Below are 230,686 nucleotides of genomic sequence, written 5' to 3'. Positions count from 1 at the left end.
CGAATGCGAGTTTGAGGGTCTCTAGAAAAAATTGAGGACCGGAAGTTTCCGGTTTCATTCCCTTTTCGATCATGGCCATATGCTCCTTGTGTCGTGTGTTCGTTCGGATGTAATAGATCGAAACAATTAGTAATACACTAGAGAACACAATCAAGGCGATTCCTATCATTGCCATTTTATCTTTTTATTTGGTTCACATTTAATGACGGGGTATCGGGACGGACTGGTTACAAATCACTGGTTGTAACCGAAAATTCTCAGCACCCGTCAATTAATAGAGGAATGCACAATGACAGCCACTACATAGAAGAGATTTTAAACGGAGATGCTGAGGCTGCCATTTCCACATTGGTGCAGAAATACGAGAAGAAAATTTTCAACCTGTGTTTTCGAATCATCAGGAATCGGGAGGTGGCAGAGGAGGTTGCTCAGGATGCATTTCTTAAAAGTTTTCGTGAGCTTAGGAAGCTTGAAGACTATGTCAAGTATGAAATCTGGCTTAGCCGGATTGCATATCATTTGTCGATTGATGTAACGAGAAGAAAGAAGCGACACTTTGCAGATATAGATCATGTCAATCAATCTGATATTGGTCAGGTTGCGGGTGTTTCGCTTGAACACATTGATCGGAAGAAAGCTATCGAGCAAATGATGCAAGAGATACCGTCAGAAGATGCTGCGCTGATCACCTTATATTACCTCAATGAATTGCAGGTGAAGGAGGTGGCCGAAGTAATGAAAATATCAGTGAGCAATGTGAAAGTGAAGCTCCTTCGTACAAGAAAGTTGTTGAAGGAGAATCTTAATAGAAAATTCAAAGAGGAAGTTTACGAACTCTACTAACCGTTTAATGAACATGGAAAAGCAAGACATAGAAAAGGATTTAAAGGCGTTGGATGTACAAGGGCCGTCTTCCGGGTTCGCCTCCAGGGTGACGATGAAAGCCGTTCAAGAGTTAGAAAAGGAATCTGTACTAACCCCTTGGATGAATTGGATTCCAAGGTTATGCACCATTGGATTTGTTGTGGTCTTCCTGGTATTCCTTTTCCTAATGGTCAGATATTTTAGTCTCAACACCATCCATCCAAATGTCTTTTTGGCTTTGAAGGTAATCGGGTTTGTAGGAATAGCTTTCTTTCTCTTTTATCTAATGGACAGGGCGCTGAAGCGGGTGATTGTGGGGTAGGGTAGTTTGTTTTTTTAGTGTGGGCGTCAAGGTTTATTTTCAATATAGAACAGACTTAAATAATTTCAAGCCGAATCAGGCATAGCAGAATCCATAATGGTAGTAGTTTTCATTGTTTGCATTGTGCTATTTTTCTTTATTTATATTCCTTTCAAATTCTGCTGTTCGTTTTATTTGCTCTTCAAGATTCCATTCAAAATCGAATCTTCTCTTTAGAAATTCTTAACTCCAAAATGACCCTTTCAAAGCTAAGTAGCTTTTCGCTGACCTAAACAAACACACATTTTAAAAGTAGCAATACATAGGCTTTTTATTGTGTTGTACATAATTCAATTTTCAATTGACCTTTTCATAAATCAAAAACCCCTCACCATTTCTGGTAAGGGGTTTCAAATATCTATAAAGTTTTCTAGGCTATTTCAACACACTAAAATCCCAGTTATCCAAATACTTCGTAGTGAAGTTTCCGGACTTAAATGCTTCGTCATCCATCATGGCAAGGTGGAATGGGATCGTGGTTTTAATACCCTCGATCACCGTCTCTTCCAAAGCACGTTTCATTTTAATGATCGCTTCTTCTCTGGTTTGTGCACTTACTATCAACTTCCCGATCATTGAATCATAGAAAGGAGGGATCGTGTAGCCTGCATATACATGACTATCTATTCGTACTCCATGTCCACCAGGGAAGTGAAGGTTTGTAATCTTACCCGGACTTGGTCGGAAACCGTTTGCCGGATCTTCTGCATTGATACGAACCTCAATAGAATGCCGCTGTGGATAATAATTGCGTCCGGAGATCGGCTCACCGGCCGCTACCTTGATCTGCTCTTTGATAAGGTCATAATCTGTCACTTCTTCCGTGATCGGATGCTCTACCTGGATACGGGTGTTCATCTCCATAAAGTAGAACTCTCCGTGCTTGTCCACCAAGAACTCAACCGTTCCGGCACCTTCGTATTTGATGGCCTCTGCACCTTTGATTGCAGCAGCTCCCATCTTCTCTCTCAACTCTTGTGATACGATAGGAGAGGGTGTCTCTTCAATTAGCTTCTGGTGTCTCCGCTGGATCGAGCAGTCTCGCTCTGATAGGTGACACGCTTTACCGTTGCTATCACCTACAATCTGGATCTCGATGTGACGGGGCTCTTCCACGAATTTTTCCATGTACATCCCGTCATTTCCAAATGAAGCAGCTGCTTCCTGACGTGCACTGTCCCATGCTTTTTTGAATTCACCTTCTTCCTTGATCAGTCGCATACCTTTACCACCACCTCCGGCGGTTGCTTTGATCATGACAGGGTAGCCTATTTCCTTGGCAAGCTTCATTCCATGATCTGCTGACTCGAGTAGACCCTCAGAGCCTGGAACAACAGGAACACCTGCGGCAATCATTGTTGCCTTCGCTGTAGCTTTATCTCCCATCTTGCTGATCATTTCTTCACTAGCACCGATGAACTTGATATTGTTTTCAGCACATACTCTCGAGAATTCAGCATTCTCAGAAAGGAACCCATAACCTGGATGGATGGCATCAGCATTGGTAACCTCAGCAGCAGCGATGATATTAGGAATCTTTAGATAAGAATCCTTACCTGCTGCCGGACCAATACATACAGCTTCATCAGCAAAACGAACGTGTAAGCTCTCAGCATCTGCTTTTGAGTATACCGCCACTGTTTTGATGCCCATTTCCTTACACGTACGAATGATTCGTAGTGCGATTTCACCTCTATTGGCAATCAGAATCTTATTAAACATATCAGGGATGTTTAAGATGGTTCAACAAGGAAAAGTGGCTGATCGTATTCTACCGGCTGAGAATTGTCAACCAATACTTTCACGATTTTACCAGACACTTCTGATTCAATCTCATTGAAAAGTTTCATTGCTTCGATGATACATACAGGATCACCGGCTTTTACTGAGCTTCCGACTTCTACAAATGAAGGAGACTCAGGGTTTGGCGATCGGTAGAATGTACCGATCATAGGAGATTTTATTTCTACGAGGTTGCTGTTCGATGCAGATGCATCATCACCTCCATCTGATGATGGGGCAGGAGCTGGAGCTGCCTGTGGAGCCGGAGCAGCTGCCGGAGCAGGAGCTGGAGCCGCCTGAGGTGCTGAAGCTATTACATGCTGTTCTGCACTTCGTTTAATGCTTACCTTAAAATCGTCTGTTTCGATATTTACTTCTTCCAATCCTGACTCGGACAGAAAATTGATCAATTCTTGAATTTCTTTCGCCTTCATAGGTTAATTATTGATTAAAAAATCTTATGAACTAAGGTAATAAAATTTCTCTCGCGTGACAGAAATAATTTCTATCTCTATTTCACTCGCTCCACATATGATCCATCAACAGTGTTGATTTTGATCACTTCGTCCTGATCGATGAACATAGGAACCTGAATAGTAGCACCTGTTTCTACTACTGCATTTTTAGTCGCATTCGTTGCGGTATTGCCCTTAACACCCGGGTCAGCCTGAGTGACAGTCAGAATTACATGCTGAGGAAGCTCACAACCCAGAATTTTTTCTTCTTCTGCGTGAAAAAGGATTTCTACTTCCTGACCGTCTTTTAAGAATTTCGGTGCGTTAATCAAACCCTCTTCGATTGCCACTTGCTCATACGTATTTGTATCCATGAAATGATACCCCATATCATCCATATATAAATATTGATATGGTCTGCGCTCTACACGTGCTGTGGTGATTTTATGACCGGCAGAAAAAGTATTGTCTATCACTTTGCCAGTCGTGATACTTTTCAATTTGGTCCGCACAAAAGCAGGACCTTTACCCGGCTTAACGTGTTGAAATTCTACTACACTAAACAGATCGTGATTAAATTCTATCACCAGTCCGTTTTTGATGTCTGCTGTAGTTGCCATTAAAATGTTAGTTTTTTAGGTTAGTTATTTAGGATCGTAAGCCCATTTTACCCAGATTGCCCCCCATGTAAATCCACCGCCGAATGCAGCCAGTATAAGATTATCTCCCTTTTTTAATTTGTTTTCATAATCAAACAAGCAAAGAGGGATCGTGCCGCTAGTTGTGTTACCGTATTCATGGATGTTTAGCATGACTTTTTCGTCACTTACACCCATGCGATTAGCGGTCGCATCTATGATTCGTTTATTTGCCTGATGTGGTACAAGGTAGGATACATCTTCAGCAGTGAGGTTGTTTCGCTCCATCACCTGAGCCGCCACGTCAGCCATGTTTTTCACGGCAAACTTGAACACTGTAGAACCTTCCTGATAAGCAAAATGCTCCCGGTTCTTCACTGTTTCTTCGGTAGCAGGACGTCTGCTGCCTCCAGCCTTCATGTGTAAAAATGGTTCGCCCGATCCGTCAGACTTTAAGATGGAATCTTTAATCCCAAAATCCTCCTCGGTTGGCTCAAGCATTACAGCTCCTGCACCATCGCCAAAAATGATGCATGTAGCTCTGTCCGTGTAGTCTACGATGGATGACATCTTATCTCCACCAATTACTATCACTTTCTTGTATTTACCAGTCTCAATGAATTGAGAGCCGGTAGCCAACGCATAAAGGAATCCTGAGCATGCAGCCTGAATGTCGTACCCAAAAGCGTTCACAGCCCCAATCTGATTGGAGATGATATTAGCCGTCGCAGGAAATACCATATCCGGTGTTGTGGTAGCACAAATAACCAGATCAATCTCTTCTGCTTTGGTATTGGTTTTTTTCAAAAGCCCCTCTACAGCCTTTACAGCCATTACAGAGGTGCCCTGATTTTCACCTTTTAATATATGTCTTCGTTTGATGCCTGTTCTTGAGGTGATCCACTCATCGTTCGTATCCACAATCTTTTCAAGGTCCTTGTTTGTGAGTACGTCCTCAGGAACGTAACCATGAACGCCTGTTATGGCTGCTTGAATTTTAGGCATCTGATATTAGCTTAGGCTAAAACTTCTTTTTCCATCACCACTTTACCTTTATAGTAAAGTTTGCCTTCATGCCAGAAAGCTCTGTGTGGAAGGTGAGCTTCACCTGTAGTAGGACAGATTACATAGCTTTTTGGAGTTGCTTTGTAATGTGTTCTTCTTTTGTCTCTCCTGGTTTTCGAAATCTTTCGTTTTGGATGCGCCATCTTCTTTCTCTATCTAAATTTATCTTATTTCAATTTTTTTAAGGCTTCCCATCTGGGATCGGTACTTTCTTCCGCTTTGGTCTCCGATGCGTCTGAAATGTAAATCATCTCATCATCTTCGCTATCATCTTCAAATTTTGGATGCAGCTTTTTCATCGGAACTTCCAGGCTGATGGACTCATATAAAAACGTAGAAATATTGATTTCCTGTGCTCCATGTGGAATTACAAATACATCTTCACTTAACTCCTTTTCTTCGTCACCGTATTTGTAAATAATTTCCTTTTTTACTTCTATTGGGAAATCAAATAATTCTAAACTGCGATCACATTCTAGCTCAATCGTACCATTTATGGTCATATTGAGTGTGATCATCGCGTCTGTTTTTGTCAAAATCACATCACAAGTGCCTTTGCCCTTGCTTACCAGGCTGTTTTCAAAATGCGTGAAGAATTCGTCAGAAAAGGTGAAATTAAAGTCATGAGTGCTATTACTCAGTCCAAAAATTTCAATTTTATACTCCTTCAATTCCTTCATGTCCGTCCACTTCCCGGTAAAGACCCGCAAATTTAGATAGAATCCAAGTACTACAAAAGCTTTAGTAATTACTTTTCATCAGCATTTTCGAACTGATTCTCATTTCTTTGACGAATAATGTCATTAGCTAGGTATAGCGCATTGCGAAAAGAGGTTTCATCCGCTTCATTTTTTCCTGCTATCGCAAAGGCGGTTCCATGATCTGGTGATGTTCGAACGAAGGGCAATCCGGCAGTATAATTTACTCCTTCTTCAAAGGCAAGGGTTTTGAAAGGAATGAGCCCTTGATCATGATACATGGCAAGTACACCATCGTATTGCTTGTATGATCGCATCCCGAAAAAGCCGTCAGCAGGAAAAGGACCCGCCACAATATTGTGACCTTTTTTTACTTCTTCTATTGCCGGAATAATAACCTCATCTTCTTCATTACCAAGTAATCCATTTTCCCCTGCGTGTGGATTTACTCCCATAACAGCAACCTTTGGTTTCTTGATGCCAAAATCTTTTTGAAGAGACTTGATCATTTTCTGAAGCTTGGTAACAACCTTCTCTTTTGTAATCTTTTGACTCACTTGATTCAAGGAAATGTGTCCCGTAACAACTCCCACTCGTAAGGAGTCGTGAACCAGAAACATCAGGCTCTCTGATTCACCAGCCTCCTGAGTTAGATATTCGGTATGACCTGGAAATTTGAAATCATCGGATTGGACCAGGTCTTTGGCTAATGGCGCTGTTACGATTGCATCAATTTTATTGTCTTTAAGGTCAGCAACAGCTTTTTGTAATGAGAGAACTGCATACTTACCTCCGGTCTCATTTGCTTGTCCCGGATTGATTTCAATGGTTTCGTTCCAAACATTCAGAACATTCACTTTTTTGTGAACCACTTTTTCAATTCCGGTAATCTGCTGATAATTGAAGTTTTCTTTGTCCAGTCCTTTTCGGTAATAGGAGATGACTTTTCCGGATCCGTAGATGACTGGTGTGAACTGTCTGAGTATGCGGTTGTCCTCCAGAGATTTGATAATCACTTCAGGACCAATACCATTCACATCTCCAATAGTTATTCCAATAAGAGGTTTATTTTTTTTGTGAGATGATTCAGCCATTTGCAGTGTACATTTATCAAATTGGAATTTAACCCGAAAAAATCGGGAGTTGTTAATTGAGAACTGATTATTCCCTCGTAACTATCAACTCTCAACCGAATCAGATTCTAAAAATGCAACATTATAAACTTAGAATAAGTTGGCAAGCGTAAAACCAAAAAAACATTTAGGTCAGCACTTTCTAAAAGACGAAAACATCGCCTTGAAGATTGTTGATGCTTTGAAAAATGAAGATAATCTTCCGGTGCTGGAAATTGGTCCGGGAACGGGAGTGCTTACCAAATATTTAATTAAGCAGGAGGACACTCAGTTCTATGCCTTGGACATTGACACAGAATCCATTGCTTATTTGAAGGAAACATACTCTGATAATCAAGAGCAGTTCCTTTTTAAGGATTATCTGAAATACGATGTTCCATTCGATCGTTTTAATGTAATTGGTAACTTCCCATACAACATCTCTTCGCAGCTATTTTTTAAAATATGGGAGGATCGGGAAAAGGTGGACGAAGTGGTTTGCATGATTCAAAAAGAGGTGGCAGATCGAATCTGTGCGAGTCATGGCAATAAAACTTATGGGATATTGAGTGTGCTTCTGCAAGCCTTTTTTGAAATTAACTATCTGTTCAAGGTACCCCCCGGAGTATTCAACCCACCCCCTAAAGTTCAATCGGCGGTCATACGATTAAAGAGAAATAATATCAAACAATTACCCTGTGATGAGAAGTTTTTTAAAAGGGTTGTGAAGGCTGGTTTCGGCAAACGAAGGAAGACCTTGCGCAACGCTTTAAAAGACCTAAATTTGTCTGACTCTGTAGCTGCTCTCCCTGAGATGGATAAAAGGGCGGAACAGTTGTCTGTCCAGGAATTTATCTCGCTTACTGAAAAAATCGCCTAAAAATGGAAGCAGTGATGACGTTTGAGCTTTCGGTTGAATTTAAAGACCGGTTTCAGCAAGCCCTTGATGAGCAGGATACTGCTTTCATCAAATCCACTCTTGATGGTGTAAATCCTGCTGATATTTCTGCTCTTTTAGATGAGTTTGATTCTGTCGAATGCAAATATGTATTTGACTTATTATCTCCTGAGATTGGTGCCAGGATTCTTGAGGATCTTGAGGAGGATGTACGAGAAGAGTTCATTAAAGAGTTCTCAGCTACTGATCTTGCTTCTTTCGTGGAGCTGATGGATTCGGATGATGGAACGGATATTCTCTATGAGATGGGAGTTGCTGATAGGAATGAGGTGATCCGTCAGATTCAGGATGAAGAGAAAGCCTCCAACCTGATGGAACTCCTTGAATACGATGAGGATGTGGCCGGTGGTCTGATGGCTAAAGAATTAATCAAAGCCAATCTGAACTGGAGTATTTCGCAATGTATTGATGAAATCCGAATGCAAGCAGAGAATGTACAGAAGATTTATTCAGTTTATGTAGTGGATAATAAAGAAAACCTACTGGGCAAAGTAGGGATTAAAAACCTTATTTTGGGTAAAGGAGGGGCGAAAGTTGCAGATATCTATGATGATCAGATTATCTCTGTTGAAACCTCTACTACTGAGGAAGAAGTTGCCAGTATCATGCAGAAATATGATCTGGAAGCAGTACCCGTAGTAAATGCCAGGGGGAGACTTGTGGGAAGGATTACCATTGATGATGTGATTGATGTGATCCGCGAAATGGCAGATGAGGAGCGTCAGTTAATGACTGGGGTTAGCTCCGATGTAGAGGAAGATGATACAGTCTGGAAGATTTCTCGTGCAAGACTACCGTGGTTAATCATTGGCATGGCTGGTGGCTTGGTGGGTGCGCAGTTTCTTGGGCTTTTTAAGGAAGAAATAATCATCGTTCCTGCATTGGCATTTTTTATTCCATTGATTACGGCATCCGGAGGTAATGTTGGTATCCAATCTTCTTCGATTGTTGTACAAAGTCTGGCTAACCCAAACGTATTTGCAGATAGTATGTGGAAACGGTTGTTGAAAGTTTTCATGGTAGCAATTGTCAATGGAGCCATTCTTTCATTGATGGTTTTTGGTGCAGTAATATTATTTATGAGGGAGCAACCATTAGCAGCGACAGTAGCGATAGCCCTTTTTTCAGTTGTTTTATTAGCTTCATTTATGGGGACTATTACTCCTTTAGTCCTTAATCGTTTCGGAGTAAATCCCGCCCTAGCGTCTGGTCCTTTTATAACCACTACGAACGATTTATTGGGTTTGGCTGTCTATTTCTCGATAGCACACCTATTATATAATTTATGAGTGAAGTAAAGCGAATTCTCATCGCTGATGATATGCATGAAGTTATCCTTGCCCTTTTGAAGGAAAAAGGGTTCGATCCTGTTTATCTACCAGTGATTGATAGGAAGGGGATATTAAAGATCATACGTGAGTTTGAAGGATTAATTATTCGAAGCAAAACAGCAGTGAATAAGGAATTAGTTGATGCTGGTCCAAATTTGAAATTCATTGCGCGAGCCGGAGCTGGTATGGATAAGGTGGATGAAGACTACCTCAATGGAAAGGGAATTACAGCTATAAACGCACCAGAGGGTAATAGAGATGCATTAGGTGAACATGCCATGGGTTTGTTACTCGGTCTTCTGCACAAAATTTCAACTGCACATAATCAAATTAAAAGTGGGGTATGGGATCGGGAAGGAAATCGAGGCATTGAGCTTAAAGGCAAAGTCGTAGGAATCTATGGTGTGGGAAATATGGGGATGTCATTTGCAAGAAAACTGAGAGGTTTTGATTGCGAGGTTATTGGGTTTGACAAGTTCAAGGGAACTTTTGAAGGTGGATTTATCAAGAACGTGGAGTTGGATGAGTTGATGGAGCGTACGGAGGTATTGAGCATTCATATACCTTTAAATGTAGAGACCAGGCACTTGTTTGATGAAGCATATTTAAGAAGCTTCAAAAAGCTTAAGGTACTTATTAATACTGCCAGGGGTGAAATTTTAGATACACAAGCACTGATTCAATTACTTGAGGAAGGAACATTATATGGTGCAGGATTGGATGTGCTTGAGAATGAAAAACTGAACGAGTACTCGGCATCAGAAAAGGAATTACTTGAAAAACTAAATGCACAACCCAATGTGCTGATTACTCCTCATGTAGGCGGATGGACGTATGAATCCTATCAGCGAATAAGTGAAGTAATTGCGGGTAAGATTGCGGAACTATTTGGTGCAGATGGCCAGTCGTAGAACGTGACTTTTAAGGATTCAGAAATACACTAGATTTTTGATTTCAGTTAATCCTTAATGTATATTTGCATCATCAAAATAAGAAAACACGGGAAAACGGCTTCATTGTGAGGCCGTTATTTTTTGTTTAAAGGGGTAAGAACAATTATGGCAGTTAATTACTATACGAAAGACGGACTTGATAAGCTCAAAGCAGAATTAAATGAGCTTAAGACAAAGGGAAGAGCCGATATGGCTAAGCAGATCGCGGAAGCCAGGGATAAGGGAGATCTAAGTGAAAATGCCGAGTACGATGCAGCAAAAGAAGCTCAAGGGTTGCTTGAGTTAAAAATTTCAAAGCTGGAGAAAGTAATCGGTGATGCGCGAGTAATTGATGAATCTACCATTGATACCTCCAAAGTATCCATCCTCTCTACTGTGAAAATCAGAAATAATAAAAATAAAATGGAAGTGACCTACCAATTGGTTGCTGAAGAGGAAGCGGATTTGAAAACCGGAAAAATCTCCGTACAGTCTCCAATCGGAAAAGGTCTGTTAGGAAAGAAAAAGGGCGAGAAAGCGCTGATTAAGGTGCCAGCTGGTGATATGGAATTTGAAATATTAGATATTACCGTCTGATGGCTAGCATTTTCACCAAAATAGTAGAGCGAGAAATTCCGGCACACATCGTTGCTGAGGACGAAAATTACCTGGCTTTTCTTGATATCAACCCATTGGTTGAGGGTCATACATTGGTAATCCCAAAGAAAGAGGTGGATTATGTATTTGACCTGGATCATCAAACATTGGCAGGTCTATTCTCATTTTCAAAAGGAGTAGCCAAAGCCATAGAGTCTGTAATTCCATGTGAACGAATCGGATTGACCGTAATGGGACTGGAAGTACCTCACGCACACGTTCATTTGATTCCTATGCAAACCATGGATGATATGAACTTTAGCAACATGAAGCTATCTCCAAGTAAAGAAGAGATGGAAGCCACAGCTAAAAAGATCAAAGAAGCTTACGAGAAGAAATAGACTTCTGGTCACGGATTTAGAAATTAGATATTGAGCCCACCGAAAGGTGGGTTTATTGTTTTTAATTACACCACATTAATTTACCATCATGGATGTAGGAATGATCAAGAAAATAGATGAGGTTCGTTCACTTCTAACTGATCCGGAAGAATTTGATAAAGTAGTTGCTAAATATGAAGCTGACCCTTGCGAAGAGACCCTCCGAGCAGTCATTGATCAGATGACTATTTAAATTGCAAAGGGGCGTGTGAAAGGGATGAAGAAAGAATAGGTGATTTAACCTATGCTGAAAAACCTTTAATAATAACATACTTGGAGCTTTCTCAAATAAAATCATTTGAATAACAGCTATGTCTTGCTCCCTCCGAATAGCTTCATCTCACCCGGCTTGCCTTTGACTAACCAGGAAATGCCGAAAGCAGAAACACCAATGATCTCACCTACTAATACGCCTTGCGGAAAATTGTCACCAATCTTTTCTTCCAATGCAAAGTAGATGAGCATGAATGCAATGGATGCCCAAACGATGATACCCATTGTTTTATAAAAGGCCTTTTTAGTGCCACCAAGAGGAAACTTGAAGTAAGACATGGCACCAACCAATATCAAAAAAGCACCGGCTGAGAGTAAGTGGATGGTATTAAGTGTTGAATCAAAATGACAAAATGTATGCAACTGTCCATCGTAACATGATGTTGGTAGAATTGCAGTTATCAGCGCAAAAAAACCAGCCAAATTTGTAATTGTATTATCACTGACTTTTTCCTTTTCTGTTTTCTCATACCCCTGATAGGTGAGTAGAAGTAATCCAAATGCAATTAGAATTCCGGTGAAAATTGGAGATGCTGCTGTGTAATAGTAATGACTGATTGAAGGTTCTATTTGCCATGTGCGGAGCATTAGAAGCCAGGGGAGTAGAACCCCTAAGATTCCTATCCATCTTCGTAAAGATCGATAGGAAACATTAAGCAGGGCTTTGGCATTTTCAGCCATGTGATTAACTAATTAGGTGACCACTAAATTGCGTTTTTTGTCAAATAAATGCAATACCCGTTTTAGGGTATTTTTTCCAAAAGTCGTCCCACGACTCCAAGTCGTAGGACGACTTATGCTATTTGTTATAACTCAATGCCGTTGAATTAAGAAAAAATTTCAGCAATTTGATTAAGATTCCTGACCCCTAAAGGGAATGATTTAAACCTGTAAGTCATCTCTTTAGGGACTGAGGGTAAGAAAGTCTTAACTAAACGGCATATGATTTGCGAGCTAGCATGAATCTGTTACAAATTTGGAACATATCACTTTATACCTCGTATATTTGTACCATTGTGGTACACCAATTAAAATCATGTTAGTAATAAGCAGCAGAGAGTTTAGACAAAATCAAAAGATGTATTTTGAAAAAGCGGATAAGGGGGAGCAGATTATTGTTCAACGGGGAAAAGACAAAGCATATGCCCTAACTCCTGTAGGTGAGGACGATCTTTACTTCAATGCTAAAATGGTAGAACGGATAAAGGAAAGCCTGAAACAGGTTGAAGCAGGTAAGACTAAGAAGATTTCTTCTTCTCAAGAGATCAATGAGTTACTTGGTCTATGAGCTACACGTTAGAATTCTCAGATCAGGCATTAGAAGACATAGAAAAACACAAAAAGGCTGGAGATCAATCAATTTTAAAGAAAATACAACGATTGCTTAACGAGCTAATGGAACATCCAAAAACAGGAACAGGGCAGCCTGAAATGTTAAAACACGAATTGGCTGGTTTATACTCCAGGAGGATTAACAGAAAACATCGGTTGGTTTATTCCATCAAAGAAAAAGTAGTTACTGTATAGGTATTAAGTGCCTACTCGCATTACGGGGATAAATGAAATTATACTCGCGGCGGCTGAACCATCCCGAAACCATGGTTTTTCAGATTTCAAATCTGAAAAAGCCGTAGGAGATGAGTAGACTCACGTTAATCATGCTCCCGTTATTCCCTTGGGAGGGCTACCGAAGGTGCCCGAGTCATGGGAATCTAATCTTGTAAACTAATTGCTCTAAAATAGGACAGATTCCCAAGTCTCGTTCGTACCTCACTCGCAAGGGAATGGCGAGGGTAATAGGGATACCATGATTTTCAAATTTCAAACCTGAAAAAAGCCTAACTACTAATTACCAACTACCAATTCACTAATCACCAGATTACTTCACCCTCCTCGGATTATCCGCAATAAATGACTTCCAGCTTTTCTTACCGCCACCAGGAATCCCTGACTTAGAGGAGTAGTGATGACAAATGGCGACAGCCAATGCATCAGTAGCATCCATCAGCTTCGGAGCATCTTCAAATTTCAACAGCATCTGGATCATATGAGCAACCTGCTCCTTACTGGCATTTCCATTTCCGGTTACTGATTGTTTCACCTTTTTTGGCGCATACTCATGAATGGGCATGTCTCGGTTAAGGGCAGCAGCCATGGCAACACCCTGTGCACGTCCCAGCTTCAACATGGATTGCACGTTTTTCCCAAAGAATGGAGCTTCTAGCGCCACTTCATCAGGTAGGTATTCCTTCAACAACTCCGTAACTCGTTCAAAAATCTTCTTGAGTTTTATCTCGTGGTTTTTATACTTGCTGAGATGAATAACCCCAAACTGGATGACACTCATTTTCTCACCTTTGCAATGGATCAAACCGTATCCCATTACATTCGTGCCCGGGTCTATTCCTAAAATGATTCGCTCTTTAATCGCCACAGATGCAAATTAGTGTCTTTGAATGAACTTAGGAAACGTTGCGAAAAGGAGGGTGGGTAAGAAAATTTGGCGCGGTGGTGATGGGGATGTGGGCAAAGGCTTTAAAATTTTCTTGATTTTTTTGTCAATTTTTTCATCAAGGAAAAAAGTGAAAGTAAACTTGAAGTTTCTTGTCACAAAAATCAAACTAGCAAATCGGAAAGTACCGACGATCTCATTTAAGTAAACCCTGGCTAATGGCATTCTTGAAGGTTGCTTTATTAGTTACATGTCTCTATTTCATCATCACCAAATTCCGGGATCAATCAATAAGTCTGAATGAAATCCAATGGCCAAACTCGATTGGAATGATCGTTGGTTTCGTCAGTATTCTTATGATCCTCAACTGGTACCTGGAGGCTCTTCGATGGAAAGTTTCTTTACAGTTCTTTGAAGCCATCTCTATAAAAAAAGCCTGGCAAGTGATTCTGGGAGGTTTAGCACTCAATTGGGTGTTACCATTCACTTCTGGTGACCTACTTGCGCGAATTTCACAGCAAAATGATAAGTATCAAACTACCTCTGCAGCTTTTTTAAATAGAGGAATCATGTTGTTTTTGACATTCCTTATAGGGTCTTATGGTACAAGCAAACTAGCGGTTCAGTATGATGTTTTTAGTGAGATTGGTATTCTGATATTCATTTTTGTTCCAATAATAAAATGGATTTTTAAAAAACAACTCAACCGGTTTTTCCTGTACTTTAAAACCCTAAAAAGGTCCACTTTGATTTGTATTATTTCGATTTCACTTGTTCGATATTTGGTTTTTGTATTTCAATTTTACCTCCTCCTAAATGTTTTTCTACCTGAATTATCTACCGAATTATTAGTTGCAGGAATTGGATGGATTTTTCTTATCCGCTCAGTGCTACCATTGGTTTTTGGAGGGATTGGTGTTCGTGAAGCTTCCGGCATACTATTCTTCGAGCCACACGTGTCAAACCTTCAAATGGTGATAGTTCCGATCTTTTTGATTTGGGTTATCAATACAATAATCCCTTCACTGGTTGGTTTGATTTTTATCTGGCGATTTAAAGCTAACATTGCGCGATGATCTTTCTGATTGTATCATTCACTGTTTTACACGTTTTTTTCTACCTGGGACTGGCTTTTGGGTGGAGAAGAATGCCTAAGGTCTATAAAAATGAAAGCCTGATCCCTTTTTCTGTCATCATACCGGTTCGCAATGAAGAAAATACGATTTACCAAATCCTTAGGCACTTGGAAAAACAGGATTACCCGAAGGAGTTATTTGAAGTGATCGTCGTAGATGATTTTTCTGATGACACAACTGTAGACCAAGTAATCCAATCGAAGGATGCACTATCGATTACTATCCATTTGATTCAGCTGGAAGACGAAAACAAGCAAGGAAAAAAGCATGCTTTGACAGCAGGAGTAAATGCTGCAGAACATGAAACGATTTTGACAACCGATGCAGATTGTTTGTTTGGTGATCACTGGATCAGGTCATTCAATGATGCGTTTGATGAAACAACCAATATGGTAGCTGGCCCTGTTGCTATTCAGGGAAAAGGCTTATTTGCACGCCTACAACAGGTTGAGTTTGCCGGTCTTATGGGTTTCGGGGCTGTAACCATTGCAAAAGAAAATCCAAGTATGTGCAGCGGTGCTAACCTGGGTTTTAGAAAGCGTGCTTTTGAAGAAGTGGGTGGCTATACCAACAATCTTTTTACACCATCTGGTGACGATGAATTTTTGCTTTACAACATCATGCACAGGTTCCCCCATTCCACCCGATTTCTGAAATCAGAGGGAGGAATTGTGAATACACCGGCGCACTTAAAACTGTCTTCCTTTATTAATCAACGTGTACGCTGGACCAGCAAATGGAAATACAATAAGAATCGAAAGGTGAGAGCGAGCGCTATTCTTTTCTTTTTTGACTATCTGTTCTTTTTAGTTGGAATCATCGGTGCAATAATGGGATTTTTCAACCCATTTTTAGTTGGCTGCATTGCACTTGTTCGATTCATTGCTATGTGGGTGTTCGTAGCTCCAATTAATCGATTTCTTCGCGGAAAAGGTAGTTTTTTTCCTTTGCTGATATTCCAGATTATTTACCCGCTTCATGTTTTATTCATGGGTATGAATTCTATCTTTGGTTCATACACATGGAAAGGAAGAAAATATAAATGACTGACGAGGAGTTTGATATTATAGATGAGCTATACTTTGTTACGTCATACACTGATTTAAAGGAAGCAACTGAATTTTCTGACGAGCAATTACGAACTCATCTGATCCAAATGGCACAAAAGGGATGGGTGCGAGTATATAAAAACGTAGATGAGGAATCAGAATTAGAGCGTTTGGATTTTGAAAATGATTACCAATCTTTCTTCTATCTTGCTTCAAAAAAGGGACTATTTGAACACAATACTCAATGAAGGGAACTTCACTGGACATAAAGGACTTACAACTCAACGCACTACTGGAGGTTACTCAGGCTGTTAATAATAACCTGCCTGAAGACGATCTACTCAAGATCTACAAGTTCACATTACTGGCCGATTTAAAAATTAATAAGCTGGCCCTATTTACCGAGCGTAGTGGGGAGTGGGTGTGTAGGGTGAATTTTGGCACAAAAAATGACTTATTAGGCAGTGAACTACCAGAAAAGTACAAGGAACTAAAAAATCAAATTGGTTTAGTGGATGCCACTTTCGATGAGTTTGATTCCGTTTTTCCGGTTTATCATAAAAACAAGCTCCTATCAGTTGTTTTCATTGAAACAGATTCGAAGCTCGGTGTGCAAGATCGATTCTTAAATGCATTGACAAACATCATTCTGGTAGCCATTGAAAATAAACGTCTGGCACGTCAGCAGATGGAACAGGAAGCATACCGGAGAGAACTGGAAATTGCCAAAAAGGTGCAAAACTTCTTGTTCCCAAAAGAACTACCTAAAATAGAGCGACTTCAGATAGAGGCTTTTTACCTGCCGCACCATGATGTAGGAGGTGATTACTACGATTACATTCAGATTGACGAAAATAAGTTTTTGGCATGTATCGCCGATGTGTCCGGAAAGGGAGTACCTGCTGCTCTGTTGATGTCAAACTTCCAGGCGTCATTAAGAGCCTTAGTTCGTCAAACCAAAGACTTGAAGGACATCATTGAGGAATTGAATCTCACGACCTATGTAAGTGGTAATGCTGAGAATTTCATCACCTTCTTTGCGGGTATTTACGATTTTAAAACCAAAGAACTTGAGTATATCAATTGTGGTCATAACGAGATCATTTTGAAAAAAAGTGACGGAATCGAATTGTTGAATGATGGAACCACAGTGTTGGGCATGTTTGATCCGCTTCCATTTATTGAAACCAAGCGCATCAAAAATCTGGATGAGTTTTTTCTATTCACCTACACAGATGGACTTACTGAAACCTTCAATGAAGAGGATGAAGCTTTTGAGTTTGAGCGCCTATTGAAAATCCTGAAAGACGATTGCCCTCAAGACCTGTCTGAATTCCATAATCAAATTCTAGAGGCATTGAATCAGTTTAAGGGTAACAAGCCTTTTCACGACGATATTACCATGCTTTCATGCCGCATTCAAAATAAATGATTCGGTTTTATAGAACACCGCGTTTAACCAGGTATTTGTATTCATCGCTTACCTGGACAATTCAATCTTCTGATTCCATCTTTCTTACGTTTGATGATGGACCTGATCCGGAGGTAACACCGTGGGTTTTAGATCAATTAAACAGTGTGAGCGCGAAAGCTACATTCTTTTGTTTGGGAAGAAACATTGATCAGCATCCTCAATTGATGCAACAGATTGTAGCACAAGGGCATCAAATCGGAAATCATACGTACAGTCACATGAAAGGATGGAGGAGCAAAGATTCATCCTATTGTGAGGACGTATCATTGTGTGACGAAGTGATGATGGAGCACAACCTCAAATCAGATCTTTTTAGACCACCCTACGGTAGAATCAAGAAGAGCCAAATCAAAAAACTCCGGGACAAACGAATCATCATGTGGAGCCATTTGTCATGGGATTTTGATGATAAGTTGAGCATCAATAAATCCATTAGCCAATTAAAGAAGGCAAAACCGGGTAGCGTACTCGTTTTTCATGATAGCCAGAAAGCCTTTAACAACCTTCAGGTAATTCTTCCTGAGATTCTTTCGCATTTTCAAGCAAAAGGCTTCAAATTCGAGGCATTACTTTGATTATTAGTCAAAATAATCAATTCTAAAAGGTAGGTAGGCTTCCGATCATATGATAGATACACACGCACACATTTATTTAGAGCATTTTGAAGAAGACATAGACCAGGTCATCGAACGGGCGCAGGCCGTAGGCGTAAAGAAGATCCTTCTTCCAAATATCGATAGCACTTCGATCGACTCAATGCTGAAACTAGAAGAGAAGTATCCGGACATCTGCTATCCGATGATGGGGCTACACCCATGCTCGGTGAAGGAGGATTTTGATAATGAATTAAAGCTGGTGGAAGACTGGTTCAGTAAGCGATCATTCCTGGCAGTAGGAGAGATGGGAACTGATTTGTACTGGGATAAAACGTTCTGGGAGCAACAAAAAGAGGCATTTCATTTTCAATGCGATTTAGCACTCAAATATGATCTACCCATTGTTGTTCATTGTCGAGAGACCATTGATGAAACAATTGAGCTGGTAGCACAATATCAAGGGAAGGGATTGCAAGGAGTATTTCATTGTTTTACTGGAAGCGTTGAGCAAGCAAAGCAAATCACTGATTTGGATTTTTATTTGGGCTTAGGGGGGGTATCTACCTTCAAAAATGGAGGAATGGATCAGGTGATTCCTCACCTGGATCGTTCAAAAATCATTTTAGAAACTGACAGTCCTTATCTGACACCTACACCTAACCGTGGAAAAAGAAACGAACCTGCCTATGTTGATTTGGTGGCAGCAAAGGTCTCCGAATACTTGGGTATTTCTAAATCAGAGCTTGATGAATTGACCACAGCAAATGCAAATGCGCTATTTTTCCCATCTGAAAAGAATTGACATTGAAATACAAAATTGTAAATATTAATAAGACAGGCGAGCGGTCTGTTTTGATCATTTACACCGGAGGTACCTTCGGGATGATTCAAGATGCCAGTGGAGCCCTTATGCCATTCAATTTTGGTAAAGTTGTAGATAGAGTACCTGAGTTAAGGCAGCTGGATATTCGTCTGACGGTCATTTCTTTTCCGAAACCACTCGATTCTTCCAACATCCTGATTCAGGATTGGAAGGATATGGCATACATTATTGAAGAAAACTATGAGCAGTATGATGCATTTGTGATCCTTCATGGTACTGATACCATGGCATACTCAGCCTCAATGCTGAGCTATATGCTTGACGGACTAAATAAACCGGTGATATTCACGGGAGCTCAAATGCCCATAGGCTCCATTCGGTCAGATGCCAGGGAAAACTTAATTGCTGCATTAGAAATAGCCTCTGCTCACAATGAAGGCAACCCAATCATCAGCGAAGTGTGTGTGTATTTCAATTACATGTTATTAAGAGGATCACGTTCACAAAAACTGAGAAGCAGTACGTTTGCAGCGTTTGAATCTGAAAACTATCCGGTACTGGCTGAAGCCGGGATAGAGATAGAGTTCAATTACTCGGCATTGAAACCATTTGTTGGGGATTCAAAGCTGACAGTCAAAAATCATCTCGATCCGAATGTTACTATTCTAAAGATTTTTCCGGGTATAACTGAGCATGCAGTCAAAGCGATACTTTCAGATAAAAAAATAAAGGGTGTTGTTTTAGAGTCGTTTGGTTCCGGAAATACCATGAAATTTGATTGGTTTCTAAATTGCTTAAAAGAAGCCATTAAAGAGGGTAAGATTATTTTGAACGTAAGTCAATGTATAGGAGGAGAGGTAGAGCAAGGAAAATATGAAACAAGTAAAGAGCTAAATAAAATAGGGGTTTTAAGTGGTGGAGACATTACTACAGAGGCAGCAGTGACAAAAATGATGTTTTTGCTGGGATCTGGAGAGAAAGGGGATCGGCTAAAACACCGGCTTACGCACTCAATAGCAGGGGAGATGGACCAAGTGTGGGAATAATGCTGCTGAAATAGCCTTGATGTTAGAAATAAACTTGCATAAAGGTATTTTTAATGATTTATTTGTAGCCCGTCAAAAAGTGGCGGTCTACAGAGAGGTGGCCGAGTGGTCGAAGGCGCACGCCTGGAAAGTGTGTATACCCCAAAAGGGTATCGAGGGTTCGAATCCCTTCCTCTCTGCGATTTCGCAGTGTCACTCCTGCAGAATTCGACAATTTTTGATGAGTGGTGCGAATTTTGTGGGAATGAAAATGCAAATTTGGATTTTACTAAAACTTAAATATTTAACTAAACCGAAGACTTAACTTACAAGACTGAATTATGAAAAAGTTATTGACTCTCTTAATGTTGGCAGGTGTATTCACCTTTAGTGCTACAGCACAAGGTTTTTCTGACTCAGATTCAACTGAGGTAGATTCCGCAGCTGTTGACACAGCACAGGCGGAAGAAGTATACGAAGAGCCTGTAGAAGAAATCGCTGAGATTGTAGCTCCTGAAGAAGCAGCTCCATCCAAAGGATTTCACCAAGTAGTAAAAGAACAATTCATTGATGGTGGACCAACTTTCATGGGTATCGTTCTTGCATGTTTGATTCTAGGTTTAGCGATAGCTATCGAAAGAATCATTCACCTAAACATGGCATCTACAAACACTAAGAAGCTTCTTGCTGATGTTGAAGATGCATTGAATGCAGGTGGTGCTGATGCTGCTAAAGAAGTATGTAGAAATACAAGAGGACCTGTTGCGTCAATCTTTACTCAGGGACTAATGAGAATGTCTGAAGGAGTTGAGATGGTTGAGAAGTCAATCATTGCATACGGATCAGTGGAGATGGGTAAATTAGAAAGAGGAATGATTTGGATCTCTCTTTTCATTTCACTAGCGCCGATGCTAGGTTTCATGGGTACAGTAATTGGTATGATCGAGGCTTTCGATGCGATTGCAGAAGCTGGTGACGTATCTCCTGCACTTGTGGCTAGTGGTATTAAAGTAGCACTTTTGACAACAGTTGGTGGTTTGATTGTGGCTGTAATTCTTCAGCTTTTCTACAACTACCTTGTTTCTAAAGTGGATTCAATCGTAAATAGCATGGAAGATGCATCTATCTCTTTGGTGGACCTTCTTGTTAAGCACAATCTTTCTAAGTAATCTAAAAATAGATTAGACTATGGTTGATGTAGGATTATTTATATCATATATACTCATTGGTGTTTGCATTCTTGCAGCAGTAGGAATGCCACTAGTGAAGGCATTTGGCGATCCGGATTCTTTGAAAAAGATGGGGGTCGGTGTAGGCGCACTTGTAGTAGTTTTCTTGATCGCGTTTTTTACAGCGAGTGGAGACAACTCTGGTGATGCAACTGAAACAACAGCAAAGCTCGTAGGAGCAGGATTGACAACCTTTTACATTCTTGCGATTGCAGCTATTGGCGGAATCGTTTATACAGAAATTAAAAAAGCAGCTGAATAATGGCGAGGAATAAAGATAGAGGCACTCCAGAGGTGAGTTCAGGCTCTATGGCAGACATTGCCTTCCTTTTGCTCATTTTCTTCCTGGTAACTACCACGATTGCAAATGACAAAGGAATTTTGATGCAGCTGCCTCCTCCACCAGAACCAGATCAGCCTGAGATTGAATTTCAGGAGCGAAATATCTTTAAGATATTGGCTAACTCAAACGATCAGCTTTTGGTAGAGAATGAGCCGTATAACAAGCCTATGTCTGAGTTGAAAGAAGAAGTAAAGGCATTTGTTTTGAACTTTGGTAATCCGGATGAAGAAGGGCTACAGATTTATAATAGTCTGCCTTCCAGTCTGAAAACCCAGGCAAAACAAAGAACTGAATCTTCTGATCATCCGGGAAAGGCGGTAGTATCATTTAAAGCAAACAGAGGTACCAGTTATGAGCTTTACATAGATGTATTGGATGCAGTTCAGGCTGCTTACAATGAAATCTATGCTGAGCGTGTGGGTATTACAGCACAGGAGTTCTTGCAACTAGATCAAAGCAAGGATGTTGAGAAAAGAATGTATCAGCAGGCTCGTGCAGGAATACCTAAGGCGATCTCAATTGCAGAACCTGATAAATAAGTCATACTATGTCGAAGTTTAAGAAAAAATCAAGCGCATCACAAGATATACCTACGGCAGCATTGCCGGATATTATCTTCATGCTTCTATTCTTCTTCATGGTGACAACTGTGATGAGAGAGCAGGAGATTTTAGTAAAACAGGTACTTCCTAAGGCGGAACAGCTTTCTAAAATTCAGAAGAAGTCATTGGTGAGTCACATCTACATCGGAGAGCCAAAGAACATTGGCACTTACGGAGATGAACCAAGAATTCAAACCAATGATGTATTCATGGAGCCCGATGAATTGACCCTTTTTGTAAACCAGGAAAAAGATAAACTTTCCGAGGCAGAAAGAGATCGAATCACAATGGCCCTGAATATTGACTCTGAAGTTAAGATGGGAATTGTTTCAGACGTTGAGCAAACGCTTAGGAAGTCAAATGCTCGTAAGATTCTTTATAAGTCTCTTAAAGGGCTAAAGGATTAAAATAACTTTTTCAGAAATATATAAACCCAGGCGGTATCGTCTGGGTTTTTTTGGTTTTAAGAATGTCGGCTTGATTGACCTCTTTTGATCGAAAGCTTATTTTTCTAGCTGTTTCTTCTTTTCCTTAAGCCATTGATCATATTCTTTCTTGGCTTCATCCAGTGCATCTTCTAACTCTTGCTGCGTTGCTTTTCTTAACTTATCTGCCTCGTCAATGACTTTCTCACGTTGCTTTTGCAGCCGCTTGAGTGTAGTTTCTATATCACGCTTTGCATCTTCTGCAGCCTCTTTAGAATCCTTCTTTAGATCATCGATTTCTTTCTCTAGCTCTTTCTTACGCTCTTCAAATTTTTCAAGAGCTTCCTCACGCTTCGACTCCTTTTCGTTTTCTTTGGCTGAACAGCCAATAAGTATTGTGCCCAAAAGCGCATACATTAGATATTTCATGGTATAACTGATTTAATAATTAAGCACTGAATTTTTTTGGATTGAGGTATGGCGCCCAATCATCTCTATATAATCCGGTATTCATCTTCAGAAAAGTAACGTATGAAGGCTTTACCGGAGCTTTCAAAAGCTTCATTCCTACTTTTTCTAACGAATAGTCACTCTTCCGAGAATTACATTTCTTGCACGCGGTAACAAGGTTTGTCCAGGTGGACTTTCCGCCTTTTGATCTTGGCACTACATGGTCAATTGTCAAATCTTTAGAAGTACCGCAATACTGACATTTTCCCCCGTCTCTTTTGAAGAGATTATGCCTACTCATGACCACACCTTTATAAGGAATTGAAATGTAATATTTCACTTTTATTACAGAAGGAAATGGATAAGAGGAGGTGATTGATCGAAGTTTCTTTTCTTTAATGTCAGTGATTAGATCTGCTTTTTTGAGAAACATGAGCATAAATGCACGCTGTACTGTGCACACCGTGAGCGGTGTGTAATCTTGATTTAATACCAGTACAGTGTTATTCATAAATTAAATTCTTAATCGTTCCAAATCTCTTTTTTGGTCCTTCTTCTTAATGCTTTCTCGTTTATCATAGATCTTTTTACCCTTAGCGAGTGCTATTTGTAACTTCGCCAGGCCCCTGCTATTAATGTATATTTTAACCGGAATTATAGTTAATCCTTTTTCCTCAGTCTTAGATTTGAATTTATCAAGTTCACGCTTTTTTAAAAGCAACTTTCGGTCTCTTGTCATTTCATGACTTTCAAAACTTGCCTGTGAGTAGGGAGAGATATTCATACCCTTGATGAAGAGTTCATCCTTTTTAAAGTAACAGTATGCCTCCTGGATACTTGCTTTTCCTTCTCTTAAGGATTTAATCTCAGAACCTTTAAGCATGATGCCCGCCTCCACTGTTTCAACAAATTCAAACTCATAACTTGCTTTACGATTTTTGATTTGAATGTTATTTGAAAACCTGTTCTTATCCTTACTCATTGTATAAATATATATATAGACCGCATCAAAATGGCATTCTAGGGAGTGGACTATCATTTAATGCCCCAAACGCTTCCTTCTCATACAGTAAATGACCACTAATAGCAATCATGCCTGCATTATCCGTGCAGTATTGAAAGTCAGGAATATAGACTCTCCATTTTCTTTCTTCTGCTACTTCCTTTAACCGATTTCTCAAACCACTGTTTGCTGATACGCCACCTGCTATTGCAATTTGATTGATTCCTTCCTGATCTGCCGCTTTTTCAAGTTTTTGCATAAGCATAGCTATCAAGGTGTGCTGAATGCTGGCAGCCAGATCATTGATATTCTCTTCAATGAACCGCTCATTACTTCTTACTTCTTTTCTTAAAAAATAAAGTATTGAAGTCTTAATCCCACTGAATGAATAGTCAAGAGCGGGCATTTCTGATTCAGTAAATTGAAACCTGTCAGGATTACCTTCTTTAGCCAATTTGTCAATCAAAGGTCCCCCGGGATATGGAAGGCCAAGCAGTTTAGCAGCTTTATCAAAAGCCTCCCCAACGGCATCATCTTGTGTTTGTCCCAGAATGATCATTTCATTTGCACTATTGACACGAAGTATTTGTGTATGCCCACCACTCACAGTTAAGCAGATAAACGGATAGGAGGGCTTAGGATCATCAATAAAATGGGCCAGTACATGCGCCTTCATATGATGGATAGGAATCAATGGAATATTTAGTGAGGCTGCCATTGATTTAGCGAAACTTGATCCAATTAATAGTGCACCTAATAACCCCGGTCCTCGTGTATATGCAATCCCATCTAAATCTTTTACGTTAATATTGGCGTGAGTGAGTACATGATCAACTACTGGCACGATATTTCTTTGATGTTCTCGTGAAGCGAGCTCGGGCACTACACCTCCGTACTGCTCATGAATAGCTTGGCTGGCAATTTCATTATTGATTACTTTGCCGTTTATGCACAGAGATGCTGAAGTTTCGTCACAAGATGATTCTATACCTAGGATAACCGCCACCGCTTTTTTTTGAAGGCCAAGATAACGATATCGCAAGTTCGCAGAGTAATCTGGAAGATTTTTTCAGGTACATTTTTCTATACATTAATGCTATTGCTCTTGGTGATGCTTCTTCTACAGCTAAGACCGGTGCAAACATATTTGGCGCGGCAGGTACTTCAGGCTGTTTCTGACAAGACAAATTATGAGATATCAATCAGCAAAGTTAAAATCTCATGGTTGGACCAAGCCAGCTTAGAAGAAATCATGATAAAAGATCTTAGTGGTGATACAATGGTGTATTCTCATAACCTGGAGGTCAATTATGAAATTCTCAACCTCATAAAACAGGATTTCCTGAATATTGAAGAGGTAGTTTCCAATGGTCTTAGACTCAAATTAGCAAAGCATGAGGAAGGATCGAAGCTTAACCTCACACAGTTTTTAAATGCTTTAAAAACTGACACTGTAAAGAAAGAGTCCAAACCAATCTATGTTGGTGGAATAACCCTTTCCGATTTGAATCTTAGCTTAAGAGACAAGACAAAGGAACTACAGCCTAATAAGCTTGATTTTGCAAATCTGAATTTCAGAATTCCTGATTTTAATGTCACCAGGTTTTCTCTCAGATCTGATACAATCTCGGGAGAGATACTGCAAATGAGAGGAGTGGAAACACATTCAAACTTTATGATTACTGATTTTAATACTGTTTTTAGAGTTAGTAACCAATCATTAAGCGTAGACGATCTCAATTTCAGAACCCCGACAAGTCATGTTTCGGATAGCCTTGAATTTTTCTATAACGGTCTGGATGATCTTGGCTACTTTCAGGATAGTGTTTCTTTTATCCTTCATTTTGACAATACAGTCATCTCTAATGAGGATATACGCATTGTCACAGGGATTAAAAAACTCAATAATGACATTTCAATCGACGGGATCATATGGGGAACAGTAGGAGATTTCAATATAGAGCAAACTCGCTTTGGCTATGGAAACTCATATTTCGTTGGCGGGGTTAGTTGTTTCGGTCTGCCCAACTTATCTAAGACGTTTATTCTCGCCGATTTCACTGATTCACATCTAATACCAAATGATCTGAGACCCTACCTTGGGAGTTATACCGATAATCTTCAGCGAATGGGCAAGATTGACTTCACGGGAAGCTTTGCCGGATTTCTAAAAGATTTTGTAGCCAGGGGTGATTTTGTGACGGATCAGGGATCAATACATTCTGATATCAACATAAAAATTCCAGCTGATATCACCAACATGTCATATGTTGGAAACCTTGAGTTTAAGGAATTAAATATTGGTTCATTTTTTAAAAATGAAATTGTTCAGGTCATTAATCTGAAAGCTGCTGTAAATGGAAAAGGCCTTAAGCCTGAGAATGCCGAATTTGATATGAAGGCACTGGTATACAATAGTGGACTCTATGGTTATGTATATGATAGTGTTGAAGCTGATGGAACGTTCGCTAGAAATTTCTTTGATGGAAATTTTGCCATAAAAGATCCTAACTGTGATATGCGAGGTGAAGCACAGCTAGACCTTAGAAATGACAAGGAGATAGTTAATGTTAATATTAAAATTGACACGTTTAATGCAGATAAATTGAATCTTACTAAAAGAAGCTTGTCGGCTGCAGGTCATATAACAACCGAGGTAAATGATTTGAGTCTTGATAACTTCAATGGTAATCTCAAGATTGATTCCGGTTTTGTGCGACTTGGCGACAAGCATATCATTTTAGATTCTATTCGATTAAATGCTACTTTAATAGATAGTATACGTCGAATTGAATTAGCATTTCCTGGATTTGAGTCACAAATTAAAGGCGACTTTAAGGTGTCCGAGTTAATCAAGGATGTACCCGCGATGGCCAGTGCCTATACTTCTAAGTTGATGCTTTCTGATGATACTTTAAGTAGAGTAGAAAGTGGAAGTAACTATAAGGTCGATCTATATGCAAAAATTAAGGACATTTCTCCATACCTGGATTCTTTGAAGCTTCCTGTCTCCCTTTCGGGGAAAACAACGATTGATGGTACTTTTAGGCAAAGCAAAAATTCAAACCTCTTTTTCTATGTTCGTTCAGATACGCTTGAAATAAAAAACAATATTTTCCTACAACCTCGTCTGGAACTGAATGGCTCACGCGATCTGGAAGATGGATCTATTTTAACTAACCTGATTTTCCAATCCTCTGATCAAGTGGTTGCCGGCGTTCCTGATACAAAAGATTTACTGCTGGAGGGTGTATGGTATAAAAATACCATTGATTTGACATCCGAGGTAAGCCAACCTGAGACTGAGAGTGACATCAGGCTTGAGAGTACGGTTTCTTTATTTAAAGATTCATTGATCTTCAGAATGCAACCTTCAGATATCAAACTTCTTGATGATCACTGGAGGATTAATCCATCAAATAAGGTTGTCATTTCAAATAATAAAATTGAAATAGAAAACTTCGAGATTTATGATTCACTCGAATCTTTGACTATTGAGGGAGTTTATGCAGATTCTATTCCTACTTCCATCACTGTATCAACAGAAGACTTAAAAATGGATAAGCTTGGGTTGTTTTCAAAGGCAACTATTGCTGGCTTTCTAAACGGAGAATTTCGCATGTTCAGGTCTACCAGCAAGGAACCTTTCAAATTTGACGGAGGGTTCCTTTTAAGAGATCTTCAGTATGACAATATGGATATTGGTGATGTAAGTGGTACGTCGAACTGGAACCCCAATGAGCAAAGCATATATTCAAAAGTTGAGGTTAAGCATGAAAATTTCAACGAAGTAATTGTAGAGGGAAACTACTATCCTCTTAGAGAAAATGATCAACTTGATTTTAACATAACATTTAATGAGGCGGACTTAAATCTGGGGCAACCATTTTTGGAGGAAAATTTATCCAATATTTCCGGAAAGGCGAATGGTTCGTTACAGGTAACCGGGACAACTAACATGCCGAAAGTCGTCGGAGAGTGCCAAATTGAAAATGGAGGACTAACGGTCAACTATCTAAATACTTCTTATGCTATTGATGGTAAGGTGGATTTTAATTCCGATCAGATTAAGCTGATGGATTTTAATCTGACTGACAGGAAAGGATCCAATGCAACCATGTCAGGTACTATTTATCATAGCAGTTTTAAGAATTTAAGAACCGAAATAACCATGCGGGCTAATAATTTTGAGTTTTTAAATACTACATCCCTGGATAATGAATTGTATTATGGATCGGCATATGGATCAGGCACAATAAACGTAACCGGACCTCTCAATGATTTACTTATAAATGCAAGTATTCGTACAGAGCCCAATACACGCTTTTTTATACCAATAGCCGACGCTACTTCTACTAGTCAGCAAGATTATATATCCTTTGTTGATTTTTCTGATACCACGGAGGTGGAAAATAAAGAAGAAGAATTTAGTTTATCTGGCCTGACACTAGAATTTGATATTGATGTAACCCCGGATGCTTACTGTGAACTAATTTTTGATATAAAAACAGGTGATATAATTAGAGGAAGGGGAAGGGGTAACTTGAAACTTAGATTGGATACAGATGGTGAATTCAACATGTTCGGACCTCTTGAAATAACTGAAGGAGCATATAATTTCACTGTCCCCAACTTTATAAATAAAGAATTTGATGTAGTGCCGGGCAGTAGAATTACATGGTACGGAGAACCATACGATGCAATTTTAGACCTGGAAGCCACCTACCTTCAGCGAGCCTCGTTTGAAGAATTAGATAATCCAGAAGAAAGAAATGCGGAGGAATTGGCAATAAAGGTTCCGGTTCTGGTAGTTCTTGAGTTGGATGGAAGTATGCTTTCTCCGGATATTGGATTTGATTTACGTCTTGAGAATCAATCAGACGCTACACCTAGATCAACAGCGGATCTGGCACAGATAACATCAGATGAACAGGAGCTTAAAAGACAGGTTATTAGCTTGTTATTCCTCAAACGCTTCTCTCCAAGACAAAGTTTTCAACTTGGGGGCGGTAGCGTAGGAAACAGTGTTAGCGAGTTTCTGTCTTCCCAAGTTAGTTATTTGGTAAGCCAGATTGATGAAAATTTAGAAGTCGAAGTTGATTTAGCCGATTTAAATCGAGATGCCTTCAACACCTTTCAACTACGGTTTGCTTATACTTTCTTAAATGGTAGGTTAAAGGTAACCAGGGGTGGTGATTTTGGCAGTCAAGGACAAAATCAAACAGATGATAATGTCTTGAACGATATTGTAGGTGACTGGTCTGTAGAGTATAGTCTTACTAAGGATGGTAAGCTTAGAGCCAAAGTATTTAGCAATACAGATCAAAGGATCATTGCTACTGAACAACAAAATCAAGAGACCGGAATAAGTCTGAGGTTTGTGCATTCATTTAATGATATAACAGAACTCTTGAGTCTTAAACGAGAAGAAGCATTGCTGAGGAGAGAAGAAGAGGAGAATGAAAAAGCAGAAGATAATAAAGCACCTGATTCTACCAGATAATTGAAATTAATATTCATGGGAATTAATCAGGAATCATTAACTTATGATTCATTAAACACAGATCACCATGAATTACAGAAAGTTTAGTCAGAAGTTTGCCGATGAAATAGGAGGAGAGTTTAGAGAGTATGATGAAAATCAATCAGTCATCATCGTTCCCCTTAAAAGCGGCAGGTTCCAAACTGTTACCGGTCATATCGTAGAACACCCTGGCTACAATAGAGAAGTAGTTCACTTGAAGTCAAAGGTGTGTAAGCTTACCTATGACATTCCATTTTTAGACTGTCTGGAAGCTTCCAGAGAGTATCCATATACTAAATTCATAGTAGAGGACGGATTTTTAAAGGTAGAAGCGATAAACTTTCTGGTAAACCTAAAAGACCACATGGTCAAAGAAATGATCCTGGAAATCGCACAACATGCCGATGATTGGGAATTAAAGATCACAGGAAAGGATATTCATTAATACTTTTGCATTGCAAGCCGACCTATCGTACAGGCGTTACAGCCTGTAAGGAAAGTCCGGGCAGCATAGAGCAGCGTACTTCTTAACCGGAAGCGTACTGACTGTTACACGTCAGCATAGAGAAAGTGCCACAGAAAACAGACTACCATTCTCGATTTTTCGGGAAAGGAAAAGGTGAAAAGGTGAGGTAAAAGCTCACCGGGTGAATGGTGACATTGACCGCACGGTAAACCTTACGCGCTGAAAGACCAAATAGGTTCTGTGTTTGAGAGTTGCTCGCTCGAACAGAATTGGGTAGGTCGTTAGACTTTATCGGTGACGATAAGGCTAGATAAATGATAGGATAGAACAGAACCCGGCTTACTGGCTTGCTTTTTGTTATGGTAATTGCCTCAAAGAATAATTAATAATATGGCCAAAATATTAGTAGTAGATGATGAGAAGAGTATTAGAGATGCTTTAAGTGATATTCTCTCAGAAGAAAAATATGATGTAATCACGGCAGAGGATGGAGAGGACGGATGGGCAAAACTGGAAGATCAAAAGGTGGATTTGGTTCTTTGTGATATCAAAATGCCTAAAATGGATGGAATGGAGCTTTTGAATAAAGTTTCCGAAGAAGGATTGGATGTCCCATTTGTAATGATCTCTGCGCATGGCACCATTGATACTGCAGTGGAAGCTACTAAGAAAGGAGCCTATGATTTTATTCAAAAACCACCTGATCTTAATAGGATACTACTAACCGTCAGAAATGCACTTGAAACCTCTCAGCTCTCAACAGAAACCAAGGTTTTAAGAAAGAAAGTAAGCAAGGGCTATGAAATTGTTGGTGAATCAGAAGGGATTGAAGAAGTTAAAGCAACTATAGAAAAGGTGGCACCTACAGAGGCAAGGGTGCTAATAAATGGTGAAAATGGTACCGGTAAGGAATTAGTAGCCAGGTGGTTGCATGAAAAAAGCTCGCGATCCAAATCTCCACTGGTTGAGGTTAACTGTGCTGCCATACCTTCCGAATTAATTGAGAGTGAATTATTTGGTCACGAAAAAGGGTCATTTACCTCGGCACATAAACAGCGGATAGGAAAGTTTGAGCAGGCCAATGGAGGAACATTGTTTCTGGACGAGATAGGAGATATGAGTTTATCCGCTCAAGCTAAAGTATTAAGAGCCCTTCAGGATAAAAAGATTACTCGTGTGGGTGGTGATAAATCCATTAGTGTGGATGTACGAGTGCTGGCTGCAACAAACAAAAATCTTAAGAAAGAGATAGAAGAGGGAAACTTCAGAGAGGATTTATATCACAGACTGAGTGTGATGGTAATTACAGTACCTCCGCTGCGTGAACGAAAAGAAGATATTAAATTATTGGCAGACCACTTTCTTGATCAGGTAGCTTCAGAGTATGGAACAGCAAAAAAGCTTATTGACGATGAAGCTGTATCCCAGTTAGAAAAATATAACTGGACAGGTAATATTCGAGAACTTAGAAATGTAATCGAAAGACTAGTGATCATGTCTCAAGAGAAGATCACTAAAGAGGATGTAAGGAAGTACGTAGAAGCGTAGTGTAACTATGCGTTAGACTGCTGCTCTGTCTTTACTTCTTTTGTATCTTCCTGTGCATAAGTAGGACATGTTCTTTGCGTACATGCACTCATTGCAAGGATAATGACAGCCAGTATTGTAAGTTTCAATTTCATAAGCGGTTAAATTCGATGAGCATGCTCATAGTTTGACAACCATTCAAAAATAGATTAAATAATCTACTATACAACAGCGAATGGTCTAAAATATTACTTGTTTTTCGCTAAACAAGTAAGTTACATCCACGAATGTCACTATTATCAAAACGACCGAGGACTTCAAAATGATTCCCATCAACCCTTCCAAGGTCTTTAGTCTCGATGAATGAACAAGTATCTATATTGCCCAGGTCAATGATATTGATGCCTCCGGTGGATTGATTTTCGAGGTATGAAAAGGGATCATTGATATCTCGAATCAAACACTTGGCCCAGGACGGAAATTTGAATTTTCCATTCTCCCCGTATGCCTGACTAAAAAGTTCTGTCATTCCATATTCAGACCAGATGGCATCTGTATTAAAACCAGTTTTCAGTCGATTATGCAGGTCTTCACGGGTGATTTCTTTTCTTCTGCCTTTCATGCCACCGGTTTCCATAATAATGGAGTCTCCTGATGCTATATTCTTACTTTCCACCAAATCCAATAGCGCATATGAAACTCCTATTATCAGTTTTTTGCCTGGCTTATGTAACATTTGTTCAATGTCGGAATCGAGATAATAGCCTGAAGAAGGATCACTTTGATGAATGAAATGATCCACCATATTAATTAGTGAAGATTGACCTTGCTCTTGATACGATGGTAACAATGCAATGATTTGAAGATCTTCTAATGCATTTACAGAATGCTCGAAAGTATGAGTTGTGATGGAGTGATAAAAGGATTCATCTCTTACATAATGCTTGCTTCTTCCGGTTTCTGTGGTGCCACTACTTTTAAATATTTTTGACGCTGACCAGTCTCCGCTTTTTATCGCATGATTTTTGAAGAACTCTATTGGTATAAATGGAATATCCGTAAGTTTTTTGACGTTTTTTGGATTTTTATTGAGGTACTTACAGTATTCCTGATAAATATTGCAATGACGGTATTGGTACTCAAATACTTTGAGCGAACTATCAACGAAAGTTTTTTCGTTGATATCGAAAATCGTATGTTTAAATTCCTCAGCGAAACTCATTTATTAGTTTCATTAGGGGCTAAGAAGGTTAATTTTGTTATCATAATATGAATAGAAATCTACTGATCTTTTGTCTTGCTGCAGCATCTCTTACCAGTTGCTTCGACAAAGATATTTTTCCTGATACTCCGAATATAGCTTTTGAGGATATAAAGTTCATTGATACTCAATCTACAGATTCATTACAGGTGACCTTTAGCTTTGAGGACGGCAATGGAGATATCGGGCTTGAGAGTGGACAAGACCTACTTTTTCCATACCACGTTTACAATTTTGTGATGGATAGTGAGGATAGTGTGGTTTTTATCAATCAGGATCCTTCATCAATAGCATTCCCGGTTTATGAAGTTCCGGTTGTCATTGATCAGCAGGATGGAGAATTGATTTACTTCTTTTTTCCTGATCAGAAAGTGTTGTTTTCTGATACGGATAATCGTCCGGCTTATAGTTGTGAGTCTTATGAGGTAATTGATTCCGATACCCTTTATGTTACTCGCAATGAATACTATTATAATTTCCATGTCGAGTTTGAAAGAAAGGTAGGAGAGGATATTTACGAACCCATTGATTTTAGGGGGATATTCAATAATAACGACTGTTCTCTAGGCAACTTCAACGGAAGAATACCCTTTTTTGATTCTGATGGAAAAAGCGGAACGTTCACTTATTCCATGCTTTCACAAGCCTTCAAATTGGCATTTGTAGATGACGTTATACGTGTCAAATTTTACATTTACGATCGAGCCTTGAATAAAAGCAATGAGGTAGTTTCTTCAGACTTTTTTCTCTCCGATATAACCGTTAGTAGATAGAAGTGTACTTATTAGGGTTAGCCTCTGATAATAGTGCGTACACCTTATCAAATACATCTTCCACATTTGGCTTAGAGAAGTAATCTCCATCGCTACCGTATGCAGGTCTGTGATTTTTACCCGAAATAGTAAGGGGCTTGGAATCCAAATGGAAGTATCCGCCATCTCTTTCCAAGATCTGTTGAAGGATAAAGGCCGATGCACCTCCCTCGACATCTTCGTCCACGATGACGAGTCGATTGGTCTTCTCTAGTGACTTCACAATTATTTGTGGTCTGTCAAATGGAATGAGTGTTTGTGCATCTATTACTTCTACTTCAATCCCCTCTTCAGAAAGTTGATTGGCTGCTTCCATCACTACTCGACAAGTAGAGCCATATGTAACGATTGTTGCATCCGTGCCCTCTCTCAATACTTCCGGTTCACCCAAAGCAAGCTTGAATTCAGAAAGGTTTGAAGGTACTCTTTCCTTTAGTCTGTAGCCATTCAATGATTCAATGACCAACGCAGGATCATCAGACTGCATGAGTGTATTGTAGAACCCGGCTGCTTGCGTCATGTTGCGAGGAGTGAGTACAAACATGCCTCTTAATGAATTAAGGATCATGCCCATAGGTGAGCCTGAGTGCCAAACACCTTCCAGTCTGTGTCCTCTTGTTCGGATGATTAGTGGTGCTTTTTGCCCACCATAAGTTCTGTATTGTAGTGTTGCAAGGTCATCAGAAAGTGTTTGGATTGCATATAGCAAATAATCTAAATACTGTATTTCCGCGATTGGTCTCAATCCTCTTATCGCAGCTCCGATACCCTGACCAACAATGGTGGTTTCTCGGATTCCTGTATCGGTAACTTTTAACTCGCCATACTTTTCCTGCAGACCTGCAAAGCCCTGGTTTACATCACCAATCTTACCTACATCTTCTCCAAAAGCGAATACTCTTGGATCTGTTTTCAATAGATGATCAAAGCAAGCATTCAAAACCTCACGTCCGTCTACGAGCTCACTTTCTTCCGAGTATTCTGCCGGTACCGTTTCTATGTTAAGTGCTGATTCCTGAGACTCGCTGTAAAGTTTAGAGTTGAATTGCTTTTCGTACTGGCTTGATTTTTCTTTTAACCAATTAGACAGATTTTCCTTTTCTACTAAAGCTTGATTTTTAAGAATGCGAAGTGTCTTTTTTGCAGCTTTAACGATATGTGACTTTTCAGGATTTAGTTCCTTTCTTAAACCATCTGCTATCGCGGAAATTTCTGCTTTTGAAGAAGATGAAATGGCTGCTTTCTCGATTAAGCTGATTACTTCGTCAACATCTTTTTTAATGTCTTGTGTGTATGCCTTCCATGCAGCATCTTTTGCTTGTTTTGCTGCTTGTTTTGCTTCTTTTTCCATGGCATCCAACTCCTCAGATGAAGCAATCTTTTCCTTTTCAATCCACTGTCGCATTTGAAGAATGCAGTCGTATTCTTTTTCCCAGCTTAGTCGATCTTTGGATTTGTATCGCTCATGAGAGCCGGATGTGGAATGACCTTGAGGCTGAGTGACCTCAATGACATGGATTAAGCATGGGATATGCTTTTTGCGGGATATCTCAACTGCTTTTTTGTAGGTATCTAAAAGGGCAGGATAGTCCCACGCTTTTACTGTTAGGATTTCAAATCCGTCCTTGTCTTTTGTGCGTTGAAAACCGCTCAGTGCTTCTGAAATACTCTCCTTGGTAGTGTGGTATTTCTGAGGAACGGAAATACCATACCCATCATCCCATACAGACATAACCATTGGCACCTGAAGTACACCAGCTGCATTCATGGTTTCCCAGAAGTGTCCTTCAGAAGTAGAGGCATTACCGATTGTTCCGAATGCTACCTCATTGCCCTTGATTGAAAAATCTTCAAATTCGCTGAGATCTTTGTTTTCTCTGTATAATTTGGATGCGTATGCTAATCCCAATAGGCGAGGCATTTGTCCTGCAGTAGGAGAGATGTCCGCACTACTATTCTTTTTATCTGTCTGGGTCATCCATTCACCCTTCTCATTAAGGTATCTGGTTGCAAAGTGGCCGTTCATCATTCGGCCTGCAGATGCAGGATCTGCTTCTACATCAGTATGTGCATATAATTGAGCGAAAAACTGTTTCGTATTTAACTGACCGATCGCCATCATGAATGTCTGATCTCTGTAATATCCAGATCTCCAATCTCCATTTTGAAAATACTTGGCCATAGCTATCTGGGGAATTTCCTTTCCGTCACCAAAAATTCCGAATTTGGCCTTCCCCATGAAGACTTCCTTTCTTCCGATTACGCTTGCCTCTCTGCTTTCAACTGCTAATTGATAGTCATTGAGTATTTCTTGTTTTGAAACCGGCAATTTGGATTTAGCTTTTGTCTCGCTCATGATTCGATCGTTTAGTGTTTGCCCAGACGACAGGCATGTTCAAAAGTACAAAAAATCCCACACTTTTGAAAGTAAAACATCCATAGAAAACTATTGTTTTGGTTTTCTTAATTCTTATATAAGATATTAAATATTGCTTAGATTAATTAAGCAGAATAAAATTTTAAATATTAGTCAAATTCAACTGTGAGTGTTTTGTATTTTCGATTCTTAGGATTTCTCTGAAAAGCAGTTCCTATATTTGCCCTCCTTAACAATATTAACCATGATAATAGGCGTCCCAAAAGAGATTAAAAATAACGAAAACAGGGTGGCAGTAACTCCGTCAGGAGTTGTTGAATTCACCAAAAGAGGTCATGAGGTATACATTCAGTCAACGGCTGGTGATGGAAGTGGGTTTACCAATGATCAGTACGAAGAGGCAGGTGCCAAAATCCTTCCGACTATTGAGGATGTGTATGGCATTGCAGAAATGATCATCAAGGTGAAAGAGCCGATTGAACCTGAGTACAAATTGTGCAAGAAAGATCAGCTGATTTTCACGTATTTTCATTTTGCTTCATATGAGCCGCTAACGAAAGCAATGATAGAGAGTGGTGCAGTATGTCTGGCTTATGAAACGGTTGAAAAAGCAGATAGATCATTGCCTCTTTTGATTCCAATGTCTGAGGTTGCCGGAAGAATGTCTGTGCAGGAAGGTGCAAAATACCTCGAAAAACCAATGATGGGTAGAGGAATACTTTTGGGTGGCGTTCCGGGTGTAAGACCAGCGAAAGTGATGATCTTAGGAGGTGGTGTTGTAGGAACAAACGCAGCAAAAATGGCAGCCGGAATGGGTGCAGATGTAACAATCCTTGATTTAAATCTACAGCGTTTGAGATATCTGGATGACGTAATGCCTGCGAACGTAAATACGTTTATGAGTAGTGAGTACAATATCCGTGAACTTATTAGCACGCACGACTTAATCATCGGAGCGGTATTGATCCCGGGAGCAAAAGCTCCTCACCTGGTAACTAAAGATATGCTCAAAGAAATGCAACCGGGAACTGTTTTAGTTGATGTTGCAGTAGATCAGGGCGGATGTATTGAAACCTGTAAGCCAACCACACACCAAGACCCTACCTATATTATTGATGATGTTGTACACTATTGTGTGGCCAATATGCCGGGAGCGGTTCCTTACACTTCTACGCTTGCGTTGACCAATGCTACATTGCCTTATGCTATTCAGCTGGCTAATAAAGGCTGGAAAAAAGCGTGTAGCGATAGCAAAGAGCTTCGATTGGGACTAAATGTAATCAATGGAGAGGTTGTTTATAAAGGAGTTGCAGAAGCATTTGACATGCCGTACACAGAAGTGGAAAAATTCCTCTAATTAATACAAGAATTAACCTCAAGCCCATTCGCCTCACGGTGGATGGGCTTTTTATTTCCACTCATCTTATGGTTATGACCATTCGCTTTAAAGCTTATGTGTAGGAACAATAGCAAGTATTTATTTGTGTTAGTGAATCTAAATGATGACAAGAAATAACTCTTACTGGCTACTTCAATCAATCGGATGGTTCGTCTATGCATTAATAGGTGTAGCTATTGCTCTGATTTTTTATGAGCATGTGGATGTCTGGGTTATTCTAGCGCAATTTTTCAGTGCTATTGTGATGTTTCTGTCTACTCATTTACTTCGCTATAAGATGAAGCTTGATGGGTGGCTCAAGCTTAAATTACAGAAACTAATTCTTCGTCTTTTACCAACGCTGATAATACTATCTCTTTCTGCAAATGGTATTGTTGTTGGATATACTATTCTTACAACTGATCTCATTGATGTAGAGCGATTCAGTATCTCTGTATTTTTGCTGTTTACATTTCAAACGTTTGTTTATTTCTTACTTTGGACAGCAGTTTATCTCATCATTTTCTTTTTCAGAAATTATAAGAAAGAAGAAGTAGAGAAATGGCAGTTGAAAACCGCAGTAAAAGATGCAGAGCTAATTGCTCTTAAGGCACAGATCAATCCGCATTTTCTTTTTAATGCCTTAAACAATATCAGAGCGCTCATTTTAGAGGATCACATGAAGGCAAGAGACATGGTTTCACACCTTTCCGAATTATTGAGATACTCTATTCAGTTTAATGATAATGAGAAGGTTACTGTTGAGGAGGAGCTCAAAATTGTTAATAAGTATTTGGAGCTTGAGAGTATTCATTATGAGAATCGATTGCATTACGAAATCCTTACTAAAGAGGAGCTGAACAGATGTAAGATACCGCCGATGCTCATTCAACTGATGGCTGAAAATGCTGTGAAGCATGGAATATCCCAGGTGAAAAATGGTGGCGACATTTTAATTTCCGTAGAAAAGGACGGTAAGGATTTGGTACTTGAAGTGTCCAACACCGGGAAATTAAAAAAAAATCTAGGGAATGGAATAGGCCTGAGGAACGCTACAGAACGTATTCGAATACTTTTTGAAACTGAGCCGGATTTAGAATTAAAACAAGAAGGAAATATGGTTCGATCAAGACTCAAATTACCAATCGTACGATGATGTCCTAATCCGTCTCCATAAAAAAGAAATATATGAAAGCTATAATAGTAGATGACACTCGCTTAGCTCGGCAAGAGCTTCAGTTTTTGTTGAAAAACCATAAAGATGTGCAGGTAATAGGAGAGGCAGAAAATGCTGATGAGGCCAAAGAAATGATTGAAAGACTAAGGCCCGATTTGGTGTTTTTAGATATTCAAATGCCGGACAAGGATGGTTTTGAGCTGTTGGAAATGTTGGATGAAGTACCGCAAGTCATATTTACCACCGCATATAGCGAATATGCTATTAAGGCATTTGATTACAACGCGCTTGATTATCTGAAGAAGCCAATAACCGATGATCGACTAGGCATGGCCCTTCAGCGAGTGCAGGAAAACTTAGAGAAGACTGAAGAACCGAAGGATATACTCAGCGAGAATAGCCAGGTGTTTGTAAAAGATGGTGAGAAATGTTGGTTTGTAACCCTTAGAGATGTTCGCCTTTTTGAAATATGGGACAATTACACACGAATTTATTTTGAAGAACATAAGCCGATGATACCAAAAACCTTGCAGTACATGGAGAGTAGACTAGATCCTAAAGTGTTTTTTCGAGCAAACAGGCAACAGATCATCAACATGAAATGGATTGACAAAATTGAACCATGGTTCAGTGGCACTATCAGACTTTATTTAAAAGATGGCACTGAGGTGGAGGTAAGCAGAAGACAAACTTCAAGGTTTAAGGATTTGATGAGTTTTTAAGCAACTCATGCAATCGACTAATTGCCTTCTGGTTACTTTCAATGTTAATGTTCTCAATCACGTGCTGTTTTTCTTTAGTAGTCAGGTGCCAGCTCAACGATGCTCTTTCTACTTCTGAACTATTGCCGTTGTTTTGATAGGAATCATAAGCGATTTCAACCACATCAACATCGCATTCAAGCCATGACTTCATTTGTTCAACTCGAATGTCATTGTTAATATCCTGCATGTTAGTAAGGTTGTTGTAGACGCTTGCGATGGGGTAGGTGAGTCGGTCTATTACGGATGGATCCGGCCGAGGCTCAATAGGGGCGTCTGATTTGGTATCTCGAATTACAAGAAGAACAACACCGTCAGTGTTTTCTGTAATCCATTCTTCAAAAACAGTTATAAAGCGTATAGCATCTGAAATGCCAAAATTATCAGATATTCCGGCATCCATAATTTCAACACGTGGCTCAGCCGGTAAGCTAATATTTGGCGTGATATAAGGAAAGGAAGCTGACATGCGCAATGCAGTAAGAAAACTTAAGTTGGATGGATCATTTGTCCGGAAAAATGTCTGAAAATCAACCCCACGTACCGAAGGTTCTTCACCATTGAGTACATCAGATGAGGTTCCTAGGTAAGACATGGGCTGAGACGAGATGTAAAGTTTTCGACCATCGTTGGCAATTGTTGGAGACATAACCAGAGTTGGTATAATGGCTTCTTCTTCAACCTTTTTATAATCTTTGATTTGTTTATTCAAAACTCCCCCAAGGTTCTTGTTAAGATTCTGTTCAAAAACGTATCCTCTATCTACGCTATAGGTTCTGTCTGCATATTCATGTGTTCTTATTTTGAAAAATAGATCATTTACAAGCAAGCCGAAAATAACCGGGTTTAGATTGTCCTTGCCCATGTTAAGTAGCATATCTGATTTTTCCCTGGTCAGCAGGTTCTTATGCCTGAGAAACATTTCACGATAGAAAGCAGCACCTATCACCCCTCCCGAAGCTCCGGTTATTAAAAAGGTTTGGTCCATTAAATTGCCATTAAGCGTACTATCTGCTTTCAAAAGTGAATTAACGGTCCAAAGAGCGGCTCTTTGTCCTCCTCCACTAACACATAGAAAGACCATTTTTTGCTTTTTCGAATCTGACCACTTCGCTTTCCAGTTTTCCAGCGTTTCCAGCATGTGTAGTTTGTCATGCACATATTGCTCTTTTGAATGAACAGTTTCTAAATTTTCAATGGAATAGTTAGTGTACACCGTGTCATAATTCAAGCCTGTGGCTTGATTAAAGCCTTTTCCTAGCCCCGCTTTTGCAGCAAAATTCACCAGAACAAAGACTCCAAGAGCAAACGCAAGTCCCCATCCTTTAAACCAATAACTAATGGCACCAACAAGCATTACAGCTATTGCAAAAATCAAAAGTGAGCTCGCTGCAGCAGGAATTTGGAGAAACTCAACATTCATAAAAAATCCTAACAGTAGAATGACTCCAATGATGCAGAGTTCCACCACAACCGAATTGAAGTGGTTTTGATCGAATACCCGAACGATGGCTTCCTTATTTCTGAAGTCGACAATATGTTCTGTAGATCGAACCTTAAGTTTTAAGTCAAGATAGTTAGTGACGTTATACCGGTCAGCTCTGTTTTCTCGGACTCGATTCATTACACGATCCCTGCTTAGTACATTTTTGCGTAGTTTTCTATCAAGTGTTCCTGCCAGAAAAATAAAGATGTCCTTATTGGTAAACCTGAAATACAGAATCATCAGCAGATGCATGGCGATGATCCCTAGAATTAAGCCGCCTACGAACAATACGATTTGTGATGAGGAAGCTAACCCATTATCTATTTGAAAACGGACCAGAAAGAAGATATAGAGTCCCAGAATGAGCAAAGGGATCAGACTGTTGTTGATGGAGAATTTAGTAAACGGACGCTGTAAAACACCAATAAACCTAAATCTATGACCATCAAGAATGTAAGTAGTGATGTGCCATGCCATTATTAGGTTACCAAACGAAACACCTACTATGAAGAAGCTCCAAAAACTTACTTTGCCAAGATACTCAGGATCAAGAAACAGGTAGTGGATACCATACACTTTTCCCAACCCTCCTGTGAATGCAGAAACGATAACAATCCATACAGTGAGTAATGCTAAATTCTTTTTGAAATGGTGAAAGGTCAATTGCACCATTAGCGAATGAAGGATATTTTGAAGCCTTTGCTTGATATTACTCATAGTTTATTAATCGAATAAAAACGGCCGCCGAAACGACCTATAGGATAAGCTATCGAAAGCCGACAACCCTGACCGAATATAGTAAGTATATTCAAACAATTATTCACTACTAATTCCGATTCAAGGTCTTTTCGACATAGCATAAAAAATCCCGGCGATTCCGTCGGGATTATTTTTTTATCCCAGTGCTTGTTCCAGGTCATCGATCAAATCATCCACGTCTTCAATGCCTATACTCAATCTAATTAGCGAGTCAGTTAAACCTATTTTTAATCGCTGCTCTCGTGGTATGCTTGCGTGAGTCATAGTGGCCGGATGACCCACTAGGGATTCCACACCTCCGAGCGATTCAGCCAGACTAAATATCTTAAAACTGCTGAGTGTCTTATTGGCTTGTTCAAGGGTGTCTTTTTTTTGAACGAACGATAGCATACCTCCAAAATCACTCATTTGCTGCTTGGCTATGTCGTGATTGGGGTGATCTTCGAATCCTGGCCAGTAGACTTTCTCAATGTTTGAGTGGCTCCTGAGCCAATTGGCTACTTTCCGTCCATTTTCACAATGCCTTTGCATTCTTAAATGGAGTGTTTTGATACCTCTCAATGCCAAAAAACAATCCTGAGGACCAGGAACAGCACCACTCGAGTTTTGAAAGAAACCGAATTGTTCATCAAGGACCGGATCGTTTGTACAGAGGAAACCCATGATTACATCTGAGTGTCCTGCCAAATATTTTGTGACTGAGTGCATCACGATATCGGCTCCCAGATCCAGTGGGTTTTGAAGGTACGGTGATGCAAATGTGTTGTCTACCGCAGTAAGGATGTTTTTACGCCTACCTATAGATGTAATTGCAGAGATATCGATAATGTTCATCATTGGGTTTGTAGGTGTCTCCACCCAAATCAGTTTGGTCCTCTCAGTAATCGCCTCTTCAATGGTTGAAGTATCCTTCATGTTTATAAAGGTGAACTTGATGCCATACTTTGAAAAGACTTTGGTGAATAAGCGATATGATCCACCATACAAATCGGATGAGCAAACCACCTCATCACCCGGATTTAGCATTTTGATAACTGTTTCGGTTGCACTCATCCCGGAAGCAAAGCATCTTCCAAATTTTGCATTTTCTAAAGCGGCGAGATTGTTTTCGAGAGCGTCACGCGTTGGATTCCTTGTTCGGGCATAAGCATACCCTTTATGAACTCCGGGTTCATCCTGTGCGTACGTTGACGTTTGAAAAATAGGAGTCATGACTGCACCTGTTGAAGGGTCAGGAAATATACCTGCATGCAGTGCTTTAGTTCCGAATTTCATAGGAGTTATTCTTTAAATCTTTACGTAAAAGGCGAATTTACCAATTAACTTTAATGGCTTGCTAATACGATTACGTCCTTTTTAAACGATCAGAGTTCATTCTAATGAAAAGCTTTAATTTAACGTCTAAAAGAAATCTGAATGGACAACTCTGCCAATCACACCCGTGAGCTATCGGAAGAAAACCCTTTTTTATATCAGCATACCAAATCATTCGCTCAGATTCTTTATGCGCTAAAAAGTAGCTTAGTGCTAAGTACTTATCAGACCGGAAAAGTAGTGATGTTTAGTTCCAAGTCTGAAGAGCAAATGATCCAATTACCAAGATCCTTTCGAAAACCAATGGGTGTTGCTTCTTATGATAAGCATCTGGCAATTGCGTGTTTAAATGAAGTGGTACTAACCCACAGGTCTAAAAATGCTGCCAAAGCTTATCCGAAGAAACCTGATATTTATGATGCCATATACCTTCCAAGATCCACGCATTATACAGGATCAGTAGATACGCACGATATTAGTTATGGGAAAGGAGGGTTATGGGCAGTAATTACTCAGTTTTCCTGTATCGCTCAGTTGGATCCTCGTTTTAGTTTCTTACCTAAATGGAAGCCCCATTTTATTTCAGAAGTAGCTCCGGGGGATAGATGTCATTTGAATGGAATGACCATGAAGAATGGAGTTCCTAAATACGTAACAGCACTAGGTAAGTCCGATCAACCTGGAGGTTGGAGAGATAATAAATTAAATGGCGGTATTCTCATGGATGTGGACACCAATGAAATCTTGTTGGATGGTTTGGCCATGCCACACAGTCCACGGTTGGTTGGTGAAGATATATTCTATTTACAGTCTGCAGTGGGTGAACTATGGAAGTATCATGTTCCTTCCGGATCAAATGAAAAAATTTGTGAAGTTCCTGGATTTGCTCGAGGTATGTCTTTTTATCAAAATTTTCTGTTTATCGGATTGTCAAGAATTAGAGAGGATAGCAAAGACTTTGGCAAAATGCCAATTGCTTCCAAAAATCCGATCGCAGGGGTAGCAATTGTGAATTTGAGATCAAAAAGCGTCGAAGCTTTATTAGAATATAAGAATGCTGTCAAAGAGCTTTATGATGTTCATGTATTACCTGGTGTTATAAGACCTAATATCCTCAATAACCTGAGTGATCTTCACACAAATGCGATCATAACCCCAAAAAGGATTTTTTGGCAAGATCCTGATAAGGATAAGGATAAAAAGCAAAAGGAAAGCACACAGGAGAGAAAGCAGGAATAAGTTAATGGCCAAAGTAAGTATAAATACCTACTATAAAACTGCTTTGGATCTCCATAAATCAGGAAAGCTCAAAGAGGCTCGTAAAATATACTTGGAAATTCTGAAGCTAATGCCTAACCATTTAGATAGCCTATTAATGGTTGGACAAACTTGGTACCAAGAACAAAATTTTGATAAGGCGCTAGCTTACTTTGATCGAGGACTCGACTATCAATCTTCCAATACTGAATTTTTGATTCAAAAGGGCAGAGTGCTTATAAAACTTCGAAAGCATAATGATGCAAAAGTTCTTTTTGAAGAATTAACCAAGACCAATCAATCCAATTCGCATGTACTTTTTCATGCTGCCAGAAACCTGAAAGAGATGGGGCAATTTCAGTCTGCCTTGAAACTATACCAACGTGTAATACAGTTAGAACCCGGACATAAGCAAGCCTTGAATAATCTCGCGAACCTGTATCAGCAAATGTACGCGTTTGATGAGTCCATGAAGTACTATGATCAGCTACTTGCGATTGATCCGTATTTCTCAATGGCATTTAGCAACAAAGCCGGTTTACTTCAGAAAATGGGCAGGCTGGATGAAGCTGAGCAATTATATCAAAGGTCTTTGGAACTTGATAATAACAACTCACTGGCCTTTTATAACATTGGAGTTATACATAATCGAAGATTTGATCACGAAAAAGCGCTTCAGTGGATTGAAAAGTCATTGAGTTTGGCCCCAAATAATCATAAATATTTGAGCACCTACGCCAGTACGCTCAATAACCTGGGACAGAAGCAAAAGGCAGTTCAACTATTGCAAAAGCTGATAAAAAGTGGGACAGATAATGAAGAACCTTACCTTAAACTTTCTAAAATTTATCTGGCTGATCATAAATTAGACCAAGTACTGAAATTGCTGGAGCCTTATGTTCAAAGGAATCGGTATTGCCATGAAGGAGTTTGTTTATTAGGAATTGTATACGATTTAAAAAATGATCTTCTGACGGCTGAAAAATATCTGACTCAGGTAGAGAAGCACCCTGAATACAGCTTACGCGCAAACATGGTGCTACAGTTACTCTATTCCAAAATGGGTCGGATGGATAAGTATGATGAGATGATGGAGCGTGTAAATAGCCTTCTGCATCAGTTTATTCAAAGTGATAGGCAGGATAATGAGATCCCGGTATACAATCTAATATATTACCCATATGACCTAAAGTTGGCTGCAGATGTAACCAGAAAATTTTCTCAAGGCCTCATCAATTCAATCAAGCCATTACGTAATCGATTAAATTTTAAGTATCAGTCCAAAAAAGATCGAATAAGGGTCGGTTATATATCTCCATACTTTAAGAATCATCCTGCTGGCAAACTTATTCAAGGGGTATTAAAGCATCATAATCGAAATCAGTTTGAAGTATTCGGATATGCCATCAATTGTAGAAATGATCAGGTAAATAGTGAAGTAAGGCCGTTATTAGATCATTATAGAGAAATTGGTAACCTGAAATCAAAGGAAGCTGCCGAGATAATAAATAATGATGGAATTCAAATTCTGGTGAGTTTGGCAGGATATAACTATGGTATGAATTCAGAAATACCAGCCCTGCGACCAGCACCTATCCAGGTGGTTTGTATGGATTGTCATGAAACCATGCAGACAGATTATTATGACTACATGTTTAAAGATGAGGTGGTTGTTACAGAATCAAATCGACCTCATTTTAGTGAATCACTCGCTTTTCTTCCACCGAGTCACTTTTTTACTACTGAAATGGTTCCTTCAGCTAAGGAAGTAACCAGGGCAGACTATGATTTGCCTGAGAATGCTTTCGTTTTTGGTTGCCTCAATCACCCACGCAAACTAAACCCTCAAGCAGTGAGAGCCTGGTCTGAAATTTTAAAGCAAGTTCCAGATTCAATTCTTTGGCTGTATGATGCAGGGATAGACTTATTTAAAACGAATATTTTGGAAGCATTCTTGAATGAGGGAATTGAGTCTGCTAGAATTCGATTTTGTGGACGGGAGAAACCTGGTGATCATATTCGAAGGATGGAATTGATCGATCTATTTCTGGATACATCCATATATAATGGTCATACCACGTGTCTAGAGGCCTTATGGATGAGTGTCCCTGTGTTGACGTTAAAAGGATTTTCAATAAGCTCGAGGTTATGCAGTTCATTTATAGAGGCAATTGATATTAAGGAAATGGTATGCGAAACCAGCGATGCATACATTCAAAAAGCAATAACACTGGCCCAAGACGAGGAAATGTTTGTTGCAATTAAAAAAAGGTTTTCTGAGGCTCGTAGAAACAGTAAGTTTTTTGACCCACGCCACCTTACCAGAAACATAGAAGCAGCTTATATAAAAATGTGGGAAAAACATGAAAGAGGTGAAACTCGATCAGATTTTAAAGTGCTGAGTGATGGAAGCTTCTGAGTATATCGCATCGGTTAATAAGGCCATTACTCTTCTGAATAAAGGACAGTTGGAAGAGGCTAAAGAAACATGTGTGCGTTTGATGAAGGAAATGCCTGAACGTAAGGGAGCCTACTTGTTACTTGCTCAGATTCATTCCAAAAGTGGAGAATTAAAGAAGGCAGAGAATGTCCTTAAAACAGGCCTTAAGACCACTGGAGAATCAATATTTCATGCAAATCTTGGTATTGTTCAATCAAAAATGAATCACCATGATCATGCCTTAAAATCATTTACAAAGGTTAATTTCAAAGACACCAAGGATGACCTTATACACTTGTATTATGCTAAGTCACTTGTAGCTGATGGACAGCTAAATGAAGCAATGTATCATTACAGGAAATGTTTAGAAGTAAAACCAGATCATCCGCAGGCATTAAACAATATGGCCAACTTGTTGCAAAAAACAGGCAACTCATCTGAAGCTAAAAAATACCTCAAAAGGCTCATCGAGGTTAATCCGAATGAGGCAATCGCATATTGTAACCTGGGCAGCTTGTATGAGAAAAGCAATGAAATAGGGCGAGCGAAAACGTGTTATGAAAAATCGCTTCAGTTAGACCCTTCATTGTCCATCAGTTACTTTAACCTGGCCCAATTGCTTGGTGGGTATCTAAGAGATTTTCGAGGCGTTTTAACTTTGATTGATAAGGGGTTGAAAATAGGAGATGAGCACTTTAAAAAGGGCTTACGGTTCTATCAGATCTTATATCGAAAGCATATGGCTGATTGGTCTGAGTATGAGCAGGATGTAGCTGATTTGAATCAGATAATTAAGGAATACCTATCCGAAGATCACAAACTTCCATTCGAAATAGTCCCTTATAATCTATCTCACTTAGAAATTGATAATCAGCTGTATCGAAAAGTAGCAGAAAAATATGCGAAGACCATTGAGAAAAGAGTGAGCCAAAGGTTTCCTACAGTTAAATATGATCACACCATAAGCACAGGTAAGATCAAAGTAGGTTATTATTCACCGAACATGCGTTCGCATCCGGGAGGTCTTCTGGTTCGAAAATTATTTGATTGTCACGATTCAAGTAAGTTTGAAATTCACGCATTTTCACTGGTTCAAGCTGATGATTTTGTAAGTAATGAAATAAAAGATTCGGTCGATTATTTTCATGATGTTTCGAAGCTTGATACATTAGAAATTGCCAATTTTATCAATCGAACAGGCATTGATATTCTGGTTAGTTTGGCTTTTTACAATACTTCCATGAATGTAGAGGTACTTGCCTTAAGACCAGCCCCTATACAAATGGTTTTAGTCGGATCACATGAAACTACTGGGGCATCTTTTATCGATTACGTGTTTTCTGATGAATCGATGATCGATTCAGATATTCGGAAAAACTTTAGCGAAAAAATCATCACTCTGCCTTGTTCTTTGCTGATTAACAGTGAGTTACCAGTAGATAACGATATAATTACAACAAGAAAGGATCATGGTTTACCTAATGAAGCATTTGTATTTGCAAGCTTTAATCACCCTAGAAAATTGGATCCGGAAACCGTAGACACATGGATGAAGATTCTAAAAGGTGCTCCGGATTCAGTGCTATGGCTTTATGATGGTGGTAGTGAATATGTTCGGGATGTCATGTTTAACCGTGCCTCATCAGAAGGTATCAATGAGCATCGAATCATCTTTGCTTCGCACATGGAGTTAACAAAGCACTGGGAACGTTTCAGGCATGTGGATCTTTTTTTAGATAGTTTTAACTACAATGCACATGTGACCGGTATAGAGGCCCTTCGGATGGGTGTCCCAATGATTACTTTAAGAGGAGGTAATCACAATAGCCGAATCGGTTCTAGCCTGATATATTATTCCGGACTTTCAAATTGCACTTTCTTGACTAAAAATGATTATATTGAGAGGTCAATTCAGCTTGCCACCAATACGGAAGAAATGGAGTCCCTGAGGGGAAGTCTGCAACCTGGATCAGATAAGCTTATTTTTGATACGGAAATGCAGGTAAAGTACCTGGAAAAAGCCTATCAAAAAGCATTTATTAGATTTAAAAAAACACTACCATCAAAAGATTTAAATGTCGGTTCGGCCTTAAGTTTAAATTCTTTGTTGTGAATTTTACATATCGCCAAAAATATTGAGTTACTATGAATATTTATCACCTCACACTTAGAGCCACCAAAGAAAAATACCTAAAATTTAAGAATAGATTAGAAAGAAGCATCTCCTCAGGAGCATTTGATAAGCTCCCTCGAAGAAAGAAGAATACCCTTATTTCCAGAGTGGATAAGTTAAGATCAAGACTGGAAAATGCTTCTCTGATTAAAAAAGGAATGGTAGCTGCAGGCTCGGCCGCTTTCCTGCCAACTATAGCACTGTCACAAGTTATTGCACTTCCTCCTCCCGACCCTAAGCTTCGCTTTGAGAAAAGTGATTTTGATCTTAATCAATTTGGCACAAATCGACAGGTTGAAGTAGTTGATATTGATTCGGATGGTGATATGGATGTATTGCTGTCCACAACCAGTCGCGGGTTTGTATTAAAATCAGACGGACGCTACTTCGAACGTGAGCAACCATCAGCTCTCGAATATATGCGAGATGAGTTTTATGTAGGTGATGTAGATGGTGACTTGGATGACGATATTGTTTTTAGAAATGGGAACAATTTCTTTTTAGCTATTAATGATGGTGAAGGTGATTTTGAGCTAACCGAACAGGTATATTATTATTCAGATTCTTCGGTTCCCGGGGTGATAGGAAGGGAGTATAGCCCTGAAGATGTTGATCTCGTTGATTTTGATAGTGATGGTGACCTGGATCTGGTAATAGCAGATAGTAATACCAGTTTAAAGGTTTTCAAAAATGACGGTAATGGGAATTTCGATTCAGCTTCTTATTTGGCTACAGGAGCAAACTATGGAATCGTAGAATTCGAGTTTGGTAATTTTGATGATGATGAGGATTTGGATCTGGTATTCAATACTTCAGGGGGAGATTATGATCAATTTCATGTAGTTGAGAACACAGCTGTTGATGGTGATCCCGTATTTTCAGGTTCATACGTTGAACTGTCGAATAGTACATCGTCAAATTTAAAGATTACGACAGTAGATATAGATGGAGATGGTGATCTGGATATTTTCACAAACCAAAGCTATAATGAAAACCTTTACCTTAATCAGTCTTATGAGGGTACCAACTTCTTATTCAATGAACCTACTATAGAGGGTCTTTCTTTCAGTGGAAGCGTTGTTGATGTTGCTATTGCTGACTTAGATGGTGATGGTACTGACGATCTTTTACTGGCATTTGGTGGGTTGACCGACGATCCTCATGTGGCAATTTTTGAAGATGGGGTACTATCTGCTACAGATAGAAATTTAAATGGGGATATAGGTGATGCTACTCGGGCATGGACCACTGTGGCTATCGGAGATTTGGATGGCGATGGTTTAAATGATATTGTAGGAGGAGAGAGTAGCACGAACGATCCTTATATTTATTTCGATCGATCTGCTCCGTTCGTCTCCGGTTTTATTGGAGATAACATCATCGATGAAAACAGTCCGGCTGGAGAGGTAGGTGTTTTTGTATTCGATGATTTTCACGATGATGCCGTAACCAGTTCAGTCTTATCAGGGGATGATGCTGACTCTTTCACCTGGGATCCTGCCACAAACACCCTAACCTCAAATGAGGTATGGGATTGGGAAGCCAAAGGAAGTGAGTTTGATCTAAAGTTGATTTTGAGTGATGGCATAAAGACCCGCACTGAAAACCTTGGAATTAGACTAAAAAACTTAGCTGAAAAAGGACATGGGTTGATAAGAGAAAATCATGCGCAATTAGATATAAAGTACAATGAATATCTAGAGAATTTCACTCCTGTAGATTACGATGTAGATGGCGATCAGGATCTTTTCTTTGGTGAAGAGTATCTACTCGTTAATAATGAATTTGGATTTAAAGAAGAAAGAGTATCTGGCTTTTCAAGTGGAGCTTCTGAAGTTGCTTTCATAGATATAGATCAGGACGGTGATCTTGATGTTTTCGGAAAAGATAATTATGCAATCTATTTATTGGAGAACGTAGATGAGTCCCAGAGCTATAACGGATGGAGAACATTCGATAATTACTTTGTGGGAGCTGGTAGCTTCAGTTTAATTGCAGGAGACTTTGATAATGATGGTCAGAAAGAAGTTGCACTGATTGATTACTCTAGCGGCAGCTATAGTTTTCAGACAATAGAAGTTTTTGATGATGGTCGAACTAGTGGTTTACAGCTGGATCAGGATATTAGCCTGAAGGCCTCTGGAGGTGGAGGATATATGGATGGTTACGGGCGATTTACTGATATCGCTATAGCTGATTTTGATGGTGATGGATATGACGATTTGCTTGTGATTACTCAACAAGATGGTCCTGATCCGGGTACAGACGCGATATTTCCAGGAACGGAGAGCAGTGGATTTGATACCAGCAACATGAGTTCGTTGACAACCGACGCGGATAATGGGCTTAATAAGGTAGAGGTAGGTGATTTGAATGGAGATGGTGATCCTGACATTGCATTTATGCGATCTAATGGTTTTTCAGTAGTTATTGATGTCATGCTGAATGATGGAAGTGGGGGATTCACATCTGATCAGACACTGGATGTAGGAGGTCAGGCAAGTACAGCTGATTTCGACATGAAACTTGGAGATATGGATGGTGATGGAGTGCTCGATATTGTAGCTTCAGCCACCGACAGCAATCAGGACTATAGTTTAAAGATTTGGAATAATGACGGAGAAGGAAATTTTAGTGATTTGCAAACTATATCAGATATAAGTGGCTATGAATTTGAATTAATGGACATTGATGGGGACGATGACCTTGATGTTATTGTTAGGGAGAGCTATTATGGAGATTATGGCTTCTTGAATGTTCATTTTAATGACAACTTACCACCAACCGATATCTCGCTTTCATCAACATCATTTGATGAACATTTGGCAAATGATACAGAAGTTGCAACCATATCGGTGACTGATGCTAACACTACCGATATGCATGAATTCACATTGGTTGAAGGTGATGGCACTAATGATGCGCATAATAACTTCTTTGCAGTAGATGGGAATAGTTTGGTTATTACTCGAGATGTCAGCGCAGAAAACTACCCAACACTTAATATTTTATTGGCAGCCAATGATGGCGAAAATATTTATAAACAGGCACTGACTTTGACAGTCAATCAGGTCAATTTGGCCCCAACTGCAATTACAGCTCCTGATAACTTTGATGAAGGAACGGAACCGGGCACTTCTATTGGAACTCTTTCAGCTACTGATGATGGTGTCGAAACAGTGACGTTTGCGCTAGCTACAGGAGATGGTACGAATGATGCTGATAATGGTTCATTCCTTATTGATGGAGATCAATTAATCATCACTGAGGAATCAAGCTTCGAGACAAAATCAACCTACAATATTTATTTAAGTGCTTCTGATATTGATGGAAACGTGGAGCAGGCATTCACCATCAACGTAAATGATTTAAATCAGGCTCCAACGGGCATTACACTTTCTACTACCAACATTGAGGAAACGGTAACTGCAGGGTCTGCTATTGCAACAATTGATGCGGACGATCCTAATGCTGGGGATACACATGAATTTTCTTTGGTGTCTGGCGATGGATCAAATGATGTCGATAATGATAAGTTTGTAATTGAAGGCGACCAATTGATTATTAAGCAAAATGTAAGCTTCGAAACACAATCGAGCTATAATATTCATCTTTCCGCCTCAGATAGTGAAGGGAATATTGAGCAAGCATTCACGATAACCGTGAATAACACCAATGAACTCCCAACAGGAATTACATTATCTGCTACCACTATTGACGAAGAGGTCACGGGTGGCTCAGCAATCGCAACCATAGATGCAACGGATGCTAATACTGGAGATGAACATGAATTTGCCTTGGTAGTAGGGGATGGAACAAATGATGCCGATAACAGCAAGTTCATCATTGATGGAGATCAACTGGTTATCAAGTCATCTCCTGATTTTGATGTGCAGTCTACTTACAACATATATTTATCTGCCTCAGATTCTGAAGGAAGTTTCGAGCAAGCCTTCACACTTACGGTAAACGAATTTGTTTCCAGTAATAATGCACCAACAGGAATTTTACTATCAAGTACATCTTTTGATGAAGGAATAGATGGAGGATCTGCTGTTGCTTCATTAGCTGCGGAGGATTTGGATGCAGGTGATACTCATACTTTCAGCTTTGCAACAGGTGATGGATCGAATGACATAGACAATAGCAAATTCTTAATTGATGGGGACCAACTCGTTATTAAAAGTTCTCCAAGTTTTGAAGTTCAATCTAGTTATAATATTTACCTGTCAACATCCGATGGTGAAGACAGTTTCGAACAGGCATTTAATTTAACAGTCAACAACCTAAATTCTGCGCCAACCGGTATTCAGCTTTCGAGTACTTCCTTTGATGAAGGGATTGCAGGAGGCAGCTCAGTTGCAACACTGACGGCTGACGATGCAGATGCTGGCGATACGCATACCTTCACGTTGGCAACTGGAGATGGTACGAACGATGCGGATAACAACCAGTTTGTTATTGATGGAGATCAGTTAGTGATCAAATCTTCCCCCAATTTTGAAACGCAAGCAAGCTACAATATCTATGTTTCAGCTGCGGATTCTGAGGGAAGTGTGATGCAGGCTTTCGAGCTTACCGTTAATAACGTAAATGAAGTACCAACAGCTATCACCTTATCTTCAACCTCAATGGAAGAAACAACACCTGCAGGATCTGCAGTTGCAACCATTGATGCTACTGATGCAAATGAATCGGATCAGCACGAGTTTGAGCTGATTTCAGGTGATGGTACAAATGATGCCGACAATGGCAAATTCTTGGTTGAGGGGGATCAGTTGATAATAAAGCAAGACTCTCGATTTGAAACTCAGGCTAGCTATAGCATATACTTATCTGCATCGGATTCTGAAGGCAGCATTGCGCAAGCCTTTGTAATCGACGTGGTGGATGTCAATCAAGCGCCTAACTCTATTTCATTGTCAATTACATCTCTTGACGAAAGCGTATCTCCCGGAAGCACAGCAGCAACTATATCGACCACTGATCCAAATGCTGGAGACACACATACATTTAGTCTTGTTGAAGGGGATGGCACCAACGATCAGCACAACGATCTGTTTGTGATTTCAGGAAACAAGCTGATTCTAATTGAGGAGGTTGAATTTGATAACCTTCAATCAATTAGTATTAATATAGAAGCGAATGATGGGGAAGAGTCGTATACACAGTCATTCACTTTAATTGTGAATGAGGTGCTTGGTTTAGCCGATGAAGTGGTTAATACCCTGGGAGTTTATCCGAATCCGGGAGGTGAGAAGTTCACAATCAACCTAGAAAACAATTACCGTGGTAATGTCCAAATTAGAGTGATTGATCTAGCTGGTAAAGAGGTTTACAACTTATCGGAGCAAAAAGTGTCAGAATCATTTACTTATGATGTTGATATGACTCGTGCGGAAAGTGGCATCTATGTTATTGAGCTAGTAGCTGATGATGAGGTCATTTCCCAACGATGGGTTAAGGAATAGTAAAAGATTCTAGTAACCCCAAATTCAATGCCGTTTAGTTAAGAAAATTTTTCAGCAATTTGATTAACCCCCCTGACCCCTTTAGGGACTGAGGGTAAGGAAGTCTTAACTAAACTGCATTGATTCCAAATTATGCATTAAAGCATGATTTCTGAAAGTCTCATCCGATTGCAGGACGATCTTTTTCAAATCTCAACAAACCTGACAGGATTCTAAACCCTTTCAGGTTTTTTTCATGGCTGTTGGTTTCCCTAAATCATGAATGTTTCACTGCTTCTTAAAGAATGATTGCAGCTTCGTTTCAGCTTCCTGTCCGCTTAAATACGAAGGAGAAAGTGAAGGCTGTCCCGGTAGGTTTTCGATATGAAGCGTTTGTGTAGGAAAAGCAAAGTTGACTCCAATTTCTTGACCTAGCTTCACAATACTCATTAGTATTTCATGCCTGCATTTAAGTTCTTCGCCCCATGTTGGCACATTGAAGAATATATAAAACATGATATTCAATGAACTGGACGCCATCTCATTGAAATATACATGATAGTTATCCTTCCAGGTTTTTGGATGGTCTTCTACAATCCGTCTTAATCCTTTGACGAATACATCAATCATTTCCGGAGGAGTATCATAGGTGATGGAAATTTGCGTATAGAACCTTCGGTACTTTCTAAGACCATGGTTATCAATTGTGTTATCTGCCAGCTTGCTATTAGGCACGTATATCACCGAGTTTCTAAATGTCCTGATTCTGGATGACCTGAAGCCTACTTCCTCAACCGTCCCGTCCACATCATTGGAGGTGATCCAATCCCCAACCTGGAATGGCTTGTCTACAAAGATCATTACAGAACCAAAGAAGTTCTTAATGGTGTCTTGGGCAGCCAAAGCAAAAGCCAGACCTCCAATTGATAGACCTGTTAGGAGTGGAAGGATAGGAACATCAAGGTTGTCGAGGATTAACAATGTTCCTATGATGATTACGAAGGTTTTGAGTGTCTTCCTAAGCAATGGCACTAACTGATCATCTAGTGTGCTTTCAGTACGTGATGCAGCTCTGGCTAGAAAAACACTTGCAATAGATACCATTCGATACATGATGACAGTACCAAAAAGTGGAACCATCACCCGAAGGATTATATTCACATACTTCGAATAGGTAACCGGAAGCTGAAGTGCAGGAGTGACTAAAAGCAGCAATAGAACTATAATAAATACACTGGTAGGTCGGGCGATTTGCCACAGATACTTTTCAGATGTTTCCCCGGCAAGCCCGGATCGTTTTACAATCCGACTGAATATTCGTTCTGTGAAAAAGGCGAAAATTTTATAGACGAGTGCGCTTATTAGAGCAAGGATGAATATGGTAATGTATTGATAGGTGTAAAGACCAAAAGTCTTCTTTGTTCCTAGTTTAGGAAGCAGATTCAATAATTCACCTGTCCCAAACCTGAAGGTCTCCTTGTAGAGTTCATTAATTTGATCGATGCTTGAGTCTGAAAATTTCCAATTCCCACTTTCTGATTTTAATAAGAATATTTTGGGGTAGTTATCCAGTAGTACGTACTTGTTTTTGTTACTGGCTGAATCCAAGTATGCTTTCGCTTTTGGCACCTCATCCAAATAAATAAATATTCCCCGACCGTCAAGCACCCGTTTGAATTTGACCGCTGCATTTTTTGCCTCATTAAATGTGCGATCACTTGTTTTAAACGGAAGTGCAGCCAGCGAATCATTTCGCTGCTCAGGTTGCAAATTTTCAAGAAATGTTTTTACTGAACCTTGAGGTGTATTCAGGTTGACATAAGGCTCCTGAGTAAAAGCTGAAAAAAATGTAAAAAAGATCGCGATCGTCAGAACAATTCTCATACATCAGTTTGTTTGTTGCAAAAGTAAAACTACAAGGCGATTACCTTTGCCGACCATTTGAATAAATAATAATTATGGCTAATCCTTTATTATCATCTTTCGACACCAAATTTGAAATGCCCCCTTTCTCAAAGATTGAAATCAATCACTTTAAGGAAGGAATAGATGCAGCGTTGGAGGATGCTAAAATGGAAGTTGATGCAATTATCAACAATACGGACGCACCGACTTTTGAAAATACGATAGAAGCACTTGAAAGCAGCGGAGAAAAGCTTCAGCGTAATGCTTCCATATTATTTAATTTGAATTCGGCTGAGACATCTGAAGAAATACAAAAACTTACCCAGGATATATCACCAAGACTTTCTGAATTTAATAGTGAGATCAAGCAGAATGAGCAACTGTTTGGCCGTGTAAAAGCCATCTATGAAAGAAAGGATAATTTAGGCTTATCTGGTGAGCAAAAGAAGCTATTGCATGAAACCTATTTCGATTTTGTGCGACGAGGTGTTGAGCTAGAAGGGGATAAAAAGGATCGCTTTAAAGAAATAAGCATTGAGCTCTCTAAACTTTCTTTGACGTATTCGGAAAACCTGCTGGCTGAAACCAATGAGTTTGAGTTGATCATTGAAAATGAAGAAGATTTAGCTGGTTTACCTGATGATGTAAAAAGTAGGGCAAAAGAACTTGCCTCTAGAAAAGGGAAGGAAGGTAAATGGGTTTTCACCCTTCAGGCCCCTAGCTATATTCCATTCATGGAGTACGCCGATAATCGCTCTCTTCGTGAAAAAATGTATAGAGCCTTTATGAGCAAGTGTCTAAAGGGCGATGAAAAGGATAATCAGGAAATCATACTTAAGACCATACGATTAAAGGCAGAGCTTGCATCTCTCTTGGGTTACCCAACTTTTGCACACTATGTTTTGGAGCAACGAATGGCTGAATCTCCTGATAAAGTGATTGACTTTCTAAATGATTTGCTGGAAAGGAGTCTCCCGAAAGCCAAAGAAGAAGTGGAGGAAATCAAAGCGTTTATTAAAAAGCAAGGTGATGAGGTTGAGTTGCAGCGATGGGACTGGGCCTATTACTCTGAAAAGCTGAGGAAAGAAAAATATGAACTCGATGATGAGTTGGTAAAACCGTACTTCAAATTAGAGAATGCCATTGAGGGAGTCTTCACCACTGCTGAAAAACTATTCGGTATCAGGTTTAAGCTCAATAAGGATTTGGAAGTGTATCATAAAGATGTGATGCCATATGAAGTTATTGATGAGTCAGAGAAGACAATAGCAGTCTTTCTAGCTGATTTTTTCCCAAGAGCGGGAAAACGAGAAGGTGCATGGATGACCTCCTTTCGAGATCAAGCCATTAAGCAAGGAGAGCGAGTGATTCCTCAAGTAAGCATTGTCTGTAATTTCACTCCTTCATCCGCGAATCATCCTTCACTGTTGAAGTTTAATGAGGTGAAAACACTTTTTCATGAATTTGGACATGCACTTCATGGAATGCTGGCCGATACAAAGTATCAAAGCCTATCAGGAACCAGTGTGTATTGGGATTTCGTGGAACTACCTTCCCAGATTATGGAAAACTGGTGTTATGAAAAAGAATGCCTGGATCTTTTTGCCAAACATTATGAGACTGGAGAGTTGATTCCTTCCGAATTAGTGGAACGCATCAAAGAATCCTCAACTTATCATGAGGCATACGCAACTGTACGCCAATTGACTTTTGGATTACTGGATATGGCATGGCATAGTTTGTCTGTAGATGAAGCTAATGCTGTAGATAGTGTGACAGCATTCGAAGAAAAGGCGTTTGCTAGCACAGAACTATTCCCTAAAGTGGAAGGAACAAACATGAGTGTCCAATTCGGGCACATATTTGCAGGTGGCTATGCCGCAGGATATTACAGCTACAAATGGGCAGAGGTGTTGGATGCCGATGCATTCTCCCTATTTAAACAAAATGGAGTCTTTGATAAAGCTACTGCGAGCGCATTCAAGGAACATGTCCTTAGTAAAGGAGGTACCGAACACCCAATGGAACTATATAAAAAGTTCAGAGGACAAGAGCCGACTCCTGATGCACTTTTAAAGCGAGCGGGTTTAAGTGACTAGAGGTACTCTACCTCAGAACTTAGCGACTTATTTAATGGTTCTAATTCAGCTTTTAAATCTGACATTAGCCGATTGAGTACCATATGTAGTTTTTTTACTTCTTTCTGTTTTTCCGGTCGTCCACCAAATACCCGATCCTTATCGGAAGGAGAGAGAAGCAATGCAAATTGCTGAGCATCGTTTGCTAATTTTTCCAAAAGGTCAGATACAATCGGTAGAAGCGAAAGAATCATATTTGGTGGTACTGTTAGGTCTCCTTCAGGAATGTTGTAAAGGATAGCATTGATTTCTGAATCTCGAAGGTTGATTCGTTCATCCGAATCTGCCCTTAATGACATCAATAATCTGGAAATAGCCTTGAAATTACCATTCGTATGCTGATCTCTTGCATTGATTCGAGCAATGTTTAGAAAAGGTAGATACTTCTTTACTTTTCTGTTTGCAAAATCAAATTCTGCAATTCCACGATAGATTTCATTCCGTGTCTTCAGGTATTCTGCACTATCTATCCAGATCGACGGTAACACATCAATTTCACAGGTAGGTTTTTGTGCAGTTATCCTGATGCGTGTTTTATCACTATAGTCTACTGTTTTAAATGATGGATCTTTTGACAGGACGTCTAGCAATTCCATCGCAAGCGACTGCATGTCAGCATGAGGCTTTTCGGTCACATTCTTTTTAATAGCTATGATTTCTACATCTCCGTAAAGCAGAATATTTGAATATGTCTTGAGAGCTCCCTGATACCGGTAATCCATATCATATCCCCTTTTTTTCAGGGATTTACTCATCAATTCATGAATCTTTCTCGAGTTTGCATACACTTTGTAGGCATATGAGGGATCGATTTCCACCATGGATTCTAGGGCGTATCTTAGACAATCAGTGTAGCCGCTCTGATGAAAAGCGTCCGAAAGCACTTGCTCGCGAAGTGCTTCATCGTATCTTCTTCCTTTCAGGTTTTCTACAAACAGGCTGTAGTCGTGTTCCATGGAGTGCCAAAATAATCAATTATAAAGATATGAATTGTATTTTTAGAAGATTATCGTTCGGGTTCAGTTTTGTGAGGATCAAAATATCACCAAGGTTATGAACTAATAAAAGGTACTGAAAGGTGATTTTTTAATGAAAGATACTGGTTATAATCCAATAATTGTCAAATGTATATGCACTTAGACAATTTTGAAGGAAACAAAGAATTTTTGCAATTAATCAAAAAAAGAGAATGTTTTTAAGCGAGTAAATTAAAAAAATAAGCTACTATTGTAGTCTTATGAAGTCTTTCGCAGAGATTGTAAATACCACGCCCTCTCGCATCAGAGGGTAACCCCAAGGCTGGGTATCTCAACTTATACATTTCATTTTCTTAAAATTTCCAATGCTGCCATATCAATTGTGTAGCTCAAATCTTTAATACATTTTAGAAATGGCGAAAGAATCATTCTCTATCTCCAGAGTATTTAAACTCTTTGTTTCTGCGCTACAAGGCAAAGAAACTGAATTTACAACCGGTAGCATTAACCGGGCGATCATCTTATTGTCAATCCCAATGATTGCTGAGATGGTAATGGAATCACTATTCGCAGTAGTGGACGTGTTTTTTGTATCGAAGATCAGTGTAAACGCTGTAGCTACGGTTGGTTTAACTGAATCAGTGTTAATGATCATTTACTCCATAGCAGTAGGGTTAAGTATGGCTGTTACTGCAATAATTGCCAGAAGAGTCGGTGAGAAGAACTTTGACAGAGCAAATAATGCAGCTTTTCAAGCTATTCTCCTTTCTATAGTGGTAGGGGTATTACTTGGTGTACCGGGATTCATTTTTGCTGAAGACATTCTGAGGTTGATGGGTGGCGACTCTTCTTTAATTGCTGAGGGTGTTGGGTACACGAAAATCATGTATGCCGGAAATTTGAGTATCATTCTCATATTCCTGATCAATGCCATTTTCAGAGGTGCCGGAAATGCATCCATTGCTATGCGTTCATTGTGGATTGCCAATGGCTTAAATATCATTCTCGACCCATTATTCATTTTTGGATTTGGTCCAATACCAGCATTTGGAGTGGAGGGAGCAGCAATAGCTACCACAACCGGTAGGTCGATTGGGGTTGTCTACCAGTTATTTCATTTGTTAAAAGGCAATGCCATCGTCAAAATCGGAGTGGAAAACCTGGTAGTTAAATGGAAAACGATCAAAGAAATGATCGTGGTTTCTACCGGAGGAGTTTTTCAGTTTTTGGTGGAGTCTGCCAGCTGGATTTTCCTCGTTCGGGTGATTGCTAATTTCGGTGCGGAAGCGCTGGCCGGATACACCATAGCTTTTCGCGTGATCGTATTTACGCTTCTTCCTTCCTGGGGTATGGCTAATGCTGCTGCAACCTTGGTGGGTCAGAATCTTGGTGCAGGACAACCTGATAGGGCAGAAATATCTGCATGGCGTACGGCACTTTGGAATACGATCTTTCTAGTGATAGTAGCTGTTGTATTTTTCATTTTCGCCAACCAGATTTTGGCAATATTCGGAGCTACAGACAATGTGCGTGAAATAGGTAAGCAAGCATTAAGAATTATATGTTTTGGTTACATCTTTTTTGCATATGGAATGGTGATAGGTCAGGCATTTAATGGCTCAGGTGATACGTATACACCCTTGGTGATTAGCTTGATCGTTTTTTGGGCCATTCAGATACCTATGGCTTATTTGCTCTCCATCGTCTATGACTGGGGGCCTGATGGGGTATTCTTTTGTATTGCATTTTGTCACAGCTTATATGCAGTGATTGCCATTGCAATCTTCAAAAGAGGGAAATGGAAGACTGTTAAAGTATGATGTCATGAGAAGAATTGTTTATTACGTGGCATCATCGTTAGACGGCTTTATCTGTGGGAAAGACGGTGACATTAGCAAGTTTCCAATGGATGGAGACATGGTTGATCAATACGCCTATGATTTGGAGGCTTTTGATACGGTCATCATGGGCAGAAATACATACGAATTTGGTTATCAGTTTGGGTTGAATCCTGGAGATCCTGCCTATGCTCATATGGATCATTTCATTTTTTCAAATAGCCTTGAGCTTGTGAATAGTAATGAAAAGGTGAATGTTGTACCCAGGGAACTCGAAAGAGTACGTGAGCTTAAGAGTGAAATTGGAAGTGATATCTACCTGTGTGGGGGAGGTTTGTTTGCTGGATGGTTGTTGGAGCATTCATTAATTGATGTACTCAAACTAAAGGTTAATCCAATCATTTTGGGTGAAGGTGTTAGGCTCTTCGGTAATTACACGGGACCAACCAACATGAATGTTGTGAACTCCAAATAATTTAGCGGTGGTTTTCAGCTGATCACCAGTGAGTTGATTAATAATTGAACTTGTAGAGTTCCAGGTTGGAGCCCCAAGAGGTGAAAACCTGGAATTCTTTCTTTGCACTAGAATAGATCAAACTTACTTCGTACTCAGAGTTGAGTGGATTGCCAGTGATGAGATTTCCTGATTTATCGTAGATATAAAGTGCCTTGTTCTGCTTGTCAGTAAAAATCACCAGGTCTTTTCCAGCGCCAAACTGATAGTATTGAATGAGGATAGGTCCTTCTGAGAGGTAGTCTTTTTGAAATAATAAATTACCGGTATCGTCGAGTACCTCGTATGAATTGCCTTCATTTCGAATGATGATAAAGGAATCATTTCCGGTATCCGGAATCAGCTTGAACTGTGTATTGGCACTGGTCTTTATGAGTTGATCTCTTTTGATTACTCCACCCTCCAAGGTAATTTCAACCAACTCACCACCCCTGGAAATGACTGTCAAAGATGAGTTACTCAGGGCGTTGGACTGGCGTAGGAAGTATTCATCACTGATTGATTGTTTGGTATTAAAAGGGAACCCACCCAGATAATCACCTCTTCTGTTCATGAGGTTGATTACGCCACCTTCCTGAATAGAGATCATTACATCTCTGCTTCCTAATCGAGCATGATCCAGGGGCTGTAGTGCTGCTCGATCCAATGTTCGAGGGTCCCAACCATCTAAAACGTTAAGATCTTTATCTGTCAGGTAAATATTGCCATCCGTATCTGTAATTGCCAACCTATAATTTCTGCTTCGATCGTAATCGATTAGGTTAAGATGTTCGATAGAGGGGCCTTTCGACAAGTTTTTCGGATAGCCCGGAATGGATGATCCGGTGCGATCAATCATGTAAACATTTGAGCTTGTGGCAAACAGGTACTGGATTTTGCCATTCTTGTAATAGTCGATTGGGAAGATATCACTGACCAGTTTGCCATCCAGCTCCTCTGACCAAAGGGCGTTTTGATCTTTATCCAGATAGTATAGGGTGTTCGTGCTGTCTTGGACTACAATGTCAAAATCTTTGTGTGCATGGGAGCGCACCAAAAATGGTTTAGAGCTTAATCTACTGACAAACCGCACGCCATCGTCAGCGTTGGTCTTTGGTATGCTACTTCTTCGTCTCTGAGGCTGGGAGAGGGTGTAATTGGTAAAATACTTACCATCCAGATAGCTATACTGAAAGGCAGCTAAATCGATGGAGCGATAGGTGTTTGTGTTATCCTTGAAGTGCTCTTCCCATTCGGGTTTTAACGTTGAAAGAATGTTGCTCCAGGCACGAGGGATGTTTACAAAAAGACTGACATTGGCAGCATTATTAGCTCTGGCCAAGAAATTATTCATTTGAATGGATTTGCCCCATGTGTCTTCATTTTCGACTGATGCTATCAGGTTTTTTAATTCCAATAATTCATTCGAGAAGATCAGATAATTTCTGTGACTGATATAAAAACATTGATCAAATCCTTCGCCGATTTCTCCTAATATGGTCGAAGGAAATTTACTTATCGGTAAAAACCGAATCTCATTGTCGCTGTATGTTTCAGTGTATACGGTATCGCCTCTGGCCAGTGCTATTCGCTGAGTGAGTTGACTGAAAAATGTCAAAGACTCCTGAATGTCGTTGACTTCCAAAATCAACATCTTTTGTAGGTCTCTGGCTCTTGGTGACTCCAATGTTGCGATACCTATTTCATTGTCAATTAAATCAAACACCTGATCTACATTGAAATCATATTGCTTTTTCAGGGAATCCTGAAGGTCACTGATGTCATTATTCTGATTTCTCACGTACTGAATTTGCTGCTCCTTCCAGTTTGACATATTGGAAGAAGTAATATGAATGAGGTGAGCAGTGTTTTCAGGTATTACTTCTGCCATATCGAAGGTCGCCGGCTGATCAGTATGTGTCGAAAGCCACCCTTTATTAGAGGCATATGAGAAGCCTGAAAATTGGAGATAAGAAGAATCTAATGTAAACTCATAATTCCCGGCAATCATCGGAAAGTTTTTGTCTTCCGGTAAAAAGGCACCTAGCAATTCACCGGCTTTTTCATAATTAATGTATACTGAGCCTAGTCCTTGAGTGCCGGTTTGTCCAATTTGTTCGAAGTTTTCTTTGAATGATTTTAACTGCGAGTCACTAATGACACGAATGGCATCCTCTACCAGGTAAGGAGTGAAACTGGCTAGAAAGAAATTTTTATAAAATATGAAAGTTAATGTTTTGCCTCTCTTACTTAACTCGCTGATTTTGAAATCATTATAATTTCTTGTTTTAAATCGATAACCTGCATTTTGAAGTCTGCCAATGGTGGCATTTGCAAAGGTGTTTTGAGAAATATTTTGTAGTTCTACGACAAAAAGTAAATCCAGACTGTTGTTAGAAACTTTATGAACCGAGGTAACTAATGGTGCTTTTTCAAAGATTGCACTAAATCCGCATTCACCGTTGATTGAATCCAGAAAAGAAAGTCCTTGCCTTAAGTTATTAAATCCTGATGACTGGTCGGCAATGGACCAAATCGGATAGCCTTTGATTGTATTCAAATCTTCGACAATCTCAAAGTCTAAAACCATTGCCGCATCTGCAGGTATAAAGCTCCAGGTTGTTAGGTTAGCGTGCTTGACCCATTTCTCATAGGTGAAGTATCCCGCTCCAGCCAGCAGTAAAATGGATATGATGATTAAAACTTTTTTCAAGCTCCGCAGTTGATTTACTCAAAAATAACTTAGATGTTGAGCATTTAGTACGATCAACAACCTTTGTGTCAAAATTTTTCAATGAGCGGATATTTTAAGCACAATTTGAAATGCAATATATTAGCCTGATATGTCTGAATATAAAGAAATAGGTTCTTTTATAGATCGTACGTATAAAGTTGTTCGGCAAGACCTGATCAACAGGTTCAAACAAGCGAAGGTCAACATCACGCCCGAACAATGGGTGATCTTATCCAAAATAGGTGAGAAGGATATGTACCAGACAGATCTGGCGAGCATGAGCTTTCGAGACAAACCAACGGTTTCGAGGATTGTTGATTTATTGGTTGATAAAAAACTTGTTGAGCGGATACGCGACAAGACTGATGGTCGAAAATTTCATGTACGCATTACCCCAAAAGGTAATAATCTCATACGAAAAGCGACTCCTTCTGTAGAAGCTTCCAGGAAGTTGGGGTGGACGAACCTTTCTGATAAGGAATATGAAACACTGATATCCTTGCTGGATAAAGTATTTACTAACTACAGCGAGAAAGAATAGGCTATTTTTTAATCTGCATCCATGCAAATAGTGGCAGTCCAGCCATCAACAACAGGAATCCCCAGTAAACAATTTCAATGCCTGAACCAGCGATTGCCCAGATGGCAAATAGAAAGGCCGTGGTTGCAATCACACCTTTCAGTAAAAATCCTTTACCTATTCCTTCATCTCTGGCTGTTACAATCGCATAACTCACCGAGGTAAACAAGTAAGCAAGTAAGGAGGTCATGCTGGATAGCAAAAGTACAAACTGAAACGCTTTCACTAATCCTTTGGAGTAATTCATGATCATTAGCACTGAGATCAATACACTTGAAATGATAATACTGAGTGCTGGTACTCCATTCTTATTTTCTTTAGCAAAAATGGAAGGGAAGAGTTTATCTCGTGAGATTGCAGCCGGGATTTGCCCTTGCACCAATATCCAGCCATTTAAGGCTCCCAATGTAGATATGATCGCACCAATAGCCACCAAATTTTTTGCCCATGGTCCCCAAATAATGGATGCCGCATCCGAAAAGGGTGCTTTAGAATATTGAAGCTCTTCTGCGGGGATGATTCCCATCAATGCAGATGTCCCAAATATGTAAACAAGAGCAACTATGCCCAGCCCGAAGTAAGTGGATCGTGGGATGGTTCGTTTTGGATTTTCAATATCCCCGGATGGAATGGTGGCACATTCAATGCCCATGTAAGCAAAAAAGGTAAGTGTTGCTGAGGCGGTTAATGCTTTCCAGTTTGAGAGTTCACTAATATTAAATGAATTGAAATTATCAGGGTTGATATAAAACAGTCCGAATATGGCGATCGCCAGGAGGGGTGTGATTTTTAGAATGCTCGTGATCAAAGAGAAAATGGCCGCTTCTCTAATCCCTTTGGTATTGATCCACACCACTCCCCACACAATGGCTAAGCCTGTAATAACAGCAGTGACATTACTATTTTGTAGGATTGGGAAGAATACTCCCAGGTAGCTTACTAAAGCAATCACAATGGCCGCATTTGCGCACCAGACTGAGATCCAGTAGCCCCAGGCGACCAAAAATCCGGCAAAGTCGCCCATGCCATTTCTGGAATATACATATGGTCCTCCTGATGCGCCCGGGAGCATTTTGCTAAACTCGATAAATACAAAAGCCAAGGCTGCTGCTCCACAAGCCGAGATAATCCAACCGAAAATACTAATGCTACCATATGAGGCAAGTGAGGCAGGCAAAAGAAATATGCCTGAACCAATCATATTACCAATCACTAAGGATGAGCTGGTCCAAAAACCAAGCTTTTTTCTGCTCATGCGAATGCGATGTAAAAACTGTATTTTTGAAAGATACCCCATTTTTATGAGCGCTCCTAAGTACACCATTAATCCCAATATCACAGCGGCTGAAACATTACCCGGATCCTTCTATCAGGATCAAGGCACGTTTGATTTAATAAGAGAACAGGTTTTTTATCAATCATGGCAATGGGTGGGGGATGAGCATCTTGTGAAACTTCCTAAACAAACACATCCATTTGTCTTATTTGATGGCTTCCTCACTGAACCACTTGTTTTAACGAAAGATGAAAGTGGGTCTATTCATTGTTTGAGTAATGTGTGTACGCACAGAGGAAACCTTGTTGCGCAGAATCCAGGAAGTCAGCGTAAACTCATGTGTATGTATCACGGTAGAAAGTTTGGTTTGGATGGTTCGTTTGAGTCCATGCCCGAGTTTAAGGAAGCACAAAATTTTCCACGAGATTGTGAAGATCTCCATCGCTTTGATGTTGCCCAGTGGGGGCCAATGCTTTTTGCGAATCTTGGTAGCAAGGTTGATTTCAATCAGGTGATTGATGATATGAATAACTATGTAGGTTTTTTGCCACTTGAAGAGTTTGTGTATAGCGAAGTGCAGTCCAAGGATTACCTGGTTAATGCACATTGGGCTCTATACTGTGATAATTATCTGGAAGGGTTTCACATTCCATTTGTTCATAGTGACCTCAACGAAACGTTGGATTATGGAAGCTACGAGACAGTGCTTCACGAGCATTTTAACGTGCAGGTTGGCTATTCAGAAGGCTCTGAGGATATCTTTGATTTACCTAAGGGTCACGTGCATCAGGGTAAACGTGTGGCGGCCTACTATTTCTGGGTTTTCCCCAATATGATGTTCAATTTTTATCCATGGGGACTTTCAGTAAATATTGTTCGTCCAATATCGCTCAATCAAACGAAGGTTTCGTTTCTCTCCTACATATACGATGAGTCGAAGCTTCATAAAGGAGCAGGAGCGCTACTGGATAAAGTGGAACGTGAAGATGAGTTTGTCGTGGAGGGCGTTCACAAAGGATTGAAATCACGTTATTACTCCTCCGGAAGATTCTCACCTACAAGAGAAACGGGTGTGCACCAGTTTCATCAAATGTTGGCGAAAAGTTTATCTTGAAGCGTCACTGAACTCGTCTAATTGCAATCCTGATCATACGTGAATACGTGTGTTGCAAAATCTTTCCACTTAAGTTTTTGAGAACTTAAAGCCTCACAATTGTTATATAATCTTTCGTTTGCTTTTTTTCTGTAATTGAAGTTATTCATTACAAATGCCTGCCCTTCTCTCAAGGTGACATAATGTTGATTATCATTTAGACCTCCTACCGTCAAACCATTGATACTAGTACTACCTGAGTCAGTGGCATCCGGATGAGCATAAACTTTGATTTCAGAATCAAATCCAGGATTAAGTAATTGTGCAAGTTCGTATCTTTCGCGTTTCCCGGGAAGGCGTATGCGTTCATAAAAAACCCAGCCTCCTTCGGGCAAAACCTTTATGAATTCATCGTTATCTAAATTCTTAATAATCTTATTGAGAGCCATTTCGTCATAGTCAGCCTGATCACCTGGAATAACAGCAAGCTTTTCTATGTCACTAATTCGATACTTAGTTTTGGAATCACCGTTTTTCACAACTACTGAAGTAATTAAACTATCAGTAAAAGTGACTCCTCCAAGCTTACCCCGGATTGTGTCGCCTTCATTATTTATAATATAAAATTGCTCAGGATTCAGAATTTGAGTCTGATCGAGCTTCTGCACGAAAAACTGAGCGCTTACATTTGATATTACAACGCAGCAAATAAGTCCAAAGATTGTTTTCATTATGAATTGTAAATATTAAAGCTGCTAATATCTCACTTTGCAATGTATTTATACATATGCTTTTGTTAGGAAATTTACATTAAACATACTAGCATATTATCCATGCGTTGCTCCACCAGCTCCCCGTGGATACCGTATGCTTTCCACCATTTCTTGCACATCATTAGGAGGGGCAGGGAAGAACCTGGAAATGCTAAACGAAATAATAAAATTGATCAGCATTGCGACTGTTCCGAACCCTTCCGGAGAAATCCCAAACCACCAATCATCTTTGCCACCTCCACCAAAGAGTCCGAGCTTGTATTTCATCATGTAAAACAACATCAATAGTATCCCTACAACCATTCCAGCGACGGCACCTTCTTTATTCATTCGTTTGTCAAATATTCCTAAGATGATAGCAGGAAAGAATGAGGCGGCTGCTAATCCAAATGCCAGTGCCACTACAGCAGCTACAAAACCCGGTGGATTGATCCCGAAATATCCGGCAATACAAACAGCGATTACTGATCCTATTCGTGCCCAAACAAGCTCACCTTTCTCAGAGATGTCTGGTTTTATTTGTTTTTTGATCAGGTCGTGAGAAATGCTGGCTGAGATGACCAGAAGCAAACCGGCTGCCGTTGATAATGCTGCTGCCAACCCTCCTGCAGCTACTAAGCCCACCACCCAGTTGGGGAGTTTTGCAATCTCAGGATTTGCCAAAACCATGATATCCCGATCGATGGTCAATTCATTTTGATTTTCATCAGCAACGTACTGTATTAACCCATCATTGTTTTTGTCTTCAAAGGTGATTAAGCCGGTGGTTTCCCAATTTGAAAACCATTCCGGCATATTGCTGTATGCTTTACCTGAAACTGTTTCGATCAGATTAGTACGAGCAAAGGCAGCAATAGCTGGAGCTGTTGTGTATAAGATGGCAATAAAGATCAATGCCCAACCAGCGGACATGCGTGCATCTCGTACCTTCTTGACAGTAAAAAATCGAACGATTACATGGGGAAGTCCTGCTGTACCCACCATCAGAGCAAAGGTGATGGCGAATACATCAATAACTGATTTCGAACCACTGGTATACTCTGCAAATCCTAATTCCTTGTGTAAGCCATCCAGCTTATCTAATAAATAAGTACCGTCAGATAGTGTGCCTCCAAAACCCAATTGGGGGATGATGTTATCCGTAAGTTGAAATGAGATAAAAAAGGCAGGAACCATAAAGGCGAATATCAGGATGCAGTATTGAGCCACTTGTGTGTAGGTAATCCCTTTCATTCCTCCTAGTGTGGCATAAAACAGCACAATGATCATTCCGATAAACACTCCGGTATTTACAGGCACTTCTAAAAACCGCGCGAATACCACACCAACCCCTCTCATTTGCCCTGCCACATAAGTAAAAGATACAATAATTGCACAAGCGACCGCAACGGTTCTTGCTATATTGGAGTAGTAGCGATCTCCAATAAAGTCAGGGACGGTGTATTTTCCGAACTTCCGCAAATAAGGAGCAAGGAGAAGGGCTAATAGTACATATCCACCGGTCCAGCCCATTAGATAAACGGCTCCATCATACCCCATGAAGCTGATGAGTCCGGCCATGGAAATAAAGGAAGCAGCAGACATCCAGTCGGCGGCAGTAGCCATTCCGTTAGCAAGTGGTGAAACACCACCACCAGCTACGTAAAAATCGTTAGTGGATGAAGCTCGTGACCAAATCGCAATGATGATATACATAGCGAATGTGATTCCTACCAATGTAAAAGTCCAGGTTTGTACTTCCATTGCTGCTTTATTTTTCGTCTACATCAAATTCTTTGTCCAGCTTGTTCATCAAGCGGACATATACCAAAATCAGTATCACAAAGACATAGATGGAGCCTTGCTGAGCAAACCAGAAACCGAGCTTAAAACCACCAATTCGTACAGTGTTTAATTGTTCAGCAAATAGAATTCCCGCACCATATGAGACAAGAAACCATATGGATAATAGAATTAGTAAGTATTTGAGATTGCGAGACCAATACTTTTTGAGATCGGATTTCATTTCAATGAATTTTCAATTGATTGATATTTGAAAAGCATAAATAGCTGTTTATTACTCTACACACGCATTTTCTTCAGCTCCACTAGCCGTTCCTTCCCAATCCAGATCAGCCATTCCTGTCCACATATTTGTTTCCGGATCACGTGCAATCGCATGCACCCTCGAGAATGCACCATATCGTGTAATCGCTCCAATTTCAAAGCCTTGGTTTTGCCAATAAATGGAATCCTCAGCAGACCATCCATTGGTTGGGGTGAATTCGGCACTAAACTTAGTTGGGAATACTACTCGGTTACCGTCGTTATAATCCGTTTCCGGGTGTATTCGTGGAGCACTCACAGCTTCTTCCAGAGTCATTCCCTGATCAACATATCGTGAAATGGTCTGTACAATACCTGAAAGAATTCGTAAGCCTCCGGCTGCTCCTAACACCATCACCGTTTCTCCATCTTTGGTTACGATAGTAGGAGCAATCGTTGTTCTGGGTCTTGACCCAGGTGCCTGATCAGACCCTGACAGATAGGCCCCCATGGTAGAAGCATACACAAATCCTAACCCCGGTGTGATAACCTTAGATCCAAATAATGGACCAATGGTTTGAGTAATGGACACAACCATGCCTGAGCAATCAGCCGTTACAAAATGGGTAGTATGGTGACTCTGCTCTCCCCAGGTATTCCCGCTCCAGTCCGTGTTGGTAGCTAACAATTGCTGATCTCTAGTCAGCTCTGCCGCTTCCTTATTATCATTAGCTTCAGGTATGATTATTTGTGCTGCCTTTTCCTTTGCCCAGTCTTTGCTTTGAACCTGATCTAGGTCTTCTTCTGCATAGTCATATTCCATGCTTTCCATGGAGAAGGCCAATGCTTGATTCACCACTGCAGCCCATTGAGCATCAGACATGCTTGACAAATCAAAGTTCTCCATGATATTAAGCGCTTTCACTACCAGGCCGCCTCCGGCCGGAGCAGGAATGGAATGAATTTCATAATCGCGATAGGGGATAGAGACATATCTGGCATCCAATGCCTGATAATTGGCAAGATCCTCTGTTGTAATAAAACCATCATTGGCAGCCATATCTTCAGCGATTATTCGGGCTGTTTCACCTTTATAAAAATCTTCCCCATTGGTCTCAGCTATTCGTTGAAGCGTTTTAGCCAGATCAGGTTGCTTGAGTATTTCACCAGCCTGATAGGTAGATGTATCGTTTTTCAGCATTTGCTTTCTAAACCCTGGATCATTTTTGATTGCATCAAGTCCAAGGCTGTGTCTTTTAGCCTCTCCATCTAACAGTTCAAAGCCTTCCGCTGCATGTTTAATAGCCGGTTTCATTAGTACTTCGAGAGGCATAGATCCATGCTCTTTGTGTAGTCTCATTAGTGCAGCAACTACACCGGGAATTGCCACGACACGATGGCCCGAATTGGGAGGGTCTTCATCAGGAATAAAACTGGCGGGAACCTCTGTCATGCCATTGTAACCCATGAAGCTACCGTCTGATTGTCTGATGAATATTTGATTGCGGCCACCAATACCATTCATCGTGGGTTCTACAACCGCAATAACAAAAGCTGCGGCTACTGCAGCATCAGCAGCATTGCCACCTGCCTCCAATATTTGAACACCGGCTTGTGTTGCCAACGGCTGGGCGGCCGCCACCATTCCACCAGTAGAAGCGTCTGATTTTGTGGTTTCAACAATACTATTTCTTTCCTCTGCTTCCTGTGAAGGGTTGCATGCGGTTACAAGAATTAACAGTATGAGCGAAATGGATAGGTTAGTCTTCATCATAGGTATAGGTTAGAATGATGAAGATATGAAAAATCATGGAATCAAGAAGCAGAGTTCTGGGCAGGGTTAAATTAATTAGGAGCTATGACGATCATTTGATAATTCGTTTCAGATGAATGATTATTTGATGCATCATTAAATGCGTGTTTGAAATCTTTAGTAACGATTCGTTTGTCAAATGTTGTATTATTCAATATTTGGTCAAAAATGTAAATTTTTTGTCTCGTATTCTGAATGCAGAATACAATGAGGGTTCCTTTTTTCGATGCTTGAATTATTTGTTTTATCAGTTTTGATTCTTGAGCTAATTCTGATTTACGAAAATGAAACATACTGTCTAAAAGAATGAATTCATATTCAGCATAGTCCTGAAAATGATAGATATCATCCGCTATTCCAACAATATCAAGTTTTCCAGATTCAGCAGCTTGTCTCATTTGCCCGATACCCACTGAAAAGGAATCAACCCCGCTTACATTGAATCCAAGCTTTGCCAATGGTATAGCATCTCGTCCCTGTCCACAGCCTAAGTCCAATAGCTTACCTCTTGTAGGATGCTCCGAAAAGAAATTGATCAGTTCAGGGTAGGGTTCACCAAATAAATCTGCTGTTTGATAGTATTTGTCATATGTTACTGTCATAGTGGGTGTTGATTGCTCTTAATTATATCTGTTTTGCTTCTAACAAAAAAAGGAGCCCATTTGAGCTCCTCTTTAGTGTGATTAGTAGTGAATGGTTTGTTTATAATGTCCCTCTCAGCTCTTGTTCACGCTCTAATGCTTCAAACAAAGCTTTGAAGTTTCCTTTTCCAAAAGAAGTAGCTCCTTTACGTTGGATGATCTCAAAGAACATCGTAGGACGTGCCTGAACTGTTTTAGTGAAGATTTGAAGGAGGTATCCTTCATCATCACGGTCTACAAGAATCCCTAGTGGGCGTAATGACTCAATGTCTTCATCGATTTCCCCAACACGATCGGTAAGCATATCATAATAGGTATCAGGAACTTTAAGGAATTCAATACCTCTATTTTTCAGATCGGTAACTGTCTGGATGATATTATCAGTAGCAACAGCAATATGCTGAACACCAGCTCCTTCATAAAACTCAAGGTACTCATCTACCTGCGATTTTTTAAGACCTGCTGCCGGCTCGTTGATAGGAAATTTGATGCGACCATTTCCATTGCTCATTACTTTACTCATGAGCGCTGTGTACTCTGTGGAGATGTCTTTGTCGTCAAATGACATGATTTGCTTAAAGCCCATCACTTCCTCATAGAACTTGACCCATTTGTTCATATCGCCCATTTCCACATTGCCTACCATGTGGTCCACGTATTTCAAGCCAACCGGCCCTGGATTGTATTCAGTTTTCCATTCACGGTAACCGGGAAGGAAGATGCCGTTATAATCTTTACGTTCAATGAAAATGTGAACCACCTCACCGTAGGTATGAATTCCTGACTGCACCACTTTTCCATGCTTATCTTCAATGGTGTTTGGCTCCATGAATGATTTAGCACCACGTTTCATGGCTTCATTGTAAGCCACTGTTGCGTCATCAACCCATAAGGCAGTAACCTTTACTCCATCACCATGCTTATCAATATGCTCACCGATGACTGTGCCACTACGTAGAGGAGAGGTTAGCACCAATCGAATTTTGTCCTGAACCACCACATAAGATTCTCTGTCTCTGATTCCGGTCTCCAGACCTGCATAAGCCAATGACTGAAAACCAAATGCTGACTTATAAAAGTGAGCTGCCTGTTTGGCGTTGCTTACGTAGAGCTCGAGGTAGTCAGTGCCATTAATTGGCATGAAGTCTTTTTCCTGTGCGTCGGGTGCTAAAGCTGTCCTTTCCATGATCCTATTGATTTATTAGTTGCTTCAACAACAAAATTAATGAAATTCTGTTTAGTCTGCCTAAAATCTTACGTTTCAGTCAGGTTATGGTTTAAGTCCAGCAGCTATTCGCTGATGACCTTTAAGTATCCGATTGATTTCGGTTTCATCGGTATTGGATGTCCAGATGTTTTTTTCCGAAGTACCACCTAAAATGATTCCATCTTTTCGTGGAAACATGTAAAGAAGGTCATTGTACGAAGGATAGACATATCCATACTGGATTTCTTCCTGGGGGAGAAGCACTGCAAGTTGTCCTTTTACCGGAATAAGTGTTTTATCCTCAAATAGTTCATTTGCTCCTAGTCCTGTGCAGTTCATGATCACAGATTCCTTGAGTTGGGTGAGCTCACTTTTACGATTGAACCTTCGTATGATCAACTTTCCACCTAGCTGATAGAAATCATCCAAAAGGGCTTTTAGATAAATGGGAGGTTCAATCATTAGTGAATGCACCTCTTCGGTTTCCATATATCCGCTAAATGGAGAGGATTCTTCATTGTAGTGTTTGTAGTCTGGATAAAGTGATTTGCCACCCGGAAAATCAAAATTACCACCTAAGAAGTACGTTTTAATCCACCACACACCGTACCTGCTGCCTACAAGATCTTGAAACATACGCTGAGAAATTTTAGATGCCTGATTAAAGTCATTCATGAAGCCGGTATCGACTTTATCAGCCTCGTAGACAGATACTGGAGCCCAAAAGGCTGCAGCTACATTGGAGGTCGTGCTTGGTGGTAGCTTATTTGTATATATCGTCACAGGCCTTCCTTGTTTAAGCAGCAGGATGGCAGTTGAAAGTCCGATTACTCCTGCTCCAAGTACCGCGACAGGATCTTTACTAGATAATTCAATCTTATCGATTGCCAGACTTGCAGTTCCCCATGAAAGCGAAATGCCACCACCGCCATGTCCATAGTTATGAATGATGGTTTTTTCATCGAGCTTTTGAACATCCAGGTTAAAACCGGAAGGACGATAAGGTCGTAAGCCCACTACTTTCCGAATCAACCGATTGGCTGAGACTTTAACAGGATTTAATCCAGTGGGTAGTGAATGGGTATCCAATACAGGATCGTATGCGAATGAGGGAAGTCCTACAGACATCATGATTCCTGCCGCTCCCAGCTTTTTCATGAAATTTCTTCGGCTTTCCTGTTGTTGTGAAGGTGTCATGACAACAAAATCGTAGTTATTGACTTTAATTATAGAAGTAAAAAGGTACTCACAAAAGGCATTCAAATTACTTAAACAGAATTGAAAATTACCATGCAAGCAATAAATCCAGCCACCGAGCAGCCGCTCAAAGAATACCAGAATCATACGGATGAACAAGTAATCGCGACCATAGAGAAAGCAAACAAAGCCTTTAAAGATTGGAAAGAAACTCCGGTAGCTTATAAAGCAGAATTGATGAAAAAGGCTGCTGATGTACTAATGTCTGAAAAATCAGCTTTTGCACGCATCATGACAGATGAGATGGGAAAGACCTTAAAGGAAAGTGAGGCCGAAGTAGAGAAATGTGCCTGGGTATGTGAGTTTTATGCAGAGCATGCGGAGGAATTTCTTAAGGATGAAATAATTGAATCGGATGCCTCAAAGAGCTATGTAAGCCATCAGCCATTGGGAATTGTATTTGCGATAATGCCATGGAATTATCCGTTTTGGCAAGTCTTTCGTTTTGCTGCACCAAGCTTAATGGCCGGAAACGTTGCAATCCTCAAACATGCACCCAATGTGCCGGGATGTGCTGAAGCAATTGCCTCTGTATTTGAAAAAGCCGGATTTCCAAAAGGCGTATTTAGCAAGCTTTTCATTTCTAATGAACAGGCTTCTGATGTGATTGAACACAGGGATGTTAAGGCTGTAACACTGACCGGAAGTACACGGGCAGGTAAGGAAGTAGCAAAGCAGGCAGGTGCGGTGCTAAAAAAATGCGTCTTAGAGCTAGGTGGTAGTGATCCATACATCATTCTGGAAGATGCCGATCTGGATTTAGCCATTGAGACTACTGTAGCTAGTCGGTTGAAAAACAATGGGCAAAGTTGTATTAGTGCCAAGCGATTCATTGTTCCCGAATCGATTAAAGAGGAGGTAGAAAAACGGTTGGTTAAGGAAATGAAATCATATACCTATGGAGATCCAACGAATGATGAAACAGATCTTGGTCCATTGGTTGGAGAGAAGTATCGTGATCAGCTTCATGATCAGGTCAAGCGGACAATTGAAGCCGGAGCTAAATGCATTATAGGAGGCGAAGTGCCGAATATGAAGGGGTATTACTACCCACCAACGATTCTCACCGATGTGAAAAAAGGTATGCCTGCTTACGAGGAGGAGTTGTTTGGTCCGGTGGCTACTGTCATTTCTGTAAAAGATGAGGAGGAGGCTATTAAGGTTGCTAACGATACTTCTTATGGACTTGGGGGAGCCATTTTTTCCAGAGATGTAAAACGGGCAGAGTACTTAGCTGCCAATAAACTGGAGGCTGGCTCTTGCTTTGTAAATGAAATGGTTTCTTCAGATCCTCGTTTGCCGTTTGGAGGCATCAACGAAAGTGGTTTTGGAAGGGAATTATCCCACCATGGAATCAAAGAATTTGTGAATGTGAAGACGGTTTATGTTAAATAATCTGTATTAAGATGTATTCTTCCTTTGAAGGGGAACGGGAGATATTATGCTGATAACTCAAAAAACACCCCTATAATCCCCTCAAGGGGATAGTCATTTCCCAATGTAACTTGTTACTCATTCCTTAAAGATTGAACGGGATTGGCTTTTGCAGCACGCCTGGCCTGATCGGAGACAATTATAATAGCAAAGAGGAGTACGATAATTCCTGTAGTTGGAAAGATCCACCAGGCAATAGTGACACGTATGGTATACCTGTCCAGATATTGATCCAACAAATACCAGGCAAATGGAGCAGCCAAAAGGAATGATAAAACGACCAGCTTAGCAAAATCCTTAGACATCAATCCCATTAAGCTAGTAATGGAAGCACCAAGAACCTTTCTAATGCCGATTTCTTTAATACGCTGCTCAGCGGTGTATGAAGCAAGTCCAAATAAACCAAGGCCTGTGATGATCATGGCTAGGGTTGCAAACAAACTAGCCAGCTTTCTGGTGAGGTTAATGGTTGTGAATTTTCGTTCAAATTCCACATCTGCAAAATTGTATTCAAATGGATAGGCGGGGTTGTGTTTCGTAAAGATTTCTTCTACCCCGGCGAGAGTCTGCTGAAGATCGTTTGTCTTTTTCAGTCTAATGGAAATGTAACCGCCCCAATCATCCAAAATCATGAACATAGGCTTTACAGGATCATAAGGTGAACCCATCAAGACATTATCCACTACTCCAATAAGCTTTCGCTTGCTTCCCCAAAGATCGAGGTTCGTTCCGATGGGATCCTCCAGTCCCATGATATCTAGTGCCGCTTTATTAATCACTATCGAGCTGGAATCACTGCCATATTCTTTAGAGAAATCACGTCCCATCAATACTTCTATGCCCATCGTTTTGGCATAGTCATAAGTTGTGGTAATGGTAGTAAAAATCACCCTCCGATCTTCAGGTTTGCCCGGCCACCCCAGGAAATTGTTTGAGTTGATCTGAGTGATTTGTGAATTAGACCTTGTGACTGACTCTGCTAATCCGGATGACTCAAGCGCTTGTTTCACGACCGCATAATTTTCTCTCAAATCATCGGTTAGCTCAATAGCAATCAGTCTTTCCTGATCATATCCCAGGTCTCTGTTTTTTACCAGATTGATCTGTTGGAAAATCACGACCGTACTGATCATCAAAACGATAGAAAAAGCGAATTGCATAATGACCAGAACTTTACGAGGTGTTGTCGCTCCCTTTCCTGCTTTTACTGTTCCTTTTAAGGTTTCCACTGGCCTAAATGAAGACAAGTAGAAGGCAGGGTAGCTACCGGCGATAATTCCGAGGACAAAAATGATTCCTACTGACGCTAACCAAAAAACAGGAGAAGCATAATTGATGTAAAGCTCTTTATCTACCAGACTGTTATAAGCTGGCAGAGCCAATTCAGTTAATAACACTGAGATGATAAACGCAATGAATGTGATGAAGATCGATTCACTAATAAACTGGTAGATCAGGCGGGTACGACTGGTACCCAGGCTTTTACGTATCCCAACCTCCTTCGCTCGTTTTTCTGAACGAGCTGTTGCAAGATTCATGAAATTGATACAGGCGATGATCAGAATGACGATGGCAATAGCGGTGAACAACTGAACATAGTCGCTACGTCCTCCAGCCTGGTTTCCCTCATCGTCCCAGTTAGAGTATAATCGCCACTGCGACATAGGATGGAGGAAAAAGTGTTTCTCCATGCCATGTTCCCCATCTTTTTCCATGGCTAGGTCATAAATACTTTGCTCTACATCTACTTCTCTAATAGGATCATTGAGTTCTACAAATACCTGAAAGGAGTAATTGCCCCAATTGTCTTTGTTATCTCTAACCCACTCATTGACAGACTCACGGTATTTCCATGTTGCCAGGTAATCAAACTGAAAGCTGGAATTTTCAGGTACGTCTTTCACGATCGCGCTGACTTGAAGCGTGCCTTCATTTTCAAGCTTCACTTGTTTGCCGATTGGGTCTTCCTCTCCGAAAAGAATTTTAGCGAGTGACTCGGATAGCACAATTGACATAGGATCTTTTAATGCTTCTTCGTGGGTACCTGAAACCAAGGGAAATTCAAACATTTCCAGAAACTCTTCACTGACATAGTACCCACGCTTTGTGATTCTGGTGTCACCTGCAGTAAGCAAACGACTACCGCCCCATCCGGTGACTACAGAGTTTTTTATGTTACTGTCAATCACTTTCATCTCCTCATAGGTTGGGAGTGGAACTGATCGCCAGTTATTTACTTTATCATCAAAATCTGAGCTGATCCAGACTTGATATAATCGATCGTATTTTGGCAAAAACTTATCGTATGAAACTTCATCGGCGACCCATAAGAGGATGAGTACACTACATACGATACCAATAGATAAACCTGAGATATTAATAATGGAGTACAGACCATTCTTCTTCAGGTTTCGAATAGAGATAAGAAAGAAGTTTTTCAGCATGTGCGTTGTGGCTAAAAGTGTTATTTAAGGATGGTATTACTAATAAAAGGTTGCATGATTAAAAGAAATACTTGAGTTAGAGCTATTGGTTACATGCTTCATATTATTTTCACCAAAACCAACTTAACCCATCATGGCATTATCCCTTTTTGATTGGATTGTTATTGGAACGTTTTTCCTGATTGTCTTAATCATAGGCCTTTTAGCAAGTAAATCAGCTGGAAAAAGCTCTCTTGAATATTTCCTGGCGGGCAAGTCTATGCCCTGGTGGCTGCTAGGTGTTTCCATGGTGGCAACCACCTTCTCAGCAGACACACCTAATTTGGTTACCGGGTTTGTGCGAGAGGGAGGTGTAGCAAAAAACTGGGCCTGGTGGTCATTTCTTGTTACAGGTATGGTGACCGTATTTATTTACGCAAGGTTATGGAGACGATCAGGGATTCTTACAGATCTGGAGTTTTATGAATTGAGGTATGGGGGAAAGGCTGCTTCTTTCCTTCGTGGATTCAGAGCGCTATATCTCGGTGTGTTCTTCAACTGCCTGATCATGGGGTCAGTGACATTGGCTGCCATCAAAATATCATCTATTTTGTTCGGTTTAGAGCCGATTTATACTGTGCTAGTTGCTTCGGTTGTCGTTGCAGCTTATTCAGCTTTAGGTGGAATTAAAGGTGTAATCTGGACTGATTTTTTTCAATTCGGTATCGCATTGGTTGGTGCTGTGTATGCAGCTTATGTGGTAGTAACACAACCTCAAGTAGGAGGGCTTTCAGGGTTATTGACCCATGAGTCATTGGAAGGCAAACTTGATATCGTACCGGATTTTAACAACACATCACTGGTTGTTTCAATGTTCATCATCCCTTTAGCTGTACAGTGGTGGTCGGTTTGGTATCCGGGAGCTGAGCCAGGAGGAGGAGGATATATCGCTCAGCGAATGCTGGCCGCAAAAAATGAAAAGCATGCCGTAGGAGCGACGCTTTTTTTCAATTTTGCACATTATGCCCTGAGGCCATGGCCGTGGATACTAGTAGCATTGGCGTCCATTATTTTGTTTCCGGATTTAGATTCCATACAAAGAGCTTTTCCGAATATCAATGAGCAATATCTTGGGGATGATATTGCGTATCCGGTAATGCTTACACTACTTTCTCCAGGTTGGCTTGGACTGGTAGTCGCTTCTTTGATTGCTGCTTATATGTCTACCATCAGTACACATCTAAACTGGGGTTCTTCTTATGTAGTGAATGATTTCTATCAACGATTTATAAAACCTGAAGCATCAGAGAGAGAGTTGGTTGCTGTTGGAAGAATCTCAACAGTTGTGCTCATGGTATTTGCCGGAGTTCTTGCATTGACCATTTTAGAAAATGCTACTCAGGCGTTCAATATTTTACTACTATCCGGAGCTGGAACAGGAGCTATCTTTTTATTGAGGTGGTTTTGGTGGAGAATCAATGCAATAACTGAGATTGTAGGAATGGTGATAGCTACCATTAATGCATTTGTACTGGTCCTTTTTATTTCCGATGAAATGTTGCAGCATTCATTGCTAGATCCTTTTACCATGCGATTGTTAATTGCCACAGGAATTACAACAGTAGTATGGATACTTACTACTCTTCTTACAAAACCTGAAGACAATTCCAAACTTGCCTCCTTTGTAGCAATTGTTAAACCCGGTATTGGGTGGAGCAAATTCCCAAGAGAAGGAACATCTAATTTTGGTTACAGCATTCTTTCTGTTTTTGTAGGTACAATCGGTGTATACGCTGCATTATTCTCAATTGGAAGTTTTATTTATGGAAACATTGTAATGGGAATTGGGCTAATGATTCTTTTCGTTATCTCCGTATATCTGATCATTAAATGGTGGGAAGGTTAAGCGAATGTTAAAATTCAAAAATACCCCAAACTGGGTATTGATTATCATTTGATAAGTACAGTACTTTACACCTGAGTACACCGCTCTATTCACTGCCTAAATGTAGAGGCCTTTCCAAGGGCCTCTTTTTTTATGCTCCTTTGGCTATATTGCTATTCAAACAAACAGACTTATGACGCACACACAAGGCATGCTAAGCCCTGATTCTTTGAAGGGGAAAACAATCATAGTTACAGGTGGAGGAACAGGACTTGGTAAGTCCATGGGAGCGTATTTTTCAGAGTTGGGTGCCAATTTGGTGATTACTAGTAGAAAGATTGAGGTTTTGGAAGAGACTGGAAAAGAGATAACCGATAAAACTGGGTATCCTGTTCATTGTGTGGCTTGTGATGTTCGTGAGTATGAGCAAGTGGAGCGGGTTATTAAAGAAGCTAAAGAGAAGTTTGGCAAGGTCGATGTGCTACTTAACAATGCAGCAGGTAATTTCATTAGCCCGACAGAAAGACTATCTCACCGAGCGTTTGATACAGTAGTCGATATTGTACTGAAAGGAAGCTACAACTTCACGCTAGCGATGGGTAAAGACTGGATTGAGAATAAGCAAGGAGGCAATATTCTCAGTATTGTGACTACTTATGCCTGGACCGGATCCGGGTATGTGGTACCTTCAGCTTGTGCTAAAAGTGGTGTCCTGGCCATGACTCGATCATTGGCAGTGGAGTGGGCCAAGTATGGCATTCGAAGTAATGCTATTGCTCCGGGACCATTTCCCACGGAAGGAGCATGGGATCGATTGCTACCCGGTGACCTAAAGAAAAAATACGATCCTGCTAAAAAAGTACCAGTGGGCAGAGTAGGGAACCATCAGGAGTTAGCCAATCTGGCTGCATACCTTGTTTCAGATTATTCAGCTTATATCAATGGTGAAGTTATTACTATAGACGGTGCTGAATGGCTGAAAGGAGCAGGAGAGTTTAATATGCTGGATGCTATTCCAGAGGAGCTTTGGGACGCTATGGAGATGGGGCGTAAGAAGGGAGGATCTAAGCTTAAAATGATGTGGCTGTACTTCAAAGGAATGAGAAAATTGAAGATTTAGTAAATCGTTGTAACCTTTAGAGTGGTAGGATGACTCAGATCAAATTCTTCCCCCCTCAGAGTCACTTAGGGTTGGTATTGAGAGAAGGAAAGGACTCTGAGGACTAATTGAATTATTATCTATCAAGTATCTTGAAATTAATAAACAGGAGAGGTATCTATAAAGGCATTATATTTTGTGGCAAGTGTGGGATCGATGTGATCTCAGAGTCCTCTGCGAGTGACTCTGAGTATGGTTAGATCTAGAAGTCATCCCAAGACTCAGAGTGATGGGACGACCCAATCAATCATTCACCGTATAGAGTAACTCATTATTAGCAAAATCATACAGTGTCAATCTTCTTAGATCGTAATAGGCGATCCAGTAAGCACGAAGTGCATTGATATAACTTCTTCGAGCATTATCTTTTTCGGTTAATGCGATGTTGAGGTTCGTAATGTCGATTTTACCAATCAGATATCGATTTTGTGCTACCTCGTAACGCTTTTGAGCCACTTCATCTGATTTCCTGGATATTTCAATCTGTTGCTGAAGCACATCCAGCTGTCGTACTTGTGTGATTATTTCCTGTTCAAAATTTTGCTCTTCCTGTGCGATCACATAATCAGTCAGCTGCTTGTTAGCCAAAGCAGTCTTCATTCGAGCCTCATTTCTTCCCCAGTTTACAATTGGGATGTTAAGCGTAAGGTTTGCAAACTGTTGATTTTGGGCATCTTGATAGGATTGATCAAAACTCGTACCTGCGCTATTCAATCCGAAAGATGCGTTCAGATTCATTTGAAATCGCTGACCTTTAGCTTGAGCCACCTGTGCATCCGCTTCGATTCTTCTACGTTCAAATGCAATGAAATCTGAACGGTTGTCCTTAGCATATTGAAGTGCCAACTCTTCATCTACCGGAAAAATTGGAATGTCTTCAGGAAGTGCAAGGTTAAAATTCTCACCTTCGTTAAGCCCTATGAACGTACGAAGCGCCAATCGTGAGGTTTGTAGATCTAGCTCAGCATTTGCAAGGTCTTGCTTTGATCTTAGGAGCTGTAGCTCCACTTGTAGTAGCTTATCTTCAGAGGTTGTTCCGATGTTATACCTGCCTTTTTCAATATTATAGATGGTATCGTTATTTGATAGGTTGAACTCTGCAATCTGATAATTCACCTGGGCATCAAGGTAGTCAAAGAACCGCTGCACGGCTGATCTGGATACAAACTCCATTTCTTCCACATAACTTCTTTTTGATTCCTCGTAGCGGATTGGTTCGGTTTTTTTGTCCCACTTCAGCTCATTGAAAGCAAAAATTGGTTGGTTAATTGTAAGGTCTACAATGGTACTTCTCCATCGGGTATCATCAATTACCAGGTCCTGAAATTGACTCGCTCTTGTGTTTACTGAGATACTTCCTCCCGTAGGAGCAATTGGTTGAAATAACCCAAGTGCCAACGATGAATTGGTTTGCTCTACCGGGCGAAACTGAGTTGATCCATCTTCTTGAATTACTGGTATGAATTGATTACTGTAAGCAGGAAGGTTACCACTTAATGCAAGTTGTGGGTTGTAATTAGATTTAAAAAAACGATACTGCCAGAATCGATTCTCTTTTCTGGTTTCTGCTTGTTTGGCCAGAGGAGACTGTCCTTTCGCCAAATCGATGATGTTATCGAGTGAATAAACAATCTGTGAACTTGCTGTCAGGGAAAATCCAATAAGGCAAAGTGTAATGAGTATTTTATTCATATCTAAGTGAAGTAATAGGGTCTTGCATGGCTGCTTTTCTTGCCGGGGCTATTCCGAAAATAAGCCCGATGGCAGTGGCAACACCAAAAGAGATTAGGATTGAACCAAATGAAATAACAGTAGGAATTTCGGCAAATCGACTAACTGCTGATGCCATAATCACACCTAGCAAAATGCCAATAAAACCACCACTGATGCTGATCATCATGGATTCAAACATGAACTGGTTGATGATATCAGTTTTCTTCGCGCCGATTGAAAGACGAAGGCCAATTTCTTTGATCCGCTCTAGTACCGATGCTAACATAATATTCATAATGCCAATACCACCAACTATCAGTGAGATGCCGGCAATGGCTCCAAGTACATAGCTGAAGATATCATTGGTACGCTGTTGTTGCTTTAGTAAGAGCTCAGGTATTTCTATTTCATAATCCACGACCTGATTGTGCTTTCTTTCAAGCATTCGAACAATTACATCGGCAGTGGGATTTAGCTTTTCTGTTTCAGCAACTTGCACAACCAAACGATCCAGTTGGTGGTAGTTTTTAGTTGATTGTTGATCATCGTTGCTACTGCTTGATCCACCGCCACCAAAGAAGACCATTCCGGACGAACCTCTGTTGGCTCCCTGAATCATTTCCTGAGTCAGCATTGCTCTGTTTTTATACCGTACCAGGACTGTCTGTAATGGAGTATAAACATCCATGTTATAATCACGAATGCCCAGTTTGCTGATACTACTTTCACTGATGTATCGCTCATCTAAAACACCAATTACTTTAAGCCAATTGGGGCCGCATTTCAACATTTTTCCAACGGGATTTTCAGACGGGAAAAATTTGGCTTTGATAGATTTACCGATGATACAAACCGCTTCCCCTTTATCCAGCTGGCTTTCGTTAAACATTTTTCCTTCAGCTAATGTGAAGTTGAAAATATCGAAGTAGGAGGGTTCTACACCTACCAGCTTGGCTGATCTGCGGATACCATTTTTAATGATGTAGGTTTCCAGCAATATTTCCGGACTAATTGTTTCTACGCCTGGAATGGATTCCAGGATAGATTCTTTATCCCCAAGCGTAAGTCCCGGTGAGAATTTCTTCTTCTCTTTTGCACCATTTTCTTCCTCCGCCAGGTTTTCTTCTGTTTGCTCTACGATTGGCTCGATGATGATGTTATTTACCCCAACCAGTTTGATTTGTTCTAAAATCTCTTGCTGGGCACCATTTCCAATGGCTAGCATAGCAATGACAGCAGCAACTCCAAAGATGATACCCAGCGCAGTAAGCACGGATCGCATACGGTTAGCAAAAACTGCTTCGATCGCAATTCCCAGATTGGCTAAGATTCGCTCTTTGTTCATCTTAGTTACTTCTTCTTCGTCTTCCTTGCTGAGGTCTGTTTTGAGAAGGCTCTTCTACAACCTCTTCCTCTTTGTTGTTCCGTTTTCCGTCCATTTCGGGAATTAGACTGATCTCCTCGCTTTCCATACCCTGAACGGATGAAAGGTGGACCCGCTCACCTGGCTCCAGGCCAGCTTTAATATGCACGCTTTCTGCATTGGCATCACCAATCATCACCTCTTGTTTCACGGTCGAAGTTCCGGATTTCTTAAATACATACGTGATAGAATCGTACTGTGAATGCAAGCATTCTAAAGGGATATAGAGTGCATCCTCCACTGTTTTAGTAATGATTTTGTTACTGGTAGTCATTCCCGGTTTCAATAGGGGGTCGGTTCCAAATACTTCGATCTCCACTTCAAAGACCTTTGCATCAGAATTGGGTCTTTGCTCACCAACATTTGCCACCTTAGTGACTCTCCCTTTTAGCTTTTTGTCAGGAAATGCATCAAAGCCTATTTCAGCACTCTGACCGGGCTTTACCTTCCGAATGTCCACCTCATTTACATACGTTTTAGAGATCATTTTACTCAGATCGGGTAGGGTAGCTACTACAGGATCCCAGGCACTGACTTGTGACCCTGCTTTAACCGGTTTTCCATCCCAGCTTCGCTCATAGATCAACATACCATCCTGAGGTGCCATGATCGTAAAATCTTTGGATAATGCCATGAGACCCTCAAGCTCGTTTTTGTCTCCTCTTAGCTCAGCGGATGCCTCTTGCATTTTTGCTACATTTTGCTGACGCTTGATTTCGTAGTTTTCTTTGGCTTGTTGTAGACCTCTTTTCGCTTTCTCCAATTCAATCTCTGCCTTTTGTATGGTAGCAGGCGGTTCAAATTGTGATTGATCCAATGTCAGTTGTTTTTCACGTACAGTGTACTCAAGGTTAATAAGTTCGTCACGTGCCTGGCGCATGGTTAGTGCAGTATCCAAACGTGTTTGAGTGAATTGAGATTGCGTCTCGTCTACTTCAAGTTGTGCATCTTTTATTTTTCCTGTTAGCTCGGAAGGGTCCAACCTGGCTACATATTGTCCTTTTTTCACCTCAGTCCCCTCATCAATTATGTGTTGAATTGTGACATTCCAAATACGATAATTTCTAAGGCCGGTAGGTCCTTTGATTGGAACAGAGTTCTTGGCATCCAGAGAGCCTGAAGTAGTAATATCGACCACAAACTCTCCCTGATCTACTTCAACGATTATTTCAGGGGCAGAATCCGTAGAACCTCCGCTGAATGCAAATACCAAAATGACAGCCAAAATGGCTCCTCCAAAAATGAATATTTTATTATTTCTCTTCATACTATTATACTTCTACGATTCTAATACCGATTGAGATATTAAACGTTACGCTTCACCTAACCAAAATGCCTTTATTTTCTGCTGCTCAGGAGAAGGATTTTCTATTTCCTCCAGTAAATGCTTCTGAGATGATTTTACTTTTTTAGCCTTTGCTTTGAGTTTAACCTCTTTGGTTTTACCCTTTACTTCCCTTCTTACCATTACAGTAATTTTATCACCAGCTTTTGTGTCGTTATAGAACGATTGGATGACATCTTGAAATGACTGAATGTTTATTTCCTGTCCTGCCCACTCTAAAAGAACATCTCCTTCTTTTAGCCCCAAATCCTTACCAAAATCATTCATTTCGTCAGTTCCTGCCACATAAATCTCCTGGTTTTCATTTAGAGCAGGTGTGAATTTACCTGCTGTTATTACCATCTCATCATTATCCTCAGCATATCGGATTCCGGACCATCCCAAAATTTCAGAATAAGGCAGTTTATTAGCATGTCCTACATACGTTCGTAAGAACTCGCCTACTTCAGGGGTGGTTATTTTTTCAATTTCTCCAAATAATTCCTCATCCTTAAATGCTTTCATTGGACCGTAATTTTTAGAAAGCTCACGCAAAACCGATTGAAGATCCATTTGACCGTTGGTTGACTTAATGATTGTCAGATCCAGACACCAGGCGATTAACGCACCTCCTGCATATACATCTCCATATCGTCTTTCATTCTTAGGTTCAAGGATGTTTTCACTGAATTCAGTATATGGTATATCTACATTGTATTGTTCCTGCTGATTTATCTTATTGTGCATTTCAGCTAGGAAATCCTCAAGGTCATAGAGATCATACTTTACCTGAACGTGCTGAGAAGAATATTCAGTTACTCCTTCATAAAGCCAAAGATGCTGGCTCATTTCAGGTTCGATGTAATTGAAGTCATGAATTTCTTCTGAATGGATATTCAAGGGCGTAACAATGTGAAAAAACTCATGTGCCGCGACATCCTTTACTGTTTGACTGATTCGTTGTGGATCCATTTCCGGAAGTGTGTAAAGCGATGAGTACGAATGCTCTAACGCTCCGTATGATCCAGAAATGGTTGGGCTGTCAAAAAGATAAATGAGGTATGCGTATCGATCAACCGGCAGTTTACCTCCCAGATATTTAGCCTGGGCTTCCATTAGCTCATCGATGTTGTCCATTACATCTGCTGCAGATAGCACTTTGTTTGGCGAGTAAACTGAAACTAAAATTTCTGCACCGGCAATTTCTTTGGTTACAATATCCGGCTTGCTGTACATGATTGGAGCATCTGCCAGGAAGTTGTAATTGGCTGCTGTATAAGTGTCAGAGGTATCTGTTTCTACTTCTTTCTTTAATGATGTGGCTCCTTTGATTTCCTCATTGTGCACCACAGTTAGTTCATACGGGTTGAATTTATATCCGTCTATGTACCCAACAAACCCGAAGGTGTTTATTACAAAAACATTGTTATCAGCTTCGATACTCATGCCTCCCGGCTCAAAAAGCCTGTTGCTTCCGTAACCTTTGAAGTCGTCAAAGGAATCATCCACCCAATAAGTAATTTTATCCAATTTAGATGCGTCTTTTATTACCCATTTATTAGTTGAGATGTTATCAACCTCCAAAAAGTTTCCATCCGCATCAATCGCTTTGAATTCGCTAATGAATCGTCCGAAATCCGAAATACTATATGTTCCGGGAACAATTTTTGGCATGTGATATTCGATGGATTCACCTTCGATATTTGGAACGAGTATTTCTACTGGAACCTGATCATTCTTTGCCTGAGTTAAGTCAATTTTTACTTTGTATTCACCTTGTGAAAAGGAGAAAAGACTTATTAGTATAAGGGAGAGTGTTAACGTTTTTTTCATGATTTGGGTGTTGCTCAAATTCCGTGCAATTCTACTATTTATAACAGCTTTTGTTTCTTTAATGCTGTTAATTTATATGAGTGGTAATGGTTGTGTGTTTTGTGGTTTTTGATTGATTGGTAATTGCTCAAAAAAAAAGCCTACAGGTAGTAGGCTTTTTTTTGTATGAATTAAGATGCTATTATGCCATAGCGGATTCTGTGTTGGCCATTCGTTTACGCTGATTCTCATCCAGATAAATCTTACGCATACGGATTGACTTTGGTGTCACCTCCACGTACTCGTCTTTTTGTATGTATTCTAAAGCTTCTTCTAAGCTGAACTTTTTCGCAGGAATGATTTTGGCATTGTTGTCAGTTCCCGAGCTACGCATGTTCGTCAGCTTCTTTCCTTTTTGGATGTTGACTGTCAAATCATTGCCTCTGGAGTGCTCCCCAATTACCTGACCAACATATAATTCTACACCCGGATCTACAAAGAAAGTTCCTCTGTCTTGAAGCTTATCTATTGAATAGGCAGTCCCAGGACCATTCTCAATAGAGATCAATGAACCATTAATTCTTCCTGGGATATCACCTTTGAATGGTTGATATTCCTTCAGTCTGTGTGTCATAACAGCCTCACCGGCAGTGGCTGTCAGCATGTTATTTCTTAAGCCAATCAATCCTCTTGAAGGGATTTCGAATTCAAGATGCTGAATGTTACCTTTCGGCTCCATTACTTTCAACTCACCTTTTCGTTGAGTTACCAACTCAATGGCCTTACCTGAATATTCTTCAGGAACATCAATGACCATGTGTTCGATCGGCTCCATCTTCTCACCGTTTTCTCCTTCTTTGAATAGTACTTGTGGCTGACCTACTTGCAATTCGTACCCTTCACGTCTCATGGTCTCTATCAATACAGACAAGTGAAGCACACCTCGTCCATATACAAGAAATTTATCCTCTTTGTCGGTTTCCTGAACTCTTAAGGCAAGGTTTTTCTCCAGTTCCTTCATCAACCGATCCCTCAGGTGACGAGAAGTCACAAATTTTCCTTCTTTACCAAAGAAAGGAGAATCATTAATAGTGAAGAGCATACTCATGGTAGGCTCGTCGATCGCTATTCGAGGAAGGACCTTTGGATTTTCAAAATCTGTGATTGTATCTCCAATTTCAAAATCCTCTATTCCGGTGATGGCGCAAATATCACCTGCACGTGCAGATTCCACTTTGCGTTTTCCCAACCCTTCAAAGACGTGAACTTCTTTCACTTTCACCTTCTTCATGGATCCATCTCTTTTGCTTATGCCAAGGTTAGCACCTTCTTTAATGTCTCCCTGCACGATTCTGCCAATGGCAATACGTCCGGTAAACGAAGAGAAATCCAGAGAGGTGATCTGCATTGCCGGAACACCTTCTTGATAAGGAGCCGGTGGTATCACCTCAACGATTTTATCCAAAAGAGGAAGGATGCTGTCTGTTGGCTTCTTCCAATCTTCACTCATCCATCCTTGCTTGCTAGATCCGTAAAGGGTGTGGAAGTTTAGCTGTTCTTCGGTTGCGTCTAATGAGAACATCAAGTCAAATACTTGCTCATGTACTTCATCGGGACGACAGTTTTCTTTGTCAACCTTATTAACTACTACGATAGGAGTAAGCCCAAGCCCCAATGCTTTTCCAAGCACGAATCGTGTCTGTGGCATAGGACCTTCAAAAGCATCACAAAGAAGGATGACTCCATCGGCCATTTTAAGCACTCTTTCTACCTCACCTCCAAAGTCTGCGTGACCGGGTGTGTCAATGATGTTAATCTTTACTCCTTTGTATTCGGCTGATACGTTTTTGGAAAGGATAGTAATACCCCTCTCTCTCTCTAAGTCGTTGTTATCAAGGATAAGTTCGCCTTTTTCTTGGTTCTCTCTGAACTCTTGTGTGGCGTAAATGATTTTGTCAACGAGTGTGGTTTTGCCATGATCAACGTGTGCGATGATGGCAATGTTTCTAATTTCTTGCATTCTAATTTGAATTCGACCGCAAAATTAGACAGAATGATTGGGGATTGCACTATCAGACCTGATCACAAAACTTATATTTGCGGTCTCTTATCGAATTATGAGTAAAGAATACAAACGACACACCATCACAGCGGCGCTACCATACGCTAATGGACCTGTACACATCGGACATTTAGCGGGCGTTTATGTTCCAGCTGATATTTGTGTTAGATATCTGCGTAGCAAAGGCGAAGATGTAGCTTTTGTATGTGGCTCGGATGAGCACGGCGTGGCAATTGAATTGCGAGCACGGAAGGAAGGAAAATCGCCGCAGGAAGTTGTAGACTTCTATCACAACCAAATCAAGGACTCGTTCGAAAAGTTTGGAATCAGCTTTGATATCTATCATAGAACATCGTCGGAACTACATCATGAAACAGCCTCTGAATTTTTCAAGAAGATGGAAGCAGAAGGTAAGTTCACCATGGAGACTTCTAAGCAGTTTTTTGATGAGAAAGAGCAGCAGTTTCTAGCAGACAGGTATATCAAAGGAACCTGTCCTAACTGTGGGTATGAAGAGGCTTATGGCGATCAATGCGAGAAATGTGGTTCTACGCTAAGTCCGACAGAGCTAAAGAATCCTAAATCCATGCTGAGTGGAGAGGTTCCAGTGATGAAAGAAACGAAACATTGGTACTTGCCGCTAGACCAGTACGAGCCTTGGCTAAAAGAATGGTTGCTCGAAGGACATAAGGAGTGGAAGTCGAACGTTTATGGTCAATGCAAAAGCTGGATCGATAATGGGTTGCGTCCAAGACCAATGACCAGAGACCTGAAGTGGGGAATTCCTGTGCCGGTTGATGGAGGTGAAGGGAAAGTACTTTATGTATGGTTTGATGCGCCGATTGGCTACATCTCAGCTACTAAGCAGTGGGCGAAAGACAACAACAAAAACTGGGAAGATTACTGGAAGTCTGAAGACACGCGACTACTACATTTCATAGGCAAAGACAATATCGTTTTTCACTGCATCATTTTCCCTACACTTTTGAAAGCAGAAGGCAGTTTTGTATTGCCTGACAATGTACCTGCAAATGAGTTTCTAAATCTAGAGAGCAACAAGATCTCCACTTCCAGAAACTGGGCAGTTTGGCTTCATGAGTATCTGGATGAATTTCCTGAGAAGCAGGATGTATTACGCTACACCCTGACGGCCAATGCCCCGGAAACTAAGGATAACGATTTCACCTGGAAAGACTTTCAGGCGAGAAACAATAGTGAGCTGGTAGCTATTTTTGGCAATTTCGTAAATCGGGCAGTGGTACTCACACACAAGTATTTTGATGGAAAAGTGCCGGCAAGAGGCGAGCTGATGCCAATTGACGAAGATGTGATCAAGGCAGTTAGCGGAGCACCAGCTAAGATTCAGTCAGCCCTTGACCAGTTCAAGTTTAGAGAGGCGCTTAGTCAAATGATGGAGCTGGCGAGAATTGGTAATAAATACCTGGCAGATACTGAGCCTTGGAAGCTGATCAAAGAAGATAAGAGTAGGGTAGAAACCATCCTCAATATTGCTCTTCAAATCAGTGCAAACCTGGCGATCGTATGTGAGCCGTTCCTACCGTTTACGGCTCAGAAACTGACTGGGATTCTGAAAACAAAGAAAAGAGGTTGGGCTGAGGCCGGAGGCGTAGACTTCTTATCAGATGGACATCAGCTGAATGAAGCCACATTGCTATTTGAAAAGATTGAAGACAAAGCTGTGGAAGCGCAAGTGAACAAATTATTAGAAACGAAGAAAATGAACGAAGAAGAAAATACAACACCAGATCTGCCTGCTTTGAAAGATGAGATTGTGTTTGATGATTTCATGAAAATGGATCTTCGAGTAGGAGAGATCAAGACAGCAGAGAAGGTCGAGAAATCCAATAAACTGTTGAAGTTCACGGTGGATATGGGATTGGAGACCCGAACGATTCTAAGTGGAGTATCCAAACATTTCACACCTGAAGAGATGATAGGTAAGAAAGTGACCGTGATGGCCAATCTGGCACCTCGTAAGATCATGGGTGTAGAATCTCAGGGTATGCTGTTGTTTGCTGAAAATCCGGATGGAAAACTGGTAGCCGTGAGCCCGGGTGAGGATGCTGAGAACGGGGCAAGTATTGCGTAAGAAATAAAATTGGATATTTAAAAAGAGCATGGGTGACCATGCTCTTTTTTATTTTAGTCAAAACGTAAAAATGTCATGCCATATATCAAAAAGGAAAAGAGAGCTAAGTTGGATGCCATTGTGGAGCAGATGCATGAAGCAAATATTATGGCAAATGGAGATCTAAACTATTTGTTATATGCTTTTTGCAAACGGCATGTTAGTCCCTCGTACAATAATTATAAAAACTTCATCGGCGAGCTAAACCAATGTGCTACCGAGATCGAGCGTAGGATTTTAGCGCCATATGAAGATGAGAAAATTCAGGAAAACGGGGATGTCTAAAGATTGACGGCAAGCCCAAATATTAATATTAAAATCCCCGGAATGAACCGGGAATATTTTTAATCCACCATATCTTTTGCCCAGCCAATTACTAACTGAGGCAACTCAGGATCCCACTTTCCCGGTCTTCCATGAAATGAATCATCAGGCGTTTCATGAATGGTGTTCCAGTGATCTAAGCCTGGATAAATGTATAGCTCATGATCTTCATGACCTACCCGATCAAGTACTTTCATGATCATATGATTGTCAAACTCTGACATAATCCAATCATTTTCTCCATAGAGTATACGAACGGGAACCTTCACTTTCTCCCAGGCAGAAGCCAGGTCAAACTCTTGTAGTTGTTGATAGTATTCCACGGGTCGTCCATACATATGTTTTGGGCCATGATAGTTGTAATCTTTGATGGCAGGATAGGCTTCAATCACTTCTTCATAGCTCTTCTTTTGAATCATCATGCCATAGTAAAGAGGGATATATGCCTGGTTTAGTTTTCTAGCGATGGTGGCCTCATCGTCACCACTCATTTGACGGATTCTTCGCTCTATCTCCAGCATGTGTTCAAACCATGTTTTGAAAAATGTACCATCGGAGATGACACCAGCCAGGTTGTGTCTGTTTGCGACCCATGGGGCTAATGTACTGCCCATGCTGGCACCATAAACAACAATCTTTGTCGTGTCTACATAATCCTTGGTTTTCAAGTCTTTAAGTGCAGTCTCATAACCATTTAGTTCAGTGATAAAGTCGGTGCACCCACAGTCTCCTTCACTGTCTCCAACTCCGGGCTTGTCTACTCGCATGACCACCATGCCGGATTGCTCCACAAGGGTTTCAATCATCTTCACCCAGTTATTAGATCTCCCGCTATACTTTTCAATGGTGGAGCAACTTAGCCCCTGAATCAGAAAAATGGCTGGAAGCTTTGCTTTTAGGTTTGGAGTGGTGATGATTGTTCGCTGACGAATACCATAATCACTCACGACACTTTCGTAATAAGTAGTTAGTCCTTCATGAGTTTCTTTTTCCAATGGGTTCAGTTTGATTTCTCTTTTGAACCATTCCGATTCACGTTTTATGTGAACAGTGGTGACTTCATCTGCTCGAATGGAATAGGTGGCATGACTCCAGTCCTCAGATCTTAAAATCTTCTTGTCATTTACCTGAATGATTCGATCGCCGGACGTTAAACCGGCTATGTCAAAAGGTGATCCGCTATCTACGGATGCTATTACGGCTCCAGGTGTTTCATTGTCCGGCGAGTTAATTTGTGCCTGCCAGGAAGCACGCCGAGCTAATTCCTGACCATAGGTTAGATGGGTACTTAGTAAAGTAGCAATGAAAAGGTATTTAATTCGCATAAGTTTTGTTATTAATTTCTGATCAATGCTACTCTGATTCATGCTTTTAGATTCGGTCATTATACCATCGCTCCGGTTTTTTATGTAAACTGCAGTTGTTTCATGACATCCATTTTATGAACTACCTCTTTGGATCACGAATACTTACTCATATCCTTTTCTGGATTGGATACTTTTTGTTCTTTGGATTCATCTGGGAGAAAGGTGATGGATATGGCTCATCCTATTTTTTGGAGTTTGTGCTTTTGCCAATACGGATCGGTGTTTCCTATGCGGCAATGTATTGGTTGCTCCCACAAGTATTGTTGAAAAAGCAATTTGTGAAGTTCATTGCGATGTTTCTGATGCTGCTATTGATTGGAGCTATTTTGCAGCGTTTCTTTATTTATTTCTTTTATGAGCAGCATACCACATTTGATCTGACTCAGATTTTAAGTGGGAGTGAAGTACTTCGAGCCGTTATATTGATAAACTCTACAGCTTTATTCCTGCTTGCATTAAAGATCCTTAAACTTTATTTCGCTGAGCGGGCTATTAATCAGCCTGTACATGATTCGATGATAGAGGTGAAGGCAGACAAACGATTTTATCGACTGCTCCCTCGTGACATATTATATCTGGAGGGATTAGGAAATTATGTGACATACCATCTAAATGACGGACGCAAAATCATTGGTTATACCAGTCTTAAAAAGGCTCATGACGAATTGCCGGAATATTTTAGCAGGATTCATAAATCTTACGTTGTAAATGCTCAAGCTGTGATCTCTTATGATAAAACCTTAGTAGAAATTGAAAAGGAAAAGCTTTTACCTATTGGTAATTCTTATGCGTTTGAGGTTTAAAAAGTCACCTTCAAAAATAAATTGGCAGCCGGGATTGTGTCATCTATGGTTCGGCCATAACCCGGGATTGAATATACATCTATGTCTTCTTGCTCATCGTAATCCATAAGAACTCTGAGACGAAGATTCAGGCCAATGCTGAATAAGTCTGATAGTCGTCGGTCTGAGTATACTACTAATTCGTACCATGTAGCATTCAGGTCGCTTCTTTTTATATTCTGTATAAAATTGTCTTGCGCTCCTGTGGTACTTTCAATGAAAATTCTTCCGGATTCATTGAAGGTAGAAGAGGCATACCTAAAGGAAATCCCGATCTTATTTTTAGGCTTGAACTGGCTGATGTATCCTGTGCCAATTCTGTAGTAAGTTCCTTCACTTTCATAGGTTCCATTGGAGTATGCTCCTTCCGGATTTAATGTAGCCTGCCCAATCTCAACAATGAGTGGAAACTTTTCTAAAAAAAGGAGCTCTATTCCTCCTTCATATTTTGTTTCGAAATCAACAGGAATCGTTAGTAGTTTACCATAATCCAGATATAGTGATGGAGTGAGCAGGCGTTTGCTACTCAAAGAATCTGCTTCTTCTGGTTGAGCAAAACAGAAACCTGAAATCAAAATCAGACTAGAAATAAAAAGTAAATATCGCTTCACCATCTATGCAGGTTTCTTCACAGTTTGATTGTACTGAATCAATTTTGACATAATTACTCTCAACGACACGAATATTCGTAGCGCGAATTAAAACATTACGAGACTCATCTAGCTCCTGGACATTATTATAGTCAAACTCAATGATTTCACTGAAATCATTAATAACGATCTCATATTGATTGAATGATTTGTCATATGACAATGGAATAGAAAAAGATGAGGCACTATCGGTATAAATAGAGTCGTAAGAAGATCCAACTATACTTATACGCTGCACCAGAATTAGCCCGGAATTAATGGTTGATTTAATTACATTATAGGCTGCATTCACACTGTCAATTGCAGACTTTTCATTATTAAGGCTATCGATCTTATTGGTTTCACTGTCATCAATTACTTGTAAAAGGGAGTCTATTTTATCATCTTCAATACTGTTGATGCTGATGAGCGCATCCAACTTACTAATACTATCCTGATTGATGAACTTTAATTGAACAGTTGGTTCATACGTCACCGATGTGCAATCGTCGCATGGATCACATGAGGTAATGATTAGGAATAGAATGAAAATGCTAAGTAATTGTTTCACTTGGTTCGCCACTATATCGGGTCTACGTCAAATACCACGCCAACGCTCTTGAAAGCGGGCAACTGCTTCATCATAAGATCCACAGATCGAAGGTATTCCTTTACAGCCGGCAAGTTAATGCCTTGTTTCTCAATTTTCAATGTGATTTCATGCAAGTACATGTTTCGGATTTTACCAATGAGCGGCTCCACCGGACCAATCATACGCTGATTACCTAATTTATTTCTTACTTCTTTAGCGAAATAAGTGGCAGCTTGAAAAGAGACGTGTTTTTCTCTGTGTTTGAATGTGATATTGATGATTCGGGTAAAAGGAGGATAGTAAAATCGTTCGCGTTCCAGAATCTCCCATTGAAAAAATGCTTTATAGTTATCGTTTCGAGCGCGTTGCAAGAGCTCCTGATCAGGATCATTTGTTTGTACAATTACCTTTCCGTTTTTTGATTTCCTGCCCGCTCGTCCACTCACCTGTGTAATGAGGTGATAGGCTCGCTCATGTGAACGAAAGTCAGGAAAGTGGATCATCCGGTCTGTATCGAAGATTCCAACCAGGTTCACACGGTCAAAATCCAATCCTTTGCTGACCATCTGGGTACCCACCAAAATATCAATGTTACCCTCTTCAAATTCTTCGATGATGCGTTGATAACCGTATTTGCTTCGGGTGGTGTCCAGGTCCATCCGCTGCACGATAGCTGCAGGAAAAAGCAACTTGATTTCCTCTTCCAGCTCTTCTGTACCAAATCCCACATTTCGAAGTTCCTTGCTGCCACAACTCAGGCAATCGCTATACATACTTTGGTTGTATCCGCAGTAGTGGCACACCAGCTTATTGTTGTACTGATGGTAGGTGAGACTTACTGCACAGTTGGGGCACTTTGGCACTGTTCCGCAGTTATCACAAGTGATGTGAGAGGCATATCCCCTTCGGTTCTGGAATAGAATGACCTGTTCTTTTCTATCTAACGATTCCTGAATGGCTTCCACAAGAACAGAGGTAAAGTTTCCTTTTAGTTTTCGTTGTTTTCTTTCTCTACTCACATTAGCAAACTCCATTGTTGGATTGTAGGCCTCACCGTATCGTGAATCAAGTTCTACGATCCCAAATTTTCCATCCAGTGCGTTTTGGTAGGTCTCCAATGCTGGGGTTGCGGTTCCTAACAGGGTGTGAGCCTGGTGGAGTGTAGAGAGATAGATGGCTGCATCCCTGGCATGGTATCTTGGAGCTGGCTCAAACTGTTTATAGGAAGGTTCATGTTCCTCGTCTACAATGATCAATCCCAGATCTGAAAAGGGGAGGAAGACCGCACTTCGTACTCCTACTACAAATTGATACTCTTTATTCAGTACTTTTTGCCAAACCTCCACGCGCTCATTGTCGGAATACCTTGAATGATAGACCCCAAAGGAGTCACCGAATATTTTGTGTAATCGAGCGATGATTTGAGTCGTCAGAGCAATCTCAGGTAGCAAGTAGAGTACCTGTTTACTTTGATCAATTTGCTCTTTTATCAGCTCAATGAATATCTCGGTTTTGCCACTTCCTGTTACTCCATGGAGTAAGGTAGTATTATGAGTTTTGAACGATTCAATGATGGCTCGTCGGGTCGATTCTTGCTGCTGACTAAGTTTGAGACTACCGGGAATTTTTGCATGATCGGAGGGGACCCTTGATACCGTCTCTTCCCATTCTGTCAGCACATCATTTTTAATCAATGTTTTTAAAGAAGACGGACTGATGTCTTCCGCCAGAAGTTGAGATTTCAGAACCCCTTGCTCATTAGACGATGGATTGTCTAAGACGGGTATATCCCGCAAGTAGGCGAGGAGGACGTCCTGTTGCTTGGGCTTGCTTTCCAGTTCATTGATGATGTCTTCCAGCATACCTTCTTCCATGAAAGCATCTGTTATCCGTATGCGCTTTACTTTCTTAGGTTGATATTTGTCTTTTACTTTTTCAAAAAGATCGATAAGTCCTCTTTCTGAAAGCTTTTTCAGGACGCGTTGCGGTTGCTTCAACCCCAATACCTGACTGACATCTTTCATAGCCAGATCATTGGTTTTTAAGACTTTAAGCAATTCCCATTCCCGACCGTCAAGATCTTCTGAATGTGGATCGATTTCAGGGTTAATTCCTACAAATGACTCGCTGGAGAGTTTAAGTGCGGCAGGTAAAGCTGCATTGATTACTTCGCCCAATGAGCACATATAGTAGCGGCTCATCCATTGAAAAAACTTAAGTTGTATCGGGTTTACAATTGGCTGATCATCCAATACGTCTAACAGCTCCTTGGGCCGATACTCTTCAGGGGTTTTGCTGTGCGTCCCGAGCACGATTCCTGTGTAGATTTTCTTTTTCCCAAAAGATACAACCACCCGAAAACCTGGTTGAACCTTATCCCTATCCTCGGGAGCAATAAGGTAGGTGAATGTTCCGTGTAGAGGTAGGGGGAGGATGACTTCTGCGTAGGTCAAAATTATTTGTTAAAATGGGATTGTCTCCCCCTTTGGAGCGGGTTCAATGCTATTAAGTTAAGCATCCGATTGTTCCTCTCATTGAGAGGGTGCAGGGAGAGGAGAGATGAAAAATCGCTTAACTTAATAGCATTGGGAGCTGGTTGGGTGGAGGTTCTAAATATCATAATTTTCTAAAGCCTTTTTAAATTCTGATATACTTAAAAGTCTGGTTTTCCCTTGTTTGAATTTAAGATAGTCACTGTATGCCTCAGCTTTAATTCTTTGAAACTTTGAATTACTCTTATCCATAGTACCAATTTACTCCATTTGTTCCAAAGCTTCAGCCACACTTGTTACGGGTCTTTTGCATGATTTATCGTAGCAGACATAGATAGTAGTTTCTCCATTCACGGCTGATTTATGCTGGAATGGAGGCTGATCAGATTCCTGAACGGTTCCTGAAATAATCTTTGCTGGGATAAACTGCTTGTTGATTTCATTCACATATTCTTGTGCTTTCGGGCCAACAATGATCACCTCTGGGAACTTGTCTGAAACCTCCAATCCGAGCATACCCCAATTACTCAAATATTCCGGTTCGGTAACGATCAGGTCTTTCACCTGAGCAAGAATGGATTTCCCCTTTTTGATCATCTCATCATTATAAAAGTGTGTTCCAAGATGAACCAGGTTCCAAGCCATGATGGAGTTGGAGGATGGAATTACATTGTCAAATAATTCTTTCTTTCTCGCAATTAACTCTGAATTTTCATCACTTGTAAAATAGTAGAGGTTTTCGCTTTCGTCGTAAAACGCATCCTCTACTCGCTGAGTGAGGTTTTTGGCTAATTCGAGATATTCCCTGTCAAGCGTGGTTTCATAGAACTTGATAAACGATTGGATGACTGCTGCATAGTCCTCCATAAATCCTTCCATTTTTTTGTCTGGGAAACGGTTGAGCTTGCCGTCTTTGATTAGTTGTGTTTTGATAAAAGCTGCATTTTTTTGAGCCAATTCGAGGATGCTTGAATCTTGCAAAGCCTGATATGCATCGCTAAATCCCGAAAGCGCAAGACCATTCCAGCCAGCGATGATTTTGTAGTCCAACCCCGGTCTTATGCGTTCTTCACGCTTAGCAAGTGCGGCTTCTTTGAAGGCTGATATCTTTTGGTTGAATTGATCTTCTGTGAGATCTAATTCATTCATTAGCTCTTTTTCATCCTTTACTACTCGTAAGGCATTCTTGCCCTCCCAGTTGCCTTTTTCTTGAACATCGTAATAGGTAGTAATCAATGTGGAATCAGCGCCAGCAAGCTTCGTTACCTCATCATAACTCCATACATAGAATTTGCCTTCCTCGCCTTCACTGTCTGCGTCCAATGCAGAGTAGAAGCCTCCGGAATCATTCAGCATTTCACGTTTTAGCCATTCAACAGTCTCTACAATAGTCAGTTTAAACTTTGGATTTTTTGTCAGTTTATAACCATTGGCATAGAGACTCAAAAGCTGACCATTGTCGTAGAGCATTTTTTCGAAGTGTGGAACGTGCCATTCTTCATCTGTACTGTAGCGGGCAAATCCACCGCCAACGTGATCATAGATGCCTCCATTGGCGATTTTCTCAAGTGTAAACTCAAGGTGGTTTAAAGCATCTTCATTTTTGGTTTGATCATAGTAAGTGGCCAGAAACTGCCACACCGAAGGCATTGGGAATTTTGGTGACTTTTTAATGCCACCATCTACTCTGTCAAATTTCTTTTCTAAGGTGCTGAAAGCACTGCTGATTTCTTCAGCCGAAAGTGTGTGATCATCACCTTCCAGCTTGTATTTTTCTGACTCCTTTGCTTGAAGGTTTTGAGTAAAAGCTTCAGCAGATTCGTTTATCTTCTCCCTGTTTTTCTCAAAGGCTTCATTGATGCTGGTTAAAAGATTGATCCACCCTTGCTTTGGAAAGTAAGTGCCACCATAAAAGGGTTTTTGATCAGGGGTAAGAAATACATTCAGGGGCCAGCCTCCCTGGAGTCCCATGGCATGAACGGCATCCATATAAACCTGGTCAACATCAGGTCGTTCTTCACGGTCTACTTTTATGTTGATGAAGTGCTCATTCATTATACGTGCAACTGCAGTATCCTCGAACGATTCTTTTTCCATGACATGGCACCAATGGCAACTGGAATAGCCGATACTAACCAATATAGGTTTGTCTTCCATTTTAGCTTGTTCCAGTGCCTCTGTACTCCATTCCTGCCAGTTCACCGGATTGTGAGCGTGTTGAAGCAAATAGGGACTTGTGGAGTTTATGAGATCATTCGTGTATTCGTGCATGTCTTGATTTTTTGTGGATTGACAGCCAAGAATGAAAATGAAGATGATTGCAAATTGCTTCATATGATTTGGCTCTTTACTTGTTTGATTTCAACACTGACATCTACTTTTTCATTCAGTTTTTCCAGCTTCTTCAATGTGGTCTTCAAAAATGATTGATGAGAAATTGAGTGTGGTTGAAAAGGTCGATGGTTGATTGCGGACTGGATTTGCTTCCATTCTTCCAAGAACTTGACTGTCACTTCGTCGCAGTAGGTATCAACAAATCGATTCCAGACATATTCAATGGCTTGAGTCGAAGGATGAATCATATCCTCGGTATAAAACCGATAATCTCTCAGTTCATCTATAAGTATTTCATAGGAAGGGAAATAGCTTATACTGTCATGCTGATCAACAATTTGATGGATTGAATCTATGAGAATTGCCTTACTTCGATTGTTATCTACTAAACCATCTTTAATGTGCCTGACCGGGCTTACCGTGAAAATGATTTGCAGCTTCGGGTTGATGTCTTTCAGGTAAGCATGTAGTGACTCAAACTTACTGATGATCTCTTTTTGAGTCAGAAATCGCTTTTTAAAATACTTAGCGGGAACCTTGTGACAATTAGCAACGATCTTCTTGTCGTCGATTTCGTAGATGATAGCTGTCCCCAGGGTAATGATCAGCCATCTCGCTTGTTTTAGAAAGTTTTGGGTTTGGTTGACTTGATTTTCGAACCTCTTTGAGGTTTCCTCTTCGGTTAGTCCTGATATGGCTCCATGCGCATCCCAGTGATAGTACACTCCCTGACTTTCAATAACATTAAGCTTATCTGAGTCATTTTCCAAAAGCTTGAAAATGGAGTGGGGATTATAAATGGTTCCGAAAGGATTGCTAATCGTTTTAAACTTAGCCTGAGAAAGCTTTTCTCCAACTTCGTTTGAAAAACAGGATCCGATCAGGAGGATCGGATCTTTGAGATTTATTTTTTCTTTAGAGCCTGGTATATCAAATGAAAACTTGAACACTTTGGGTTGAGTTTCAATCAAATTTAAGTGTTAATCATCAGCTTTAAGGCTAATCATAATTGGTCTGTGATCTGAAACTTGAGTTAGGTAATTTGAAATGCAATCATCCAGTCTGATGGTACTTGTAGCTGTCAGGTTTTCACACAGTTCATTGGTGATCAGGATATGATCAATATGACTGGGGCAGTAAGATGCTCCTGTACATGGATAGCTGTAGTCATCTCCAGAACCCATCGATATGGGCATATCTGCGAAAATGTAATTAATAGAATCTTCTAAGAAATTAGTAAAGGATGATCCGGCATCAAATGTTTCATTCCAGTCACCTAAAATGATCACCTCGTCTTCAGGAAAATTATCATCTATGTAAGATTTTAATTTAAAGCTGGCTGCTGTTCTTCTGTCCTCAGAACCATCACAGCATTTAAGGTGAATGTTTATCAATTTAACCGAAAGACCGTTCGAATGGGTGATATCCACTTCGACAGGCTCTCGCGGGAAAGGGCTTGTTTCACCATCAAAAAGCTCAATAGGAGTTCCGAAATTAACGATTTCAGCACTTTTATAAATGAAACCAAGCTCAATGCCGCCACGCACATCATAAGCAACACCCTCATATCCATCTAAAGACTCAATGACTGCATTGAAAGCATCAATTTCATCAATTTCCTGAATGGCATAGATGTCTGCATCCAGCTCTCTTATGATATCAGTAACAACCTCTACAGAATTAGATTGCATAGGGAAGTTTTCAATGTTCCAGGTCACCACGTCCAGCTCTGATTCGGAAAGAGTAGGCGAACACTGAACCGGTTCGGATGAAAAAGAGTCATCTGAACAGGTTATGGCATATGTGATTGGTTCCGTATCTTCTTTTTCTTCCGGTGTGAAAGGAGTCTCCGGTTCACTGTCACATGATGCGAATATTAGAAAGAAGGAAACTAAAAGTGCGAATAATCTCATAAGACAAATTTCAATAAAAAACCCTGATCTCGAAACACGGGATCAGGGTTTGAATCTAATAACTATTTATTCTTAATCAGCTACCACTTTTATTGTGATAGGGTGATGTACTTCTTTGTGCAGATCAAGAATGGCGGTGTAGTCACCCAACTCCTTGATCTTTTGCTCAAATGAAATTCGTTTTCTATCTACCTCATGCCCTTTAGCTACCAAAGCTTCAGCGACTTGGATAGGAGTGATAGCTCCAAAAATCTTTCCGCTTTCTCCAGCCTTAGTTTTAATCTCCAGCGTCAATTCACCAATTTTATTCGCTATTTCTTCAGCGTCTTTTTTAGCTTTTTCCGCTTTGTGAGCAGCCTGACGAATGTTCTCTTCGATCATCTTCTTATTAGAAGTGCTCGCAATGATTGCCATTCCTCTAGGGATAAGGTAATTTCTGCCATAACCCGGCTTTACATCAACAGTATCGTTTTTGTAGCCAAGTCCTTGTATGTCTTCTCTTAGTATTACTTCCATGTCAGTACTTATTTAAGGGAATCTCCAACATATGGCATCAACGCAAGGTGTCTGGATCTTTTGATCGCTTGCGATACCTTTCTTTGGTACTTTAAGCTAGTACCTGTAATTCTTCGAGGAAGGATCTTACCTTGCTCGTTTACAAACTTTAGCAAGAAGTCAGGATCTTTATAGTCGATGTACTTAATACCATTCTTTTTGAATCGGCAGTACTTCTCTTTCTTCTGCTCTCTGTTTATTGGTTCGTTTTGTAATGTCATTTGGCTACCTCCTTCTTATCTTCTTTCTTGTTGAATTCGCCTTTCTTTCTACGCTCGTTATAAATAACTGCGTGCTTGTCAAGTGTCGTGGTGAGAAATCTCATCACTGCTTCGTCTCTCCTGTATTCTGTCTCTAGCTTAGAAATAAGTGTAGGCTCTGCTCGGAATTCAAACAGCTGATAAAACCCGGTGGTTTTATGCTGGATAGGGTAGGCAAGCTTGCGCAATCCCCAGTTCTCTTCGTTGACCATTTCTGCGCCACCATCAACGAGAACTTGCTTGAATTTTCCGACAGTATCCTTCATCTGAGCTTCAGACAAAACGGGAGTCAAAATGAATACCGTCTCGTAATTCTTCATCATGTTGTAAATAAATTAAGAACTTATATTTAAAAATGAGGTGCAAAAGTAGGTAATAGCTAACAAAAAGCAACTATTGAAATAAATGTTTTAGTCAACAGTCGACCGTCGACGGAAAAAACTGTTGACTAAAGAATTTACTTCACCATAAAACTACCCTTGCCCATTAGGTAGTCATCTGTATATACTTCAACCTTATGTTGGCCAATTGCATATTCTGACCCCTTGTTGTAAAGGAAAGTTACTAGCTGGCTATTTCTGTCATACAAGATTTCCTGCTTAGCGGTATAGAACATCTCTCGATTTTCGAATGTGAATGATCCAGAGCCTCTGGTAACGTCAAATAAAACATTACCATCTGGAGCAATCACTCGAAGTAAAAGTTCCTTTCCTTCTATAGGGGCAATTTCATTTTCAACAACAGTGAATTGTATTTTTAACTGTTCGATGTGCCGGTTCCTGTATTCTCCATCGGTTCGTTCTTTACCACGATCATTGATTGCAATCACCTGCATTCCTTCAATTTGAAGTCGAGAGGCATAAGCCACCTTGCTTGCCAGCTCTTCTTTGTTTTTCTCCAACTCCTGAACTGTTTGGTTCAATTCATTTTTCTCCACTTTCAGTGTGGTATTCTCCTCAGCTAATTGTTCGTTAAGTACTTTCAGTTGTTTGATTTCTTCGTCTTTTATGAGAAGTAATTCCTTGTATCCATCCACACGATTGTTCAGTCGGGTTATTCTACCTCTTTGATATTCTGCGTCAACCAGCAATTGTTTTTTGTCTGCTTCCAATTGGGCTTTCAACGTCTCAAGTGTGTCAATTTCACCACCCAGTTCTTTAATGGCTTGAATGCGTAAATCCAATTCATTGGCAACTGAGTCTAGTTTGAGATAGGTTTCTGAGATTTCTTGTTGCTGCCTGGCTCTTTCTTCCTCTAGTTGTTGGTTTTGGTAATAAAAGAATACCACTGCCGCAAGAAGAAGAAAAGTGACTACAATGAATATTGGCGTTCTGTTTTTCTTTGGCTTCAAGTAATCCGGCTGTTCTTCTGAGTTTTTCTCTTCCATTCTGTTTGTTGAATTATGGCGCAAAAGTAGGTAAACAAGGCATTTTTAAAAACGCAGAACGAAATGCTGTTTAGGCATTTGCATTTTTGGAAAGATCAGGCCAGCCTGAAAAATGTCAATAGTCAATGTAAATCGTGGATCAACGATCATTTTTTCCCATACATCAGCCATGTCTTCAGACCAATAAATATCATGTATGACAATGCATTTTATTGATTCAGATTTGTTCATAAGCGTATCTACGCAGAATTGAACGGCGTTAGACCGATGATCTGCATCAATAAAACATAATTCGGGTTGCAGAACTGTCACCTCGCTTTCAAAGCAGTCTTGAATGGTGCCTTCCTTTATTTTAATCTTATGTTGTAGCAGTTCAGAAAATTGTTTTTTGGCGAGTGAGGCTAGAATAGGAGAGGCTTCTATTGTTCTAAGTGTCTTAATGTTGTCAGTGCCTGCCATGTACAAAGCATTGATGCCAAGAGATGTTCCTGTTTCTAATGCACGCTCTATTTCCAGGTGATCAATTAATCGATTTAGAAACGCTGAGAATTTAGGAGTGCTCAATGAGGTTTTTGCAATGGATGCAATCGTTTTTCTATAGTTTGTTTGGTGCTTTAAATCAAACAAGTCGATGATCTCGTTATTCCTTTTCAACTGTGATCGCAATTCTTCGACTTTCGAAAGGCGAAACTTCTTTGACGGCTTTATTACCTTATTAAATAGCTCGAAAAGAAAAGGGGAGTGTAAGGAGTGGGGTCCTACAGCTTTTATTTTGTAGGCCAAATACTTTTGAAGCCTAAACCAAAAAGTGCGCAATGCTTTAGTTGAGTTTGAAAGGAACAACCATCAGAAACTCCGGGATTTCAACATTAAAGAGACGCCCATCTACGATTTGTTCCATAATGTAATGACCCTTCATTTTCCCAATACCAGATCTTAAGTTACATCCTGAAACGTATTGATGTATTTCACCCGGTTCCAATACAGGCTGTTTACCTACTACTCCCTCACCATCAACCTCATGCTTTGGGTGTGCAGCGTCAATAATGTCCCAATGACGTGCCTTCAATTGAACAGTATTATTAGAGTTGTTCTCAATAGTGATGCGATATGTAAATACAAAATGATCATTTGCCGGTTGCGAATGCTCCGGTTGGTAGTTTGTTTCCACTGAAACTTTAATGCCTTTGGTAACTCCAGTAATCATATTCCTGGCGGACAATTTAATAGAAATTCAATTTATTTTACAAATCAGCATTAAGTAATTGGCATGAATGTAAAAATTGGTGAGAGTTGGCAAAAGCATTTGCAACCCGAATTTGAGAAAGAATATTTTCGACAGCTTGTTTCCTTTGTGAAATCAGCGTATCAGTCAAACCAGGTTTTTCCGCCGGGCTCTTTGATATTTAGTGCCTTTGATCACTGTTCTTTTGATGATGTGAAAGTAGTCATCGTTGGCCAAGATCCATATCATGGTCCAGGGCAGGCAAACGGTTTGTGTTTTTCTGTGGCGGATGGAATCAAGCACCCACCCTCGCTTCAAAATATTTTTAAGGAAATTCAAAATGATCTGGGGCAACCCGTTCCTGAGTCTGGTAATTTGGAGCGATTGGCTGATCAAGGAGTATTATTGCTGAATGCTACATTAACTGTAGAAGCAAGAAAAGCAGGGTCTCATCAAAACAAAGGCTGGGAGACATTTACTGATGCTGTCTTAGAAATTATCTCCAGTGAGAAAGAGAACATTGTGTTTCTTCTTTGGGGTGCTTATGCACAAAAGAAGGGAGCGTTTCTTGATTCTTCCAAACATCTAATCCTAAAAGCTCCACACCCATCACCATTTTCAGCGCATTCAGGTTTTTTTGGATGTAAACACTTTTCTAAAACCAACCAATATCTAACATCTAAGGGTCTTAGACCTATAAATTGGTAATTTTAAGTCATTAATATTGATATCTCTATAAATGAGACTGTGTAAGGTTTGAAAATGATGTTGATAAAAAACAGAATAATATGGCTTGCCATTGTGGCAAGTGTCTTTATTGGTTGTAAGAAGGATGATGGCATCAGTGTAATGCTGGAAAATGAGGTAAATGAGTTTATCTGGTTTGGGATGAATACATTCTATTATTGGCAAGGTGAAGTTGAAGACTTGTCCATTGATAAATATCCAACCCGCAATGAGCTGAATACCTTTCTTAACGGATATGATGATCCAAAAGCACTTTTTGACGATCTTTTGGTAGACCAGGATCGGTTTTCATGGATTGTGGACGATTATGAAGCTTTAGAAAATCAATTTCAAGGAATATCTAAGTCATTTGGATATGAATTGGGCCTGCTAAGAGTTAGTAGTGGAAGTGATGATTTACTTGGATATGTCAAGTATGTAATACCTAATGGACCTGCAGAAAACGCCGGATTAAAAAGAGGGGATGTTTTCACAACCGTGAATGAAACAAAACTAAATGTGAATAATTATACTTCCATCCTGTTTGGTACGGATAGTTATACAATTACCCTTGCTGAGATTCAGGACAATACGATCACACAAACGGATAATCAGGTTTCTATGACAGCTGTTCAGCTAACAGAAAATCCAATATTGAAGTCAGATGTACTTGATATTGAAGGTCAAAAAATTGCGTACCTGATGTACAATCAGTTCATCGATAATAATGCGTACCATGAAGAACTTAATAGTGTTTTTGGTGAATTTAAATCTGCTGGTGTGACAGATCTTGTGTTGGATCTGAGATATAATGGGGGAGGTGCTTTAAGAACTTCCAGAATTTTAGCATCTATGATTTATGGAGCTGGATCAAGCAATGATATTTTAGGTAGTATTCTATATAATCAAAACCTTGCGGACGCTGGATTGAATACAGACTTGAAATTTTTTAATGAAGTTCCTGTGTTTGATAACGACGGAAATCAAACCTCTTCTTATCCGATGAATAGATTGAATATTAGTCGGATATTTATTTTAACGACTGGAAGCAGCGCTTCTGCATCTGAGTTTGTAATAGCCGGATTGCTTCCGTATATGGATGTTACGCTTATAGGTACAACCACCGTTGGTAAAAACGTTGGTTCAATTACTCTATATGATTCTCCTGATGAAGGCTATTTGGATAAAGGTTCTGACTTGAATCCAAATCACAAGTATGCCATTCAGCCAATCATTAGCCAGCTGGCCAATTCTCAGGGTTTTACCGATTATATTGATGGACTGGAACCAAATGTTGAAGTGGACGAAAAAGATTATCTGGGAAATTTTCAACCATTAGGAGACCCATCCGAGCCACTATTGGCTGAGGCCCTGGCTATTATTTCAAGTGTAGCCAGAGTGGAGAGAGCTGATGATAATGGTTTAAGAACGTTCGATCATGATGAACCTTTGAAAGAGGTAGTGAATACTATTTTAATTGATCGTGAGCTGATACCTACTGTATCACCACGAAATCCATCGTTTATTAAATGAGCCACCATTTAGAGCATTTTTACAAAACAGATGATGAAAAAAAGGCATTCATTCCAGGATGCCTTGCTTTGTTTTTCTTCCTTGCCTTGGGAACCGGATTCTTTTTCGGTCTAATATATCTGGTTCGTTGGCTTTCTTAGATCACTCAATCCCATCAAATAGTCTGTTCCATCTGATTTTATTGAGGAAACTTCCATTTGTGTCAAATGACATCCAAATGAATGACGCTTCTCCCACAATATTGTCTTCTGGTACAAATCCCCAGTATCTGGAATCGTCTGAGGCATGACGATTGTCGCCCATCATGAAATAGTAATCCTTTATGAAAGTGTATTCAGAAACTTCCTCACCATTTATTTTCAGCTGGTCAATATCAATTTCTACAGTTTCATGACCTTCATAATTGGTGATTGTGGATCCATACATCGCCAGATTTTCTTCATTTACCTCAATGGTCATTCCTCTTGCAGGAACTGTTAAAGGCCCAAAGAAGTCCCTGTTCCACGGAAAGTATCTCGCATCAGGGAAGATGTTTTGTTCTGAACGATCTTCCGGGATCAATTGAAGTGTTACACTTTCTACAAATGGTAATTTTTCAAATTCCTTAGCAACCGAGGAAGGCATCAAAACTGAATACCCTTCTGGATATCTGGTTACGCTATTATATGGGTTAATGTTAAGGTTTTGGAATATTCGCTCACGAATAGATTCATTCGTCCGCACAAAGTATTCATGTTGCATCAATGGTGGATTTTCCTGCTCTTCCCCGTTGATAAATACCTGAGTTGCTTTGATTTCTATCGTTTCACCTGCGATCGCAACACAACGCTTAATGTAGTGGGTCTTTAAATCCATCGGATGGTATTCACCGTCTTTGCGTTGATTATAGTGATCATCTACAGGGTAATTGAAAACCACCACATCATTTCTTTCCACTTTGCCAAAAGAAGGCAATCTTAAGCTAGGTAATGAAACTCCTGGGATGTAAGAAGGGATCTCAGTTCCCCAAATGGTTTGGTGTGTCAAAGGCACCTGTAAAGGTGTTTGTGGTGTTCTAGGCCCATACTCAGCTTTACTTACGAATAGGAAATCACCAACCAATAAGGAACGCTCCATTGAGCCCGTTGGTATGACATATGCTTCCATGAAGATCCAACGCACGAAAGTTGCACAGAAAACCGCGAAAACAATGGCCTCAAACCACTCCTTACCGAAAGATTTTTTTGGTTTAGGCATTTCGGTTGCCTTGCCTAAGTACTTGGTATCTGTCCAAGCAATGTAATTCATGTAAATAGGTGCGAAAACAACTCCAAGGACCTGATCTAGATACGTGTACTTTCCGTATGATTTCATGAGGTCAAGGTGCATGGTCAGCCCAACGAAGAAATTAATTACGGGCACAAAAAGTAGTAATACCCACCATTTCGGTCTTCCTACCAGTTCTAAATGGATGTAATAATTCCATATTGGAACAAACCCTTTCCAGCCTTCTTTTCCGGCTTTTTCGAAAAACTTGTAATAGGCAGTTCCTTGTAAAACGTACCAGAGTACGATGAACGTGATTACAAAAACCGGATTAAAATCGTGAAAGTACATATAACTAGTTATCGTTTATAAAGTCTGACATTGTAAAAACTCCCTGCTTCGTATGTATCCATTCGGCTACTTTTATTACACCTTCTGCAAAAACACTTCGGTCATGAGCAGTATGGGTGATATCGATGGATTCCAAAGGAGACGAATAGCTTACGGTATGTGTACCCGGTACGTTGGGGATTCGTTCTGAAACTATTCCTAATTTTTTATGATCGGCTGATTCTTCATTTATCCAACCTTCTAAAAGAGGATGGGAGCCTATGATTCCTTCCGCCAGTGTTATTGCCGTACCGCTAGGGCTATCTTTTTTTTCGGTATGGTGAATTTCTTTCATGGAGGGTTTAAAGCTGAGCTGCGACATTTTTTCAGCCAACCATTTATTCATCTCAAAAAATAAGTTTACTCCAATACTAAAGTTGGAAGCATACAGGAAGGTGCCGTTATTTTCTCTGCAAATCTTTTCTATTTCTGCCAATCTATCAGTCCAACCGGTGGTACCAGAAATAACAGGTATGCCGTGCTTGAGGCAGTGGGATAGATTGTCATACGCCGATTCAGGTTGTGAAAATTCTATCGCTATGTCAGCAGATGATTCATTCAAGCCAGATAGCTCCTTGCTGGAACGTACAATAGCCACAATGGTATGACCAGCGTCCTTTGCAATTTGCTCAATGGCTTTACCCATTTTTCCAAAGCCGATCAGTGCGATTTTCATGAACTAAAATTTCAAAACAAATGAAACTCCAACAGCCTGCGAAAATAATGGAGTTCGTTGAATTGAAGGCTCTATTCCTAAAGCAAGTCTGTCATTTACCTTAAACTCATCTAAATGAGCAGAGACGTGAGCATCTACAATCTGCAAAATATAAAAAACAGATCCTGCAATTATGAGCATGTCGCGGTTCCTTCGAAACACATCACGATTACGAACCAACGCATTTTCAGTACTTATAATGGATTGATAAGGGTTAGGCTGACCTTTGGATGATAATAAGGCAGCATTCCTAAGGCCGTGATAAACTTTATTATTGTAATTAATAAAATGGGCGAAAGTAACCACGCCGGAAATAACAAGAGGTACTTTCCAGTATTGCTTATTATAAACCTGGCCCATTCCGGGGAGTATCGCCGATAATAAGGCTGCACGCTGTGGATCAAGTTCTGAGACTTCCTCAAATAATTCAGCATCTTCACTCGCTTCAAGGAAGGTGGAATCTTCAAGAAGCACGGGTCTGTCTTGAGCGGATATGCTTCCTGCAAGGCAAATGCATCCAAAAAGAAATAATAGCTTTTTCATTATCGGAAATTGCTTTGCAAAGTTCGCGCCTAAAGCCGAATAATTAAGAAGATATTGATTTTAAATATCCAGAATATCCAGTATTCGGTTCAAATCTTCGGTGGAGTTATAAGGTATCTTAATCTCTCCCTTTTCTTTGCCGCTTTGTTTAATTGCAATTTTAGATCCGAAATGCGTAGATAATTTACCTTGAAGCTTTTTAATCTCCGGATCAGCCTGTGCGGTTTCCTTAGTAGCTTTTTCAGGTTTGCTTCCTTTAGCTCTTACCAACTCTTCAACTTTTCTTACAGAAAGGTCGTTTTTGATGATCTGATTGAAAATATCAAGCTGTAAAGACACATCGTCTATCGAAATGAGCGCTCGGGCATGCCCCATGCTTAGTTTCCCATCTCTAAGAGATATCTGTATATCGGGAGGTAGTTTTAAAAGTCGAAGATAATTGGTAACCGTGCTTCTGTTTTTACCTACACGATCACCAAGCTCTTCTTGTTTTAAATCACACTCTGCCAAGAGTCGCTGATAACTTAATGCGATTTCAATTGCATTTAAGTTTTCACGCTGAATGTTTTCGATCAGAGCCATCTCCAGCATTTGCTGGTCGTCTGCCAGACGGATATATGCAGGAATGGCTTTGAGTCCGGCTTTTTTGCTTGCCTGAAGTCTTCGCTCTCCGGAGATTAATTGAAATTCATTTTCGCTGAGAGCACGTACCGTGATGGGCTGAATAATGCCTTGTACTTTGATTGATTCAGCAAGATCATTTAATGCATCTTCATCAAAATCTGAGCGTGGCTGCCATGGGTTGGTTTCAATTTTTGAGATTTCAATCTCATTGATAGCCCCTTTAGGAGTAGCTCCTGATCCGCTGATTTTCCCCTTCTCTCCGGAATCTTCCAATAGGGCACCCAGACCTCTTCCTAAACCGGTTTTCTTCTTGAATTTACTCTCTGCCATGTTCTCTTCAGGCTGCTTTTACTTCGTTTCTTACTAATATTTCTTTGGCCAGGTTGAGGTAACTGATTGACCCTTTGCTATCTGCATCATGGGTAATGGCCGGCATGCCGAATCCGGGAGATTCGCTCAATTTGATATTTCTTGGAATCATGGTATCGAAAACCAACGATTCAAAATGCATTTTAACTTCTTCCACTACCTGGTTTGCCAGATTAAGTCTCACATCATACATAGTAAGAAGAATGCCTTCAATTTCCAATTCAGGGTTTAACCTGGTTTGTATAATCTTAATGGTGTTTAGCAACTTTCCTAAACCTTCAAGGGCAAAGTACTCACACTGTACAGGTACAATCACAGAATCAGAAGCAGTCAGTGCATTGATGGTGATTAAGCCAAGTGAAGGTGAGCAGTCGATGATGATGAAGTCATAATCGTCGCGCACTTCTACAAGTGCTTGCTTCATTTTTTCTTCACGCTCCTCAATGTTCACCATTTCTACCTCTGCACCTACTAAGTCAATATGAGAGGGTAGGAGGTCTAAGAATTTTATCTGCGTCTCAACGATGCTTTCTTTTGCACTCGCCCCATCCACCATGCACTCATAGATACTCACTTCCACGCTTTTCGGATCAACGCCCACACCTGATGTTGCATTTGCCTGTGGATCTGCATCCACGATAAGTGTTTTAAACTCCAACGCAGCAAGGCTTGCGGCTAAATTGATAGCGGATGTTGTTTTACCAACTCCACCTTTTTGATTTGCTATAGAAATGATCTTACCCATATATATTTCGTTTGAGATGTGATTTTAGGTAGTATAAAGAACACAAATATATTTAACCTACTCTCAAGATAGTCATGTTGTGAATAACTTGTGTAAAAAAGAAAAACCTTGATTCAATTACGTAGAACCAAGGTTTTTAGTGTGGTTATCAACAATCTTTTTTCTAAAACACATGCTGGCTGAGAAACGATTTGCAATCCAACACTTCCATTTCTGAGAAGTAAAAGTCATCAAGGTCTTCAGTCACAATGCAAGAGCAGCCTGACTCTATTGCGGCATAGTATTGAAATCCGTCTTCCAGATCATTGATTTTTGAATTGTCAATGGCTTTACTCACAGCACTTTCCGTAATCACAGCCAACTTGATCATTTCTTTGAGCAGAGCTATTTTTTTCCTTGCAGCTTTTGTTCCATGTTTTTTTGAAGAAAAGTAAAATGCAATTGCAAGGCACAAGCTAGATGTATAAAGGTCAAACTTACTTGACTCTGCTAAACTCAAAACCCGAGAAGAATATGTGAAAACAGGGTACTCTTTATTCAGCGTAGCGACAAGAATGTTTGCATCAAGAAAGACTTTCACTTTTTACGACTTTCGTAAAAGGACTTTTTTACTGATTTGGTGGATTTCTTGTATTCAATCTCACCTTCTGCCACTTGGTGTACCCAGTCTGCAACTGGCAATTCTTCTAAAGATTTATAGGTATCAGAATCAAGCTGGCTATAAAGAAACTGGGTAAGTCTGGATAGACTAATGTTATGCTTTGCTGCAAATCTCTTTGCGGACTCAATTGCTTTTTGATCAAAACTTAAAGTAACCTTAGCATCCATCCTAAAAATCTTTATACGTCAAAAATAAAATAAGTTTACGTAAAAAAAGAAAAACCTTGATTCATTTACATAGAACCAAGGTTTTTAGAGTGGTTATCAATAATCTATTTTTTCTTTTTCTTATTCTTTTGTGCTTCCTGGCTTGCTTTCATTGCTTCTTCAAGTCTTGTAGCAAATTTGGACTTCTTCTTGTTGGCATTCTTTTTCTTGTTCTGCTGCAACAACTGATGAATTTTGTCCTCATCAATGATTTTACGGAATAAGACTGTTTGACCAAAGGTCACCATGTTTGAAACAAAGTAGTAGAAAGTCAAACCTGAAGCGTAGCTGTTTAGTACAAATAAGAACATGATTGGCATCATGTATTGCAAGGTTTTCATTGGCCCTTGTACGGTTGTGATCTGACTATTACTCCAGGTATAAAGGATAGTTGATAATGTCATCAACAGCGTGAACAAACTCACATGATCACCATAGAAAGGTATCTCAAACGGTAATCTCAGCACGCTATCATAGGTCGATAAATCGTGGGCCCATAAAAAGGACTCTTGCCTTAATTCTACTGCGTTCGGAAAGAAGAAGAATAAAGAGAATAAGATCGGCATTTGTAACAACATAGGGATACAGCCACTCACTGGGTTGATTCCAACCTGCTGATACAGTTTCATTTGCTCCTGTTGTGCTTTTTGCATGTCCCCGTCATGCTTCTCTTTGATCTCATCAAGCTCAGGTTTCATTGCACGCATCTTGGCCATGGACATGTGTGACTTCCATGTAAGCGGCGCTAGCATTATTCTGATGATTATTACTACCAGTAATATGATGATCCCATAGTTCGAAAAGAACCTTTCTAAGAAATGGAAAATTGGAATGATCAGATACTTGTTTACAAGAGGAAGAGGACCCCAACCCATATCCAGGTTCTCTTCAAAATCAGGAGCTACATTCTTCAGTATACGGTAGTTATTGGGACCGAAGAAGTATCGCGCTTTAAAGTTATTTGCAAAATCAGCGTAAGGAATTAGCATTTGCATACTAAGGTTCTTTACAGATGTTGTATCTCCGAAATCAACTGTTTGACTTACATAACCTGAACGAAAAGCCTCTTTAGCAATAATTCCGGCTGTGAAGAATTTTTGCTTAAATGAAACCCATTTTACCTGGCTACCTAAGGTTGCATCCTCAAACTCAGTAGATCGCTCTGCAAGTTCATCGTAATCGCCATCTGCTAGATAATACCGCACATTACTATTTATCCTGCCGTCTTCAAGGTTTTCCTCAGCTCTGTTTATGGCATGATTCCAATTGAATTGAACATCAGTGGCGTTTAGCACTGTGTTTAGGTTCTTACTTTCAAGACTGTATGCGACCTGAAAACCGGAAGGAGGCAGTAAATACTTTTGTACGATCGAAAAGCTACCATCAGTCAGGACATATGAAATCTGAGTCGTATCATTAAAGTTTTTGACCGTAGGGACAAATGAAAGCTCAGAGAGATTGATCATTTTTCCATTATGATCAATCACCATTTCTGATCTGGATTTGGAGCCGTCCACCAAAATCAGCGGGTTACCTAAGTAATCCATATGATTTTTAAGAACAACTTCTTTTATTCTTCCTCCTTTACTGGAAAACGTAACGATAATCTCCTCGTTTTCAATGCTTTTCTCATTTTCTTCTCCCTCTGCAGCAAAGGCGAAAGCTCCATATTGCTGGGTTTTCAAAGTTGCTTGAATGGAGTCTGGTATAGCAGGCAGTGCTTCAGCGTTTTCCTCAGCAGGAGCTGCTTCTTCGATTGTTTCAGAGATGGGTTCTTCCTGTGTGGTCAATTCCTCAGCAGGAGGTGGGTTCGGAGCGAACCATGTAAAATACACCGCCAACAAGGCGAACATTAGGATTAGTCCTATAAATTGATTTCTATCCATTTAGTTTGAATTATGCTTCTTGACTTTTCTTCAGATCAAGCGATGCTTTGACAAATTTCACAAAAAGAGGGTGCGGGTCCATAACCGTAGATTTGAGTTCTGGATGATACTGTGTCCCTACGAACCATGGATGATCTTTAATCTCCATGATTTCTACAAGATTAGTATCCGGATTGATCCCTGTAGCTGTCATCCCTGCGTTTTCGTAATCTTCTAAATATTTATTGTTGAATTCGTATCTATGCCTGTGACGCTCCATGATCTTTTTGGATCCATAAGCGGCGTAGGCCTTGCTACCTTTTTTGAGTTCGCAAACATAAGCCCCAAGTCTCATGGTTCCACCCATATCCTTGATGTTTTTCTGACTTTCCATTAAGTCAATGACAGGATACGACGTTTTAGCCATCTCTGCGCTATTGGCTTTTTTCTTTCCAAGGACATTTCTTCCAAACTCAATAACAGCACATTGCATGCCCAGACAAATACCGAAGAATGGCACCTTGTTTTCACGGGCGTATTGTACAGCGTATATTTTTCCTTCTATGCCTCGCTCACCAAATCCTGGTGCTACCAGGATTCCGTCCAGGCCGGAAAGCGCTTTCTCCACATTGTCACCATCAAGCTCCTCGGCGTGAATCCAATTAACGTTCACCTTACACTCGTTGGCCGCACCGGCATGAATAAATGCTTCGGCTATTGATTTATAGGCATCCTGAAGCTCTACATATTTTCCTACCAATCCGATATTTACAGAATCGGTTGGATTCTTGAGGCGGCCTAGGAATTCTTTCCACTTGTCAATCTTTGGTTCCTTTTTGTATGGCATCTTAAACTTGGTAAGCACACGCTCATCAAGTTTTTCTTTACGCATCAAAATCGGCACGTCATAAATAGTAGGAGCGTCCAATGCCTCAATTACTGAGTTGATTGGAACGTTACAGAAAAGGGCCAGTTTTTTTCTGATTTCCTGAGTGATCGGATATTCTGATCTGCATACCAGGATGTCCGGTTGAATACCGGCTTCCAAAAGTTCTTTTACTGAGTGTTGCGTAGGTTTGGTCTTTAGCTCACCTGAAGCTTTGAGGTAGGGAATAAGTGTAAGGTGAATAGAAATACTATTGCTTGAGCCAAGTTCAAATTTTGCTTGTCGAACGGCTTCAATAAATGGGAGGGACTCAATATCACCTACACACCCTCCAATTTCCGTGATGACCACATCGTATTTCCCGGTTTCCCCCAGTTTGTAGATGTTATTTTTTATCTCGTCTGTAATGTGTGGGATCACCTGGACGGTTTTACCTAGAAATTCACCCTGACGTTCTTTTTGAATGACGTTGTAGTAAATACGACCGGTAGTAACATTGTTGGCCTGAGAAGTTTCAATGCTTAGAAATCGCTCATAATGTCCAAGGTCAAGGTCGGTTTCCGCCCCATCATTAGTCACATAGCATTCGCCATGTTCGTATGGGTTGAGAGTCCCTGGATCAATGTTGATGTAGGGGTCAAATTTTTGAATGGTTACGGATAAGCCTCTGGCCTGTAGTAGTTTACCGAGAGAAGCTGCGATGATCCCCTTTCCCAGGGAAGATGTTACACCGCCCGTAACAAAGATGTATTTCGTTTTAGACATGAAGAGCGTTTACCTATTTCTTGTTACGGGATGCAAAGGTAGCTTTTTATTCCATTCTACTATGGATTATTTGAAGGGAATGCGATAAGAAATGGAAGCACCGAAATATCCAAGTGGATCAACATCAATTAATTCCCCCGGGAGCTGCACAGGAATGCTATACGTATAGCTTAGCAGAAAATACAATCTGTTTGTTGATAATGATAAAGGGAATGTTAAGGCATAATTCAGAACTCCAAATTCATTGCTATCTACATATTCGGTTACTTCATACCCTTCCGTTGCGATTTGTCTTAAAGCATTTCGATCCTGATTTGAAAGATCTGCGGAGTTCCTCAAATCATTCAAGAGTTGATTCCTTGCTGCTTCTGTGATTGTACCATTTCTATAAGCTCGTATGATGATCAAGCCGATATATCGTTTTTGTTCTTCATTTAGGTTTGAAAACGAAGTAATTCTAAGCAGTCGGTCAGCATTTTGATCACTTATTTGTCTATTAGTAATTCTAAGCTGCGTTATATCGCTATTGCCCACCATCATGTTTATGGACGGATACATTTTAATGCTTCTAAAAATCCACCAGTTTCCTAAGTCAATTTTTCCCGAAAGATTTGCGATGATTCTATTTGCAGTCTCTTCACCAAAAAGAAATGAATAGTCGACAGAAGTAAATCCCCATTTAAAATCATAGCTAATTGAACCTCCAAGAGAATATGTTAGGGGGTTATTTGAGGAGTCTTGTGGGTTATAAAACCATCTTTCTGCATCAATGGAATAACTCCATTTTGAATTATTGAAGGTCCCTAAATACCCTCCTGATAATACAGTAGGGTTATAATTGGGCTCCACACCGCTATTCCAATAGCCGGCAAGGTCACCATAAAAACCTGATTTGTGATAGTATGATATTCCCGGAGATAGACCTGATTGGCTGATTTCATAATCCCTTCCGGCACTTGTTACGTTTGTTGTAAACCCAAAACGAATATTCAATTCATTGCCGGGCTTTACATCCATTAAAAACAGGCTATCAATGAGATTGAATATGGATAATGAATCCATTTCCTCTTCAAGGATTTTTAGCTGCTCGGCATAGCTCAATTCGTCCTGAGTATAGGATGGAAAAACCATGACAAACAGCACCGCTATGGTAGCTATTCGACGCATCAGGTAGGGTAGGTTGGGTTTAGTTGCGTCGGTCGTTTAGTCTTCCATCGTTCCTTCGTTGCTTTTGACGTTTCATTTGTTCTGCACGGATTCTTCTTAAAAGCATTTCTTTAAAATCGTTTTCTGCTTTGCGAAGATTATTGAGTTGTCTGGTGGTAATAACCTTTAATATTCGATCTGAATATTCTCGTTCAAGTTTAAGCTGCCGCTCTTTAACCTGGGTAGCCATCTCAAGCATCTTCTTGTTCTCCTCTTCAGAGGCTTTGTTTGGATCAAAGCTTTTTCTGGCCTGATCAAAATCACGCCTAATTTCCTGCCGCTGCTTTCCAAATTCCCGATAAATGGGCCAGAATTTTTCAGCTTGTTCAGGGCTCAGCTCCAATCGTTCAGTAATCAAAGCAATTTTAGCCGCCTCAATCTTTTTCATGGCCTCCGGACTTTGAGCCCAGGAGGCAATCGAAGCGAACATTACCATAAATCCAATAATTTGTTTCATATCTATAAGTATTCGTCTTGTAAATCATATTCTAGTAGCACATCATCCAATGACTCATCATTGATGTCGATTCCCTCTAAAACGTTTGGATCTTCAAATTCAAAAATTTCGTCACCGTCATTGATTGTGCTAGCAATCTCATATTCATCTAATTCTATCTGATCCAGATAGGCAAGCAATTCACCCTGAGGTACACTTGCTAAAATTTCCTCAGCACTGGATGTATTATTTGTTGGAAGGATAAAAATGAATGTGATTATCAGTATAATGGAGGCAGCCAATGCAAGACTCCACGAAGGAATGCTCCTTTTGATAGCTGCATTTTTTTCTTTATTTATCCGTGTTTGGATCTTCAAAGGAAGATCTTCAAAGTAGCCATTTGGAACTTTGTAAACCTCTTTTTTATCTATATCGTCCAGTTTGTATTTCATTGCGTATTCCTTAGATGTTATTTATCCGAAAAGGTTTAATCTCCATTGATAAATTCTTCGATTTTTTTAACCGCATGATGATAATTGGCTTTTAAGGCTCCAATGCTTGTGCCCGTTATCTCTGCAATGTCTGTGAATTTCATTTCATCAAAGTATTTCATGTTAAATACCATACGTTGCTTATCCGGTAGTTTTAATAAGGCCTTTTGAAGTTTCATTTGAACTTCATCCCCCGATGGTTCTGCACTACTAATGAGCTTCTTTGTTAGCTCTCCTTCTAAATCATGAAAGGGCATAAAAAATCTTCTTTTCTTTTTTTTAAGGAAGTTTAAACACTCATTTGTTGCGATTCTATAAATCCAGGTGTACAGTTTTGCATCCGCCCGAAACTTATCGAGGTTCTTCCAAACCTTCACAAAAATCTCCTGAACCAAATCGTCCGCATCATCATGATCGATCACCATCTTTCTTACATGCCAATAAATTCGCTCCTGGTATTCTCTTACCATCAAGTTAAACCCGTAATTACGAGTTTCTTTATCTCGGATCTTTGCTATTATCTGATCTTCCAATTTGTTTCAGGTGGGTTTCACCACTTAGATACTAAAGTTAACCGATGGTTTAATGTGTAGCTATAAAAATTGATTTTTTACAACCTTTGGTGTCAGGTGTTGTTACATTTAATGTTATTGTATTTAATTTGAAGAATGGGAATATCCGAAGAAATAAAACAAGAGAAGTTCAAGAGCGAATTCTCTAAATCCATTGTTAACATTATTTATACGAATGCATGGCTGCACCAGCAGCATTTGAAACTTTTCAAAGAGCAGGGGCTGACGACACCACAATTTAACATTTTAAGGATTCTCAGAGGGCAACACCCAAAACCAGCGACGGTCAATTTACTTATAGACAGAATGCTTGATAAAAGCTCCAATGCCTCCAGAATTGTAGATAAGCTGGAGCAAAAAGGATTAGTTATACGAAAGCAATGCTCCAATGATCGAAGGGCAGTAGATGTTCTGATTTCCGATGCAGGACTATCACTTCTTTCTGAAATGGATACCAAAATGGATGCGTGGGAATCTCAAAACGGGAAACTCTCAGAAAAAGAAGCCGCGACTTTAAATGAACTTCTGGATAAAATCAGAAGCTGATTTATAAGTCTTTAAGCGTTTCCAGGATTCCAGCCACTGCACCTTTCTTCCTTATTATCATCAGCGGAATGCTGTCATTGATACGAATCATTCGTTCTGCTTTGCTTCCGATGAATAGGGCAGAAGTGGCGGTCCTTCCTTTTGCTCCCATGACAATCATATCAACTTTCTTCTTTGTAGCAGTTTCAATGATTAGGTCAATTACTTTGCCATGCTCGTCAAGAGTAGTTACAGGGATCAATTCCTGAGATTGATTTTCAGCTTTTTTGATTAGTATTTCAAGGTCTTTGTTTGCATGACCTTTCATGATTTCTGAAAATTCCCTATAGGTCTTTCCTGAATAACGATAGCTGGAAGGAACGGTATATACGTTTTGTAAGTAGATTTTTGATTTTAAATCCTTGGTTAGCAGCAATGTACGCTTTAAAGAAAGTGAAGAGTAATCTGAAAAATCTACTGGTATGAATATTTTATCAAATTTGATTTGAGAACCTTCTGGAATGACCAATAGGTTACAAGGAGATCTTCTGGCAATACGTGTACTTAGTACTGAATCACTTACCTTTTTTCTTCCGAGAATAATCAGATCTGACTTGATATCATTGGCGGCTTTTAGAATCTCTTTGGTTTCATTTCCTTGTCTGACATCAATTTTTGTTGAGACATCACATTTAAAATGCTTCTCTAATAATGTTTCAATTTCATTCTTACGCTCTTCTATTGCTTTATCTAAAAGATCGGGGAATTCCTTTAAGACAGCTTCAGGAAGGTTAAAGTCTTTAATAATGTTTAAAAAAGTAATTTGAGTAGTGCCGGCGATTTTACTTAATGCGCAGGCATTTTCAATCAAACCTTGATCCATGGAAGTGTGATCAAGACAAACGATTATTTTTTTAAGTGGCGCTATCAATTTTTTGGGTGTTTATTTTCTGCAAAATTACGATTGTATAACAATCCTTCAATGCGATTTATCTTATTTTCAAAATATTTTTTCTTAAAATATTAATGTCGATAAATAATACCTTGAATAGCGCTAAAAAGTTTCACTGAAACAGAATTTTATTCTATATCCTTGAGTAGGTCACACAGCATTTCCACAGATTCCTTCGAATGAGTGGGGAAGTTGGCAATACGGATATGATTTTTCTTATGTATACCATAGCCTGAACCGAGTATAATACCCTTTTTTTCGAAAAAGGATAAGATTTTACTTGGGTCTTTAGCATCAGCAACAATCGTCGTTTTAGAACGATGCTCCTTAGAAGCTACGAAATGATTGAGTGATTCATGTGACTCAATTGCCTGGTTTAGGATGGTAGCTTTATATATGGTATCGTTTCTTAATTTCTTAAGTCCCACTTGAATCATGTCATTTGCTATTTTACCTAGAAGATAAATAGCAAGCATGTTTGGAGTCTCGGGTGTTTGATGCTTATCACCAAATTTTTTCAGGTTTGGTAGGGACCTGTAAGATCCTAATGAAGTTTTGGTTGCTCTTTTTTGTGCAACTTCATGACATTTCTCATTAACAATCCAGACCCCTAATCCGGGAGGCAATCCAAATGCTTTTTGAACTGAAAAGTAGGCAGTATCAATCTTTGAGAAGTCGATTGGCAGGGAAGGTGCAGCGCTAACGATATCCAGTGCAATTAATTTGTCCGGGTTTTCCTCTCGAAAGTTTGCTAGCTCTTTCTCTGTCGTAGTAAAACCAATGCTGGTTTCATTTTTTGTAATACCAATGAGCTCAGCTTTTTCTGGTATATTCCAATCAGAAAATATGGCTCCATCTTCAACTTCTGTTACGCTACTCGACTTATGATGGGCTAAAGCAAAATCATAAAATTTCTTACTAAAAGCACCATTTGCGAAATGGTGAGAACTCTCATCCACCAGGTTTTGAATGATTCGATCCCATACCTCATTGGCTGAATTCAGGTAGTAAATATCATATCCTGCTGGTAGTTCCAACAGTTCCTTTAAAGCTTCTGTAGTTTCTTCTACTATTTTAATGAAGGTGGAACTGCGATGTGAGATTGAAATAATGTCTAAAGCAAGCGCTCGCTTAAAATGCTCTTCAAACGTATAGAATAATTGAGTTGGACCGGGTGTAAAGTAGATTTTATTGGACATAAAAAAAGCTCTTTGAAAAAGAGCAATATAAGTTTAAAAATCTGGTTTGAGTTCCCTTAAACGCGTGTTTCCATCCACTTAAACGTGCGGTTAATGATCTTAAGTGCTAATTTGATTTTCTTAACACTAATCATCTCTCTGGATTCGTCATACATAGTTACGCCATCAGCAAACAGCAACACCTGAGGATATTCATTAATCACTCCGGCACTATCTGTAACCATCTCAGCGATATCTTTATCTTTCATCACATCAACCATGTATATATCAAGATTTTCAGGAGAAATGGACCATTCTCTTTCTAATTGATCTAAGGCGTGCTGACTTTCAGGGGATGATGGCCGATGCTTAAAAATTAGCGCAGGCTTATCCCGAGAATTTTCTACCAGGCGATCAAATTCCTCTATTGTGTTCAGCGATTTCCAGTTCAGCGGATAACTCATTCTCTACAATTTAGCTTATAAACGTTAAAATAAGCTCTTATGGTTGGGTGGTAATAGATTAATTTGGTTTAAACTTAATATAAAACTCTGAATCTTATGGTACCTCTGACCATTTTCAGGTCTTTTATTACATCTTCATGATAATTCTTATCAATATCCGTAATAACATAACCAACTACGTCATTGGTTTTCAGATATTGCCCTCCAATATTTATGCCGTGTTTTGCAAGAATGTTATTGATTTCCGCAAGTATGCCGGGTTCGTTTTTGTGTATGTGAATAAAACGATGAGCCTGACTTAAAAGCGGCAATGTAATGTTTGGGAAATTGACACTGTTGGTAGTTGAACCTGTATTTATATATTCTATAATCTTTGAAGGAACAAAATCAGCAATGTTTTCCTGCGCCTCAAGCGTACTCCCACCTACATGAGGAGTCAAAATCGTGTTTTTCAAACCCATTAAAGGTGACTCGAATGGATGATCATTGCTGAGAGGTTCTTCCGGGAAAACATCAATGCTGGTGCCATGAATTTTTCCACTCTCGATATTAGCTTTGAGTGCATCGATATCCACGATATGCCCTCTACTAAGATTAATAAAAACCACACCATCTTTCATCAATTCAAACTCTTTTGAACCAATCATCCATTTATTATCTTCACGTCCATCCACATGCACACTGATGACATCTGAACTTTGAAGTAAATGCTCCAGTGTTGGACATGGATTAGCATTACCCAAGGCAAGTTTTTCCTCCAGATCAAAGTATTGCACATTCATCCCAATTGATTCTGCAAGAACAGAAAGCTGTGAACCAATCTTACCATAGCCAATGATGCCTAATGTTTTTCCCCGAACCTCGAAGCTGCCACTTGCTGATTTATTCCATTTGCCAAGGTGCATTTGCGCCATCTTATCTGGAAGATTACGCATGAGCATAATTATTTCTGCTAGGGCCAACTCCACCACAGATCGTGTATTAGAAAAAGGAGCATTGAAAACAGCGACACCTTTCCTTAAGGCAGCATTTAAGTCTATCTGGTTTGTTCCAATACAGAAAGCACCTATAGAAAGTAATCTTTTAGCATTCTGCAGCACTTTTTCAGTGACCATAGTTTTGGAACGAATTCCAAGCAGACTCACATCCTTTATGGCCTCTGAAAGCTCAACCTCAGTCATGCCGGCCGGATGCACTTCCACTTGATAACCCTCAAGCTTTAGTTTGCTGATAGCACCTTCATGAATGTTTTCGAGTAGTAACGCTTTGATTCTGTTCTTTGGATAAGAGTGAGCTCGTTCCAGCTTTTGGGTAAAAAGAAACTCGTCTAGGGAAGGGGCCTCATGGTCGGCTTCATTTAATATTTTCTCACGTCTGACATTCTCAGTAAAGACATAAAACTTATGTGCCAATCCTGCTTTTTTTATTTCATAATCCGTATATCCATCTCCTAAGACGAAGACCTCACCGTCTAACTTTAAGTTCTCAATCTGTTTTGGTTTGCCATTATTTCCGGATAGAATATTTCCTTCATCAAAACCTACAATATTCCCACCCTCATCATACTCAAACTCATTTGCAAAAACATGATCCTCTTTGATGCCATGCTTCTTGACGATAGGAACTATGAAGTCTTTGAAGCCATTAGAGACTATAAATATCTGGTCTTTGTATTTCTCAATGAACTCCGTATTTCTTTTAAATGATGGAGAAACAAGCGAACTTAAACGGTCTACTAATTCAGGTAGGTGTTGCTTATTGGCTTCTAATATTTCGATTCGTCTTTGGAGTGACTCCCTAAAAGACATTCCTCCATCCATTCCCTGATCCGTAATATCCTTGATTTCCTGGATAGCGTTCGATTGATTTTCGTTATTCTTGAGTGCGATTTCAGCGAGCACATCCAATGCTTCCACCTGTGTAAATGTGCTGTCAAAATCGATGATGAAATATTTAGTTTGCTTCATTTGAAGATTAGATAAGTACCAAAAATAGAACATGCATAAACTTCGGCACACGTTATTTCCTGTTTTCTTTTTTGCAATCGTTTTCGCTGATGGACAGTCATTCGATTCATTGAGTAATGCCATTGACAGTATTGTATTTGACGCGATAGGAGCCGAGGCATTTCCGGGTTGCGTTATATACGCTAGTCAAGGTGATAGCGTGTTTTTTCTGAAGTCTTATGGGTATCACACATATGACTCATTAAGAAGAGTAGCAGTTAATGATATCTATGACCTAGCCTCTGTTACTAAGGTGGTAGGAGGGACTCTGGCCATGATGAAACTATATGAGGAATCGAAATTTAATTTAGATGATCCTATTGGTGATTACATTGACAAAATAGGTAGGAAAGTAGGACGTGTAACATTTAGAGAAGCTTTAGCACATCAGGGTGGTCTTTATCCGTGGATACCCTATCATCAGGAATCAAGAAGGAAAAATGGAAAATTCAGGAAGAAGACTGTAACAAATGAAGTCGATGAAGACTATTCATTCGCATTGACAGATAGCCTGTATCTACACAGCGACTTTTACTCAAGGATTAAAAAGATGATAAGAAAGAGCAAGGTGTCAGAGGAAAAGGAATATCGGTATTCAGGCTTGTTTTTTTATTTGATCCCTGAACTTGTTGAAAATCTCACCGATACTTCCTATCAAGATTACCTGAATGCTCACTTCTATGACCCACTTGAAGCCGAGACATTGTCTTTTAACCCGTTGGATAAATTCTCATTGAGCCAAATTGTTCCAACTGAAATAGATACTTTTTTTCGAATGGAGCCAATTCATGGCAAAGTGCATGATGAAGGAGCCATTATGATGAAAGGTATTTCAGGAAATGCCGGACTTTTTAGCAATGCATCTGATTTAGCCAGAGTTTTTCATATGCTTATCAATGAAGGCAAGATGGATACACTGCAGTTGTTGAAGCCACAAACAATACAACTATTTACTACGACTCAATACCCGAACAATGATAACCGAAGAGGACTTGGTTTTGATAAACCATTACTAGCATACGATTCAATCCGAAGTAGTGTAGCAAAAGATGCAAGCTACAAGAGCTACGGCCATACCGGATATACAGGAACTCTCTCCTGGGCTGATCCGGAATCAGAGCTTATTTTTATTTTCTTGTCAAATCGAGTGTACCCATCACGGACTTATCGTTCACTCTACCAGTTGAATGTCAGACCGACAATTCATCAACTGTTTTACGATTACCTAAAGACCAATTTCACTGAAAAAAGCGACCCTGTCGGAAAGGTGAAATAAACAATTAATTTTGCTTATTTAAAATTATTCTAAATAAGCTTCGTTTTTGTAATTTATTTATTCTTAACGTACTGAAATTCATCTACTTGTGAAAGTATGATCAGGAAGTAGAAGGAGGGTTAATAGCCTACCTTTGAAAAACAACAACCCAATGTTACTTTTGTACCCGTTTGATCTCAAGCCATCGGAATACATGTTTAAAACAACACCGAATCTGACCCGAATATTCTTAAGCCTAGCCTTTGGAATATTTTCAATTTTGAGCCTTAAAGCTCAAGAAATTCCCACCGACGAAAGCGTTATCGCTGCAGGTGAATCAACCTTTAAAGCTAACTGTACTCAATGCCACCAGATATGGCAGAAGAGAATCGGTCCTGCGCTAAATGATGTTTATGAGCGTCGCTCCATTGAGTGGTTAAACTCATGGATCAAAAACTCGCAGGCAATGATTGCTTCAGGTGATGAGCAGGCTGTTGCTTTGTGGGAAGAATACAACAAGACAGTGATGCCAGCCTATCCATTCTCTGATGAAGAGGTAATGGAGCTGCTTGCTTACATCAAAGCAGAAACGGATGCAGGTCCTCCGCAAGAAGAGGTAGCTGTAGCAGCCACAGGAGAAGCAGGAGGAGGAGATTCAGTCGCATCTTCATATCTGATTGCTGTCATCATTATTTTGGTAGTTGTATTAGCCCTGGCAGTTGTTGCTTTACTGATTGCTGTAAAAACACTGAGTAAGCACTTAAGTCAGGTTAAAGATTTAGATGAGGCAGAGCAGGAGATTGTATCTCAGCAGTTTGATTTAGGTGCCTTCCTAAAAAGTAACTCCTTTGTAGGCACTGTAATTTTTATTTTTACAATCATCGTGCTAAAAACATTAATTGATGGAGCATTTACCATAGGAGTACAACAAGGTTATCAACCAACACAACCTATAGCTTTCTCTCATGAGCTTCATGCAGGTCAGTATGAAATTGATTGTCAATATTGTCATACTGGTGTGAATAAATCAAAATCTGCAAATATTCCATCTCCGAACATTTGTATGAACTGTCACTCACAGATCAAAAATGTAGGTGGACAGGATGGTGTATCAGAAGAAATTGCAAAGATTTATGCGGCAATCGATTATGATCCGGATACTCAAACATACGGTACTGATACCAAACCAATCGAGTGGGTGAGGATTCACAACCTTCCTGATTTGGCGTATTTCAATCACTCGCAACACGTAAATGTTGCAGATCTTGAGTGTGAAACCTGCCACGGACCAATTAAGGAAATGGAAGTTGTTTATCAATACTCAAACCTTACGATGGGTTGGTGTATCAATTGCCACAGAGAAACTGATGTAAATACGAAAGGAAACGAATATTATGACAAACTTGTGAAGCTTCATTCTGAGCAAAGCAAGGAGCCAATGAAGGTAGAAGATATTGGAGGTTTAGAGTGCTCTAAGTGTCACTATTAATATTCGAAAACAGCTTATCTAAAAGTAATGAACGAAACTAAGAAATACTGGAAAGGGTTGGAGCAATTGGAAAACACTGCAGATTTCCAAGATAGAGCTTCAAAAGAATTCCCGGAATATTTACCAATCAACGAAGGTGAGAATGGTGAACCATCTCGTCGGGATTTTCTAAAAATGATGGGCTTTGGAGTTGCTGCTGTTTCATTAGCGGCATGTGAAGCACCAATTAGAAAAGCAATCCCTTACGTAAATAAACCTGTTGATGTTGATCCAGGAGTTGCGAACTACTATGCATCTACCTATTCAATGGGAAGTGACGTAGCGTCAGTTGTCGTTAAAACTCGAGAAGGACGACCTATTAAAATTGAAGGTAATGATCTTTCAATGATTAGTGAAGGTGGAACAACCACTCAAGTAGAGTCTTCAGTTCTATCACTTTACGACCAGGAAAGACTTCAAAACCCTAAAATTGGTGGAGAAGATACCGATTGGGAAACCATCGATAATCGAATCAAAACAGAGTTGGCTGCTAACGCAGGAAAGCTTACAATCGTTTCTTATTCGAATTGTAGCCCTAGCACCTCAAGAGCCATTCAGGCATTAAGAGATAAGTACGGTGAGGTAGATCACGTTCAATATGACGCGGTTTCAATGAGTGGGTTGCTTGATGCTTACAGCGATGCTACAGGATCAAGAAGCTTGCCGATGCATGATTTTTCTAAAGCAAGCACCATTGTATCAATCACTGCGGACTTCTTAGGAAACTGGCCTAATCAGGCGCTTAATAATAAGCAGTTTGCTTCCACTAGAAAGCTTGGTCCGGACAAAAAGGAGATGTCTCGCCTTTATGCATTCGAATCAAACCTTTCATTAACAGGGTCCAACGCTGATTACCGACAGCCAATTAAACCTTCTCAGGAAGGCCTCTACGTAGCTAACCTATATAATCTAATCGCTCAGAAAGCAGGAGCTGCAACAGTAGGAGCTACAAGACTAGAAGATTCGGTAATGCTTGAAAAGGCAGCCAATGATCTTTGGAGATCAAGAGGTAAATCTGTCGTTGTAAGTGGGTCGAATGATAAGAATGTACAATTGCTTGTTATAGCCATTAATGACCTACTTCAAAGTTACGGCTCTACAATAGACTTAACGAGGAGTGTCAATACCAGAAAAGGAAGTGATAGTGCTTTTGCTCAGCTTGTTAGCGATGTGAAAGGCGGAAATGTTGGTTCTGTTATTTTCTATAATTGTAACCCGGCGTACGATCACCCAATGGGAGCGCAGCTTGTTAGTTCATTAGGAAAGGTTAAGACTACTATCTCAACCTCGGATAGAATGGATGAAACATCCAGCTCTGTGAAGTATGTTGCGCCAGATCACCATTATTTAGAGTCATGGAATGACTTTGAACCGGTAACTGGACATTACACACTTGCTCAGCCTACCATAAAAAATATTTTCAATACACGCCAGGCTCAGGAGTCATTCCTAAGATGGGCCGATAAAGATGCGTCTTATTATGAATTTGTAAAAGAAGGCTGGAAGCCATTTGCTGACGGTGATGTTACAAAGTTCATAGATAAGTGCTTACATGATGGTGTTTACAATGCTGAAGTAGCTGATGAAGCAAAGTCAGTATCAGTTGATGCTGTTGTTGTAGCGGGTAACTTAAAAGGATACTCTGCTAAGTCTGACGGACTTGAGCTTGCACTTTACACCAATTACTCTGTAGGAGATGGAGTTCAGGCAAACAATCCTTGGTTACAAGAGATGCCTGATCCAATCACAAAAGCGTGTTGGGATAACTATTTCACTGTATCACCAAAGCTTGCCCGTGAAAACGACTGGGCAGTAAAAGGTGGAGATATGGATTATAAGGTTGCTACACTTACTGTAAATGGTAAGTCTGTAACTGCTCCTGTTATTCCTCAGCCGGGCCAGGCTTACGGAACGGTAGGTTTGGCTGTTGGATATGGTAGAACCAAAGCCGGCAAAGTTGGTAATGGAGTTGGGGTAAATGCATATCAATTAGTAAACAGTTCTGCTGATGGTTTAAGGTATAATGCAAAAGCGTCTCTAGAGCTTACTGGTGAGGTTAAAAAAGTAGCCCAAACACAAACTAGTCAGACATACGCGGGACGAGAAACAGTCATTCAGGAAACGACACTTGGCGAATACCAAAATGATCCACAGGCTGGAAGACACTTCCCAATGATATCCAAGGCGGATGGCTCTAAAGTGAGACCGCACGCTGTTTCCCTTTGGAAAGGACACGAATATCCAAATCACCACTGGGGTATGATTGTTGACCTGAACTCATGTACAGGTTGTGGAACATGTACAGTAGCGTGTCAGACAGAAAATAACATCCCGGTAGTAGGTAAGGAAGAAGTGCTGAACCGAAGAGAGATGCATTGGATCAGAATTGATCGATACTACAGTGAGCGTCCTGAGAATGAGCTGACTGCTGATGATAAGAACCTGATGGAGGTGAAGCAGAAAGAGCTTGCCGCAATTGAAAACCCTGAGGTTACCTTCCAGCCAATGATGTGTCAGCAGTGTAACAGTGCACCATGTGAGACAGTATGTCCGGTTGCTGCTACAACACACTCGAGTGAAGGTCTTAACCAAATGACTTATAACAGATGTATTGGTACAAGGTATTGTGCTAATAACTGTCCTTATAAAGTACGTCGATTCAATTGGTTTAAATACCATGACAATGCCAAGTTCGATAAGAACACACCAATGAATAATGATCTTGGTAAGATGGTATTGAACCCGGATGTGACAGTAAGAGCAAGAGGGGTGATGGAAAAATGTACATTCTGTGTACAACGAATCCAGTCCGGTAAATTGGACGCCAAGAAAGAGGGCAGAAGACCTGTTGATGGAGAAATTCAAACCGCTTGTGCGAAATCATGTCCTACGGATGCATTGGTATTTGGAGACATGAAAGATCCGGAAAGCAGAATTTCCAAAACATTGAAACTGAAGTACAAAGAGAAGAGTGTGGAAGCTCAGGAAGATCGTGCATATCACGTGCTTGAAGAGCTTAGAGTGATGCCGAATGTATGGTACTTGACCAAAGTAAGAAACAAAGACAACAACGATAAAATAGAAGCATAATGCACGCAGAATCAGAAGTACGGATACCCTTAGTAACAGGTGGAAAGACCGTCCACGATGTTTCTGAGGATATTGCTGGAAGAGTAGAGGAGCGACCATCTATCACATGGATGCTAGCGATGGCAGTCTCTTTGGCACTTCTCCTGGCCGGAGGGTATGCAGTAGCTATCACCCTTTGGGATGGAATAGGAATGTGGGGTCTTAATAAAACAGTAGGCTGGGCCTGGGATATCACCAACTTCGTTTGGTGGGTGGGTATTGGTCACGCAGGTACCTTGATCTCTGCAGTACTTTTACTTTTCCGTCAGCGATGGAGAATGTCCATTAACAGGGCATCTGAAGCGATGACGATTTTCGCGGTAATTTGTGCGGCGATGTTCCCGGTACTTCACATGGGTCGCCCATGGTTAGGTTTCTACTGGGCATTACCACTTCCAAATACGTTCGGATCGCTTTGGGTAAACTTTAACTCACCACTATTGTGGGATGTATTTGCGATATCAACGTATTTCTCTGTTTCTCTTGTATTCTGGTATATCGGTTTGATTCCTGACTTTGCTACAATCAGAGATAGAGCTAAAAACAAAATTTCAAAAGCGATTTACGGTGCATTAAGCTTCGGCTGGACAGGTGGTGCAAAGACTTGGTCTCATTATGAGACGGTATCTCTGGTGCTTGCCGGTTTAGCAACGCCGCTTGTACTTTCAGTACACACTATTGTATCCTTTGACTTTGCTACTTCAGTAATTCCGGGATGGCATACGACAATCTTCCCACCATACTTTGTTGCTGGGGCGATCTTTTCTGGATTTGCGATGGTATTGACACTGTTGTTGGTAACGCGAAAAGTTTATAAACTGGAAGATTATATTACGATTCAGCACATTGAATTGATGAACATCATCATTATTGTGACAGGCTCGATCGTAGGTATTGCATACATTACAGAGTTCTTTATTGCTTGGTATTCGGGAGTAGAAGCAGAGCAATATGCTTTCATTAATAGAGCTACAGGACCTTATTGGTGGGCATACTGGTCAATGATGACTTGTAATGTGATTTCACCTCAACTATTCTGGTTCAAAAAGATTCGAACAAACCTTGCTGCTACATTCATTATTTCAATCATTGTAAACATTGGAATGTGGTTCGAGCGATTTGTAATTATTGTGACTTCACTACACAGAGATTTCTTACCATCAAGTTGGGCGATGTTCTACCCAACAATGTATGATATCGGCGTGTATGTCTTCACATTTGGCTTGTTCTTTACAGCGTTCTTCCTGTTTGCGAAGTTCTTCCCTGTAATCAACATGGCTGAAGTAAAGAGTATTATTAAAGCAACTGGAGAAAAGTCGACTAAGTCGGAGTAAATAGAAATAATATGTCTCAAGGAACGAACTACGTACTGGGTGTATATGACGATGAGGATGTTTTGATGGACGCCATCAAAAACGTTCGGGAGTCCGGTGTGAAAATCGAAGAGGTTTACTCGCCTTTCCCCGTTCACGGAATTGAAGAAGTCTTAGGATATAAAAGAAGCTGGCTATCAGTAGCAGCATTCTTGTTCGGTATTACCGGCACTTGCCTGGCATTAACCATGATGGTTGGAATGATGGGTATCGATTGGCCAATGATCATCGGTGGTAAGGATTACATTCCAATTCCTTCATTTATTCCGGTGACTTTCGAGATGACTGTACTGTTAGCTTCATTCGGTATGGTAGGTACTTTCTTTGTGATCTCGAACCTTAAGCCATGGGGTAAACCAAGAATCTACGACATCCGAATTACGGATGACAAGCATGTCATGGCAATTGATCTGGATAGAAATGATAAATCTGAAGCAGATATAAAGAAAGTATTGCAGGGTAGTGGTGCTAAAGAGGTTAACAATAAAACGTTTGATTGATAATGAAACTAAAGACATTTAGATATTTAGGAATTATCACGCTTGGAGCTGTTTTAGCTTCATGCGCTGCTGGTGTGGATGACACTGGATTGGAATATGCTCCTCAGATGTACCATTCTACTCCTTATGAGCCATTGACTCAGATTACAAATGAAGATGCCGGTACGTGGTTAGATTCTAATGATGAAGATGGCCATGGTGAGTTTTACAACTCCAACCCTTATAACCAGTTCAAGATGAATATGCGCGAGCCTGTCGCGAATACGGTTAGAAGAGGTCAACCTCTTCCGGTTAGGTTATCGGTAGATGACCTGGAGGTCGCAGCTGAAACGCTCGAGAGTCCGTTCGCAACGGATGATCCAAGTGTTGTAAAAAAAGGCAAAGCATTATACGATAGCTATTGCAAGCACTGTCATGGTGAAAAAGGAAATGCTGATGGTAAAGTAGCTGAAGCATATGCCGGTGTGGCCAATTTGAATGGTGCTGCTTACCTGGAAATTACTGAAGGTCATATTTTTCATGTAATCACTTTCGGTAAAGGTTTGATGGGCGCTCATGGTTCGCAGGTTAGTCCTGAGGACCGTTGGAGAATTGCTCGATATGTTAAAGAATTGCAAAAGAAGAATTAAGTCTACTCATGGTATCAGAAGAAAGATTTGAATTTACTGCTACTGCAAAGAAGCGACTGATCATCACCTTGATGGTAGGATTAGTACTCTCTGTATTGGGCTATTTTACATTAGGTTCAGGTGATCATGGCGGAGGTCATGGCGAGGATCACTCAGAAGTAGTAGCTGACGGCCATGGGGAAGAGCCTTACGGAAGTGAGGATTCAAGTACTAACCTTGAGGAAGATGCATCTTCAAGCAATAGAACCACTCCTGCAAAGGAAGGACATGGTGACGAAGAACATCATGGAAGTAGCTCTTCTGTGAAGAGACTATTATCCAACCTGTGGATAAACAACGTGTTTTTTGCTGGACTGGCAATTATAGGTGTATTCTTTTTTGCTATACAATATGCTTCTCAGGCTGGTTGGGCAACAGGAATCAAACGAATTCCAATGGCATTTGGTAATTGGCTACCGATAGCATTTGTGCTAATGCTTGTAGTATTCATGATCGGAGGCCATGATTTATTCCACTGGACACATGCCGATTTGTACGCAGAGAATGGTGGAGATGAAATTGTAAAAGGCAAGGCTCCATACTTCTTTTGGCCATTAGAGGGTGGTGCATTTCCGATTTTCTGGATTGGAAGATTGGTAATCTTTTTTGCTGTTTGGTATCTATTATTCAGAAAGCTAAGAGCACTTGCATATTCTGAAGATATTGAAGGTGGAACCACGCAGTGGTATAAGATGAGAAAGATATCTGCAATTTTCCTTGTGTTTTTTGCTGTTTCTTCATCAATGGCTGCATGGGATTGGATCATGTCAATCGACGTGCACTGGTTCAGTACAATGTTTGGGTGGTATGCATTTGCCAGCTGGTGGGTAGCAGGTCTTGCGCTTACTTTATTTATCGTGGTAATGTTAAAAGACAAAGGCTACTTATCTGTAGTCAACGAAAACCACATCCATGATCTTGGAAAGTTTGTATTCGCATTTAGTATTTTCTGGACCTATATATGGTTTTCGCAGTTCCTATTGATCTATTACGCACACATTCCTGAAGAAACTGTTTATTTCCTGGAGCGATGGAAAGATGATCATTATGCTCCTGTGTTTTATATTAATTTAATTCTAAACTTCTTCTTCCCATTCTTAGTTTTAATGACAAGAGATGCGAAGAGACATACAAGGATTTTGAAAGTTGTTTGTCCTGCTGTTGTATTCGGCCATTGGCTAGATTTTTATATGATGGTTTCGCCGGGAACAGTTGGAGACAATGGAGGTTTTGGATTCCTTGAAATAGGTTTGATTCTAGTGTATTTGAGTGCTTTCTTATATGTGACTTACAATTCGCTTTCGAAAGCTCCTCTATTTGCAAAGAATCACCCAATGTTGAAAGAAAGTTTGCATCATCATATTTAATTAGTGAGGGATAGGTTATGCTTAATTTAATCATTGTTTTAGCGGTCGTTTTAATTCTTGCTGTCATATTTACAGCATACCGCGTTACCACGTTAGTTGATGTTGTAAAGAAGAAAAAGGAAGAGGGGTATGTTTCCAAAAACAATAGCTTCCAAGGAGTATTGATGCTCTTATTCCTGGTAGGAGGTATTATTGCATTCTTCTACTTTTCAATCACAGAATACGATAACTATAATCTGCCGATTGCTTCTGAGCATGCAGTAATCACAGAAAATCTTTTCTGGATTACGATGTGGATTACGGTTGCGGTATTTATCATCACACAAATCTTCTTGTTTGGATTTGGTTTCAAGTACAGATACAAGAAAACCAATGTTGCCCATTATTATCCTCACAATAACAAGTTGGAAATGATCTGGACGATTGTTCCTGCTGTTGTTTTGGCTTGGTTGATTATTTCAGGATTGAAGCAATGGACGGTGATCACTGGTCCGGCTCCAGAAGAAGCTGAAGTAGTAGAGGTGATGGGATATCAGTATGCATGGGCATTCAGATATCCTGGAAAGGATGGTGAATTGGGTAAGTATGATTTCAGAAAAATTGATGCTGTAAATTCAATGGGAATTGATTTAACGGATCAGAATGGTCATGATGATTTTATGCCAACTCAATTAGTTATTCCAAAAGATAAGCCGGTGCTTCTGAAAATCAGAGGTAGAGACGTAATCCATAGTGTTTACAACCCTCATTTTAGATTGCAGATGAACGCTGTGCCTGGAATGCCGACCCAGTTTTGGTTTACACCAACAGTAAGCACAGCTGAGATGAGAGAGATAACCGGAAATCCAGATTTCAATTACGAGTTGGTTTGTAATAAGATTTGTGGAAAGAGCCACTATGGTATGAAGGGAATCATCACTGTTTTAGATCAGGATGAATATGATTCATGGTACAAAGAAAGTCAGGAGAACACGTTTTTGAAGCAGAATCCTGGTTACATCAGTCAAGTACCTGAAGATCTAAAGGAAGCTGCAAAAATTGCTGCAGGAATCGAAAACATTCAGAAAGAACAAAAAGTTACAACTGCTGCAAGCAGTTCAAAATAATAAAACATGTCAGTAACAGATATACAACTACAGGAAGATTTGACACATGACGATCACCACGATGATCACCATGAGCAGGGGTTTGTAAGCAAGTATATTTTCTCGACTGATCACAAGACCATCGCGAAGCAATTCTTGATTACAGGAATTTTCTGGGCATTGATTGGAGGGGGACTTTCTATCATATTCCGTTTACAACTGGGATTCCCGGAAATGAGCCTTGAATGGATGAGACCACTTTTGGGTCAATGGATTACTGAGGCTGGTAAATTGGATGCGGAGTTCTATCTCGCGCTAGTCACCATGCACGGTACCATCATGGTATTTTTTGTGTTGACCGCCGGCTTGAGTGGGACATTCTCGAATTTCCTGATTCCACTTCAGATTGGTGCTAGAGATATGGCCTCCGGATTTATGAACATGCTCTCTTACTGGTTCTTCTTTGCTTCCAGTGTGGTGATGTTCATTTCATTATTTATTGAAACAGGACCTGCAGGAGGTGGATGGACGGTTTATCCACCATTAAGTGCTCTTCCACAGGCTATCCAGGGCTCAGGACTAGGAATGACATTGTGGTTAGTTTCAATGGCACTATTTATTGCATCGTCACTTTTAGGAGGTATTAACTACATCACAACAGTGATCAACCTTAGAACGGAAGGCATGTCCTTCTCCAGATTACCGTTGACAATCTGGGCATTCTTTATCACTGCAATACTTGGACTACTTTCATTCCCGGTATTGTTATCAGCAGCTTTACTCCTGATCTTTGACAGATCATTCGGAACAAGCTTTTATTTATCAGAGATTTACATAGCAGGAGAGGCACTTCCTAATGTAGGTGGTAGCCCTATTTTGTATCAGCATTTATTCTGGTTCCTTGGACACCCAGAGGTATACATTGTAATTCTACCTGCTTTGGGTATCACCTCTGAAATCATCGCAACAAATGCACGTAAGCCAATCTTTGGATATAAAGCGATGATTGGATCAATGTTAGGAATTGGCTTCTTGTCATTCATCGTATGGGCACACCACATGTTTGTGACAGGAATGAACCCATTCTTAGGGTCAGTATTTACGATCCTTACATTGGTAATTGCGGTACCGTCAGCGATCAAAGCATTTAACTATATCACTACATTGTGGAAAGGAAATATCGTTTTCACGCCAGCCATGCTATTTTCAATTGGGTTGGTGTCCTTCTTTATTTCAGGAGGATTGACAGGTATTTTCCTTGGAAACTCAGTATTGGATATCAACTTGCACGATACCTATTTCGTGGTGGCTCACTTCCACCTGGTAATGGGAAGTGCATCATTCTTCGGACTATTGGCGGGTGTGTACCACTGGTTCCCTAAGTTCTTTGGACGAATGATGGATGACAGATTAGGTAAGCTTCACTTCTGGTTGTCATTTGTGGGTATTTACTTAGTATTCTTCCCGCTTCATTACATTGGTATTGCTGGTTTCCCAAGAAGATATTATTCCTTCACATCTTTCGAGACATTTAACATCTATGGTGATTTAAATGCGCTTGTAAGTATTGCAGCTATTTTAACTTTCGCTGCGCAATTCATCTTCTTATTTAACTTCTTCTACTCAATCTGGAGAGGAAGATTGGCACCAGCTAACCCATGGAAGTCTAATACACTTGAATGGACAACTCCACGATTCCCTGGACATGGTAACTGGGTAGGAGCAATACCTAAAGTGTACAGATGGCCATACGATTACAGTAAGCCGGGTGCAAAGGATGACTTTATTCCGCAGACTGTACCTTATTCACACACTCCTGAATCTAACCTTGAGCATGAAAACGAGCTAACTAAGGATGAAGATTTGACAGGAGTTGAGAAAGCTAATTAATCAAAAGAATTTTTTAAGAATCAATGCAATTACACTAGGATCAGTATTCGTGCTGATCCTTGTGGGAAGCATTGTTCGCGTCATGGGGGCCGGAATGGGCTGTCCCGATTGGCCTAAGTGCTTCGGATCATACATTCCACCAACTAGCGCTGAAGGTTTGCCAGAAAACTACCAGGATATTTTTAAAGAGCAACGGCTCACTAAGAATGAACGGCTGGCAAACATGTTTAGTAAACTCGGCTATGAAGAGTTAAGTAAGCAAATAACCAATGATCCCAACGTGCTGGTTGAGCATGAATTCAATGCGACAAAAGCCTGGATTGAATACATCAATAGATTGGTAGGTGTTTTAATCGGTTTGTTAGTCTTTCTGAACATGGTTTTATCCTTCTCTTTTCGGAAAAAATCTATTTGGATTCCATTTATGGGAGTGGCCATATTCATATTGACAGGTTTTCAGGGTTGGGTTGGATCTCTGGTGGTTTCTACCAATCTTCTTCATGGCTTTATTACGTTTCATATGTTATTGGCATTGCTGATTGTGGCACTGTTAATATGGATGAATGTGATGGTAAGAGATTTAAGTACAATCAAGCATCGTCCACTATTCATCGTTGGGTTATTAACCACACTTCTATTTATTCCTCAAATCATTTTAGGAACTGAAGTAAGAGGTGTAATTGATGATTTACTGATTTCATCATCCGGAAGAAATGAATGGGCTGATTATCTGTCTACTAATTTTTATATCCACAGATCTTATTCCTGGCTCATTTTAATAGGAGTGGTTAGCATGAATTATTATGCAAGAAAAACCAAAGAGCAATGGCTGATTAGTCGGACTATTCAGTTGATAATCTTAGTCTTTTTGGCCATGATCGCCGGAATAGCGATGGTGCGATTTGATTTTCCTTACTGGATACAACCTCTGCATTTAATTTTTGCTGTAGGCATTTTTAGCTTACTGTTTTACTTAACTTTGCGCATCAAATTGGTGAAATGAATACGACTGTTTCACATATCGATATCAATGCTGCCGTAAAGGCACGGGCTTATTATGAGCTTCTCAAACCACGTTTATCTTTTCTAGTGGTTTTTTCTTCCGGTTTTGGCTATTCATTAGCTAATCAGTCAGCGATTAACTGGATGAATTTTGCATTGTTCCTCCTGGCAGGATTTTTAGTCTCTGGCTCTTCTGTTACCATTAATCAAGTAATAGAGCAGAAGTATGATGCGATAATGAAACGAACAAAAAATCGCCCATTGCCATCCAATCGTATCTCTGAATCAGAGGCTATTTGGTTTAGTATTTTAACAGGCATAGCAGGGTTGGGCTTGATGCTGTTTGCAACAAACATGCTTGCTACAGTACTGTCGTTGCTTTCTTTGATTCTTTATGCCTTTGTTTATACACCACTTAAAAGAGTGGGATCTATTGCTGTTTTTGTAGGTGCTATTCCGGGTGCTTTGCCACCATTGATTGGGTGGGCTGCTGCAAGTGGAATATTGTCATATGAGGCAATGATCATATTTGGAATTCAGTTTATCTGGCAGTTTCCTCATTTCTGGGCTATTGCCTGGGTATCAGACGAAGATTACAAAAAAGCAGGTTTTAAACTTTTACCTGGAGGTGGGGCAAAAGATTTAAATACAGCCATTAACATAATGGTGTATACTTTGTTTTTATTACCACTGGGTTTGCTGCCAACTATTTTTGGATTAACAGGCCTAACCAGTGGAGTTGTAGCCACCATTTGTGGTGTTTTGTTTTTAGCTACAACATTCAGTTTAATGAAAGACACATCTAATCAAAAGGCCAGACGAATAATGTTCGGCTCATTCATCTACTTACCTATTGTGCAAATAACTTTTTTAATTGACAAGATATGACAGGAGAGATACAGGCTGGTAAGGTACGATCGATGCATCCACAAAAATTCGCCATGTGGTTGTTTTTGGTTTCAGTGATAATGGTTTTTATTTCATTATCGAGTGCTTACATTGTTAAAAAATCAGTAGGAGAGTGGGTATATATAGACTTTCCTTCGTTGTTTCAGATCACAACCGTAATTATTGTTTTGAGTAGTGTTTCCATGCATTTTGCATATATATCTGCAAAACGAAATAACATTAAGAATATACGAATAGGACTTGCTGTTACAGGTATTCTGGCAGTAGCATTTATTATAGGCCAATTAAAAGCGTGGGGACAATTAGTTGATGGTGGTTACCACTTTGTAGGTAATCCGGCAGGATCCTTCATTTACATCTTTACAGGATTACATGTTGTTCACCTGGTTGGTGCTGTAATTTTCTTGTTGATTGTGTTAGCAAAAGCATTTAAATATAAAGTTCATTCCAAGAGTATGGTACGAATTGAAATGTGTACTACTTTCTGGCATTTTCTTGGTGGACTTTGGTTGTATTTATACTTATTTTTGATTTTCAATAATTAAACCTAAAACCTAGAATAATGGCTGAATCGGCTGTAATAGTAGAAGAAAAAGGCAAGAATATCTGGAGAGGTGGCGTATCACCAATGAAGGCAAGCTATGGCAAACTGATGATGTGGTTTTTCCTCTTATCAGATGCCTTTACATTTTCCGCTTTATTGATCACATACGGACTGATCCGATTCAGTCACCCGGCCTATGAAGGTACGATAGCCGATTTTAAATTTTCACAAGAATATTGGCCGGTACCGGAGAAAGTATTTGAAGCATTCCCTGGAATGCACGCATTAGGTATTGAGAGTGCGCCATTGGTTTTCGTGGGTATCATGACATTTATCTTGATTGTAAGTAGTGTGACGATGGTACTTGCTGTTGAAGCCGGTGAGCGGATGGATCGAAAAGGAGTGGAGAAGTGGATGCTTTGGACCATTTTAGGTGGTTTAACTTTCCTAGGGTGTCAGGCATGGGAGTGGGCTCACTTTATCCACGGTTCTGATATGTCAATGAATGCAGTTGGTAATTTCATTCAAGGAGCAGGACTTACTCAAAACCAGTATGGTCCACCAAACTTTGCAGCATTATTCTTCTTTATTACTGGGTTCCATGGTTTCCACGTATTTAGTGGTGTGGTCATCAATTTCATCATCTTCTATCAGGCAACTGTGGGTGTTTTCGAAAAGAGAGGCCATTATGAGATGGTAGAAAAAGTCGGCCTTTACTGGCACTTTGTAGACCTGGTATGGGTATTCGTGTTTACATTCTTTTACTTAGTTTAATCGCATAATAGATATATCAAATGGAGCAGCAAACGCAACAAGTTGAGGTAAAGCCGGTAAATAAGGCGAAGGTGAAAAATTTCATCAAAGTGATGTTATACCTGGCAGCTATTACAGCGATTGAATTCGGTATTGCATTTACGGTACCTCACGAGCATAAGTGGGTAAGAATTTGGGTGTTTATCGCACTCACGATTCTTAAAGCTTATTATATCGTGGCAGAATTTATGCACCTTGGGCATGAGAATAAATCTCTTAAAATGTCTATTGTGCTTCCAATGCTTTTCGTAGTATTCTTTATCTTCATCATGATTTATCAGGGTGGAGCCATTCTTGAAGCGCTTTATTGAACTTGCGAAGTAAAGGATTAACTCGTCTCGTATTTTTCTTAGTATTTCTAATACCTGTTGCATGGTATCTGTTCCTGCAATTGTTCGGAAGCAATAGCTTTTATTTGAACCTGGTGGCAGAGATACCAAAGGATTGCCAGGGATATGATGATATAACTGTACTATCCAAATCAGATTCCTTATCAACTGTAGAAACTAATTACATGAATCGTGTGGTTTACGCTACAGAAAAAAGAGAAGTGAGCTTAATCTATATTGATGAAAATTATTTTGATTGTATCAATCAATCCGGTGTTGATTTAGTTCTTATTAATAGGAAAGGTGTTTGGGGTGGATACAACCTCAACCGTGAGGATGTGGATCGGTTAATAACAGAATTAGATATTTTAAAGCTTCAGGAGTCTTATGGCAAAGGAACTAGGAGATAATAATAATAAGGTCTATTTGAGGATCATTTACCTCATATCCATTCTTATTCCTTTGGTGGTTGCTTTTTTAATTCTGTTTCCTGCTAAGCTTTCGGTTGGTGGAGACTGGGTGAAAATGCTACCGGGACTTCATGCGATTGTTAATTCACTGACGGTAGTTACCTTAATTGCTGCTTTGGTATCGGTAAAGCAAGGAAATATCACACTTCACCGTTCATTTATGTTTGCTTCCTTGATGCTGGGCGTGCTCTTTCTCATTTCCTACGTTCTCTATCATTCAAGTGTAGAATCTGTTAAGTTCGGCGACCTGAATCACGATGGTTTGGTAGACGATAGTGAGTTGGCAGAGGTTGGAACTAGTAGGGTAGTATATCTCGTTATTTTGGCAAGTCATATTTTACTTTCAATACTTGTTGTTCCATTTGTTCTTTTTGCATTTTACTATGCGTTATCTGATCAGATTGAGCGACACAAAAAGATGGTAAAATTTACTTTTCCGGTCTGGTTGTATGTGTCCATTACAGGAGTGATTGTTTATTTCATGATTAAGCCATATTATTTTTAAGAAATGAAAAAGGCATTAACACTTGTTGTAGGTTTACTTATTCCAATGTTCAATTGGGCTCAGTGTGCCATGTGTCGCACGCAGATTAAAAACAATGTAAGTGCCGGAGAGACTTCAATGGCTGAAGGACTGAATAACGGAATTATGTACTTGTTCTTTACTCCATACATTGTAGTTTTTGCTTTGATTTTTCTATGGTATCGATACAGTAAAACAACAAAACGTGTCAGTCTTAACGAGCGTCTTAAAGGCTAAATGTCCCCGATGTAGGGAAGGTGAAATATTTACTCATTCTCACCTGAATCTAAAGAAGATGGCATCTATGCATACCAACTGCCCCAATTGTAATCTGAGATATGAGAAGGAGCCGGGAAACTTTTATGGCGCTATGTATGTAAGCTATGGTTTTTCTACCGCTATTTTCTTGATTACTGCTTTCGTGCTTTATCACTTTTTTAATGATCCTTCACTGAATGTGTACCTGGTTAGTATTCTAGTCGTAGCGCTTCTGCTTTTCCCTTTGAATTTCAGGTATTCGCGAGTGGTTTTTCTGTACCTTATTTGGAAGAGCTAGATACTGAATAAGGCTTGATTATTGTATATTCAGGGCTGTGAAGCATAAAATCTCATTAGGCTTACTTATAGGCTGTTTTGCAGCTTTGCTAATCAATCATTTTTTTGTTGATTGGAAATCATATACCAGGGAAAAGGCCCAGGAGAGCTTTAATAATCTAGTAGCATTTCAGTATGAGGATTTAATCAACTGGAAAAACAACGAACCAACAGATGAAGCATTCCGAAAGCGAACGATATGCAGGGGGCGTTTGGTTACCTGGAGTGATAACCGTCCTTTTGTATCGAATATTTCATCAGATACAATTCAAGCGATAGAGAATGAGCTTGGTGTTTTTATAATTCAGCAAATAGCTGAAGACAATTGCACGTATGTCTCTTGTCATCAGCTTTTGGAGCAATACTCAATAACCAATCAATATCTTGAGCAAAGTCTAAGTTCACTCCTTGACCAGGGAATCAATGGAATTTCGGTAACCAATCATAATGATTCTGGTCTGGTTCAATTTAAGGTGTCGGAGATGCCAAGCAGGCTGATAGATACAATCGTTTCGATTATTATTATTTGTTTGCTGATTGTAGAATACTGGCATTTCAGTCAGAGGAGTATACGATCATTTTGGATAGCCAACGCACTTTTGGTCGTGGCAAGGTATGCCACTTTGGAGTTTGATTTCTTTCAATGGGTTTTTAGGTATGACCTCTTCGATCCCGTCAAATACACATCTTCTGTGGTGAACCCTACTCTTGGCGATTTGTTGGTGAATTGCATTCTGTTGAACATATTCATATTCAGTATATCCAGGTATCTATCTAAGCTGTATAAATCCCGAAACTGGATTTTCGGCATCACCATGGTGAATACATTCCTTTCAGGTTTTGTCTTACATGTGGCCTGGACAATAATCAGTCATTCACAACTTTCGCTCGATGTAGGCCAATCTATTCGATTTGACCTGCTGAGAGCAGTAGCCTATATCTCGATTCTTTTAGCAAGCACCGGTTATTTTTACTTCACTTACCTCACGCTTAAATTGATTCGAAAGAGTAGGATGGTATCGGTGGCGATCATAGGGACACTGTGTGCTGCCATTCTAATGGGATTTCTTGATGTGCTTTCCATTACGTTTAGCGTTGTGCATGTCTCCGTATTGCTCATTTCCATTCGTTATGAATGGGGCAAATCATTCAAAGAATTCACTTATTCTAACCTGCTTTTTATTCTGATTGTAAGCCTTGGAATAGCCTCGGTTTTGGCCTTCTGTATTTATAAGTATGAAGAAGGTGCTGTTCTTGATGCAAAAAGAAAGTTTGCGAATTACCTTTTGCTAAAGCGGGATGTCTTAGGGGAATATTATCTTAATCAAACCATAACCAAACTGTCGACAGATGAAAATTTAGCGCTTATAGCCAGTGAGCGAAGCAGGAAAGTTCTGGAAGATCAGATCAGAAGTGAATTTTTAACTCCCTATTTCAATAAATACGATCTGGAAATTGTATTTCAGGATTATCAACAGTTAAAGCTTAATACAAGGTTCACCAGGGAGTATAGTCTTCTGACACCAGAGAATCAGTCTGACTATGAGAATATTTACTTTATTGATGAAGGAACCAATTATAAATATGTCTGTAAGATTAATGTAGGAGATCTTGTGGGATTAATCATCTTGCAATTAAAGAAGCGCGTACCTACCAGTGTTTACCCGGCACTATTGACAGACAATAAGTATTTCTCTGCTACCAATGACTTTGATTATGCAGTTTTTGCAGGGGATGATATTCTATTTCATCGCAGCAAGTTTGGACAGGGAGAGTGGCCACAGCAAGAGGATTTTGAACGAGAGCAACTCTATAAGGATGGAATTGAGAAAAATGGGAGGCACTACTATGGAATCAGAACCAATGATGGTCGTACGATTCTCATTATATCAGATAAGTATGAATCCAGGGATCGGTTAACCAATTTTTCTTTCTTCTTTTTGTTGTTACTCTTTTCATTCGGTGTGTTTAGTGTATTCAGTTCAATCATAGAGCACGGGTTTAAGTTAAACTTCACAGGTAAGATTCAGCTCTATTTAGGGTTGGCTTTTGTTTTACCACTGTTAGTAACCGGATTTGCATTGCTTAATACATTGAATACTTCCTACAGAGAGGAGATCAACCGTAGCTACATCAAGGAAGCCCTATACATTTCTGAGATTCTCTCAAACCAAATTGAAGAAGTAAACAATGAATTGGGAGCCTATCGGTTAGCTGAAATCAGCAGCTTCATTCAATCTGACCTGAGCTTTTACAATGAATCCGGATATCTGGTATCTACCAGTCAGCCGGAGATTTTCAATTTAAACCTACTGAGCAATCTTATCAATCCAATTGTATTTGAAGAGCTTGTCGTTAAAGAAAATCAAAGCCTGATTGCTGAAGAATCGGTTGGTAGTTTAGATTATAAGGTGTGCTATGCTGTTGTCAATACGATAGACAATCAAGTGGCCGGTTTCATTGCTATGCCATTCTTTGACTCTAAAAATCATCAGCAAAGGCAGCAAATCGAAGTGTTTGGTAACTTAATTACCATTTTTGGATTCATTTTTATTATCGCTATCGTATTCGGAAATGTAGTCTTAAATAACCTCTTACACCCACTTCGAATGGTAGCGGCCAAAATCAGGCGAGTAACCTTACAAGAGGTTAATAAGCCCATTGAGTATGAATCTTCAGATGAAATAGGATCGCTAGTTAAAGACTATAATCAAATGCTTGTAAAGCTTGAAGATAGCAAGCTGGCACTGGCTAAGAGTCAAAAAGAAACAGCATGGAAAGAGATTGCCAAACAGGTGGCGCATGAGATTAAAAACCCACTGACACCCATGCAGTTGAAAATTCAGCAGATGCTTCGAAAGCATGAGAATGGTTCCAAAGAGTATGAGACACTTACATCGCTATTAACACAAGTTGATACGCTTAGCCAGATTGCTGAATCATTTTCTGCATTTGCGGAGATGCCTGCTCCGGATAATCAGACATTTGATTGGGGTGACCTTGTGAAAGAGGTAGTGGAACTATATAGTACAGAAGATGCTCATTTCAGTATGGAGATTGATGAAAGCATTCATATTGAAGCAGACAAGGATATTTTCAGGAGAATATTGAACAACATTGTGTTGAATGCCATCCAGGCGGTAAGTGATACTCAAGCCCATATAGAAATTTCACTTAAAATGCGTTCCGGTAAAGGCGTACTTTCTGTTAGTGACAATGGCAAGGGAGTGCCTGATGAGTTAAAGGATAAGATATTCCTGAACTATTTTAGTACAAAATCAACGGGAAGTGGCATAGGTCTGGCACTAGCGAAAAAAGGAATTGAAAATGCGGGAGGCAACATTTGGTTTGAATCTAAGCAGGGTGATGGAACTACCTTTTTCATTTCTATGCCGATCGTTTCTGATTAGTATTGCACTTCTAATGAGTTTTGTCTCCAGCGGACAAAATCTGAAGTGTCGTTCCATACCTTCTAATTCAGAAGTCGTACTTGATTCAATGGTTATTGAGCCCGGGTCGATCTCTCTCGATTATCCCTACCAATGGAATGATTCTACAAATACCATCATTGTACAATCCAATCAAAAAGAAGTGGATGTTTGCTATAGGGTGCTTTCCATTTTATTAACACAGAAGTACCGCATTCGTAATCTGGAGGATTATGATGATACCAGAGAATTGGAAATCATCCAAGCTAAGACCCCCGGTGTAAGCAAAGAGGAATTGTTTGATTTTGGGGAAGTTCAAAAATATGGTGCTATCTCAAGGGGAGTTTCGTTCGGTAACCGACAAAATCTATTTGTTAATTCCAGCCTGAACTTACAAATGGATGGTAAGCTTGATGATAATCTCTTCTTATCCGCGGTGATCACCGATCAAAACATACCCTATCAACCGGAAGGCAATACCCAACAGATAAGGGATTTCGATAATGTATTCATCAAGCTGTATAATGATAATTTTGATGTTACAGCTGGTGATGTAGTATTACAGCAGCCTGATGATGCCGGTTATTTTCTTCGATATTATAAAAATGTTCAGGGTTTACAGGCAAGCTATAGGGGACAGTCTGGTAATTGGAAACATGAATCCAGGGTTTCAGGAGCATTGTCAAAAGGAAAGTTTCATTCAGCTATTTTGGATCCTATAGATGGCTTAAATGGTCCGTATAAACTTAGAGGGCCAAACGGTGAACGTTTTATTATCATATTGGCTAATTCTGAGAAGGTGTTTTTGGATGGCAAACTACTGGAGCGTGGTTTTGACAGGGACTATGTAATTGATTATAATCTTGGTGAGATCACTTTTAATAACCACATCATTATAACCCAATTCTCTATCCTAAGAGTAGATTTTGAGTATGCAGAGCAATTTTACAGTAGGTCTAACCTATCAGCTTATCAGTCTGTTTCGAATGACAAAGTCACACTTTTTACCAATTTTTATAGAGAACGGGACAACCCAAATAGTACACTGGGTTTTACCCTAAACCCCGATGACCTGAACCAACTACGAAACATTGGAGACAATATTGATCAGGCGTTTATTACGGGCTTTGATTCTGTAGCTTTTGCTGAAAGCAGAATTCTGTACGTTCGAAAAGACACCATTGATTTAGATGGTAATACTCAAACCATTTTTGAATTTTCCAGAAACGCTAATTCAGAGCTTTTCAGCCCTACCTTTTCAGATGTTGGTTTTGGCAATGGAGATTATATTTTAAGTCAAACAACGACCAATGGAAGAATATATGAGTGGGTTTCACCGGAAGAAGGTCAAAAGCAAGGGAATTATGAGCCCGGAGCATTTGTGCCGCTACCTAATAGTCGTCAAATGATCACTGTGGGAGGTGAGGTGAAGTTAAATGAATATGAGTCTTTTAGAGGTGAAGTCGCATTTTCCAATACAGATCAGAATCTATATTCTACCATCGATGATGAAGACAATGTAAGTCGGGGATATTATACCTCACTAAAGTCTAGTGGGCGCCCAGCCATATTTGAAAACTATCATTGGGTAGGAGAAATTTCAGTTGAATTCGATGAAGCAGATTTTTCATTTATTGATCGCTACCGACCGATTCTTTTTGACCGAGATTGGAATTATACAAGAAATCGGTCGGAGACTTCACAGGATATGATTCTCTTTATGAAAGCTGGAATAGCGAAAGATGAGAACAATCATTTCATAGCTACATCCAACAGACGTAAACGAGCTGAGTTTATTGACGGATGGCAGTATGGAGTGGACTTTAATCAGGAGGTAGATCATATTCGTTTGGTGTCCAATCACTTTCTTCTTTCGAATGATCAGCAGAATCGTGAGACAGACTGGGTGAGATCCAGGTCGGATGTAAGCTACCGTAAATGGAAAATCGCACCTGGTTATGTGTTTGACATGGATGAAAACGAAATTCAGCGTGGTGACAGTGTGGTAGGATCTTTGATGCATTACAAAGCCCATGAACTGTACTTGGTAAGTACCGATTCTTCGAGATCAAACTATCGAATTGGCTATCAAATACGAAACGATAAGCTTCCGCAAAACGGACAAATGGTAGATTACCTGTTCTCCAAGAACCTGAGGGCATCTTACAACTTCACCGGTCAAAACGGCTCTGTGACAACTGATATTAATTATCGTAAAGTAGAGGATAACCTTGAATTAAATCTTGGTCAGGATGAAGTGATCAATGGAAGGATCAACTGGATACAATCACTACTGGATAGAAGCTTTCGATCCAACTTTTCGTATGCTACAGGTAATAGTCGTGAATTGAGAAGAGAGTTCGTCTACCTGCCTGTGGCTACTGGTGAAGGCACGCATACATGGAGGGATACCAATGGAGATGGTATACAGGATCTAAATGAGTTTTTTGAAGCGATTAATCCGGATGAACGCAACTTTGTGAAGATATTCACCCCCACGGATGATTACATCACTTCCTTTCAAACCTTTTATTTACATACGATTGATGCCCGGTTTCCATCCAATTGGAGAATGCAGGAAGGGGTAAAGCAATTCGTTTCCAAATTCTCTGCCAATGTGAATTTCAATATCAATTATAAGAAAACCTCCGAATCTTATGCAGATCGATTGAACCCATTTAGTGTTGATTTGGAGGATCCAATGTTGATTTCAGCTCAAAATGGTAAGAGATATACATTCTTCTTTAATAGAAATGGGAGAGGGTTTGCCGGTGATTTAACTTATCAAACATCTGACAACAAACAGCTTTTAGTTCAAGGCTTTGAAACACGAGAAAAGTCAGAATGGGTTACGAATGCCAAAGTGGATCTTAGCTCCGAGTATACCTTCAGGGTTACATCTACACTTGGAAATTCCTTAAACCGTTCTGATTTTCTGGACTCTAGAAATTTTGAAATTGTTAGTTATTCCTATAGACCTCAACTGATATGGCAGCCAAGTAACGTATTTCGCGCAATTGCTAGCCTCGAGCGAAAAACCAAGCGAAATGAATTTGTAGAATCATCTTCAGAGCAGGCAAACTCTTCTGTGTATACAGGCGAAATAACATGGAATCAGGCAGGTAAAGGATCACTTCGCGGTACATTCTCCGTAGTTCAAATAGATTTTGAGGGAGACGAATCTTCATACCTCGGCTATCTTTTGTTAGATGCCTTGCAGCCCGGCACCAATCAAACCTGGCAAATCAATTGGCAGCAGAAAATCACACAGGGAATGCAGTTGTCATTAATTTATAATGGAAGAAAATCGGAAGATACGGCTGCTATTCACACGGGAAATGTTCAGGTCACTGCCTTTTTCTAGCCTATTTGCCTTTCACCATCTTCATCAATCTGCCGGCAAATACAAAGTCATTGAGTTCCTGAACATCAGAATCACCGATCTCACTACTTGGTCCTGTCCATAATATACGGCCCTGATGCATGAAATTAACTTTATCACCAATTTCAAGCACAGAGTTCATGTCATGAGAAACCACTACTGTTGTAATCTCATATTCATCGGTGATATCCTTTATGAGGTTATCTATTTTGATGGATGTTTGAGGATCGAGTCCTGAATTAGGCTCATCACAAAAAAGATAATTGGGTTTGGTCACAATAGCCCGAGCAATACCCACCCTTTTTTTCATACCTCCTGATATTTCTGAAGGCATTTTACTATTTACATTTTCCAATCCTACCCGCTCCAAGCAGAAATTGACTCTTTCTAGTTTTTCTTCACGAGACTGCTTGGTAAGTACATTCAGTGGAAACATCACATTATCCTCCACATTTAAGCTGTCAAACAATGCACCGCCTTGAAATAGCATACCCATTTCCCTTCGAACCTCTGTTTGTAATTCCTTAGATGCCTTTGCAAAGCTTCTTCCATTAAATTCAACAGTACCCTGATCAGGTTCAATAAGACCTACGATGCATTTGAGCAGTACACTTTTACCGGTTCCACTAGCACCAATAATCATATTTGTTTTTCCGCTTTCAAACTCTACGGTTATGTCATAGAGAATCTGCTTATCATTAAAGGACTTGGATACGTTTTTAACTTCGATCATGGCGTAAGAAGTGGAGCTAATAAGTAAGCAAGTAAATAATCCCCGGCAAGTATGGCAATGCAGCTACTGGTCACAGCATTGGTACTGGACTGACCTACTTCCAGAGCACCACCTTTGGTGAAATATCCTTTATATGAGCTAATGGCGGCAACAAGAAAACCAAAAACGACCGCTTTGATCAAGGCAAATGCGACAGAGAATGGAATAAATGTCATTTGAATGCCTAGTATATAATCTGTTCCGGTAATTACTCCTGTGAATAAGGCTGTCAAATAACCACCATATATAGCCACAAATGCAGCCAGTGTAACCAGCACAGGAAACATAAGCACAGAAGCAACAATTTTTGGAAGCACCAGGTATGATGTCGCATTAATGCCCATAACCTCCAGTGCATCTACCTGCTCTGTGATTTTCATTGTTCCAAGCTCACCGGCGATATTAGAACCTACTTTTCCGGCGTAAACAATCGCAGTTATCGTTGGAGCTAGTTCAAGTAATGTCATATCTCTTACAACCAACGCGATTATTGGATCAGCTATTAGCGGAGATATCAGATTGTACGCTGTTTGGACAGTGGTAACTGCCCCCATAAATGCAGATACAATCACTACGATGAATACTGAGTTGTATCCAACTTTAATACATTCATCAACTACTCGTACGACATACGTAGAAAAAGTCTCCCTTCGAACGAACAGCTGACCTATAAAGATGATGAATTTCCCTAAACTCTTCATGAAGTTGCGTAAGCTAAGATTGTTAGCTTTGTCAAACATAACACCTTAAGGAATAACCGAAAAAAATAATATGAATAATTCAGAGAGATTGGTCGTGATTACCGGGGGAACCAAGGGAATCGGGAAAGCATTGGTGCATCGTTTTGCTTCAGAAGGGTGGCCCATAGCTACTTGTTCCAGAAACGATAATGACCTGGCTTCTCTTCGAAAAGAAGTACACGAAAAGCATAATGTGCTGATTCACACCTTTTCAGCAGACCTATCCAATAAAGAGGGAGTTAAATCTTTCGTAGAGTTTATCCGGATGACTGCCAAGCCTGTGGAGATATTGATAAATAATAGCGGTGTATTCAACCCGGGACTTATTTGTGAAGAACCGGATGGAGCCCTGGAAACAATGATTAATACGAATTTGTATAGTGCCTATCATTTATCACGTGCGCTTATCCCTCAGATGAAGCAAGATTCCAGGGGCCACATCTTCAATTTATGCTCGGTGGCAAGTTTAAAGGCTTATCCTAATGGTGGCAGTTATTCAATCTCAAAATTTGCCCTATACGGGCTTTCTCAGGCCTTGCGTGAGGAACTTAAAGAGTTTGGAATCCGTGTTACTTCGATTTTAGCAGGAGCTGTTAAAACTCCAAGCTGGGATGGTGTAGATATTCCTGAAGATCGATTTATGAAACCTGAAGATATTGCCGAAACCATCTATACCAGTTATCGGTTGAGTGAACGAAGTGTAATAGAAGAAGTAGTCCTAAGACCACAATTGGGAGATATATGATTCAGAAGTATTGCAATAGCCTTACACAATATTCTCGCAGAAAAACAAGAGAAGTATACATTGGTGATATCCCATTGGGAGGGAATAATCCAATCAGGGTACAATCCATGACCACTGTAGATACCATGGATACTATGGGATCTGTAGAGCAAACATTAAGAATGGTTGAGGCTGGTTGTGAATATGTGCGAATAACTGCTCCAAGCATCAAAGAGGCCCAAAACCTTGAGAAAATTAAAAACGAGCTGCGTAAACGAGGGTGTAATGTCCCACTGGTTGCAGATATCCACTTTACTCCCAATGCAGCAGAGCTGGCAGCAACCATCGTTGAGAAGGTAAGAGTGAATCCTGGCAATTACGCAGATAAGAAGAAATTCGAACAGATTGAGTACACCGATCAGGCGTATGCGGACGAGTTAAAGCGTATCGAAGACAAGTTTTCTCCTCTTGTTGAAATCTGTAAAAAGCATGGAACGGCCATGCGAATTGGCACAAACCACGGTTCACTTTCTGATCGAATCATGAGCCGTTACGGTGATACGCCTTTGGGAATGGTGGAGTCCGCACTTGAGTTTATTCGAATCTGCGAGGCGATGGATTACAAAGATCTGGTGGTTTCTATGAAAAGCAGCAACCCTCAGGTGATGGTTCAGGCTTACCGATTGTTGGTGAGTAAACTTGATCAAGAAGGATTGGAGCCTTACCCTTTACACCTAGGAGTGACAGAAGCTGGAGAAGCAGAGGATGGAAGAATTAAGTCGGCAGTGGGTATAGGTACCTTACTGGAAGACGGGCTGGGGGATACGGTTCGTGTGTCACTGACTGAAGAACCGGAAGTAGAAGCTCCCGTTGCTCAAATAATGGTAGATCGTTTGGTAGGAAAGACAAGTCAAAAGCCAATTGATCCAATTGAAAAGTATCCGGTCAATCCATTTGAATATCATCGCAGGTCTACCAAAGAAGTCTTGAATTTTGGTCATGAAAATGTACCACGAGTAATTGCTGATTTCTCCAAAGTTGAGCAAGTTGAAGTGAAAGATTTGAAGGCCATTGGACATTCATATCTTCCGGAACTTGATAAGTGGGGGATGAATGATTTGGGGGCAGATTACATTTACACCGGCTCCAACCCAATCAAATTCATGTTACCAAATGGGCTAAAAGAGGTCATGGATTACGAGGTTTGGAAATCCTACAGTGATCAAGTAAATAAATTCCCATTAGTCTCTGATTTAAAAGAAGTTAAAGATCTACACACAAAGTTAAACTTCATATCAGTTAATGCGGATCAGTACGACCAAACAATCTTTGGTTTTCTGGAAAAAACGACCAATACGGTGCTTATACTGCATTCTGAGCAAGCTCACTCCACCGCAAGCATCCGAAGGTTTGTAGTAGAGCTAATGAACCGAAATATCGAAGTTCCTGTAGTGCTTAAGCAGTCATACTCAGAGCTCACTGAGGATGAATTAATGATTTATGCTTCGACTGATGCGGGAACATTGTATGTCGATGGAATGGGTGATGGTCTGATGCTGTCACCGAAGTTTGTTCCGTCTGTTGAGACCTTGAAGCTATACAACAATTCGGCCTTTGGAATTCTCCAGGCAGCTCGTACACGTATTACAAAAACCGAGTACATCTCATGCCCATCGTGCGGAAGAACACTCTTTGATCTGCAGGAAACAACCGCGATGATACGTAAGCGCACGGATCATTTGAAAGGTGTGAAAATAGGCATCATGGGATGCATTGTGAATGGCCCTGGAGAGATGGCAGACGCTGACTTTGGATACGTAGGTTCCGGTAAAGGGAAGATCACTCTGTACAAAGGACAAGAAGTGGTGAAGCGAGGTGTTCCATCAGAACGTGCACTTGATGAGCTTATAGAGTTGATCAAAGATCACGGAAAATGGGTAGAGCCGGAAGGCGTGGAGGCATAGAAATCTCCATTACTTTGAACAGACTCGATTAAATGCTGTTAACTTTAATAGGACGAAAAAACCTGTTAAATGAATCGAGCACAGACAATTCTGTCAATTGTTATTTTACTTATTCTAACCGGTGGAGTAACTTTTTACATTTTTTCCACTGAACCTGAAGCTGAGACTGAAGGAGCCACCAAACAATCTGCTATGCTGGTAGAGGTCACCAGAGCAGAACAAGGTGATTTTAGACCGATTATTAAAGCTACCGGAACTGTTCAGGCTGCACGCGATATAAACCTTAGTGCCAGAGTTTCCGGAGAGATTATATCAATATCACAGAAGTTTGTTCCCGGATCTTTCGTTAAGAAGGGAGATGTGCTTGTACAGGTAGATCCTGCTGATTATAGAAATACCGTTTTGATGATGGAGAGTAATTTAGAATCAGCTCAGGCCCAATTTAAACTGGAGATGGGGCAGCAGGAAGCCGCCAAAAATGACTATGACCTGGCTGAGGGTGAAATACCAATAAATAATAAGGGGCTGTTGCTGAGAGAGCCACAGCTCAATACCGCAAAAGCAAATGTAAAAGCCGCAGAAGCACAATTGGCACAAGCAAAGCTGGATTTACAGCGCTGTACCATCCGTGCTCCTTTTGATGCTCAAGTTGTCAGCAGGGCAGCAAATGTAGGGTCACAAGTGGCTCCTGGAAATATGTTAGGTCGGTTAGTAGGCACTCGTGAATATTGGTTGACTTTGAATGTCCCGATGGCTAAAATTAATTGGCTGGATATTCCATCTGAAAATGAGGATGCTAACCCGAATGTAAAGCTGACAAATTCATCTTGGGCTGAAGGACAATACCGGATGGGAGCTCTGTATCGCATGATTGGTACACTCACTGATCAGACTCGGTTTGCACAGGTGATCGTTCGAATTGATGACCCCACCAAAGGCAAGCCTCGGATAATCATCGGTTCTTTTATGGAAGCTGAAATACCTGCACAGCAATTGAATGATGTGGTTAGGTTAAATCGCGATTATCTAAGAAAAGATCAAACCGTATGGGTGAAGAACGGAAATGAATTGAGCGTAAAGGAGGTAGAGGTTGCTTTTTTAGATGAAAAGTACGCATACATCACCAAGGGACTTACAGGGGATGATCAAATCATAACCACCAGCCTTTCAACGGTTGTGGAAGGCTCAGCTGTCAGAACCGAGCAAAACGAGGAAAAATAGTATGGAAAAGAAGCTGAACGAAAAGGAAAGAGGAGGAGCAATCGGATTCTTTGCAAAGAATTCATTGATCACCAATCTAATCATGTTTCTTTTGATAGGAGGTGGTTTCTGGACCATGTACACCATCCAGAAGGAGGTACTTCCTCAGTTTCAACTTGATATTGTGGAAGTGAGCGTGAGTTACCCTGGTGCCTCACCTGTTGAGGTGGAGGACGGTATTCTCCTACCTGTCGAAGAGGCAATACGAGGAGTACAAGGGATTAAAGAAATCACTTCTGAGGCACGTGAAGGTTCGGGGCAAATTTCTGTTGAGCTCGTTGTTGGTACCAATCGGATGAAAGCTTTTCAGGACATTGATCAGGCAGTAAACAGAATTCAAACATTTCCGGATGATATTGAACGTCCGCAGGTTCGTTTGCAGGCAATTCAGCGTGACGTTATGGAAATAGGTCTGTATGGAGAGGTTGATATTTGGACACTTAGATTGTTTGCTGAACGACTTAAAAATATACTCCTCAGTAATCCTAATATCACTCAGGTAGAAATTGGCAATGTACCGGAGTTTGTAACACATGTAGAAATCCCTGGTCATAAATTACTTGAATATCAAATTACACTTGGGCAAGTAGCTGACCTTATCAGACAATCAAGTCTTGATATACCTGCAGGATCAGTAGAGACGAGGACGGGGGAGATTACGCTACGTATGCAAGAACGGAAAATATGGGCTGACCAATTCAAAGAAATTGATGTCATTTCTTCAGCCAGTGGAGCCACAGTTAAACTTGGGGATATTGCGACAATCACAGATGGTTTTGAAGAAGAGGGCTTTCATGGTCAGTTTAACAAGCAAAACTCTGTAGAGGTAGAGATTTTCCGCATCGGTGATCAGTCTCCACTATCGATTGAGTCTGCAGTAAAAGAAATTTTAGCAACCTTCGAAAGCAATCTTCCGCCCGGAGTTAATGTAAGAATTAGCGGCAACCGTGCTGATGATTATCGGGAACGGCTGTCTTTACTTACTGAAAATGGACTAATGGCCATTGTCATTGTACTTGTCATACTATCACTATTCCTTGAGTACAGGTTGGCTTTTTGGGTAATGATGGGCATGTCGGTCTCCTTTATTGGAGGTATTCTGTTTCTTCCAACCTTGGATATTAGCGTGAATATGATTTCCATGTTTGGCTTTCTGGTGGTCTTGGGAATTGTGGTGGATGACGCTATTGTAGTAGGTGAAAATATCTATGAATATCGCCAAAAAGGATATTCCTTTATGGATGCTGCCATTGCCGGCACAAAGGATGTTGCCCGACCGGTGATTTTTAGTATTCTGACCACCATCGTTGCTTTTATGCCTTTGCTATTCATGCCCGGAACCACCGGGAAATATTGGTGGCCGCTACCAGCTGTAGTAATTGTAGTGCTGGCTGTGTCACTGGTAGAGGCCCTGTACATTCTACCATCACATGTAGCACATAAACCAAAGAAAAACCCACTTAATATCGTTCGAAAGTGGGAAGGGGTACAATCCAAAATAGCTGCAGGATTTCAACAATTTATTGATAAGATTTACAGACCATTATTAACTGTTTCACTGGCCAATAGATATGTCACACTGACTGCAGCTATAGCCCTATTGATAATGGTAGGTGGTTATGGATATAGCGGACACATGGGAATGATTTTAATGCCGGAAGATGCGGCAGATGAAATTGAAGCAGGGGTGAGGCTTCCGGTAGGGACAACCACAGATCAGGCTGCCGAGATTGCTCATGACATTACTGAATCCACGATGAGGATGTTTGATGAGTATGATCTTTATAAAGTAGCTGAGGGTGTAAAGACGAATGTTCGTGGTAAAAGCTTCATTGATGTGGAGGTGGTAATGAAACCACCGGATAAACGAGACATGACTGCAAGGGAATTCATACAATTATGGAGGGATAATATTGGTGAAATCCAGGGAGTTGATCAAATCACATTCGAAGCGGAAAGAGGTCCGGGAGGCTGGCAGCAAGACATTAGCGTTGATTTAAGTCATCCTGATATTGATGTTTTGGAAAATGCAAGTCAGGCTTTTTATGATCGAGTAGATCGCTTCGTAGAGACAAAAGATGTTAGCGATAACTACAACAAAGGGAAGGTACAGTATGGTTTTGAATTACTTCCGGAAGCGAGGAGCTTAGGGCTCACTCCCAATTATGTAGGAAGGCAGATTCGCGACAGTTTTTTTGGAGCACTTGCCATCCGCCAATTACGTGGAATCAATGAAACAGAAGTTAGGGTTAAACTTCCGGAATCAGAAAGAAAAGACCTTACGAATCTTGAAGACTTTGTTATTCAAACACCGGACGGAACCATAGTGCCCTTGAAGGATGTGGTGAAAATCAAGGAAGGAGTGACTTTTACGAGTATTAATCGGAGAGATGGTAAGCGTGTTATCAATGTTGGTATGGATGTAGAGCCTGATAATGCACAGACAAGAGTGTTAAACTCTATCAAAGAAGAAGTGCTCCCTCAGTTGCGAAGTGATTTTCCGGGGATTACCTGGTCTTTCGAAGGGAGTCAGGCTGAAATGAGAGAATCTACGGAAGCTTTATGGGGAGGGTTTGTTATGGCTATGCTTATTATTTATGCGCTTCTTGCCATTGCATTGAATAATTATGCACAACCGATCATTGTCATGTTTGCCATTCCATTTGGAATTGTGGGTGCTGTGATTGGTCATATCCTATTAGGGTATGACTTATCACTTGTCAGCTTAATGGGAGTCATTGCCCTATCCGGTGTTGTTGTGAATGATTCATTGATCATGATTGATTATGCTAATAAAAATCGAGGTGATATTCCGGCGTTTGACTCCATGCTGGAAGCAGGCGTAAGGAGATTCAGGCCAATCATTTTAACGACTCTTACAACATTTGGAGGCTTGACACCTATTATCCTTGAAAACTCAAGACAAGCACGACAGCTAATTCCAATGGCTATTTCTTTGGGTTTTGGGATCATTTTCGCTACTGCCATTATCTTAATCATCGTTCCTTGTCTGTATATGATTATGGATGATATTTTGAAAGCACTTAATTCTGACCCACTCCCTAGTGTAGAGGAGGAAGCCGAGCTAGAAGCAGCTGAGTAGTTTGATAGGTAGGGGATTTTTCAGCTTCGTAAAAACATCTATCTTGGTATGTGAATGCTATCTGATATACCATCATGAAATACTACGACCCACAAACACTTTCCTTTATTCTAAAAGACGTTCACCAATTAGATGAACTGTTAAAGGCTGATCGGTATGCTGCATATGACATGCAGTCAATAGACTTGCTGTTGGACGCTGTAAAGGACTTAAGTGATACCGCGCTATATCCATATGTAAAGGAGATGGATGAAAAGCCGGCTTACTTTAAGGATGGACGCATTAAGATCCATGAACAGTTTGAGTCCATCTTTCAAAAGTCAGGAGAGATGGGACTGGTTGGAGCGTTTATGAATGAAGAAGATGGTGGCATGCAATTACCTCTTGTGGTATTCAATGCGCTTTATTTTATAACAGAAGCCGCCAATAATCATGTGTCCGGTTATCTGGGACTCACGGCCGGTGCGTCTAACCTGATCATAAATTTTGGCACAAACGATCTAAAGAAAAGATTTATTCCCAAGATGCTTGAGATGAAATGGGGAGGGACTATGTGTCTTACAGAACCTCAGGCAGGAAGTTCCCTTTCTGATATCACCACATCTGCTAAACCAACCGGTGATGGTACTTACTCCATCAAAGGACAAAAGATTTTTATCTCCGGTAGTGACCATCAATTCTCCGACAATTTCGTTCATCTGGTTTTGGCTAGGGTAGAAGGTGCCCCGGCAGGTACCAAGGGAGTCTCGTTGTTTGTGGTGCCACAATATCGCGTCAGTGATGACGGAAGCATTGGGGACTGTAACCATGTTGATATAGTGGGCGAACATGAGAAGCTGGGTCAAAGAGGATACTGTACCAATCATTTGGCTTTTGGCGATAGTGGTGAAAGTTTAGGGTATCTGGTAGGTCAGGAAAATAAGGGATTGTCCTATATGTTTCAAATGATGAATGAAGCACGTATCGCGGTAGGACGTGTGGGTACCGGTATCGCTTCAGCTGCCTACTATGCTTCATTGCAGTATGCTAAGGAGCGTCCGCAGGGTCGTAAACTCCAGGGAACCGGCAAAAAAGATCCAAACCAGGAGCAAACACTCATTATCAATCATCCGGATGTAAAACGCATGCTTTTACACCAAAAGGCAATTATGGAAGGGGCTTTGAGTGTGGTACTGCAGTGTGCATGGTACGTTGACAAGCAAATGACCACAACAGGCAATGAAAGAAAAAATTTTCATGTGTTGGCTGAACTACTTACTCCAATTGCAAAAACATATCCATCGGAGAAGGGGAGAGAGGCTGTAGATACTGGTCTTCAGGTTCTTGGTGGATATGGATTTACCATGGATTTTATTCTCCAGCAATATTTAAGAGATATTCGTATTTGTGCGATTTATGAGGGTACCACCGGCATCCAATCTCTCGATTTATTGGGGAGAAAGGTAACCATGATGGAAGGTGCAGCGATGAAACTGTTAGCTGAAGAGGTTGAAGAATCAATTAAAGCGGCAATGGGTGTTGAAGAACTGAAACAATACGCTTCTCAGTTGGCAGGCGGTGCGACCATGATTCAGGAGTGTTTGTCACACCTCATGAAATATGCATTGAATGGTGATCATGAACGTTACCTTGCTGACGCCACAGTCTTCATGGATCTGTTTAGTACAGTTGTGATTGGATGGCAGTGGCTAAAAATGGGTTTGGCTGCCATGGATCAGGATGAAGCTTTTAAACAGAGCAAACTTCATACGCTGGACTATTTCTACAAATATGAAATGTCACGTTGTAAAGGGCTACAGAAAACCATCTGTCATGATTCGGATGTGACGGTGAAAATGGGAGCGGAGATGTTTTGATTTGTATTCAGAATCAAAACTGCACATTGAATTTTGCTTCAAACTGCTCTGGAATGTCTTCTTTATTTTCTCCCAGGTTTTGCCGTAAATCAATCTCGATTCCTCTTACAATGGTCGAGATAGGCACATCATTAGATGTACCTTCAAAAGGATTATCTCCTGTTCGACCAATTCGTTCCATGGTATGAAATACCCACCCAACAGCCGTGTAGATCGGTATGGTAAGCCAAATGAATAAATTAGAAATAAATGGATATGTGTTAGTGAGGCTTTCACCAATATCCATAAACTGAGGAACCAAGGCAACCGGCAGGAAGAGTAATAGAATCCACATGAACCAGTGGTTCAGTGTGGCAAACTGACGCGGGTACGGAAAGTTTTTTATGCGCTCACTTTTGCCTTGCAAATCAAAAAGATCTTTCAAGACGCCTTCTAGCTCAAGGAAAGAGAATTCCCAGATCAGGCCTGATTCTTTTAGCTTTCTTAAATGATGAGATTGCTGATACAATAAGGCTGTCTGCTTATTATCCTTTGTCATTATATCATCAAAATCTTCTTTGCTTAGATAAGGCTTTAGGTCATCTTCAAGTGTAGATAATCTCTCCGGTGGCCGGATGCCCCATTCCTGATTTGTACGTTGATTGACTGTGGTTTCCCATTGTTTTTGAACCCTCATGGCATGTCGCAAAGCTGTCATCCATGCAATATGCCGATAGGTTAAAGTTTTGACCTCTTTCGCTAATGCTTCATCACTTTGTTGTGTTTTCGCGTGCTCATTGGTAACCATGTCTTGCACAAACATTCCAAATGACCGGGAAGTGTTAACAATGCCTCCCCATATTTTTCGAGCTTCCCATATTCGATCATAGGTAACATTGTTTTGAAAACCGATGATGAAAGCCACTGCAGTACCTATCAGTGCGACTGGCGTCCATGGGATTTTCAGCCAGGTAAGATCCAGAAAGTAATATGCCAAGACCCATAGGGTGATTACGCTAAAGATTCGAAGCGTATCAAATCGTGTCCAAATGGCAAGTTCAGTGAATTTATAGGTGCGTCTGGTGTACATGCTAATGAGTTGTAGTTGTTAATGGCAGGAAATCAGCCACTACTAAAATAGCGAGGAAATGTGACTCTCTTTTACTAACTCAAGTCATCTTTCTGGCGAATTGAATTATTGAAATGGTTTTTAATCAATATCTTAGACTAAACTAATATCGCCTGGCCCATGCAAACATTCAACACCCCATTAGAAGCCTATCATTATTGGCTTGATGAGAATCCTAAAGCTGTATTTCTAAGACAACCCATCAATCGTGAATTCATTGAGTATTCCAGAGAAGAGGCATACAAACAAGCACGCAGTATTGCAGCCGGTTTGCAAGAGATGGGACTTAAAAAAGGCGATCATGTGGCTATCCTCTCAAAAAATTGTGCACATTGGTTCATGGCAGACCTTGCCATTATGCTTGGTGGATTCATTTCTGTACCTATTTATCCAACCCTGGATGCGGCTAGTATCAATGAGATTTTGGTACATAGTGAGACAAAAGCGGTCATAATTGGTAAGCTGGATGATTATACTTCCCAGCAATCAGGAATACCGGATATCATTAAGGTAGGCGTGGAGCTATATGATATATCAGAGCAACATTCGTGGGAGGATATGATCACCAAGGGTCATTCAGGCTTTACGCCTGCGGTGCAAGACCCGGAGGACCTCATTACCATCATGTATACTTCGGGTACAACTGGTAATCCAAAAGGCGTGATGCATAAAGTAAAGTCTTTTAACATCATCGCATCTACGGGACTTGAAGCACTTGAAATACCATTAAATAGCAAGTTCTTTTCTTATCTACCATTATCACACATAGCCGAACGGATTGGAATTGAAATGGGTACTTTTTACAAAGGAGGTATCGCCAGTTTTCCGGAAACCCTTGACACGTTTGCCGAAGATTTGGCTAACACCAGTCCGGATGTATTCCTTGCAGTGCCTCGTATCTGGGGTAAATTCCAGGAAAAGATTTTAGAGAAAATGCCACAACAAAAGCTTGATAAGCTTCTTTCGCTCCCAATTATTGGAAACATTGTAAAAAAGAAAATTCGTAAAAAGCTTGGATTGAATAATGCTACCTGTTTTTCTGGAGCCGCCCCTTTGGCTATAAGTTTACAGGAGTGGTATGCCAAACTTGGAATCGAAATTAAACAGTGCTACGGCATGACGGAAGATTGTATCCTATCGCACTTCAGCTTACCGAATGCCAATAAATTTGGGAAAGTAGGAAGGCCATTACCGGGTGTTCAATCCAAGCTGTCAGAAGAAGGAGAGGTCTTAGTGAAGAATGACTGTCTGATGGTAGGGTATTATAAAGAACCTGAAAAGACCGCTGAGATGTTTACCGAGGATGGCTATTTGCGAACGGGGGACATTGGAGAGTTTGATCATGACGGGTACTTATCCATTACCGGACGTATTAAAGACCAGTTTAAAACGGATAAAGGAAAATATGTAGACCCATCAGGAATAGAATTACAGATATCCAAAAATACGGATATCGAGCAGATATGTCTGGTTGGAATGGGCATTGCTCAGCCTATGGCGCTGGTTGTTCCTACGGAAGCTGCAAAATCTAAAAGTAAGGAAGAGCTAAACAAGTCATTGCTAAAAACCATTGACGATCTCAATCCTTCGCTCAAAGCACATGAAAAAGTAGCTAAAGCAGTGGTGATGAAAGAGGACTGGACAGTAGACAATGGCTTGATGACTCCATCCATGAAAATACGCAGAAACAGGGTAGAGGCCATACACCAGGAGTATTATCCTCAATGGTTTGATATGGAGGAGCGGGTGGTTTACGAAGCTGACATTTAGGTTGTCCTTGAAATTGGTTCATAAAAAATCCACCCGAAGGTGGATTTCTAGACTAACTAAAGATGTTTAACCTAATATATCTGAGGAGTTAGTCATTAATATTTATTTCAAACGAAATGTCTAAATCAGTCCCTCCGACACTCACACCTGAATCTGCTGTTTTTAAGCCTGGTTGATGTTTTAAAATAATCTGGAAGGTACCACTGGATGCAGTGCTTGAACCAGTTGTCCAGCTTGTTTCCAAACCTAGCGGTAATCCATTATCGTCCTCATCTTCATAATTAACTGCATCACTACGATTATCAATATTTCCATTGCCTGTCGGGTCTGAAAAAATGTCATTTGTAAAGGCAAAGAAGAACATGTGTTCATCAGCCTCAGCAGCAATCTCACTTGTTTTGTCTTCTCCTTCTAACGTGTTGCTCAATTCAATATCGAGCGTATATGTTACACCCGCAACTAAATCAATTGTACCGATCGTAGGGTTTTCAGTGCCATCTGCATCCGGATCAAACCAAGTGGCTGAAACTTCATTGCCACTACCTGTAGGAGTAAATGTCAATACCACCTCATTAATAGCTTCCTCACCATCGTGATCATGATCATGATCATCATCGTCTGAACAGCCTACTACAAAGCCAAAAGAAAGGAATAGAATCCATAAGAATTTGCTACTTGTCTTCATGTGTTGCGTAATTGTTATTTGATTTATGCAATACTATTGCATAAAATATAATTATGCAACATTGATGCATTTAAAATGAATAATCAATTGCGATGGTGATGTTTCTTCCTGGGGCATCCCCAAAATATCGCAATCGATCAGTATACATACGATAAGATGTATTCAAAGCATTATTGATTTTGAATATCGCATTCCATCGGTTCTTCTTATAGCTCACCCGGGTACCCACTAAAAAGAAAGCGTCCGGAGGGGACATAAAATCGAAGATTTCGGACCGGTCTATTTCCGCGTTTCCTTCTTGAAATGTGATAGGTTCAATTACAGGGGGTTCATTCCATTGTTTAGCTGTATAGCTAATATTGAGCCCATATGACCAGTTTTCTTGCTTGTAATCAAGCAGGTAATTGATATTTAATGGGGGAACCTCAAGCAATGCCTGTCGCTCATTAGTAGCTGTGGCATATACGAATGAAATTTTCACTTCAGAGGACAGCTGATTATTATGTTGGTGTAAAATATCCCAATCACTACCTGCAAATAGAGCATCAGTTTGATCATAAAAGAAGAATGGAAAAGTTCCTGCTATTCCTGTACTTACTCCAAATGGTCTCTGAAAAATGTAATTATTGATTTGGTTGATGAAGAATACAAACTCCGCTTTAGTTTTCCCTTTATTTAATTCAATTCCTGATACCCATTTAAAACCCTGCTCAGCCGGAACTGCACGATCATCCTCGTCCAAAACAGAATTCCATGGTGTGGAGACCTCAGGTTCCAGCTCATATCTCCATAAACCGAACTGGAGTCTTGAGTTATGATAGCCATATGAGTATAGTTCTGCAACATTTGGAGCTCTCCAGGAGGAGCCCAGGTTTGTAAAGACTGACACATTTTCATTGAACTCTTTTTTCAGTCCAAGCGTGAAAGTACCATTCGCATACGTGACATTATTAGAATACGTAAAACTATCCCTGACAATATCAGAGACGTCCAGTGTTTGATAATCAAACCGTAGACCTAACTCCATAATGGTACGATCAAAATTCAAAGACTGGACACTAAATAGGCCAACGTTGAATACATCGTAATCAGGAACAAAATTGACAGGATTGGAGCCGGGTGTATTGGAACTGCTTTGTGTGAAAATTTGAATACCGGAATTCCCTTTCCATCGACCGTTTTCCGGCTGAATCCATTCAGTGTCTATGGTATGAGAGGAGAGGGTCAAGTCAATGACCGGTCGGTTGTTTAATTCCCCTCTTCGCACATCAAATTCTTTTCGTGCATTGAGTTGAAAAGCATACTGAACATTAACTATATGGTCCTCAAGGTAAAGTGATAGGTTGGATTTAAGTACTCCGTGCTGTGTTTCCTGCCGAGGGTTTTGAATCTGATAAGTAGATGGAAAGGTAGGGCTTGGAGTTGATCGATCAATCGCCCGCTGAAGGTCATCCAGATTGCCTACAATGGAGCCACGCAGTATTCCTAATTCTTGCTGAAAGTAGCTCCCAGATACTTGAAGATCATAGATAGGTTTGTGCAGGTTGGTATTAAAGCTACCTCCAAATTCCCGTTTTCCGGTGTTAGATAAGGTATAATCAGGCGCCTTAAGATCACCTTGGTAGGTACCAAAAGCTCCGACATTCCAGGCAAAACGATGCAATCCTTGACCTATGTTTAGTTGACTTGTGATGGAGCCTCCATTGGTTTGATAGCCGCTTCCAAAAGACCCATATAATTCTTTATCAAAAGCAGGCTTTTTTGAATTATATAAGATAACCCCTCCCAGGGCATCCGGTCCATATTTGACTGTACCTGCACCTTTCACGATCTCAATCTGATCTACATGAGAAGGGTCTATTTCCGGGGCATGTTCTTGTCCCCAAACCTGGTAAGCATGCCTGACTCCATTGTTGATAACCAAAACACGGTTTGAGTGTAACCCATGAATCATGGGTTTAGATATGTTGCTTCCAGTTTGCAGTAATGATACCCCGCTGATCTCTCCTGTAATGGAACCAATAGAAGATCCAACTACTGAGAGCTTATCCAATTCTTTCTTTTGAATAGTTAGTGATTTGATGGCCTCCCGATCAACTTCTTCTACAATTACACTCTCAAGCAATGTCTGGTCAGAGGCTAAATATATGGTGGGGCTTGCGTGATGAAAGTCATGATGGTGAACGACTGATTTATAACCTATAAATCGTACTTCTAAGTGAACTTCATCTTTACAAATATTTTCAATCAGGAATGCTCCATTTTCGTCAGCCACTGCACCCTGATTTGTGTCTTTTATTTGGATGGTAGCATAAGGTAGTGGTTCCTTAGTATCTGCATCCAGAATTTGACCGGAAATGGATCTGTTGCAAGGCTTTTGTGCAACGGAAATGAATGTGCTTATAAGAACTAAAGCTAAGAAAAAGTATTTCATATCAGGCGCAGTTTGCGCATTTACCATCAATGATCAGATTGACGCCTTCCGCCTGATAGCCTTTAGGAAGGGATATGTTTGGCATGGATTGTTTCTCATTCAGACATTGTATTTGACCACACGCATTACATTTAAAATGTACATGATTGTGATCATGCTGATCAGGAGAACAGGTATCATGACACAATCCATAGGTAGCACTCCCTGTTTCGTTTGGTATTTTGTGGAGGATGCCGGAATCTAGAAAACTATTTAATGTTCGATAGAGTGTAACCCGATCATATTCTGTAAACCTGTTTTCAAGATCTCCCTGTGAAAGCGCATTTTTTTCGTCAAGAAAATATTGCATGACATCCAGTCTACAATCAGTTATTCTCAGGCTGTGATTTTTGAGTATTTGCTTGAGGTTTTCCTGCATGTTACAAATATAGTTTATGCAACTAAATTGCATGAATAATTAGGAAACACTTTACTTAAGTTTGTGGTTTCTATAGTATATGGAAAATCAAGAACAACAGAATAAAGAAGAGAAGGTCAACTACTTTGATTTCACGGAAGTGCTGACCTATTTTTTTAGAAAAAAAGATCCCAACAGGCCTAAAAGCTTCAATTTAAAGGCGATGCATACGATCAATAAAATTTCGATTTTGATGTTTCTCTTTGCTGTGATTGTAATGATTGTGAGAGCAATCTCGAGAGCCTAACTTTACCCTTATGAAGAAATTACTAATCGCCATTTTATTTGTGGGAGTGCTGTCTGCGCACGGGCAGGACACAGATCCCATAGCTACTGATAGACCCACCCAATCCGCTGCATCTACTGTAGTGCCAAAAGGGAGTGCCCTGATTGAGTATGGGTTTATTTATGAATCTGCAGGTGATTTGACCAATACAACTATGGCTAATTTGCTTGCTCGTATTGGATTATTTGAAGGGTTTGAGTTTCGAATCACACAAAATATTCAGCAAATCAGAAACGATGTAACAGATATAAAAGTGAGGGGTCTTTCTCCCATTACGCTTGGAACAAAAATTCACCTGGTAGGTGAGCAGGGGGCCGTACCGCAAACGAGTATTATCGCGCAGGTAACACTTGATAACGGCAAACAAGCATTTCGCCCCGGAGAGCCAATACCTGAGGTAAGATTGAACTTCTCAAACTCACTCAGTGAGTTTTTAACACTTGGCTACAACCTGGGTGTTGCATTTCCTGAAGACAATACCACTACCATTTACAGTGCGGTCTTAGGGTATTCCTTTTTACCAGGATGGACGGCATTTGCTGAGCCGTATGGTTTTCTATATGATGGTGGTTCCGATCATCGTTTCAATGCCGGTTTGATTTATCTGGTCTCAAACAATTTCCAGGTAGACATTTCAGGAGGTATTGGTCTGTCAGATATTTCACCGGATTCTTTTATTGGGTTTGGTGCTGCGATTGGGTTTTAGGAATTTTTAAATTGGCACCCCTTTAGGGGCTGGGGGTGTACCTTCCGACGCGCACCCTTTATTCCCTAAAGGGACCTAACACGCACCCTATAATCCCTAAAGGGACCAAGCGCACATCCTTTTTCCCTAAAGGAATCATACAAACGTTTCTTTTCAATCTATTGAGGCACCCCTTTAGGGGCTGGGGGTGAATCTTCCGACGCGCACCTTTTGATTCCCTGAAGAGACCCAACGCACACCCTGTAATCCCTAAAGGGATCCGTCGCGCACCCTTTTAATTCTCTAAAAAGGACCCAACACACACCCTTTTTCCCTAAAGGGACCTTCGCACACGATTTGATTAAATTAAAATCTCGATGGCACCCCTTTAGGGGCTGGGGGTGTACCTTCCGACGCGCACCCTTTAATCCCTGAAGGGACCTTCGCACACGATTTGATTAAATTAAAATCTCGATGGCACCCCTTTAGGGGCTGGGGGTGTACCTTCCGACGCGCACCCTTTATTCCCTAAAGGGACCTTCGCACACGATTTGATTAAATTAAAATCTTGATGGCACCCCTTTAGGGGCTGGGGGTGTTCTTCCGTCGCTCACCCTTTTTCCCTAAAGGGACCAAGCGCACCCTTTTTCCCTAAAGGAATCCATCCCACACCCTATAATTCTCTAAAGGGACCAAGCGCACACCCTTTTCCCCCAAAGGAATCTTACACTTAAATCAGAAATTGGGCTTGATTAGCATCCAGATTTTATCTTGCTAAACTCCAACTGATTCCCAGGTAAACCTCTCTTCCATGGATAGGAGAGTACGCATATGCGGTATCAAAACTGTCGCTGAAGCCCAGATTGGCGTTAGGGTCATTGGTTCCTGTGAGTGGGGACCAGGGTTGGACATAGTCAAAGATGTTTTGTACACCACCGTAAATAGACCATCCCTTTTTCAAGTTTTTAGCTATTTGCAAATTATGGATAGCAAAAGGGGTAGAGGTGGTAGGTCTGGGTGATGGGCGTGGGTCGCCATTTTCATCTAAATCAAACACTTCGGGTAGTGCCATCGGACCTGTTAGTCGTGCGGTATAACCAATCTGGGTATTCCAGTTTTTAAGGTTGTAATTAGCAGTAAAAATACCTGTCCACTTTGGGGCAAATTCTATGTCTCTTTTTTCTCCGTTTTCTTTCTCAGTCACATCCTGAATATTCATCCCAAGATTGAACGCCAGAGGAAAAGCAAATTCTTGCTGTAGGTTCATGCCTATTCCCTTGCTTACAGCATATCCATCTGTATTGGCGTACCGGATTTGTCCTTCTGTTTCATAGTCTGGCGTAACCTTATTGGTGAAGTAGGTATAGAAGGCATCTATATCTATCATTCCCTGACTTTGACCCATTGAGTATATATGGTTGAGGTTTAATGAGAAGTTATACGATTCTTCTGGTTGGAGTTCTTCTTCAATGATTACTTCTCTCTGACCCGTAACAAATGCATGATCTTCTGTGAAAAGATTGACTATACGAAAGCCGGTTCCGAAATTGGAGCGAAGGGTCGTCCATTGACCCGGTTTGTATTTCAGGTTCAACCTGGGGGCGGCAATGAGTCCGTGATCTTCATAGTGATCCAGTCGAGCACCGGTCAGAGCTGTAAATGATTCCGATACTTTCCACTCATCCTGCATGAAGATTCCGGGAATGTATTGATTGTCCGGCTGGTTGACACCATTGCTTTCTGTCGCAATGGTATTATCATCGTATGTTTGATAACGAGAGGTCAGCCCACCGGTAACCTGATGGTTGTTAAGCTCTTTGTCCCAGATTAAATTGGTAAATAAAATGTCTTGAGAGGCTTGATAATAGTCGGCACCATAATACGAATCTTGCTCGTGCGTGCTCAATGAATAATCGATGCGAATTTTTTCTGATAGAGGAAGCTCGTAAGTACCAAATACTTCCAACCGGTTGGTGTAGATGCTTTCGCCATATACTTCTTCACTGCCTCTAAGCTCTCGGTAGTTCCGATCTTCCAAAAATTCTTTTACCCCATTTCTTCGATCCTCGTAGTAATATTTACCTGAAATGGTGAACCGCTTTCCGGATGGACGACTGATTTCCCATTTTGAAAATAGAGAAATACGATCCAGGTTGATGTTATCGCCAAATCCATCACCGTTGCGATCATCAAAATCATTTATATATGCATAATTAAACCCAATAAACCCTGAGCTCTTTCCAATTTTCGGAGCGAAGGAGAAATTACCAAATGATTCGTAATGCGAGGTGCCCATTACATCCGCTGATAGCAGGGGCTGGCTGGCTGGATCTTTGGTAATGATGTTTATCACTCCCGCCACTGCCTCAGATCCATAAAGCGTTGAGCTTGGCCCTTTGATCACTTCAAATCGATCGATGATCATGCTTGGAATGCCATTCAGTCCATAAACAGAGGCCAGGTTCCCATAAATAGGGGAGCCATCCATCAATATCGCAGTGTATGGGCCAGGCAGACCATTAATGGAGATGCTGTTTGTAAAACAGACCCCACAAGCGACCACTTCCTGCACGCCGTTTACAAGGGATATGCCTTCCACAATACTGGTCGCTGCTGCAGGGATATAGGTATTTAAATGTTTGGATGTGACTACTTCGACTTTAACAGGCGACTGTGACACGAATGTAGGTTGCATGGTTCCGGTCACCACCACCTCATCCATAGTGAGCGTACTTTGTTCGAGAGTAATTGAAATTGGATCGTTGGAAGGGATGGTGATTTCCCTTTTCACCATTTTAAATCCTACAGAGCGTATCTCCAGTATATAATTACCACTGGGAGCAATTATATTAAATCTTCCATCAACTCCGGTGACGCCTCCATACTCAGTATCCAACAGTCTGACGGTAGCCCCGGGAAACCCTTCACCATCTACCATTACTACTCCACTGATGTTGGATTGCCCAAAAGCGACAGTAGCAGTGAATCCCAAAATCAACAAACAAACTCTAACCATACATTTTGCTATCATTACGATTATGCAAAACTATATATTCGTATAAACAAAACAAAAAGTTAGATTAGTCTAAAAATAATAATGATTTCACTTTCTTAAGTGGAGGGTGTTGACGGTAATTTTGGCCTCCTTCACACACCCTTACATCCCTAAAGGGACCCAACGCTCAGCACAATTATGGTACCCCTTTAGGGGTCGGGGGTTGAACAATAAGGCGGTCCGTCGATACGACAGTGGTGGGTCATTTATTACGTCAATTTTGATTGTAGACCCTGAAACAAGTCCATTGTGGTCTTCTAATCTGAGATTTTCCGCCACACACCCTTATTCCCTAAAGGGAACTCCGCGCACCCTTTCATTTCCTAAAGGGATCTACGCTTCTTAAATAAACTTGTCACACTGAACCCTGAGTTTATTGTAGTTTGAAGTGTGGAATTTCGGAAGTCATGAGATTTCATTAACTCCTTGGTTTAGTTTCACTATGATGCAGTGGGTTTCGAGGAATACATTAAATAGATTTTTCCGCAAACGTTTTAACTGAATGTTAACAATGGTTTCTAGTAAATTTTTTTTACTAAAAATTCCAGATTGTGTGCTGCTTTCATAAATCACTGATAACTAAATGTTTAACATGAATATTTTAAGATATCATTTAGCAGGAAGGTGGATGTTGGCTCATCTCGCTATTTGCAAAACTGGATAAAATAATATTATTCTTGCGAATAGTTTAAGAACCTAACCTATTCACCATGAAGATACTCACCATCTTTTGTGTAGTGATTTCACTACATGGATCATTCTATTCTTACACGCAATCCAGCAAAAAAATTATTGGCACATGGAAGGTCGATGTTACAGAATCGATAGAATTAATGAACGCCGATCAACGTGCCAAATATGATGCTTTTGATAAGGCAACAAAAGAGCAGGTTGCAGATGAACTTAAAAATCAGACGTATTCATTTCAATCCGATAATACATTCTCAATAAGGACGCTACAGGGAACCAGCTCAGGGAAATGGGATATTGATGCTAAAAATTTAGTTCTGTCATTTTCTTCTGGTAAAGTAACATCCAATTTTATTGAGAAATCTACCAAAAAGCTTTTGATGCTTCGGATAATAGATGATCCATCTTCAGAAGCACTTTTTCACCGAATCGCTCTTTACTCACTGTCTAATAACTAAATTTATGTACTTGCGCGCAGTTGTCTTTATTGTTTTATCCTTTTCAGTATTTTTATCTTTTTCTCAACAACTATGCCTTATCTGTCCACCGGACGGTGGAGGTGGAGGTGGATTCACAAGTATTTCATTGTCCGGCCCATCAACTGTCGAATTGAATGGAACCTATACCTACACTGTTTCATCTTCAGGTGGCACACCAATGCGTCCTTCTTATCAGGTCAGTGGGGGGCAAATTATATCATCAAACAGTAGTTCTGTAAATGTTAAGTGGACTTCTTTAGGTTCATCAAGGTGGGTCAAAGTCACTGCTAACATTAATGGTAATATCTATACAGATACCAAATACGTAACTGTAGTGACTTATACTCCAACAGCTACGGAAGAAACTCAGAAAAATACTACTAGTTTTCAGGCCAACTGGAATGAAGTAAGTGGCGCTGCAGGCTATTATTTATATGTTGCTACTAATAGCAGCTTTACCAGTTATGTTTCGGGCTACAATGGAAAACTAATAGAAGGTGATGGAGGACTACAAGGACCAGGAGGGGGCGCATATATTCCAAATTTTTATAGCGTAACTGGATTGACTCCTGGAAGGTACTACTACTACCGTGTTCGTACCAAAAAACCGAACGGAAGTATGTCTGGGTATTCTAATACAATTACTGCGAATACCACCTTAAGTACACCCTCCGTTGTTAACCCAAGTAATAAATCCACTGATCGTTTTACTGCAAAATGGAATAGCGTATCAGGCGCTACAAGCTATAAGTTGTACGTTTCTACTGCATCTAATTTTAGCAGCCATGTAAGTGGCTATAGCGGAAAAACAGTATCCGGAGCTAGTCACGTGGTTACAGGTCTTTCTCCAGGAAAGAGATATTACTATAGATTAAAGGCAGTTGCTCCAGCCTATACTTCCGGGTATTCATCATCCAAAGCCTCAAATACGACCTTAAGTACTCCTTCCGTTAGTAACCCAACAAGCAAACAAACTGATCGCTTTACTGCGAATTGGGGAAGTGTCTCTGGGGCGACTAGTTATAAACTTTATGTATCGACAACTTCCAATTTTAGCAGTCATGTAAGTGGCTATGCCGGTAAAACCAACAGTGGAACCAGTCATGTGGTTACTGGGCTTTCACCTGGTAAAAGATATTACTATCGTGTTAAGGCGGTAAGTTCAGTTTATACTACCGGATACTCTTCGTCAAAGGCTTCTAATACAACTTTGAGCACTCCTTCTATTGGTAATCCTACCAGTAAAAAGACCGATCGCTTTACAGCTAATTGGGGCAGTGTTTCAGGCGCAACTAGCTATAAGCTTTATGTCTCTACTAGCTCTAGTTATAGTAGTTATGTTAGTGGATACGCAGGAAAAACAGTGACTGGAACAAGTCATACAGTAACTGGACTCTCACCAGGAAAAAGGTACTACTATCGCGTTAAGGCAGTTAGTTCTGTATATACCACAGGTTACTCATCATCTAAAGCTTCTAATACGATATTAAGTACACCTTCAATCGGCAATCCAACAAGTAAACAAACGGATCGATTTACTGCAAACTGGGGAAGTGTATCAGGAGCAACTAGCTATAAACTTTATGTATCTACTACCTCCAATTATAGCAGTTACGTAAGTGGCTATGCAGGAAAGACCATTTCTGGAACTAGTCATACCATAACTGGATTATCCCCGGGTAAGCATTACTATTATAGAGTGAAGGCAGTAAGTTCCGTTTATACTACTGGTTATTCCTCCTCCAAGACCTCTAATACCACAATGAGTACCCCTTCCATTGGTAATCCTACGAGTAAAAAGACCGATCGCTTTACAGCTAATTGGGGCAGTGTTTCAGGCGCAACTAGCTATAAGCTTTATGTTTCTACTAGTTCTAGTTATAGTAGTTATGTTAGTGGATACGCAGGAAAAACAATTAGTGGAACAAGTCATACAGTTACTGGATTATCACCCGGTAAACGATACTATTACAGAGTAAAAGCCGTAAGTTCTGCTTATACAACTGGCTATTCCGGATCTAAAGCATCCAATACTACATTAAGTACACCATCTATTGGAAATCCAACGAGCAAGCAAACGGATCGATTCACAGCCAATTGGGGTAATGTGTCTGGTGCAACCAGCTATAAGTTGTATGTATCAACCACTTCCAACTATAGTAATTATGTTAGTGGATATGCCGGAAAGACCATTTCAGGGACAAGTCATACTGTCACTGGCCTATCACCGGGTACGCACTACTATTATCGTGTAAAGGCAGTTAGTTCTGTGTATACTACAGGCTATTCTTCCTCTAAATCATCAAATACCATCTTAAGTACGCCATCAATTGGTAATCCGACAAGCAAACAAAACGACAGGTTTACGGCTAATTGGGGTAGTGTGTCTGGTGCAACAAGTTATAAGCTGTATGTTTCCACAAGTTCAAGTTTTAGTAGTCATGTAAGTGGATACTCAGGGAAAACGATCTCAGGAACTAGCCATACAATCACAGGGCTCTCTCCGGGAACGAATTACTACTATCGAGTAAAAGCAGTAAGTTCTCCATACACTACTGGATACTCGTCTTATAAAGCCTCAAATACGACTATGAGCACCCCGACAGTTGCTAATCCTACAAGCAAGCAAACGGATCGGTTTACTGCAAACTGGGGGAGTGTAACTGGCGCAACACGGTATCTACTTTATGTATCTACGAATTCTAGTTTCAGCTCTCATTTAAGTGGTTATTCTGGTAAAACAATTAATGGAACGAATTATACCATTACTGGACTTAACCCGGGAACGCATTATTACTATCGTGTGAAGGCTTCAAGTCCGGCATATACCACAAGCTATTCATCCTCAAAAACTGCCAATACTACTTTATCAACACCTGTGATTGCCAACGCATCGAGCCTTCAAACAAATCAATTTACGGCCAATTGGATGGGTGTAACAGGCGCTACAAGCTATAAACTCTATGTTTCTACCAATTCCAGCTTCAGTAGTCATGTAAGTGGATACAACGGAAAATCAGTGACTGGATCAAGCCATACAGTCACAGGTTTGGCTCCAGGTACCAATTACTATTATCGAGTGAAGGCTGTTAGCACACCATACATCACAGGTTATTCAAGTTCTAAAGCGACGAATACCACATTGAGTATACCATCCGTATCTAATCCAACCAGCAAGCAGACGGATCGATTTACAGCTAATTGGACGAGTGTTTCAGGTGCTACAAGTTACTTACTATACGTATCTACAAACTCCGCATTTAGCAGCCATGTAAGCGGATTTAATGGGAAATCTGTTTCTGGTACAAACTATACCGTGACTGGATTGACACCAGGTAAGAAATACTACTACCGTGTAAAAGCTGTAAGCTCAGCTTACACAACCGCTTATTCCGGATTTAAAGAGTCCAATACTACACTAAGCGCACCGGTCGCTTCAGAAGAATCCAATAAGGCACAAACCTCCTTTACTGCTAACTGGAGTTCTGTTTCCGGAGCAAACACGTATCGAATTCAGGTGTCAACTTCATCGAGCTTCTCCTCGATCTTCAATGACCAAACGGTTTCAGGTACATCTGCAAGTGTAACCGGGATCAGCTATGGAACTACTTACTATTATCGAGTAAGAGCCACATCTAGCTCAAGTATCAATTCCGCGTATTCATCAACCATCACTGTGCATCCATTGGTATTGCCGGGTAGCATCAGTTATAGTGAAGATGTTTGTCCGGGTTCATCACCTGGGCAGATAAATGGAACCACGCCATCAGGTGGTACGGGTACTTATGAATATCAGTGGCAGTATTACAATGGCTCATGGCAAACATTGGCTACCAATACATCCAATAATTACGATCCTACGATCAATATCTCATCTGCAACTAAATTCCGAAGGAGGGTTCGCTCAGGTGATAGCGGATGGAAAACTTCACCGGAGCTAACCATTCAGACAACTGCTCCGATTAGCGATGTGGGAACCTTAGCCACTTCGATTACAAATGATGTTTGCCCGGGTGAAACAGTAAGTCTATCCTTCACCAAAGGTGATAGTCGATTGGATATGAATACGGCCAAACTGGTTGTTGTGCGTGATGGGCAGGAAGTAGATTTAGGCGCATTAACCAATGCAGGAGCGACCTATACAGCTACTGCAGAAACATATTATCAGGATCAGTTCAAACTGAAAGGAGCCCAGCTGTGTACCGGATCACCAATCTATTCGAATGTTGTAACATTCAATTACTCATGCAATACGCCTCCATCTCCGAATGAAAACTTTGTAAGAACTGAAGTACCTATGGTACCTGTACAAACAGATGAGGAGCTTTCCATTCTGGACGCAACTAAAATGTCCACCACCTATGCCTATTTTGATGGGTTGGGTAGAAGTAAACAGTCCGTGAACCTGAAAGCTTCACCCTCAGGAAAAGATGTGATCCAGGTAGTGGAATACGATGAATTTGGTAGACGATCCATACAACGTTTACCATTTACTGATGTAAACAATGGTGCATTCCATACAGATGCTGTTACTGCACAAATCTCTTTCTTTATCAATGCAGATAAAGTTGCTCATGATTCACGTCCTTTCAGTGAAACTGAATTTGAGGCCAGTCCATTAAGCAGGGTACTGGCAACCATTCCTCAGGGACAGGACTGGTATGACAACAATAGGACGGTGACTAACAACTACACCTTCAACACGGCCGGAGAAGCGAAGAAGTGGGCCATTTCAAATGATCTGCCAGTTTCTACGGCTACCTATTTAGCCAACCAACTAAACGTGGTGGAAGTTACTGCCGAAGATGGACAGGTGACGAAAACCTATACCAATGGAATTGGGCAAACTGTTTTGAAGCGTGTGAAAGCCAATGAAACGCCTGTAGTTTGGTACGACACCTATTACATCTATGATGATTTTGGGAACCTTCGCTTCGTGATCCCTCCAAAACTTGCTGCCTTGACCGATGCTCCTAACCTGACTCAGGTTCGAGCGCTAGCGTTTGAATACCACTACGATGGCAGAAAGCGCATGGTTAAGAAATATGTACCTGGAGCGGAAGGTGTTCACATGGTGTATGATCAGTGGGATCGTTTGGTGATGACGCAAGATGGGAATCAGCGCAACGAATCGCCTAAAGAATGGCTTTATACCAAATATGATCAGCTCAACCGTCCGATCATGACAGGGATCATGACAGATAATCGTGATAGAGCTACCATTCAGGGTGAGTTGGATACTTATCCAACCAGGTATGAAAGTAGTGCATCAAATGAAGTAGGATATAGCCTCAACAATGCCTATCCAACCAGCGCGCAAATCACCGATGTATTGACTGTCACGTTCTATGATGATTATGACTTCATGGATGCTGACTGGGCTGATCTGGTATTTGCGGCTCAATCTGGGTTTGATCTGACTTTTAATGATCAGGTCAAAGGTCAGGTGACCGGTTCAATGACACGAGCCATAGGGCAGGATTGGATAAGAACCACCTCTTATTATGATGATAAGTACCGTCCGATTCAATCTGTTTCTAACAACCATCTGGGTGGTATCGATCGATCCAGCAATGCCTATGATTTCATAGGAAATGTAGTGAAAACACTTCAGGATCACAGCTCTTCATACGAGTCAGTTGCAGTGTTGAAAGAGTTTGAATACGATCATGCAAACAGACTGCTTCGGGAGTACAACACCATCGATAATGAAGCTCGCGTACTAGTTACCGAAAATCAATACAATGAGCTTGGAGAGCTTATTGAAAAGAATCTGCATTCCCCCCTTCAGGGGGGACAGGGGGGTGTTTCCTTCCTCCAATCCACAGACTATCGATACAACATCCGAGGGTGGCTGACCGATATCAACAACCACAAACTGCAAAACGACGGGGGTACCACCAACGATGATACCAATGATTTGTTTGGCATGCGCCTGTTTTACAATCAGGATCAGTATACAGCAAATGGTGAGGTTTTAGAAAAACAGTATGGAGGGAATATTGCTGGAGTAAAATGGAGCTCCAACAACCTGGTGGATACACCAACTGAACAAGCGTACGTCTATCATTATGATAAAGTGAGCCGTCTGACCAAAGCCACTTATGGTACTTTTAATACAGATACCAACTTTACCGGGCAAGCGTTTTACTCCATGAATGCCTCCTACGATGAGAATGGAAATATCCTAACACTGAATAGAAGAGGGAAACTAAACGACACCCTTATCGATATGGATTTGCTGGCCTATGAATACGAAGATGGCAACCAAAGCAACAGGCTTTACCGTGTTGATGATACTGGTGATGATGCTGAGGGATATAAGGAAATAGGAGGGATTCCTGGTGAGCTGTACTATTATGATGCAAATGGAAACATGATAGCTGATGTGAATAAAGAGATTGTGCGCATTGAGTATAATCACCTCAACTTGCCGATAGAAGTAGAGTTTCTGGATGGTAAATTGATCACCTATGAATACGATGCGGCAGGCATCAAGCTTAGACAAACCGTAGACGATGGTATAAACACCCCAAAAGTGACCGACTACCTGGGGCTTGGTGTATATGAAGATCAGGAGCTGAGTTTCTTGTTCACCTCAGAAGGACGAGCCATTAAATACGCCAATAGCTATGGATATGAATATTTCCTAAAAGATCACCTGGGCAATACGCGTGTGGCGTTTGGCGACCTTCCTGAGCGGGAGGAGTACAAGGCCACCATGGAAACTGAGCGCTCGGGATACGAAGAAAGCTACTTTGAGTTTCCGACCAATACGCGTGTAAATACCGAAAACCGAACCCCACTAGGTAATGAAAGTGTAGCGCTGAATGGGGTGGTAGCAGGCCGACAAGTAGGCCCTGCAAAGGTGCTAAATATCACAGCCGGAGATAAGATCGAGCTGGAAGTATGGACGAAGTATACGTTTAGTAGCTGGAACAATACCTCTGTTGCGGATATAGCCAGTGTGATTTCCGGTGCATTTGGTGGCGCCAGTGCTGGCACGGGCGGGGAGAGTGCTTCCGGTTCATTGAATAATGCATTATCCAATCCGGTAGCAAACGGACTCTTTGCAGATGCAGACAGTGGAGAGCCACGTGCATACCTGCAATACCTGTTCTTTGATGAGGCACATGCCTTCCAGCAGTCACACTCTGGGTTCATTGCTGTAGGAGCGGAGGCAGAAGGTGCTTTTGCGAAACTGGAAACAGTAGTCGACGGATTTACGGAGGATGGATTTCTGTTTGTATACATTGTAAACGAAAGCAACCAGGATGCAGAGGTCTACTTCGACGATCTGAAGATTATACAGGAGAGCGCAGCAACTAGTTTGGTAGTGAATAGCTCTCAGGATTACTATCCTTTCGGTCTAACTTTTAACTCCTACCAAAGAACAGCTAGTGTAGAGCAGAAGTACCTTTATAATGGGAAAGAGTTAGACGAGAATACGGGATGGCATGACTATGGTGCTAGGATGTATATGGCTGATCTTGGCAGATGGAATCATATTGATCCTGCTGGCGAAGAATATTATCCAACCTCACCTTATGTTTATGCCTTAAACACACCAATAAATGCAATCGACCCTGATGGTAAACGAGTTTACTTTGTTGCAGGTGCTGGCAATGATCAAATTGGATGGAATTATATTGATAAATTCCAAAGAGCTTTTGATACAGGTGGTATCCAAGGATTTACTCGAATAAACGCATCAAATGGAACTTATAATGACATTGCCTTTACTGCAATGTATAGAAGTAACGGATACAATGCAGGATATGAAGCGCAAGGAGTACTTAAGTTAAGGGAAAACCCAATGATTGATATGGCAGCCGAAGAAATTAGGGCTGACTTAAAAGAAAATCCCTTGGAGGACGGGGAGCAATTTAATCTAGCAGGTTATAGTTACGGTAGTGTATTGCAAGCACATGCTGCTCTTAAACTTGCTAATGAGGGTCAATATATTGACAACTTAATTTTGATTGGAAGCCCTATTTCTTCTGATTCTAGATTGTATAGACAGCTTCAGAAAAATAAAAACATTGGTAAAGTACTGAGAATAGACATTGAAGGTGATAAATTAAGTGATCCGTCTAGTATCTTAGAGTTTATTCAGGGAGGACAACAAAACGCTGATCCTGATAACACGGGTGAAGGCCCTCACTTTGATTTAGCAAGACCTGGGACGGGTGAAGGTGATCAAAATGATACATACCAAAGAATTAAAAGTGTTGTGGTTGAATGGTTAAAACAACAAGGAGTAGAATGAAAAATAAGAAAGCTATTTACTATTCGATTATCTTTTTTCTCTTGTATGGTTTAGTTGCTATTGTCAGTTCCGTATTTCTAGTGACATGGGGCGAAACTAGTTTGTATAAGAAAATCATTCTGTTCTTTTTGACATTTCCGATTCCTTGGAATGAGCTTATTGCCGATTCTATTGTCTACTTACCATTGAATGTACTATTCTGGACAGTTATTTTTTATCTTATATTTAGCTGGATATTGAAGCTCCGAACTAAGAGGAATAGCGGATAGACTTTATAATAATAGTCTAAAAAAATGGGAAGAATATGTAAATCAAAACCCTTGCAGAAATGTGAGGGTTTTTTAATACAATACTGGGATTATCTTTTTGATCTCGTTCTCTGCTTGATAGGCCATATCAGCTTGTTCGTAAGTTTTAGTGTCTTGAACTATTCTTTTGGCTCTTTCGACCTTATCCGTTTTATATTGAGGTAAGTTCCATGTAGAGAGGTCATCAATTGCTGAGAAGAAGTAATCTTTTAAGTTGAAACAAGACCAATATCCATTTGCTACCAAGCTTTTTTCAAGCTCATAAGAATCATATACATACCCATTTTGAGCGTTCCAGTACTTGACCAGCCGGATCATCGGTTTAATCAAAGAATAGTTAGAGTCATTTTTATCTGTAAGCTCTTTGTTGAAATCATTAGGACTTGTGGATAGCCAGTCTGTGTAATCAGATTTAGGAGCGGGAATGTATTTAGACCACCAATCTTCATAAGCTGGCACTAAATCAAACTTGATATGATTAAGGCTCAGAACTACGGTTGGATGACTTTGAGCTATCTGAGAAGTGTTATACTTATTTTGTGCAAACTTTCTTAATCGATCAATGAATGTTTGGGGCTTATATCCAGCATCATTATTAAAAATGATCATGTAATCGATATCAGATTTTTGGTCTGCTTTTCTAGGAAGGATCGTCCCTCTGGTAGAAGATCCGAATTTTAACTGCGTGATGCTGCTGCTTCCAAACCAATCATTTAATCTTATTCTTAAAGTAGAAATAGAAGTGTTTATACTACTCTTTTCAGTATCGGAAAGCACTAGGTTACTGGCGGTGGTTTTTAAGTGGTTAAGTACAGACATATTAGCAGTTCAGTTCTTTATCGGTGTATTCGGCTGTGTAGCCTTTTTCAAAGTTCTCTTTTGCTTGGAGAAAATCTTCATCTGCTGTAATGGGAGCATTAGAGCATTTAGTAGTGTAATCTTCAGTAAGCTGCTTCAATGCATCTGAAAGACCTGAATCATTAATAAGGCTGTCTAAATATCGTGCTTCAGTATTCCTTATTCGCTTGAAGATTAGGTTCAGATCATTAGCGATATTTTCATGCTTATTAGCAATATCAATCTTATTCTTATAATCGGAAAAGGTAGTTGTATAGAGGATGAGAAATCCGCCTAGTGCTCCAAGAATATTGACAATAACTTGAACCCAAGTATTTTCTCCTGGTATTTTATCCCAAATCCCAACGTTCATGATTGTACTAAAAGAAGCGGCTATTGTTCCAACAATTAGGGCAGTTCTAAAGCGTTCACTTCCAGTTTTTAACCTTCTTGCTGCGTTGAAGTGAGTGCTTTTTTTATAGAGGCAATCAACTTTAAGCTTCCTCACAGCCTGAAGTGTCTGACTCTCAGAATTACCCACCATATGCAGCTTTTGTTTTATAGTCTCGGATAACCAAATCCATATAATCGAAAATGCGTTGCTTTTCTTGGGCAGGCAGGCTCTCTACCTGATCCAGTCGATTAACCATCTCTTTATCATAAGTGGCGTTTTGCCCTTCACCTAGCAGAAAATCTACGGAGACTTCAAAGGCTTTAGCCAGCTTTACCATCACTTCAATAGATGGCAAGTTATCGCCACGTTCATACTTGCCAATCATGACACGGGATGAATCAATCTGTTTAGCTAGCTCATCTTGTGACCAGCTTTTTTGCTTCCTAAGTTGCGTTATACGCTCTCCAATGGTAATCATGTTTATCTAAAGAACCTCTTTTTGATAGTAATAGATCAAATTTAGGTAAACAAGAGACACATAAGAAATACATGTTGCTTGCTGATAAGAAAAACATGCGGTACTTTTGGATCACATGTTTATCAAAAAACTTTTTTTATGAACACCTCTGGAAAGCTACGCATCGACACTACCAACTCCGATCATATCATTTACAAACACACTCCAATGGAAATAGCAGTACTAGGTGGAATCAGATTAGAAGGCTTGGACAGAATGAGAGTAACCCTAAAGGTTCAGGTAGAGCATCTATCACTCAGACACAATCTGGATTTGTATAATGATAACCAGACTGAGAAGCTGATCCGGAAGATCGCAGAGCGGCTGGAGATCGGAACCAGTGTAGCGGCAGCAGCACTGACAGACTTGACAGATGAGCTGGAGAAGTACAGGCTGGAAGAAATCGAGCGCACTGTGTCCGCTGAAAATCAAAAGAAGTTATTGAGCACAGATGAGATAAAAGAAGCTCAGAGCTACTTGAAAGCTCCAAACCTGATGGCTCGCACAATGGAAGACATAGGAAGATCGGGAGTGATCGGAGAAGAGAGCAACAGGCTTTTGATGTACATCATCTTCACAAGTAGAAAGCGGGCAACCCCTCTGCATGTGATCAGCTTGGGAAGCTCAGGAAATGGAAAGACACACCTACAGGAAAAAGTAAGTGCACTCATACCGGATGAAGACAAACTGGAAATCACCAAGCTATCAGGAAATGCATTTTACTACTTCGGGCAACAGGAACTGAGAAACAAGCTCATACTCATTGAGGATATGGACGGAGCAGATGAAGTACTCTATCCACTCAGAGAGATCAAGAGTAAGAAGCAGATCACCAAGACGGTAGTAATCAAGAACACCAAAGGAGAAACCCGAACAGTAACCCTGAAAGTAGAAGGGCCAGTGTGTGTCTCAGGATGTACGACAAAAGAGAGTATGTATGAAGACAATGCAAACCGGAGCTTCCTGATCTATGTAGATGAAAGTGCAGAGCAGGACGAACGAATCATGAACTATCAAAGGAGGCTGAGTGCAGGAAAGGTTGATCTGTCGGAGCAGTGGGACATTATAGATGCTTTTAAAAACATGCAAAGAGTTCTGCAACCGATCACCGTACGAAACCCCTTTGCAGAGTATCTACACATCCCAAAGGAAGTGTTCAAACCCAGAAGGACAAATGCCCATTATCTGGCCTTCATAGAAGCGGTGACCTTTTATCATCAGTATCAGCGTGAGAGACAAGCAGACACCCTAACGGGTGAGGAATTTATAGAAACAACTATCGAGGATATCCAAGAGGCAAACAAGCTCATGAAGGAGATACTATTGAGGAAATCAGATGATCTAAATGGAGCGACCAGGAACTACTTCGAGCAGTTGAAGAGCTGGCTACAGAAAGAGGATAAGAACAGCTTTACGAATGCATCAGCCAGAAAGGAACTGAGAGTAAATGCGAGCAATCAAAAGCGTTACATGATCGCTTTGCAGGAATGGGGATTAGTTCAGAAAGTGAAGGGAGACAAGAAGAACGGCTTTAACTATGAGGTGACCACCTATGAAGATCAGAAGCAAAGGAATCAACGGATCGAAAGTGTGCTCGATAACATCGTGGATGAGATTAAGAAGTCCATGAAGCCCAAAAGAAGTTCAAAGGCATAAATGAACCACATATCAAGAATTACAGCACATATAGCCAGAAAATCAAAGTAGTTCACTCAGAATCCGAATCACCAACCGAATGAAAAAACTGATCCTTCAAAATGCCTCTTATCGCTACCTAGAGCAGAGTTTTAAGGAATGGCTCGACATACAAGGCTATGCGCCAAGTACGGTTTACAATCTACCCAATCACATCAGGGAGCTATTGCACTACCTCGAATCCAAAGACATCAACAACATCAAGGAACTGAACATCAAACACATTGAAAGATATTATCATCAACTAAAGGAAAGAGGAAACCAAAGGCGGGGCGGTGGCCTGAGCAATGCACACCTGAACAAACACATCCAGAGTCTGAGAAAGTTTACGAGCTACTTGCGAAAAGTGGGAAGACTGGAGATACCGGAAATCACTTTAAAGGATGAAGAAACAGTAAACAAGATCATCTATCTGACAGAAGAAGAAATCCGTCTGCTATTCAAGGCAACCTATCAGGAATGGGAAAAGAAACTCAATGTATCACCAGAAGTTAGTGAAGCAATCAGGGCAAGAGATCGGGCAATGCTGGCAGTGTTTTATGGCTGTGGGCTGAGAAGAAATGAAGGTGTAATGTTAGATGTCTGTGACATCAATTTTGATCGATCCGTGTTGCATGTTCGCAAAGGGAAGAACTACAAAGAACGCTTTGTTCCCATCAGCAAAACCAACTTGAAATACCTGACTGAATACATCTACGATCATCGGGGCGAGTTGACCAAAGGAGTTAAGACAGATGCGGTGTTCGTTGCTTACACGACCGCCAAGCGGATGCAGGGACAAAGCCTGTTCGTCCGCCTTAAGAACCTGCAATATCAAACAGGTGATCTGGACCTAATCGAGAAAGAGATCGGACTACACACACTCAGGCACTCCATAGCTACACACTTTTTACAGGCAGGAATGAAGCTGGAAAGCATCAGCAGGTTTTTAGGCCATAGCAGCTTGGAGAGCACACAGATCTACACCCATGTAGCAGGAATACCGATTGAGCGAGCACAGCCATTTAATAACATCAAGGAGTATGAAAGTATCAGACTATCAGAAGACGAGTTTTAGAGAGTACCTGAAATCAAAGGCATTTACCAGCAAGAGTATCGATAGAAGAATGGTAGTGATGCGCATGTTCTGGAAGTGGCTGGAAAAAGAGAACCTGGAAGCAGAAGAAGTGAGCTACAATGACCTGATGATGTACATGAAATACAAGAGCAGAAAAGGAGCGACACAACGAACGATCCAAGCTTATATGGGAATCATCAAACACTTTTATGAGCACCTGTTGAGAGAAGGAAAGATCAACGTGAACCCAGCTTCAGATGTAGAAGTAAAGGGTGTGAAGCGAAAGATGTTGTATCACATTTTAGAGCCGCATGAGCTTCAATCACTCTACAATCAGTATCCAATCGACACACCCAAAGAGATCAGGAATAAAGTGATGTTAGGGCTGTTAGTGAATCAGGGAGTGGCCACTGCAGAGCTATCGAGAATGGAAGTGAAAGATGTTGATCTTAGACAAGGAATAATAGATGTGAAAGGAAGTAGGAAAAGCAATGGAAGGAAGTTGAAACTGGAAGCTCATCAAGTAATGGAGATATACGATTATGTGATGAGAGTACGGGCAGAGATCAAGGAAATCAATCCAAAACGGAAGTATCAGGAACGGCAGGAAAATGAGAATCTGTTTATCGGTGATGGTGGCAATGCAAGCAACTTTAGCAACTACATGACCAGGCTGATGGTAAAGGTGAGAAAGATGAATCCAAGTGTTTTGAATGCGCAGCAACTACGAGCAAGTGTAATTACCAAGTGGCTAAGAATGTACAATCTGAGAGAGGTTCAATATCTGGCAGGACACAGATACATCAGCAGCACAGAAAGCTTTTTAGAGAATGATTTGATTGGCTTGAAAGAGGAAGTCCAGCAGTTCCATCCACTTGGTTAGAAAGTTGCTATCTATAATATATGACCTTTTTTAACTCTAAGGGATTTTTTTTAAAAGGATTAGGCGAGATAACAGAGCTCCCGTACCGAATGCGATTGCTTCAGATATGAGGTTGATAGATATATCTTTTAGGAACTCCATTGGCTGTAAAGATACAGAATATCAAGGCTAGAATTAAACGATATTAAACACTGGAATATCTGATCTGGACTTTTTTGCCCCGAAAAGAAAGATGTTGAAAAATAGAACTGGTTAAAAGGTGGTTAAACACCCTTCATTGATGATCCTCGAGGATACCCAATTAGATTTTTTTTAAAAGGTAGTATTTAGTGAATAGAGCCCCTGCACCAAAAGAAATGATGTCTGAAAGGAGGTTGACGAATATGTCTCTGATGAGCTCCATTGAAGTATAAAGATACTAAAATTTTAAATCGTACGATACATAAAAAGTGCCAAATGGCACTACTTGTACGCGTGTTATAGAGAAAGAAATGCGTACAAGTTGCCCCCGCTTCGTTCGGCTTAAGGCCTTCACCCCACAGGTAAAGCGGTGTTCGTCATCAGTTGGCTTGCATCCTTCACGCCAGACCTGTTCAGGAGCTTACAGCACCTTCCAGCCCTTCGGGTCTACGAGTCTGTCATGTAGGCTGCTTAGCCTGCCTTCTTCCTCACGGCTGTTACTGTGTCTGATGCCAGAGCTGACAACCCACAAACCCACCTCTGCCAGCACTGGCCACATCCACTCACAGCCCGTGTTAATGCGAGCCTGCTGGCTCAGTCGGACTGGCTAAAGCCACATTGCCAGGCGGGCTAATCGCCCTTCATCTGGCAGGCCTCCTTCGCACTCGCAGACGGCTCGCCGCACAAAATCCCAATGCTAGCTCAAGGCTGTTTTACCTGTCTTACCGCACAAGTTCACCACCACATGCCGCGCATCGGATCAATCACCACACAGAGAAAATGAGTAGCTGCTTGGCCCATCAACCCAATCAATGAATCCACGCAGATCAACGCATAGACCAAAGCTTCATTGATCGGTCTGATGTCAACTTTGCTTGGAAATAGCAAAAAGGAGGATGTGGACAATGGTAAGCAAGATGCATTCACACAGAGTGTGAAGTGTTATTGCATCTTGCTATTAATCATTTAGTTATGATTAACAGGATAGACCATAAGTGGTCTATTAATGGTCTAATTTTAGTCAGATTGTTCACTTAAATCAAACAGAGCAACTTTTATTGTACCATAAAATCCCTATTGCAGTGAATGTTCATCAATGATCATTGCCTGAAACCCATTGTAACTAATGCCAGTCAGTTGCAGAAAATGTCAATGAATGATAGTGTGAACCAAAGAAGCCCTGAACTGGACACGTGTATCCCGCAGGGTACTTTACATAATATGCTTATACAACCCGCAGGAGCAAATGAAATCAAACCAATCCGAGGAGCTTGTATAAGAGCATGTTATGTAAAAGTGAAAGGGAAGGGGTTCTTTGGGATAAAACTTTTCCACACTTCTTCAAAAACTTTTTCACTACTCAAAAAACGTGTTTGTTTATTTTGTATCTTTAATAGCGGGAAGCAATAATTAAAGAGAGCCCACACAGTAAATCGGAAATGATGTGCTGTGTGGGCTTTTTTATTGGCTAAAACTCACGTCCTAACACAGCTGTAGACGCTGGATTAGCTTGCTGAAAGTGTGTGTCCTGTGAGATTAAAATGAGTGTAAATACATTACCTCGATTGTGTTGTCCTACTGTGAAACGGATGAAAAAGCTATGATTGAATCGAAAAAATATCTGATGATAATATTCTTAAAAGAGTAGCCAGAAAATATTGATTGAAATAATAACATATATGAGCATAACAATAATAGTGATAGTACTAGTCATAGTGATTGGGCTATTAACAGCAATCTCTATTGCCCTTAAGCATAAGGGAGAGCTAGACTTGAATGCTGACTTTAAAAAGGGCCAGTTACGTATTAAGAAAAAGAAATGATGGATTATCTTCGCACCGGCATGAGCCAAAAAGTTCTTTTACATTTTTTTAGAGAGCACTAGAAGAAAATCTAAGTCCATCATTTTTTCGCATAGATTATACTCCCTTCGGTCTAACTTTTAACTCCTACCAAAGAACAGCTAGTGTAGAGCAGAAGTACCTTTATAATGGGAAAGAGTTAGACGAGAATACGGGATGGCATGACTATGGTGCTAGGATGTATATGGCTGATCTTGGCAGATGGAATCATATTGATCCTGCTGGCGAAGAATATTATCCAACCTCACCTTATGTTTATGCCTTAAACACACCAATAAATGCAATCGACCCTGATGGTAAACGAGTTTACTTTGTTGCAGGTGCTGGCAATGATCAAATTGGATGGAATTATATTGATAAATTCCAAAGAGCTTTTGATACAGGTGGTATCCAAGGATTTACTCGAATAAACGCATCAAATGGAACTTATAATGACATTGCCTTTACTGCAATGTATAGAAGTAACGGATACAATGCAGGATATGAAGCGCAAGGAGTACTTAAGTTAAGGGAAAACCCAATGATTGATATGGCAGCCGAAGAAATTAGGGCTGACTTAAAAGAAAATCCCTTGGAGGACGGGGAGCAATTTAATCTAGCAGGTTATAGTTACGGTAGTGTATTGCAAGCACATGCTGCTCTTAAACTTGCTAATGAGGGTCAATATATTGACAACTTAATTTTGATTGGAAGCCCTATTTCTTCTGATTCTAGATTGTATAGACAGCTTCAGAAAAATAAAAACATTGGTAAAGTACTGAGAATAGACATTGAAGGTGATAAATTAAGTGATCCGTCTAGTATCTTAGAGTTTATTCAGGGAGGACAACAAAACGCTGATCCTGATAACACGGGTGAAGGCCCTCACTTTGATTTAGCAAGACCTGGGACGGGTGAAGGTGATCAAAATGATACATACCAAAGAATTAAAAGTGTTGTGGTTGAATGGTTAAAACAACAAGGAGTAGAATGAAAAATAAGAAAGCTATTTACTATTCGATTATCTTTTTTCTCTTGTATGGTTTAGTTGCTATTGTCAGTTCCGTATTTCTAGTGACATGGGGCGAAACTAGTTTGTATAAGAAAATCATTCTGTTCTTTTTGACATTTCCGATTCCTTGGAATGAGCTTATTGCCGATTCTATTGTCTACTTACCATTGAATGTACTATTCTGGACAGTTATTTTTTATCTTATATTTAGCTGGATATTGAAGCTCCGAACTAAGAGGAATAGCGGATAGACTTTATAATAATAGTCTAAAAAAATGGGAAGAATATGTAAATCAAAACCCTTGCAGAAATGTGAGGGTTTTTTAATACAATACTGGGATTATCTTTTTGATCTCGTTCTCTGCTTGATAGGCCATATCAGCTTGTTCGTAAGTTTTAGTGTCTTGAACTATTCTTTTGGCTCTTTCGACCTTATCCGTTTTATATTGAGGTAAGTTCCATGTAGAGAGGTCATCAATTGCTGAGAAGAAGTAATCTTTTAAGTTGAAACAAGACCAATATCCATTTGCTACCAAGCTTTTTTCAAGCTCATAAGAATCATATACATACCCATTTTGAGCGTTCCAGTACTTGACCAGCCGGATCATCGGTTTAATCAAAGAATAGTTAGAGTCATTTTTATCTGTAAGCTCTTTGTTGAAATCATTAGGACTTGTGGATAGCCAGTCTGTGTAATCAGATTTAGGAGCGGGAATGTATTTAGACCACCAATCTTCATAAGCTGGCACTAAATCAAACTTGATATGATTAAGGCTCAGAACTACGGTTGGATGACTTTGAGCTATCTGAGAAGTGTTATACTTATTTTGTGCAAACTTTCTTAATCGATCAATGAATGTTTGGGGCTTATATCCAGCATCATTATTAAAAATGATCATGTAATCGATATCAGATTTTTGGTCTGCTTTTCTAGGAAGGATCGTCCCTCTGGTAGAAGATCCGAATTTTAACTGCGTGATGCTGCTGCTTCCAAACCAATCATTTAATCTTATTCTTAAAGTAGAAATAGAAGTGTTTATACTACTCTTTTCAGTATCGGAAAGCACTAGGTTACTGGCGGTGGTTTTTAAGTGGTTAAGTACAGACATATTAGCAGTTCAGTTCTTTATCGGTGTATTCGGCTGTGTAGCCTTTTTCAAAGTTCTCTTTTGCTTGGAGAAAATCTTCATCTGCTGTAATGGGAGCATTAGAGCATTTAGTAGTGTAATCTTCAGTAAGCTGCTTCAATGCATCTGAAAGACCTGAATCATTAATAAGGCTGTCTAAATATCGTGCTTCAGTATTCCTTATTCGCTTGAAGATTAGGTTCAGATCATTAGCGATATTTTCATGCTTATTAGCAATATCAATCTTATTCTTATAATCGGAAAAGGTAGTTGTATAGAGGATGAGAAATCCGCCTAGTGCTCCAAGAATATTGACAATAACTTGAACCCAAGTATTTTCTCCTGGTATTTTATCCCAAATCCCAACGTTCATGATTGTACTAAAAGAAGCGGCTATTGTTCCAACAATTAGGGCAGTTCTAAAGCGTTCACTTCCAGTTTTTAACCTTCTTGCTGCGTTGAAGTGAGTGCTTTTTTTATAGAGGCAATCAACTTTAAGCTTCCTCACAGCCTGAAGTGTCTGACTCTCAGAATTACCCACCATATGCAGCTTTTGTTTTATAGTCTCGGATAACCAAATCCATATAATCGAAAATGCGTTGCTTTTCTTGGGCAGGCAGGCTCTCTACCTGATCCAGTCGATTAACCATCTCTTTATCATAAGTGGCGTTTTGCCCTTCACCTAGCAGAAAATCTACGGAGACTTCAAAGGCTTTAGCCAGCTTTACCATCACTTCAATAGATGGCAAGTTATCGCCACGTTCATACTTGCCAATCATGACACGGGATGAATCAATCTGTTTAGCTAGCTCATCTTGTGACCAGCTTTTTTGCTTCCTAAGTTGCGTTATACGCTCTCCAATGGTAATCATGTTTATCTAAAGAACCTCTTTTTGATAGTAATAGATCAAATTTAGGTAAACAAGAGACACATAAGAAATACATGTTGCTTGCTGATAAGAAAAACATGCGGTACTTTTGGATCACATGTTTATCAAAAAACTTTTTTTATGAACACCTCTGGAAAGCTACGCATCGACACTACCAACTCCGATCATATCATTTACAAACACACTCCAATGGAAATAGCAGTACTAGGTGGAATCAGATTAGAAGGCTTGGACAGAATGAGAGTAACCCTAAAGGTTCAGGTAGAGCATCTATCACTCAGACACAATCTGGATTTGTATAATGATAACCAGACTGAGAAGCTGATCCGGAAGATCGCAGAGCGGCTGGAGATCGGAACCAGTGTAGCGGCAGCAGCACTGACAGACTTGACAGATGAGCTGGAGAAGTACAGGCTGGAAGAAATCGAGCGCACTGTGTCCGCTGAAAATCAAAAGAAGTTATTGAGCACAGATGAGATAAAAGAAGCTCAGAGCTACTTGAAAGCTCCAAACCTGATGGCTCGCACAATGGAAGACATAGGAAGATCGGGAGTGATCGGAGAAGAGAGCAACAGGCTTTTGATGTACATCATCTTCACAAGTAGAAAGCGGGCAACCCCTCTGCATGTGATCAGCTTGGGAAGCTCAGGAAATGGAAAGACACACCTACAGGAAAAAGTAAGTGCACTCATACCGGATGAAGACAAACTGGAAATCACCAAGCTATCAGGAAATGCATTTTACTACTTCGGGCAACAGGAACTGAGAAACAAGCTCATACTCATTGAGGATATGGACGGAGCAGATGAAGTACTCTATCCACTCAGAGAGATCAAGAGTAAGAAGCAGATCACCAAGACGGTAGTAATCAAGAACACCAAAGGAGAAACCCGAACAGTAACCCTGAAAGTAGAAGGGCCAGTGTGTGTCTCAGGATGTACGACAAAAGAGAGTATGTATGAAGACAATGCAAACCGGAGCTTCCTGATCTATGTAGATGAAAGTGCAGAGCAGGACGAACGAATCATGAACTATCAAAGGAGGCTGAGTGCAGGAAAGGTTGATCTGTCGGAGCAGTGGGACATTATAGATGCTTTTAAAAACATGCAAAGAGTTCTGCAACCGATCACCGTACGAAACCCCTTTGCAGAGTATCTACACATCCCAAAGGAAGTGTTCAAACCCAGAAGGACAAATGCCCATTATCTGGCCTTCATAGAAGCGGTGACCTTTTATCATCAGTATCAGCGTGAGAGACAAGCAGACACCCTAACGGGTGAGGAATTTATAGAAACAACTATCGAGGATATCCAAGAGGCAAACAAGCTCATGAAGGAGATACTATTGAGGAAATCAGATGATCTAAATGGAGCGACCAGGAACTACTTCGAGCAGTTGAAGAGCTGGCTACAGAAAGAGGATAAGAACAGCTTTACGAATGCATCAGCCAGAAAGGAACTGAGAGTAAATGCGAGCAATCAAAAGCGTTACATGATCGCTTTGCAGGAATGGGGATTAGTTCAGAAAGTGAAGGGAGACAAGAAGAACGGCTTTAACTATGAGGTGACCACCTATGAAGATCAGAAGCAAAGGAATCAACGGATCGAAAGTGTGCTCGATAACATCGTGGATGAGATTAAGAAGTCCATGAAGCCCAAAAGAAGTTCAAAGGCATAAATGAACCACATATCAAGAATTACAGCACATATAGCCAGAAAATCAAAGTAGTTCACTCAGAATCCGAATCACCAACCGAATGAAAAAACTGATCCTTCAAAATGCCTCTTATCGCTACCTAGAGCAGAGTTTTAAGGAATGGCTCGACATACAAGGCTATGCGCCAAGTACGGTTTACAATCTACCCAATCACATCAGGGAGCTATTGCACTACCTCGAATCCAAAGACATCAACAACATCAAGGAACTGAACATCAAACACATTGAAAGATATTATCATCAACTAAAGGAAAGAGGAAACCAAAGGCGGGGCGGTGGCCTGAGCAATGCACACCTGAACAAACACATCCAGAGTCTGAGAAAGTTTACGAGCTACTTGCGAAAAGTGGGAAGACTGGAGATACCGGAAATCACTTTAAAGGATGAAGAAACAGTAAACAAGATCATCTATCTGACAGAAGAAGAAATCCGTCTGCTATTCAAGGCAACCTATCAGGAATGGGAAAAGAAACTCAATGTATCACCAGAAGTTAGTGAAGCAATCAGGGCAAGAGATCGGGCAATGCTGGCAGTGTTTTATGGCTGTGGGCTGAGAAGAAATGAAGGTGTAATGTTAGATGTCTGTGACATCAATTTTGATCGATCCGTGTTGCATGTTCGCAAAGGGAAGAACTACAAAGAACGCTTTGTTCCCATCAGCAAAACCAACTTGAAATACCTGACTGAATACATCTACGATCATCGGGGCGAGTTGACCAAAGGAGTTAAGACAGATGCGGTGTTCGTTGCTTACACGACCGCCAAGCGGATGCAGGGACAAAGCCTGTTCGTCCGCCTTAAGAACCTGCAATATCAAACAGGTGATCTGGACCTAATCGAGAAAGAGATCGGACTACACACACTCAGGCACTCCATAGCTACACACTTTTTACAGGCAGGAATGAAGCTGGAAAGCATCAGCAGGTTTTTAGGCCATAGCAGCTTGGAGAGCACACAGATCTACACCCATGTAGCAGGAATACCGATTGAGCGAGCACAGCCATTTAATAACATCAAGGAGTATGAAAGTATCAGACTATCAGAAGACGAGTTTTAGAGAGTACCTGAAATCAAAGGCATTTACCAGCAAGAGTATCGATAGAAGAATGGTAGTGATGCGCATGTTCTGGAAGTGGCTGGAAAAAGAGAACCTGGAAGCAGAAGAAGTGAGCTACAATGACCTGATGATGTACATGAAATACAAGAGCAGAAAAGGAGCGACACAACGAACGATCCAAGCTTATATGGGAATCATCAAACACTTTTATGAGCACCTGTTGAGAGAAGGAAAGATCAACGTGAACCCAGCTTCAGATGTAGAAGTAAAGGGTGTGAAGCGAAAGATGTTGTATCACATTTTAGAGCCGCATGAGCTTCAATCACTCTACAATCAGTATCCAATCGACACACCCAAAGAGATCAGGAATAAAGTGATGTTAGGGCTGTTAGTGAATCAGGGAGTGGCCACTGCAGAGCTATCGAGAATGGAAGTGAAAGATGTTGATCTTAGACAAGGAATAATAGATGTGAAAGGAAGTAGGAAAAGCAATGGAAGGAAGTTGAAACTGGAAGCTCATCAAGTAATGGAGATATACGATTATGTGATGAGAGTACGGGCAGAGATCAAGGAAATCAATCCAAAACGGAAGTATCAGGAACGGCAGGAAAATGAGAATCTGTTTATCGGTGATGGTGGCAATGCAAGCAACTTTAGCAACTACATGACCAGGCTGATGGTAAAGGTGAGAAAGATGAATCCAAGTGTTTTGAATGCGCAGCAACTACGAGCAAGTGTAATTACCAAGTGGCTAAGAATGTACAATCTGAGAGAGGTTCAATATCTGGCAGGACACAGATACATCAGCAGCACAGAAAGCTTTTTAGAGAATGATTTGATTGGCTTGAAAGAGGAAGTCCAGCAGTTCCATCCACTTGGTTAGAAAGTTGCTATCTATAATATATGACCTTTTTTAACTCTAAGGGATTTTTTTTAAAAGGATTAGGCGAGATAACAGAGCTCCCGTACCGAATGCGATTGCTTCAGATATGAGGTTGATAGATATATCTTTTAGGAACTCCATTGGCTGTAAAGATACAGAATATCAAGGCTAGAATTAAACGATATTAAACACTGGAATATCTGATCTGGACTTTTTTGCCCCGAAAAGAAAGATGTTGAAAAATAGAACTGGTTAAAAGGTGGTTAAACACCCTTCATTGATGATCCTCGAGGATACCCAATTAGATTTTTTTTAAAAGGTAGTATTTAGTGAATAGAGCCCCTGCACCAAAAGAAATGATGTCTGAAAGGAGGTTGACGAATATGTCTCTGATGAGCTCCATTGAAGTATAAAGATACTAAAATTTTAAATCGTACGATACATAAAAAGTGCCAAATGGCACTACTTGTACGCGTGTTATAGAGAAAGAAATGCGTACAAGTTGCCCCCGCTTCGTTCGGCTTAAGGCCTTCACCCCACAGGTAAAGCGGTGTTCGTCATCAGTTGGCTTGCATCCTTCACGCCAGACCTGTTCAGGAGCTTACAGCACCTTCCAGCCCTTCGGGTCTACGAGTCTGTCATGTAGGCTGCTTAGCCTGCCTTCTTCCTCACGGCTGTTACTGTGTCTGATGCCAGAGCTGACAACCCACAAACCCACCTCTGCCAGCACTGGCCACATCCACTCACAGCCCGTGTTAATGCGAGCCTGCTGGCTCAGTCGGACTGGCTAAAGCCACATTGCCAGGCGGGCTAATCGCCCTTCATCTGGCAGGCCTCCTTCGCACTCGCAGACGGCTCGCCGCACAAAATCCCAATGCTAGCTCAAGGCTGTTTTACCTGTCTTACCGCACAAGTTCACCACCACATGCCGCGCATCGGATCAATCACCACACAGAGAAAATGAGTAGCTGCTTGGCCCATCAACCCAATCAATGAATCCACGCAGATCAACGCATAGACCAAAGCTTCATTGATCGGTCTGATGTCAACTTTGCTTGGAAATAGCAAAAAGGAGGATGTGGACAATGGTAAGCAAGATGCATTCACACAGAGTGTGAAGTGTTATTGCATCTTGCTATTAATCATTTAGTTATGATTAACAGGATAGACCATAAGTGGTCTATTAATGGTCTAATTTTAGTCAGATTGTTCACTTAAATCAAACAGAGCAACTTTTATTGTACCATAAAATCCCTATTGCAGTGAATGTTCATCAATGATCATTGCCTGAAACCCATTGTAACTAATGCCAGTCAGTTGCAGAAAATGTCAATGAATGATAGTGTGAACCAAAGAAGCCCTGAACTGGACACGTGTATCCCGCAGGGTACTTTACATAATATGCTTATACAACCCGCAGGAGCAAATGAAATCAAACCAATCCGAGGAGCTTGTATAAGAGCATGTTATGTAAAAGTGAAAGGGAAGGGGTTCTTTGGGATAAAACTTTTCCACACTTCTTCAAAAACTTTTTCACTACTCAAAAAACGTGTTTGTTTATTTTGTATCTTTAATAGCGGGAAGCAATAATTAAAGAGAGCCCACACAGTAAATCGGAAATGATGTGCTGTGTGGGCTTTTTTATTGGCTAAAACTCACGTCCTAACACAGCTGTAGACGCTGGATTAGCTTGCTGAAAGTGTGTGTCCTGTGAGATTAAAATGAGTGTAAATACATTACCTCGATTGTGTTGTCCTACTGTGAAACGGATGAAAAAGCTATGATTGAATCGAAAAAATATCTGATGATAATATTCTTAAAAGAGTAGCCAGAAAATATTGATTGAAATAATAACATATATGAGCATAACAATAATAGTGATAGTACTAGTCATAGTGATTGGGCTATTAACAGCAATCTCTATTGCCCTTAAGCATAAGGGAGAGCTAGACTTGAATGCTGACTTTAAAAAGGGCCAGTTACGTATTAAGAAAAAGAAATGATGGATTATCTTCGCACCGGCATGAGCCAAAAAGTTCTTTTACATTTTTTTAGAGAGCACTAGAAGAAAATCTAAGTCCATCATTTTTTCGCATAGATTATACTCCCTTTGGGATGGGATTTAATAAGAGTCAAAGAGTAGCGAGTAAGGAGCAGAGGTTTAAGTTTGGAGGGAAAGAAGAACAAGAATGGAGAGTTCTGGATTTTGGAGCTAGAATGTATGATGCTTCTATTGGAAGATGGAATGTGCCAGATGCATTAAGCGATGAACAAACAAGTTGGACAGTTTATAGATATGGGTTTAGTAACCCAATCAATTTCGTAGATGAAGACGGAAATATTGAATGGCCAGTTCGTGGTAAATACTTGCATAGAATGCATAATCATACAAGAGTTAGTTACACACACTATAAACGAGCTATGCAAAGTTTAGGTCATGTAGCACAAACTTATAACTATGCATATCGGCAAATTGGCGCGACTAATAGCTTATCTTCAACTCAGTTAGATGCTTACAATAGGGGAGATTTGGCAGTTGTTAATTCTGACTTTTTCAGAATCAGGAATGTTGGATCGTCTCCTCATATTGGAGTTGACTTTAAAGCTAATTTCGGAAGTGATTTATACTCCTTAGACGATGGTACAGTTGTTGCTACTGGTTTTTCTAATTCAACTGGGAAGTTCATTGTAGTAGAGTATCCTAACGGTGATAGGGTGAGGTTTATGCATTTAAATACAATTGGTGTAAGCAAAGGTGACACTGTCTATGAAGGTCAGGTAATTGGGGCTACCGGTAATAGTGGAGCTTATTACAGTAAAAAAAGAGGGAAGAAAGTTAATTATCCTGCCCACTTACATGTTGATGCAGTCAATAAAGACGGTGAACTAGTAAACCCACTAACAAGGGGGTATGGTGCAGTCAATAATAAGCAATTTTTTGAATGGTTTGAAGGTGATTACCGAAAGCTGAGGGATTGGAAGCAAGGATTAAATAACGGGCTAATCAAGACTTATAATCAGTCTGACTATACTTATGATGAATGGAGAGAAATAATAATTGGAATAGGAATAAATTGATATCATTATGCTAATTGAAATACTATTATCAACTTTATTGACTTTGCAACAAGATCCTTTTCTCATAACGGATAATAAAGTTGGACAATACTCTTTTTGTGATGACGTGGAGCTGTTTAGAGGTGAAGTAATTGAAGATAATGAATACGATGTAAAAATCGTGAGTTTGGGTGATGAAGTTTGGATTGCCTTTGACTTTAATGAGGCAGGAATATTTAGAATAGAAACCAACTCCTCAAAGTATTCGCTTGAGTCAGGTATATGTCCTGGTTCTTCGATTCCTGACTTATTTAAGATCTACCCAAATATCGTGCTAGACATGTCATTCGGAATTTCATTCAAGTTAGTCAATGAGGAAATTTATTTTTCGGTAGATAAGGATTTTGGTGACCAAAAAGAATTAGAAACCTACTTAGCAGAATATGGTTTGGAGAAGCTCATTGAGGAATATTTCGCTGATGCTGATGTTTTCTCGATTATAGTAGTAGGTTCTTGTTAATTAAACTCAAATCAAACAGTCGCTCAGGTATCCCCCTAGCTAGCGCGAGCTTGTAGCTCGTGCAAAACAGAACTAAGAATGAAGAAAGAAAAATGAATGGACAACCTTATCGCGCAAGTCTCCCTTATCGCGCAAGTCTTCCTGCGAGGGGAATGAGTGAGAGAGAGACTTGGGCGAAGTTTTGAAGACATTACACCCCCTCAGAGTCACTTGGGGTTGGAGAAGAGAGGGAAAGGACTCTGAGGAACAAAGAAAAGAGAATAGAAAAAGAAAAATATAGCAACACAAATCCTCAGAGTTCTCTGCGAGTAACTCTGAGGGAGAATAGTAATAATGAGGATTGGAACAGGTTTGTTGATCAAATGGGCGGTAAAAAAAGTAAAGTGAATTTTGCAATTCAAATTTTAAGATAATCATGAAACGTTTTCTAATACCCTTGATTTTGCTTCTATTTTTTTTTCAAATTAAAGGTCAATCATTGCTAATCAATGAATACAGAAAATCTGGTTATTCTCGAGTTTCAGACCTTTCAATATTCAATTTAGCGGATGGATCGAAGGAATCATTGCCGATAGAATTGGGAAATGAATGGTGGTTAAGTGATAGAATGATTTTTTCTGTTATTAAAGCTGGAATTATGAAGGTTAGCTTGAATGATCAAAGTTCTGACACTTTATCCATTGAAGGATATATTTCTGCTGCAGATGGAACATCAAGTTATACCATAATATCCATTTCAAAAACTGAAGTAGATTCACAGTTTGGAAATATTGTTGAAAAACAATATTGGAATGGAAACAATGTAAGAGTTGCCAATTACGACAAATTAATACTTGGGTTAAAAATGTCTTGGGATGAAGCGAAAGTAGCTATAGTTACTGAGGATGATGATTCATTTAAGCAACTATATATTCATGACTTAAATAGGGGAACTAAGATGATATTAGCAGAATTTTCTAGTTCAGAATACCTCGGAGGTAAGGATCAACCAATACTGCTTCAATGGACTGATGATAATAAATTGATTTATAGCATAATAGATGAAATGAATGAAGAACAACGGTACTATTGTTCAGCTCAAGGAAATGAACTAAAGTTGCTTTTTAGTCACGAGTATGATGGAGAGATGAGCGACTTTTTTTATTTCTACAAGGATAAAATTTATAAACTCAAGCGGAGCAATTATGACTACACACAACTCCTTTCTATTAATATGAAAACAGGTGAAAGAGAAATTGCTATGAGTTTAAATGAGGGCAATACTTTTAGCTCATTAGCCGGATTTATTATAAGGTAATGTTCTTACCCCCCCCTCAGAGACACATGGGGATGGAAGGGAGAAAGGGAAAGGACTCTGAGGAACAAAAGTGAATAGAATAAGAAAACATTACACCCCCTCAGAGTCACTTGGGGCTGGAAAGTAGAAAAGGAAAGGACTCTGAGGAATAAAAGAAAAAGAGAATAGAATAAGAAAACATAACAACAAAAGCCTCAGAGTTCTCTGCGAGTAACTCTGAGGGAGAAAGGAAGACAAAGAACAAAACGCATTGAGCACACATACTCAACATATCGAAATAAACGAACCATATTTTTGCACAATCACGTGTTATATGTGGCTTCCACTTTTTGAGCTTTCTCAAGTATATGATGAAGTTTATAATTGGTTTGACCATCTGATAAAGGATGGATGTCATATCTTAGGCTATGTCATCATGCCCAATCACCTGCATTGTATACTCTTCCCAACAAATCAAGAAAAACCATTAAACAAGCTTGTGGCTGAAGGAAAGCGGTTCATGGCCTATGGAATCGTTAAGCGGCTCAAGAAAAATCAGCAGTCAGAAATTCTAGATAAACTTTCAGATGGAGTTCAGGAAAATGAAATAAAGAAAGGCAAAAAGCATCAAGTTTTCCGCCTATCCTTTGACGCCAAAATGTGCAATAACATATCCATGCTAGAAACCAAGTTGGATTATGCCCATAGAAATCCGGTAAGCGGAAAATGGAATTTGGCAGAGGACTATACCGACTATGTTCATTCAAGTGCATCCTTTTATGATAAAGGAAAGGATAATAAATATGTATCTCATTATAAAAGACTCATGAATGAAATTGAGATCTAGAACCATGAAGTTATATACCTCAGAGTACTCTTCGAGTAACTCTGAGGGAAGGAAGAATCTGAGAATGAAATTTATGATGAAGAAATCAATTATAACCCTATTTCTAAGCGTGTTGTGTCTTACAGGATTCGGCCAGGCAGAGCCTCGTGTAGGCATAAAGTTTGGCTATAGCCGAACCAGAGGCAGTGCGTCAGGTGACGGTACGAACAACGTGGAGTATTCGGCAGGAAACGGAGCATCAGTTGGAATCTTTCGGGATTTTAAACTGGGAAACTCTATAGGTCTGGAATCCGGGTTAATCTTTGATCATTATCAAACCAATTATTTCGTCCCTTTTGTAGAGGCAAAAGACATGTTCTCATACCTTTCCATACCTGTGATTTTACAATTCCAGACCAGCAGTACTTTCAATATAAATACAGGGCCTCAGCTGGGTATACTGGTAGCTGCAAAAGCTAAAAGTGGGAGCCAGGAAGAGGATGTTAAAGAATTTACCAAAGGATCCATGATTAATTGGGCAGTAGGCATTGAATTTAATACAAAAGCTAATCTGGATTTTGGATTCCGCTACTTAGTAGGACTAACGGATATCAATGATGCAAAAGACATCATAAACGCTACTTATAAACTAAACACCTTGCAGGTTTATCTGGGCTGCAGGTTGTAGAAAGAAAGAAACAAAGATTTAGAAATACATACTCACATCTATACACCATGAAAGTTAGATACATCGCATTACTGGTAGTTATTTTTTTAAAGTTAGAGGCATTTGCACAGGAACTACCTGAGGTATTACCTCCTTCACCTACAGTAGGTAACTTAATGACGTTTGAAGAAGTCCCTATTGATTACCATACCGGGCAACCGAATATTACGATTCCATTATTGTCAAAGCAGGCTCATCCTGATTTGACCATGAATGCTGTACTAAGATACTCAACACAAGGAGTGAAGGTAGATGCCCACTCAGGTTGGGTAGGTACAGGTTGGTCCTTAAGTGCAGGAGGGGTTGTATCAAGGACGATAAGAGGATTACCGGATCACTACAATTTCAGTGATAAAAAGGGGGTTTTGCATATTCCGAATTTCTGGAATTATGATAACCTGACTCAAGACGAAAAAGATGAATATAGATGGAACGTATTAGGAACAAGCGCTATCCGACTCGACTCTGAGTTAGACCTGTACCAGTTCAGCGTAAATGGAATGTCCGGGAGGTTTGTGGTCATTCTTGAAGGTAATGAGTTGAAAGCGAAAATGATATCATCCGTAAGCAACATCAAAATCAACCTTGATTATGATCCGGTTACAAGAAAAATAAATGCATTTGAACTAATAGACACCAAAGGGTTAAAATATCAGTTTTCTCAAAAAGAAAGCACATTTTCTAAATTCTTCACTGCCACCATGACCCAAATAGGCACACCTAAACTGGTTTTTTCCGGATCTTCCGGTTCATTTGGCGGAGGTGAAACCATAATACATCGTAATGAGAAAGGTGAAGTTATCGAAAATTCAGAAATATACATACCAGGAGGGATCAATTGGGAAGGTGTCTCTATGGATGATGGTGGTTTTGATTATAACTTTTCGGAAGATGAATATACGGCGACAAGTGCATGGCATTTGACATCAATCCAGACTTATAATGATCAAACACTTGTTGATCTTTCATACGTCACAGATAATGTTTCCTATGAGGTAAGCAAGTCTTTTACTGAAAGTAGAATCTTGAATGTATTTGGTGCTTCCAGAGAAAATGTTCTAGGTAACCTATACAATAGAGGTTTGCTGGAACCGCTTAAAAAAGTTTCTTTTCATCAGGTCCAAATTTCCACTGCCAAACTAGATTCAGTGAAGTTCAAAGATGGAGTCAGCTGGGTACTATCTATTGATACTGAAACCACCCACCCAGAAACAAATGGAAAAATACTGCACACTATAGAAGAACGTGAAGCTGGCAATCCTGTCAGAAAATTTGAGTTGGAAACTGATGAAGTGGCGGATCGATTATGGCTTACTGGTATTATTGATACAGACTTGAAAACCAATGAGGAAAGAAGGTATGATTTAAGCTATAATGACAGGGCTAATCTAAATAGTTATGGTCAGTTCAGAGATATTTGGGGTTACAACAATGCTCCAATTAATCCTCAATATGACCCGGAAACCCCTGTTCCATTTGATGAAACATTGATCACAAAAGGTTTACTTTCCTCCATTACCTATCCTACAGGAGGTTCTCAGCATTATGAGTTTGAGCACCACTCATTTTCACATGCTGAAGGTAAGGAAATTCAATACGAGGACTATATTGAGAGTCCTCAAAACTTCACTTACAGGAGCAATAACATGAACCTTTCCGGGTCCTATGATTTAACAGCGTCGAGCGGGTTCATCGCGTCTGAAGTGATCCATTTGACACATAATCAAAGTGTGCTGATCAAAATCCCACAGCTGCAGGCAGATCAAGATCTTATTGATAATATGAGAATAGTAATCTTAGATAGCGATGGTAACCAGGAAAATCAGGCCGGAATAGATACCGAACGAGGTACAAGCCTTGATCTTACGTCAGGTACTAAAACTATTAGGCTTGAGGCATTAAATGCGGATACATATACTATAGAAGGAACAATCAGAACTTACTATAAGGAACTAAATGCATCCCTGGATCAATTTATACTTGGCGGTGGGGTCAGAATAAAATCAATAGAATTTAAAGAAGGATTGGGGTTACTAAGAAAGTTCAATTATTCATATAATGAGATAGGTAATTCATTAAAATCCTCCGGTGCTATAGACGCAATTCTGGGGAATTTGAGATTAGAGTACAACCATACAATTACAAAGTCACTCTTCAATCATCCAACTAATTATGCACAGTTTTTCAAACCTATAGATATACAATATGCCGTTGCTACTCAGAATGGTGTAAATGCAGCTATATCAAAAGGAGAGTATGTTACCTACAGGAATGTGAAAGTGGAGGAGACTGGCAATGGCTATACGGTATATCATTATACCAATGCTGAGGATTACCCACTTCCTTTGGCTTCTTTTGAGTTGCCTATTTCTGCCCCATCACCTGATATCGATTTTCAAAGAGGTTTGTTAGTTAAGCAAGAAGTTTTTGATGCTAATGATCATATATTAAAAAGTGATTCAATTGCCTACTCGTTTAAACTGGATACGGTCGGCATTTCTTATAAGATAGCAGACTTAAAAACATCTCCTTACAAGCAGTTTTATGATAGCTATGAAAACAACGAAAATGGATTCCCCGCTAGGAATGTTCCTAAGGGTCCGTATGGAGAAGATTTGTATCCCCAACCATTCAATGCACCGCCATTGCCTACGGTTGATGAAATTTACGTAGCGGGTGAGGAACATACCATAGGTTGGGCGAAGCAAGTCAAAAAAATCAGCAAGGAGTTCACCTATGATGTACATGAAAATCAGCACGTCATGATTCGTAAGGAGACATTTCAATACAATAATGAAAACCACCAGCCTCGTTCGATCAAAATTCATCTAGCTGAAGGAGGTGATTCTGTTTTTTATGAAACTACAAATTACTATCCGGTGGGGTCAGTACCTGCAAATTATACGGCCTTGAACGGGTTGAACGCACTAGCTTCAATAAATCGTGTGAATGATATCGTCTATACTAAGCAACAGAAATTAGTAGGGTCAAATGAAGTTGCATTACCGATAAGCACATCCATGAATGTGTATAGTTCATTAGCAAACAATGTAGTTGGTTTGATGGAAACACATTCTGCCGTTGGTGCTGAAGACCTTGAAAAAAGACTTGAAATTCATGCCTATGATCAATATGGAAATATATTAGAGGTTTCAAAATATGGTTCTACAGGGTCAGATATGCATATTGTGTATTTGTGGGGGTATAACCATTCTGTTCCTGTTGTTAAAATAAATGATGTTACACTTTCTGAAATAGATCAAACAATTAGGAATAACATTGGTACAGCCAATGAAAGTACCCTCGTCAGTTATGTGAATTCATTGAGGACTTCTTTTCCTGACAAACAGGTAACATCTTTCATTTATGACGAAGGACTAAGGCTAATAGAAGTCAAGGATGTGAATGAATTTAAAACATCATATGAATATGATGGCATGGGAAGATTGCTACGTATAAAAGATAATGATGACAATATCATTAAGGAGGTAACTTACAATACGAAAAATTAACCGCCCGATTTTCTAACTTGTAAAGGTGAAGGTTGTAGCGATCATAGGGTGTTTTATTATTGGTTTGGGTTGGTCAACCGCTCAGATCAAGTTTGATGTAAAGCTTTCGGAAAAGCACTTAAAGAAAGTGGAGCAATCAAAGGATGCCCGATCTAAGCTCAAAGCTTATAACGAGCTTTATGAAAAGGACAGCATTAAAGCTGCCAAGAAAGCCTGGAAAGATTATAAGTCGGAGAATAAAGACAGTTTAAAGTCTGTTGGCAAATGGAAGGAAGCGAGGAAACACCAAAAGGAGATTCTGTTAGGAAAGTGGAAGAAGGGAAATAAGCAAAAGCTTGTTTTGGATTTAGCCGGTTTCCAGGAACCTGAGGATTCGTTGGGTTGGGCTTTGCATACATTGGCCAAGCAGGGGGATTTTGAACAAATACAGCAGATCTACGAATCATATGGACAATATGATTCTGCTTATTTAGACCGATTTCATCCGGATTCGATTTTGTTGGATAGTGTGGATCTAGTTGAAAGATTTGGGCTTAAGAAGCAAATTGAACCCTACCTTCCTAAAGAACTCAAACAGCAAAGCGATAAAAAGATTGAAGATCAACTGATGTTCAACACATTGGATCAAAACGGAAACATTAAGAAGATTGATCGATCCGGAGTAAAGAAGTTCTTTAAGAATGTCGATCCTCACGAGTTTAGCAAATCTCAGCTCTCCATGAAGGTGGCTAAGGAGAAATTCTCAGATTTACCAAGTTTGGAAAAGAAGGAAGAAGGGATCAGACGAAAATCATTGCAGGGAACACCTATAAAGAAACGTTTTTTTCTGAATGGCAACATTACCATTCAATCAACCGATCCAATAATCGTTGATAATAACTTCCAGATTGGCTATCAATGGAATAAATCTTTTGCTACAGGAATAGGCCTCTTATTGAGGGAGCAAGTCAACGGACGAGAATCTACCTCCCTAACTGGTGATGCACATGGGTTTAGCTTTTTTACCAGCTACGATATCATGAAAGGATTCTTTCTTTATGGAGAATACCGACTGGTCAGGAATAAGTCACTTTTTCAGGAAGCAGTCAAGCCAGCGTTTTGGCAGTATGCCGTTTTACTTGGCGCAGGTCGCAAGTTTAGAATATCTAAAAAGGTAACGCTTAGTGTACTACTTGTCTACGACCTCAATCACAAAAACAACACCCTCAATCAGCGGCCCTTCACTCCAAGGATAGGATATACGATTGGATTTTAGCAGATGATCTATCCCCCTTTAGGGGGTATGGGGGTTTCGGCAGTTTCATTACTTTTTTATCATTTCGCCTCAAGAGAAATCTTTCTTCTTAATTAGATAGATTCTTAGCTTAACATTCTAAAGAAATGCCTTTTCCCCCTTCAGGGGGCTAGGGGGTGACAGGGAAATCTTCACACCAGGTCTGCTCAGGTGATTCACTATTTAAGATTCCTTCACCACCTACCTCAGCTTCGGAATGACGATTATGATGGATATCTATCCCCCTTTAGGGGGTATGGGGGTTTTGGCAGTTTTGCCCTAATGTCGTGGAAGTTACTTCCATGACAAATTGTGTGACATCAAAGGATTGATTGAATGTTGAATTGAGGTACGCGTTGTAAACGTGTACCAGCACTTTTTTTCAACATAGAATAATTTATTGTAGGAACAACCTGCGCATAGAGAACGGTAAAAGAATTATTACAAAAAATTGAATGTTATAATCTCCAATAAATCGTTAATTTGTAGAAAAGCAGTCAAAATGAATAGTGTAGCTGAATTACAATTACAACTTCATCAAGTCATTGATACAATCAAAGACGAAGAAAAGCTCTCGGCTGTTTATACAATCCTGAAAGGCTCTACAGGTCCATTTTCGCCTATGAGTTTGGATGAATATGTCAGTGCAATAGATGAATCCAGACAACAAATTAAAGATGGAAAATCTACTGATGTTGAAGATCTCGAAAAGGAATCTGAAAATTGGTGAAGAAAAAAGTCATTTGGTCTGATAGAGCCAAAGAATCCCTAAAGTATCATCACGATTTCATTAAGCAGGATTCTGTTGCTGCTGCTAGGCAAGTAAGAAAGGAAATTATTCAGGCTTCCAAATCACTAAACCTGAACCCAGAGAAGTATCAACTTGATGAGTACTATTTGAATAATCCGGGAAATATTCGCAGATATTTTAGATGGAGCTACAGAATTGTGTATCAGGTAAATGAAAAGACCATTGACATTCTCAATGTAATTCATACTAGTCAAGAGCCTAATACCACTTAATCCACACTCGTGCCTCGATGAAAACATCACTCTTTTCTCCTGCTCGTCTGCAATGGTCCCAAATGGCGCGGAAGCTACTTCGTGACAAATTGTTGGACCATATTTTTCAGCCTTCAGCCCTCGTGAGTACGCGTCTGAAATGAAGCTTTCAAATATTCCATGGAATTACGGGGTTAGAAGTAATTCCTTCCACCTCTCCACCAATCCATCTGAAGCATCAAATAGTGGTGGTTTCACTGTTCGTTTGCAAATGCCGATTGCTTCAAGTCCTGCTTTGAGTGAGCTGGGATTGCCTTCTTCAGCAAGCATAGCATAGGCAGATCTGAGTGTATCATTCATCTTATTTGCATGATCAAAATCACCACTTAGCGTAGCATTTACCATATCAGTGTATGCTTTCGGCATTAGATTCCCAATAACTGAAATCACACCTTCACCACCCATTTTGATAATATCGTGGGCGAGCCCATCATCTCCGGATAGCAGCATAAATCCATCCGGGCGATTGTCAGCTATCTGTTGGCATTGATCCAGATCACCGGAAGCTTCCTTCATAGCGATGATGTTTGGATTTTTAGCCAGCTCGAGCGTAGTTGCTGCTTTCATATTCGAGGCAGTTCTGGAGGGAACATTATAGAGAATGATCGGGTAGGGGAATGCATCAGCAAGCATCTGGTAGTGCCTGACGATACCCTGTTGAGACGGTTTGTTATAATAAGGACTAGCGGAAAGTATGGCAGCTAAATCGAATGATTTGAGGTCATTCGATTTCTCAATCAGATCAAAGGTATTATTACCCCCAAGACCAAAAACAACGGGTTTACTTCCCTTGAGGTGTGCGATTACAAATCCTAATATTTCTAATTTCTCCTTCCATGAGAAAACCGGGGATTCACCGGTAGTTCCCTGTACTACAATGTAATCAGCGTTTCCATCAACAATATGATCCAATAGCTTACCCAATGAAGGATAGTCAATGGTGTAATCTGCGTTCATTGGTGTTGCCAGAGCCACACCTGTTCCTTTCAATTCTGCTTTCATTGTTTACAAAGGTAGAGATGAAAGTAAATAGTTTAGTGTAACAGCACAATCTGTTTTTTGCAATCTTAAATTTTTGATAGATCATGCGCCCCTCTCTAATTATAGAGAGGGGCCGGGGGTGAGTCATTCAAACTTCATTACTTTCATCCTGATTAAGACAGTATGCTAGCGAAATCGTCAATTATTTTGATAAGCATAAACTCCCCTCTCTAATTTTAGAGGGCTGGGGGTGAGTTAATTCATATCATTTTCAAATACCTCACCATATTCGTAACCGCCTTCGGCTTACTCTCTTCCATTTTTAATGAAAGCTGCAAGAGGTCATAATACTCCTCAGTCTCAAAACCTATTTTGCATATTGCTTTGCTAATGGCTAATACATACTTGTAATTGATGTTGCATGAGGTGTCAAGAGAGATAAGAAAATCAAAAGACTGCTTGATAAAAAACTCCAGGTTGTCTTTTTTAATGGTGCCGGTATTGGAAACGTCTTTTTTATGAAAAATTAAGGGATCTTCCAGAGGCTTTTCAACGTATCCAATCTTTGCCACGCTTTTACCGTCGGTTTTTAGCAACTCCTCCAGTTTGTTTACTGTTTCTGAGCTAAACTCATCGGCATTATAAAGTATACCAATATTGGATGCTTCAGTGTATGTGCAATGTTCCTTGTCGGCAGTGGTTGGTTTGCCTTTATGTTTAAGGAATAGGTTTTTAATCATTCTGTAAAAGTTCTCTAAATGATGACTCGTCCAAAATAGTTATTCCTAACGAATCAGCTTTTTCTTTTTTGGCCGGACCCATATTTGCGCCAGCCACTAAATAATTGGTTTTGAAAGAAATGCTGCTAGCTACTTTTCCTCCATGTTGTTTAATAATGTTTTTCAATTCATCCCTCCCAAATTCTTCAAACACGCCGGAAACCACAAAGGTGATGCCTTTCAGTTTATCGTCAGTGCCTTCTTTTCGGACTATTTCAAATGATAAACCCGCTTCCTTTAAAGCCTCAATCATGGCTCTGTTATCTTCATTTTTGAAGTAGGATACCACGCTCTCTGCAATACGAACGCCTATTTCATGCACAGCCACTATTTCATCAAATGACGCATTCATTAGACGATCAATTGTGACAAAATGTTGAGCAAGTTTTTCAGCTACTGTCTTTCCTACGTATCGAATACCTAAACCGAAAAGCACCCGCTCAAAAGGTATTTCTTTTGATTTCTCGATTGAGGCGATGATGTTCTTGGCTGATTTTTCCTTGATTGACCTTTTTGTTACCTCACCGGAGACCTCATCCACTTCTTCGAACTGAAGGTTATTGATATCATCAAAAGTGAGCGCATACAAGTCTGATAGGTTTTTAATGAGTCCCTTACTTAAGAATCCTGCGATGGTGCGCGGACCGAGCGATTCAATGTCCATCGCATTTCTGCTGATAAAATGCTCAATTCTCCCTTGAACCTGCGGAGGACAGGTTTCCTGATTTGGGCAATAATGCTGCGCTTCCCCTTCTTTTCTTATTAGCTCCGTGTTACATTCAGGGCACTTGTCAATGTACTGTACTTGTTCAGAGTCTTCCGGTCTGCTTTTCAAGTTGACACTCGTGATTTTAGGAATGATTTCACCTCCCTTTTCCACATTTACCTGATCACCGATCCGTACCCCAAGTCGTTCAATTTCATTGGCATTATGAAGAGATGCTCGTTTCACCGTGGTTCCTGCCAGAAGTACGGGTTCCAACTCAGCAACTGGTGTTATTGCGCCAGTTCGTCCTACCTGATAGGAAATGTCATTCAAAGTGGTCACTGCAGATTCAGCTTTGAATTTATAGGAAATAGCCCATCGAGGATTCTTAGCTGTAAAGCCTAATTCAGATTGCTGAGCGATGCTGTTTACCTTCAGAACGATACCATCTGTCTCAACACTGAGTTTATGCCTCTCCTTGTCCCAATGGTTAATGTATTCCAGTACTTCTTCGATGGTCTTGCATTTACTGTAAGTCTGCGAAACATTAAAGCCGACCTTTTCTAAAAACTTCAATGACGCTTCGTGTGTGTCAAAAGTGTTGGAATCGTCTAAATAGGAATACAGGTAGCAATCCAGTTTTCGATTGGCGACTATACTTGAATCCTGCATTTTCAATGTGCCGGATGTTGTATTTCTGGCATTTGCATAAAGTGTAAGGGGCGATTTTCCTTCTGATACACGCTGTTCATTCTCCTTCTTCACCTGATCGTTGAGAATGATGAACTGCTCTTTCGGCATAAATACTTCACCTCTGACCTCAAATGATGCAGGATAATCATTTCCCGGAAGTTTTAGAGGTATGGATCGAATGGTTTTTACATTGGTGGTAATGTCATCGCCTTTTGTTCCATCCCCTCGGGTAATTCCTTTAGCCAAAACACCATTTTCATATCGTAGGCTTATGGCTACACCATCGAATTTCAATTCACAGATGTACTCATAGTCATCGGTACCCAAGCCCTTTTTTACTCGACCGTCAAAGTCTGTAAGCTCCTCTTTCGAATAGGTATTGCCCAATGATAGCATCGGGTATTTATGAGGCACAGTTTCAAACTCTTTGGTTATGTCTCCACCAACTCTGGTAGTAGGAGAGTGAGCGAGCTTTAATTCAGGGTAAGCTTGCTCTAATCTCTCTAACTCTTTTAGCTGAGTATCAAACTCATAGTCTGAAATAGCAGGCTGACTTTTTTGATAGTAGAGGTAATTATGATGATTTAATTCCTCTGTAAGTGTTTCTATTCGCTTTTTGGCTTCTTCCTGATTCATCGAAAACAAATCTATTTCATTCACAGGATTTCTCTTTCGAAATTTTGTCAAGTCTGTCTTCAACGTCTAATTTCGTAGGCTTTCAACCGCACAGCTTTGTACAAGAAGGATATTATTTTATCTCAGGCATTTAATATGTTCATGTCCGATGGGATTCGTAAAACCACCATCGATAAAATTGCTCATGAGCTACACATGAGTAAAAAAACCATTTATTTGCTTTTCCAGACAAAGGACAACCTACTGTTTCAGTCGTTCAAATGGAAGCTGGATCGAATGGCCGGATATGGGAATCGGATCATTAAAATGGATATTTCTGCCATTGAAAAATTGCTAAAACTACTCAGAGCCATTCATTTGGAATTAAAAAACATCACGATTGAAGGGTTGAAAAGCACATATAGTTACAGAGATCAGACCAATGAAATACTTGAGGAGTATCTCAAAGGAGCTGTTTTTGAGCGATTCAAAGCCTTGATTCAAAAGTGTCATGAAGAGGAATTGCTTATAAGTAAAGTAGATATTAATACCATGCTACTGACTTATTGGGAAACACTAAGTTCATTTATTTTCGGTAGGCCTGCCGGGAAGCTGATTGAGTCTACCATTACGAGACCATTTAACGAGCACTTGAATATTCAATTGATTAATTTTTTTCGAGGTTTTCTTAATGAGGAAGGGGTAAGAAAATTTGATTCAGCTCTTTCAAAGGATCCGATCCTTTCTGAGCATTATGCATAACCGCTAAACTATCTTTGCATCATGCAAACCTTCAAAGATCATTTGGAATCACTTCCGATTTTTTCTACTGTCTCAAAAGCAGCTGAAAAACTAGGATATGAAGCATACGTTGTTGGTGGCTATGTTCGTGACCTCTTTTTAAAAAGAACTTCCAAAGACATAGACTTTGTTTGTGTGGGTAGTGGTATTGCTCTTGCAAAGGAGGTAGCCAAAATGCTAGGTGATGATGTTAACCTTTCTACGTTTAAGAATTTTGGAACTGCCGCTATACATCATGATGGATTTGAATATGAGTTTGTAGGTGCACGAAAGGAGTCTTACAGAAAAGATTCCCGCAATCCGGTAGTGGAAGACGGTACGCTTGAAGATGACCAAAATCGTAGGGATTTTACGATAAATGCAATGGCCATTAGCCTCAATCAATCAGACTATGGAAGCCTGGTTGATCCTTTTGATGGCATGAAGGATTTGCGAAGTATGCTTATGCGTACACCTCTTGATCCCGGCGTTACATTTTCAGATGATCCACTTCGAATGATGCGAGCGATTCGTTTTGCCAGCCAGCTACAATTTGATATTGAGCCGGATACTTTTCAGGGAATTATTGATCATGTAGATCGCATATCGATCATTTCACAGGAAAGAATTACAGATGAACTGAATAAGATCATCTTAACAGAGAAGCCTTCTTATGGTTTTCAACTACTCTTTCACAGTGGCTTGCTTAAACTGATTTTTCCTGAAATGGCTGATCTTCAGGGTGTTGAAAAAATCAATGGTAAGGGACATAAAGATAATTTTTATCATACACTCCAGGTGTTGGATAATATCTGTAAAATGACGGATGATTTATGGTTGAGATGGGCCGCAATCTTACATGATATTGCCAAGCCTGCTACGCAGCGTTTTCATGAAAAAGCAGGATGGACGTTTCATGGCCATGAAGACTTGGGTGCTAAATGGGTTCCTAAGATATTTAAACGGATGAAGCTGCCTCTTGATGATCGTATGAAGTACGTGCAGAAACTCGTAAGGCTTCACTTACGGCCAATCGCACTGGTAAATGATAAAGTGACTGATTCAGCCATCCGCAGAATGGTTTTTGAGGCTGGTAATGATGTGGGTGACTTAATGACATTGTGCAAAGCGGATGTTACTTCCAAAAATCCTGAGCGGGTAAAGAAGTATCAAGGCAACTTTAAAAAGGTCGAAAAGAAGATCAGAGAGGTGGAGGAGCGTGATCGGATAATGAATTTTAACCCGCCTATATCAGGGAAGCAGATCATCGAAGTGTTTAATATAAAGCCGTCCAAAGTTGTTGGAGATATTAAAAGTGAAATTAAAGAAGCAATATTAGAAGGTCAGATCAAAAATGATGAAAAGGAGGCATTTCAGCTAATGTTGAGACTGGGAGAAAAGCACGGATTAACACCGTCTCAAAAATACCTTTCGACCTCTAAAAACGATTAACTATGTTTGCAGCCCTATTCGCTAAATAGATAACTATATGAAAAAAATATTATTTGCATTAATGATTGTTGTTTCAGGTGCTATTTCTGCACAAAGTCTTGAAAAAGCACCAGGTGATTCTATTCCATGGGAGCTTAGAAAGCAATCATTCATTTACAATACCGCCAAAATCTTCAATGATCCTGTTGTTGCCAGAACGGCACTTTACAGTCTTCTGTCAGAAAATCCTAACAATGTAGCGCTCTATGATTCTTTGGCGATACTTTATTTCCAATACAATCAACATGCGTCAGCTGCGCTGGTTGCACAACAGGCATTGCAAATAAATCCGGATGATCAGTTTGCAATGGAAATTGCAGCAACCAGTCTGGACAAACTTGGTGCTAAAGACCGTTCCTTAAATTTTTATGAAAAGCTGTATTTAGCTACCGGTCAGATCAATACGCTTTATAAAGTAGCATTCCTTCAGTTTGAATTGGATAGGTATGCTGAGTCAAATACTTCATTGGATATCATTATTGGAGATCCACAAGCTGAAGAGTTTTCTATTCGGTTCCCAACACAAGATGGTGCTGGACAGAATGTCTCTTTAAAAGTTGCCTCTCATCGTGTGAAAGCAATGATTTTGGAAGATAAAGGAGATATCGAAGGAGCTAAGAAGAAGTATTTGGAAGTTCTGGAAATGCAACCGGGATTCCAGATTGTGCAGCAGCAATTGAGAGAAATGACTAAACCAAAGACTGAGGGAGAGTAAGTTACTCTTCCGCTTTATTTTTGAGTAGCTCCAGCCAACCAAGCAATTCATCATAGACTTTTTGGTGGTTCTGTGCAAGAACCACCATTGCTCCCTGAAATGATGCACTTACAGTAGCTATGGTTTGCCCTTCGTCCGATTCAAGCGTCCATACATAGATACGTTTCACGAATTTTGCTTTGCTGGTCCATGCTAATAGTGCAGGTTTCTTTACTACCTGTATTTGAGATATACCATGGGTACGACCCTGAACCCACTTAAATGTGGTTCCCTCTGCTATTTCGCCTTCCAGGGTAACCTTTTTGATTTCAGGATTCCAGTTGGGCCAGTCTTCCATATCTGTGAGAATGTCCCATACCTTATCAATGTTTGCATTAATGATTGTTGAATGCGAGTCTCGAATGCTCGCATTCTCATTAATCATCCCTTTTTTGGCAAGCTCGTTTAGTTTCTTCATCGATAGTTAGTCGGCTGTGACTAGCTAAGTTATTCAACTTCAGAAATTTCTTCCTCTTTTTTTGGTTCCTTCTTCACCAAACCTGATGTCATCACCAGGCTCGTCACGATAATTATGAACAATAATATGCCGGATTTGAATTCTTCTGAGTGGTATTCCTCGGGAATAGAATAGAAAAGTAAAAGTGTGATTAGGCCTCTTGGAGCTATTGTTAGTGCTCTTTTTAGGTTTTCATGCTTATAAGGAATGAATGAAATAAACCGAGTTAAATAGATAATGACAAGGATCACTGCACTAACGATGGCCACCTTTATATCAAATAAAGCCGAGAGCGCTATTGAGAAGCCAAAAATCACAAAGAAAAACGTGCGAACAACAAATGCGGATTCAATTGTTATCATCAAAAACGTCTCTCTTATGTTTTCGATCGCCATTGGTCGAAGGTATTTTCTAAGCCTCCCTACAAAGAATAGCTTGTAGTTATTTAGAATAAGCCCAAATACAAGAATGATTAAAAGTGAGGAGAGGTGCATGAGCTTTCCTACACTGAAAAGCAGGAATAAGACGGCAATCATCAGAAACAACTTCACCTTGGTCTCAAGGTTTTGAAATACGTAGATTAGTACATAGGAGAGTATAATGGAAGTAACTATTGTGATCACCAGGCCGAAAGTAAAGTCACCCAGCACCATTACACTACTGGACGATTTTCCTAATTCTACTAAAAAGTAAAAGATCATGATTCCCAGAATGTCTGAGAAGGTACTTTCGTAAATATGAAATTCTTCATCTTTTTCACCAAGGTTTGCTACAGAGGGAATGACAATCGCACTGCTGAGGATAGAAAGAGGAGTTGCATAAACCAATGCAGTGGGCCAATCCATCGATTCAAATGAGTAGATAAGAATAGCCGAGATTGAAAACATACATAATAGAAGACCGGAAAGCGCGATAAAAAACGATTTTGAAATAAGCTTAAGCTTGTCTTTTGCGATTTTAAGTTCCAGTGCAGCTTCTAATACAATTAATATTAAACCAAGTGTGCCCAGAACCTCAAGAATCCGTATTCTAGCAAATATTTCAAGGATTCTTTCTTTTTCTACCCCGAAAACACCGATAACTTCCCGACCAACTATTCCTAGTATTATCAGCAATAAAACAGAGGGAATACTTGATTTAGTGGATACATGATTGAACAGATAAGATAGTACGATGATTACAGATGCGGCGATGATTATATAGTATTCCATTGCTGATGGTTAGGTGTCAAAATTAATAGCTCAAACCTAGTACAGATACATGAACTAATTGATTCAATTAGAAGTTAGATTTGCCTGAATTATTTTCATTTATGGAGAAAGCAACATTTGGATCAGGATGTTTTTGGTGTACCGAAGCGATGTTTCAGCGACTGAAAGGAGTTTCTAATGTCAAATCAGGATATTCAGGTGGACATACAAAAAATCCAACCTATAAGGAAGTATGTTCAGGCGCTTCAGGTCATGCTGAAGTTATTCAGCTTGAGTACGATCCTGAAATCATCACTTATGATGAGCTTTTGGAGGTTTTTTGGAAAACACATGATCCCACCACATTAAACCGCCAGGGAAACGATGTGGGTACTCAATACAGATCGGTGATTTTTTATCACTCTGAGAGCCAGAAGGAACTTGCATTGTCTTACAAAAAGAAACTTGAAGCGTCCAATATATGGCCTGATCCTATTGTTACGGAAATTTCACCTTATGAAGAATTTTATCCTGCAGAGATTGAGCATGATAACTATTACAATGAAAATGCCAGTCAGCCTTACTGTGCTTTTATAGTTGCACCTAAAGTTGAAAAATTCAAGAAAATATTCGCAGAGAAGCTAAACTAGTTGTAGTGCTTGCTCAGGTGATGTACGTGAAGTCTTATTTTGTCTACTCGAGCTGTAACATGTTTTACGTATTTATAAAGCTCAGTTTCCAACAGATAAACTTGTCCTGAATAAGAATTTATACCCACGTCATTGGCTGTTTTTTCAGCATCTTTTTCTATTTCACGCATTGCGTTACATTCTTCATTCATGAAGTGTATAAAGCTTCGGGTATTATATTCTTCTTCAAATTTTTTAATGTCATGAAGCGTTTTCTTAACCTCACGATCCTTTGAGGTTTTAGAGATTTTCACTAGCACACCATAAAGCACTGTGTCGTAATGGTGAATATCATCAAGTAGAGACAAAATTCTTTGACGGTATTCTGCATCAGTACATAATTGCTGTAATCCGGCGTAGGTAGCAAGCTTATCTGCCTCTAAATCCCAATCGTAAGTAACAGCATCTATTTTTTCATCAAGACGCTCTTCTTGTGCAAGACCGAGTGAGACAGTCAATAAGATTAAGAATATGCTGAAAAATGACTTCATTTTGTTAAGTATAACTGGATTGTTCAAATTTCGTTCCAAATCGTGTTTTAAAGCGTTTTTTAAAGTATTGCTAAGTTAAAGGGTAAATTCAATGGTTTTTCTACGTATAAAACCTGATTTTTGAGTGATAATTAATGCCAAATTCACTAGACGATCATGATGCGAATGCTTTTTGTTTTCACTTTTCTTGTAAGTTGTGCCTCCGCAAGCCAATCATCTATAGAACAGATTGATGCAGAAAAAGTTGTTCAATTGGTCGAAAAGGGAGTGACGATAGTCGACATTAGAACACCCGCTGAGTATCAGAGTGGACATATTCCGGGTGTCATTCATATAGATTTTTTAAATAAGGTTTTTCTTGATAGTATGCAATCGCTTAATAAAGGCGAGCCGGTTATTATTCATTGTGCGAGTGGTGGACGTAGTGCCAAAGCAGCCAAAATGCTGCAGGAAGCCGGGTTTGATAAGATTTATGATTATTCAGGCGGCTTCAAGGATTGGTCTTCCAGGGGGTTAAAAATCGAAAAGTAGTGAATTGTGTAACGGGAAAGAGGTGTTTCGTAACAGAATCATTAGGAGTAGAAGCCTTAATTCAAAACCACATACGCAATGATTACAGAAAAGGAGAAGGGCCTAAAAATATATATGAATGTCAAGAATGTGGGTATTGGCATTTTACCTCAAAAGGTGCTGAGCATGAGGTGTTTAGTGATGAGGAGATTTTAAAAAGGATAAGAACTGAGCGGCAGGGATTTCAATGGGAGCGGAAAATGAGGTAAAAAAAAGAACCGCTCCGTTGGGCCGAAGCGGTCCGGATCCAACGTTTTATTATGAGAAGATTAATAATTAGTGATGAATCCTAGTGCAAATAGAACGAATTTTATTGAAATAGTTATATATTTTACATTAACGGTTGTTAAATAATTTATGAATATGAATCAAGATCAAGTCATTCAACGCTTAAAAGACGGGAACGAACGCTTTGTTGCAAGTAAATTACAAGGAGAACTTCAAGATGAAAGTCGCCGATCCGAATTAACCGGAGGACAAGCTCCATGGGCGATAGTTCTTAGCTGTGCGGATAGCCGTGTGGTACCTGAACTCGCATTTGATACAGGATTGGGGGAACTTTTCGTATTGAGAGTTGCAGGAAACATAGCCAATACAGACACCATAGCCAGTATTGAATATGCGGTTGCGCATCTTGGTACAGGAGTTATCGTGGTGATGGGACATGAGAGCTGTGGCGCTGTTGGTGCTGCGCTTGCCGGAGGGGATAATGGCTACAACCTGAATCACCTATTGGCTCAGATAGAGCCTGCTAAAGCACAAGCCGGAAGTGGAGATGTAAATGTTGTCGTGAAAAAGAATGCTGAATTATCAGCTAAGGATTTATACGACCGGTCTTCTATTATTAGCAATGCAGTTGACGAGGGTAAGCTTAAGATTGAATCTGCATTCTATCATTTAGGAAGCGGGAAAGTAGACTTTTTGTAAGATAAAATGCTTTTTGAGCAGAGCCTGCAATATGAATTGCAGGCTTTTTTACTTCGTGAGAACCCTTCTCTCATTGAGATCTTTTACCAGCAAGTTCACTTTCTGCATATCATTGATTAGCTCATTGATATGTGTTCTTTCCATATCAACCTTCTCTTTTTCCTGAAAACTACGGGTGATCTCTTTTTCAACCAGAATCAGGGTCTCAATTGCTTTTGATAATTGTTTCACCAGATTTTTCGTGTGATAAAGCCGCTGGTAAAACTCTGTGAGCATCCTGTTGTGTTTAATATAGTAGTCTAATGGAGGTGTGCTATTATTGATGCTTCCAAGTAGTATTTCAAAATCGTTGATCGACTTCTTGTCTATTTCTTCAAGGCGTGGCAGGTAGTTCTGATTTATATATTCTTTCAAACTTTTAAGTGACGAAAGCAACTCTGACTCGGTATTCAGTACATGAGCCTGTATTTTACGCTTTTTAGTTGGGTTTAAGCCATTCACATTGCTCGGAAGAATTCCACTAACAACACCTCCTAATCCGAAAATGCCTCCAATGGTTTCTGTAGTTCCTTTTAATGCTCGATAGATATTGAATCCATTAGGTATTAACAGGTAGTAGTTCTGAATATACTTTTCTATGGTTTTGATATGTACAGCAACGCTATCCGGAATGGTCATGGATGCTTCATATTCATTGATAGAGTAAACGATTGTTGCTATTCGAGTGGAATCAGACGCTTGAAGTGAACTTTCAAGATTTCGAGACTCCAGTTTTAAGTCAGCTACTCTCACGTTCAGTTCGCGATAGTATCGTGGATAATTGGTGATGGTCTCAAAATAATTATGAGACATCTTCAGCTGACTCTTGCTTAAAGGAGCACAGGAGGCAAAAGCCAACAGACAAATCAGTAAAAAACAGATCCACTTCATTTGCTAAATGTCACAATAATCTTCTTAAGAACCCGATAATGGTCATAAAACTTTTATGAGGGGGTTGGTTGTTTTATCTTTGTTTTGAATTTAAACCAAAGCATCAAGAAGTTATCTTCTTAACTAACGACCAAAAAAGCACAATCTATCAACACCCACGTCTCCTAAAAGAAAGGAGTGGTCTGTGATTCTGGATATAGCAATTTTTGCTATCTACGTAGTTTTGGTTTTCCTGGTAGGTCTTTACTTCTACAGAAAGAATAAAACCAGTGATGATTATTATGTCGCCGGGCGAAACGTGTCGAGCTGGCATATCGGACTCTCGGTGGTTGCTACCGATGTTGGCGGTGGGTTTTCTATTGGTCTTGGAGGTCTCGGATTTACAATGGGTCTCTCAGGTTCATGGTTACTTTTTACCGGATTAATTGGTGCATGGATGGCTGCTGTGCTATTGATTCCTAAGGTTTATCAACTTCCCGGAATTAAGAAGCTAACAACTCTTCCTCAAATTTTTGAACACTTCTATGGAAAGCAGGTGGCTATTTTGGCCGGTATCATTACAACCGTTGGGTATTTAGGCTTTACAAGCTCTCAAATCATAGCCGGAGCAAAATTGGCGACAGGTACTTTTGAGGGTTTTTCCTTTAATCACGCAGTGTTGTTGATGGGAGTGGTCGCGGTAGGATACACCATTTTAGGAGGATTGAAGGCAGTTATCTACACGGATACTGTGCAATGGATCATCCTTATGGCAGGATTACTTTTTGCCGGAATTCCTTTCGCCTATGAAGCGATTGGAGGATGGGAGGCGGTCAATGCCATTGTTAACAAGGATTACCTCACGCTAACCAATCTCAGCTGGAAAGACTTAGTCAATTGGGCCATCACAATCATACCGATATGGTTTGTAGGAATGACGCTTTATCAGCGAATCTTTGCAAGTCGTGGTGAAAAGCAGGCTAAGAAAGCATGGTTTATAGCAGGCCTCTTTGAGTGGCCGTTGATGGCCTTTCTTGGTGTTATTTTGGGTCTGTTTGGAAGAGTAGCTTACGAGCAAGGAATCTTCGAAGTAGTGGGATACGCTGCATCTGCAGATATGGATCCTGAGCTTGGACTCCCTGTGCTATTGCGAACCGTATTGCCACATGGACTAATGGGGCTTGTTCTTGCTGCTTATTTTTCAGCTGTAATGTCAACAGCAGATAGCTGCCTGATGGCATCCTCGGGCTCCTTTTTAACCGATATTCTGCGATATAAGGATAAAGGACTAGAGGAGATGGATAAGAAATCGTTGAGATCATCCCAGGGAGCGACCTTATTGTTAGGAGTGATCGCATTGGTGATAGCCTTATCATTAGAAAATGTGCTAAAAGCAATGCTATTTTCGTATGCTTTTATGGTTTCGGGACTATTTGTGCCAATAATTGGCGCACTTTACTGGAGAAAAGCATCCAAGCTAGGTGCGTTTATAGCCATGATTACCGGCGGTCTGATTACGACCATACTTACGTTGTTAAAAATTCAATGGTTTGGCCTTGATCCGAACCTTTATGGAATAATTAGTGCTGCTATTGTGTTTATCAGTATAGGATTAGTAAAAAACAATACAAAAAGATGAATATAACCTTTAAGAAATATTTCCCTGCCCAGACTGTGGGCCTGTATGAGAAAGAGGAAGTGGTTAGCTTCCTTCACCGTTATTTAGATGAATTTGGAGACCCAAAAGAAGACATTAGAAAGTGCATAGAATATGCTTTAAATGCAGGTAAGCATCCGGGAGGATTGATACTTACCGCTTGGGACGGTGAAACAATCGTTGGCGCTACGATTATTAATAAAACAGGAATGGCAGGTTACATTCCGGAAAACATACTAGTCTACATAGCTACTCATTCAGAATATCGCGGAAAAGGCATAGGAGGCCAACTTATAGAGCGTGCCTTCAAAGAAACGGAGGGTGATATTGCGCTTCATGTGGAGCCGGAAAACCCTGCCAAACATCTTTATGAAAAATTAGGGTTCACTAATAAATACCTTGAGATGCGATGGAAGAGACCTCAATGAATGATCTCATAGCTTTCAGAAAAGATTTACACAAACATCCCGAAGTATCACAACAAGAAGTAGAAACACAAAAACGAATCATTAATTTCCTTAAAAAACTTGGAGTTGAAGGAAAGGAAATTGGTGGTACGGGTGTGCTTGTGCTGTTTGATAGTGGGATAGAAGGAAAGACCATCATGCTTCGTTCAGACCATGATGCTTTACCCATTCAGGAGATCAATGACTTTGATCATAAATCAGTGACCGATGGAGTGTCGCACAAATGTGGCCATGACGGACATACAGCTATACTGTGTGGTGTAGCGAAGTATTTCAAGGAAAATCCAATATCTAAAGGAAAGCTAATACTTGTGTTTCAGCCTGCAGAGGAAAATGGGGAGGGTGCTAAGGCAATCTTAGCAGATAGTCAGTTTACTTTTAAACCCGACCTGGTATTTGCTTTGCATAATATACCTGGCTATCCGCTTCATCAACTGGTGATTAAAGACAAGAATTTCACCCCTGCAGCAAAAAGTATCATCATTAAACTTAAAGGAAAAACTTCCCATGCGGCTGAACCTGAATTGGGTAATAATCCAGCAAAAGCGATTTCTGAATTGATAACGATGTTCGAGGAAGAGGCTCAACCTGAGCTTAAAAGAGATGACTTTGCACTAACCACCCCCATTTACATTCAAATGGGAGAGTTTTCTTATGGTGTTTCAGCCGGATATGGTGAAGTGCATTATACCCTTAGAACCTGGAATGGACGAGTGATGAAGGATCTGACTCAACGAATACTAAATCGGACCAGGGAGATAACAGAAAGTCATCACTTAAATACTGATATTAGCTGGACAGAAGAGTTTGATTCAAACAATAACCATCCGGATGCAATGCGTGTGATAAGAACTGCAATTGAGGCCAATGAATATGAATTCACCGAAAGGGAATGGCCGTTTAAATGGGGTGAGGACTTTGGTCTTTTCACACAAAAATTTCCCGGTGCAATGTTTGGGGTTGGTTCAGGAGAAGATTGTCCGGCACTTCATAACCCTGATTACGATTTTCCGGATGAAATCATTGGGACAGGAGTAAATATGTTTACCACCATTGTCGAAAAAGCAATCGATGGATAGCACATCTTACATTGAACTTAGTCGGGAGGCCTACGCAAATAACCTCCAGTTTTTACGATCACTCATAAAAGAAGGAACGAGGATTTCGTCCGTAGTAAAGGGTAATGCCTATGGTCATGGAATTGATGATTTCGTGCCTATGGCAGAAGAAATGGGAGTCGATCATTTCTCTGTATACAGTGCTGATGAAGCCAAAGAGGTATTTGATGCGTTTCGAAAGGATGAAACAGAGCTCATGATCATGGGTTTTATTAGCAATGAAGATATTGAATGGGCCATAATCAATGATATCTCATTTTTCGTTTTTGAGTTTGATCGAGTAAAATCAGCGGCTGAAACAGCTAAGCGGCTAAACAAAAAGGCGAGGATTCACATTGAGCTTGAAACAGGGATGAATCGAACAGGATTCGATCAGGAAGAAGTAAATAGACTCATTCCAATTATTAAGAAATATCAAAGTGACTTGATCATTGAAGGACTATGCACGCACTATGCGGGAGCTGAAAGCATCGCTAATTATCTCCGAGTAGAAGACCAGAAAAAGAATTTCAATCAAATGGCTCAATTGTTAGTTGATAATGGTATCGAGCCTAAAACAAGACATACCTGCTGTTCTGCTGCCTCTATTCGCCTGCCTGAAATGCATGAAGACATGGTTCGGATTGGCATCCTTCAATACGGATTCTGGCCAAGTAGAGAGATTTTTATTGAATATTTGAAAGGAAAGGTAAACAAGGAGGAGCCTTTACGAAGGTTGATAACCTGGAAAAGCACTGTGATGAGTGTCAAACAAATTGAAATGGGTGAGTTCGTAGGTTATGGAACCACTTATTTGGCACAACGTGATATGAAAATCGCTATTGTTCCTATTGGCTATTCACATGGTTTTAGCAGGTCACTAAGTAACACCGGTAGAGTGTTGATTAATGGCTTTAGAGTTCCTGTCGTAGGGATGGTCAATATGAACAACCTGGCGGTTGATGTTTCTGAGGTTGAAGAGATAAGAAAAGCAGATGAAGTAACTTTAATAGGTAAAAGTGGAGATGTTGATATAAGCGTGGCTTCATTTGGAGAGCTAAGTGATCAGCTTAATTATGAGTTGCTGACACGTTTACCAACTAAAATTCCCCGCATAATAAAAGACTAATGGCATACATAGAACTATATAAAGACAAGCTTAAAAAGAATTATCAGTTTCTTGACAAACTGTTTAAGGAGAATGATATCGCATGGGCAGTTGTTTCCAAGCTTTTGTGCGGAAATGAAAAGTACCTCAAAGAGGTAATTGATCTGGGAACTAAAGAGATATGTGACTCAAGAATTAGTAATCTTGAAGCTATTAAAAAGATAGATCCGAGTGTTCAAACAGTCTACATAAAACCGCCTGCAAAGAGAAGTATTGAGAGACTTGTGAAGTATGCAGATGCCAGCTTCAATACTGAATACAAAACCATTAAATGGATATCTGATGAAGCTGTAAAGCAAAATAAGAAACACAAGGTCATCATAATGATCGAATTGGGTGACCTTAGAGAAGGTGTGATGGGAGATCACTTGATGGATTTTTATGAGTCTGTTTTTAACCTTCCGAACATTGAAGTGACAGGGATTGGATCTAATCTTAACTGTCTCTACGGAGTAATGCCTTCCGAAGATAAGTTGGTGCAACTGTCTCTATATGAGCAACTTATAGAAGCGAAATTCAATCGCAAAATTCCATGGGTGACTGGCGGCACCTCTGTTGTAATTCCATTGATTTTCAGAAAGCAAATACCAGATGGAATTAATCACTTTAGAGTCGGTGAAACCTTGTTTTTTGGCTTAGATCTATTTACTCAGGAAGTTGTACCCGGAATGGAAGGAGATGTATTTAAACTCCATGCAGAGGTTATTGAGATTACAGAAAAACCAAGAGTGCCTATAGGGTACATGGAAGCAAATCCTTCCGGCGAAACTTTTGAGATCAAAGAAGAGGATTATGGGAAAACATCTTATCGCGCCATTTTGGATATTGGGTTGTTAGATGTTTCCGAAGACTTTCTGATAGCAGAGGATGATTCCATCCAGATTACTGGGGCCAGCTCTGATATGCTCATAGTGGACCTGGGAGAGTCCAGTGACAAATACAAAGTGGGTGATCTGGTAAGTTTTAAACTAAAATATATGGGAGCCCTCAGTCTTTTCAATTCAGATTATATCGAGAAGAGAGTAGTATAGATTTAAGTTCATATTTTTGCTGGCCAAACCTAATCGACATGTCTGCAGATTTTCAAAAGAAAAAGCTTGGTTACTTTTTTAGGATCCTTGACCTAAACAGCAATGGGTCCTTACAGATGGATGATTTTACTGAAATGGTAGAAAAAGTAAGGATCACGCTGGATTATGAACCAGGTAGCAAAGAGCACAAGCGAATCACAGATAAAGCGGTAAAATTATTTAACTCGCTAGTAGAGGATATCAAGCCTTTCAGTTTCAATCAAATTACTGAAGAGGAGTGGGTCAGTTTCTTCATGGAAACAGTTATCGTTTCTGAGGATACCCTTGATGATTATAAAGAACTGATCTTCAATTTCATGTTTGACTTCTTTGATCAAAACAGGGATGGGTTTATCTCGAAAAAAGAATATGAAGATTTCTATGACATTTTTGGCATAGACCGTTCCTATTGTGATAAAGCATTTAGCCTTTTAGATAAAACGCAGAGCTCCAGGCTCTCGCGTTATGACTTAATGAATGCAGTAGAGGAATTCTTCACATCAAATGATCCAACACTATCAGGCAATTGGACCTTTGGTAACTGGGACTCTGAGCCACATGCGGAACTATAATCCATTACAACTTATCTAATAGCTCATTATCCACCAGGTTTGGAAGTGTCACTCTCAATTCCGGTGTACGTTCCATTTCTCGCTTAATCGCAAAAAGTGCTTCATCGTTTCGGGCCCAACTTCTTCTGGCTATACCATTATTCACATCATAGAAAAGCATGGATTTTAATCTTCGGTCTGCTTCATCTGAACCATCAAGGAGCATCCCAAAACCGCCATTGATCACTTCACCCCAGCCAACACCACCACCATTGTGGATAGAAACCCACGTTGCGCCTCGGAAGCTATCACCAATCACATTTTGAATGGCCATATCAGCCGTGTATCTGCTGCCATCATAGATGTTGCTTGTTTCACGATAGGGAGAATCTGTCCCACTTACATCATGATGATCTCTGCCTAAAACAATAGGAGCTGAGATGTCACCGGCTTGGATGGCTTTATTAAAAGCCTCTGCAATTTTTGATCTGCCTTCAGCATCCGCGTACAAGATTCTGGCTTGTGACCCAACTACTAGTCTGTTATTCTCAGCTTCCTCAATCCAGCGAATGTTGTCTTGCATTTGCTGCTGTATTTCTGCTGGAGAATTAGACTTGATTTCTCTCATCACCTCTAAGGCGATTTGATCTGATTTTCTCAGGTCTTCCGCTTTTCCGGATGTGCACACCCATCGGAATGGTCCAAACCCATAATCGAAACACATAGGTCCTAGGATATCTTGAACATAAGAGGGATACCTGAAGTCGATTCCGTTTTCAGCCATCACTTCACCACCAGCTCGTGAAGCTTCTAGCAAGAAAGCATTGCCATAGTCAAAGAAGTAGGTGCCTCTTTCGGCATGCTTATTTACTGCAGCAGCATGTCTTCTTAATGATTCCTGTACTTTTTCCTTGAATAGGGAGGGGTTGTTACGGATCAGATCGTTTGATTCCTCAAAATTAAGTCCGGCGGGATAGTATCCTCCAGACCAAGGATTATGCAAAGATGTCTGATCAGAGCCGAGCTCAATGGTAATTTCTTCTTCATAAAAACGCTCCCAGACGTCAACCACATTTCCCACAAAAGCGATGGAAACAACTTCCTTATTTTCTTTTGCTTGCTTTACACGTAGCATCAGGGCATCCATATCCTCAATGATTTCATCTACCCATCCCTGGTCATGTCGCTTATGTGCAGCGCTTGGGTTTACCTCAGCACACACCGTGATACATCCGGCAATGTTTCCTGCCTTTGGTTGAGCCCCACTCATGCCACCAAGTCCGGCAGTTAAGAAAATTTTACCTGCTGAAGAGACGCCCGCACCTAGCTTTTTACGGAATGCGTTCATCACGGTAATTGTGGTGCCATGTACAATCCCCTGTGGTCCTATGTACATGTAAGAACCGGCTGTCATTTGACCATACTGTGTCACTCCAAGTGCGTTAAATTTTTCCCAATCATCCGGCTGGGAATAGTTAGGTATCATCATGCCATTGGTCACTACGACGCGAGGTGCCTCTTTGTGGGAAGGGAATAACCCCATTGGGTGACCGGAATACATATGCAGTGTTTGTTCATCTGACATGGTGGCTAAATACTGCATGGTCAGGAGATACTGGGCCCAGTTTTGAAAAACGGCTCCATTTCCTCCATAAGTAATGAGTTCTTCGGGGTGTTGAGCTACAGCAGGATCCAGGTTGTTTTGGATCATGAGCATGATGGATGCTGCTTGTTTGGATGCTGCCGGATATTCTTCGATTGGTCGGGCATACATGTCATACTCCGGCATGAATCGGAACATGTATATTCTGCCGAAATCATTGAGCTCATCAGCAAATTCAGGCGCCAACTCAGCATGCCATTCTTTAGGAAAATAGCGCAGGGCATTTCTGATAGCTAACTTCTTTTCTTCCGGAGTGAGAATATCTTTTCGTTTGGGCGCACGGTTAACTCCCTCTTTTAGTGCTTTTTTAGCCGGAAGCTTGTCAGGTATTCCTTGTCGTATTTGTTCTTGAAATGTCATTTTCTAACCACAAAGGCCGCAAAGAATTTCACAAAGGTCAAAAAGACCCATTGATAATTCGTTTTAGACCATTCTTTAAAAGTGATACATTAAAATTAATGAGTAAGCCAAGTTTATATTCACCTAGCTTCATATAGGTTAGTGTTTGTGCCATGTGAACATCATTCAAAGCATCAACACTTTTAAGTTCAATTACTAGCTTTCTTTCTACTAATAAGTCTATTCGATAACCACAGTCGAGCTTTACTTCTTCATATACCAGAGGCATTGGTTTTTCTTTTTCTACGAAAAAGCCTTCCTCTAATAGCTTATAGCACAGGCATTCTTTATAAGCACTTTCTAAAAGCCCTGGACCTAAGGCCTTATGTACATCTATCGCAATTCCTATAACTTTATTTGCAATTTGATTTTCAGTCATACTTAGTGTCCTTAGTGTCTTCTCAGTGAACTTTGTGATTAAAAAACTTAGTATCTATCAAATTCATCACTAAAATCAGTATTCAGCGAAATGCCTTCCTTCTGAGCAACTTCTTTAGCTACTTTAATTAATTCCTTGTTCTTTACCATTTCAATGGCAGTCTCCATCTTTTCATTCATCACACCATCTTTAGTGATATGATCAATTTTTCTTCTCACATGTTCATGGATAGCGGCCATAATTTTACTAGACTTTAATGGCCGATGGAAGTCCAATGCTTGAGCGGCACAAAATATTTCAACACCAATGATCTTTTCTACATTTTCAATAACCCGCAATGTTTTACGACCGGCAATGGAGCCCATGCTTACATGATCCTCCTGACCCAATGAGGTAGGAATGCTATCGGCACTGGCAGGGAAACACAATCCTTTGTTTTCACTTGCAAGTGCAGCGGTAGTGTATTGCGGAATCATGAAGCCTGAGTTGGTTCCGGTTTCTTTTAATAAGAGTTTAGGAACGCCTGGGGTATCACCTTCCAATGATAGGTATATCCTTCGATCAGAAACATTCCCCACTTCAGCTGCTGCTAGACACGCATAATCGATGGGTAAGGCCATTGGTTGACCATGAAAATTACCACCGCTTATCGTATGATCTTTGCTGAAAACAATGGGGTTGTCCGTTACCGAATTGATTTCTACCTCCAACATTTCTTTTACATGAAGCCAGGCATTACGTGATGCTCCATGTACCTGTGGCATGCATCGAAGTGAGTAGGGGTCTTGCACTCTGGCACAGTTGGCATGTGAGTGCACAACTTCTGAGCCATCAAGCAAATGGCGAATAAAAGCTGCGACATGTTGTGACCCTTTATGAGGGCGTACTTCATGAAGTTCCGGTGAAAAGGGCTTGACAGATGCAAGCAGGCCTTCCACCATCATGGCACCTGCAATATCCGCATGAGTGAGTACATTTTGAAGTTTCTCAACAATTAAGACTGCATGAGCAGCAATAAATTGAGTTCCGTTTATCAACCCTAACCCTTCTTTTGCACCTAGTGCTATCGGCGCAAGATTTTCACTTGATAACCACTCTTGCGTTTGTATGAATTGGCCTTTTACTTTCACTTTACCCAGGCCAATCAACGGCAGGAATAAATGGGATAGTGGGGCAAGATCCCCGGACGCACCTACAGAGCCCTGTTCCGGAACTAGAGGGATTATGTCATTGTCAATATGATGAATAATTCGTTCGATCGTTTCTTCACGAACTCCTGAAAATCCTTTCGCAAGTGCATGCACCTTGAGGATCATCATCAGTTTAGCCAATTCATCAGAAATAGGCTCTCCTAAACCTACCGCATGACTCATCAGTAGGTTCTTTTGCAGTGTGCTGGTTTCAGCTTTTGATATTTGAGTGGTACAAAGAGGACCAAATCCAGTATTTATCCCATAAACTGCTTTATCACCTTCCGCTATGCTCTTCACCTCCGCTGCACTTCGGTTGATTTCTGCTTTTACCGACTGTGACAATATACCCCTAGTCTTACCTCTGGCTATCGAAAGTGCGATACCTGCTGTTAAATGCTCTTCACCGTAATGAAATACGTCTGATGCATGTGCCATATTGAAAAAGTTGTTATGGCAACAAAGTTACGAATTGAAATAAAGACTAATTTCTCTTTTCCGGAAAATCCTCGTAGAAGTATTCGTTAAACCCGAATTATTCAATAGAATTTTTGCCAAAGTGTTGCGAAATTTTCTATTGAATAATGACGAAAAATTTCCTTTTTTGGAAATTTTTGTCAGGGTAACCCAGACAAAGCTAAGCTTTCGTCTGCCCTTTGGGCAAATTATGCTTAGTGCATAATTTGGGTTAAATCTTTTCTTAGAAGGTTTTCCTTTCGTCAGGATTTTATAGACCATCCACACTAGAAGGATATTGACTGTAAGAAAGAATGTCATTATCAATGGATAGGGAGCATTAATAACTGCCAGCATCATATAGATAAAAAGCACTATCGACGTTACTGTTACAGGGATTCTTATTTCATTCATGCATGTAAAACCTCTTGAAAAATCTGATTGTTTAAAATTTACGGTTGCTCATCAAGAATCTATTTGATTTGAATTATTTGAAGTTAATATATAACTATATAAATGAATCGTAAATAGTTTGAACCTTCCGTGGTTGATAGGTTTATATTGGTATTAATGTCTAAAGACAACCTGACAATCAATTTTTTTCCTCTTTGGAAGGGCGACCGCCTTTCTCTTTTTTTGTTAAATCTTAAAACACGAATAAAACATGGCTAAATGTTTCGCATTGATGGGGTGGAGTTTGCCCGTAATTGAAAGTATGCAAAAAGCAGGAAAACCATTTGTAGTGGTTTCATTTCCTGATTTTGAGCCGTATGCTAAAGAAAATAATATCCCATTTGTTCCTTATCAACTGGATGAATGGAGTGATACATCCAACTCACTGGATCTTGCAGAAAAGCTAAGCGCTTACAACGCAGATGTCGCTGTTCCGCTTTTTGAAGAAACAGTGGAATGGGCAGGAGCTCTAAATTCAATTTATCGGGACGATCCTCGTGTGTTAAATAGAGCTTTTCTGTTTAGGAATAAAGCCATGATGAAGCGAAAAGCACTTATAGGAGGATTGCGTGTAGGATTATTTGAAGAGGTGCACAATAAGGAGGGTGTTAAAGCCTTTATGAAACGATTGAATGAAGCTAACCTTCAGCTCGATGGTGAGGAAGATAGCTGGGTTCATATTAAACCGTTTGCATCTGCAGGAACGGTTGGTCATCGCTTACTAAAGTCGATGGATCAAATAGACGAGGAATGTGAAGATGGTGACTTTCCATGTTTAGCAGAAAGTCATTTGCCTGGAAGAGAATTTTCATGTGAGGCATTTGTTCACGGAGGTAAAATCAAGTTTTTAAATATTACTGAATACGTAAAGCTTGGATATTCCAACTTCATCCCGG

At 40.2% G+C, this 230,686-nt stretch carries 198 protein-coding genes, 1 tRNA gene and 1 other RNA gene (2 of these 200 cut by a window edge); 109 read left to right on the top strand and 91 right to left on the bottom strand.

Going from position 1 to position 230,686, the window contains the following annotated elements:
• Positions 1-175: the 5' portion of a DUF6249 domain-containing protein gene (locus ACQK2H_RS12860; protein WP_425391849.1), read on the bottom strand. Its footprint begins 167 nt before the window's first position; only the first 175 of its 342 coding nucleotides appear in the window; the start codon lies at positions 173-175; its stop codon lies beyond the left edge, outside the window.
• Positions 176-282: 107 nt separating this feature from the next.
• Here ACQK2H_RS12860 and ACQK2H_RS12855 point away from each other — a divergent pair, with 107 nt between their 5' ends.
• Positions 283-843, top strand: coding sequence for an RNA polymerase sigma factor (locus ACQK2H_RS12855; RefSeq protein ID WP_425391848.1), 561 nt, complete (start codon positions 283-285; stop codon positions 841-843).
• A gap of 13 nt (positions 844-856) precedes the next feature.
• The gene (locus ACQK2H_RS12850) at positions 857-1,186 is read left to right on the top strand and encodes a hypothetical protein (protein WP_425391847.1); all 330 of its coding nucleotides are present in this window, start codon (positions 857-859) and stop codon (positions 1,184-1,186) included.
• A gap of 414 nt (positions 1,187-1,600) precedes the next feature.
• Here ACQK2H_RS12850 and accC read toward each other — a convergent pair whose 3' ends face one another.
• From accC to pdxA, 7 genes are all read right to left on the bottom strand, one after another.
• Positions 1,601-2,947 carry an acetyl-CoA carboxylase biotin carboxylase subunit gene (accC, locus tag ACQK2H_RS12845; protein WP_425391846.1) on the bottom strand — a complete coding sequence of 449 codons (1,347 nt, stop codon included), beginning with the start codon at positions 2,945-2,947 and terminating at the stop codon, positions 1,601-1,603.
• An 11-nt stretch (positions 2,948-2,958) separates the two neighbouring features.
• On the bottom strand, positions 2,959-3,441 hold the full coding sequence (accB, locus tag ACQK2H_RS12840; RefSeq protein ID WP_425391845.1) for an acetyl-CoA carboxylase biotin carboxyl carrier protein: 483 nt from the start codon (positions 3,439-3,441) through the stop codon (positions 2,959-2,961).
• 77 nt (positions 3,442-3,518) lie between these two features.
• Positions 3,519-4,082, bottom strand: coding sequence for an elongation factor P (gene efp / locus ACQK2H_RS12835; RefSeq protein ID WP_425391844.1), 564 nt, complete (start codon positions 4,080-4,082; stop codon positions 3,519-3,521).
• Positions 4,083-4,106: 24 nt separating this feature from the next.
• The gene (locus tag ACQK2H_RS12830; RefSeq protein ID WP_425391843.1) at positions 4,107-5,105 is read right to left on the bottom strand and encodes a beta-ketoacyl-ACP synthase III; all 999 of its coding nucleotides are present in this window, start codon (positions 5,103-5,105) and stop codon (positions 4,107-4,109) included.
• 11 nt (positions 5,106-5,116) lie between these two features.
• Positions 5,117-5,308, bottom strand: a complete 192-nt coding sequence (rpmF, locus tag ACQK2H_RS12825; RefSeq protein ID WP_425391842.1) for a 50S ribosomal protein L32 — start codon at positions 5,306-5,308, stop codon at positions 5,117-5,119.
• Between the two features lie 24 nt (positions 5,309-5,332).
• On the bottom strand, positions 5,333-5,845 hold the full coding sequence (locus ACQK2H_RS12820; RefSeq protein WP_425391841.1) for a YceD family protein: 513 nt from the start codon (positions 5,843-5,845) through the stop codon (positions 5,333-5,335).
• A gap of 68 nt (positions 5,846-5,913) precedes the next feature.
• Positions 5,914-6,957, bottom strand: a complete 1,044-nt coding sequence (gene pdxA, locus ACQK2H_RS12815; RefSeq protein ID WP_425391840.1) for a 4-hydroxythreonine-4-phosphate dehydrogenase PdxA — start codon at positions 6,955-6,957, stop codon at positions 5,914-5,916.
• 139 nt (positions 6,958-7,096) lie between these two features.
• Here pdxA and rsmA point away from each other — a divergent pair, with 139 nt between their 5' ends.
• The 6 genes from rsmA (at position 7,097) to ACQK2H_RS12785 (ending at position 11,426) form a co-directional block, all read left to right on the top strand.
• Positions 7,097-7,855: a 16S rRNA (adenine(1518)-N(6)/adenine(1519)-N(6))-dimethyltransferase RsmA gene (rsmA, locus tag ACQK2H_RS12810; RefSeq protein ID WP_425391839.1), complete on the top strand. Its 759-nt coding sequence runs from the start codon at positions 7,097-7,099 to the stop codon at positions 7,853-7,855.
• Between the two features lie 2 nt (positions 7,856-7,857).
• Positions 7,858-9,222: a magnesium transporter gene (mgtE, locus tag ACQK2H_RS12805; protein WP_425391838.1), complete on the top strand. Its 1,365-nt coding sequence runs from the start codon at positions 7,858-7,860 to the stop codon at positions 9,220-9,222.
• Positions 9,219-10,175, top strand: coding sequence for an NAD(P)-dependent oxidoreductase (locus ACQK2H_RS12800; protein ID WP_425391837.1), 957 nt, complete (start codon positions 9,219-9,221; stop codon positions 10,173-10,175). The genes mgtE and ACQK2H_RS12800 overlap by 4 nt, the downstream gene beginning before the upstream one ends.
• A gap of 147 nt (positions 10,176-10,322) precedes the next feature.
• Positions 10,323-10,793, top strand: a complete 471-nt coding sequence (gene greA / locus ACQK2H_RS12795; RefSeq protein ID WP_425391836.1) for a transcription elongation factor GreA — start codon at positions 10,323-10,325, stop codon at positions 10,791-10,793.
• On the top strand, positions 10,793-11,194 hold the full coding sequence (locus tag ACQK2H_RS12790; protein WP_425391835.1) for an HIT family protein: 402 nt from the start codon (positions 10,793-10,795) through the stop codon (positions 11,192-11,194). The genes greA and ACQK2H_RS12790 overlap by 1 nt, the downstream gene beginning before the upstream one ends.
• An 88-nt stretch (positions 11,195-11,282) precedes the next feature.
• Positions 11,283-11,426: a hypothetical protein gene (locus ACQK2H_RS12785; RefSeq protein ID WP_425391834.1), complete on the top strand. Its 144-nt coding sequence runs from the start codon at positions 11,283-11,285 to the stop codon at positions 11,424-11,426.
• A 116-nt stretch (positions 11,427-11,542) separates the two neighbouring features.
• On the opposite strand, the gene ACQK2H_RS12780 is transcribed toward ACQK2H_RS12785, so the two are convergent.
• Positions 11,543-12,187 (bottom strand): hypothetical protein, encoded by a 645-nt coding sequence (locus tag ACQK2H_RS12780; RefSeq protein ID WP_425391833.1) that lies wholly within the window; start codon positions 12,185-12,187, stop codon positions 11,543-11,545.
• A gap of 355 nt (positions 12,188-12,542) precedes the next feature.
• Between ACQK2H_RS12780 and ACQK2H_RS12775 the strand changes: the two genes are divergently transcribed.
• The gene (locus ACQK2H_RS12775) at positions 12,543-12,794 is read left to right on the top strand and encodes a type II toxin-antitoxin system Phd/YefM family antitoxin (protein WP_425391832.1); all 252 of its coding nucleotides are present in this window, start codon (positions 12,543-12,545) and stop codon (positions 12,792-12,794) included.
• The gene (locus tag ACQK2H_RS12770) at positions 12,791-13,033 is read left to right on the top strand and encodes a Txe/YoeB family addiction module toxin (protein ID WP_425391831.1); all 243 of its coding nucleotides are present in this window, start codon (positions 12,791-12,793) and stop codon (positions 13,031-13,033) included. Before ACQK2H_RS12775 ends, ACQK2H_RS12770 begins: the two co-directional genes overlap by 4 nt.
• A gap of 352 nt (positions 13,034-13,385) precedes the next feature.
• On the opposite strand, the gene ruvC is transcribed toward ACQK2H_RS12770, so the two are convergent.
• Positions 13,386-13,940, bottom strand: a complete 555-nt coding sequence (ruvC, locus tag ACQK2H_RS12765; protein WP_425391830.1) for a crossover junction endodeoxyribonuclease RuvC — start codon at positions 13,938-13,940, stop codon at positions 13,386-13,388.
• Positions 13,941-14,176: 236 nt separating this feature from the next.
• Here ruvC and ACQK2H_RS12760 point away from each other — a divergent pair, with 236 nt between their 5' ends.
• From ACQK2H_RS12760 to ACQK2H_RS12705, 12 genes are all read left to right on the top strand, one after another.
• On the top strand, positions 14,177-15,034 hold the full coding sequence (locus ACQK2H_RS12760) for a hypothetical protein (RefSeq protein ID WP_425391829.1): 858 nt from the start codon (positions 14,177-14,179) through the stop codon (positions 15,032-15,034).
• Positions 15,031-16,140, top strand: coding sequence for a glycosyltransferase (locus ACQK2H_RS12755; protein WP_425391828.1), 1,110 nt, complete (start codon positions 15,031-15,033; stop codon positions 16,138-16,140). The genes ACQK2H_RS12760 and ACQK2H_RS12755 overlap by 4 nt, the downstream gene beginning before the upstream one ends.
• Positions 16,137-16,391, top strand: coding sequence for a transporter (locus ACQK2H_RS12750; protein WP_425391827.1), 255 nt, complete (start codon positions 16,137-16,139; stop codon positions 16,389-16,391). The genes ACQK2H_RS12755 and ACQK2H_RS12750 overlap by 4 nt, the downstream gene beginning before the upstream one ends.
• Positions 16,388-17,575: a PP2C family protein-serine/threonine phosphatase gene (locus tag ACQK2H_RS12745; protein ID WP_425391826.1), complete on the top strand. Its 1,188-nt coding sequence runs from the start codon at positions 16,388-16,390 to the stop codon at positions 17,573-17,575. Before ACQK2H_RS12750 ends, ACQK2H_RS12745 begins: the two co-directional genes overlap by 4 nt.
• Positions 17,572-18,192 (top strand): polysaccharide deacetylase family protein, encoded by a 621-nt coding sequence (locus ACQK2H_RS12740; RefSeq protein WP_425391825.1) that lies wholly within the window; start codon positions 17,572-17,574, stop codon positions 18,190-18,192. The genes ACQK2H_RS12745 and ACQK2H_RS12740 overlap by 4 nt, the downstream gene beginning before the upstream one ends.
• 49 nt (positions 18,193-18,241) lie before the next feature.
• A complete protein-coding gene (locus ACQK2H_RS12735; protein WP_425391824.1) occupies positions 18,242-19,015 on the top strand; it encodes a TatD family hydrolase in 774 nt (257 codons plus the stop codon).
• Positions 19,016-19,017: 2 nt separating this feature from the next.
• Positions 19,018-20,082 carry an asparaginase gene (locus tag ACQK2H_RS12730; protein ID WP_425391823.1) on the top strand — a complete coding sequence of 355 codons (1,065 nt, stop codon included), beginning with the start codon at positions 19,018-19,020 and terminating at the stop codon, positions 20,080-20,082.
• A gap of 91 nt (positions 20,083-20,173) precedes the next feature.
• Positions 20,174-20,261 (top strand) — tRNA-Ser (locus tag ACQK2H_RS12725).
• A gap of 141 nt (positions 20,262-20,402) precedes the next feature.
• A complete protein-coding gene (locus ACQK2H_RS12720; protein WP_425391822.1) occupies positions 20,403-21,230 on the top strand; it encodes a MotA/TolQ/ExbB proton channel family protein in 828 nt (275 codons plus the stop codon).
• Positions 21,231-21,249: 19 nt separating this feature from the next.
• Entirely contained in the window at positions 21,250-21,552 is a 303-nt protein-coding gene (locus ACQK2H_RS12715; protein ID WP_425391821.1) for a hypothetical protein, read from the top strand.
• Positions 21,552-22,172 (top strand): ExbD/TolR family protein, encoded by a 621-nt coding sequence (locus ACQK2H_RS12710; protein WP_425391820.1) that lies wholly within the window; start codon positions 21,552-21,554, stop codon positions 22,170-22,172. Before ACQK2H_RS12715 ends, ACQK2H_RS12710 begins: the two co-directional genes overlap by 1 nt.
• Positions 22,173-22,180: 8 nt before the next feature.
• Positions 22,181-22,642, top strand: coding sequence for an ExbD/TolR family protein (locus tag ACQK2H_RS12705; protein ID WP_425391819.1), 462 nt, complete (start codon positions 22,181-22,183; stop codon positions 22,640-22,642).
• A gap of 96 nt (positions 22,643-22,738) precedes the next feature.
• Here the strand turns inward: ACQK2H_RS12705 and ACQK2H_RS12700 are convergent, their stop codons facing one another.
• From ACQK2H_RS12700 to tsaD, 4 genes are read right to left on the bottom strand one after another with little or no spacing between them, the layout of a single operon-like run.
• Entirely contained in the window at positions 22,739-23,089 is a 351-nt protein-coding gene (locus ACQK2H_RS12700) for a hypothetical protein (protein WP_425391818.1), read from the bottom strand.
• 19 nt (positions 23,090-23,108) lie between these two features.
• Positions 23,109-23,621, bottom strand: a complete 513-nt coding sequence (locus tag ACQK2H_RS12695; RefSeq protein ID WP_425391817.1) for an HNH endonuclease — start codon at positions 23,619-23,621, stop codon at positions 23,109-23,111.
• 3 nt (positions 23,622-23,624) lie between these two features.
• Complete coding sequence (gene smpB, locus ACQK2H_RS12690) at positions 23,625-24,092, bottom strand: SsrA-binding protein SmpB (protein ID WP_425391816.1); 468 nt, start codon at positions 24,090-24,092, stop codon at positions 23,625-23,627.
• A gap of 25 nt (positions 24,093-24,117) precedes the next feature.
• On the bottom strand, positions 24,118-25,155 hold the full coding sequence (gene tsaD, locus ACQK2H_RS12685; protein ID WP_425391815.1) for a tRNA (adenosine(37)-N6)-threonylcarbamoyltransferase complex transferase subunit TsaD: 1,038 nt from the start codon (positions 25,153-25,155) through the stop codon (positions 24,118-24,120).
• Between the two features lie 210 nt (positions 25,156-25,365).
• Between tsaD and ACQK2H_RS12680 the strand changes: the two genes are divergently transcribed.
• The 4 genes from ACQK2H_RS12680 to ACQK2H_RS12665 all read left to right on the top strand — a co-directional run bounded on the left by ACQK2H_RS12680 (position 25,366) and on the right by ACQK2H_RS12665 (position 31,651).
• Positions 25,366-29,616 carry a translocation/assembly module TamB domain-containing protein gene (locus ACQK2H_RS12680; RefSeq protein ID WP_425391814.1) on the top strand — a complete coding sequence of 1,417 codons (4,251 nt, stop codon included), beginning with the start codon at positions 25,366-25,368 and terminating at the stop codon, positions 29,614-29,616.
• A gap of 67 nt (positions 29,617-29,683) precedes the next feature.
• Positions 29,684-30,082, top strand: coding sequence for a hypothetical protein (locus tag ACQK2H_RS12675; RefSeq protein WP_425391813.1), 399 nt, complete (start codon positions 29,684-29,686; stop codon positions 30,080-30,082).
• 9 nt (positions 30,083-30,091) lie between these two features.
• Positions 30,092-30,461, top strand: an RNA gene (gene rnpB, locus ACQK2H_RS12670) — RNase P RNA component class A.
• A gap of 32 nt (positions 30,462-30,493) precedes the next feature.
• Positions 30,494-31,651 carry a sigma-54-dependent transcriptional regulator gene (locus tag ACQK2H_RS12665; RefSeq protein WP_425391812.1) on the top strand — a complete coding sequence of 386 codons (1,158 nt, stop codon included), beginning with the start codon at positions 30,494-30,496 and terminating at the stop codon, positions 31,649-31,651.
• A 5-nt stretch (positions 31,652-31,656) separates the two neighbouring features.
• Here ACQK2H_RS12665 and ACQK2H_RS12660 read toward each other — a convergent pair whose 3' ends face one another.
• Both ACQK2H_RS12660 and ACQK2H_RS12655 read right to left on the bottom strand, forming a co-directional pair.
• Positions 31,657-31,785: a hypothetical protein gene (locus tag ACQK2H_RS12660; protein ID WP_425391811.1), complete on the bottom strand. Its 129-nt coding sequence runs from the start codon at positions 31,783-31,785 to the stop codon at positions 31,657-31,659.
• A gap of 107 nt (positions 31,786-31,892) precedes the next feature.
• A complete protein-coding gene (locus ACQK2H_RS12655) occupies positions 31,893-32,852 on the bottom strand; it encodes an acyl transferase (RefSeq protein WP_425391810.1) in 960 nt (319 codons plus the stop codon).
• A gap of 47 nt (positions 32,853-32,899) precedes the next feature.
• On the opposite strand from ACQK2H_RS12655, the gene ACQK2H_RS12650 reads away from it, so the two are divergent.
• Positions 32,900-33,664, top strand: coding sequence for a hypothetical protein (locus ACQK2H_RS12650; RefSeq protein ID WP_425391809.1), 765 nt, complete (start codon positions 32,900-32,902; stop codon positions 33,662-33,664).
• Here the strand turns inward: ACQK2H_RS12650 and ACQK2H_RS12645 are convergent.
• Complete coding sequence (locus ACQK2H_RS12645; RefSeq protein ID WP_425391808.1) at positions 33,654-36,059, bottom strand: alpha-ketoacid dehydrogenase subunit alpha/beta; 2,406 nt, start codon at positions 36,057-36,059, stop codon at positions 33,654-33,656. The two genes, ACQK2H_RS12650 and ACQK2H_RS12645, sit on opposite strands and share 11 nt — an antisense overlap.
• A 265-nt stretch (positions 36,060-36,324) precedes the next feature.
• Here ACQK2H_RS12645 and ald point away from each other — a divergent pair, with 265 nt between their 5' ends.
• From ald to ACQK2H_RS12630, 3 genes are all read left to right on the top strand, one after another.
• Positions 36,325-37,437: an alanine dehydrogenase gene (ald, locus tag ACQK2H_RS12640; protein WP_425391807.1), complete on the top strand. Its 1,113-nt coding sequence runs from the start codon at positions 36,325-36,327 to the stop codon at positions 37,435-37,437.
• Between the two features lie 145 nt (positions 37,438-37,582).
• Positions 37,583-38,614 (top strand): sensor histidine kinase, encoded by a 1,032-nt coding sequence (locus tag ACQK2H_RS12635; protein WP_425391806.1) that lies wholly within the window; start codon positions 37,583-37,585, stop codon positions 38,612-38,614.
• Between the two features lie 32 nt (positions 38,615-38,646).
• Positions 38,647-39,357, top strand: coding sequence for a LytR/AlgR family response regulator transcription factor (locus ACQK2H_RS12630; protein WP_425391805.1), 711 nt, complete (start codon positions 38,647-38,649; stop codon positions 39,355-39,357).
• On the opposite strand, the gene ACQK2H_RS12625 is transcribed toward ACQK2H_RS12630, so the two are convergent.
• Positions 39,335-41,599 carry a patatin-like phospholipase family protein gene (locus ACQK2H_RS12625; RefSeq protein ID WP_425391804.1) on the bottom strand — a complete coding sequence of 755 codons (2,265 nt, stop codon included), beginning with the start codon at positions 41,597-41,599 and terminating at the stop codon, positions 39,335-39,337. The genes ACQK2H_RS12630 and ACQK2H_RS12625 overlap by 23 nt on opposite strands.
• A 177-nt stretch (positions 41,600-41,776) precedes the next feature.
• Entirely contained in the window at positions 41,777-42,916 is a 1,140-nt protein-coding gene (locus tag ACQK2H_RS12620; protein WP_425391803.1) for a cystathionine gamma-synthase, read from the bottom strand.
• Positions 42,917-43,057: 141 nt separating this feature from the next.
• Between ACQK2H_RS12620 and ACQK2H_RS12615 the strand changes: the two genes are divergently transcribed.
• From ACQK2H_RS12615 to ACQK2H_RS12600, 4 genes are read left to right on the top strand one after another with little or no spacing between them, the layout of a single operon-like run.
• Positions 43,058-44,194 carry a TIGR03032 family protein gene (locus ACQK2H_RS12615; RefSeq protein WP_425391802.1) on the top strand — a complete coding sequence of 379 codons (1,137 nt, stop codon included), beginning with the start codon at positions 43,058-43,060 and terminating at the stop codon, positions 44,192-44,194.
• Between the two features lie 4 nt (positions 44,195-44,198).
• Positions 44,199-46,631: a tetratricopeptide repeat protein gene (locus ACQK2H_RS12610; RefSeq protein WP_425391801.1), complete on the top strand. Its 2,433-nt coding sequence runs from the start codon at positions 44,199-44,201 to the stop codon at positions 46,629-46,631.
• Positions 46,618-48,765: a tetratricopeptide repeat protein gene (locus tag ACQK2H_RS12605; protein WP_425391800.1), complete on the top strand. Its 2,148-nt coding sequence runs from the start codon at positions 46,618-46,620 to the stop codon at positions 48,763-48,765. Before ACQK2H_RS12610 ends, ACQK2H_RS12605 begins: the two co-directional genes overlap by 14 nt.
• Before the next feature lie 32 nt (positions 48,766-48,797).
• A complete protein-coding gene (locus tag ACQK2H_RS12600) occupies positions 48,798-54,296 on the top strand; it encodes an FG-GAP-like repeat-containing protein (protein ID WP_425391799.1) in 5,499 nt (1,832 codons plus the stop codon).
• 267 nt (positions 54,297-54,563) lie between these two features.
• Here the strand turns inward: ACQK2H_RS12600 and ACQK2H_RS12595 are convergent, their stop codons facing one another.
• Positions 54,564-56,159 (bottom strand): mechanosensitive ion channel family protein, encoded by a 1,596-nt coding sequence (locus ACQK2H_RS12595; RefSeq protein ID WP_425391798.1) that lies wholly within the window; start codon positions 56,157-56,159, stop codon positions 54,564-54,566.
• A 74-nt stretch (positions 56,160-56,233) separates the two neighbouring features.
• Between ACQK2H_RS12595 and ACQK2H_RS12590 the strand changes: the two genes are divergently transcribed.
• Positions 56,234-58,279, top strand: coding sequence for a M3 family metallopeptidase (locus ACQK2H_RS12590; protein ID WP_425391797.1), 2,046 nt, complete (start codon positions 56,234-56,236; stop codon positions 58,277-58,279).
• Here the strand turns inward: ACQK2H_RS12590 and ACQK2H_RS12585 are convergent.
• Positions 58,276-59,274 carry a hypothetical protein gene (locus ACQK2H_RS12585; protein ID WP_425391796.1) on the bottom strand — a complete coding sequence of 333 codons (999 nt, stop codon included), beginning with the start codon at positions 59,272-59,274 and terminating at the stop codon, positions 58,276-58,278. The two genes, ACQK2H_RS12590 and ACQK2H_RS12585, sit on opposite strands and share 4 nt — an antisense overlap.
• 434 nt (positions 59,275-59,708) lie before the next feature.
• Between ACQK2H_RS12585 and ACQK2H_RS12580 the strand changes: the two genes are divergently transcribed.
• Together ACQK2H_RS12580 and ACQK2H_RS12575 are read left to right on the top strand one after the other, a co-directional pair.
• Positions 59,709-61,115 carry an MATE family efflux transporter gene (locus ACQK2H_RS12580; protein WP_425391795.1) on the top strand — a complete coding sequence of 469 codons (1,407 nt, stop codon included), beginning with the start codon at positions 59,709-59,711 and terminating at the stop codon, positions 61,113-61,115.
• Between the two features lie 4 nt (positions 61,116-61,119).
• The gene (locus tag ACQK2H_RS12575) at positions 61,120-61,608 is read left to right on the top strand and encodes a dihydrofolate reductase family protein (protein WP_425391794.1); all 489 of its coding nucleotides are present in this window, start codon (positions 61,120-61,122) and stop codon (positions 61,606-61,608) included.
• Between the two features lie 37 nt (positions 61,609-61,645).
• Here ACQK2H_RS12575 and ACQK2H_RS12570 read toward each other — a convergent pair whose 3' ends face one another.
• Positions 61,646-64,339, bottom strand: a complete 2,694-nt coding sequence (locus tag ACQK2H_RS12570) for a hypothetical protein (RefSeq protein ID WP_425391793.1) — start codon at positions 64,337-64,339, stop codon at positions 61,646-61,648.
• 130 nt (positions 64,340-64,469) lie between these two features.
• On the opposite strand from ACQK2H_RS12570, the gene ACQK2H_RS12565 reads away from it, so the two are divergent.
• Positions 64,470-64,901 (top strand): MarR family winged helix-turn-helix transcriptional regulator, encoded by a 432-nt coding sequence (locus ACQK2H_RS12565; protein ID WP_425391792.1) that lies wholly within the window; start codon positions 64,470-64,472, stop codon positions 64,899-64,901.
• Between the two features lies 1 nt (position 64,902).
• Here the strand turns inward: ACQK2H_RS12565 and ACQK2H_RS12560 are convergent, their stop codons facing one another.
• The gene (locus ACQK2H_RS12560; RefSeq protein WP_425391791.1) at positions 64,903-66,195 is read right to left on the bottom strand and encodes an amino acid permease; all 1,293 of its coding nucleotides are present in this window, start codon (positions 66,193-66,195) and stop codon (positions 64,903-64,905) included.
• 46 nt (positions 66,196-66,241) lie between these two features.
• On the opposite strand from ACQK2H_RS12560, the gene ACQK2H_RS12555 reads away from it, so the two are divergent.
• Positions 66,242-67,330 carry an aromatic ring-hydroxylating oxygenase subunit alpha gene (locus ACQK2H_RS12555; RefSeq protein WP_425391790.1) on the top strand — a complete coding sequence of 363 codons (1,089 nt, stop codon included), beginning with the start codon at positions 66,242-66,244 and terminating at the stop codon, positions 67,328-67,330.
• A gap of 17 nt (positions 67,331-67,347) precedes the next feature.
• On the opposite strand, the gene ACQK2H_RS12550 is transcribed toward ACQK2H_RS12555, so the two are convergent.
• From ACQK2H_RS12550 to ACQK2H_RS12520, 7 genes are all read right to left on the bottom strand, one after another.
• On the bottom strand, positions 67,348-68,040 hold the full coding sequence (locus ACQK2H_RS12550; protein WP_425391789.1) for a hypothetical protein: 693 nt from the start codon (positions 68,038-68,040) through the stop codon (positions 67,348-67,350).
• A gap of 96 nt (positions 68,041-68,136) precedes the next feature.
• Complete coding sequence (locus tag ACQK2H_RS12545; RefSeq protein ID WP_425391788.1) at positions 68,137-69,825, bottom strand: sodium:solute symporter family protein; 1,689 nt, start codon at positions 69,823-69,825, stop codon at positions 68,137-68,139.
• Between the two features lie 7 nt (positions 69,826-69,832).
• Positions 69,833-70,087: a DUF4212 domain-containing protein gene (locus ACQK2H_RS12540; protein WP_425391787.1), complete on the bottom strand. Its 255-nt coding sequence runs from the start codon at positions 70,085-70,087 to the stop codon at positions 69,833-69,835.
• 51 nt (positions 70,088-70,138) lie between these two features.
• Positions 70,139-71,881 (bottom strand): gamma-glutamyltransferase family protein, encoded by a 1,743-nt coding sequence (locus ACQK2H_RS12535; protein ID WP_425391786.1) that lies wholly within the window; start codon positions 71,879-71,881, stop codon positions 70,139-70,141.
• A gap of 71 nt (positions 71,882-71,952) precedes the next feature.
• Positions 71,953-72,522 carry a class I SAM-dependent methyltransferase gene (locus ACQK2H_RS12530; protein ID WP_425391785.1) on the bottom strand — a complete coding sequence of 190 codons (570 nt, stop codon included), beginning with the start codon at positions 72,520-72,522 and terminating at the stop codon, positions 71,953-71,955.
• Positions 72,523-72,622: 100 nt separating this feature from the next.
• Positions 72,623-73,747, bottom strand: a complete 1,125-nt coding sequence (gene hppD, locus ACQK2H_RS12525) for a 4-hydroxyphenylpyruvate dioxygenase (RefSeq protein WP_425391784.1) — start codon at positions 73,745-73,747, stop codon at positions 72,623-72,625.
• An 84-nt stretch (positions 73,748-73,831) separates the two neighbouring features.
• A complete protein-coding gene (locus ACQK2H_RS12520; RefSeq protein ID WP_425391783.1) occupies positions 73,832-74,965 on the bottom strand; it encodes an FAD-dependent oxidoreductase in 1,134 nt (377 codons plus the stop codon).
• A 93-nt stretch (positions 74,966-75,058) separates the two neighbouring features.
• Between ACQK2H_RS12520 and ACQK2H_RS12515 the strand changes: the two genes are divergently transcribed.
• Positions 75,059-76,420 (top strand): NAD-dependent succinate-semialdehyde dehydrogenase, encoded by a 1,362-nt coding sequence (locus ACQK2H_RS12515; protein WP_425391782.1) that lies wholly within the window; start codon positions 75,059-75,061, stop codon positions 76,418-76,420.
• 113 nt (positions 76,421-76,533) lie between these two features.
• Here ACQK2H_RS12515 and ACQK2H_RS12510 read toward each other — a convergent pair whose 3' ends face one another.
• A complete protein-coding gene (locus ACQK2H_RS12510) occupies positions 76,534-78,903 on the bottom strand; it encodes an ABC transporter permease (RefSeq protein WP_425391781.1) in 2,370 nt (789 codons plus the stop codon).
• 133 nt (positions 78,904-79,036) lie between these two features.
• Between ACQK2H_RS12510 and ACQK2H_RS12505 the strand changes: the two genes are divergently transcribed.
• Together ACQK2H_RS12505 and ACQK2H_RS12500 are read left to right on the top strand one after the other, a co-directional pair.
• Positions 79,037-80,788: a sodium:solute symporter family protein gene (locus tag ACQK2H_RS12505; protein WP_425391780.1), complete on the top strand. Its 1,752-nt coding sequence runs from the start codon at positions 79,037-79,039 to the stop codon at positions 80,786-80,788.
• A gap of 172 nt (positions 80,789-80,960) precedes the next feature.
• Positions 80,961-81,887: an SDR family oxidoreductase gene (locus ACQK2H_RS12500; RefSeq protein WP_425391779.1), complete on the top strand. Its 927-nt coding sequence runs from the start codon at positions 80,961-80,963 to the stop codon at positions 81,885-81,887.
• A gap of 282 nt (positions 81,888-82,169) precedes the next feature.
• Here the strand turns inward: ACQK2H_RS12500 and ACQK2H_RS12495 are convergent, their stop codons facing one another.
• From ACQK2H_RS12495 to typA, 5 genes are all read right to left on the bottom strand, one after another.
• Complete coding sequence (locus ACQK2H_RS12495; protein WP_425391778.1) at positions 82,170-83,618, bottom strand: TolC family protein; 1,449 nt, start codon at positions 83,616-83,618, stop codon at positions 82,170-82,172.
• Positions 83,611-84,984, bottom strand: coding sequence for an ABC transporter permease (locus tag ACQK2H_RS12490; protein WP_425391777.1), 1,374 nt, complete (start codon positions 84,982-84,984; stop codon positions 83,611-83,613). Before ACQK2H_RS12490 ends, ACQK2H_RS12495 begins: the two co-directional genes overlap by 8 nt.
• Position 84,985: 1 nt before the next feature.
• A complete protein-coding gene (locus ACQK2H_RS12485) occupies positions 84,986-86,329 on the bottom strand; it encodes an efflux RND transporter periplasmic adaptor subunit (RefSeq protein ID WP_425391776.1) in 1,344 nt (447 codons plus the stop codon).
• A gap of 45 nt (positions 86,330-86,374) precedes the next feature.
• Positions 86,375-88,219, bottom strand: coding sequence for a peptidase M61 (locus ACQK2H_RS12480; RefSeq protein WP_425391775.1), 1,845 nt, complete (start codon positions 88,217-88,219; stop codon positions 86,375-86,377).
• 181 nt (positions 88,220-88,400) lie between these two features.
• Positions 88,401-90,218 (bottom strand): translational GTPase TypA, encoded by a 1,818-nt coding sequence (typA, locus tag ACQK2H_RS12475; RefSeq protein ID WP_425391774.1) that lies wholly within the window; start codon positions 90,216-90,218, stop codon positions 88,401-88,403.
• 97 nt (positions 90,219-90,315) lie between these two features.
• On the opposite strand from typA, the gene metG reads away from it, so the two are divergent.
• Both metG and ACQK2H_RS12465 read left to right on the top strand, forming a co-directional pair.
• Positions 90,316-92,370: a methionine--tRNA ligase gene (gene metG / locus ACQK2H_RS12470; protein WP_425391773.1), complete on the top strand. Its 2,055-nt coding sequence runs from the start codon at positions 90,316-90,318 to the stop codon at positions 92,368-92,370.
• Positions 92,371-92,445: 75 nt separating this feature from the next.
• Entirely contained in the window at positions 92,446-92,694 is a 249-nt protein-coding gene (locus ACQK2H_RS12465; RefSeq protein ID WP_425391772.1) for a DUF6899 family protein, read from the top strand.
• A gap of 59 nt (positions 92,695-92,753) precedes the next feature.
• On the opposite strand, the gene ACQK2H_RS12460 is transcribed toward ACQK2H_RS12465, so the two are convergent.
• On the bottom strand, positions 92,754-94,058 hold the full coding sequence (locus ACQK2H_RS12460) for an alpha/beta fold hydrolase (RefSeq protein ID WP_425391771.1): 1,305 nt from the start codon (positions 94,056-94,058) through the stop codon (positions 92,754-92,756).
• Between the two features lie 116 nt (positions 94,059-94,174).
• Between ACQK2H_RS12460 and ACQK2H_RS12455 the strand changes: the two genes are divergently transcribed.
• Positions 94,175-94,903, top strand: coding sequence for a LytR/AlgR family response regulator transcription factor (locus ACQK2H_RS12455; protein WP_425391770.1), 729 nt, complete (start codon positions 94,175-94,177; stop codon positions 94,901-94,903).
• Here ACQK2H_RS12455 and ACQK2H_RS12450 read toward each other — a convergent pair.
• The 12 genes from ACQK2H_RS12450 to apaG all read right to left on the bottom strand — a co-directional run bounded on the left by ACQK2H_RS12450 (position 94,900) and on the right by apaG (position 106,311).
• A complete protein-coding gene (locus tag ACQK2H_RS12450) occupies positions 94,900-95,556 on the bottom strand; it encodes a DUF6048 family protein (RefSeq protein ID WP_425391769.1) in 657 nt (218 codons plus the stop codon). The genes ACQK2H_RS12455 and ACQK2H_RS12450 overlap by 4 nt on opposite strands.
• A complete protein-coding gene (locus ACQK2H_RS12445) occupies positions 95,525-96,142 on the bottom strand; it encodes a hypothetical protein (RefSeq protein WP_425391768.1) in 618 nt (205 codons plus the stop codon). Before ACQK2H_RS12445 ends, ACQK2H_RS12450 begins: the two co-directional genes overlap by 32 nt.
• 11 nt (positions 96,143-96,153) lie before the next feature.
• Positions 96,154-98,616: a replication restart helicase PriA gene (gene priA / locus ACQK2H_RS12440; RefSeq protein WP_425391767.1), complete on the bottom strand. Its 2,463-nt coding sequence runs from the start codon at positions 98,614-98,616 to the stop codon at positions 96,154-96,156.
• 300 nt (positions 98,617-98,916) lie between these two features.
• Positions 98,917-100,989: a thioredoxin domain-containing protein gene (locus ACQK2H_RS12435; protein ID WP_425391766.1), complete on the bottom strand. Its 2,073-nt coding sequence runs from the start codon at positions 100,987-100,989 to the stop codon at positions 98,917-98,919.
• The gene (locus ACQK2H_RS12430; protein WP_425391765.1) at positions 100,986-101,939 is read right to left on the bottom strand and encodes a GSCFA domain-containing protein; all 954 of its coding nucleotides are present in this window, start codon (positions 101,937-101,939) and stop codon (positions 100,986-100,988) included. Before ACQK2H_RS12430 ends, ACQK2H_RS12435 begins: the two co-directional genes overlap by 4 nt.
• Positions 101,940-101,969: 30 nt before the next feature.
• Positions 101,970-102,902, bottom strand: a complete 933-nt coding sequence (locus tag ACQK2H_RS12425) for an endonuclease/exonuclease/phosphatase family protein (protein ID WP_425391764.1) — start codon at positions 102,900-102,902, stop codon at positions 101,970-101,972.
• 72 nt (positions 102,903-102,974) lie between these two features.
• Entirely contained in the window at positions 102,975-103,418 is a 444-nt protein-coding gene (gene rplI / locus ACQK2H_RS12420) for a 50S ribosomal protein L9 (RefSeq protein ID WP_425391763.1), read from the bottom strand.
• 8 nt (positions 103,419-103,426) lie between these two features.
• Positions 103,427-103,678 (bottom strand): 30S ribosomal protein S18, encoded by a 252-nt coding sequence (rpsR, locus tag ACQK2H_RS12415; protein ID WP_425391762.1) that lies wholly within the window; start codon positions 103,676-103,678, stop codon positions 103,427-103,429.
• On the bottom strand, positions 103,675-104,040 hold the full coding sequence (gene rpsF, locus ACQK2H_RS12410) for a 30S ribosomal protein S6 (protein ID WP_425391761.1): 366 nt from the start codon (positions 104,038-104,040) through the stop codon (positions 103,675-103,677). Before rpsF ends, rpsR begins: the two co-directional genes overlap by 4 nt.
• A 134-nt stretch (positions 104,041-104,174) precedes the next feature.
• A complete protein-coding gene (locus ACQK2H_RS12405; RefSeq protein ID WP_425391760.1) occupies positions 104,175-105,104 on the bottom strand; it encodes a coiled-coil domain-containing protein in 930 nt (309 codons plus the stop codon).
• A 45-nt stretch (positions 105,105-105,149) separates the two neighbouring features.
• Positions 105,150-105,758: a hypothetical protein gene (locus tag ACQK2H_RS12400; RefSeq protein WP_425391759.1), complete on the bottom strand. Its 609-nt coding sequence runs from the start codon at positions 105,756-105,758 to the stop codon at positions 105,150-105,152.
• A 166-nt stretch (positions 105,759-105,924) separates the two neighbouring features.
• Positions 105,925-106,311 carry a Co2+/Mg2+ efflux protein ApaG gene (gene apaG, locus ACQK2H_RS12395; protein ID WP_425391758.1) on the bottom strand — a complete coding sequence of 129 codons (387 nt, stop codon included), beginning with the start codon at positions 106,309-106,311 and terminating at the stop codon, positions 105,925-105,927.
• Between the two features lie 63 nt (positions 106,312-106,374).
• On the opposite strand from apaG, the gene ung reads away from it, so the two are divergent.
• On the top strand, positions 106,375-107,037 hold the full coding sequence (ung, locus tag ACQK2H_RS12390) for a uracil-DNA glycosylase (protein ID WP_425391757.1): 663 nt from the start codon (positions 106,375-106,377) through the stop codon (positions 107,035-107,037).
• Positions 107,038-107,091: 54 nt separating this feature from the next.
• Complete coding sequence (locus ACQK2H_RS12385; RefSeq protein ID WP_425391756.1) at positions 107,092-108,588, top strand: S41 family peptidase; 1,497 nt, start codon at positions 107,092-107,094, stop codon at positions 108,586-108,588.
• Between the two features lie 141 nt (positions 108,589-108,729).
• Here ACQK2H_RS12385 and lepB read toward each other — a convergent pair whose 3' ends face one another.
• From lepB to ACQK2H_RS12320, 13 genes are all read right to left on the bottom strand, one after another.
• Positions 108,730-110,184 (bottom strand): signal peptidase I, encoded by a 1,455-nt coding sequence (gene lepB / locus ACQK2H_RS12380; protein ID WP_425391755.1) that lies wholly within the window; start codon positions 110,182-110,184, stop codon positions 108,730-108,732.
• Positions 110,185-110,188: 4 nt separating this feature from the next.
• Positions 110,189-110,899, bottom strand: a complete 711-nt coding sequence (gene dapB, locus ACQK2H_RS12375) for a 4-hydroxy-tetrahydrodipicolinate reductase (protein ID WP_425391754.1) — start codon at positions 110,897-110,899, stop codon at positions 110,189-110,191.
• Between the two features lie 3 nt (positions 110,900-110,902).
• Positions 110,903-111,481: a DUF5683 domain-containing protein gene (locus ACQK2H_RS12370; protein ID WP_425391753.1), complete on the bottom strand. Its 579-nt coding sequence runs from the start codon at positions 111,479-111,481 to the stop codon at positions 110,903-110,905.
• Between the two features lie 60 nt (positions 111,482-111,541).
• Complete coding sequence (locus ACQK2H_RS12365; RefSeq protein WP_425391752.1) at positions 111,542-112,435, bottom strand: ParB/RepB/Spo0J family partition protein; 894 nt, start codon at positions 112,433-112,435, stop codon at positions 111,542-111,544.
• Positions 112,436-112,442: 7 nt separating this feature from the next.
• Positions 112,443-113,219, bottom strand: coding sequence for a ParA family protein (locus tag ACQK2H_RS12360; RefSeq protein ID WP_425391751.1), 777 nt, complete (start codon positions 113,217-113,219; stop codon positions 112,443-112,445).
• Between the two features lie 163 nt (positions 113,220-113,382).
• Positions 113,383-113,799 (bottom strand): type II toxin-antitoxin system VapC family toxin, encoded by a 417-nt coding sequence (locus ACQK2H_RS12355; protein ID WP_425391750.1) that lies wholly within the window; start codon positions 113,797-113,799, stop codon positions 113,383-113,385.
• On the bottom strand, positions 113,796-114,047 hold the full coding sequence (locus ACQK2H_RS12350; RefSeq protein ID WP_425391749.1) for a DUF6364 family protein: 252 nt from the start codon (positions 114,045-114,047) through the stop codon (positions 113,796-113,798). The genes ACQK2H_RS12355 and ACQK2H_RS12350 overlap by 4 nt, the downstream gene beginning before the upstream one ends.
• Before the next feature lie 104 nt (positions 114,048-114,151).
• Entirely contained in the window at positions 114,152-115,972 is a 1,821-nt protein-coding gene (gene yidC / locus ACQK2H_RS12345) for a membrane protein insertase YidC (RefSeq protein ID WP_425391748.1), read from the bottom strand.
• Positions 115,973-115,982: 10 nt separating this feature from the next.
• On the bottom strand, positions 115,983-117,602 hold the full coding sequence (locus ACQK2H_RS12340) for a CTP synthase (protein WP_425391747.1): 1,620 nt from the start codon (positions 117,600-117,602) through the stop codon (positions 115,983-115,985).
• A gap of 66 nt (positions 117,603-117,668) precedes the next feature.
• On the bottom strand, positions 117,669-118,769 hold the full coding sequence (locus tag ACQK2H_RS12335; protein ID WP_425391746.1) for a hypothetical protein: 1,101 nt from the start codon (positions 118,767-118,769) through the stop codon (positions 117,669-117,671).
• Positions 118,770-118,788: 19 nt separating this feature from the next.
• Positions 118,789-119,265: a hypothetical protein gene (locus ACQK2H_RS12330; RefSeq protein ID WP_425391745.1), complete on the bottom strand. Its 477-nt coding sequence runs from the start codon at positions 119,263-119,265 to the stop codon at positions 118,789-118,791.
• Between the two features lie 2 nt (positions 119,266-119,267).
• Positions 119,268-119,696 carry a hypothetical protein gene (locus ACQK2H_RS12325; RefSeq protein ID WP_425391744.1) on the bottom strand — a complete coding sequence of 143 codons (429 nt, stop codon included), beginning with the start codon at positions 119,694-119,696 and terminating at the stop codon, positions 119,268-119,270.
• Positions 119,697-119,731: 35 nt separating this feature from the next.
• Positions 119,732-120,268 carry an RNA polymerase sigma factor gene (locus tag ACQK2H_RS12320; protein ID WP_425391743.1) on the bottom strand — a complete coding sequence of 179 codons (537 nt, stop codon included), beginning with the start codon at positions 120,266-120,268 and terminating at the stop codon, positions 119,732-119,734.
• A gap of 135 nt (positions 120,269-120,403) precedes the next feature.
• On the opposite strand from ACQK2H_RS12320, the gene ACQK2H_RS12315 reads away from it, so the two are divergent.
• Positions 120,404-120,853, top strand: a complete 450-nt coding sequence (locus ACQK2H_RS12315; RefSeq protein WP_425391742.1) for a MarR family winged helix-turn-helix transcriptional regulator — start codon at positions 120,404-120,406, stop codon at positions 120,851-120,853.
• A 1-nt stretch (position 120,854) separates the two neighbouring features.
• Here ACQK2H_RS12315 and ACQK2H_RS12310 read toward each other — a convergent pair whose 3' ends face one another.
• The 4 genes from ACQK2H_RS12310 to serA all read right to left on the bottom strand — a co-directional run bounded on the left by ACQK2H_RS12310 (position 120,855) and on the right by serA (position 125,393).
• Entirely contained in the window at positions 120,855-121,763 is a 909-nt protein-coding gene (locus ACQK2H_RS12310) for a universal stress protein (RefSeq protein ID WP_425391741.1), read from the bottom strand.
• Between the two features lie 149 nt (positions 121,764-121,912).
• The gene (locus tag ACQK2H_RS12305) at positions 121,913-122,983 is read right to left on the bottom strand and encodes an aminotransferase class V-fold PLP-dependent enzyme (protein ID WP_425391740.1); all 1,071 of its coding nucleotides are present in this window, start codon (positions 122,981-122,983) and stop codon (positions 121,913-121,915) included.
• A 56-nt stretch (positions 122,984-123,039) separates the two neighbouring features.
• Positions 123,040-123,426, bottom strand: a complete 387-nt coding sequence (locus tag ACQK2H_RS12300; protein ID WP_425391739.1) for a monothiol bacilliredoxin BrxC family protein — start codon at positions 123,424-123,426, stop codon at positions 123,040-123,042.
• A gap of 74 nt (positions 123,427-123,500) precedes the next feature.
• Positions 123,501-125,393, bottom strand: a complete 1,893-nt coding sequence (gene serA / locus ACQK2H_RS12295; protein WP_425391738.1) for a phosphoglycerate dehydrogenase — start codon at positions 125,391-125,393, stop codon at positions 123,501-123,503.
• A gap of 31 nt (positions 125,394-125,424) precedes the next feature.
• Between serA and ACQK2H_RS12290 the strand changes: the two genes are divergently transcribed.
• The 20 genes from ACQK2H_RS12290 to ACQK2H_RS12195 all read left to right on the top strand — a co-directional run bounded on the left by ACQK2H_RS12290 (position 125,425) and on the right by ACQK2H_RS12195 (position 150,203).
• On the top strand, positions 125,425-126,708 hold the full coding sequence (locus ACQK2H_RS12290) for a serine hydrolase domain-containing protein (protein ID WP_425391737.1): 1,284 nt from the start codon (positions 125,425-125,427) through the stop codon (positions 126,706-126,708).
• A gap of 151 nt (positions 126,709-126,859) precedes the next feature.
• Complete coding sequence (locus ACQK2H_RS12285; RefSeq protein ID WP_425391736.1) at positions 126,860-128,176, top strand: cytochrome c3 family protein; 1,317 nt, start codon at positions 126,860-126,862, stop codon at positions 128,174-128,176.
• 27 nt (positions 128,177-128,203) lie between these two features.
• Positions 128,204-131,305 carry a TAT-variant-translocated molybdopterin oxidoreductase gene (locus ACQK2H_RS12280; RefSeq protein ID WP_425391735.1) on the top strand — a complete coding sequence of 1,034 codons (3,102 nt, stop codon included), beginning with the start codon at positions 128,204-128,206 and terminating at the stop codon, positions 131,303-131,305.
• On the top strand, positions 131,305-132,678 hold the full coding sequence (nrfD, locus tag ACQK2H_RS12275; RefSeq protein ID WP_425391734.1) for an NrfD/PsrC family molybdoenzyme membrane anchor subunit: 1,374 nt from the start codon (positions 131,305-131,307) through the stop codon (positions 132,676-132,678). The genes ACQK2H_RS12280 and nrfD overlap by 1 nt, the downstream gene beginning before the upstream one ends.
• 11 nt (positions 132,679-132,689) lie before the next feature.
• Positions 132,690-133,217, top strand: coding sequence for a DUF3341 domain-containing protein (locus ACQK2H_RS12270; protein ID WP_425391733.1), 528 nt, complete (start codon positions 132,690-132,692; stop codon positions 133,215-133,217).
• A 2-nt stretch (positions 133,218-133,219) separates the two neighbouring features.
• Entirely contained in the window at positions 133,220-133,846 is a 627-nt protein-coding gene (locus tag ACQK2H_RS12265) for a c-type cytochrome (RefSeq protein WP_425391732.1), read from the top strand.
• A gap of 8 nt (positions 133,847-133,854) precedes the next feature.
• Positions 133,855-135,252: a quinol:cytochrome C oxidoreductase gene (locus ACQK2H_RS12260; protein ID WP_425391731.1), complete on the top strand. Its 1,398-nt coding sequence runs from the start codon at positions 133,855-133,857 to the stop codon at positions 135,250-135,252.
• Between the two features lie 17 nt (positions 135,253-135,269).
• Positions 135,270-136,358 carry a cytochrome c oxidase subunit II gene (locus ACQK2H_RS12255; RefSeq protein ID WP_425391730.1) on the top strand — a complete coding sequence of 363 codons (1,089 nt, stop codon included), beginning with the start codon at positions 135,270-135,272 and terminating at the stop codon, positions 136,356-136,358.
• Between the two features lie 6 nt (positions 136,359-136,364).
• A complete protein-coding gene (locus ACQK2H_RS12250; protein WP_425391729.1) occupies positions 136,365-138,227 on the top strand; it encodes a cytochrome c oxidase subunit I in 1,863 nt (620 codons plus the stop codon).
• Positions 138,211-139,230, top strand: coding sequence for a COX15/CtaA family protein (locus ACQK2H_RS12245; protein WP_425391728.1), 1,020 nt, complete (start codon positions 138,211-138,213; stop codon positions 139,228-139,230). The genes ACQK2H_RS12250 and ACQK2H_RS12245 overlap by 17 nt, the downstream gene beginning before the upstream one ends.
• Positions 139,227-140,117, top strand: a complete 891-nt coding sequence (gene cyoE, locus ACQK2H_RS12240; RefSeq protein ID WP_425391727.1) for a heme o synthase — start codon at positions 139,227-139,229, stop codon at positions 140,115-140,117. The genes ACQK2H_RS12245 and cyoE overlap by 4 nt, the downstream gene beginning before the upstream one ends.
• Positions 140,114-140,683, top strand: coding sequence for a cytochrome c oxidase subunit 3 (locus ACQK2H_RS12235; RefSeq protein ID WP_425391726.1), 570 nt, complete (start codon positions 140,114-140,116; stop codon positions 140,681-140,683). Before cyoE ends, ACQK2H_RS12235 begins: the two co-directional genes overlap by 4 nt.
• A 17-nt stretch (positions 140,684-140,700) precedes the next feature.
• A complete protein-coding gene (locus ACQK2H_RS12230) occupies positions 140,701-141,456 on the top strand; it encodes a cytochrome c oxidase subunit 3 (protein ID WP_425391725.1) in 756 nt (251 codons plus the stop codon).
• Positions 141,457-141,476: 20 nt separating this feature from the next.
• Entirely contained in the window at positions 141,477-141,806 is a 330-nt protein-coding gene (locus ACQK2H_RS12225; protein ID WP_425391724.1) for a cytochrome C oxidase subunit IV family protein, read from the top strand.
• A 113-nt stretch (positions 141,807-141,919) separates the two neighbouring features.
• The gene (locus tag ACQK2H_RS12220; RefSeq protein ID WP_425391723.1) at positions 141,920-142,234 is read left to right on the top strand and encodes a hypothetical protein; all 315 of its coding nucleotides are present in this window, start codon (positions 141,920-141,922) and stop codon (positions 142,232-142,234) included.
• On the top strand, positions 142,212-142,799 hold the full coding sequence (locus ACQK2H_RS12215) for a DUF420 domain-containing protein (RefSeq protein WP_425391722.1): 588 nt from the start codon (positions 142,212-142,214) through the stop codon (positions 142,797-142,799). The genes ACQK2H_RS12220 and ACQK2H_RS12215 overlap by 23 nt, the downstream gene beginning before the upstream one ends.
• Before the next feature lie 3 nt (positions 142,800-142,802).
• Entirely contained in the window at positions 142,803-143,054 is a 252-nt protein-coding gene (locus ACQK2H_RS12210) for a hypothetical protein (protein WP_425391721.1), read from the top strand.
• Positions 143,055-143,112: 58 nt separating this feature from the next.
• Positions 143,113-143,373 carry a DUF983 domain-containing protein gene (locus ACQK2H_RS12205; protein WP_425391720.1) on the top strand — a complete coding sequence of 87 codons (261 nt, stop codon included), beginning with the start codon at positions 143,113-143,115 and terminating at the stop codon, positions 143,371-143,373.
• A gap of 37 nt (positions 143,374-143,410) precedes the next feature.
• Positions 143,411-146,821, top strand: a complete 3,411-nt coding sequence (locus ACQK2H_RS12200; protein WP_425391719.1) for a sensor histidine kinase — start codon at positions 143,411-143,413, stop codon at positions 146,819-146,821.
• Positions 146,739-150,203, top strand: coding sequence for a hypothetical protein (locus ACQK2H_RS12195; RefSeq protein WP_425391718.1), 3,465 nt, complete (start codon positions 146,739-146,741; stop codon positions 150,201-150,203). The genes ACQK2H_RS12200 and ACQK2H_RS12195 overlap by 83 nt, the downstream gene beginning before the upstream one ends.
• A gap of 1 nt (position 150,204) precedes the next feature.
• Here ACQK2H_RS12195 and ACQK2H_RS12190 read toward each other — a convergent pair whose 3' ends face one another.
• Together ACQK2H_RS12190 and ACQK2H_RS12185 are read right to left on the bottom strand one after the other, a co-directional pair.
• Positions 150,205-150,954, bottom strand: coding sequence for an ABC transporter ATP-binding protein (locus ACQK2H_RS12190; protein WP_425391717.1), 750 nt, complete (start codon positions 150,952-150,954; stop codon positions 150,205-150,207).
• Positions 150,951-151,694 carry an MlaE family ABC transporter permease gene (locus ACQK2H_RS12185; protein ID WP_425391716.1) on the bottom strand — a complete coding sequence of 248 codons (744 nt, stop codon included), beginning with the start codon at positions 151,692-151,694 and terminating at the stop codon, positions 150,951-150,953. The genes ACQK2H_RS12190 and ACQK2H_RS12185 overlap by 4 nt, the downstream gene beginning before the upstream one ends.
• Before the next feature lie 70 nt (positions 151,695-151,764).
• On the opposite strand from ACQK2H_RS12185, the gene ACQK2H_RS12180 reads away from it, so the two are divergent.
• From ACQK2H_RS12180 to ACQK2H_RS12160, 5 genes are all read left to right on the top strand, one after another.
• Complete coding sequence (locus ACQK2H_RS12180; RefSeq protein WP_425391715.1) at positions 151,765-152,478, top strand: SDR family oxidoreductase; 714 nt, start codon at positions 151,765-151,767, stop codon at positions 152,476-152,478.
• Positions 152,475-154,421, top strand: a complete 1,947-nt coding sequence (ispG, locus tag ACQK2H_RS12175; RefSeq protein ID WP_425391714.1) for a (E)-4-hydroxy-3-methylbut-2-enyl-diphosphate synthase — start codon at positions 152,475-152,477, stop codon at positions 154,419-154,421. The genes ACQK2H_RS12180 and ispG overlap by 4 nt, the downstream gene beginning before the upstream one ends.
• A 69-nt stretch (positions 154,422-154,490) precedes the next feature.
• Positions 154,491-155,642, top strand: coding sequence for an efflux RND transporter periplasmic adaptor subunit (locus tag ACQK2H_RS12170; protein ID WP_425391713.1), 1,152 nt, complete (start codon positions 154,491-154,493; stop codon positions 155,640-155,642).
• Between the two features lies 1 nt (position 155,643).
• The gene (locus ACQK2H_RS12165; protein ID WP_425391712.1) at positions 155,644-158,784 is read left to right on the top strand and encodes an efflux RND transporter permease subunit; all 3,141 of its coding nucleotides are present in this window, start codon (positions 155,644-155,646) and stop codon (positions 158,782-158,784) included.
• 74 nt (positions 158,785-158,858) lie between these two features.
• Positions 158,859-160,640: an acyl-CoA dehydrogenase gene (locus ACQK2H_RS12160; RefSeq protein ID WP_425391711.1), complete on the top strand. Its 1,782-nt coding sequence runs from the start codon at positions 158,859-158,861 to the stop codon at positions 160,638-160,640.
• A gap of 13 nt (positions 160,641-160,653) precedes the next feature.
• On the opposite strand, the gene ACQK2H_RS12155 is transcribed toward ACQK2H_RS12160, so the two are convergent.
• Positions 160,654-161,709 carry a bestrophin family protein gene (locus ACQK2H_RS12155; RefSeq protein ID WP_425391710.1) on the bottom strand — a complete coding sequence of 352 codons (1,056 nt, stop codon included), beginning with the start codon at positions 161,707-161,709 and terminating at the stop codon, positions 160,654-160,656.
• Between the two features lie 159 nt (positions 161,710-161,868).
• Between ACQK2H_RS12155 and ACQK2H_RS12150 the strand changes: the two genes are divergently transcribed.
• Complete coding sequence (locus ACQK2H_RS12150) at positions 161,869-163,518, top strand: AMP-binding protein (protein WP_425391709.1); 1,650 nt, start codon at positions 161,869-161,871, stop codon at positions 163,516-163,518.
• 88 nt (positions 163,519-163,606) lie between these two features.
• On the opposite strand, the gene ACQK2H_RS12145 is transcribed toward ACQK2H_RS12150, so the two are convergent.
• The 3 genes from ACQK2H_RS12145 to ACQK2H_RS12135 form a co-directional block, all read right to left on the bottom strand.
• On the bottom strand, positions 163,607-164,203 hold the full coding sequence (locus ACQK2H_RS12145; protein ID WP_425391708.1) for a hypothetical protein: 597 nt from the start codon (positions 164,201-164,203) through the stop codon (positions 163,607-163,609).
• Positions 164,204-164,273: 70 nt separating this feature from the next.
• Positions 164,274-166,637 carry a TonB-dependent receptor gene (locus tag ACQK2H_RS12140; protein ID WP_425391707.1) on the bottom strand — a complete coding sequence of 788 codons (2,364 nt, stop codon included), beginning with the start codon at positions 166,635-166,637 and terminating at the stop codon, positions 164,274-164,276.
• Between the two features lies 1 nt (position 166,638).
• Entirely contained in the window at positions 166,639-167,055 is a 417-nt protein-coding gene (locus ACQK2H_RS12135; protein ID WP_425391706.1) for a Fur family transcriptional regulator, read from the bottom strand.
• Positions 167,056-167,134: 79 nt separating this feature from the next.
• Here ACQK2H_RS12135 and ACQK2H_RS12130 point away from each other — a divergent pair, with 79 nt between their 5' ends.
• Positions 167,135-167,341 (top strand): DUF6728 family protein, encoded by a 207-nt coding sequence (locus tag ACQK2H_RS12130; RefSeq protein WP_425391705.1) that lies wholly within the window; start codon positions 167,135-167,137, stop codon positions 167,339-167,341.
• Between the two features lie 10 nt (positions 167,342-167,351).
• A complete protein-coding gene (locus tag ACQK2H_RS12125; RefSeq protein ID WP_425391704.1) occupies positions 167,352-168,086 on the top strand; it encodes a transporter in 735 nt (244 codons plus the stop codon).
• Between the two features lie 745 nt (positions 168,087-168,831).
• On the opposite strand, the gene ACQK2H_RS12120 is transcribed toward ACQK2H_RS12125, so the two are convergent.
• Positions 168,832-171,081: a TonB-dependent receptor gene (locus ACQK2H_RS12120; RefSeq protein WP_425391703.1), complete on the bottom strand. Its 2,250-nt coding sequence runs from the start codon at positions 171,079-171,081 to the stop codon at positions 168,832-168,834.
• A gap of 749 nt (positions 171,082-171,830) precedes the next feature.
• Between ACQK2H_RS12120 and ACQK2H_RS12115 the strand changes: the two genes are divergently transcribed.
• Both ACQK2H_RS12115 and ACQK2H_RS12110 read left to right on the top strand, forming a co-directional pair.
• Entirely contained in the window at positions 171,831-172,268 is a 438-nt protein-coding gene (locus ACQK2H_RS12115; protein ID WP_425391702.1) for a DUF5004 domain-containing protein, read from the top strand.
• Positions 172,269-172,272: 4 nt separating this feature from the next.
• A complete protein-coding gene (locus tag ACQK2H_RS12110; RefSeq protein ID WP_425391701.1) occupies positions 172,273-180,558 on the top strand; it encodes a fibronectin type III domain-containing protein in 8,286 nt (2,761 codons plus the stop codon).
• A 341-nt stretch (positions 180,559-180,899) separates the two neighbouring features.
• Here the strand turns inward: ACQK2H_RS12110 and ACQK2H_RS12105 are convergent, their stop codons facing one another.
• Genes ACQK2H_RS12105 through ACQK2H_RS12095 form a run of 3 tightly spaced genes read right to left on the bottom strand, consistent with a single transcriptional unit; the run spans position 180,900 to position 182,575 of the window.
• Positions 180,900-181,685 (bottom strand): SMODS domain-containing nucleotidyltransferase, encoded by a 786-nt coding sequence (locus tag ACQK2H_RS12105; protein ID WP_425391700.1) that lies wholly within the window; start codon positions 181,683-181,685, stop codon positions 180,900-180,902.
• 1 nt (position 181,686) lies between these two features.
• A complete protein-coding gene (locus ACQK2H_RS12100; RefSeq protein WP_425391699.1) occupies positions 181,687-182,247 on the bottom strand; it encodes an SLATT domain-containing protein in 561 nt (186 codons plus the stop codon).
• Positions 182,237-182,575: a helix-turn-helix domain-containing protein gene (locus tag ACQK2H_RS12095; RefSeq protein WP_425391698.1), complete on the bottom strand. Its 339-nt coding sequence runs from the start codon at positions 182,573-182,575 to the stop codon at positions 182,237-182,239. The genes ACQK2H_RS12100 and ACQK2H_RS12095 overlap by 11 nt, the downstream gene beginning before the upstream one ends.
• 138 nt (positions 182,576-182,713) lie before the next feature.
• Here ACQK2H_RS12095 and ACQK2H_RS12090 point away from each other — a divergent pair, with 138 nt between their 5' ends.
• From ACQK2H_RS12090 to ACQK2H_RS12080, 3 genes are all read left to right on the top strand, one after another.
• On the top strand, positions 182,714-184,270 hold the full coding sequence (locus tag ACQK2H_RS12090) for a hypothetical protein (protein WP_425391697.1): 1,557 nt from the start codon (positions 182,714-182,716) through the stop codon (positions 184,268-184,270).
• Between the two features lie 79 nt (positions 184,271-184,349).
• Positions 184,350-185,366: a tyrosine-type recombinase/integrase gene (locus ACQK2H_RS12085; RefSeq protein ID WP_425391696.1), complete on the top strand. Its 1,017-nt coding sequence runs from the start codon at positions 184,350-184,352 to the stop codon at positions 185,364-185,366.
• Positions 185,332-186,249, top strand: a complete 918-nt coding sequence (locus ACQK2H_RS12080; RefSeq protein ID WP_425391695.1) for a tyrosine-type recombinase/integrase — start codon at positions 185,332-185,334, stop codon at positions 186,247-186,249. The genes ACQK2H_RS12085 and ACQK2H_RS12080 overlap by 35 nt, the downstream gene beginning before the upstream one ends.
• Before the next feature lie 915 nt (positions 186,250-187,164).
• Here the strand turns inward: ACQK2H_RS12080 and ACQK2H_RS12075 are convergent.
• Entirely contained in the window at positions 187,165-187,356 is a 192-nt protein-coding gene (locus ACQK2H_RS12075; RefSeq protein ID WP_425391694.1) for a hypothetical protein, read from the bottom strand.
• Between the two features lie 752 nt (positions 187,357-188,108).
• Here ACQK2H_RS12075 and ACQK2H_RS12070 point away from each other — a divergent pair.
• Both ACQK2H_RS12070 and ACQK2H_RS12065 read left to right on the top strand, forming a co-directional pair.
• Positions 188,109-188,252: a hypothetical protein gene (locus ACQK2H_RS12070; RefSeq protein ID WP_425391693.1), complete on the top strand. Its 144-nt coding sequence runs from the start codon at positions 188,109-188,111 to the stop codon at positions 188,250-188,252.
• Between the two features lie 91 nt (positions 188,253-188,343).
• Positions 188,344-189,264 carry an RHS repeat-associated core domain-containing protein gene (locus ACQK2H_RS12065; protein WP_425393139.1) on the top strand — a complete coding sequence of 307 codons (921 nt, stop codon included), beginning with the start codon at positions 188,344-188,346 and terminating at the stop codon, positions 189,262-189,264.
• 341 nt (positions 189,265-189,605) lie between these two features.
• On the opposite strand, the gene ACQK2H_RS12060 is transcribed toward ACQK2H_RS12065, so the two are convergent.
• The 3 genes from ACQK2H_RS12060 to ACQK2H_RS12050 are packed head-to-tail and all read right to left on the bottom strand — an operon-like array spanning position 189,606 to position 191,281.
• Positions 189,606-190,391 (bottom strand): SMODS domain-containing nucleotidyltransferase, encoded by a 786-nt coding sequence (locus ACQK2H_RS12060; protein ID WP_425391700.1) that lies wholly within the window; start codon positions 190,389-190,391, stop codon positions 189,606-189,608.
• A gap of 1 nt (position 190,392) precedes the next feature.
• A complete protein-coding gene (locus ACQK2H_RS12055) occupies positions 190,393-190,953 on the bottom strand; it encodes an SLATT domain-containing protein (RefSeq protein ID WP_425391699.1) in 561 nt (186 codons plus the stop codon).
• Positions 190,943-191,281: a helix-turn-helix domain-containing protein gene (locus tag ACQK2H_RS12050; protein ID WP_425391698.1), complete on the bottom strand. Its 339-nt coding sequence runs from the start codon at positions 191,279-191,281 to the stop codon at positions 190,943-190,945. Before ACQK2H_RS12050 ends, ACQK2H_RS12055 begins: the two co-directional genes overlap by 11 nt.
• 138 nt (positions 191,282-191,419) lie before the next feature.
• Between ACQK2H_RS12050 and ACQK2H_RS12045 the strand changes: the two genes are divergently transcribed.
• The 3 genes from ACQK2H_RS12045 (at position 191,420) to ACQK2H_RS12035 (ending at position 194,955) form a co-directional block, all read left to right on the top strand.
• Positions 191,420-192,976, top strand: coding sequence for a hypothetical protein (locus ACQK2H_RS12045; protein ID WP_425391697.1), 1,557 nt, complete (start codon positions 191,420-191,422; stop codon positions 192,974-192,976).
• 79 nt (positions 192,977-193,055) lie between these two features.
• Positions 193,056-194,072, top strand: coding sequence for a tyrosine-type recombinase/integrase (locus ACQK2H_RS12040; RefSeq protein ID WP_425391696.1), 1,017 nt, complete (start codon positions 193,056-193,058; stop codon positions 194,070-194,072).
• Positions 194,038-194,955, top strand: a complete 918-nt coding sequence (locus tag ACQK2H_RS12035) for a tyrosine-type recombinase/integrase (protein ID WP_425391695.1) — start codon at positions 194,038-194,040, stop codon at positions 194,953-194,955. The genes ACQK2H_RS12040 and ACQK2H_RS12035 overlap by 35 nt, the downstream gene beginning before the upstream one ends.
• A gap of 915 nt (positions 194,956-195,870) precedes the next feature.
• On the opposite strand, the gene ACQK2H_RS12030 is transcribed toward ACQK2H_RS12035, so the two are convergent.
• The gene (locus ACQK2H_RS12030; RefSeq protein ID WP_425391694.1) at positions 195,871-196,062 is read right to left on the bottom strand and encodes a hypothetical protein; all 192 of its coding nucleotides are present in this window, start codon (positions 196,060-196,062) and stop codon (positions 195,871-195,873) included.
• Between the two features lie 752 nt (positions 196,063-196,814).
• On the opposite strand from ACQK2H_RS12030, the gene ACQK2H_RS12025 reads away from it, so the two are divergent.
• The 10 genes from ACQK2H_RS12025 (at position 196,815) to ACQK2H_RS11980 (ending at position 207,169) form a co-directional block, all read left to right on the top strand.
• Complete coding sequence (locus ACQK2H_RS12025; RefSeq protein ID WP_425391693.1) at positions 196,815-196,958, top strand: hypothetical protein; 144 nt, start codon at positions 196,815-196,817, stop codon at positions 196,956-196,958.
• A 91-nt stretch (positions 196,959-197,049) separates the two neighbouring features.
• Positions 197,050-198,033 (top strand): peptidoglycan DD-metalloendopeptidase family protein, encoded by a 984-nt coding sequence (locus ACQK2H_RS12020; RefSeq protein WP_425393138.1) that lies wholly within the window; start codon positions 197,050-197,052, stop codon positions 198,031-198,033.
• Between the two features lie 7 nt (positions 198,034-198,040).
• Positions 198,041-198,532 carry a hypothetical protein gene (locus ACQK2H_RS12015; protein WP_425391692.1) on the top strand — a complete coding sequence of 164 codons (492 nt, stop codon included), beginning with the start codon at positions 198,041-198,043 and terminating at the stop codon, positions 198,530-198,532.
• Positions 198,533-198,947: 415 nt separating this feature from the next.
• Positions 198,948-199,829, top strand: coding sequence for a hypothetical protein (locus tag ACQK2H_RS12010; RefSeq protein WP_425391691.1), 882 nt, complete (start codon positions 198,948-198,950; stop codon positions 199,827-199,829).
• Between the two features lie 313 nt (positions 199,830-200,142).
• Complete coding sequence (locus ACQK2H_RS12005; protein ID WP_425391690.1) at positions 200,143-200,655, top strand: hypothetical protein; 513 nt, start codon at positions 200,143-200,145, stop codon at positions 200,653-200,655.
• Positions 200,639-201,322: a porin family protein gene (locus tag ACQK2H_RS12000; RefSeq protein WP_425391689.1), complete on the top strand. Its 684-nt coding sequence runs from the start codon at positions 200,639-200,641 to the stop codon at positions 201,320-201,322. The genes ACQK2H_RS12005 and ACQK2H_RS12000 overlap by 17 nt, the downstream gene beginning before the upstream one ends.
• Before the next feature lie 47 nt (positions 201,323-201,369).
• Complete coding sequence (locus ACQK2H_RS11995; protein ID WP_425391688.1) at positions 201,370-204,873, top strand: RHS repeat domain-containing protein; 3,504 nt, start codon at positions 201,370-201,372, stop codon at positions 204,871-204,873.
• A gap of 25 nt (positions 204,874-204,898) precedes the next feature.
• On the top strand, positions 204,899-206,128 hold the full coding sequence (locus ACQK2H_RS11990; RefSeq protein WP_425391687.1) for a hypothetical protein: 1,230 nt from the start codon (positions 204,899-204,901) through the stop codon (positions 206,126-206,128).
• A 520-nt stretch (positions 206,129-206,648) separates the two neighbouring features.
• The gene (locus tag ACQK2H_RS11985) at positions 206,649-206,876 is read left to right on the top strand and encodes a hypothetical protein (protein WP_425391686.1); all 228 of its coding nucleotides are present in this window, start codon (positions 206,649-206,651) and stop codon (positions 206,874-206,876) included.
• Complete coding sequence (locus tag ACQK2H_RS11980; protein WP_425391685.1) at positions 206,873-207,169, top strand: type II toxin-antitoxin system RelE/ParE family toxin; 297 nt, start codon at positions 206,873-206,875, stop codon at positions 207,167-207,169. The genes ACQK2H_RS11985 and ACQK2H_RS11980 overlap by 4 nt, the downstream gene beginning before the upstream one ends.
• Positions 207,170-207,334: 165 nt before the next feature.
• On the opposite strand, the gene dapA is transcribed toward ACQK2H_RS11980, so the two are convergent.
• The 3 genes from dapA to ligA all read right to left on the bottom strand — a co-directional run bounded on the left by dapA (position 207,335) and on the right by ligA (position 211,003).
• A complete protein-coding gene (dapA, locus tag ACQK2H_RS11975; RefSeq protein WP_425391684.1) occupies positions 207,335-208,210 on the bottom strand; it encodes a 4-hydroxy-tetrahydrodipicolinate synthase in 876 nt (291 codons plus the stop codon).
• Between the two features lie 239 nt (positions 208,211-208,449).
• The gene (locus ACQK2H_RS11970; protein ID WP_425391683.1) at positions 208,450-208,929 is read right to left on the bottom strand and encodes a DUF6913 domain-containing protein; all 480 of its coding nucleotides are present in this window, start codon (positions 208,927-208,929) and stop codon (positions 208,450-208,452) included.
• Positions 208,922-211,003 (bottom strand): NAD-dependent DNA ligase LigA, encoded by a 2,082-nt coding sequence (gene ligA / locus ACQK2H_RS11965; protein WP_425391682.1) that lies wholly within the window; start codon positions 211,001-211,003, stop codon positions 208,922-208,924. Before ligA ends, ACQK2H_RS11970 begins: the two co-directional genes overlap by 8 nt.
• Positions 211,004-211,099: 96 nt before the next feature.
• Here ligA and ACQK2H_RS11960 point away from each other — a divergent pair, with 96 nt between their 5' ends.
• Genes ACQK2H_RS11960 through ACQK2H_RS11950 form a run of 3 tightly spaced genes read left to right on the top strand, consistent with a single transcriptional unit; the run spans position 211,100 to position 213,968 of the window.
• Positions 211,100-211,744, top strand: a complete 645-nt coding sequence (locus tag ACQK2H_RS11960; protein WP_425391681.1) for a TetR/AcrR family transcriptional regulator — start codon at positions 211,100-211,102, stop codon at positions 211,742-211,744.
• Positions 211,745-211,765: 21 nt separating this feature from the next.
• Positions 211,766-213,214, top strand: coding sequence for a CCA tRNA nucleotidyltransferase (locus ACQK2H_RS11955; RefSeq protein WP_425391680.1), 1,449 nt, complete (start codon positions 211,766-211,768; stop codon positions 213,212-213,214).
• Between the two features lie 37 nt (positions 213,215-213,251).
• Positions 213,252-213,968, top strand: a complete 717-nt coding sequence (locus ACQK2H_RS11950; RefSeq protein WP_425391679.1) for a tetratricopeptide repeat protein — start codon at positions 213,252-213,254, stop codon at positions 213,966-213,968.
• A 1-nt stretch (position 213,969) separates the two neighbouring features.
• Here ACQK2H_RS11950 and ACQK2H_RS11945 read toward each other — a convergent pair whose 3' ends face one another.
• Positions 213,970-214,425: an SRPBCC family protein gene (locus ACQK2H_RS11945; protein WP_425391678.1), complete on the bottom strand. Its 456-nt coding sequence runs from the start codon at positions 214,423-214,425 to the stop codon at positions 213,970-213,972.
• A 29-nt stretch (positions 214,426-214,454) separates the two neighbouring features.
• Positions 214,455-215,675, bottom strand: coding sequence for a cation:proton antiporter (locus tag ACQK2H_RS11940; protein WP_425391677.1), 1,221 nt, complete (start codon positions 215,673-215,675; stop codon positions 214,455-214,457).
• 101 nt (positions 215,676-215,776) lie between these two features.
• Here ACQK2H_RS11940 and msrA point away from each other — a divergent pair, with 101 nt between their 5' ends.
• Positions 215,777-216,304: a peptide-methionine (S)-S-oxide reductase MsrA gene (msrA, locus tag ACQK2H_RS11935; RefSeq protein ID WP_425391676.1), complete on the top strand. Its 528-nt coding sequence runs from the start codon at positions 215,777-215,779 to the stop codon at positions 216,302-216,304.
• On the opposite strand, the gene ACQK2H_RS11930 is transcribed toward msrA, so the two are convergent.
• Entirely contained in the window at positions 216,301-216,834 is a 534-nt protein-coding gene (locus ACQK2H_RS11930) for a hypothetical protein (protein ID WP_425391675.1), read from the bottom strand. The two genes, msrA and ACQK2H_RS11930, sit on opposite strands and share 4 nt — an antisense overlap.
• A 156-nt stretch (positions 216,835-216,990) precedes the next feature.
• Here ACQK2H_RS11930 and ACQK2H_RS11925 point away from each other — a divergent pair, with 156 nt between their 5' ends.
• Both ACQK2H_RS11925 and ACQK2H_RS11920 read left to right on the top strand, forming a co-directional pair.
• Entirely contained in the window at positions 216,991-217,365 is a 375-nt protein-coding gene (locus ACQK2H_RS11925; RefSeq protein ID WP_425391674.1) for a rhodanese-like domain-containing protein, read from the top strand.
• A 402-nt stretch (positions 217,366-217,767) separates the two neighbouring features.
• Positions 217,768-218,331, top strand: a complete 564-nt coding sequence (locus tag ACQK2H_RS11920; protein ID WP_425391673.1) for a carbonic anhydrase — start codon at positions 217,768-217,770, stop codon at positions 218,329-218,331.
• A gap of 48 nt (positions 218,332-218,379) precedes the next feature.
• Here ACQK2H_RS11920 and ACQK2H_RS11915 read toward each other — a convergent pair whose 3' ends face one another.
• Positions 218,380-219,261 carry a hypothetical protein gene (locus ACQK2H_RS11915; RefSeq protein ID WP_425391672.1) on the bottom strand — a complete coding sequence of 294 codons (882 nt, stop codon included), beginning with the start codon at positions 219,259-219,261 and terminating at the stop codon, positions 218,380-218,382.
• 184 nt (positions 219,262-219,445) lie between these two features.
• On the opposite strand from ACQK2H_RS11915, the gene ACQK2H_RS11910 reads away from it, so the two are divergent.
• From ACQK2H_RS11910 to ACQK2H_RS11885, 6 genes are read left to right on the top strand one after another with little or no spacing between them, the layout of a single operon-like run.
• The gene (locus tag ACQK2H_RS11910) at positions 219,446-220,879 is read left to right on the top strand and encodes a sodium:solute symporter family protein (protein ID WP_425391671.1); all 1,434 of its coding nucleotides are present in this window, start codon (positions 219,446-219,448) and stop codon (positions 220,877-220,879) included.
• Positions 220,876-221,325 (top strand): GNAT family N-acetyltransferase, encoded by a 450-nt coding sequence (locus ACQK2H_RS11905; protein WP_425391670.1) that lies wholly within the window; start codon positions 220,876-220,878, stop codon positions 221,323-221,325. The genes ACQK2H_RS11910 and ACQK2H_RS11905 overlap by 4 nt, the downstream gene beginning before the upstream one ends.
• Positions 221,307-222,443, top strand: coding sequence for an amidohydrolase (locus ACQK2H_RS11900; protein WP_425391669.1), 1,137 nt, complete (start codon positions 221,307-221,309; stop codon positions 222,441-222,443). Before ACQK2H_RS11905 ends, ACQK2H_RS11900 begins: the two co-directional genes overlap by 19 nt.
• Positions 222,436-223,590 (top strand): alanine racemase, encoded by a 1,155-nt coding sequence (gene alr, locus ACQK2H_RS11895; RefSeq protein ID WP_425391668.1) that lies wholly within the window; start codon positions 222,436-222,438, stop codon positions 223,588-223,590. The genes ACQK2H_RS11900 and alr overlap by 8 nt, the downstream gene beginning before the upstream one ends.
• Positions 223,590-224,660: an alanine racemase gene (locus ACQK2H_RS11890; RefSeq protein ID WP_425391667.1), complete on the top strand. Its 1,071-nt coding sequence runs from the start codon at positions 223,590-223,592 to the stop codon at positions 224,658-224,660. The genes alr and ACQK2H_RS11890 overlap by 1 nt, the downstream gene beginning before the upstream one ends.
• A gap of 38 nt (positions 224,661-224,698) precedes the next feature.
• Positions 224,699-225,271, top strand: a complete 573-nt coding sequence (locus ACQK2H_RS11885) for an EF-hand domain-containing protein (protein ID WP_425391666.1) — start codon at positions 224,699-224,701, stop codon at positions 225,269-225,271.
• A gap of 4 nt (positions 225,272-225,275) precedes the next feature.
• Here the strand turns inward: ACQK2H_RS11885 and ACQK2H_RS11880 are convergent, their stop codons facing one another.
• Genes ACQK2H_RS11880 through hutH form a run of 3 tightly spaced genes read right to left on the bottom strand, consistent with a single transcriptional unit; the run spans position 225,276 to position 229,319 of the window.
• Positions 225,276-227,273: a urocanate hydratase gene (locus ACQK2H_RS11880; protein ID WP_425391665.1), complete on the bottom strand. Its 1,998-nt coding sequence runs from the start codon at positions 227,271-227,273 to the stop codon at positions 225,276-225,278.
• 37 nt (positions 227,274-227,310) lie between these two features.
• Entirely contained in the window at positions 227,311-227,691 is a 381-nt protein-coding gene (locus tag ACQK2H_RS11875) for a GxxExxY protein (RefSeq protein WP_425391664.1), read from the bottom strand.
• 47 nt (positions 227,692-227,738) lie between these two features.
• Complete coding sequence (hutH, locus tag ACQK2H_RS11870) at positions 227,739-229,319, bottom strand: histidine ammonia-lyase (RefSeq protein ID WP_425391663.1); 1,581 nt, start codon at positions 229,317-229,319, stop codon at positions 227,739-227,741.
• A gap of 682 nt (positions 229,320-230,001) precedes the next feature.
• Here hutH and ACQK2H_RS11865 point away from each other — a divergent pair.
• On the top strand, positions 230,002-230,686 hold the 5' portion of the coding sequence (locus tag ACQK2H_RS11865) for an ATP-grasp domain-containing protein (protein ID WP_425391662.1). Its footprint extends 539 nt past the window's final position; 685 of the gene's 1,224 nt are visible here — the first part of the coding sequence; its start codon is at positions 230,002-230,004; its stop codon lies off the right edge, out of view.

It is taken from the genome of Ekhidna sp. (assembly GCF_965228795.1).
Lineage (GTDB): Bacteria > Bacteroidota > Bacteroidia > Cytophagales > Cyclobacteriaceae > Ekhidna.
Note: the sequence above shows the minus strand (reverse complement) of the source record. Positions and strands in the feature narration are given on the sequence as shown.

Coding starts and splice junctions, on each gene's coding strand:
- ACQK2H_RS12855 (WP_425391848.1), top strand. CDS start 283: ATGCACAATGACAGCCACTACATAGAAGAGATTTTAAACGGAGATGCT.
- ACQK2H_RS12850 (WP_425391847.1), top strand. CDS start 857: ATGGAAAAGCAAGACATAGAAAAGGATTTAAAGGCGTTGGATGTACAA.
- accC (WP_425391846.1), bottom strand. CDS start 2,947: ATGTTTAATAAGATTCTGATTGCCAATAGAGGTGAAATCGCACTACGA.
- accB (WP_425391845.1), bottom strand. CDS start 3,441: ATGAAGGCGAAAGAAATTCAAGAATTGATCAATTTTCTGTCCGAGTCA.
- efp (WP_425391844.1), bottom strand. CDS start 4,082: ATGGCAACTACAGCAGACATCAAAAACGGACTGGTGATAGAATTTAAT.
- ACQK2H_RS12830 (WP_425391843.1), bottom strand. CDS start 5,105: ATGCCTAAAATTCAAGCAGCCATAACAGGCGTTCATGGTTACGTTCCT.
- rpmF (WP_425391842.1), bottom strand. CDS start 5,308: ATGGCGCATCCAAAACGAAAGATTTCGAAAACCAGGAGAGACAAAAGA.
- ACQK2H_RS12820 (WP_425391841.1), bottom strand. CDS start 5,845: ATGAAGGAATTGAAGGAGTATAAAATTGAAATTTTTGGACTGAGTAAT.
- pdxA (WP_425391840.1), bottom strand. CDS start 6,957: ATGGCTGAATCATCTCACAAAAAAAATAAACCTCTTATTGGAATAACT.
- mgtE (WP_425391838.1), top strand. CDS start 7,858: ATGGAAGCAGTGATGACGTTTGAGCTTTCGGTTGAATTTAAAGACCGG.
- ACQK2H_RS12800 (WP_425391837.1), top strand. CDS start 9,219: ATGAGTGAAGTAAAGCGAATTCTCATCGCTGATGATATGCATGAAGTT.
- greA (WP_425391836.1), top strand. CDS start 10,323: ATGGCAGTTAATTACTATACGAAAGACGGACTTGATAAGCTCAAAGCA.
- ACQK2H_RS12790 (WP_425391835.1), top strand. CDS start 10,793: ATGGCTAGCATTTTCACCAAAATAGTAGAGCGAGAAATTCCGGCACAC.
- ACQK2H_RS12785 (WP_425391834.1), top strand. CDS start 11,283: ATGGATGTAGGAATGATCAAGAAAATAGATGAGGTTCGTTCACTTCTA.
- ACQK2H_RS12780 (WP_425391833.1), bottom strand. CDS start 12,187: ATGGCTGAAAATGCCAAAGCCCTGCTTAATGTTTCCTATCGATCTTTA.
- ACQK2H_RS12775 (WP_425391832.1), top strand. CDS start 12,543: ATGTTAGTAATAAGCAGCAGAGAGTTTAGACAAAATCAAAAGATGTAT.
- ACQK2H_RS12770 (WP_425391831.1), top strand. CDS start 12,791: ATGAGCTACACGTTAGAATTCTCAGATCAGGCATTAGAAGACATAGAA.
- ACQK2H_RS12760 (WP_425391829.1), top strand. CDS start 14,177: ATGGCATTCTTGAAGGTTGCTTTATTAGTTACATGTCTCTATTTCATC.
- ACQK2H_RS12755 (WP_425391828.1), top strand. CDS start 15,031: ATGATCTTTCTGATTGTATCATTCACTGTTTTACACGTTTTTTTCTAC.
- ACQK2H_RS12750 (WP_425391827.1), top strand. CDS start 16,137: ATGACTGACGAGGAGTTTGATATTATAGATGAGCTATACTTTGTTACG.
- ACQK2H_RS12745 (WP_425391826.1), top strand. CDS start 16,388: ATGAAGGGAACTTCACTGGACATAAAGGACTTACAACTCAACGCACTA.
- ACQK2H_RS12740 (WP_425391825.1), top strand. CDS start 17,572: ATGATTCGGTTTTATAGAACACCGCGTTTAACCAGGTATTTGTATTCA.
- ACQK2H_RS12735 (WP_425391824.1), top strand. CDS start 18,242: ATGATAGATACACACGCACACATTTATTTAGAGCATTTTGAAGAAGAC.
- ACQK2H_RS12720 (WP_425391822.1), top strand. CDS start 20,403: ATGAAAAAGTTATTGACTCTCTTAATGTTGGCAGGTGTATTCACCTTT.
- ACQK2H_RS12715 (WP_425391821.1), top strand. CDS start 21,250: ATGGTTGATGTAGGATTATTTATATCATATATACTCATTGGTGTTTGC.
- ACQK2H_RS12710 (WP_425391820.1), top strand. CDS start 21,552: ATGGCGAGGAATAAAGATAGAGGCACTCCAGAGGTGAGTTCAGGCTCT.
- ACQK2H_RS12705 (WP_425391819.1), top strand. CDS start 22,181: ATGTCGAAGTTTAAGAAAAAATCAAGCGCATCACAAGATATACCTACG.
- ACQK2H_RS12700 (WP_425391818.1), bottom strand. CDS start 23,089: ATGAAATATCTAATGTATGCGCTTTTGGGCACAATACTTATTGGCTGT.
- ACQK2H_RS12695 (WP_425391817.1), bottom strand. CDS start 23,621: ATGAATAACACTGTACTGGTATTAAATCAAGATTACACACCGCTCACG.
- smpB (WP_425391816.1), bottom strand. CDS start 24,092: ATGAGTAAGGATAAGAACAGGTTTTCAAATAACATTCAAATCAAAAAT.
- ACQK2H_RS12680 (WP_425391814.1), top strand. CDS start 25,366: ATGATAAAAGATCTTAGTGGTGATACAATGGTGTATTCTCATAACCTG.
- ACQK2H_RS12675 (WP_425391813.1), top strand. CDS start 29,684: ATGAATTACAGAAAGTTTAGTCAGAAGTTTGCCGATGAAATAGGAGGA.
- ACQK2H_RS12665 (WP_425391812.1), top strand. CDS start 30,494: ATGGCCAAAATATTAGTAGTAGATGATGAGAAGAGTATTAGAGATGCT.
- ACQK2H_RS12660 (WP_425391811.1), bottom strand. CDS start 31,785: ATGAAATTGAAACTTACAATACTGGCTGTCATTATCCTTGCAATGAGT.
- ACQK2H_RS12655 (WP_425391810.1), bottom strand. CDS start 32,852: ATGAGTTTCGCTGAGGAATTTAAACATACGATTTTCGATATCAACGAA.
- ACQK2H_RS12650 (WP_425391809.1), top strand. CDS start 32,900: ATGAATAGAAATCTACTGATCTTTTGTCTTGCTGCAGCATCTCTTACC.
- ACQK2H_RS12645 (WP_425391808.1), bottom strand. CDS start 36,059: ATGAGCGAGACAAAAGCTAAATCCAAATTGCCGGTTTCAAAACAAGAA.
- ald (WP_425391807.1), top strand. CDS start 36,325: ATGATAATAGGCGTCCCAAAAGAGATTAAAAATAACGAAAACAGGGTG.
- ACQK2H_RS12635 (WP_425391806.1), top strand. CDS start 37,583: ATGACAAGAAATAACTCTTACTGGCTACTTCAATCAATCGGATGGTTC.
- ACQK2H_RS12630 (WP_425391805.1), top strand. CDS start 38,647: ATGAAAGCTATAATAGTAGATGACACTCGCTTAGCTCGGCAAGAGCTT.
- ACQK2H_RS12625 (WP_425391804.1), bottom strand. CDS start 41,599: ATGAGTAATATCAAGCAAAGGCTTCAAAATATCCTTCATTCGCTAATG.
- ACQK2H_RS12620 (WP_425391803.1), bottom strand. CDS start 42,916: ATGAAATTCGGAACTAAAGCACTGCATGCAGGTATATTTCCTGACCCT.
- ACQK2H_RS12615 (WP_425391802.1), top strand. CDS start 43,058: ATGGACAACTCTGCCAATCACACCCGTGAGCTATCGGAAGAAAACCCT.
- ACQK2H_RS12610 (WP_425391801.1), top strand. CDS start 44,199: ATGGCCAAAGTAAGTATAAATACCTACTATAAAACTGCTTTGGATCTC.
- ACQK2H_RS12605 (WP_425391800.1), top strand. CDS start 46,618: ATGGAAGCTTCTGAGTATATCGCATCGGTTAATAAGGCCATTACTCTT.
- ACQK2H_RS12600 (WP_425391799.1), top strand. CDS start 48,798: ATGAATATTTATCACCTCACACTTAGAGCCACCAAAGAAAAATACCTA.
- ACQK2H_RS12595 (WP_425391798.1), bottom strand. CDS start 56,159: ATGAGAATTGTTCTGACGATCGCGATCTTTTTTACATTTTTTTCAGCT.
- ACQK2H_RS12590 (WP_425391797.1), top strand. CDS start 56,234: ATGGCTAATCCTTTATTATCATCTTTCGACACCAAATTTGAAATGCCC.
- ACQK2H_RS12585 (WP_425391796.1), bottom strand. CDS start 59,274: ATGGAACACGACTACAGCCTGTTTGTAGAAAACCTGAAAGGAAGAAGA.
- ACQK2H_RS12580 (WP_425391795.1), top strand. CDS start 59,709: ATGGCGAAAGAATCATTCTCTATCTCCAGAGTATTTAAACTCTTTGTT.
- ACQK2H_RS12575 (WP_425391794.1), top strand. CDS start 61,120: ATGAGAAGAATTGTTTATTACGTGGCATCATCGTTAGACGGCTTTATC.
- ACQK2H_RS12565 (WP_425391792.1), top strand. CDS start 64,470: ATGTCTGAATATAAAGAAATAGGTTCTTTTATAGATCGTACGTATAAA.
- ACQK2H_RS12560 (WP_425391791.1), bottom strand. CDS start 66,195: ATGAGCAGAAAAAAGCTTGGTTTTTGGACCAGCTCATCCTTAGTGATT.
- ACQK2H_RS12555 (WP_425391790.1), top strand. CDS start 66,242: ATGAGCGCTCCTAAGTACACCATTAATCCCAATATCACAGCGGCTGAA.
- ACQK2H_RS12550 (WP_425391789.1), bottom strand. CDS start 68,040: ATGAAAACAATCTTTGGACTTATTTGCTGCGTTGTAATATCAAATGTA.
- ACQK2H_RS12545 (WP_425391788.1), bottom strand. CDS start 69,825: ATGGAAGTACAAACCTGGACTTTTACATTGGTAGGAATCACATTCGCT.
- ACQK2H_RS12540 (WP_425391787.1), bottom strand. CDS start 70,087: ATGAAATCCGATCTCAAAAAGTATTGGTCTCGCAATCTCAAATACTTA.
- ACQK2H_RS12535 (WP_425391786.1), bottom strand. CDS start 71,881: ATGATGAAGACTAACCTATCCATTTCGCTCATACTGTTAATTCTTGTA.
- ACQK2H_RS12530 (WP_425391785.1), bottom strand. CDS start 72,522: ATGACAGTAACATATGACAAATACTATCAAACAGCAGATTTATTTGGT.
- hppD (WP_425391784.1), bottom strand. CDS start 73,747: ATGGAAAGGACAGCTTTAGCACCCGACGCACAGGAAAAAGACTTCATG.
- ACQK2H_RS12520 (WP_425391783.1), bottom strand. CDS start 74,965: ATGACACCTTCACAACAACAGGAAAGCCGAAGAAATTTCATGAAAAAG.
- ACQK2H_RS12515 (WP_425391782.1), top strand. CDS start 75,059: ATGCAAGCAATAAATCCAGCCACCGAGCAGCCGCTCAAAGAATACCAG.
- ACQK2H_RS12510 (WP_425391781.1), bottom strand. CDS start 78,903: ATGCTGAAAAACTTCTTTCTTATCTCTATTCGAAACCTGAAGAAGAAT.
- ACQK2H_RS12505 (WP_425391780.1), top strand. CDS start 79,037: ATGGCATTATCCCTTTTTGATTGGATTGTTATTGGAACGTTTTTCCTG.
- ACQK2H_RS12500 (WP_425391779.1), top strand. CDS start 80,961: ATGACGCACACACAAGGCATGCTAAGCCCTGATTCTTTGAAGGGGAAA.
- ACQK2H_RS12495 (WP_425391778.1), bottom strand. CDS start 83,618: ATGAATAAAATACTCATTACACTTTGCCTTATTGGATTTTCCCTGACA.
- ACQK2H_RS12490 (WP_425391777.1), bottom strand. CDS start 84,984: ATGAACAAAGAGCGAATCTTAGCCAATCTGGGAATTGCGATCGAAGCA.
- ACQK2H_RS12485 (WP_425391776.1), bottom strand. CDS start 86,329: ATGAAGAGAAATAATAAAATATTCATTTTTGGAGGAGCCATTTTGGCT.
- ACQK2H_RS12480 (WP_425391775.1), bottom strand. CDS start 88,219: ATGAAAAAAACGTTAACACTCTCCCTTATACTAATAAGTCTTTTCTCC.
- typA (WP_425391774.1), bottom strand. CDS start 90,218: ATGCAAGAAATTAGAAACATTGCCATCATCGCACACGTTGATCATGGC.
- metG (WP_425391773.1), top strand. CDS start 90,316: ATGAGTAAAGAATACAAACGACACACCATCACAGCGGCGCTACCATAC.
- ACQK2H_RS12465 (WP_425391772.1), top strand. CDS start 92,446: ATGCCATATATCAAAAAGGAAAAGAGAGCTAAGTTGGATGCCATTGTG.
- ACQK2H_RS12460 (WP_425391771.1), bottom strand. CDS start 94,058: ATGCGAATTAAATACCTTTTCATTGCTACTTTACTAAGTACCCATCTA.
- ACQK2H_RS12455 (WP_425391770.1), top strand. CDS start 94,175: ATGAACTACCTCTTTGGATCACGAATACTTACTCATATCCTTTTCTGG.
- ACQK2H_RS12450 (WP_425391769.1), bottom strand. CDS start 95,556: ATGGTGAAGCGATATTTACTTTTTATTTCTAGTCTGATTTTGATTTCA.
- ACQK2H_RS12435 (WP_425391766.1), bottom strand. CDS start 100,989: ATGAAGCAATTTGCAATCATCTTCATTTTCATTCTTGGCTGTCAATCC.
- ACQK2H_RS12425 (WP_425391764.1), bottom strand. CDS start 102,902: ATGAGATTATTCGCACTTTTAGTTTCCTTCTTTCTAATATTCGCATCA.
- rplI (WP_425391763.1), bottom strand. CDS start 103,418: ATGGAAGTAATACTAAGAGAAGACATACAAGGACTTGGCTACAAAAAC.
- rpsR (WP_425391762.1), bottom strand. CDS start 103,678: ATGACATTACAAAACGAACCAATAAACAGAGAGCAGAAGAAAGAGAAG.
- rpsF (WP_425391761.1), bottom strand. CDS start 104,040: ATGATGAAGAATTACGAGACGGTATTCATTTTGACTCCCGTTTTGTCT.
- ACQK2H_RS12405 (WP_425391760.1), bottom strand. CDS start 105,104: ATGGAAGAGAAAAACTCAGAAGAACAGCCGGATTACTTGAAGCCAAAG.
- apaG (WP_425391758.1), bottom strand. CDS start 106,311: ATGATTACTGGAGTTACCAAAGGCATTAAAGTTTCAGTGGAAACAAAC.
- ung (WP_425391757.1), top strand. CDS start 106,375: ATGAATGTAAAAATTGGTGAGAGTTGGCAAAAGCATTTGCAACCCGAA.
- ACQK2H_RS12385 (WP_425391756.1), top strand. CDS start 107,092: ATGATGTTGATAAAAAACAGAATAATATGGCTTGCCATTGTGGCAAGT.
- lepB (WP_425391755.1), bottom strand. CDS start 110,184: ATGTACTTTCACGATTTTAATCCGGTTTTTGTAATCACGTTCATCGTA.
- dapB (WP_425391754.1), bottom strand. CDS start 110,899: ATGAAAATCGCACTGATCGGCTTTGGAAAAATGGGTAAAGCCATTGAG.
- ACQK2H_RS12370 (WP_425391753.1), bottom strand. CDS start 111,481: ATGAAAAAGCTATTATTTCTTTTTGGATGCATTTGCCTTGCAGGAAGC.
- ACQK2H_RS12365 (WP_425391752.1), bottom strand. CDS start 112,435: ATGGCAGAGAGTAAATTCAAGAAGAAAACCGGTTTAGGAAGAGGTCTG.
- ACQK2H_RS12360 (WP_425391751.1), bottom strand. CDS start 113,219: ATGGGTAAGATCATTTCTATAGCAAATCAAAAAGGTGGAGTTGGTAAA.
- ACQK2H_RS12350 (WP_425391749.1), bottom strand. CDS start 114,047: ATGGATGCTAAGGTTACTTTAAGTTTTGATCAAAAAGCAATTGAGTCC.
- yidC (WP_425391748.1), bottom strand. CDS start 115,972: ATGGATAGAAATCAATTTATAGGACTAATCCTAATGTTCGCCTTGTTG.
- ACQK2H_RS12340 (WP_425391747.1), bottom strand. CDS start 117,602: ATGTCTAAAACGAAATACATCTTTGTTACGGGCGGTGTAACATCTTCC.
- ACQK2H_RS12335 (WP_425391746.1), bottom strand. CDS start 118,769: ATGCGTCGAATAGCTACCATAGCGGTGCTGTTTGTCATGGTTTTTCCA.
- ACQK2H_RS12330 (WP_425391745.1), bottom strand. CDS start 119,265: ATGAAACAAATTATTGGATTTATGGTAATGTTCGCTTCGATTGCCTCC.
- ACQK2H_RS12325 (WP_425391744.1), bottom strand. CDS start 119,696: ATGAAATACAAACTGGACGATATAGATAAAAAAGAGGTTTACAAAGTT.
- ACQK2H_RS12315 (WP_425391742.1), top strand. CDS start 120,404: ATGGGAATATCCGAAGAAATAAAACAAGAGAAGTTCAAGAGCGAATTC.
- ACQK2H_RS12305 (WP_425391740.1), bottom strand. CDS start 122,983: ATGTCCAATAAAATCTACTTTACACCCGGTCCAACTCAATTATTCTAT.
- ACQK2H_RS12300 (WP_425391739.1), bottom strand. CDS start 123,426: ATGAGTTATCCGCTGAACTGGAAATCGCTGAACACAATAGAGGAATTT.
- serA (WP_425391738.1), bottom strand. CDS start 125,393: ATGAAGCAAACTAAATATTTCATCATCGATTTTGACAGCACATTTACA.
- ACQK2H_RS12290 (WP_425391737.1), top strand. CDS start 125,425: ATGCATAAACTTCGGCACACGTTATTTCCTGTTTTCTTTTTTGCAATC.
- ACQK2H_RS12285 (WP_425391736.1), top strand. CDS start 126,860: ATGTTACTTTTGTACCCGTTTGATCTCAAGCCATCGGAATACATGTTT.
- ACQK2H_RS12280 (WP_425391735.1), top strand. CDS start 128,204: ATGAACGAAACTAAGAAATACTGGAAAGGGTTGGAGCAATTGGAAAAC.
- nrfD (WP_425391734.1), top strand. CDS start 131,305: ATGCACGCAGAATCAGAAGTACGGATACCCTTAGTAACAGGTGGAAAG.
- ACQK2H_RS12270 (WP_425391733.1), top strand. CDS start 132,690: ATGTCTCAAGGAACGAACTACGTACTGGGTGTATATGACGATGAGGAT.
- ACQK2H_RS12265 (WP_425391732.1), top strand. CDS start 133,220: ATGAAACTAAAGACATTTAGATATTTAGGAATTATCACGCTTGGAGCT.
- ACQK2H_RS12260 (WP_425391731.1), top strand. CDS start 133,855: ATGGTATCAGAAGAAAGATTTGAATTTACTGCTACTGCAAAGAAGCGA.
- ACQK2H_RS12255 (WP_425391730.1), top strand. CDS start 135,270: ATGCTTAATTTAATCATTGTTTTAGCGGTCGTTTTAATTCTTGCTGTC.
- ACQK2H_RS12250 (WP_425391729.1), top strand. CDS start 136,365: ATGTCAGTAACAGATATACAACTACAGGAAGATTTGACACATGACGAT.
- cyoE (WP_425391727.1), top strand. CDS start 139,227: ATGAATACGACTGTTTCACATATCGATATCAATGCTGCCGTAAAGGCA.
- ACQK2H_RS12235 (WP_425391726.1), top strand. CDS start 140,114: ATGACAGGAGAGATACAGGCTGGTAAGGTACGATCGATGCATCCACAA.
- ACQK2H_RS12230 (WP_425391725.1), top strand. CDS start 140,701: ATGGCTGAATCGGCTGTAATAGTAGAAGAAAAAGGCAAGAATATCTGG.
- ACQK2H_RS12225 (WP_425391724.1), top strand. CDS start 141,477: ATGGAGCAGCAAACGCAACAAGTTGAGGTAAAGCCGGTAAATAAGGCG.
- ACQK2H_RS12215 (WP_425391722.1), top strand. CDS start 142,212: ATGGCAAAGGAACTAGGAGATAATAATAATAAGGTCTATTTGAGGATC.
- ACQK2H_RS12210 (WP_425391721.1), top strand. CDS start 142,803: ATGAAAAAGGCATTAACACTTGTTGTAGGTTTACTTATTCCAATGTTC.
- ACQK2H_RS12205 (WP_425391720.1), top strand. CDS start 143,113: ATGGCATCTATGCATACCAACTGCCCCAATTGTAATCTGAGATATGAG.
- ACQK2H_RS12195 (WP_425391718.1), top strand. CDS start 146,739: ATGCGGGAGGCAACATTTGGTTTGAATCTAAGCAGGGTGATGGAACTA.
- ACQK2H_RS12190 (WP_425391717.1), bottom strand. CDS start 150,954: ATGATCGAAGTTAAAAACGTATCCAAGTCCTTTAATGATAAGCAGATT.
- ACQK2H_RS12185 (WP_425391716.1), bottom strand. CDS start 151,694: ATGAAGAGTTTAGGGAAATTCATCATCTTTATAGGTCAGCTGTTCGTT.
- ACQK2H_RS12180 (WP_425391715.1), top strand. CDS start 151,765: ATGAATAATTCAGAGAGATTGGTCGTGATTACCGGGGGAACCAAGGGA.
- ispG (WP_425391714.1), top strand. CDS start 152,475: ATGATTCAGAAGTATTGCAATAGCCTTACACAATATTCTCGCAGAAAA.
- ACQK2H_RS12170 (WP_425391713.1), top strand. CDS start 154,491: ATGAATCGAGCACAGACAATTCTGTCAATTGTTATTTTACTTATTCTA.
- ACQK2H_RS12165 (WP_425391712.1), top strand. CDS start 155,644: ATGGAAAAGAAGCTGAACGAAAAGGAAAGAGGAGGAGCAATCGGATTC.
- ACQK2H_RS12160 (WP_425391711.1), top strand. CDS start 158,859: ATGAAATACTACGACCCACAAACACTTTCCTTTATTCTAAAAGACGTT.
- ACQK2H_RS12155 (WP_425391710.1), bottom strand. CDS start 161,709: ATGTACACCAGACGCACCTATAAATTCACTGAACTTGCCATTTGGACA.
- ACQK2H_RS12150 (WP_425391709.1), top strand. CDS start 161,869: ATGCAAACATTCAACACCCCATTAGAAGCCTATCATTATTGGCTTGAT.
- ACQK2H_RS12145 (WP_425391708.1), bottom strand. CDS start 164,203: ATGAAGACAAGTAGCAAATTCTTATGGATTCTATTCCTTTCTTTTGGC.
- ACQK2H_RS12140 (WP_425391707.1), bottom strand. CDS start 166,637: ATGAAATACTTTTTCTTAGCTTTAGTTCTTATAAGCACATTCATTTCC.
- ACQK2H_RS12135 (WP_425391706.1), bottom strand. CDS start 167,055: ATGCAGGAAAACCTCAAGCAAATACTCAAAAATCACAGCCTGAGAATA.
- ACQK2H_RS12130 (WP_425391705.1), top strand. CDS start 167,135: ATGGAAAATCAAGAACAACAGAATAAAGAAGAGAAGGTCAACTACTTT.
- ACQK2H_RS12125 (WP_425391704.1), top strand. CDS start 167,352: ATGAAGAAATTACTAATCGCCATTTTATTTGTGGGAGTGCTGTCTGCG.
- ACQK2H_RS12120 (WP_425391703.1), bottom strand. CDS start 171,081: ATGGTTAGAGTTTGTTTGTTGATTTTGGGATTCACTGCTACTGTCGCT.
- ACQK2H_RS12115 (WP_425391702.1), top strand. CDS start 171,831: ATGAAGATACTCACCATCTTTTGTGTAGTGATTTCACTACATGGATCA.
- ACQK2H_RS12110 (WP_425391701.1), top strand. CDS start 172,273: ATGTACTTGCGCGCAGTTGTCTTTATTGTTTTATCCTTTTCAGTATTT.
- ACQK2H_RS12105 (WP_425391700.1), bottom strand. CDS start 181,685: ATGTCTGTACTTAACCACTTAAAAACCACCGCCAGTAACCTAGTGCTT.
- ACQK2H_RS12100 (WP_425391699.1), bottom strand. CDS start 182,247: ATGGTGGGTAATTCTGAGAGTCAGACACTTCAGGCTGTGAGGAAGCTT.
- ACQK2H_RS12095 (WP_425391698.1), bottom strand. CDS start 182,575: ATGATTACCATTGGAGAGCGTATAACGCAACTTAGGAAGCAAAAAAGC.
- ACQK2H_RS12090 (WP_425391697.1), top strand. CDS start 182,714: ATGAACACCTCTGGAAAGCTACGCATCGACACTACCAACTCCGATCAT.
- ACQK2H_RS12085 (WP_425391696.1), top strand. CDS start 184,350: ATGAAAAAACTGATCCTTCAAAATGCCTCTTATCGCTACCTAGAGCAG.
- ACQK2H_RS12080 (WP_425391695.1), top strand. CDS start 185,332: ATGAAAGTATCAGACTATCAGAAGACGAGTTTTAGAGAGTACCTGAAA.
- ACQK2H_RS12070 (WP_425391693.1), top strand. CDS start 188,109: ATGAGCATAACAATAATAGTGATAGTACTAGTCATAGTGATTGGGCTA.
- ACQK2H_RS12060 (WP_425391700.1), bottom strand. CDS start 190,391: ATGTCTGTACTTAACCACTTAAAAACCACCGCCAGTAACCTAGTGCTT.
- ACQK2H_RS12055 (WP_425391699.1), bottom strand. CDS start 190,953: ATGGTGGGTAATTCTGAGAGTCAGACACTTCAGGCTGTGAGGAAGCTT.
- ACQK2H_RS12050 (WP_425391698.1), bottom strand. CDS start 191,281: ATGATTACCATTGGAGAGCGTATAACGCAACTTAGGAAGCAAAAAAGC.
- ACQK2H_RS12045 (WP_425391697.1), top strand. CDS start 191,420: ATGAACACCTCTGGAAAGCTACGCATCGACACTACCAACTCCGATCAT.
- ACQK2H_RS12040 (WP_425391696.1), top strand. CDS start 193,056: ATGAAAAAACTGATCCTTCAAAATGCCTCTTATCGCTACCTAGAGCAG.
- ACQK2H_RS12035 (WP_425391695.1), top strand. CDS start 194,038: ATGAAAGTATCAGACTATCAGAAGACGAGTTTTAGAGAGTACCTGAAA.
- ACQK2H_RS12025 (WP_425391693.1), top strand. CDS start 196,815: ATGAGCATAACAATAATAGTGATAGTACTAGTCATAGTGATTGGGCTA.
- ACQK2H_RS12015 (WP_425391692.1), top strand. CDS start 198,041: ATGCTAATTGAAATACTATTATCAACTTTATTGACTTTGCAACAAGAT.
- ACQK2H_RS12010 (WP_425391691.1), top strand. CDS start 198,948: ATGAAACGTTTTCTAATACCCTTGATTTTGCTTCTATTTTTTTTTCAA.
- ACQK2H_RS12005 (WP_425391690.1), top strand. CDS start 200,143: ATGTGGCTTCCACTTTTTGAGCTTTCTCAAGTATATGATGAAGTTTAT.
- ACQK2H_RS12000 (WP_425391689.1), top strand. CDS start 200,639: ATGAAATTGAGATCTAGAACCATGAAGTTATATACCTCAGAGTACTCT.
- ACQK2H_RS11995 (WP_425391688.1), top strand. CDS start 201,370: ATGAAAGTTAGATACATCGCATTACTGGTAGTTATTTTTTTAAAGTTA.
- ACQK2H_RS11985 (WP_425391686.1), top strand. CDS start 206,649: ATGAATAGTGTAGCTGAATTACAATTACAACTTCATCAAGTCATTGAT.
- dapA (WP_425391684.1), bottom strand. CDS start 208,210: ATGAAAGCAGAATTGAAAGGAACAGGTGTGGCTCTGGCAACACCAATG.
- ACQK2H_RS11970 (WP_425391683.1), bottom strand. CDS start 208,929: ATGATTAAAAACCTATTCCTTAAACATAAAGGCAAACCAACCACTGCC.
- ligA (WP_425391682.1), bottom strand. CDS start 211,003: ATGAATCAGGAAGAAGCCAAAAAGCGAATAGAAACACTTACAGAGGAA.
- ACQK2H_RS11955 (WP_425391680.1), top strand. CDS start 211,766: ATGCAAACCTTCAAAGATCATTTGGAATCACTTCCGATTTTTTCTACT.
- ACQK2H_RS11950 (WP_425391679.1), top strand. CDS start 213,252: ATGAAAAAAATATTATTTGCATTAATGATTGTTGTTTCAGGTGCTATT.
- ACQK2H_RS11945 (WP_425391678.1), bottom strand. CDS start 214,425: ATGAAGAAACTAAACGAGCTTGCCAAAAAAGGGATGATTAATGAGAAT.
- ACQK2H_RS11940 (WP_425391677.1), bottom strand. CDS start 215,675: ATGGAATACTATATAATCATCGCCGCATCTGTAATCATCGTACTATCT.
- msrA (WP_425391676.1), top strand. CDS start 215,777: ATGGAGAAAGCAACATTTGGATCAGGATGTTTTTGGTGTACCGAAGCG.
- ACQK2H_RS11930 (WP_425391675.1), bottom strand. CDS start 216,834: ATGAAGTCATTTTTCAGCATATTCTTAATCTTATTGACTGTCTCACTC.
- ACQK2H_RS11925 (WP_425391674.1), top strand. CDS start 216,991: ATGATGCGAATGCTTTTTGTTTTCACTTTTCTTGTAAGTTGTGCCTCC.
- ACQK2H_RS11920 (WP_425391673.1), top strand. CDS start 217,768: ATGAATCAAGATCAAGTCATTCAACGCTTAAAAGACGGGAACGAACGC.
- ACQK2H_RS11915 (WP_425391672.1), bottom strand. CDS start 219,261: ATGAAGTGGATCTGTTTTTTACTGATTTGTCTGTTGGCTTTTGCCTCC.
- ACQK2H_RS11905 (WP_425391670.1), top strand. CDS start 220,876: ATGAATATAACCTTTAAGAAATATTTCCCTGCCCAGACTGTGGGCCTG.
- ACQK2H_RS11900 (WP_425391669.1), top strand. CDS start 221,307: ATGGAAGAGACCTCAATGAATGATCTCATAGCTTTCAGAAAAGATTTA.
- alr (WP_425391668.1), top strand. CDS start 222,436: ATGGATAGCACATCTTACATTGAACTTAGTCGGGAGGCCTACGCAAAT.
- ACQK2H_RS11890 (WP_425391667.1), top strand. CDS start 223,590: ATGGCATACATAGAACTATATAAAGACAAGCTTAAAAAGAATTATCAG.
- ACQK2H_RS11885 (WP_425391666.1), top strand. CDS start 224,699: ATGTCTGCAGATTTTCAAAAGAAAAAGCTTGGTTACTTTTTTAGGATC.
- ACQK2H_RS11880 (WP_425391665.1), bottom strand. CDS start 227,273: ATGACATTTCAAGAACAAATACGACAAGGAATACCTGACAAGCTTCCG.
- ACQK2H_RS11875 (WP_425391664.1), bottom strand. CDS start 227,691: ATGACTGAAAATCAAATTGCAAATAAAGTTATAGGAATTGCGATAGAT.
- hutH (WP_425391663.1), bottom strand. CDS start 229,319: ATGGCACATGCATCAGACGTATTTCATTACGGTGAAGAGCATTTAACA.